The following is a 162,048-nucleotide window of genomic DNA, read 5'->3' as shown; positions in this document are numbered from 1 at the left end:
AGTTGGTTAAGATCTCGACTATTTACAGCTTGGCAACGCAAGGTACAATTAAAATCGTACTTGGAGCCGTTCAACTGATCGAGACTTGATCAACTTGTGCAGAGAATGATCATGCGTCGGCCCTGGCCCGGCGTCGTTCCATTCCATGGGCGAGGTCCGGCCAGGAGGGTATATGGAGCTGCCTGATTTCGATACCCTGAAGTACTGGGCGCTGGCCGAGCCGGAGCGACTCGACGCGCTGCTGCACCAGCAGATAGAGACCTTGATCGCCCAGGTGGGGCCAGAGCGGCAACGTCGGTTGCGAGGTCTGCAATTTCGCATCGACTGCCAGCGCCGCCTGGCAAGAAACAACCTCGACAGCTGCATCCGGATAGCCAACATGATGCATGACTCCGTCTACGCCATGCGCCAGCACATTCTGGATCTGCAGAACGAATCTTGTCAGGAAATGGCAGAGCCCCCGCTGCCGGATAATGTGATAGCGTTTTCCAGTTATCTGAAACGGAAATAATTCACGGCCCTGTTCAAGATATAAAAAAACAGGGTATTTATTAATTTGTTTCACCCCTTCTCAAACAAGTTGTTAAGCAAGTTGGGTAAATTGTTTTTTATTTGCTGCAAATGTTCCCCGGGCGGCTGAATAATAGTGACCAGTGCCCGCAGTCCGATAGAGATGGATGAAGGTGTATTTATTTTGGGGTAATATCCAGACACATTTCATCTTGCTATGACTCAAAGGGATCATGAGAAGCATCACACCAGGAAGGGTGCTGTCGCGAGAGCAGCAGACGGAGATCACCCGGATCATCGTCAAGGCGGGCCAGATGCTGGCCCAGTTTGGGGCGGAGAGCCGCATCATCGAGCAGACCACGGTCCGGCTCGGCATGGCGCTCGGGCTGGAGAGCGTCGAGATGGCCATCTCTTCCAGCGCCATCGTCCTCACCAGTCTCTACCAGGGCAGTTGCGTCACCACCACCCGCCGGGTACGGGAGCACGGCATCAACATGCAGGTGGTGTGCGAGATCCAGCGCATCTGCATCATGACGGAAAAGTCGCTTATCGGCGCGCGCGAGGTACGTCAGCGCCTCGAGGCCATCACGCCGTTCCACTATCACCCCTGGCTGGTGGTGCCCATGGTGGGGCTCTCCTGCGGTGCCTTCAGCCTGCTGTTTGGCGGTGACTGGCCCATCTTCCTGGTGACCTGCTGCTCGGCCTCGGTCGCCATGCGGGTGCGCCAGCTCATTGCCCGCCATCACCACAGCCCCCTCATCAACTTTGCCGCCACCGGGTTTATCGCCACCCTGCTCGCTTCCAGCGCCACCTTCTTCGGCTGGGGCGAACAACCCTATCTCGCCATGGCCGCCAGCGTGTTGCTGCTGGTGCCGGGGTTCCCGCTCATCAATGCGGTCTCCGACATGGTGAAGGGTTACTTCAACATGGGGCTGGCCCGCTGGGGCACGGCGACACTGCTGACCATCAGCGCAGCCATAGGGATCATTCTCGCCATGTCGGTGACCGGTATCTGGGGGTGGAAGGTATGATGGAACTGCTCTGGCTGCTGGCCAAGGATGCCTTCTGGTCGGCCATTCCGGCGGTGGGCTTTGCCATGCTGTTCAACGTGCCGCCACGGATGTTGAAATACTGCGCCATGGGGGGCGCGTTGGCCCACAGCCTGCGTACCCTGCTCATCCACTACGGCATGCCCATCGAGTGGGCCACCCTGGCAGCGGCGACCACGGTCGGTTTTGTCTGTGTCTACTGGTCGCGCCGCCTGCTGGCACCGCGCCCGGTGTTCAGCGTCGCCTCCATCATCCCCATGATCCCGGGCAGCTATGCGTTCAAGACCATGATCGCCATCGTGGAGCTCAATATCTCCGGGGTGACCATGGAGCTGCTTCAGAGCGCGGTGGAGAACGGCCTCAAGGCGCTGTTTATCGTGGGGGCCCTGAGTTTCGGTTTGGCGATCCCCTCTCTGGTCGTGTACCGTAACCGCCCCATTATCTGACGACGGTGCGAGAGGTTGACCCCATGATGATTTCCATGATTGCCGCCATGGCCCAGGATAGGGTGATCGGCCTGGACAACCAGATGCCCTGGCACCTGCCGGCGGATCTGGCCCACTTCAAGCGGGTCACCCTGGGCAAGCCGGTGCTGATGGGGCGCAAGACCTTTGAATCCATCGGACGACCGCTGCCCGGGCGCCGCAACCTGGTGATCAGCCGCAACCCCGACTACCGGGCCGACGGCGTGGAGGTTATCGACTCGGTGGAGGCCGCACTGGCCCTGCTGGCGGATAGTGACGTCGCGGAGCTGATGGTGATCGGGGGCGGTCATCTCTACGGCCAGCTGCTGCCACGGGCCGACAGGCTCTATCTGACCCGCATCGATCTGGCGGTGGAGGGGGATACCCGTTTCCCGGCCTTCGACGAGGGCGACTGGTCGTGCATCGAGCGCGAGTTACATCAGCCTGACGAGAAGAATCCCCATCCCTACTGTTTCGAGACCTGGCAGCGGCGCTGAGCCCTCTGATGCCATGAAGAGCCCCTTGCGACAGCAGGGGGCTTTTTTGTGCCCTGTTGCTGCAAAGAGAAGGGGGCTGAACCGGCATGGTTGAAGGTGCCTGAAGCAATACCGGGATGCGTGACATCAAAATAGTTAGTTATGTAATGAATTGGCCATTCATTGCTCCGATGGGCGCAGTCATCCCCTTCCTCTCTTTTTGCCTGCTGCTAACGCCTTTTAATCATTAATGAAATGTGCTGAAAGTGCATCGATACTGTGGTAGCCCTGTCTGTTATAGGCGTTTTTATCGTGATTTAATGGATTTTTATGAATAAAAATAACTAATAAAAATCAATGGCTTAAATTTAATCTTTCCTGCTCAGCTTCAATTGGTTCTTTTGTTTGGGTGTGAAATTGCTTAGTGTTAAAAGTAATTGGCTCACGTTCGACGGTTTGCCAGGCAAGGCGTCGGCCAAGAAAAAAGGACAATATGACAGTCAAACTCGAGGTCAAATCCCTCTACAAAATCTTCGGCGATCAGCCGGATAAAGCGTTCAAATTGCTGGCGAAAGGGCATGATCGCGCCAGTATCCTGAAAAAGACCGGACAGACCCTGGGGGTCCAGGATGTCAATCTGGCCATCAACGAAGGGGAGATCTTCGTGGTGATGGGCCTCTCCGGTTCGGGCAAGTCCACCCTGGTGCGTCTCTTCAACCGGCTGATCGAGCCGACCCGCGGCCAGGTGCTGATCGATGGCGAGGACATCGCCGCCATCTCGGAGCGCGAGCTGCGCCGGGTGCGCCGCAAGAAGATCAGCATGGTATTCCAGTCTTTCGCCCTGATGCCGCACCTGAGTGTGCTGGAAAATACCGCCTTCGGGCTGGAGCTGGCCGGTGTACCGCTGGCGGAGCGCCAGCAGAGCGCCCGTCAGGCGCTCCATCAGGTGGGGCTGGGGCAGTGGATAGAGGCTTATCCGGATGCCCTCTCCGGCGGCATGAAGCAGCGGGTCGGGCTGGCCCGGGCCCTTGCCAATGACCCCGACATTCTGCTGATGGACGAAGCTTTCTCCGCGCTGGATCCCCTGATCCGCACCGAGATGCAGGACGAGCTGCTCAAGCTGCAGGCCAGTCAGCAGCGCACCATCGTCTTCATCTCCCACGATCTGGACGAGGCGATGCGCATCGGCGATCGCATCGCCATCATGCAGGATGGCCAGCTGGTGCAGGTGGGCACCCCGGACGAGATCCTCAACCAGCCCGCCAACGACTATGTGCGCGCCTTCTTTCGCGGGGTGGATCTGGCCCATGTGTTCAGCGCCCGCGACGTGGCCAGCCGCAAGCAGGTGCCCCTCATCAAGAAGCACACCACCGACGGGCCGGGCAACGCCCTGCGCCAGCTCAAGGAGCTTGAGCGGGAGTTCGGCTACGTGGTGGATCGCAGCCGCCGCTTCCTCGGGGTCGTCTCGGTGGAGTCGCTCGGTCAGGCGGTAAGGGCCAAAGGCAGCCTGGAGCAGGCGTTGCTGGCGGACATTCAGCCCATTCTGGCGGACACCGCCCTCAATGAACTGATAAGCCAGGTGGCGGCCGCTCCCTGTCAGGTGCCCGTGGTCGAGGAGGATGGCACTTACCTCGGCCTCATCTCCAAGGCCAATCTGCTCAACACCCTGGACAGGAGTACCCCGGCATGAAGCTGATGAATCCCCATTTCTTGCTGAGCGGGCTGCTGGCCCTGGTGCTGCTGGCGAGCCCTTCCCTGCGGGCCGATGAGGTGGCGGCAGACCCCTGGAGCGCGCCTGCGTCCACCGAGGTGTCCGATCCCTGGGGCAGTACCGACACCCAGGCCACCGACTGGCAGAACCAGATCGAAGCCGCCGACACCACAACCGCCATCGACTGGCTGGATCCTTTCCAGCAGGCGCTGGTGCCGCTGGATACCTGGGTGGAAGGGGGCATCGGCTGGCTGGTGGAGAACCTGCGGCCGCTGTTCCAGCTGATCCGCGCACCGGTGGAGCTGACCCTGAACGCCATGACCCATCTGCTGCAGACGGTGCCCTCCACCCTGATGATGGGGCTCCTGGCCCTGCTTGCCTGGCAACTGGTGAACGGCCGCATGGCGCTCGGCACGCTCGCGTCTCTTGTGGGGATCGGGCTCATCGGGGCCTGGTCCGATGCCATGGTGACCCTGTCCCTGGTGCTGACCTCGCTGTTCTTCTGTGTGCTGCTGGGGTTGCCCACCGGCATCCTGCTGGCCCGCAGCGAGCGGCTCTCCACCTGGACCCGGCCGCTGCTGGATGCCATGCAGACCACCCCGGCGTTCGTCTACCTCATCCCCATCGTGATGCTGTTTGGCATCGGCAACGTGCCCGGGGTGGTGGTGACCGTCATCTTCGCCCTGCCGCCCATGATCCGGCTCACCATGCTGGGCATTCGCCAGGTGCCCACGGATCTGGTGGAGGCGGCCCACTCGTTCGGTGCCAGCCCCTCCCAGTTGCTGTTCAAGGTACAGCTGCCGCTCGCCATGCCCACCATCATGGCCGGGGTCAACCAGACCCTGATGCTGGCGCTCTCCATGGTGGTGATCGCCTCCATGATCGCGGTGGGGGGCCTCGGCCAGATGGTGCTGCGCGGCATCGGCCGGCTCGACATGGGGCTCGCCTCCATCGGCGGCCTCGGCATTGTACTGCTGGCCATCGTGCTCGACCGCCTCACCCAGGCGATGGGGCAACCGGATCGCACCCGTACCGGCCGCTGGTATCAGCACGGCCCCGCCGCCCTGCTGCTGCGCCTGGCCGGTCGTGACAAGAAAATCGATTACAAAGGAGTAAATGCATGAGACCGATCACCAAAGGATTGACCCTGGGCACATTGCTGCTGAGTACCCAACTGCTGAGCCCGCTCGCCATGGCCAGCGCCGAGTTGCCGGGGGAGGGGGTTCGCGTTCAGCCCCTGCAGAGCTCCTTGCCGGAAGAGGCCTTCCAGAGCCTGCTGGTGAGCAAGCTGATGGCGCGTCTGGGTTACGATGTCCAGCCCGCCCAGGAGGTGGACTACAACGTGGCTTATGCCTCGGTGGCCCAGGGAGACGGCACCTTCCTCGCGTTCAACTGGGTGCCGCTGCAGGACAACAAGTACGAGCAGGCGGGGGGCGACAAGGTGTTCTTCCGTGAGGGCACCTATGTGGCCGGTGCCGCCCAGGGGTACCTCATCGACAAGAAGACCGCGACCCAATACGGCATCACCAACCTGGGCCAGCTCAAGGATCCCGAGGTGGCGGCGCTGTTTGACGGGGATGGCGACGGCAAGGCCGACCTCATTGGTTGCAACCCCGGCTGGGGCTGCGAGGGGGCGATCAACCATCACCTCGACGCCTTTGGTCTGACCCCCACGGTGGCCCACAAGCAGGGCAACTACGCGGCGCTGATCGCCGATACCCTGGCTCGCTACCAGGCCGGCAAGCCGGTGCTCTATTACACCTGGACCCCCTACTGGCTCAGCAGCGAACTGGTGCCGGGCAAGGATGTGGTGTGGCTGGAAGTCCCCGCCGATGCCCCGGATGCGGCCAAGACCCGTTTGCCGAACGGCAAGAACTACGGCTTTGCGGTGAACACCATGCACATTGTTGCCAACAAGCGGTTTGCCGAAGCCAATCCGGCCGCCGCCAAGCTCTTCTCCATCGTCAAGCTGCCGCTGAATGACATCAACGTGCAGAACGGCCTGATGAACAAGGGGCAGAACAAGCCGGCGGACGTGGAACGTCATGCCGATGCCTGGCTCAAGGGCCACGAGGCGCTGGTGAACGACTGGCTGAATCAGGCGCGCGCCGCCGCCATGTAATGAGGGGTGGAACGTCGCCCTTTTGCGCAAAGAAAAACGCCCGGCAGTTGCCGGGCGTTTTTTTGTGGGCGGGGCGCAGCACATGGCCGGACCGGGGGATCAGATGCCGGAGCCGTCGCTCTCGCCACCTTCCTCATGCAGGCCACACTCGCGCTTGAGGCCGAAGAAGCGGGTCTGCTCCTCGCTCATGCCGGGCTCCCACTTGGCGGTGGTGTGCACGTCGCCGACCGAGAGGTAACCCTGCTCCCACAAGGGGTGGTAGGGGAGGTCGAACTCCTTGAAGTAGTAGAAGACGTCCTTGTTGCTCCAGTCGATCACCGGCAGGAACTTGAAGCGACCGCGCTGGATGGCCAGCACCGGCAGCTTGCCCCGGCTGCCGGACTGCTCACGGCGCAGGCCCGAGAACCAGGTGCGGGCACCCAGCTCGTTCAGGGCGCGGTCCATGGGCTCCACCTTGTTGAGCTGGTTGTAACGGGTGATCCCCTCCACCCCCTGCTCCCACAGGAGGCCGAAGCGGGCCTCCTGCCAGGCCGGGCTGAGTTCGGCCCGGTAGATCTTGAGGTTGAGCGCGAGACGCTCGGTCAGCTCGTCGATGAAACGGTAGGTCTCGGGGAAGAGATAACCGGTGTCGGTCAGCACCACGGGCACGTCGGCCCGCTCGCGGCTCACCAGGTGCAGCATGAGCGCCGCCTGGATACCGAAACTCGACGACAGCACATGCTCCCCCGGCAGGTTGGTCAGGGCCCAGCGCACCCGCTCGGGGGCGCTCATGGCGTCCAGCTCCCGGTTGAGGGGGGCCAGCGCCTCGACCTGCTCCTCCCGGCCCAGGGCCAGGAGGGCGTCGAGGTCGAGCCGGCCGTCGGCGGTGCGCGCCAGCCGGGCTGTATCAGTCTGTTCAGGCTGCATAGAAGTCCCTCGCGGAGTCGATAACCGGGGCGATGATCCCGGCGCGAATGACAAAATCGCCGAAGCACTCGTCCGGGTTGCGTTCGCTCGCCCAGCGGCCGATCAGGGCGTCCAGTTCGGCCAGGATCTGCGGCTCGGTGATGTTCTCCAGGTGCAGGCGCGGGATGCGGGTCCCCTCGAGGTTGCCCCCCAGGTGCAGGTTGTAGCGACCCGGCGCCTTGCCCACCAGACCCACTTCCGCCAGCATGGCGCGGCCGCAGCCGTTGGGGCAGCCGGTGACCCGGAAGATGATGGCGTCATCCGCCAGGCCGTGCTTGGCCAGCAGCCCCTCGATGTCGGTGACGAAGGCAGGCAGCATGCGCTCGGCCTCGGCCATCGCCAGGGGGCAGGTGGGCAGGGCCACACAGGCCATGGACTGCTTGCGCTGCTCGCTCACGCCGTCATCCAGCAGACCGTACTGGCGCGCCAGGGCTTCGATGCGTGCCTTCTCGCCGGCAGGCACGCCCGCGATGATGAGGTTCTGGTTGGCGGTGAGGCGGAAGTCCCCCTGATGCACCTTGGCGATCTCCAGCATGCCGGTCTTGAGGGGCTTGCCCGGGAAGTCCAGCAGGCGGCCGTTCTCGATAAACAGGGTCAGGTGGTGCTTGCCGTCGATCCCCTCCACCCAGCCGAAGCGATCGCCACGGCTGGTGAATTCATAGGGGTGAACCGGCCCGAACTGGATGCCGGCGCGGTTCTCCACCTCGGCCTTGAAGGCCTCGACCCCCACCCGTTCAAGGGTGTACTTGGTCTTGGCGTTCTTGCGGTTGACCCGGTTGCCCCAGTCGCGCTGGGTGCTGACCACGGCGGCCGCCACCTCCAGCACGTGGGAGAGCGGAATGAAGCCAAAGTCGCTCGCCTTGCGCGGGTAGGTGGTGGTGTCGCCGTGGGTCATGGCCAGACCGCCCCCCACCAGCACGTTGAAGCCCACCAGCTTGCCGTGTTCGGCAATGGCCACGAAGTTGAGATCGTTGGCGTGGATGTCCACATCGTTGTGGGGCGGGATGACCACGGTTGTCTTGAATTTGCGCGGCAGGTAGTTGGAGCCCAGGATCGGCTCCTCGTCACCCCCCAGCTTCTCGCCATCCAGCCAGATTTCCACGTAGGCGCGGGTCTTGGGCAGCAGGTGCTCGGAGATCTTCTTGGCCCACTCGTAGGCCTCCTGGTGCAACTCGGACTCCACCGGGTTGCTGGTGCAGAGCACGTTGCGGTTCACGTCCCCCGCGGTGGCGATGGCGTCGATACCTGTGCTGTTGAGGGTCTGGTGCATCAGCTTGATGTCGCGCTTCAGTACCCCGTGGAACTGGAAGGTCTGGCGAGTGGTCAGGCGGATGCTGCCGTACATGCTGTGTTCTTCGGCGAACTTGTCGATCACCTGCCACTGGGCCGGGGTGATGATGCCGCCGGGCAGGCGGGCGCGCAGCATGACGTTGTGCAGGGGCTCCAGCTTCTGGGCGGCGCGCTCCGGGCGGATGTCGCGGTCATCCTGCTGATACATGCCGTGGAAGCGGATCAGCTGGAAGTTGTCGCCGTTGAAGCCGCCGGTGAGCGGGTCCTGCAGATCTTCGGCGATGGTGCCGCGCAGGAAGTTGCTCTCGCGCTTGAGGCGTTCGTTGTCAGCCAGCGGCCCTTCGACCGGTCCCGGAATAAGTTGTTTGCTCATCAATAGACATCCCTTTGATAACGTTTGGCACGACGCAATTCGCTCAGATACTCTTCTGCTTCCTCACGGCTCTTGTGGCCGTGTTCCGCAATCACTTCCAGCAGGGCTTCCTGCACATCCTTCGCCATGTGGTTGGCGTCGCCACACACATAGAAGTGAGCGCCTGCTTCCAGCCACTGGTAGAGATCAAGCCCTGCCTCGCGCAGGCGGTCCTGCACATAAATCTTGTTGGCCTGATCCCGGCTGAAGGCCAGGGAGATCTTGGACAGCAGGCCCGATTTCACATAACGCTGCCACTCCACCTGATAGAGGAAGTCCTGGGTGAAGTGGGGATTGCCGAAGAAGAGCCAGTTCTGGCCCTCTGCCCCCTGTGCTTCCCGCTCCTGCAGGAAGGCGCGGAACGGGGCAATGCCGGTGCCCGGGCCCACCATGATGACGGGGGTGTCGGGATTGGCGGGCAGGCGGAAGTTGTCGTTGTGCTCCACGAACACCCGGACCTCGGCATCTTCCGGCAGACGGTCCGCCAGATAGGAGGAGGCGCCGCCGCTTCGCACTGTGCCATCTTCTTGGCGGTAGCGCACCACGCCGACGGTCAGGTGCACCTCTTCTTCCACCTCGCTCTGGGCGGAGGCGATGGAGTAGAGGCGGGGGGTGAGGGGGCGCAGCAGTGCGATCAGTTGATCGGCACTCAAGGAAGCCGGGAAGCGTTTCAGTACGTCCACCACCTGGGCGCTGGCCACCAGGGCGTTGACCTGGGCCTTGTCACCGGCCAGATCTTTGAGCGCCGCGTTGTCCGTGATCTCGGCGAGGCCAGTGATCAGGCCCCCGTGCAGCCGGGTCAGTTCGTAGTGACGGGTCAGCGCCTCGCGCAGGCTGCCATGGGGGGTGGCCTCGTCACCGGTCAGACCGGTCAGGGCCAGCACTTCCCCCACGAGATCGGCGTCGTTGTCGAACCAGATGCCGAGCGCATCCCCCGGTTGATAGGTGATGCCGGACTCTTCCAGGTTGATCTCGATGTGACGGATGTCCTTGGTGGAGTCGCGGCCGGTGATCTTCTGGTTCACCGAGAGTCTGGCGGGGAAGGGGTTCTCCTTGTTGTACTGGCTGTGGCCGACGGCGGCCTGCACCGAGCCCGCCACGCTGGCAGTCGCGGCGCCGGCAGAGAGGGTGGCGGCGACCGCCGCAACGGCCTGCTCGCCCCAGGCCTTGGCGGCATCCTGATAATCCACATCGAGGCTAGCTAGCTCATGGATGCGCTCGGCCCCTGCCTTGGCGAGGAAGCCATCGAAATCCTTGCCGGTCTGGCAGAAGAACTCATAGGAGCTGTCACCCAGCCCCAGCACGGCAAACTTGAGCCCTTCCAGCTTGCCGACCTTGCCCTTCTTGAGCTGCTCGAACAGATCGACGGCGCTCTCGGGGGGCTCCCCCTCCCCGTAAGTGCTCACTACCACCAGCAGGTGGCTCTCTTTCTTGAGCTGCTTGGGTTTGTAGTCCGCCATGGAGGTGAGGGTCACCGGCAGGCCGCGGGCCTCGGCCTGGGCCTTGATGGCGCTGGCCACGCCCTTGGCATTCCCGGTCTGGGAGCCGTAGAGAATGGTCAGGCTGCCGCCGGGTGCCGCGACTTCTGCGCCTGCGCTCGCCACGGGCTGGACGCCCGCCTGGGAGAGGCCGTAGAGATAACCGCTGACCCAGGCCAGTTGCTGGGTGTTGAGGGTGGTGAGAACTTGGTTGAGCTGGCGCTGCTGTTCGTCAGAGAGCGGGCTCAGGGTGGGGGCTGTCAATGGCATCACACATGTCTTCCATGGTCTGATTTTTGGTCAGGGTAAGGGGTGTAATGAATAACAACAAAGAATAAAAATATCTTCTTTATGCGATTTATGAATTTATAAAGCCAAAATCCATCTCAGCCCGGGGGGGCCCGTGATATAAAAATGGCCTTGCCGAGCCCCCTGTCCCGGGGATTTCTCATGCCCCAAGGAGCAACCATGTCCCGTCTCTATCATGTCAACGCCTTCAGCCATCACCCCTTCGGAGGCAACCCCGCCGTGGTGGTGCTGGGGGAAGCGCGGCCCGGCGCCGAGCTGCAGGCCATGGCTGCGGAGTTCAACCTCTCTGAGAGCGCCTTTCTGACCCAACTGGGAGAGGGGCATTACGGGTTGCGCTGGTTCACCCCGCAAGTGGAGGTGGACTTGTGCGGCCATGGCACCCTGGCGGCGGCCCATGTGCTGTGGCAGACGGGGGAGGTGTCAGGGGAGCTCCCCATCCGCTTCGCGACCCGCAGCGGTGAGTTGCTGGCCCGGCGGGAAGGGGAGTGGATCTGGCTCGATTTTCCGCGCATTGCCCTGGCGCCCCTTGAGCTGGACCCTGCCTTTGGGGCGGCTCTTGGCTGCCAGCCGCTGCAAACCCTGGCGGCCGGGGCCAAGTTCCTGCTTGAGCTCGGTAGCGAGGAGGCGGTCCGCGCGCTCACCCCCGATTTTCACGCCCTGCGGGCGCTGCCGGGCCGGGGGATCATGGTGACGGCGCCATCGAGCCGGGGAGAGGACGACTTCGTCTCCCGCTATTTCGCCCCCTGGGTCGGGGTGGACGAGGATCCGGTGACCGGCTCCAACCACTGCGCCCTGGTGCCCTTCTGGGCCGAGCGGCTCGGCAAACGGCAATTGCGGGCCCGCCAGATCTCGGCCCGGGGCGGGGATCTCAGGCTGGAATTGCAGGAGGAGCGAGTACTGATGGCGGGCGGGGCACTGACCCTGTGGCAGGGGGAGTGGCTGCTGCCCCCTGTCGCACCAGCGGACCGATGACCGCTCGTCACTGTGTGAGTTCTGCATAAAAAAACGCCCCGCAATTGCGGGGCGTTTTGATTGCCATGGACGGCAGCGTTTTGCTGCGGCCCTGTTTCTGCGGCGCTTACTTTTGTGGACGCAAGGCCGGGAACAGGATGACGTCGCGGATGGTGTGGCTGTTGGTGAACAGCATCACCAGACGGTCGATACCGATACCCTGACCGGCGGTCGGCGGCAGACCGTGTTCCAGCGCGGTGACGAAGTCGGCGTCGTAGAACATGGCTTCGTCGTCCCCTGCGGCTTTCTGGTCAACCTGGGCCTGGAAGCGCTCGGCCTGATCTTCCGCATCGTTCAGCTCGGAGAAGCCGTTGGCCAGCTCGCGGCCGCCGATGAAGAACTCGAAGCGGTCGGTGACGTCCGGGTTCTGGTCGTTGCGACGGGCCAGCGGGGAGACGGCGGCCGGGTATTCGGTGATGAAGGTCGGTTGCAGCAGCATGTGTTCCACGGTCTCTTCGAAGATCGCGGTGATCACGTGGCCCAGCTCCCAGCTCTTCATCAGCTCGATCTTCAGACCCTTGGCGACGGCGGTGGCCTTCTCAAGAGTGGCCAGATCGTCACGGGTCACACCCGGGTTGTACTTCAGGATGGAGTCGACCATGGAGAGGCGCTGGAACGGCTGACCGAAATCGATGGTCAGGCCCTCTTCGCCCTCTTTGGCGTAACGGATCCTGGTGTCGCCCAGGATGTCCTGTGCCAGGGTGCGCAGCATCTCTTCGGTGAGATCCATCAGATCGATGTAATCGGCGTAGGCCATATAGAACTCGAGCATGGTGAACTCGGGGTTATGGCGAACGGAGATGCCTTCGTTGCGGAAGTTGCGGTTGATTTCGTAGACACGCTCGAAACCACCGACCACCAGACGCTTCAGATAGAGTTCCGGAGCGATACGCAGGTACATGTCGATGTCCAGCGCATTGTGGTGGGTGATGAAGGGACGTGCGGAGGCGCCACCCGGGATGACTTGCATCATGGGGGTTTCCACTTCCATGAAGCGCTTGTCATTCAGGAACTTGCGAATGCCGGCCACCACCTTGGTGCGGGTCACGAAGGTCTTGCGGGACTCTTCGTTGGCGATCAGGTCCAGGTAACGCTGGCGGCAGCGGGCTTCCTGGTCGGTCAGCCCCTTGTGCTTCTCGGGCAGCGGGCGCAGGGCCTTGGTCAGCAGGCGGATGGTGGAGACGTGTACGGAGAGCTCACCGGCGTTGGTGCGGAACAGGGTGCCCTCGACACCGACGATGTCACCCAGATCCCACTTTTTGAACTGCTCGTTGTAGAAGCCTTCCGGCAGGTCGTCACGGGTCACGTAGATCTGGATCTTGCCAGCCATGTCCTGCAGGGTCGCGAAAGACGCCTTGCCCATGATCCGGCGGGTCATGATGCGACCGGCAATCTTCACCTGTTTACCCAGGGCGACCAGTTCGTCATTGCTCTTGTCGCCGAATTCGGCGTGCAGATCGCCGGAGAGGCTGTCACGACGGAAATCGTTTGGGAAGGGGTTGCCCTGGGCGCGCAAGGCGGCCAGCTTGGAGCGACGCTCAAGCATCTCGTTGTTCAGTTCGAGAGTCTGGTCGACTTCCGGGGTGGTGGTTTGTTCAGACATGGTGATTCCTGCTGCTCTGTTTACAGGCCTGATTTCAGGCTGGCTTCGATAAACTTGTCCAAGTCGCCGTCGAGTACTGATTGGGTATTGCGGGTTTCGACGCCGGTGCGCAGATCCTTGATACGGGAATCATCCAGTACGTAGGAGCGGATCTGGCTGCCCCAGCCGATGTCGGACTTGGTCTCTTCGAGGGCTTGCTTCTCAGCGTTCTGCTTTTGAATTTCCAGCTCGTAGAGCTTGGCCTTCAACTGCTTCATACACTGATCTTTGTTCTTGTGCTGGGAACGGTCGTTCTGGCACTGCACCACCACGCCGGTCGGCACGTGGGTGATACGCACCGCGGACTCGGTCCGGTTGACGTGCTGACCACCCGCACCGGAGGCGCGGTAGACGTCGATGCGAAGATCAGCCGGGTTGATCTCGATCTCGATGTCATCATCGATCTCGGGGTAGACGAACACGGAGCAGAACGAGGTGTGGCGACGGCCGCCGGAATCGAACGGCGACTTGCGTACCAGGCGGTGCACGCCGGTCTCGGTGCGCAGCCAGCCGAAGGCATACTCGCCGGTGAACTTGATGGTGGCGGACTTGATGCCGGCCACGTCGCCTTCGGAGCATTCGATGAGCTCGGGCTTGTAGCCGTGGGCATCACCCCAGCGCAGGTACATGCGCAGCACCATGTTGGCCCAGTCCTGGGCCTCGGTGCCGCCGGAACCGGACTGGATGTCTATGTAGCAGTCGGAACCGTCGTGCTGACCGGAGAACATGCGACGGAACTCGAGATCCACCAGCTTGGCCTCCAGCTCGTCCGCTTCGACAACGGCTTCGTTGAAGGTCTCTTCGTCTTCGCCTTCGACGGCCAGGCTGACCAGCATCTCGACGTCATCGACGCCCTGGGTCAGGGTATCGATGGTGCTGACGACGTTCTCCAGGGAGACTCGCTCCTTGCCCAGCGCCTGTGCGCGCTCGGGTTCGTTCCAGACATCCGGCTGTTCCAGCTCGGCATTGACCTCTTCTAGACGCTCTTTCTTGGCGTCATAGTCAAAGGTACCCCCTAAGCAGCTCGGTCCTCTCAGACAGCTCCTTAAGCTTGTTTAATACAGGATTGACTTCAAACATCGTGAAAACTCTCGGGGTCGATGTGATTTAAAAACGGGATATTCTAGCCAATTGCAGAAGGAATAAACAGGGTTGGCTGGCCTCGCTCTTTTTCCTGCTCCAATTTTCCGCAGCATTTTTAAAATTTCCGCGTAAAATATCGTCACTCACGCCATTCTCCGCTTCAGTTTTGCGCGGATTGGCCGCTAACAACACACAGTGCCACGCACTCCCGATTGATCCTGTTCCCGACCCCCACAAGAAGAAAACACGATGAAAAACCTATCACTCAAGCAGAAGATACTGTTGTCTGTGGTCATCGCCTTGTCACTGGTGATCCTGCTGCTCTCCTGGCAGAGCTACACCAGCCAGAAGTCCATGCTGCTGCAAGGCAGTCAGGAACAGGTGCAGCGCCTTGGCAGCCAGCAGGCCGCCAGCGTCAGCGACTGGCTTGCCGCCCGTCGTGACGTCATCCAGGCCCTTGGCAACAAGGCCGGTGCCGAGCCCCTCAACGCCCTGCAACAGGCCCAGGTGTCCGGCCGTTTCCAGCTCACCTATTTTGGTGAGGGCAGCGGCAAGATGAACGACTCCGACCCCTCCATCAACCGCGACGGTTACGATCCCCGCTCCCGTGGCTGGTATCAGGAAGCCATGGCCAAGGGCGGCATGATCGTCACCAAACCCTACCTCGACGTGGCCTACAACATTCTGGTGGTGACCCTGGCCCAGCCGGCCCAGGGCGGCGTGGTGGGGGGGGATCTCTCCATTGCCTCCCTGGTGGATGACATCACCAAGATGAAGCTGCCGGCGGACGGCTTCGCCATCCTGATGCACAAGGATGGCACCGTCATCGCCTACAAGGATGCGGCCAAGGCGATGAAGCCGGCCAGCGAGATCGACAACGATCTGACCAATGCCCTGATCGATCAGAGCAAGGCGAGCAACAGCCTGGTGCCTGCTTTCTTCGACAGCGAGGGGCGTGACAAGCTGCTGTGGGCGACGGACATTCCGGACACCGACTGGGAGCTGGTGCTGGTACTGGACAAGAGCACCCTGGAGGCGCCGCTCTCCTCCCTGCTGATGACCCAGCTCGGCCTGGCCCTGCTGGTGCTGGTGGGCAGCATTCTCGCCATCTCCTGGCTGGTCAGCCTGCTGCTCGGCCCCCTCACCAAGGTGTCCCAGGCCCTGGCCCGCATCGCCGACGGTAACGGTGATCTGACCCAGCGCATCAAGATCGACGCCAATGACGAAGTGGGACAGCTCGCCGGCAGCTTCAACCGCTTCGTGGGCAGCCAGCATCAGCTCATCGCCAACATCCGTCAGCTTGCCAACGAGCTGAACGCCGATGCCGAACGCAGTCTGGTGACCAACCAGGCCGCGGTGGAAGAGCTGCAGCGCCAGCAACAGGAGGTGACCATGGTCGCCACCGCCGTCACCGAGATGGCGAGTGCCACCATGGAGATCGCGGGTAACGCCGAGAACACCGCTGCCGCCGCCCAGCAATCCGCCCAGAGCAGTGAACAGGGCAAGATCCTGGTGAACCAGACTCGTCAGTCCATCAACAACCTGGCCGAGGAAGTGGGGCAGGCGACCGGCGTCATCGGTGAGCTGAGCCGTCACGCTCAGGCCATCTCCGGCATCCTCTCCACCATCCAGGGCATCGCCGAGCAGACCAACCTGCTGGCGCTGAATGCGGCCATCGAAGCGGCCCGTGCCGGCGAACAGGGTCGCGGTTTCGCCGTGGTGGCGGACGAGGTGCGGGTGCTGTCGCGCCGTACCCAGGATTCCACTCAGGAGATCCAGTCCACCATCGAAACCCTGCAACAGACCACGGCCCGCGCGGTGAGCCTGATGCAGACCAGCCAGGGGCTGGCGGACAACAGCGTGAAGGATGCCGACGCTGCCGCTGCGGCCCTGGAGGAGATCACCCAGGCCGTCAGCCTCATCTCCGACATGGCGGGCCAGATCGCCACCGCCGCCGAGGAGCAGACCCAGGTGACCGGTGAAATCACCCAGAACACCACCGCCATCAAGGATGTGAGCGACGAGATCACCGCTTCCGCCATGCGCGACCTGGATCAGGCGCACAACCTCAAGGGGCGTGCCACCAACCTGAACCAGCAGGTGTCGACCTTTATTTTGTAAGGAAGGTCAGGCCGCAATTTGAACCAGCTGGTGTTGGCCTTCATTCTGTAAGGAAGGTCAGGCCGCAGTTCTACCGTGGCGTCAGTAAAAAGCCCCGCACCTTGGTGCGGGGCTTTTTGTTGCCTGCAGTCGGCCCCTTGGTGAGGGTCGGGGCAGCGTCCAGGGGCCAGCAAGCAAAGAGCCCACCGCAAGGTGGGCTCTGTCATACGGGGCCTGCGCCCGGGATCACAGGAAGGGCAGGGCCAGGAACAGCTTGATCACCACGGCGTTGATGATGTCGATGAAGAAGGCTCCGACCATGGGCACCACCAGGAAAGCCAGGTGGGAGGGGCCGAAGCGCTGGGTAATGGCCTGCATGTTGGCAATGGCCGTGGGGGTGGCGCCGAGGCCGAAGCCGCAGTGACCCGCCGCCAGCACGGCTGCATCATAGTTGCGCCCCATGACCCGGAAGGTGACGAAGATGGCGTAGAGCGCCATGGCCACCGTCTGAACGGCCAGCAGGATGAAGATGGGCAGGGCCAGGCTTGCCAGCTCCCACAACCTGAGGCTCATCAGCGCCATGGCGAGGAAGAGCGACAGACTGACGTTGCCGAGCAGGGAGACCTCGCGGTCGCTCACTTCGTGCCAGTTGAGCAGGGTGAGCAGGTTGCGCAGCAGCACGCCGACAAACAGCACGCAGACGAAGATCGGCAACTCGAAGACGCCGCCCTTGAGATAGAGGGCCAGCATTTCGCCCCCTTTCAGGCTGATGGCGATGAGTGCCAGGGTCTCGATCAGGCTGAAGGTGGTGAGCGGGCGCTCCATGTCCGGCATTTCGAAGCCCTGGGGGGCGCCGTCACGGTTGTGCTCCTCACCGGGCACCTGCACCTTCTTCACCAGATAACGGGCCACCGGGCCGCCGATGAGGCCTCCCAGCACCAGGCCGAAGGTGGCACAGGCAATCGCCAGCTCGGCGGCGGATTGCACGCCGTACTTCTCGGTGAAGATGGAGCCCCAGGCCGCCCCGGTGCCGTGGCCGCCGGAGAGGGTGATGGAGCCGGCCAGCAGCCCCATGTGGGGATCCAGCCCCAGCAGGGTGGCCAGACCCACCCCCAGGCTGTTCTGCACCAGCAGCAGGCCGGTGACCACCAGCAGGAAGGTGGCCACCGCCTTGCCGCCGCGCTTGAGGCTGCCCAGATCGGCGGAGAGGCCGATGGAGGCAAAGAAGGTCAGCATCAGGGCCGTCTGCAGGCTGGTATCAAATTGCAGTTCGATCTGCAGGGTGGAGCGCAGCACCAGCAGCACCAGGGCAACCACCAGGCCACCGGCCACGGGTTTGGGGATGTTGAAAGTGCGCAGGGGTCCTATCTTGTTGACCAGCAGGCGGCCAAGCAGCAGCACCAGGGTCGCGGCGACCAGGGTGGCGTAGGCATCAAGTTGTAGCATTCAGTGCTCCCATGTTGATCGGCTGTGTCTTTGGCGAGAAAGACTCACGGATCCAGCCGGGATGAAACAGAGTGGCGAACGCGCCAGTGACAGAGGGGCCGCAGCCCCGTCCCTCTGCAAAAGAGGGGGTCGACACGAGCCCGTGTTCGTCGGGCGTCCAGATGAGATTTGTGAAAAATCCGCCGGATACTAGCAAAAAACACCAAGTACATCCACATATGTCACATTAATGATTAAAACGTGGTGTTAACATGGCATTTAAAACTACCTCGCCGAGTGTGCTCCGGATCGCAACAATGCTGCTGCGGCTGTCATTTGCAGCGGCACTCTTTATAATTCGCCCGGTTCCGCCCCCACGGGAGGACACAGACCCTCAAGAGGTCTGCTGATGACCGATATTGAGCCCGCCCGCACCATCTGAAGGACGGGGGCTGTATCGGTTGAGCCCTGTTTGATTTGCCGGTTTCCAGTCCAGAGAGAGGAGAGGGTGTGAAGAAGTCCATCTACATTGCCTACACAGGCGGCACCATAGGGATGCAGCGTTCCGACCACGGTTATGTACCGATGGCGGGCTTCATGGAGGACTGTCTGGCACGGATGCCCGAGTTCCATCGACCGGAAATGCCCGATTACCATATCCACGAATATGCCCCCCTCATCGACTCTTCCGACATGACGCCGGCAGACTGGCAGCGCATCGCCGAGGATATCAAGGGCAACTACGACAAGTACGACGGTTTCGTCATTCTGCACGGCACCGACACCATGTCGTTCACCGCGTCTGCGCTCTCCTTCATGCTCGAAGATCTGCACAAGCCGGTCATCATCACCGGCTCCCAGATCCCCCTAGCCGAACTGCGCTCGGACGGTCAGCAGAACCTGCTCAACGCCCTCTATATCGCGGCCAACTACCCGATCCACGAGGTGACGCTCTTCTTCAACAACCAGCTCTATCGCGGCAACCGCAGCAAGAAGGTGCATGCCGACGGCTTCCACGCCTTCGACTCGCCCAACTACCCGCCCCTGCTCAATGCCGGTATCGCCATCTCCCTGGAGGCAGGTGAGCTGGGAGTGCCGTGCGATCGCCCCCTGGTGCTGCACGACATCACCCCCCAGCCCATCGGGGTGGTGACCCTCTACCCGGGGATATCGGCGGAGGTGATAGCGAACATCCTGCAACAGCCGGTGCGTGCGCTGATCCTGCTCTCCTTCGGGGTGGGCAATGCGCCCCAGAACCCGGCCATGCTGGCGCTGCTCTCCGAGGCATCTGCCCGGGGCGTCATCATCGTCAACCTGAGCCAGTGCCTGCACGGCAAGGTCAACATGGGGGGCTATGCCACCGGCAACGCCCTCTCCCGTGCGGGAGTCATCTCGGGCTTTGACATGACCGCCGAGGCGGCGCTCACCAAGCTGCACTTCCTGCTGAGCCAGGATCTGCCGGCGCCGCGCATCCGCGAGCTGATGCAGCAGTCTCTGCGCGGGGAGCTGACCCCCTGACTTCCCTCTCACCCTAACCCTCTCCCAGCGGGAGAGGGGATAGATCGAGATGGCGAGGTTTACCATGAAGATCGCCGGCAGGTGGCCCGCTGACTGCTCGCAGGTGCGTGCCAGCTCCCTTCTCCCTTGGTGGGAGAAGGGCCGGGGATGAGGGGGATGAGTCATCCTGCATAGAGAGGAAAAAAGAGGGGAGCCATTATGGCTCCCCTCTTTCGTTTCGTTACCGCGATAGGTGACGTGCGGCCTGCCTCAGTGGCTAAGGTCGACCCGCACTATCTCTTCCTCATCGCGATACTGGCGCTTGAGCTCGCTCTTGCTCTTCATCACGATCTCGCCGTCACGGCCGATGTTCATGTGCTCGGGGTTCTCAAGGTGCATCGCCTGCCAGGCCATCACGGCCTGCAGGGAAGTGGCCTTCTGCTCCTCGGTCAGGGGCTTGCCATCCGGCCATTTGCCGAGCTCGACCGCAGTCTTGAGCCGCTCGTACACCTCTTTGGGCATCTGCGCTATCGCTTGTTGAAACGTCACTTGCTGAGACGACATCCGGCCTCTCCTTGAAAATTGAGCCATGAACACGGGTTCAGGCGGGCAGATCCTGTCGGACTATACCGGTAGATCCTGGCGGACTATACCGGTAGATCCTGGCGGACTACGCCAGCCATCTGCTCCATCACCCGTACTACCTGACAACTGTACCCGAACTCGTTGTCATACCACACGTAGAGCACGCAGTGATCCCCCTCGGCGATGGTGGCCTGGGAGTCGACAATGCCCGCAAAACGGGAGCCCACCATGTCGGAGGAGACCAGCTCGGTGCTGGCACTGAAGTCGATCTGGCGATGCAGGGCCGAGCTCAGTGCCATCTGCTGCAGATAGGCGTTGAGGCTCTCCCGATCGGTGGTCTGTTCCAGCGACAGGTTGATGATGGCCAGGGACACGTTGGGTGTGGGCACCCGGATGGCGTTGCCGGTCAACTTGCCCTTGAGCTCCGGCAGCGCCTTGGCCACCGCCTTGGCGGCGCCGGTGCTGGTCATCACCATGTTGAGGGCTGCGCTGCGACCGCGGCGCTCGCCCTTGTGATAGTTGTCGATGAGGTTCTGATCGTTGGTGTAGGAGTGGACCGTCTCCACGTGGCCGTGGCGGATGCCGTACTTGTCCTGCATCACCTTGAGCACCGGGGTGATGGCGTTGGTGGTGCAAGAGGCGGCGGAGACTATCTTGTCATCCGGACCTATCACCTCGTGGTTGACCCCGAACACCACGTTCTTCATCTCCCCCTTGCCGGGGGCGGTCAGCAGTACCCGGGCGGCGCCGCGGGCCTTGAGGTGCTCGGACAGGCCCGCCTCGTCACGCCAGACGCCGGTGTTGTCAACGATCAGCGCATTGTCGATGCCGTAGGCGGTGTAGTCGATGTCGGCCGGGCTGTTGGCGTAGATCACCTGGATGAAGGTGCCATTGGCGATGATGGCGCTGCGTTCCACATCCACCTCGATGGAGCCGTTGAAGGGGCCGTGCACCGAATCGCGGCGCAGCAGGCTGGCACGCTTCTCCAGATCCCCGTCGCGACCGCCGCGCACCACGATGGCGCGCAGGCGCAGGGAGTTGGCGGCGCCGGTGCGCTCGATGAGCAGACGGGCCAGCAGGCGGCCGATGCGACCGAAGCCGTAGAGCACCACGTCGGTCGGGGCGGGCACGGCACTGCGGTTCAGGGCCGGTGCCAGCTTGGCGCGCAGATAGTCCTCGATGCCGGCTTCATCCTGGTGATCCTGCCAGTAGCCCACGGCCAGTTTGCCGAGATCGACTTCGGCGGCGGTCGGGTTCAAGGCGACGATGGCGCGCAGGAGAGGGAAGCTTTGCTGGATGGGCAGCGGGGTGCCCTGGTGGCGGCGAACGACCCGGTGGGCCTTGAGGATATCGATGGTGGAGGCGTTTTGCAGGGGGCGTCCGTAGAGGGTGATCTCTATCCCTTGCTGTCGGTAGAGGCGACCTATCAAGGGTTGCATGGCTTCGGCGAGCTCCTGGCTCTCCTGCCACGCCTGCAAGTAGTGCTCGTGGGTCATTAACCAGATCCTTTTATTTCACGTTGTTGAAGCAAGTTGCCTGGGCAAATTGAAATTCGTCGAAGGCAGATCAGTGTAGGGCTGATGGTTTCGTTATATTATTCTGCAATCGCGGCCTTATACGGCGCGCGCATTGTAATGGATATGTAGCCTGTTTGCTAGTTGGCGGTGGCCGGTGCGGGTTGCGATTGTTATCAACCAGATGTGAACCATGACCCTATTCTCACAGCGTCCGTTACTGCTTTCCCTCGCTTGTTGCCTGACGTTGACGGCCTGCGACGACGACAGGATCCACAACATCTGCTCCCAATATCCCGCCCTGTGCGCGGACCTGGTGGACGACGGCTGGTGTCGCTATGAGCGCAGCGACGTCATTCGCGGTCGTTACTATCTCCAGGAAGAGGGAACGGACAGGCGCAAGTACGATCTGATGGGCGGCCTGGAACGTTATCTGCAGTGCGCCGAGCACTCCACCAATATCGAGTACAAGCGGGCCAGGGAGCAGAAGAGCCCCAGAGTGGAAGGGATGCTGGCCGCCGGCCGGCAACTGGAGCAACTGGACGCTCAGACCCGGGGCTCCCGAGATCCCTACCTGCTGCTCTGGCACTGGACCAACAACACCAGCCCCGATGCCCGCGCCAGCTTCCTCGCGCAGGAGGGGACGCCGAGCCTCGAGGAGCCCGAGCTGCAACTGGCGCTCGGCGGCATTTATGCCAAGAGCGAGCCCGAGAAGGCCATCAGGCTGATGCACCATGCGCTCTCCCTCTATCGGGAGGGGGACAAGGTCAACAGCCGGATCCTCACCGCCCTCAGCACCCTCTACATGGGGCAGAAGCGATTTGATCAGGCCTATCTGTGGGGCAAGGTGAGCGAGTCATTCCAGGAGAGCCCCGAGGTCTCCGCCACCCGGCTCGGCATTTACCATGCCATCGGCAAGGAGGAGCAGGAGACGCTGGACGACCAGGCGGCCACCATCGTCGATGCACTCAGGCAGGGGAGCTACCGCACACCATGAATCCGACCCTGTCAGAAGCCCGGGAATGGGCCCATCCCTTCGATATCCGTCTCGTGCACGGCCAGATCCGCGGCGAGGACAGGGTGCTTGAACGGGCCACGGTGAGGGCCGTGGTGATGCGTGGTGATCGACTGCTGCTGGTGCACTCCAGCGTCAACGGGGATCTCATGTTCCCCGGGGGCGGCATCGAGCACGGGGAGGCGCACGATGCGGCCCTGGCCCGGGAGCTGCGGGAAGAGTGTGGCGCCGAGCTGGTGGCCGTGGGACCCCTGCTGGGAGAGACCCGGGAGTATCGTGCCGCGCGCGAGCCGGATTACGATGCCTACTGCATCCGATCGTCCTATTACCTCTGCCGGGTCGGGGAGGACTGGAGTGCACCGCGCCCCCAGCCCTACGAGATCCGCCTCGGCTTCACGCCGGGCTGGTTCCCCCTGACCGAGGCCCTGCAGACCAACAAGACCCAGCTGGCGGGTCCCTGTCCCCAGTGGACGGCGCGAGAGACCCGGGTGCTGGCAGAGTTGCACCGCTGGCAAGCGTCCGGCTTGCTGACCTGACAAGGCCGCTTGCCCCATAAAAAAACCGCCTGTCGGCGGTTTTTTTATGGCTGTCCCCGGCGTCAGGGGAGACAGACCGGGCAGAAGGCGTAGGTGCCCTGGGGATCGTTGAAGCGGGTCAGCGGGTCCAGACCGCGGTTCATCTCCAGCAGCGCCTTGCCAAGCCCGGCGGGCAGCCAGCTTTGCAGGTGCGGGGCCAGCGCCTGGGCGCTGCTGTCAAACAGCTCGCGCAGGAACTTGTCCCTGGCCGACTCTTCCGGTGCGATGGGGGTGACCTGCCAACTTTTGAGGTTGGCGAGATCGGCGGCCGCCTTGAGGGCGTCATCCAGATTGCCGAACTCGTCCACCAGCCCCAGTGCCTTGGCATCCTGCCCGGTCCAGACCCGGCCTTCGGCGGCTTTTTCCGCCTCTTCCGGGCTAAGGCCCCGGCCCTTGCCCACCAGGCCGACAAAGCGCTGATAGGTGTCTTCCACGCTCAGTTGAATGGCTTCACCCACGTGATCCGGCAGGGCACGGGTCAGCCCGACCCCCACGAAGTCGGTGGTGCCGACGCCGTCGGTGTGTACCCCGTACTGGGAGAGCGCCTTGTCGATGGTGGCGAACATGCCGAACACCCCGATGGAGCCGGTGAGGGTGGTGGGGGAGGCGAAGATCTTGTCCGCATCGGCGGAGATCCAGTAGCCACCGGAGGCGGCGTAGCTGCCCATGGAGATGACCACCGGCTTGCCCGCCTGTTTCAGGGCCAGCAATTCGGCGCGGATCTGCTCGGCGGCGAAGGCGCTGCCGCCCGGGCTGTCCACTCGCAGCACAACGGCTTTCACCTGATCGTCACGGCGGGCCTCGGCCAGCAGATCGGCAAGGCTGTCGCCGCCGATGGTGCCGGCAGGCTGGACGCCATCCATGATGGCGCCGCTGGCAGTGATGAGGCCTACCTCATCCTTGCCGCTCTGGGGGTACTGTTCCGGGATGGCGGCCAGATACTCTTTCAGGCCCACGCCCTTCCAGCCGTGATCATCGGCCTCGCCCACTTCCTTGATCACCGCCTGGGTCATTTCGTCGCGGGTGGCGAGCTGATCCACCAGACCGTTGTCGAGGGCGTAACTGGCCGCATTGCCGCCGGCCTTGCGCAGCAGTTCGAGGAAGTGATCCTTGTTCGGTGCGACGGCATCCGGCTCGATCTCCCGCTGCTCCGCCACGTCGGCCACATAGGATTGCCATAGCTGATCCAGCCAGCGCTGGTTCGCCTCCTTGCTCTCGGGGGACATCTCGTCCCGGGTGTAGGGCTCGACGAAGGACTTGTAGGTGCCGACCTTGAAGACGTGCGGGGTGATATTGAGCTTCTCCAGCGCCGACTTGAAATAGGTCTGGTAGACACCCAGCCCCTCGATCAGCACGGCACCACTCTGGTTGAGCAGCACGTGGTCGGCGTGGGCGGCGAGCAGATAGGCCCCCTGGCTGTAGTAGTCCGCCATGGCGATGACCGGCTTGCCGCTCTCCTTGAAGGCGTCGATGGCGGCCGTCACCTCCTGCAGTTTGGAGAGGCTGGCCCCTTGCAGACCCTGGGGTTTGATCACCAGCGCCTTGATGCGATCGTCATTCCCCGCGCTCTTGATGGCCCACAGCAGATCGGAGAGGACGATTTCGCTTGGCTGCTCGTCCCCCTTGTCCATTTGCCTGAGCAGTTGCACCGTGGGATCGGTCTGGGTGCGCTGTTCTACCAGCACACCGGAGAGATTGAGGGTGAGCGCCCCCTCGATGGGAGTGCTTGGGGTCTCGCTCTGGCTGACGCTGAAGACAATGACCAGCACGACGAGAAGAAACAGCAGGTTGACCAGCATCAAGCGGGTAAAGTTGAGCAGGCGCCAGAGGCTGCGAAAGAGCCATCCCAGACCTTTGAAAATAGACATAGCTGCGTTGTCGCCCTGTTAATGGGTTGAGAGCAGCCATTATTAACCAGTTGCGCAGCCAATTGCCATTTCCCCTTGAGTCGACTGCCTCCCCGCCACTTCGGAACACGGCTGTTCGCTGAAAAAATGTCCAAACATTTGTTTGAAAAAGAGTTTTCGATTCTTTACTCTAGCTCCAGTTTGATAACAAAAAATTAACTGAAAGGCCCGATGAGCCGGCCCCACCTCCACCCACCCCTTCTTTTTACTGCCCGTCACCCGAGGCAGCCAGGAAGGCTGGAGCATGACCCCGTGCACATCGACCTCGACAAGGAGTGCATCATGAGCCGTTATCCCACGCTGCTGACCCCCCTCGATCTGGGTTTTACCCAGTTGCGCAACCGCGTACTGATGGGGTCCATGCACACCGGCCTCGAGGAGGAAAAGGGGGGCTTTGACAAGCTGGCCGCCTTCTATGCTGAGCGGGCCCGTGGCGGGGTCGGTCTCATCGTGACCGGCGGTATCGCCCCCAATTTGCGGGGGCGGCTGGTGCCCCACGGCTCCCAGCTGAGCTTTCCCTGGCAGGTAGCCAAACACCGCAAGGTGACCGAGGCAGTGCACCAGGAAGGGGGCAAGATAGCGCTGCAGATCCTTCATGCGGGCCGCTACGCCTACCATCCGTTCAGCCTGGCGCCGAGCGCCCTCAAGGCTCCCATCTCCCCGTTCAAGCCGCGGGCCATGAGCGAGCGGCAGATCCGCGGCACCATCCGCGACTTCGCCGCCACTGCGGCGCTGGCCAAGGCGGCCGGTTATGACGGGGTCGAAGTGATGGGGTCGGAAGGCTATCTCATCAACCAGTTCATCTGCGAACGCACCAACAAGCGCACCGATGGCTGGGGCGGCAGCAGCGAAAACCGCATGCGCTTCCCGGTGGAGATTGTCCGCGCCATCCGTGAGCGGGTGGGCACGGATTTCATCATCATCTTCCGCCTCTCCATGCTGGATCTGGTGGAGCAGGGCTCCTCCCTTGAGGAAGTGATCGCACTTGGCCGGGCACTGGAGCAGGTGGGGGTCACCCTCATCAACACCGGTATCGGCTGGCACGAGGCGCGCATTCCCACCATCGCCACCAGCGTGCCGCGCGGTGCCTTCAGCTGGGTGACCGCCGAGCTGAAAAAGCACCTCAAGGTGCCCCTCATCACCACCAACCGCATCAACACCCCCGAGGTGGCGGAGCGCATCCTGGCGGGGGGGGAGGCGGACATGGTCTCCATGGCGCGCCCCTTCCTGGCGGACCCCGAGTTCGTCATCAAGGCGGCTGAAGACAGGGCGGACGAGATCAACACCTGCATCGCCTGCAACCAGGCCTGCCTCGACCACGTGTTCAAGCAAAAGCGTGCCTCCTGCCTGGTCAACCCCCGCGCCTGTTTCGAGACCGAGTTGACGTTTGGCCGGGTGCCCCAGCCCAAGAAGCTGGCGGTGGTGGGGGCGGGTCCTGCCGGGCTGGCGTTTGCCTGCTACGCCGCCGAGCGGGGCCATCAGGTAAGCCTGTTCGATCAGGCGAGCGAAATCGGCGGCCAGTTCAACTTTGCCAAGCAGATCCCGGGCAAGGAGGAGTTTCACGAAACCCTGCGCTACTTCGCCAAACGGCTTGAGAAGTGCGGCGTCGAGCTCTATCTGGGCCAGCGCCAGAGTGCCGAGAGCCTGCTGGGCGGCGGTTTTGACGAGGTGATCCTCGCCACCGGCATCCGCCCGCGCACTCCCAACATTCCGGGTATCGAGCACCCCAAGGTGTTGAGCTACCTCGATGTCTTGCGTGATCACAAGCCGGTGGGCGAGAAGGTGGCGGTGATCGGCGCCGGTGGTATCGGCTTCGATGTGGCCGAATACCTGGTGGAGAAGAGAGGATCGCCGGATGCCGCAAGCCATCGCGATCACTGGCTCAAGGAGTGGGGCATCGACAAGCAACTGGGTGAGCGCGGCGGCCTGACTACCCCCGAAATCGATGCCCCCGAGCGCCAGATCTGGTTGCTCCAGCGCAAGGAGAGCAAAGTGGGCGACGGCCTTGGCAAGACGACCGGCTGGATCCATCGCACCGTGCTCAAGAATCGCAAGGTGCAGATGCTCTCCGGCGTCCAGTACCTGCGTATCGACGATGCCGGGCTTCACATCCAGGTGGGCGACCAGCAGCAGTGCCTGCCGGTGGATCAGGTGATCATCTGTGCCGGGCAGGAGCCCCTCAAGGAGTTGCAGGCCGGTCTGCAGGCCGCGGGCAAGCCGGTGCACATCATCGGCGGTGCCGACGTGGCCGCCGAGCTGGATGCCAAACGCGCCATCCGGCAAGGGGCGGAGCTGGCTGCCGTCATCTAGCCTCCCGGCCCTTTCGTATCCTGACAAACCCCTGAACCCCAGGGGTTTTCTTCATCCGGTGCTGTGCTAAGGTAGCGCCATCATCGCCTTTGACAAGGAACTGCCCCATGGATGCCCTCCATCTGTTACTCAATCGCCACTCCTGTGGTCGTCTGGCCGAGCCTGCCCCGAGTGGCGAAGTGCTCGACAATATCCTCAAGGCCGGGCTGCGGGCGCCGGATCACGGCACTCTGACCCCCTGGCAGTTCATTCTGTTCGAAGGGGAGGGGCGTGAGCGTCTGGGGACATTGCTGGCCGATGCCGCCCATGCCCGTGGCGAGGATGCGGACAGTGTCGAGAAGTGCCGCGCCGCGCCACTGCGTGCTCCCCTGGTGATCGCGGTGGCGACCCGTTATCAGGCGCACCCCAAGGTACCGAAACTGGAGCAGGAGCTCTCTGCCGGTTGCGCCCTGATGGCGATGCAGATGGCGGCCCAGGCCCAGGGCTTCAACGGCATCTGGCGCTCCGGCTGGTTCATCTTCGACGAGCAGATCCATGGTGCACTGGGGCTGGCACCGGAGGATCAACTGGTGGGCTTCCTCTACCTTGGCACCCCCATGCTGGAGGCCCGCAAGCTGCGCGAGTTGCCCATTCAGGACTTCGTGCGCAGCTTCTGAAGCGCAGAACGCCAAAAGCCCTGATTATTCAGGGCTTTTTTGTTTTCTGACAAAGCCGTCAGGCTGTACTGATAAATGCGCACTTGCCAAGAGGGTAGAAGGGGGTTGGCCGGACATTTTTTGAATTGTGAGAGATTCTTCTCACTCCTGGTTTATTACGCTATGTAAAACGTTTGCGCCACGTTATTATCCCACTGCCAGTTTAGAAGGTGACCCCTTCTAATTTTCTGCGATGAGAGTCGCAATTCCGTAGCACCTTTTTAGAGCCCAACGTCTTGATGACATTGGGCTTCATTTTTTGTAGGGCTGGCACGTCAGCGTTCTTTCTCCTCTGCCTCTTCTCTACCTCACCCGGCCTCTTTGTGGCGATCTTTTGGACAGCCATTGATGTGGCCTCGATTGGAATCAGGATCAGGGTCAAATACCCTGCATTTGCAGGTGAAATCCGGCCCGGGATCCGCCAGCATCGGCAGAGACAAGAGAGCCAGAGGCTTCCCTTCGACGTCGACTGCCCGCACCTATGCCATCCGGAGGCGATATGTGGTTCAACCGCAAGCTTGAAAAAGAGAATCAACAGCTCAGGGAGGCGATGCTTCTCAAAGAGCAGCAGCACCAGAGCGAGCTGGCCGAATTGCGTGCCACCATCGGTGAATACGAGCACATGCAGCGCACCAGCCGGGAGCGTGGCGATCTCTTCAATCAGGTGATCTCCTGCCAGAATCAGGGAGGTGAGATGCTGCAGAGCGTGCGGGAAGCGCTGGCCGGCAGTGCCGAACACCTGATGGCGGAAAAGGGAGCGCTCTGCGAGCTGGATCAGCTCTTTGCCCAGACCCGTGGCGCCATCACCCGTCTCTCCGATCGCGCCCATGCCATCACGGATGAGGCGGCTCGCAGCCTCGCAGCCGTCCATCAGCTCGATGCCAGCACATCCGCCATCAACCAGTTCGTGACCGCCATCCAGGGCATTTCGGATCAGACCAACCTGCTGGCACTCAATGCGGCCATCGAGGCTGCCAGGGCCGGTGAAGCTGGTCGAGGATTCGCCGTGGTCGCCGATGAGGTGCGTCAGCTGGCGAGCAAGGCTCATGAAGCCAGCAGCCAGATCGAGGTGCTGGTCAGACAGATAGTGGCCCAGGCGCAGGAGATCAAGTCCATCATCGATGACAACCAGGCCAGTGCCGCCGAGGTGGCGACCTCCTCCTCCCAGATCGATGTGGTGGTGACCCAGGTGCTGGCACAATCAGGCCGGATGCAGCAGGTGATCCACAGTGCGGCCTCCACCTCCTTCCTCAATACCACCAAGCTGGATCACGCCGTCTGGAAGAACACCATCTATCGGCTCATCGATCAGCAGCATTTTCACGAGCCGGTGAGCGACCACGCTCAGTGCAGGCTGGGTAAATGGTATTTCGAGGGGCAGGGCGCAGAGCTCTTCGCCCACAAGCCGGGCTTTCGTGAACTGGACGGGCCCCACAAGCGGGTCCACGAGAGCGGCAAGGCCGCCCTGCACGCGCGCGAGCAGGGGGATATCAAAGGGATGGTCGAGCAGCTCAAGACCATGGAAAACGCCAGCATGCAGGTGGTGCACTGTATCGACCGCTTGCTGGAAAGCGCCTGAGCGAGCTTCGGGCCTTCCGCTCAACCTTTGACTGGCAGCAGCCGTGCCGGGTTGCCTGCCACCCTGGCACCGGCCGGTACATCTCTGGTCACGACCGAGCCCGCACCCACGACGGCTTCCCGCCCTATGGTGACGCCGGGCAGCAGAATGGCGCCGCCGCCAATCCAGACCCTGTCTTCGATGGTGACCGGCAGCGCCGTCTCAACCCCCTGAATACGCTCATCGGCGTCCAGCGCATGGGCGGCGGTGTAGATCTGCACGTTCGGCCCAATCATTACCTCGGCGCCGATGCGAATGGGGGCATTGTCCAGCAGGGTGGCCCCCATGTTGATGTAGCTGCCCTTGCCAAGGTGGATGTGGCGGCCATAGGTGCAGTAGAAGGGTGGGCAGATGAAGGCACCCTGTGCCAGCTCGCCGACGATCTGCAGCAGCAGCGCCAGCTGTTCATCCTCCTCGTCGCTACGATTGAAGCGGCGGTACAGGCGGGCCGTCTCCCGGCGCAACAGCTCCAGCTCTGGCGCTATGCAGTTGTAAGGCTGGCTGGCGATCATCTTCTCGTATTCGGTCATGGCTGGGCCTCGATGGGGTGGAGGAAGAGAGGATAAGCCATCGGGAGGCGGAGAAGCGTGAGGCTCTCCCCAGAGTGGGCAGAAGGAGAACGGCGTCCGGAAACGACAAGGGCACCCTGGGGTGCCCTTGTCGTTCAGCGACCTAAGTGTTGCCGCTGTGGCCTGTTGCTTGTCAGCCGGGTGTGCGGCCGATGGGTTGGCAACTGCCGTGGCTTGTTGTTTATCAGCCGAGTTTGCGGCCGATGGGTTGGCAGCCACCGTGGCTTGTTGCTTATCAGCCGAGTGTGCGGCCGATGGGTTGGCAACTGCCGTGGCTTGTTGCTTATCAGCCGAGTTTACGGCCGATGGGTTGGCAGCCACCGTGGCTTGTTGTTTATCAGCCGAGTGTGCGGCCGATGGGTTGGCAACTGCCGTGGCTTGTTGTTTATCAGCCGAGTTTGCGGCCGGAGAGGCGGCACCACTCTTCTTTCACCGCAGTCGGGTCCATCTCGAACCACTGGCCGTAGATGGTTTCCAGCTCCGGGGCCTGACTTTCCAGCACGCCGGAGAGAGCCATCAGGCTGCCCGCTTTGCCGTGGCCGGCGATAAGCGGCGCCAGCTCCCGCAGCGGGCCGGCCAGGATGTTGGCCACCACCACGTCCGCTTCGACGTCTTGCGGCTGATCCGCTGGCAGGTAGAGTTCAATCTGGTCGGCGACGCCGTTGCGCGCGGCGTTGTCGCGGCTGGCCTGAATCGCCTGCGGGTCGATGTCGATACCGATAACGCGGGCGGCACCCAGTTTCAGGGCGGCGATGCCGAGGATGCCGGAGCCGCAGCCAAAGTCCACCACGGTTTTACCGGCCAGGTCCAGCCCGTCCAGCCACTGCAGGCAGAGTGCCGTGGTGGGGTGGGTACCGGTACCGAAGGCCAGACCCGGATCCAACATGACGTTGACCGCATCGGGGTTCGGCACGTCGCGCCAGCTCGGGCAGATCCAGAGCCGCTCGCCAAACTGCATGGGGTGGAAGTGATCCATCCATTCGCGCACCCAGTCCTTGTCTTCCAGTTGCTCGACCTTGTAGCCCACGTCTTCACCGAAGATCTGCTGGAAGAAGGCGATGGTGGGAGCCGGATCGGTTTCGGCGTCGAACAGCCCCATCACTTCGGTCTCGCCCCAGAGCGGGGTTTCACCGGGCATGGGCTCATAGACGGGCACATCCTTGGCATCCATAAAGGTCACCGCCTGGGCCCCACGCCCCAGCAGCATGTTGCTCACCTTGTCTGCGGTCTTGGCAGTGGCGTTGATTCGAATTTGTATCCAGGGCATGGCGTCGGCTCTTCATAAATGTGAAACCGCGGGATTCTATCATCATGGGCCCGTGCTGTCGTGGTTTGACCATGGCCTCATGGGGAAGGGAGGTAACTCTGCCAAGTTGGCACGGTTAATGTATTCCTTCATGGGTGACGGGAAGCAACTTGTTCCCGCTGAATGCTTTGCTCTATGAAGTTCCGTCATCTTTTTTCAGCCACCTTCGGGTGGCTTTTTTTATGCCGGTGCGCTGAAAAGCGGTTAATTGGGAGGGAAAAGCAGAGATTGGCACGCTATCTGCAAAGTTACAGATGTCCTGCATAAGGATATGTGTGTGATTGTTACCCCAACGTTCAGGTTTTTAGGGCCATCCCGACGGGATGGCCTCTTTTTTATGGTTTTTTCGGGGGAGATGCCCCGTCAGGGACAAAGGTTACCTGCGGGGCTGTGCACTCTTGGGGCTTGTCACTGGTGATTTCACCCCATGATGGTGCATTTATTTACCTACAAGGGAATAGTCAGGACGACGATACCCGCTCTGGCGGCGCCTCAGCGATGGAAACCGCTCATGTCGATCACCAGCTTGCCCACCATGCGACCCGCTTCCAGCTCGGCATGAGCCCGGGCCAGGGTGAGGGGGGTCAGTTCGGGCACCACCTTGCTGAGGGTGGTCTTGAGCACCCCTTCATCGATCAGGGCCGCGACCCGGCCGAGCAGGTTGTGCTGCTCTATCATGTCCGGGGTCTGGAACAGGGAGCGGGTAAACATGAACTCCTGGCTGAAGGTGACGCTCTTGGGTTTGAGCAGACCCAGATCCCAGGGTTCACTGGACTCGGCGATGGTGCAGATATGACCAAACGGACGGATGAGGCTGGCCATGGTGTTCCAGTGCTGCTCGGTGGCGTTGGTGCAGAAGATGGCATCCACCTCGCTGATGCCGAGCGCCTTGAGCTCCGCCTGCAGATGGTGATGGCTCACCACCTGGTGGGCCCCCATGTCCAGGCACCACTCCCGTGTTTCGGGGCGCGATGCGGTGGCGATCACCTCCATGCCGGTAAGCTGGCGGGCGAGCTGGATGGCGATGGAACCGACTCCGCCGGCGCCCCCGATGATCAGCAGTCGCCCGGTGCTTTCGCGGGTGAGGCTCATGCGCTCGAACAGGGTTTCCCAGGCGGTGATGGCGGTGAGCGGCAGGGCGGCGGCTTCCAGATCGGTCAGGGTGACTGGGGCGATGGCGGCAATGCGCTCGTCCACCAGTTGCAGGGCGCTGTTGCTGCCCGGGCGGCTGATGTCGCCGGCATACCAGACCCTGTCACCGGCCTTGAACAGGGTGACGTCGCTACCGACGGCGATCACCTCGCCCACGGCGTCCCAGCCCAGCACGCGGGGGCTGCTTTCGACCTTGTCCTTGGGGGCGCGTACCTTGGTGTCGACCGGATTGATGGAGGTGGCGTTGACCCGTACCAGCAGATCCCGCGGGCCCGGTGTCGGATCGGGCAGATCGCTCTCGATGAAGCAGTGGGGGTGGTTGCTTGGCAGATAGTGAGTCAGGGCGATGGCTTTCATGGCTTTTCCTTTCAAATAGCAGTGTTCGGGATTGCCACTCACTCTAGTCTGGATGATTATCAAGATTAAGATGGGTAATTGGTAAAGACTGTTTGAATATATGAACAATGTCGAACTGGAGTTGATGGGGCTGTTCGCCACCGTGGTGGAGCAGGGGAGCTTCACCGGGGCGGCCGAGGTGCTCGGGATGCCCAAGTCCTCGGTGAGCCAGAAGATCTCGCGCCTCGAATCCCGGCTCGGGGTGAGGTTGCTGCAACGCACCACCCGCAGGCTCAGCCTGACGCCCCAGGGGGAGGTCTATGTGGCCCATTGTCAGGAGCTGCTGGCACTGGCGCGCAGCGCCAATCTGGCGATGGCGCGGTTGCGCGCGGCTCCTGGAGGGCGGGTGCGGATCACTGCTCCCGAAGCCACGGGAACCTTGCTGCTTGGTCGGATACTGGCCGAATTTCGCGCCCTCTACCCCGAGGTGGTGCTGGAGCTGACCCTTTGCGATGAACAGCTGGATCTGGTGGGGGAAGGTTACGATCTGGCGCTGCGGGCGGCGCCGCTGAAAGATTCCAGCCTCATCTGCCGGCGCATCGGCCAGGTGGCGCGCCATCTGGTGGCATCTCCCGGTTACCTGGCGGCCAACGGGACGCCGCTCCAACTCTCGGAGCTGGCCGGACACGCCTGCCTGGTACATGGCTCCTTGCCGGTGTGGCCATTGCAGGAGGGGGGCTGGCGCCCTCGCGGGGCCTGCCAGAGCAACAGCCTGCTGGCGCTGCGGGAGCTGGCACTCCATGACGGGGGGATTGCCCTGCTGCCGGCCCATGTCTGCGGCGACGATCTGGCGGCGGGGCGACTGCTCAAGGTGCTGCCGGATCTCCTGGTTCCGGTGAACCCCTTCTATCTCATCTACCCGAGCCGGGAACACCTGGCCCCCGCCCTTCGCAGCCTGATGGACTTCGTGGCCGAGCGTCTTCCCTTTGCCTGATCACTGGTGCTGGCCAAGGGGAGCCTGAGCCGGTTCGAGACCGAGCGGGACCGACTGGCGTTCCGCCAGCATGCGGATCTGCCCTTCGATGAGGCCGGCATGGGGGCCGAGCACCAGCACCAGCTGATGTTCGTTCAGCACGACCCAGGAGAGGCAGCCCAGTCTGGCCAGGCAGGATTGATCCACCAGGGCCATGTCGCGAACTCGCAGGCTGAGGCGGGTCAGGCAGACGCTCATGGCCTGCAGGTTGTCCATGCCTCCCAGCATCTTGAGGTACTGGATAGCCAGCATCTGGGGATCGGTGGGGGCCACGGTCGCGAGCCGGGAGAGATCCTCGGCGATGGGCTTGCCCGGCAGACTGAGGGGAGCGTGTTCCAGCAGCCGGGAGAAGAGCAGGGCATAGACGACGAAGAAGAGGATGCCCAGGGGGATGAGCCAGAAGCTGTGCAGACCGGCGTGGTAGCTCAGGACCAGATCCAGCAATCCGGCAGAAAAGTAGCTGCCCACCTGTATGTCGAGCCCGCTGCAGATGGCCAGCGACAGCCCGGTCAGCAGGGCATGGGCCAGAAACAGCCAGGGAGCGGTGAAGGCAAACAGGAACTCGATGGGCTCCGTGATGCCCACCAGTGCCGAGGTGAGCGCCAGGGTGAGCAGCAGCCCTCCCTGGGGCAGTTGTTGCATCCGCTGGCGATGGATCCAGATGGCAAAACAGGCACCGGGCAGGCCGAACATGATGACCGGATAGAGCCCGGCCACATAGCCTTCATGCAGCGGCTGGGCGGTCGAGAGGGCTTGCAGGTTGCTCTCCCCGAGCCCGATGAGGCTGCCCAGCACCTGGTGCAGGCCGAGGGGGATCAGCAGCCGGTTCAGCACGCCATAGCAGAAGGCGCCAAATGGCGTGGTGAGCAGATCGGAGGCGAGCAGGGTGAGCCCCTGTTCCAGCAGCGGCCAGAGGATGGAGAGGGGGAGCACCAGCAGCAGGCAGGCCAGCGCCGAGAGCAACATGCCCGGCAGATCTTCCTGCAGCGGGCGCAACCAGCCTGGCAGCCGCAGAGCGCGGGCCCGGGAGCAGACGATGGCGGTGACGAGCCCGGCCAGCAGGCCGCAGATCATGTCCGCATGCAGCCCGGGCACCAGGGTGCCCAGCGCCGAGCTCAGCAGCAGAAAGTTGACCGCTCCGGCGAGCGCCTGGGCTCCTTGCCCCTGGCGACTCAACCCGAAGGCAATGGCCACCGCATAGATGAGCGGCATCTGGCTGAAGAGGGCGCGACCGGCGAGGGAGAGCACGGCGAGATCCAGCACGTCCGGTTGGCCGAGCCGGTGGAGCAGGGCGGCCAGGGGCAGGATGGAGACGGGCAGCAACAGGGCATAGCCGAGGCGCTGCAGGGACTGGGTCAGGATCTTTCTGGCGTTCTGGACTGGCATGGGGGCACGGTATTTGTGACGTGGCGCACATTTTACCCGTGAGCCCCCATTTGGGAATAGGCGAGCCTTCCTTTATTGATCCTTTTCTTAATTTTGATCAAACAATCGACGGACACGCTGATCCGGGGCAGGAGTGAGCAGGCTGACCAGGACAAAGGCCGCCAGGCCAAGGGCCAGGCTCGGGACGATGGCGTGCAGACCGGCCAGCTTGATCCCCCACTGGCTCAAGGTGCCGTAACAGAGGATGCCGCAGACCATGCTGGCCAGGGCTCCCGGGCCGTTGGCCCTGGACCAGTAGAGGCCGAGCACCAGGGGCCAGAGGAAGACCGCCTGCAGGCCGCCGAAGGCGAGCAGGTTGAGCCAGATGATCATCTCGGGGGGCTGGAGCGCCGCCAGCAGTACCAGGGTACCCAGGATCAGGGTGCAGAGCAGGGAGAGGCGCGGCACCCGGACCTCCAGCTTTTCCTGCCTGGGGTTGAGGTAATTGAGGTAGAGATCTTTCACCAGGGTGGCGGAGGCCTGGATCAGCTGGGAGTCGATGGTGGACATGATGGCCGCCATGGGGGCGGCCAGGAAGACCCCGGCCAGCCAGGGGGGGAGCACCTCCATCATCAGGGAGGGCATGATCTTGTCCGGGCTGTCCATGCCGGGCAGGATGGCGCGGCCCAGCGCCCCGGCCAGGTGCATGCCGAACATCAGCAGGGCGCAGACGATGGTGCCGATGAGGATGCCCCGGTGCAGCGCCTTGCTGTCCCGGTAGCCAAAGCAGCGCAGCGCCGAGTGGGGCAAGCCCACCACCCCGATGCAGACCAGCACCCAGAAGCTCAGCATGAAGGGCTGGGTCAGCATGTCGCCGGCCCCCTGGGGGCTCACCAGCTTGGGATCTATCTCCTTGAGCTGGTGGACAAGATTCGGCAACCCGTCACCGGCGATGAGGATGCCCGCCAGCAGGGCGCCAGTGCCGATGAGCATGACGATGCCCTGCAGGGCATCCGTCATCACCACGGCGCGAAAGCCGCCGATCACCGTGTAGAGCAGCACGCAACTGGCAAACAGAAAGAGTCCCTGCTGATAGCTGAGGCCGGTCGCCGTTTCCAGCAGGCGGGCGCCGCCGATGAACTGCACCACCATGGTGGCGATGAAGGCAAGGATGATGGTGACCGAGCCCAGCACGACCACCGCCCTGCTCTGGTAGCGGGCCCACAGCATGTCGTTGATGGTCACCGCGTTGACCCGGCGGGCGATGATGGCGAACTTCTTGCCAAGCACCCCCAGGGTGAGCCAGACAGTGGGCAGCTGGATCATCGCCAGCAACACCCAGCCGAGGCCGACCTTGTAGGCGGCTCCCGGCCCGCCGATGAAGGACGATGCAGAGGTATAAGTGGCCACCAGGGTCATGGCGAGCACCAGCCCCCCCATGCTGCGGTTGCCGATGAAGTACTCCTGCATGAAGTTGCCGCCGGTCCGGTGGCGACTGGCCCAGAAACCGACCCCCAGTACCAGCACCAGGTAGATGCAGAGCGGCAGCATCAGCTCAAGATTCATGGGGTGGTACCTCGCTATCCAGGGGAATATCGACGAACAGGCGATCCACCATGAGGGCGCAGAGGCCGATGAACAGCAGGGGCATCAGGATGCAACTGAGCAGGAACCAGAGGGGCAGGTCCCACAGCTCGAGATCCTCGGGGATGAAATAAGCCGAGCCATACCAGGCGACAAAGTAGAGCAGGGTCAGCAGCAGGCAGAAGGCTGCTTCCCGACGGGCGAGTGCGAAACGGTTCACTGTGGCCTCCGACGAGTGAGCGGGGCGCAAGAATAACAAAAAAGGGCCATGTCGCCATGGCCCTTTTTTACGTTGGCGATCCGGGTGGATCGCGCAATTTCCCGATGAAAGGGGTCTTTGCAGACCCGACTTCTTGTGCAGGTGGTGGCTGCTCATGCGGCCACCATTGCTCAATGGGTCGGGCCTCAAGCCATTACAGACCCAACTTCTTGTGCAGGTGGAGGCTGTTCTGTGCTGCCACCGTGCTCAATGGGTCGGGCCTCAAGCCATTACAGACCCAACTTCTTGTGCAGGTAGTGGATGTTAGTGCCACCGTGCTGGAAGTTTTCGTCCTTCATGATCTCTTTTTGCAGGGCGATGTTGGTCTTGATCCCTTCCACCACCAGCTCGTCGAGGGAGTGACGCATGCGGGCGATGGCCACGTCGCGGTTCTCCCCGTAGCAGATCAGCTTGCCGATCATGGAGTCGTAGTAGGGGGGGACCTTGTAACCCGCATAGATGTGGGATTCCCAGCGCACGCCCAGGCCGCCCGGCGCGTGGAAGCGCTGGATGAGACCGGGAGAGGGCAGGAAGGTGGCCGGATCTTCGGCATTGATCCGGCACTCGATGGCGTGGCCACGGATGCGGATGTCCTGCTGGGTGATCGACAGGGGCTGACCGGCGGCAATGCGCAGCTGCTCCTTGATGAGGTCGACGCCGGTGACCATCTCGGTGACCGGATGCTCCACCTGGATACGTGTGTTCATCTCGATGAAATAGAACTCGCCGTTCTCGTACAGGAACTCGAAGGTACCTGCACCGCGGTAGCCGATCTCGAGACAGGCGCGCACACAGCGCTCACCGATGAACTTGCGCATCTCGTCGGTGATGCCGGGGGCCGGCGCCTCTTCCACGACCTTCTGGTGACGGCGCTGCATGGAGCAGTCCCGCTCACCCAGATAGAGGGCGGTACCCTGACCGTCAGCCAGCACCTGGATCTCGATGTGGCGCGGGTTCTCCAGGTACTTCTCCATGTAGACCATGTCGTTCTTGAAGAACTGGCCCGCTTCGGATTTGGTCAGCGCGATGGCGGAGGCCAGTTCGGCCTCGTTGCGCACCACGCGCATGCCGCGACCACCACCGCCACCGGCGGCCTTGATGATCACCGGATACCCGATCCGCTTGGCGATGGCGGCGTTGCGCTTGGCATCGTTGTCCACCGGGCCGTCGGAGCCGGGTACGCAGGGCACGCCCGCCTTCTTCATCGCCTCGATGGCGGAGACCTTGTCACCCATCAGGCGAATGGTCTCGGCGCGCGGGCCGATGAAGATGAAGCCGGATTTCTCGACCACTTCGGCGAAGTCGGCATTCTCGGAGAGGAAGCCGTAGCCCGGGTGGATGGCGACGGCACCGGTCACCTCGGCGGCGGCGATGATGGCCGGCACATTGAGGTAGGACTCACCGCTGGCAGGTTTGCCGATGCAGATGGTTTCGTCCGCCAGGAGCACATGCTTGAGCTCCCGATCGGCAGTGGAGTGAACGGCCACTGTCTTGATCCCGAGCTCTTTGCAGGCGCGCAGGATCCGCAGGGCAATTTCACCGCGGTTGGCGATGACTACTTTGTCCAACATGGGTGGCATTTTCCCTTATTCGATGATGAACAGCGGCTCGTCAAACTCGACGGCCTGACCATTTTCAACCAGGATCGCTTTGATCACGCCGGCCTTGTCAGACTCGATTTGGTTCATCATTTTCATGGCTTCGACGATGCACAGGGTGTCGCCGACATTGACGTGCTGACCGACTTCCACGAACGGCTTGGCTTCCGGGCTGGAGGAGCGGTAGAAGGAGCCCACCATGGGGGAGCGCATCAGATGACCGCTCGGGGCGGCATCGGCAGCAGGTGCAGCGGCTGCTGCCGGAGCAGCGGCAACCGGTGCGGCAACCTGAGCTGCGGCCTGGGGCATGATCATCTGCGGGGCAACGCTAACCTGGCCGGAGAAATTACGGCTGATGCGAACGGACTCTTCCCCTTCGGAGATTTCCAGCTCGGCGATGCCGGACTCTTCAACCAGTTCAATCAGCTTCTTGATTTTGCGGATATCCATTAGCATTCTCTTTCTTCTTTATCTGATCAGTGATTATCAAGCCGCGCGCAACTGATGCACGGCCGCGGTTAAAGCGAATTGGTAACCATCGGCACCCAACCCGCAGATCACCCCCTTGGCGACATCAGACAGATAGGAGTGATGACGGAAGGGCTCCCTGGCATGAACGTTTGACAGGTGAACCTCGATAAAGGGGATGGCCACACCCAGCAGGGCATCGCGCAGGGCAACGCTGGTATGGGTGAAGGCGGCGGGATTGATGATGATGAAATCCACCTGGCCCATGGCCTGATGGATGCGGCCGATCAGCTCGTGCTCGGCATTGGATTGCAGATGTTCCAGGGTGACACCGAGTTCGCTGGCGCTGCGCGTCAGATCGGCGACGATCTCATCGAGCGTCTTGCTGCCGTAGATTCCCGGTTCCCGCTTGCCCAGCAGATTCAGATTGGGGCCGTTAAGCAGGAGGATTCGGTGATGTTGCGACATATTGAGTACATCCTCGATGATTATGCTGCTATCTATCAGCTATCTTTGGACTACCAAAAATCTAGCCAATTTTTGCACAAATCGGTGTGCCCTGACACACAGATTTCGCAATTATATTGATTTCGTGAAAATTAGCAGCATTTTACTGGTCTAATCTCTACATCTGGCTGTTTATTGGCCTGGTTTGCCCGCAAGCCCTGCCTGCCACCGAACTCTGCCCTGTCCGGATCCCGAAGACAACAAAGCCGGCACGTGGCCGGCTCTGTTGACGTGGGGAAGAGACTCACGCCGCTTCCGACTTCTCGCGGATCAGCTTGTCCACGACCCCCGGATCCGCCAGGGTGGAGATATCCCCCAGGCTGTCGGTTTCGCCGGTGGCGATCTTGCGCAAGATACGCCGCATGATCTTGCCGGATCGGGTCTTGGGCAGCCCCTCGGCCCAGTGGATCACGTCCGGGGTCGCGATGGCGCCAATCTCCTTGCGCACCCACTCCTTCACTTCCTTGTGCAGCTCGCGGCTCGGCTCTTCCCCGGCGATCAGGGTGACATAGGCGTAGATGCCCTGTCCCTTGATCTCGTGGGGAACGCCCACCACCGCCGCTTCGGCGATTTTCGGATGGGCCACCAGAGCGGACTCGATTTCGGCGGTACCCATGCGGTGGCCGGAGACGTTGAGTACATCATCCACCCGGCCGGTGATCCAGTAGTAGCCGTCCTCGTCGCGACGGGCACCGTCGCCGGTGAAGTAGCGACCCGGGAAGGTGGAGAAGTAGGTCTGCTCGAAGCGCTCGTGATCGCCGAACACGGTACGCATCTGGCCGGGCCAGGAGTCGGTGATCACCAGGTTGCCCTCGGTGGCGCCTTCCAGCGGCTCACCCAGGTTGTCCACCAGAGCAGGCTGTACTCCGAAGAAGGGACGAGTGGCCGAGCCGGGCTTGAGCGCGGTGACGCCGGGCAGCGGAGTGATGAGGATGCCGCCGGTCTCGGTCTGCCACCAGGTGTCGACGATGGGGCAGCGCTCGTCGCCGATGGTGCGGTAGTACCACTCCCAGGCTTCCGGGTTGATGGGTTCACCCACCGACCCCATGATGCGCAGGCTGGTGCGGGAAGTGCCTTCGACAGCCTCCTTGCCCTTGGCCATCAGTGCGCGAATGGCGGTGGGGGCGGTATAGAGGATGGTGACCTGGTGTTTGTCCACCACCTGACTCATGCGGTTGGTGGCCGGGTAATTGGGCACCCCTTCGAACATGACGGTGGTGGCGCCGTTGGCCAGTGGCCCGTAGACCAGATAGGAGTGACCGGTGACCCAGCCCACGTCGGCGGTACACCAGTAGATGTCCTCTTCGTGGTAGTCGAACACGTATTTGAAGGTGAGGGCGGCATAGACCAGATAGCCGCCCGTGGTGTGCAGCACACCCTTGGGCTTGCCGGTGGAGCCGGAGGTGTAGAGCACGAACAGGGGATCTTCGGCGCCCATGGCTTCGGGCGGACAATCCGGGCTGGCGGCGTTGACCGCATCATGCCACCAGATGTCTCTGTGCTCGTGCCAGGCCACGTTGCCACCGGTGCGCTTGAGGACGATCACCTTGCTGACCTTGGTATCCGGGTGGGTAAGGGCCTCATCCACGTTCTTCTTGAGGGGGATGGGGCGACCGCCTCGCAACCCCTCATCGGCGGTGATGACGACGGAGGCGCCGGAGTCGATGATGCGGCCCGAGAGCGCCTCCGGCGAGAAGCCGCCGAAGACGATGCTGTGCACGGCCCCGATGCGGGTACAGGCCAGCATGGCGATGGCCGCCTCCGGCACCATGGGCATATAAAGGCAGACCATGTGGCCACGCTTGACCCCCTGGGCTTTGAGCACGTTGGCAAACTTGCACACTTCGGCGTGCAGTTCGCGATAGGTGATCTTGCGATCTTCAGCCGGGTTGTCCCCTTCCCAGATGATGGCGACCTTGTCGCCGCGCTCGCTCAGATGGCGATCCAGGCAGTTGGCCGAGACGTTGAGCAGGCCATCCTCATACCACTTGATGGAGACGTGGCCCGGATCGTAGGAGGTGTTCTTGACGCGGGTGTAGGGGGTCATCCAGTCGAGGATCTTGCCCTGCTCCCCCCAGAAGGCGTCCGGATCCTGCACCGACGCCTGATACATGGCTTCATAACCTTCCTTGTCCAGCAGGGCGCCGTTGCCGATGTGGGCCTTGACCGGGTAGACCTTGCTCTCGCTCATCTCTCACTCCTGTGAATACATTTTCTTAATGATTGAGTAACAACTTATACCTTTGGTTCCCGAGGGCAATTAGACTTTTGGATAGCGACGAAGATAGCGGGCGGGAAGCCATGATGATGAAGCAGAAGGGAGCCATGGGCTCCCTTCTTTGCTTGCGTGGTGGCGCGGCCAAGGCTCAATGGCGGAGGGGGAGCAGGGGAGGCAGGCTGGGTTCTGGCAGGGGATGGCTGAACAGGTTGCCCTGTCCCTCTTCGCAACGCAGGGATTGCAGGAACTTGCGCTGGGGCTGGGTTTCTATCCCTTCCGCCGTGACGGCCATGCCGAGGGAGCTGGCCAGCTGGACTATGGTACGGCACAGCTCGCGGCTGTGCTTGTCGTCGGGCAACGCCTGGACGAAGGCCCTGTCTATCTTGATGCGATCGATGGGCAGGCTCCTGAGCAGGCTCAGGGAGGAGAAACCGGTGCCGAAGTCGTCGATGGCGATCTGTACCCCCAGCGCCTTGAGGCGGGTGAAGAGCCGCAGACTGTGATCCACGCTCTGGATGATGCTCTCGGTCACCTCGATCTCCAGCCGTTCGGCAGGAAAACCGGTCTCGGCCAGAATGGCTGTCACCCGCTCCACGTAGTCGTGGGAGCGCATCTCCCTGACCGACACATTGACCGAGAGCCGGGGCACGGCGAGCCCTTCTGCCAGCCACTGCTGACCTTGCCGGCAGGCGGTGCGCATCACCCATTCGCCCAGTGGTTCGATGAGACCGCACTCCTCTGCCACCGGAATGAAACGGTCCGGGGATATCATGCCAAGGCTGGGATGCTGCCAGCGGATCAGGGCCTCCAGGCCGCTGAGATGACCATCCGCCAGATCCGTCATGGGTTGGTAGAGCAGGCGAAACTCTTGCTGCTCAATGGCCTTGAGCAGTCCCTGCTCCAGCAGCATCCGCTCCCTGGTCTGTGCCGTCATGTCGGGGGAGTGGAACAGATAGCCGTTGCGGCCACGGCGCTTGGCTTCATGCATGGCGTTGTCCGCCGCGCTGATAAGGCTGTCCGGGGTCTGGCCATGCTCCGGATAGAGGGAGACGCCGATGCTGGCGGAGAGCCTCACCCGCTCCTGGCCGATGTCGGCGGGATCGTGCAGCCTGCGTTGCAACCCCTCGATGAGACCCAGCAGATCCTGGGTGTCTCTGATGGCGGGCAGCAACACCAGAAATTCGTCTGCCCCCAGCCGGATGGCGATGTCTCCGGGGCGCAGGCAGTGGCGAATGCGGTCTGCCGACAGCTTGAGCAGCAGATCGCCGGCACTGTGCCCCAGGTTGTCGTTGATGAGCTTGAAGCCGTCGAGATCGATGAACAGCAGCGCCAGGACGTGGTGGTTCACCCTGGCCGTCTCTATCTCCAGGGTGAGGCGCTCTTGCAGCAGATGGCGATTGCCGAGATCGGTGAGGGGATCGTAATAGGAGAGGTGCTGCAAGCGGGCTTCGGCCTGATAGAGACGCAGTGCATGAAGGTGGGTCATCTCCTGCAGGCCGGGTGACACGGGCGCGTCGAGGTGGGGGCCTGTCTGTGCGGACTCCCTCATCACGAGGACGATGCCGCTGAAGGTGCCGTCCTCATCCAGCACGGAGCTGACGCTCACTTGCCAGCGTGCGGGGGAGGCCGCGCGGGAGAGACCGACCATTTCCACCTCAAATGTGCATCGGGGGGGACCTTGCCGCAGTTGCTGAAACAGCGGGAGCAGCTGGGGAGTCTGGGCAGGGACAATGTCGAACAGCATCTTGCCCGGGTGCTCTGCCCGTGCGAGGCCGGTCAGTTCGGCAAAGCGTCCGTTGACGTCGCGACACCTGAATTCGTGATCGAAGACCCCAATCCCGACGGGCGCCTGGGCGAACAGCTGTTGCAACTCGTGGGGAGAGAGCGGGCCTGACAAATGCCGTGTCGGAACCGATTCGGGTAGCACTTTTTCCATGGAGGCTCCTGAATTGATTGCTTTGTCATTTGGACGACTGTGTCAGTATGGCAGGAAGTGTCAGGAGAGAAAGAAAGTGTGAGAAGGGTGTGAAATCAACGAGATGTCAGCCTTTCTGGCGGCCAAACGCCTGGATCCCGCGAACAAATACCAGCCAGCCCACCAGATGAAACGGCAACGCCATGGCGTAGAGCACCAGCCAGTGGCTCTCGGTGCCGCTGCTGTTGATGAAATCTGTCCAGGCGGCGAGCAGGGCCAGCATGCCCGCTATCTGGAAGCGGCGACGCAGCACCACTTCCACCCCGAGATTGGCGAGGTAGAGGGTCAGCAGGATGCCGGCAAAGCCGGTGAGCTGGGCGGTGCTGTAGAGCGCGCGGTCCGGGTTGAACAGCAGCGTCACGAGGGGAGTGAGACCCTGATCCAGCGGGATCAGGGCCAGCAGCCAGCATGCGATAAGAAGCAGGGCTGTCTTCATGCCGGGCTCAGTCGGCGGACGGTGCCGGTTTGACCAGGGAGAGGTAGTTGGCGTCCATCTTGAGGAACACCCCCAGCAGGCGGGCACTGGCACCGTAGAAGCCAAACGTGTCGGCGGCCCGGCAGGCCTGCTCGAAGCGCTCGAACCAGCCCAGCAGGTGGCCGTGCAGCAGGGACTCCTGCTCGCCAAGCCACGCCTCGCGCTGGTCGGCGGTGGTCGACTCGGCGGCGCGGATGATGAGGCTGCCCATCAGATCCAGCTCGATGGCCAGATGATCGGCAGGCTCATTGTATTTGTCGCTGACGTTGATGCCGAGGCGATCGAGGCGTGCCTGCATCTCGGTCATGGGGGCCTGCATCAGCTGCTTGCCTTCGCCCCGGTAGAGGGATTCGTAGGGCAGGGCACCCTGCTCGGGAGCGCTCAGGAACAGGCCGGCGAAGTCGGCGGCCAGGGCCGTCTGGCGCTCGGGGCGCACCAGCAATCGGGCGATGGCGTCGTTGAGCTCAGCCACGGCTTCGCGCATGGGATCGAGAGTGGAGAGGCTCTTCAAGAAGCTGCGCACGTCATAGGTGTCGTATTCAGCGATCTGTGCATCACTGAGTTCGGCAGCAAACAGGGTGGAAAACCACCAGTAAAGCTCGGCCCGGCGTTCGCTGGTCGCCATGAATTCCTGCATTTTTCCTCCGTGGATGACAATCGGGAGCCTTGATGGCCCCCGATTCTAACGACTTTAAAAATAAAGGAAACTCATGGGGCCTTTTGGCCGGATAGCGCCAGGCGAGGGGGTCGCATTCGCGGGATCACCGTGGGCGACGAGGAGGCCGACCTACTCCTCGACGCGATAGAGCACCTGCTTGCAACGGGGGCAGATGTGCTGGCGGCGGTAATCCATCTGGTGCACCAGGCCGACCTCCCGCTGCTGATGATGACCGCAATGGATGCAGAAAATGAGATCCCCGTCGGCGGCGCCGGGATGGGCCGCCAGGTACTGCTCCCGTGTGGGAAGTGTCTCCCAGTTGGCGGTGCAGGCACCCTTGCGGCTGGCGGTGTAGTAGACCCAGTAGAAGAGAGCGAAGACCGCGACAATCACGAACAGCATCAGATGATCCATCATGGCGTTTCCCCTTGTGTTCCGGGATGGCAGGGAGCGACACCCGCTCGTGCAGATGTCCCATGGCCTAAAGATGTTATCTGTTAGTAAATGCTATATCCATGATCTGGCTCTGGTTTTCATCGCCTTGCCCGGGAAGCGGGGACGATGGCTGGAGCCGGATTGCTGGTGTGGGGAGGCCGGGGGGATGAGCGAAGCCAGGGGGCGGGATTCGAAATTTGCGACGTATTTTACATTTTATAAACAATTTTTTGGGTGGTTGGACTGTCTCTTTGATCCAGCTCACGTTACAATGCGCGGGCCCACTTCACCTATCGCGCAAACGATTTTCAGGAGATAAACGGATGTTGAAACGTGACATGACCATCGCCGGCTATGATCCAGAGCTGTGGCAGGCCATCACAGACGAGACCCGTCGTCAGGAAGAGCACATCGAGCTGATTGCGTCCGAGAACTACACCAGCCCCCGCGTCATGGAAGCCCAGGGCTCCCAGTTGACCAACAAGTACGCCGAAGGCTACCCGGCCAAGCGTTACTACGGCGGTTGCGAGTATGTGGATGTGGTTGAAACCCTGGCCATCGAGCGCGCCAAAGAGCTGTTCGGTGCCACCTACGCCAACGTGCAGCCGCACTCCGGCTCTCAGGCCAACAGCGCCGTCTACATGGCCCTGCTGCAACCGGGCGACACCGTGCTCGGCATGAACCTGGCCCACGGCGGTCACCTGACCCACGGCTCCCCCGTCAACTTCTCCGGCAAGCTGTACAACATCATCCCCTACGGCATCGACGAGTCCGGCAAGATCGACTACGACGAGATGGAGCGCCTGGCCGTTGAGCACAAGCCGAAGATGATGATCGGCGGCTTCTCCGCCTACTCCGGCATCGTCGACTGGGCCCGCATGCGCGAAATCGCCGACAAGATCGGTGCTTACCTGTTCGTGGACATGGCCCACGTGGCCGGTCTGATTGCCGCCGGCGTCTACCCGAACCCGGTGCCCCACGCTCACGTGGTCACCTCCACCACCCACAAGACCCTGGCCGGTCCGCGCGGTGGTCTGATCCTCTCCGCCGCCGACGACGAAGATCTGTACAAGAAGCTGAACTCCGCCGTCTTCCCGGGTGGTCAGGGCGGCCCGCTGATGCACGTCATCGCCGGCAAGGCCGTGGCCTTCAAGGAAGCGCTGGAGCCCGAGTTCAAGACCTACCAGGCCCAGGTCGTGAAGAACGCCAAGGCCATGGCGGCGACCTTTATCGAGCGCGGCTACAAGATCGTCTCCGGCGGTACCGACAACCATCTGATGCTGGTTGACCTGATCGGTCGCGAGCTGACCGGCAAAGATGCTGACGCAGCCCTCGGCAAAGCCAACATCACCGTCAACAAGAACTCCGTACCGAACGACCCGCGTTCCCCGTTCGTGACCTCCGGCGTGCGTATCGGCACCCCGGCCATTACCCGCCGCGGCTTCAAGGAAGCCGAGTCCATTCAGTTGGCCAACTGGATCTGCGACGTGCTGGACAGCCACGACAATGAAGAAGTGCTGGCGACTGTGCGCGAGAAGGTGCTGGACATCTGCCGCCGCTTCCCGGTCTACGCATAATCAGCCTGACCTTCAGGTTGAAGACCAATGCCACCCTCGGGTGGCATTGTTTTTTGCAGCGTCTGGCAAGATGAGACAGAGGTGATCATGTGCGATGACATGGAAGAGGACGTGCTGGAGGCGTCACTGCGGCAGACGGTTCGCGCCCTGTACCACTTTCGCGCCAGCGAACAGGGACTGCTGGCCTGGGATGTGCGCCGCTTGATCCGGCTGAGCCGCAACCTGCCGGTGCAGGCGGTGGCACTCGGCGAGATTGCCGAGCTTGACCGCGACCACTGGTACGGCCATGGCGACGCCACGCCCACGGTGCGCAGCGTGGTGGCGCATTGCCAGCTCATGATGGCGGCGGATCTCGCCTATCCCATCCTGCTGGACAGCGCCGGTCGGGTGATGGATGGCATGCACCGGGTGGGCAAGGCGCTGATGCTGGGTCACAGCCATGTGGCTGCTCGCCGGTTCGCGGCGGATCCTGCCCCCGATTACCAGGATTGCGACCCCGAGGCGTTGCCCTATGACGACTGAGTCCTGCCCGAAGGTCTGGCTGGTTGTCCCTTGTTTTCATGGGCTTTTACCGGTTCTGGATGGCCGTGTTACACTGGCCGGCCTAGCGCCAGCCCCCGGGGCCCGCGCCCATTTTCATCCACGCCGGAGGTCAGATGCATTGCCCTTTCTGTAGTGCCGTTGATACCAAGGTGATCGATTCCCGTCTGGTGGCCGAGGGCCATCAGGTGCGCCGCCGTCGCGAATGCCTGCTCTGTCACGAGCGTTTTACCACCTTCGAAATGGCCGAACTGGTCATGCCCCGCGTCATCAAGTCCAACGGCTCCCGCGAGCCCTTCAACGAAGACAAGCTGCGGGCCGGCATTCTGCGGGCGCTGGAGAAGCGGCCGGTGAGCATGGAGGCCATCGAGAAGGCGGTCAACCACATCAAGTCCCGCCTGCGGGCCACCGGTGAGCGGGAGGTGGCCTCCCAGCTGGTGGGCAATCTGGTGATGGATGAGCTCAAGAGCCTGGACAAGGTGGCCTACATCCGCTTTGCCTCCGTCTACCGCAGCTTTGAAGACATTCGCGAATTCGGGGAAGAGATCGCCAAGCTGGAGAAGTAACGTCGGCCTGTCGCTCCCTATGTGAATAAGAGAGGGGCTGCCGTTGCGGCAGCGCCAGTTGTTACACCAGTGAGACATCCAGATAGCGCATCGTTGCACTGGTGAAAAAGTATGAGGGCGTGCGGCCGCATCCTGCGATGTGTGTGCCCGTCGCCATGGCGTCAGATGCCATGGCCGATCTGCCCGAGAAGGCGTGCTGCAAGCGCGTACACCCTATTTTCTTGTCCCATCGGATGGCCGTGCCACGGGGGACAGGTTGCTGGACACAGGAGCCCGGATGTTTAGTCAAGACGATTACCAATGGATGAGCCGGGCCCTCGAACTGGCCCGGTGCGGCCGTTACACCACGGCCCCCAACCCCTGCGTCGGCGCCGTGCTGGTGAAGGCCGGCGTGGTGGTGGGGGAGGGCTGGCACAAGCGGGCCGGTGAGCCCCATGCCGAGGTCTATGCTCTGCACGCGGCAGGGGAAGAGGCCCGCGGTGCCACCGCCTATGTGACCCTGGAGCCCTGCTCCCATCATGGTCGCACGCCCCCCTGCGCCGAGGCGCTCATCAAGGCCGGGGTGACCCGGGTGGTCGCCGCCATGGTGGATCCCAATCCCCAGGTGGGCGGGCGTGGCCTGCGGATGCTCTCCGAGGCGGGGATCAAGACCGATTTCGGCCTGCTGGCCGCGGAAGCCGAGGCCCTCAATCCCGGTTTCTTCAAGCGGATGCGCACCGCGTTTCCGCTGGTGACGGTCAAGCTGGGGGCGAGCCTGGATGGTCGCACCGCCATGGCGAGTGGCGAGAGCCAGTGGATCACCTCTCCGGAGGCGCGCCGGGACGTGCAGCGGCTGCGGGCCCGTTACGATGCAGTCCTCTCCAGCGCCGAAACCGTGCTGGCGGATGGCGCCTCCCTCACCGTGCGCTGGGACGAGCTGCCCCCCTCGGTCAAGGCGGTCTATCCCAAAGAGACCCTGCGCCAGCCACTTCGAGTCATCGTGGATTCGCAAAACCGGCTCACCCCGGATCTGCCCCTGTTCCAGAGCGAGAGCCCGGTACTGCTGGCCCGCCACAAGGCATCCGGTGAGTGGCCCGCCTGGGTGCAGCAGCTGGAGGTGCCGCTGCTGGATGGCAAGCTGGATCTGGTCAGTCTGTTCATGCTGCTGGCCAAACAGAACGTCAACTCGGTACTGGTGGAGGCGGGGCCGCGGCTGTGCGGCGCCCTGCTGGAGAAGGGGCTGGTGGACGAGCTGGTGCTCTATCAGGCGCCCAAACTGATGGGGGATGAGGGGCGCGGCCTGTTCCATCTGCCGGGGCTGACCCGGCTGTTCCAGGCTCCCAAACTCAACCTCAAGGATGTGCGCATGCTTGGCCAGGATATTCGCATCACTGCGAAAATAGCCTGATTTTTCAATGTTCACGGGGGCATCCATCGCCCCCGTCATCAGCAAGGTGATCTGCATGTTTACCGGAATTATCGAAGCGGTGGGAACCCTGGCCGAGCTGCGTCGCCAGGGGGAGGACATGGCCCTCACCGTGCACGCGCCGACCCTGGACTTCAGTGACGTCAAGCTGGGCGACTCCATCGCCACCAACGGCGTCTGTCTCACCGTGGTGGCGCTTGGGGATCACAGCTATACCGCCGACGTCTCCCTGGAAACCCTCTCCCGCACCGGTTTTTCTGCCGCCAAGGTGGGGGATCCGGTCAACCTCGAGAAGGCGTTGATGCCCACTTCCCGCCTCGGCGGCCACCTGGTCTCTGGCCACGTGGACGGCATCGGCGAGGTGAAGAGCAAATCGTCCAGCGGCCGCGCCATCGAATACTGGATCAAGGCGCCGGGGGAGCTCTCGCGCTACATCGCCGAGAAGGGCTCCATTGCAGTGGATGGAATCAGCCTCACCGTCAATGCGGTTCAGGGGGATCTGTTCCGGCTGACCATCGTGCCCCACACCGCCCAGGAGACCACCATCGCCCGCTGGAAACCCGGCTACCGGGTCAACCTCGAGGTGGACCAGATAGCCCGCTATCTGGAGCGGCTGATGACGGGCAAGCGCGAGGAGAGCAGTGCCTCTACCCTGACCCTGGAGAAGCTGGCCCAGTCCGGATTCTTGTGAGCCGTTTTGACGGGAAAACGCGGTTCTGTGATCCCGCGCGGATTGAAACGGGGCCGCGTGCCCCCATCTAGAGCACAATACGCAGTATCAAGTCGAGCCGACTGGCTCAATCCCCAAGCATGTTGATGGAGTAGCCCATGGCGCTGAGCACGACCCAGGAAATCATTGCCGATATCAAGGCTGGCAAGATGGTGATCCTGATGGATGACGAAGACAGGGAGAACGAAGGGGACCTGATCATGGCCGCCTCCTGTGTCCGCCCGGAAGACATCAACTTCATGGCGCGCTACGGTCGTGGCCTCATCTGCCTGACCCTGACCCGGGATCGCTGCAAGCAGCTGGCGCTGCCGCTGATGGTCGATCGCAACAATGCCCAGTTCTCCACCGCCTTCACCGTCTCCATCGAGGCGGCGGAAGGGGTGACCACCGGCATCTCCGCCGCCGACCGCGCCGTCACCGTGCAGGCTGCGGTGGCGCCCCATGCCAAGGCCGCCGATCTGGTGCAGCCCGGCCACATCTTCCCGCTGATGGCGCAGGATGGCGGTGTGCTGACCCGCGCCGGCCACACCGAAGCGGGCTGCGATCTGGCCCGGCTGGCCGGCTTCGAGCCTGCCTCCGTCATCGTCGAGATCCTCAACGAAGACGGCACCATGGCCCGGCGCCCGGATCTCGAGATCTTCGCCGAGCAGCACGGCATCAAGCTCGGCACCATTGCCGACCTTATCGAATACCGCAACCAGCACGAGACCACGGTAGAGAAAGTGGCCGAGTGCAAGTTGCCCACCGAATACGGCGAGTTCGACCTCGTCACCTTCCGAGACACCATCGACAACCAGGTGCACTTCGCCCTGAAGAAAGGGGACGTGAAGGCCGACCAGCCGACCCTGGTACGGGTGCACCTGCACGACGTGCTGAGCGATCTGCTGCTCACCGACCGCCACAGCGCCCGCAGCTGGCCGCTGCCCAAATCCATGGCCCGCATCGCCGACGAGGGCGGGGTACTGGTGATCCTGGGGGCGGAAGCCCATGGCGCCGAGCTGCTGGCCAGGGTCAAGGGTTTTGAAGCCGCCGACAAGGGGCTGGCGCCGGAAGGGGCCAAGTGGCAGGGCACCTCGCGCCGGGTCGGCGTCGGTTCCCAGATCCTCAAGGCGCTGGGGGTCGGCAAGATGCGCCTGTTGAGCTCTCCCAAGAAGTACCATGCCCTCGGTGGCTTTGGTCTGGAAGTGGTGGAGTACGTCGGCGAGTAAGCGCTGCGTACGGTTGAATTCATCACCATGGCCGCCCGTTGCGGCCATGGTTTTTTGTCGCGGCTCTGTTGTGCTAGAATGCGTGCACTTTTGAGCCCGGCCCCTAATTGATTGCACAGAGACAGGATTTCCAATGAAGATTATCGAAGGAAATATCGCCGCTCCCGAGGCGCGTGTTGCTATTGTCGTTGCCCGTTTCAACAGCTTCATCAATGACAGCCTGGTGAACGGCGCGCTGGACGTGCTGAAGCGTCAAGGTCAGGTCCAGGAGAGCAATCTGACCCTGGTGCGTGTACCGGGGGCCGTCGAAATTCCCCTGGCGGCCAAGAAGCTGGCCAAGAGCGGTCAATACGACGCCATCGTCGCACTCGGCACCGTCATCCGCGGCGGTACCTACCACTTCGAACTGGTAGCGAGCGAGAACGGCAAGGGTCTGGCCCAGGTAATGATGGAATACGACATTCCCGTTGCCTTCGGCGTGCTGACCACCGAAAACATTGAACAAGCCATCGAACGCGCCGGTACCAAGGCGGGTAACAAGGGTGCAGAGGCTGCACTGAGCGCGCTCGAAATGATCAACGTCCTGAAACAACTGGACGTGTAACGAGGAGAAATGCATTGAAACCGTCCGAGCGCCGTAAGGCCCGCCATTGCGCCACCCAGGCCATCTACCAGTGGCAGATGACCCAGGCCAACGTGGGCGACATCGAAGAGCAGTTCAAGATCGATCAGGACACCAAGGGTGTGGACCTGAACTATTTCCGCGATCTGCTGTTCGGGGTAGCGGTCCACTGCAACGAGCTGGACAAGGTGTTCGCGCCTTTCCTCTCCCGTCCGCTGGAAGAAGTGGACATGGTGGACAAGGCGATCCTGCGTCTGGCGACCTACGAGCTGACCCGTCGTGAAGATGTGCCGCCGCGCGTGGTGATCAACGAAGCGATCGAGCTGGCCAAAGCCTTCGCCGCCGATGACAGCCACAAGTTTGTCAACGGCGTCCTGGACAAGGTGATCAAGACGCTGCCCAAGCGCTGATCCTGCTGTCCGTCAGCAATTAAGAGAGGAGCCAGCTTATTGCTGGCTTTTTACTGTATGGGTGAATTTGAGCTGATTGAGAAGTACTTCAAGGTCCCCCACGCCCGCAAGGACGTGGTGATGGGCCCTGGAGATGACTGTGCCCTGCTGACCCTGCCCCCCGACGCCCAGTTGGCGGTGAGCACGGACACCCTGGTGAGCGGCGTGCACTTCTTCCCCGACATGGATCCGGTGGATCTCGGCTACAAGGCGTTGGCGGTCAATCTCTCCGATCTGGCCGCCATGGGTGCCGAGCCGCGCTGGGTCTCCCTGGCCCTGACCCTGCCCGCCATCAACGAGCGCTGGGTCGCCGGTTTCGCCGAAGGGTTCCTCGAGCTCGCCGAGTACTACAACGTGGCGCTGGTGGGGGGGGACATGACCCGCGGGCCCCTCTCCATCACCGTCTCGGTGAAAGGATCGGTCCCGGCAGGTCGCGCCCTGCTGCGCAGCGGCGCCAAGGCCGGTGACGGGGTCTACGTGACCGGTACCCTGGGAGATGCCGCCCTGGCGCTCTCCCACCTGCTGGGCAAGCGCACCCTCAACGAGAACCAGCTGGCGGCCGTGCTGCCGCGCCTCGACCATCCCCATCCCCGCATCCTGGCCGGTCAGGCCCTGCGCGGGCTGGCCAGCAGCGCCCTGGATCTCTCCGACGGCCTGGCGTCTGATCTCGGCCACATCCTCAAGGCGTCCGGCGTGCGGGCCCAGATCGATCTCAATCTGCTGCCCCTCTCCCCCGTGTTGCAGGATGCGGTGCCGGCCATGGATGCCTGGCAGCTGGCCCTGGCCGGGGGCGACGACTACGAGCTCTGCTTCACCGTGCCCCAGGAGCACCACGGCGCCCTGGACACGGCGTTGGCCAATTGTGGCGTGAAGTTCACCCGCATCGGTCGCATCCTGGCCGGGGAGCCTGGCATCGACTACCTGCAGGACGAACAACCCGTCGAACTGCACCTCAAGGGCTGGGATCACTTCGCATGATATCTTTCAAGATAAAGCCCGAACTGACGCGGCTGAACCTTAAAAACCCGCTCCACTTCCTGGCGGTGGGCTTTGGCTCCGGCCTCTCCCCCAAGGCGCCGGGCACCATGGGGACCCTGGCAGCCATCCCGCTCTATCTGTTGGTGAGCGGGCTGCCGACCTCCTGGTTCATCGCCCTGCTGGTGGTGGGTTTCGTGGCGGGCATCCGCATCTGCCAGAGCGCCACCGACGCCATCGGGATGCCGGATCACGGGGCCATCGTCTGGGACGAGGTCATCGGATTCGGGGTCACCATGATTGCGGCCCCGGCCGGCTGGGAGTGGGTGCTGGCGGGCTTCGTGCTGTTCCGGGTGTTCGACATCCTTAAGCCCTGGCCCATCTCCTGGTTCGATCGCCGCATTCACGGCGGGCTTGGCATCATGCTGGACGATCTCATCGCCGGCCTGTTCGCCCTGGCCTGCATGCAACTGCTTGCCCACTGGTGAGGGGAGGCGGCTCCCGAACGCCCGTCTCGCTGTTTTTTCACTGCTCTCCTCTTGCAAAGAGGCCGGATATACCGCACACGCAGGCCCTGAGGGGCCTGCGTTTTTTTGTATGCAATCCCTCCCGGCTTGCCGTGCCGGCGGGCCTGTGGCCCAGGTTGATCCTTCTGCATTGTCCCTATTTAGCTCTGCCTATTTTTCCTTACTCCAGATATGCTGCCGTCAAAAAATCATTTCACATAAATATTCACTACTCATTCGAAGCTGGTCAGCATAATGCTGATAGTGAATAAGATGGTTTGTTGCTATTTTGTTGAAACATAATTGGTTGATGGTCTCGCATTGCCAGCGTAATCTCTGGTAATGTGACTTTTATCGACATTTTAACCCCAGGGTGTCGGCATTCTCTGGGCAAAGTATTGCGAAATTGTATAACTGGATCATTTACACCCGCGGGCAAACCGACTAACTTACTCGCGGGTTATTCCAAAAAAATGCAAAAAACCCGCCCGGATCGCTGGTTTGGCTGCCTCATGGATTGAGCGTTAATTACACAACAACGGCTCTCGAGCAGTACCAAGGCACAACCAGCATCTGCGGCTGATTTACGGACGAATTATTTGGGACGGATGTCCCCCGCAGAGGTAACCATGTCCTTGCTTGAAGTCAAAAACTTGCGGATCGAGTACCCCTCCCGCTACGGGGTGCTTGCCGCGGTCAAGGATCTCTCTTTTTCTGTTGAAAAGGGCGAGATCGTCGGCGTCGTCGGTGAGTCCGGCGCTGGCAAATCCACCATCGGCAACGCCGTCATCGATCTGTTGAGCCCGCCCGGTCGCATCGCCCGTGGCGATATCTACCTGAACGGCGAGCTCATCTCCGGCAAGAGCCAGAACGAGATGCGGGCCATTCGCGGCTCGCGCATCGGTTTCATCTTCCAGGATCCCATGACCTCCCTCAATCCGCTGTTCACCGTGGAGCAGCAGCTGGTGGAGACCATCCTCGCCAACACCGACCTGTCCCGCGAGGCGGCCTTTGCCAAGGCCCTCGAGCTGATGGGGGCGGTGGGGATCCCGAACCCGGACGTGCGCATCAAGCAGTATCCTCACCAGTTCTCCGGTGGCATGCGCCAGCGGGTGGTGATCGCCATCGCCCTCTCCGGGGATCCCGAGCTCATCATCGCCGATGAGCCGACCACGGCGCTGGACGTCTCCATCCAGGATCAGATCCTCCAGCTCATCCGCAACCTGTGCAAAGAGCGCCAGGTAGGCTGCATGCTGGTGACCCATGACATGGGTGTGGTCTCCAACGTCACCGACAAGGTGGCGGTGATGTACCGCGGCGATCTGGTGGAGTTCGGCACCACCGAACAGGTGCTGGGCCGCCCCAATCACCCCTATACCCGCAGCCTCATCTCGGCGGTGCCCCGCTCGGATGTGAAGCTGGTGCGCTTCCCCCTGGTCTCCTATATCGAGGATGCCGGTGCGGCGGATACCAGCATCGATCTCAAGACCCACTGGCTCGGCCAGAGTCAGGACGAGCGCACCTATGAAGGCGCGCTGTTGCGGGTGGAGAACGTGGATCTGAAGTTCGTCACCAAGGATTCCATCTTCCCGAGCCGCCGCCAGTACGTGCGCGCCTGCAACAACATCAGCTTCGAGATCTTCGAGGGTGAGACTTTCGGTCTGGTGGGGGAGTCGGGCTCCGGTAAATCCACCATCGCCCGTGCCATCACCGGGCTCTATCCGCCCGACACCGGCAAGATTGTCTTCGAGGGGATCGATCTCACCGCCCTGAAAGGGGAGCACGAGCGTCGCCCCCTGCGCCGCCAGATGCAGATGGTGTTCCAGAACCCGTACTCTTCGATGAACCCGCGCATGAAGGTGCGTGACATCATCGCCGAGCCGATCCGCTTCCACCGCCTCGCCGAGAGCGAGCGGCAGATAGAGCAGATCGTCGGGGACCTGCTGGATCATGTGGGCCTGGGCCGCGGCGCCGGGGTCAAGTATCCCCACGAATTCTCCGGTGGTCAGCGCCAGCGCATCTCCATTGCCCGCGCCCTGGCGACCCGCCCGCGCTTCCTCATCTGCGACGAGCCCACCTCGGCGCTGGATGTCTCGGTGCAGGCCCAGATCCTCAACCTGCTCAAAGACTTGCAACAGGAGCTTGGGCTCACCATGCTGTTCATCAGTCACGATCTGCCGGTCATCCGCCAGATGTGCGACCGCATCGGTGTGATGCAGCACGGTCATCTGGTGGAAGTGGCCGAGACCGAGAAACTGTTCACCAATGCCGAGCATGAGTACAGCCGCAAGCTGATCTCCCTTATGCCGGAATTCAAGGGAATGTCCCGCGAGGGGCTGGAAATCGCAAGCTAGGAAAGCACCGGTTCGCCGGTTTGTCTGTCAATAAAAAGCCAAAAGCATGGAGAAAGACATGAAGAAAGGATTATCCAAGATCGCCATGGCGCTGTTCGCCGCTGGTCTCGCGTTCAACGTTTCTGCTGCCGACATCAAGGTCGCCGTCGCGTCCGACGCCACCTCTCTGGACCCGCAGGAGCAGCTCTCCGGTCAGACCCTGGAGATGTCTCACCTGGTGTTCGACCCCCTGATGCGTTACACCCAGGATCTGCAGTTCGAGCCGCGTCTGGCCGAGAAGTATGAGCGCATCGACGACAAGACCGTCCGTTTCCACCTGCGCAAGGGTGTGAAGTTCCACTCCGGCAACGACTTCACCGCCGATGACGTGGTATGGACCGTCAACCGTCTGAAGGCCTCCCCGGACTTCAAGGCGATCTTCGACCCCATCGCCGAAGCCAAGAAGGTGGATGATTTCACCGTGGATCTCGTCACCGCCAAGCCGTTCCCGCTGGTGCTGCAGACCGTCACCTACATCTTCCCGATGGACTCCAAGTTCTATAGCGGCAAGACCGAGGCGGGCAAGGACAAGGCCGAGATCGTGAAGAACGGTGACTCCTTCGCCTCCACCAATGTCTCCGGTACCGGTCCGTTCAGCGTCAAGTTCCGCGAGCAGGGCGTGAAGCTGGAATACGTGCGCAACGCCAACTACTGGGACAAGGCCTCCAAGGGCAACGTCGAAAACCTGACCGTGGTACCGATCAAGGAAGACGCCACCCGTGTTGCAGCCCTGCTGGGCGGCGACGTGGACATGATCTACCCGGTTGCCCCGAACGATCTGGAGCGCGTGAAGAACGGCAAGGATTCCCAGCTGGTCACCCTGTCCGGTACCCGTGCCATCATCATCGAGCTGAACCAGAACACCAACCCGGCGCTGAAAGACAAGCGCGTGCGTCAGGCGATCAACTACGCCATCAACCAGGTGGGCATCGTCGACAAGATCAACAAGGGCTTCGGTACCCCGGCCGGCCAGCTGAGCCCGAAAGGCTACGCAGGCTACAACGAGGCGCTCAAGCCCCAGTATGATCTGGCCAAGGCCAAGGAGCTGATGAAGGAAGCCGGTTACGAGAAGGGCTTCAAGATGAGCTTCATCTCCCCGGCTGCCCGCTACGTCAACGACGTCAAGATTGCCCAGGCCGTCTCCGCCATGCTGTCCAAGATCAACATCAAGGTGGATCTGAAGACCATGCCGGTGGCCCAGTACTGGCCGGAGTTTGACAAGTGCGCCGCTGACATGCAGCTGATCGGCTGGCACTCCGACACCGAAGACAGTGCGAACTTCTTCGAGTTCCTGACCTTCACCAAGGATGCCAAGACCGGCATGGGTCAGTACAACTGCGGCGGTTATGCCAACGCAGAAGCTGACAAGATGGTGATGGAAGCCAACACCGAGACCGATCCTGCCAAGCGTGCCGCCATCCTGCAGAAGGTGGAAGCCATGCTGATCGACGACGCTGCCTATGTGCCGCTGCACTGGGAAGACCTGGCCTACGGTGCCAAGAAGAACGTCGACATCAAGCCGGTGGTCAACGTGATGAACTTCCCTTATCTGGGTGACCTGGTGGTCAACAAGTAAGCGAAGCGTTTAAGGAAGGACCCGGCGGGGCACCCATGGTTGCCCCGCCATTAACAGAAGCCTGTGCCAAGACACAGGCCACGTAGAAGGACAAGCATGTTTACATTCCTGCTGAAACGGTTCTATCAGGCCGTGATAGTGATGTTCGTCATCAGCCTGGTCGCCTTCTCCATCCAGGACAACCTGGGGGATCCGCTGCGCGAGCTGGTGGGACAATCCGTCTCCGAGTCCGTGCGCCAGGAGCTGCGCGACAAGATGGGACTCAATGATCCCTTCCTCGTGAAATACAGCCGCTTCTTGAAGAACGCGGTACACGGGGATCTGGGCACTTCCTATTTCTTCAAGCGACCAGCCCTCGAGGTTATCCTCGACAAGCTGGTGGCTACCCTTGAGCTGGTGTTTGCCGCCGCGCTCATCATCGTCGTGGTCTCCATTCCGCTGGGGGTTTATTCGGCGATAAGACCGCGCAGCATCCTCACCAAGGTCATCATGGCGGTGAGCAGCATCGGCATCTCGATCCCGGTCTTCCTGACCGCCATCATGCTGATGTACCTCTTCTCCATCCAGCTGGGCTGGCTGCCGGCCTATGGCCGTGGCGAGACCTACAACCTGCTGGGCTGGGAGTCGGGCTTCTTTACCTGGGACGGTATCCTGCACCTGGTGCTGCCTGCGGTCTCCCTCTCCTCCATCATGCTGCCGCTGTTCATCCGGCTGGTGCGCTCGGAGATGCTGGAGCAGCTCTCCTCCGAGTACGTCAAGTTTGCCCGTGCCAAGGGGCTGGACAACAACAAGGTCTACTACCAGCACGCCCTGAAGAACACCATGCTGCCGGTCATCACGGTGGGCGGTGTGCAGATCGGGACCATGGTGGCCTACACCATCCTGACCGAGAGCGTGTTCCAGTGGCCGGGGACCGGCTTCCTCTTCCTTGAGGCGATCCACCGGGTCGATACGCCGCTGATCACCGCCTACGTCATCTTCGTCGGCCTCATTTTCGTGGTGACCAATACCCTGGTCGACCTGCTCTACGGGTTGATCAACCCGACCGTCAACCTGACCGCCAAGGGGTAACAGATGACTAATGCTGTAACTGCAAGCCCAAGCCGTTGGGCACGCTTCAAAAATTCCGACATCGTCTACTACTTCCTGCGGGACAAGGTAGCCATGTTCAGCTTTGCGGTGTTTGTGGTCTTCGTGCTGGCGGCCCTGCTGGCACCCTGGATCGCACCGCACAACGTCTATGACCAGACCAGCTTCGATCTGATGGATGCGGAGCTGCCCCCCTCCTGGCTGGAAGGGGGCGAGGCCCGCTTCTGGCTCGGGACCGACAACCAGGGGCGCGACATCTGGAGCACCATCCTCTATGGTGCCCGCATCTCGCTGACCATTGGTCTGTTCGCGGTGGGGCTGCAGCTGGTGCTCGGTATCGTCATCGGTCTGATGGCCGGTTACTTTGGTGGTCGCATCGACAACCTGTTGATGCGCTTTGCCGACGTGCAGCTGTCGTTCTCCACCATGATGGTGGCGATCATCATCTCCGCCATCTTCCAGGCGACCTTTGGCTCCGAGTTCTACTCGAAGTTCGCCATCCTGATGCTGGTGGTGATCATCGGTATCGCCGAGTGGCCCCAGTATGCCCGGACGGTGCGCGCCTCCGTGCTGGCGGAGAAGAAGAAGGAGTATGTGGAAGCGGCTCAGGTGATGGGGTTCCGCGCCCCGCGCATCATGTTCCGCCACATTCTGCCGAACTGCCTGTCGCCCATCCTGGTCATCTCTACCGTGCAGGTGGCGAACGCCATCATGAGCGAGGCTGCCCTCTCCTTCCTGGGTCTGGGGATGCCGGTTGATCAACCGTCCCTGGGGTCGCTCATCAGCGTGGGCTTCAACTACATCTTCTCCGGGTCCTGGTGGATCACCGCCTTCCCGGGCCTCTGCCTGGTGGTGCTGGTGCTGGTGATCAACCTGCTGGGTGACTGGCTGCGGGATGTGTTCAACCCGAAGATCTACAAGGGCTGATAAACCTCTCCACGAACTGGCTGCGAGGCCGTGATCAAGGTTCATGTGTTGCTCGCTTATGTAGAACCAAGGAGTGCTCACTTATGTCTCGGTTCCTGAGCGGCTTGTAACCTTGTTGACGGCCTTCTCGCGACAGGGCGTGAGCAGGGTTGGTCTGGCACAGTGAATAACAAAAAAGGGCGCCATCAGGCGCCCTTATTTATTGTTTGTGATTGCAGTAAGCACTTGCGTCAGGCTTGCAGCCAGGCCTCGATGCTGGCCTGAATGCCAGCGCCATCCAGCCCCAGCTGGGCATAGATCTCCTCCTGGGTGCCTTGCTCCACGAAGCGATCCGGCAGCCCCAGATTGAGCACCGGTTTGCACTGCTTGCAGCCCATCAGCAACTCGTTCACCGCAGAGCCTGCACCGCCCATGATGGCGTTGTCCTCGAGGGTGACGAACTGATCGTGGGAGGCGGCCAGAGAGAGCACCAGCGCCTCGTCCATGGGTTTGACGAAGCGCATGTCCACCAGGGTGGCATCCAGCGCCTCGGCGGCTGCTCTGGCCTGTTGCAGCAGGGTGCCGAACGCCAGGATGGCGGTCCCCTTGCCCTCGCGAACGACGCGTCCCTTGCCGAGGGGCAGGGCCTGCATCTCGCTCTCGGCCTGGATACCGGTGCCGCTGCCACGGGGGTAGCGCACCGCCACTGGCCCGTTGCACAGATAGCCGGTGTAGAGCATCTGGCGGCACTCGTTCTCGTCGGACGGGGTCATCACCACCATGTTGGGCACGGTGCGCAGGAAGCTGATGTCGAACGCCCCCTGATGGGTCGGGCCGTCGGCCCCCACCAGACCGGCCCGGTCGATGGCGAAGAGCACCGGCAGGTTCTGCAGCGCCACGTCGTGGATCAGCTGGTCATAGGCCCGTTGCAGGAAGCTCGAATAGATGGCGACCACGGGTTTCTGGTCGGCGATGGCGAGACCGGCGGCGAAGGTGACCGCATGTTGCTCGGCGATGGCCACGTCGAAGTAGCGATCCGGATATTGCTGGCTGAATTTCACCAGACCGGAGCCTTCGCGCATGGCGGGAGTGATGCCGACCACGCGCTCGTCCTTGGCGGCGATATCGCACAGCCACTGACCGAAGATGGCGGAGAAGGTGGGTTTGCCACCGGCACTCTTGGGCAGGGCACAGTCATCCGGGTTGAATTTGGGGACGGCGTGATAGCCGATGGGATCTTTTTCCGCCGGCTCGTAGCCCTTGCCCTTCTTGGTCTTGACGTGCAGCAGCTGGGGACCCTTGAGATTGCGCATGTTGCGCAGGGTTTCGACCAGGGCATGGATGTCGTGACCGTCGATGGGGCCGATGTAGTTGAAGCCGAACTCCTCGAACAAGGTACCCGGTACCACCATGCCCTTGAGGTGCTCCTCGGCCCGCTTGGCGAGCTCCTTGACCGGCGGCAGCCCCGCCAGCACCTTCTTGCCCCCCTCGCGAATGGTGGTGTAGAGCTTGCCGGACATCAGCCTGGCGAGGTGATTGTTCAGGGCCCCCACGTTCTCGGAGATGGACATCTCGTTGTCGTTGAGCACCACCAGCATGTCCTTGTGGACGTCGCCGGCGTGATTGAGGGCCTCGAAGGCCATGCCGGCGGTGATGGCGCCATCACCGATGACCGCGACCACCTTGCGGCCAAGCCCTTCGCTCTCGGCCGCCACCGCCATGCCGAGTGCCGCCCCGATGGAGGTACTGGAGTGGCCCACGCTGAGCACGTCGTACTCGCTCTCTTCCCGCCAGGGGAAGGGGTGCAGGCCATCTTTCTGGCGAATGGTGTGAATGCGCTCCCGTCGTCCGGTCAGGATCTTGTGGGGATAGGCCTGGTGGCCTACGTCCCACACCAGCCGATCGAAGGGGGTGTTGTAGACATAGTGCAGGGCGACCGTCAGCTCGACGGTGCCAAGGCCGGAGGCGAAGTGGCCGCTGGAGCGGCTCACCGAGCGCAGCAGATACTCGCGCAGCTCGTTGCACACCACGGGCAGCCGCTCGAAGGGGAGGGATCGCAAATCGACCGGCGTGTCCGCGAGGGCCAGGTTGGGGAAATCGCTAATATCAACGCTCATATTGTTACTGTTATCCAGCGTTTAGTGGGTTCGCTCGATGATGTAATCGGCAAACGCTTCCAGAATGTCGGTATTGTAGGGCAAGGATTGCAGGGCTGTTAAGGCCTTGTCATGCAGTTCGCGAGCCAGCTCACGGGCATTGTCGAGTCCGAGCAGGGCCGGATAGGTACTCTTTTCCAGCGCCAGATCCGAGCCTTGCGGCTTGCCCAGGGTGGCGGTATCGCCCGTGATGTCGAGGATGTCGTCCTGCACCTGGAAGGCGAGTCCGATGGCGGCGGCATAGGTTTGCAGGGCGGTGAGGGTGGCGGGTTCCACGTCAGCCTTGCACAGGGCGCCGAGGGTCACGGCGCACTCGATGAGGGCCCCTGTCTTGTGGCGGTGCACCTGCTCCAGCTCGGCGAGGCTGATCCGGCGCCCTTCGGCGTCCAGATCCAGTGCCTGACCGCCGCACATGCCTAGATAGCCGGACGCGCGGGCCAGGGCACTCAGCATCCGCACCCGGTTGGCCATCAATGTATCGGGCATGGGGTGGTCGGCCAGAATGGAAAACGCCAGGGTCTGCAGGGCATCGCCCGCCAGGATGGCTGTGCCTTCATCGAAGGCCTTGTGTACGGTGGGCTGACCACGACGCAGGTCGTCGTCATCCATGGCGGGCAGGTCGTCGTGCAGGAGGGAGTATGCGTGAATGCACTCCACGGCGGCGGCGGGGCCATCCAGCAGTTCGCTCTTGACGCCCAGCATCTCGCCGACGGCATAGACCAGGAAGGGGCGCACCCGTTTCCCACCGAGCAGCAGGCCGTATTTCATCGCGTCCCGCAGACGTGGCGCCATGGCGGGCAGGGCGTCAAGCTGTGCCGAGAGGCAGTCGTCGATGCGGCGCCGATGCAGGCGGGAGAAATCGTCCAGGGTCACTCACTCCTCTCCTTGTTCTGCTCGAAAGGGGACCGCTTGCTCGCTGCCATCGGCCTGGGTCAGGAGGATCTGGATCTTCTGCTCGGCCTGTTCCAGCTTCTGCTGGCCGGCGCGCACCAGATGGATGCCCTGTTCGAATTGTTTGAGTGCCTCCTCGAGGGGGAGCGAGCCCTGTTCGAGTTGATGCACTATGGTTTCCAGCTCTTCCAGGGTGGCATCAAAACTCAGACGGTCGATTTTTTTACTGGCCATGTCCATCCTCGGGGATTGAAAAAAACGGCTCATCTTAACATCGACCGGCCACAGGGGGGAGGCAGAAAAACGCGGCGTCCTCAAACTATCCTGACCATGGCCGATAAGAACGGGCATGCAACCACGCATTGCCGATCGGCGATTGCGGTGTACCGGGCTTGCTGCCGGGGGCGCAATAGCAGAAAATTCAACGCAATATAATTAGACGGCACGTTCGGCGACAGGAGTAGGGATGTGGATTTAGGGAGTCTGATAGGCTTAGTGCTGGGGTTCGGGGTCGTGGTGTACGGCATGTTGCTGGGCGGCCCCATGAGCATGTATGTGGACATGCCATCGGTCTACATCACCATACTGGGGTCCGTGTTCATCTGCATGATGAAGTTCAACCTCGGTCAGTTTCTGATGGCCTTCAAGGTCGCGGGCAAGGCCTTCATGTACAAGGGGGACAAGCTCGACGATCTCATCACCAAGGCGGTGGAACTGGCGGATGCGGCCCGCAAGGGGGGCTTTCTGGCTCTGGAGGCGGCGGAGATCCCCAATACCTTCATGAAGAAGGGCATCGACATGCTGGTGGACGGCCATGATGCCGACGTGGTGCGTGCGGTGATGGAGAAGGACATCGAACTGACGTCCGAGCGTCACGCCACGGCCATCAAGGTGTTCCGCTCCCTGGGGGATCTCGGTCCGGCCATGGGCATGATCGGTACCCTGGTGGGGTTGGTGGCCATGCTGGCCAACATGAGCGACCCCAAATCCATCGGTCCGGCCATGGCGGTGGCCTTGCTGACGACCCTGTATGGCGCAATCGAGGCCAACATGATTGCCATCCCCATCGCGGACAAGCTGGAACTGCGCAGTGGCGAGGAACAGTTGAGTCGCACCCTGATCCTCGACGCCATCATGGGGATCCAGGATGGACAGAACCCGAGGGTGATCCAGGCCATGTTGCAGAACTACCTGAATCAGTCCAAACGCAACAACGGGACCGAATAGGAGCGCACAGATGGCAAAGTGCAAGTGCCCGCCTCCCGGATTGCCCGGTTACATGGGAACCTTCGCGGATCTCATGTCTCTGCTGATGTGCTTCTTCGTGCTTTTGCTCTCCTTTGCCGAGATGGATGTGCAGAAGTTCAAGCAGATCGCCGGTTCCATGGAGAAGGCGTTCGGGGTACAGAACATCCTGGAGGTCAAGGATATCCCCAAGGGAACCTCGGTCATCGCCCAGGAGTTTCGTCCTGGTCGCCCCGAGCCGACGCCTATTGACACCATCATGCAGCAGACCATCGACATGACCCAGACCGAGCTGGATTTCCAGCCTGGGGATGCGGACAAGGCGGGTGGACATGACAAGACCGAAGGCCAGCAGAGCGGTGGCGATACCGCCCAGGAGGCCCAGAAGGCGCAGGAACAGTCCAACACCCTGGCCAAGGCACTGGCGGAGCAGATGCAGGCCCAGATCCAGGATGGGGCCATCGAGATAGAGGCGCTGGGTCAGCAGATCATCATTCGCATTCGCGAGAAAGCGGCGTTCCCGGCGGGATCCGCCTTCCTGCAACCCCAGTTCTGGCCGGTGATCCGCAAGGTGGCTGCGCTGCTCAAGGATGTGCCGGGGGAGATCACCGTCTCCGGCCACACCGACAATGTGGCCACCGAGGACGAGTTGTTCCAGTCCAACTGGGAGCTTTCGTCCCAGCGGGCGGTGGCGGTTGCCCACCAGATGATCAAGGTGCCCGGTTTTGACGGCAATCGTCTGGTGGTGCAAGGGATGGCGGATTCCCAGCCGCTGGTGCCCAACAACAGCCCGGAGAATCGGCGCATGAATCGACGTGTCGAGATCGCCATCATGCAGGGCAAACCGACGGTGTCGGCTCCGCTTGGCGTCTCGGAATCCAAGTAACGCTGGCCCAAAGCGGGATCCCGCTCGCAGGGGCTGACATGGATTTTGTGGCGGCTTCATATTAAGATGCCCCATCCGAACCGACAGCTGCGGCTCTCTTTTGATTGCCGCAGCTTCTCTTTATAAAGCAACCCAGGTTTCGACTATGAATCATACTCCGATGACTGTTCGCGGCGCTGAAAAGCTGCGTCAAGAGCTCGATTATCTCAAGACCGAGCTGCGTCCCCAGATTATCGAAGCGATTGCTGATGCCCGTGAACATGGCGATCTGAAAGAAAATGCCGAATACCATGCCGCCCGCGAGCAGCAGGGTTTCTGTGAAGGCCGCATTCAGGAAATTGAAGGCAAGCTCTCCAATGCCCAGATTATCGATGTCACCAAGATTGCCAACAATGGCCGCGTCATCTTCGGCGCAACCGTGACCCTGCTCAAAAGTGAAACGGAAGAGGAAGTGGTCTACCGCATCGTGGGAGACGACGAGGCGGACATCAAGCAGAACATGATCTCTGTGAACTCCCCCATTGCCCGTGCCCTGATCGGCAAGGAAGTGGATGACGTTGCCATCGTCAAGACGCCGGGTGGCGATGTGGAGTACGAGATCCTGGAAGTTGCCTATCTCTGATTGAACGTCGGGGAAAGAGACAGGGGAGCCGGGCTCCCCTGTTGTCTTTAGTCACCCTGATAGGCCTGGACGAAGGCGTCCTGGTGGCGCTGGAAGAGCCAGTCCCGCAATTGTTCCTGATCCTCCTTGCCCAGCCGGAACTGGACGGCCCAGTCATGGTGATGTTGATTGGCATCCACGTGCCTGACGAGGGTGCCTGTCATGGCCAAGGGAGGGAGATCCTCGATGCGAAGGTATCCGCCAAGTGGATCTCCCTTGGCAAAGGCGTCCGGCAAGCCGGCCACGATGAGACCTCCAAGGGAGAGGCTGTATACCTCGTACTCCGCGTCTTCGGTGCAGAGCACGGCCTTTTCGTCGAGTCGCCAGGCGCGCAGATGGGGCGAACCCAGCTCGGTAATGGTCGGCGCGGCGATGCGCAGCTCGGCGTGGCCCTCCTCTGCCTGGGTGCAGTGGAGCGGGAAACGCAATTGGTAGCCGGCGATGCGGGCTTCGAGTGTCAGAGGCTTGGCTCGCTGCAACAGGCTTTGGAGAGGAAGGGGCAGGGTGCCGCGCAGGTATTGGCTGGTGGCAATGTCTTCATCGTTTCCCAGGTCCCGCAGCATGGCCAGTTCTTCATCGGTGAGGAGCTGATGCTTGTCCATAGTGGGTGTCCACGGCTATTCATCGCAGGTTAAGGGCCTGGCAACTATTTTGGCAAGCGACTTGGGAAGAAGGGAAATGAAGGAAAGAGCGAATGCTCTTTCCTGTTACTTGCGCGGCAACTGGATCTTGGGCTCTTTGGCCTGACGGTAGATGGTCAGTACATGGCCCATGCTCTGTACCTTGATGGCGCCGGTCTCGCGAACGATGGCATCCATCACCAGCTGTTTCATCTCACGATCTTCAGACGCAACCTTAACCTTGATCAGCTCGTGGTGGTTCAGGGCCAGATCGATCTCGGCCAGCACCCCTTCGGTCAGACCGTGTTGTCCCAGCAGGACGACCGGCTTCAGACTGTGGGCCAGGCCCTTGAGGTACTGTTTCTGTTTATTGTTGAGAATCATGGCAATTTCTTCATAAGTCAGGGTTGAAAGGGGCGTATTCTACCCCCACTTAGCCCTTAATACTAATAACCCTTGTGGTTTTTTAAAGTCGACAATCATGACCCAGAAAAAACGTTCCCCCAGTTCAACCCGCTGGTTAAAAGAACATTTCGACGACCAATACGTCAAGAAAGCCCAGAAGTTGGGACTGCGCTCTCGCGCCGTTTTCAAGATCGATGAGATCCAGGGCAAAGACCGGCTGCTCAAGCCGGGGATGACGGTAGTGGACCTGGGGGCTGCTCCCGGTGGCTGGTCCCAATTTGCCATCGACCAGGTTGGTGACAAGGGGCGCGTCATTGCGTGTGATATTTTGCCGATGGATTCCATTGCCGGTGTCGATTTCCTGCAAGGGGACTTTCGGGAGGAAACTGTACTCGGCGCCTTGCTGGAGCGAGTCGGCCCCGACAAGGTGGATGTCGTCATGTCCGACATGGCGCCCAACATGAGCGGTACCCAGCAGGTGGATCAAGCCCGTGCCATGTACCTGGTGGAACTGGCGCTGGACATGTGCAATCAGGTCCTGAGCAGTAATGGCAGTTTTGTAGTCAAGGTGTTCCAGGGGGAAGGGTTTGATGCCTATCTCAATGAAATACGTAGACTTTTCTCTGTCGTCAAGATTCGAAAACCAGACTCGTCCCGTGCTCGTTCACGAGAAGTCTACATTGTGGCTACCGGTTTTAAACTGTAGTACCCTAACCCTCATCGTTAACTGTCAGTCTGCGAGGTCATTGATTTGAGTGACATGGCGAAAAACCTAATCCTGTGGCTGGTCATCGCCGTCGTGCTGATGTCGGTGTTCAATAGCTTCAGCCCCAGCGATACCACCAGTCGCCAGCTGGACTATTCCAGCTTCGTGAAAGAAGTGACCCAGGAGCAGATCCGTGAAGTGCGGATGGATGGCAAGGTCATCAATGGCGTCAAGCGCACCGGTGAACGTTTCACCACCATCATTCCTGCGCCGGATCCCCAACTGCTCAACGACATGCTCAACCATAACGTCAAAGTGATGGGTGAGAAGCCGGAAGAACCATCTCTGATCACGTCCATCTTCATCTCCTGGTTCCCGATGCTGTTGCTGATCGGTGTCTGGGTCTTCTTCATGCGTCAGATGCAGGGCGGCGGCGGCAAGGGTGCCATGTCGTTCGGCAAGAGCAAGGCTCGCCTGATGAGCGAAGATCAGATCAAGACTACCTTCGCCGACGTAGCTGGTTGTGACGAGGCAAAGGAAGAGGTCAAGGAGCTGGTCGACTATCTGCGTGACCCGACCAAATTCCAGAAGCTGGGTGGCAAGATCCCGACCGGCGTCCTGTTGGTAGGTCCTCCCGGTACCGGTAAGACCCTGCTGGCCAAAGCCATTGCAGGCGAGGCCAAGGTGCCGTTCTTCACCATTTCAGGTTCGGACTTCGTGGAAATGTTCGTGGGTGTCGGTGCCTCCCGTGTGCGTGACATGTTCGAACAGGCCAAGAAATCCTCCCCCTGCATCATCTTCATTGATGAGATCGATGCGGTCGGTCGCCAGCGTGGCGCCGGTCTGGGTGGTGGTCACGACGAACGTGAGCAGACCCTGAACCAGATGCTGGTTGAAATGGATGGTTTTGAAGGCAATGAGGGCATCATCGTCATCGCCGCCACCAACCGTCCCGACGTACTGGATCCTGCGCTGCTGCGTCCAGGTCGTTTCGACCGCCAGGTCGTGGTCGGCTTGCCGGATGTTCGCGGTCGTGAGCAGATCCTGAAAGTGCACATGCGCAAGGTACCGCTGGCGGATGACGTCAATCCGGCGCTGATTGCCCGTGGTACCCCTGGTTTCTCCGGTGCCGATCTGGCCAACCTGGTGAACGAGGCTGCCCTCTTCTCTGCTCGCGAGAGCCGCCGAGTGGTCTCCATGCTGGAGTTCGAAAAGGCGAAGGACAAGATCATGATGGGGGCGGAACGTCGCTCCATGGTGATGAAAGAGTCCGAGAAGGAGATGACGGCCTATCACGAAGCGGGTCACGCCATCATTGGTCGCGTGGTGCCGGATCATGACCCTGTCTACAAGGTCTCCATCATTCCGCGCGGCCGTGCGCTGGGTGTGACCATGTACTTGCCGGAGCAGGATCGCTGGAGCCACTCCAAGCAGCATCTGGAGTCCATGATCTCCAGCCTGTATGGCGGTCGTCTGGCGGAAGAGTTGATCTACGGTGCCGAGAAGGTATCGACCGGTGCATCCAACGACATCGAACGTGCCACCGACATCGCTCGCAAGATGGTCACCCAGTGGGGCATGTCCGAGCGTCTCGGCCCCATGCTTTACGCAGAAGAGGATGGTGAAGTCTTCCTCGGCCGCAGCATGGCCAAGGCCAAGCACATGTCTGACGATACCGCCCGCATCATCGATGCAGAGGTCAAGCAGGTCATCGATCGCAACTACGATCGTGCCAAGCAGATCCTGCTGGACAACATGGATGTGCTGCACACCATGAAAGATGCATTGATGAAGTACGAGACCATCGATGCCAAGCAGATCGATGATCTGATGGCGCGTCGCGAGGTCCGTGCTCCCAGCAACTGGCATGATGAGCATGGTGACACCCCGCAAGGTGGTGCCAGCGTGAACAACGGGCCGGAGGCCAAGGCGCCGACTGAAGAGGGCAGTGCACCTCTGAGTGACATCGACAAGGCGAACGATGTCCCGGCCAAATAAGTTGTCATGATACAAACCCCGGGCTTGCCCGGGGTTTTTCTTTGCACGAAGAGTTTGCCGCTCTTGTTGGAGGTAGTTGAAGCAATGCAGTTAATCAGCAAGGGACGTCCCCTTTCTCTCGACCGTCCCCATGTCATGGGCATTCTCAATGTGACGCCGGACTCCTTTTCAGATGGTGGCCGCTTCAAGCAGATCGATCTGGCGTTGAGTCATGCCCGCGACATGGTGGCCGATGGGGCCACCCTTATCGATATAGGTGGCGAGTCGACCCGCCCGGGCGCCCCCGACGTGAGCGAGCAGGAGGAGCTGGACAGGGTCATCCCCGTGGTGGAGCGCATGGTCGCCGAGCTGGATGTGATGATCTCCCTCGATACCTCCAAGGCGATTGTCATGCGGGAGGGTTGTGCTGCAGGTGGTCACCTCATCAATGATGTCCGCGCCCTGCAAGAGCCGGGAGCGCTGGGCGCGGCGGCCGAGGCTGGCGTACCGGTATGCCTCATGCACATGCAGGGGCAGCCCCGTACCATGCAGGTGGAGCCGCACTATGACGATTTGCTGGGGGAGGTGAGAGCCTTCTTTGACGAGCGGATTGCCGCTTGTCTGGGGGCCGGTATCCCGCGTGAGCATCTGGTACTGGATCCAGGCTATGGCTTTGGCAAGACGCTGGCGCACAACTATCAGCTGCTGGCACAGCAGGCGTCACTGCTCGATTACCAACTTCCGCTCTTGGTGGGCATGTCACGAAAGTCTATGATAGGCAACCTGCTTGACCGCCCGGTAGCCGAGCGGTTGGCTGGTAGTCTGGCCTGTGCCCTGATCGGGTTGCAACATGGCGCCAGGATCATCCGGGTGCACGACGTGCGGGCCACCATGGATGTCTTGCGTACAGGCTGGATGACCATGACGGGACAAGATTTCATATCCAAATAGAAAAACGAGAAACAGACAATGACCAGAAAGTACTTCGGCACCGACGGCGTGCGCGGCAAGGTGGGTGAATACCCGATCACCCCGGATTTCGTCATGAAACTGGGCTGGGCCGCCGGCAAGGTGCTCTCCAAGAAAGGGACCAAGAAGGTGCTGATCGGCAAGGATACCCGTATCTCCGGTTATATGCTGGAGTCGGCACTGGAGGCGGGGCTCTCCGCCGCCGGTCTCAAAGCCATACTGATGGGACCCATGCCCACCCCGGCGGTTGCCTACCTGACTCGCACCTTCCGTGCCGAAGCCGGCATCGTCATCAGTGCATCCCACAACCCCTATTACGACAACGGCATCAAGTTCTTCTCCGCCGACGGCACCAAGCTGCCCGATGATGTCGAGCTGGCCATCGAAGCCGAGCTCGACAACGAACTCAAGTGCGTGGAGTCCGCGGAGCTTGGCAAGGCGCAGCGCATTGATGATGCGGCTGGTCGCTACATCGAATTCTGCAAGAGCACCTTCCCCTCCAATCTGAGCCTGGAAGGGCTGAAAATGGTGGTGGATTGCGGTCATGGTGCCACCTACCACATCGCCCCTTCCGTCTTCCGCGAGCTGGGTGCCGAAGTCATCGCCATCGGCTGCAGCCCGGATGGGCTCAACATCAATGACGGTGTCGGTTCCACAGCACCGGAGGCGCTGGCCGCCAAGGTCCAGGAATGCAAGGCAGATCTCGGCGTCGCCTTCGACGGTGACGGCGACCGTCTGGTGATGGTGGACAGCACTGGTTACATCATCGACGGGGATGAGATCCTCTACATCATCGCCCGGGATGCCCTGCGCCATGGCCGCCTCAAGGGCGGTGTGGTGGGCACCCTGATGGCCAACATGGGGCTGGAGCTTGCACTTCAGACCCTGGGCATCCCCTTTGCCCGTGCCAAGGTGGGTGACCGCTACGTGCTTGAGATGATGAACGAGAAGGGCTGGCGCATCGGGGGCGAAAACTCCGGTCATATCATCTGCCTGGATCAGACCACCACGGGGGATGGTATCGTCGCCGCCCTGCAGGTGCTGACGGCCATGCGCAGTGCCGAGATGCCGCTGGCCAAATTGCGTTCGGGCATGAGCAAGTTCCCGCAAGTGCTGGTCAATGTGCGCTTCGCCGAAGGCAAGGATCCGCTGACCTCCGGTGCCGTTCAGCAGGAAGTGGCGGCAGTGGAGCAGGAACTGGCCGGCCGTGGCCGGGTGCTGCTGCGCAAATCTGGCACCGAGCCCCTGATCCGGGTCATGGTCGAAGGTGAACACGAACAGCAGGTGCGCGATATGGCAGAGCGCATCGCCAAACAGGTCGAGTCGGCGTTTTAATGAACAACCAAGGCGGCTTTTTAGTCGCCTTGGTTGTATCTTGTTCAAACGATTCGAAAATTTGAAAATAGCACTTGTCAGCTGAGCATCCTCTGGATATTATCAGCCCCGCTTTCGCAAGGGAGTTGCCGATGGGACATCGCAAGCCGTTTGTAGCAGCCAACTGGAAGTTACACGGTAGTAGGTCGCAGTTAGAGCAGTTTACGAGTCAGTGCGCAGAGCGCATTGATGAAGACGTAGATGTGGTCTTGTGTCCATCCCATGTGCATCTCGGTTTCACGGCCGAACTGCTCGGTGAGCAGGGAAGAGTGAAGCTGGGGGCTCAGAACGTGAGCCAGCACAGACAAGGCGCTTATACGGGTGAAATCTCGTGTGAGATGCTAGTCGAGGCAGGTTGCCGATATGTACTTGTTGGCCACTCCGAGCGCAGGCGTCTCTTTGGTGAGACCAGTTTTATAGTCGCAGAGAAGTTTGCGGCAGTCAGAGCAGCAGGTCTGATACCCATACTTTGTCTTGGTGAGTCAGGCGCGGCGAGGCAGGCAAGAAGAACCTTTGAGGTGATTGCCGAGGAACTGGACATCGTCATAGAGAAAAATGGCGCGATGGCTTTCGATAATGCTATCATCGCCTACGAGCCAATCTGGGCTGTAGGTACAGGTAAATGCGCCACACCCGAGCAGGCACAAGAGGTTCATTCCTTTATTCGCAGTCGCTTGGCGGAGGATACTCCGGTAATAGGTGAGAAAGTCAGAATCATCTATGGTGGGAGCGTGACACCGGCCAATGCACAAGATTTGTTTGCGCAGTCCGATATTGATGGCGGTCTGATAGGCAGGGCAAGTCTTGATGGCGAGGCGTTTTTAGGAATAGTTGAAGCGGCAAAGGGTGCAAGTTAAATGTACGAGATTCTTTTGGTCGTTTATCTGCTGGTATCGCTGGCTCTGATTGGTCTGGTGATGATTCAGCAAGGTAAAGGGGCTGATATGGGCGCCTCCTTCGGCGCAGGGGCATCGAATACTGTGTTCGGCTCCGGTGGTTCAGGCAGTTTCCTGACCCGCACAACAGCGATTTTGGCTACTCTGTTTTTCTTGATTAGTCTGGTTCTGGGTTCCATGTCCAGCAACAAGGTCAAACAGGGTAGTGAATGGGAAAATCTGCAACAGACTCAACAAGTTGAGCAGAGCAAAGCGCCAGTGAAGAAAGATACTGACGTTCCCGAATAAGAGTTTTGCCGTGGTGGTGGAATTGGTAGACACGCTATCTTGAGGGGGTAGTGCTCTAGGGTGTGCGGGTTCGAGTCCCGCCCACGGCACCAATTAAGCAGTGAACCCGGGTAACCGGGATGTTATAGCCGCTGAGTCTTGTCTCACGAGAGTGAAGTGGCTATAATCTCGCACGATTTCGGACGCGGGGTGGAGCAGCATGGTAGCTCGTCGGGCTCATAACCCGAAGGTCGTCGGTTCAAATCCGGCCCCCGCAACCAAATTTCACGCATTTCCTACGCTCAGGAAGGCGGTCGCTGCGAGGCGACAATCAGGGTAAAGCGCCAAGCCCCGATTTGACATCGGGGCTTTTTGTTATGTGCAATTTACTCTGAATCTATTTCTATCTGGGCTATATGCCCTTTTTTCGTTTTTCGGAGGGTGACTTTGGCTACGTTGGAACAACGTTTGACCGATCTGCTCGAGGCTCCGGTCGTTGCCTTGGGTTTTGAACTGTGGGGTATCGAGTTTATCCGTGCGGGTAAGCACTCGACCTTGCGCGTTTTCATCGACTCGGAGCAAGGCGTGACGGTGGAAGACTGTGCCGAGGTGAGCCGCCAGGTCGGCGCCATCATGGATGTCGAAGATCCCATCACCGAGGAGTACTACCTTGAGGTGTCTTCCCCGGGTCTGGATCGTCCACTGTTCAAGGTCGCCCAGTTCGAAAAATACGTTGGCCAGGAGGCGGCGGTAACGCTTCGGATGGCAACAAACAACCGCCGCAAGTTCAAAGGCGTAATCAAAGCCGTGCAGGGGGACATGATCACTCTGACGGTAGATGGTAAGGACGAGGTGTTGGCTTTCACCAATATCCAAAAAGCGAACATAGTGCCGAACTTTGGTTAACGAGGCTATCGGATATGAATAAAGAGATTTTGCTGGTCGTTGACGCTGTGTCCAACGAGAAGGCTGTCCCCCGCGAGAAGATTTTCCAGGCTCTGGAGACTGCGCTGGCGACTGCGACCAAGAAAAAATACGAAGGCGAGATTGAAGTGCGTGTCGAGATCGATCGCAAGACCGGTGACTATGACACCTATCGCCGTTGGGTCGTGGTGGCCGATCAGGCTTCCATGGAGAACCCGTATGGGGAAATCACTCTCGAAGCCGCTCAGATCGAGCAGCCGGATATCCAGATCGGCGACTATGTTGAAGACCAGATTGACTCTGTGACCTTCGACCGTATCACCACCCAGACCGCCAAGCAGGTCATCGTGCAGAAAGTGCGCGAGGCTGAGCGTTCCCAGGTCGTTGACCAGTTCAAGGACAAGGAAGGCACCATCATCAGCGGCGTGGTCAAGAAGAGCAACCGCGACAACGTGATCCTGGATCTGGGCAGCAATGCCGAAGCCGTGATCTTCCGTGACGACATGCTGCCCCGTGAGACCTTCCGTCCCGGCGACCGTATCCGTGGCCTGCTCTACGCCGTGCGTCCGGAAGCCCGTGGTTCCCAGCTGTTCGTCAGCCGCTCCAGCCCGGACTTCCTGAAAGAGCTGTTCCGCATCGAAGTGCCGGAAATCGGCGAAGAGATGATCGAAATCATGGGCGCCGCCCGTGATCCGGGTTCCCGCGCCAAGATCGCGGTCAAGACCAACGATCGTCGTATCGACCCGATCGGTGCCTGTATCGGCATGCGTGGTGCCCGCGTTCAGGCCGTTTCCGCCGAGCTGAGCGGTGAGCGTGCCGACATAGTGCTGTACGATGACAACCCGGCCCAATACGTGATCAACGCCATGGCGCCAGCCGATGTGGCCTCCATCATCGTCGATGAAGACAACCACACCATGGACATCGCCGTGGAAGCAGCCAACCTGGCCCAGGCCATCGGCCGCAACGGTCAGAACGTACGTCTGGCCTCCCAGCTGACCGGTTGGGAACTGAACGTGATGACCGTCGAGGACATGCGTGCCAAGCACCAGGCCGAGAACGACCGCATCCTGACGCTGTTCACCAGCACCCTCGACATCGACGACGATTTCGCCGGCCTGCTGATGGAAGAGGGCTTCTCCACCCTGGAAGAGATCGCCTTCGTCCCGGTCAACGAGCTGCTGGCCATCGACGGTCTGGATGAAGACATGGTCGAAGAGCTGCGCAAGCGTGCCAAGGATGCCCTGACTACCAAGGCCCTGGCCAAAGAAGAATCCTTTGAAGGCGTTGAGCCTTCCGAAGAACTGCTCAATCTCTCCGGCCTCGGCCGTGAAATGGCCTATGCTCTGGCCGCTCGCGGTGTCGGCACCCTGGAAGATTTGGCAGAGCAAGGTATCGATGACCTTGCCGACATCGAAGAGTTGACCGCCGAGAAGGCTGGTGAGCTCATTATGGCTGCTCGCAATATCTGTTGGTTCGGAGAAGAGCAGTCTGAATAAGGTCAAACGGAGGAAAATGAATGGCAGAAGTATCAGTTAAGCAACTTGCCACTGACATCGACACGCCGGTTGATCGTCTTCTCCAGCAGTTTGTCGATGCCGGTATCGTGAAGAGCAAGGCCGACGACATGGTCAGCGAGTCTGAGAAACAGACTCTGCTGGCACATCTGAAGAAACAGCATGGAGGTGACGAGGTCACCGCACCTGCTCGCATGACCTTGCAGCGCAAGACCAAGAGCACTCTGAGTGTTCAGGGGACTGGTGGCAAGAACAAGGAAGTGCAGGTAGAAGTGCGCAAGTCTCGCACCTATGTAAGACGCTCGGCGCTGGAAGATGAACAGCGCCAGGCGGAAGCCGAGGAAACAGCGCGTTTGGAAGCAGAAGAAAAAGCTCGTCGCGAGGCCGAAGAGAAGGCCCGCCTCGACGCTGAAGAGAAGGCTCGCCGTGAGGCTGAGCAGGCTCGTCGTGAAGCTGAGGAAAAGGCGCGGATCGAGGCACAACAGAAGGCTCGACAGGCTCAACAGCCCGCCAAAGCAGCCGGTAGCACAGCTCAGCAAGAGGCAGAAAAGATGGCCAAGCGCGAAGCAGAAGAACTGAAGCGCCAACAGGAACAGACAGCTTTGCAAAAAGCTGAAGAACTCGCCGCGAAGAAAGCCGAAGAGGCTCGCATCATGGCGGAACAGAATGCGGCCCGCTGGGCTGAAGAAGAAGCGGCTCGCGCCAAAGAGAGCAGCGATTACCATCTGACCACCAACAAGCACGCGCAAGCGGCCGAAGATGAGTTGGATCGTAAGGAAGAGACCAGCCGTCGCACGGCTGCCGCTGCCAAGGCGCCGAAGAAAGTCGGCCGTCGCGAAGACGACCGCAATGACCGCAACTCCCGCGATCCCCGTGCCCGCAAAGGCAAGCGTGGCAAGATGGCCATGCCGAACGCCATGAAACACGGCTTCAACAAGCCGGCTGCCGTGGTCAACCGTGACGTCGTCATCGGCGAGACCATCACAGTGGCGGAGCTCGCCAACAAGATGGCCGTCAAGGGCGTTGAAGTCATCAAGGTGATGATGAAGATGGGGGCCATGGCCACCATCAACCAGGTGATCGACCAGGAGACCGCTCAGCTGGTCGCCGAGGAGATGGGTCACAAGGTAGTGCTGCGCCGTGAGAACGAGCTGGAAGAGGCGGTACTTAGCGATCGTGACGAGACCTCCGAAGCCAAGCCGCGTGCGCCGGTCGTGACCATCATGGGTCACGTCGACCACGGCAAGACCTCGCTGCTGGACTATATCCGTAAAGCCAAGGTTGCTGCTGGCGAAGCCGGTGGCATTACCCAGCACATCGGTGCGTACCACGTACAGACCGACAGCGGGATGATCACCTTCCTGGATACCCCGGGTCACGCGGCGTTTACCTCCATGCGTGCTCGCGGTGCCAAGGCGACCGACATCGTTGTTCTGGTTGTTGCAGCTGACGACGGCGTGATGCCGCAAACCATCGAAGCCATCCAGCACGCCAAGGCGGCCGGTGTGCCGCTGGTTGTTGCGGTGAACAAGATCGACAAGCCTGAAGCGGATCCGGATCGCGTCAAGACCGAGCTGGCCCGTTACAACGTCATGTCCGAAGACTGGGGTGGCGATTGCCAGTTCGTGCACGTCTCCGCCAAGTCTGGCGAAGGCATCGACGACCTGCTGGAAGCCATCCTGATCCAGGCCGAAGTCCTGGAGCTGAAAGCGGTGGTTGACGGCATGGCCAACGGCGTCGTGATCGAATCCTTCCTGGATAAAGGTCGTGGTCCGGTTGCCACCGTGCTGGTACAGGAAGGCACTCTGCGTCAGGGCGACATCGTTCTGTGTGGTCTTGAGTACGGTCGGGTTCGCGCCATGCGTGACGAACTGGGTCGCGAGATCAAGGAAGCCGGTCCCTCTCTGCCAGTGGAAATTCTGGGTCTGTCCGGCGTTCCCTCTGCCGGTGACGAAGCCACGGTCGTGCGTGACGAGAAGAAAGCCCGTGAAGTGGCGCTCTACCGTCAGGGCAAGTTCCGCGAAGTCAAGCTGGCTCGCCAGCAGAAGGCCAAGCTGGAAAACATGTTTGCCAACATGACCGAGGGCGAAGTGTCCGAAGTGAACGTGGTGATCAAGGCCGATGTACAAGGCTCTGTGGAAGCGATCTGCGATGCGCTGGTCAAACTCTCCACCGACGAAGTGAAGGTGAAGATCGTGGGTTCCGGCGTAGGTGGCATCACCGAAACCGACGCGACCCTGGCCGCGGCTTCCAGCGCCATCCTGGTGGGCTTCAACGTCCGTGCCGACGCTTCTGCGCGCAAGGTCATCGAATCCGAGAGCCTGGATCTGCGTTACTACTCCGTCATCTATGACCTGATCGACGAAGTGAAGCAGGCCATGAGCGGCAAGCTGGCTCCTGAGTATCGTCAGGAGATCATCGGTCTGGCTGAAGTGCGTAGCGTCTTCAAGTCGCCGAAGTTCGGCGCCGTTGCTGGCTGTATGGTCACCGAAGGTGTGGTCAAGCGTTCCAACCGCATTCGCGTTCTGCGTGACAACGTGGTTATCTATGAAGGCGAGCTGGAATCCCTGCGCCGCTTCAAGGATGACGTCAACGAAGTTCGCAACGGCTACGAGTGTGGTATCGCGGTCAAGAACTACAACGACGTGCGCGAAGGCGACCAGATCGAGGTGTACGAGACCGTTGAAATCCAACGGACTCTGTAAGCCGAGCGTTAGAACAAATAGGGGGCCGCGGCCCCCTTTTATCGCAGGATAGAATATGGCCAGAGAATTCAGCCGGACCCGTCGGGTCGGACAGCAGATCCAGCGTGAAATCGCGCTGATCCTGCAGCGCGAGGTGAAAGACCCGCGCATCGGCATGGTGACCGTCTCCGACGTGGAGGTCTCCAAGGACCTCAACTATGCCAAGGTTTATGTCACCTTCTTGCAACTGGAGAATGACGCCGAGCGCATCAAGGAAGGGCTCAAGGGCCTGACCGAGGCTGCCGGTTACATCCGCAGCCTGCTGGGCAGCGCCATGCGTCTGCGGGTGGTGCCCGAGCTGCGTTTCTACTACGACCAGACCCTGGTCGAGGGGATGCGCCTCTCCAACCTGGTGACCAACACTGTGCGTGAAGACAAGCGTCGCATGACTGAAGCCGGTCGTGACGAAGAGCAATCCGCACCGGATGACACGACTGAGGATAACGCCTGAGATGTCTCGTAGACGTCGTTTCAAAGGCCGTGACGTACACGGCATCCTGCTGCTGGACAAACCGACCGGCCTGACTTCCAACGATGTGTTGCAGAAGGTCAAGCGGATCTACAACGCCGCCAAGGCTGGCCATACCGGCGCCCTGGACCCCCTGGCCACCGGCATGTTGCCGATCTGCCTCGGGGAGGCCACCAAGTTCTCCCAGTATCTGCTGGAAGCGGACAAGCGCTATGAGGTGACCGCCAAGCTGGGCGAGCGCACCAATACCAGCGACTCCGACGGCGAGGTGGTCTCCACCCGTCCGGTGAACGTGGCCGTGGGTACCCTGATCGAGGCGCTGGACCAGTTCCGCGGCCCCATCATGCAGGTGCCGTCCATGTACTCCGCCCTCAAGCACAACGGCCGTCCGCTCTACGAATATGCCCGTGAAGGGATCGAGATCGAGCGGGAAGCCCGTCCCATCACCATCTTCGAACTCAAGCTGCTCGGCTTCGAGGGGGACGAGGTGAAGCTGGAAGTGCATTGCAGCAAGGGTACCTATATCCGCTCCCTGGTGGACGATCTCGGTGAAGTGCTGGGCTGTGGCGCTCACGTCACCCAGCTGCGTCGCACCCAGGTGGCCAGCTACCCCTATGAGCGGATGCTGACCCTGGAGCAGCTCGAGTGCATCTTCGAGCAGGCCAAGGCCGAAAGCATTCCGCCACGGGAGCAGCTGGATCCCCTGTTGCTGCCGATGGACACCGCCGTGGCCTCTCTGCCCGAGGTGAACATGCTGGTCGCCGTGGCCGCCTATGTGAACCAGGGTCAGGCCGTGCAGGTGGCAGGTAGCCCCCAAAGCGGCCAGGTCCGCATGACGGTTGGCCCGGAGCGCGAATTTATCGGGGTTGGCGAGATCGATGACGAGGGGCGCGTGGCGCCCAAGCGTCTTGTTCGCTACCACGACGAGGAGTGATCCTCAGGCGGTATCGGTCTGTCACGCGTCTTTCCCGTTGCGAAAAGGGGCAGGGACGATTATGATACCGCCCTCATTTCACGGCTGAATTAGAGATTGGCTGTGAACCTTTAAACACTCTACTGGAGTAATACCATGTCTCTAAATGCTGAGATCAAAGCTCAAATCGTTGCCGACAACGCTCGTGGCGCCAACGACACCGGTTCCCCCGAAGTGCAAGTTGCCCTGCTGACTGCCCAGATCAACCATCTGCAAGGTCACTTCAAGGAGCACGCCAAGGATCACCACGGTCGTCGCGGTCTGCTGCGCATGGTTTCCCAGCGTCGTAAGCTGCTGGACTACCTGAAGCGTAAAGACGTTCAGCGCTACGCTGCTCTGATCGCCAAGCTGGGTCTGCGTCGTTAATCGACCATCAGATTTCGCAAAAAAGGGGAACCGCGAGGTTCCCCTTTTTTATTGCCCGTTTCAAACAGGATGCAGGCCGTTGCCTGCCTCACAGAATTGACGTCCGCGCTTACCTTTTGATGCGAATCAAGTATACTTGCACGCGAATTTAAAGCGCCAAATTGTTAAAAGGAAATTCACGTGAATCCTATTGTAAAGTCATTCCAGTACGGTCAACACACCGTCACACTGGAAACCGGTGTGATGGCCCGTCAAGCCACTGCGGCCGTCATGGTCAGCATGGACGATACCTGTGTCTTCGTGACTGTCGTTGGCAAGAAAGAGGCCGATCACGGCCGTGATTTCTTCCCGCTGACCGTCAACTATCAGGAGCGTACCTATGCTGCTGGTCGTATCCCGGGTGGTTTCTTCCGTCGTGAAGGCCGTCCGAGCGAGGGTGAGACCCTCATCTCCCGTCTGATCGACCGTCCCATCCGTCCGCTGTTCCCGGAAGGCTTCCTCAATGAGGTTCAGGTGGTTGCCACCGTCATGTCCGTGAACCCGGCCGTTTCTCCCGACATCGTTGCCATGATCGGTGCCTCCGCGGCCCTGGCCATCTCCGGCATCCCGTTCGGCGGCCCGATCGGTGCAGCCCGCGTGGGTTACATGAACGGCCAGTACGTGCTGAACCCGACCACCACCGAACTGCCCCAGAGCGATCTGGATCTGGTGGTTGCCGGTACTGCCAATGCGGTGCTGATGGTGGAATCCGAAGCGGCCATCCTCTCCGAAGAGGTGATGCTGGGCGCCGTGGTCTACGGTCACGAGCAGATGCAGACCGTGATCAACGCCATCAATGAATTCGCTGCCGACGTCGGTACCAAGCCTTGGGACTGGACCCCGCCTGCCGTCAACGAAGCGCTGAAAGCCAAAGTTGCCGAACTGGCCACCGCTGAGCTGGGTGAAGCCTACCGCATCACCGAGAAGGCTGTTCGCTACGAAACCATCGCTGCCATCAAGGGCCGCGTGGTCGAGCAAGTCATCGCATCCGGCGTGGAAGAAGATGCCAAGAAGATCGGCGAAGAGTTCCACAGCCTGGAGAGCCGCATCGTCCGTGGTCGCGTCGTACGTGGTGAGCCGCGTATCGACGGTCGCGATCCGGAAATGATCCGCGCCCTCTCCGTCGGTACCGGCATCCTGCCCCGTGCCCACGGTTCTGCCCTGTTCACCCGTGGTGAAACCCAGGCCATCGTGGTGGCCACGCTGGGTACCGAGCGTGACGCCCAGAACATCGACGAGCTGACCGGCAACCGCGCCGATCGCTTCATGCTGCACTACAACTTCCCGCCCTACTGCGTCGGCGAGACCGGCATGATGGGCAGCCCGAAGCGTCGTGAGATCGGTCACGGCCGTCTGGCCAAGCGCGGCGTTGCTGCCGTGATGCCGAGCGCCGCCGAGTTCCCGTACGTGGTGCGCGTGGTCTCTGAAATCACCGAATCCAACGGCTCCTCCTCCATGGCGTCTGTCTGTGGTTCCTCCCTGGCGCTGATGGATGCCGGTGTGCCGATCAAGGCCTCCGTTGCCGGTATCGCCATGGGTCTGGTGAAGGAAGAAGAAGGTTTCGTCGTGCTGTCCGACATCCTGGGTGACGAAGATCACCTGGGCGACATGGACTTCAAGGTAGCCGGTACCAGCGAAGGTGTGACCGCGCTGCAGATGGACATCAAGATCGAAGGCATCACCAAAGAGATCATGGAGATAGCGCTGAAGCAAGCTCGTGGCGCTCGTCTGCACATCCTGAAAGTGATGGACGAAGCTATCCAGGCTCCCCGTGCTCAGATCTCCGATTTCGCACCGCGCATCCACACCATCAAGATCAATCCTGAGAAGATCAAGGATGTGATCGGCAAGGGTGGTTCCGTGATCCGTGCACTGACCGAAGAGACCGGCACCAACATCGAGCTGGATGATGACGGTACCGTTCGCATCTCCGCCGTGGCCAACGAAGCCGCCATGGAAGCGATCCGCCGCATCGAGGCCATCACCGCCGAGATCGAAGTGAACCGCATCTACGAAGGCAAGGTCGTGCGCCTGGCTGACTTCGGCGCCTTCGTCAACATCCTGCCGGGTAAAGACGGTCTGGTGCACATCTCCCAGATCACCGATGCCCGCGTACAGAACGTGGCCGACTTCCTGAAAATCGGTGACGTGGTGAAGGTGAAGGTACTGGAAGTGGACCGTCAGGGCCGTGTGCGTCTCTCCATCAAGGAAGCGAACGCACCGACCGAAGCGGCTGCTGCTCCTGCTGCCGTTGCCGTCGAAGAGCCGGCTGCCGAATAAGGCTGCCGTATGTGAAAGAGCCGACCCTTGGGTCGGCTTTTTTGTGCCTGTCGCCCGGCATGGCGCAGATTGTCTCCTTGTTCCTTTTGGCGCCCCTTGATATAAGGGACGACCCCGCTTCGTTGGCAAAAGGAATTGCAGCATGTCATGGGCCTACCTCAGGCAGTTTCCTTCCCTGGTCTGGATCGTCATCCTGGGCACTTTCATGGTGCGTACCACCTTCTTCATGGTCTGGCCCTTTCTCTCCATCCTGCTCTACCGTGACTACGGACTTTCGGCGACCCTGATAGGCGCCATCCTGGGGGCCACGGCGGCGCTTTCCACTCTTGTCAGCTTCTATGGCGGCTGGCTCTCGGACAAATGGGGGCGGCGCAACATCCTGCTGTTCGGCTGCCTGGTTTCCGCCGCCAGCGTGGCCCTGCTCGGCCTCTCCCACCAGGTGGGCTGGCTGGCACTCGGGGTGATCGGCAGCGGACTCTCCTACGGTCTCATCGACTCACCGGGCAAGGCACTGATGGCCGACAATCTGGCCGAGCCCAAAGCCCGTGAGCTGGCGCTGCACCTGCGTTATTTTCTGCTCAACCTGGGGGCGGCCATCGGTCCTCTGCTCGGCGTCACCTATGGCCTGAGCGCGCGTCAGGAGACCTTCCTGTTGCTCAGTGCCAGCTATCTGCTGCTTGGCATCGTCTTTGTCATCGGGTTCAGGCTGGCAGGTTGCCACACCAGCCAAGCGGCCGGGCCCGGCATGCGTGCCGTGCTGCGGGTGCTCTGGCAGGACAGGGGGTTTCTGCTGCTGATCATGGCCAATCTGCTGCTGATGCTGGTCTATGCCCAGTTCGAGTCGCCCCTCATCCAGTATCTGACCCGCGCGGGGACGCCGGAGGTGGAGCGGCTCATCGGCTGGCTGGTGACGACCAATGCGCTGACCATAGTGATGCTGCAGTTCCCCCTGCTGCACCTGACTGCCCGCTGGTCCACGCGGCGCAAGCTGCAACTCGGGGTGGCGCTCTTTCTCGGCGCCCAGTTGCAGTTTGCGCTGGGGGATACCGCCATCTGGTGGCACTGGATAGTGGCGGTGATCCTCCTGAGCGTCGGGGAGTGCATCCTCTTCCCCTTGCTCAATGTGCTGATCGATCAGATGGCACCTGGTCATTTGAAGGGGAGCTATTTCGGGGCGGCCTCCATCTCCGGACTCGGGGTGGCCATGGGGGCCTTGCTGGGAGGCTGGGTGCTGGCCCATTGGGGCGGGAGCTGGCTTTACGCCCTGATGGCGCTGCTCTGCCTGGTGATCCTGATGCTCTATGGTCTGAGTACCCGGACCTCGCGCCCAGCACTGGTCCGGGCCGGGCCCTGACGGCTAGAAGGTCAGCACCTTGTCGGCGGCCAGAGTCCATTGGGCCAGCAAGGGGAGGGTGCCTATCTCTATGCCCTCGACAAGGGGTAGCGGGGTGATGCCGCGCGCATCGGTGCAGCTCTTGCAAAGCCGGATCCGGGTGCCCTGAGCCAGCAGTATCTCCAGCATCTGGCGCAGGTTGTAGCCCTCGGCCGGAGCCTGCCCGGCCAGAGCCGCAGTGACGGCATCCGACATCAGGAAGAGGTTGAGGTCTACCTTTCCCTCCTCTTTGAGGGCGATGCCGAGGCGCAGGGCATTGAACAGGGACTCGCTGCCATAGGGGGCGCCGTTGGCAATGATGAGAATGTGTTGGGTCATGTGGCTCTCCTGATTGAAAGGGCCATTGTAGCTTTGGCGAAAGCGGCCCGGCATGATGCAGAGCACACTCTGTCGTAGCCCGGCCCCGTGTGTCTTGACCTCACACAGGGAGTCAGGTCTCATGGACGGCCATCCAGTATGACAGAACAAAGAGGTTGTTATGTGGAAGATCGCCGGAATAGGCTTATTGTTGTTGGCCGGACAAGCCTATGGTAGTGAAAACATCGGCTGCAAGGCCAGACAGCAGGCCGTGACGGATCAGCTTGCGTTCGCCAGGGCGCACAACAACCAGGAGCAGGTAGCCGGCCTTGAGCGGGCACTGCGCAACCTGGAGGCCCATTGTACCGATGCCGGGCTCCTTGAGGAGCAGCAACGCAAGGTGGTCAAGCAGAGGGAAGAAGTGGAAGAGCGGCTGGCCGAGTTGCAGAGTGCACGGGTATCGGGCAAGCCGGACAAGATTGCCAAGAAGCAGTCCAAGCTGGAGGAGTCCCAGGCCGAGTTGCTGGAAGCCCAGCGCGAACTCGAGGCGCTGCAAAAACTGGTCAAATCCTGAGGGAAGGGCAGCGCAATAGAAAAAGCCGGGCATGCCCGGCTTTTTCTATTTCTGGATAATGCACACCACGAGTGTCAGACGCTGACTGCCTGTGCATCCGCACAAACTTCTCCATCCGCTGATCTTCGGTTTCCACCCTATGGACGGGATTCCGGAGGATGCAGTCGATAGGGCGCAGACGCTGATGCAGGTGCTACAGCTACTGCCTGTGCATCCGCACGAACTTTTCCATCAACTGATCTTCGGTCTCCACATGGGCGGGATCCCAGATGATGCAGTCGATAGGGCAGACGCTGATGCAGGTGGGCTTCTCATAGTGGCCGACGCATTCGGTGCAGCGATCCGGGTCTATCTCGTAGATCTTGCTTCCCAGGGCGATGGCCTGGTTCGGACACTCCGGATCGCACATGTCACAGTTGATGCACTTGTCGGTGATGAGCAGTGCCATCTCAGGCCGCCGAGTGAGGTTGACGGGTATCCTCGCGCTCGCCGAGGTTGCGCAGCAGGATGCCGTAATTCACGTCGATCTCCTTGGGAACCGGCACGTAAACCACATGGCCGTTGCCCGGCGCGGTGTCGATGAGCTCACCCTTGCGGTTTTGCATCTGCTCCAGGTTGAAGCTGAGGTTGCCCTGGGGGGTCATCAGCTCCAGGCTGTTGCCCAGCAGGAACTTGTTCTTCACCTCGACCTCGACCATGTCACCGTTGCGACCTGTGATCTCGCCGACGAACTGCTGGGTGTCGGAGACGGAGTAACCGTAGTCGTAGTTCTGGTATTCGCTGTGGTTGTGACGGCGCAGGAAGCCCTCGGTGTAGCCGCGGTGGGCCAGGTTCTCGAGGGTGCCCATCAGGGTCGGATCGAATGGACGGCCAGCCACCGCATCGTCGATGGCCTTGCGATAGACCTGGGCGGTACGGGCGCAATAGTAGAAGGACTTGGTACGGCCTTCGATTTTCAGCGAATGAACGCCCATTTTGGTCAGGCGCTCGACGTGCTCGACGGCGCGCAGATCCTTGGAGTTCATGATGTAGGTGCCGTGCTCGTCTTCAAACGCGGTCATGAACTCGCCCGGGCGGTTGGACTCTTCCAGCAGCACCAGGGCATCGGTCGGCTTGCCTGCGCCCAGGGTCGGATCCACCTTTTGCACGGCGATGGGCTCCTGGCGGTGGACGATCTGGCCCACGTCATCTTCCTTGCCCTCGTGCACCTTGTACTCCCAGCGGCAGGAGTTGGTGCAGGTGCCCTGATTGGGGTCACGCTTGTTGATGTAGCCGGAGAGCAGGCAGCGGCCGGAGTAGGCCATGCACAGCGCCCCGTGGACGAAGACCTCCAGTTCCATCTCCGGCACCTGCATGCGGATCTCCTCGATCTCGTCGAGAGACAGCTCGCGGGAGAGGATGGCACGGGTCAGGCCCATCTGATGCCAGAACTTCACCGTGGCCCAGTTGACCGCGTTGGCCTGCACCGAGAGGTGGATAGGCATGTCGGGGAAGGCTTCGCGCATCATCATGATGAGGCCGGGGTCGGACATGATGAGTGCATCCGGCTTCATATCCACCACGGGGCGCATGTCGCGGATGAAGGTCTTGAGCTTGGAGTTGTGGGGCTGGATGTTGGCCACCACATAGAACTGCTTGCCGAGGGCATGGGCCTCGTTGATGCCGAGCTGCAGATTCTCGTGATCGAATTCGTTGTTGCGCACCCGCAGGCTGTAGCGCGGCTGGCCCGCATAGACGGCGTCTGCGCCATAGGCATAGGCGTAGCGCATGTTCTTGAGGGTCCCGGCAGGGGAGAGCAATTCTGGTCTGAACATGTTGGACTCTTTTATCTGATTGCAAATCAGGACGGCGCCACCTGATGGCGTCGTGTGGGTTCATCGGTGGCGCGACCGTCTTCGACGCACGGCCATCCGATGGGGGTACATCGGAGCAGGAGGTGACTCGATACTCCGGATATACGGGGTGCGAGATTGTACTCGTGACCGCCTCGTCATGCAATTTGGGACGGCCTTGACATGCCTGCGCCATGTTCATTTTACGCTCAGACTGGGGTTGCTAGAGTGCAAGGGGTGAAAGATGCCCCCGAGTTGGCAGTGAAATGGATCTTTTCGGCGAAAAAGACCATCTCCAAGTTGAAATTTTGCCCTGCTCGGGAAAGAATGCGCGCTCGGTTGTTGGTCCCCGGTGACGGGCCCACAAGAGACCGATGATGAGCAGGGCAAAGGCCCACAGGAACAGGAAACCATACAGGAATTTTATGAATCCCCTTCGCATTGCCGCTTCGGCTCTTTTATGTACGCTGGCGCTGGTCAGCCAGCAGGCCGCCGCCGTTGAATACCCGCTGCCTGCAGCCAACAGCCGCCTGATCGGTGAGAACCAGGAATACGTGGTGCCCGCAGACAACCGTCCGCTGGAGCAGATCGCCTCCGACTTCCAGCTGGGTCTGACCAACATCATGGAAGCCAACCCGGGCGTCGACCCCTACTTGCCCAAGGCGGGCAGCACGCTGATCATTCCCCATCAGCTGATCCTGCCCAACGCTCCCCGCGAAGGGATCGTCATCAACGTGGCGGAGATGCGTCTCTACTACTACCCGAAGGGCAAGAACGTGGTGCATGTGCTGCCCATCGGCATCGGCCAGCTCGGGGTCAACACCCCGGAGAACTGGATCACCAAGGTTGAGCGCAAGCGTGCCAACCCGACCTGGACCCCGACCGAGAATATCCGTCGCCGCTACGCCGCCCAGGGCAAGACCCTGCCCGCGGTCTGGCCGGCCGGCCCGGACAACCCCATGGGCCTGCACGCGCTCTACATCGGCAACCTGTACGCCATCCACGGCACCAACGCCACCTTCGGCATCGGTTTGCGGGTGAGCAGCGGCTGCGTGCGCCTGCGCGCCGACGACATCAAGTACCTGTTCGATCACGTGCCGGTCGGCACCCGCGTCCAGTTCGTCAACCAGCCGGTCAAGACCACGGTCGAGCCGGATGGCGGTCGCTACATGGAAGTGCACGAGCCGCTGTCGCGCACCGAGGAAGAGTTCAACTCCACCGCCTCCGTGCCGCTGCCCATGACCCCGGCTACCACCCGCTTCATCGCCCATGCTGACAGCGATTCCAACGTGGTCAAGCAGGTGCTGGAACAGCGTACCGGCATCCCGACCCGCCTCAATCCAGAGGCGTAATGGCCGGCAAGTGCAGTTAAACAACAACGGCGACCATCAGGTCGCCGTTGTTGTTTCTGTGTATCCGGACGTCAGCTGGCTGGTGGGGCATAGAGGGCCAGCCAGTTGCCTTCGGTATCCTCGATGATGACCCGGGAGCCATGACCGCTGCCGATGCTGTGCAGAGGCTCCAGCACCCGCCCGCCGAGCCGGGGGACCAGCAGCTCCGCCTCCTGCAGCCTGTCACCGAGGGAGAGATAGATGAGGGGACCGGCACCGCCGGGCTGGTGATATTTGTCCATGGGGCCGAGACAGGCCGCCGCGTTGCTGCCGTCGTGGCGCAGCATGGCAAAGCGCATGGTCTCTTCCTGGATGGGGGTGACCTGCACATCGAGCAGGGCCGAGTAAAAGTCCATGGCGCGATCCAGATCCCGTGTCGGAATATCGGCCCAGACCAGGGTGTTGTCCATCGTCGTATTCTCCAGAGTTCCCGGCCAACGCGGTCGGTGGCTCTTTGAGGTTAGAAGTGGCTGTCGGGGGGCGCCATGGATAAAAAAAGCGGCGCCTGATGGCGCCGCTTGAAGGGGGAGGAGCCGAGTAAGGCTCCCCCTCTTATTTGCCGGCAATGCTGAGCCCGCCAAAGCGGATCAGCGGGGCATAGAAGTCCTTGCCATCGTCGTGATGCAGCTGGTTGCCGACCGCTTCCAGCTCCCCGAGCAGACGATAGAAGTTGCCCGCCACCGTGATGCCGCGTACCGGTGCCACGCGCTCGCCATTTCGGCAGAGGAAGCCGGAGGCGCCGAACGAGAAGTCGCCGCTCACCGCATCGGCCCCGGAGTGCAGGCCGTCCAGCTTGACCAGCTCCAGGTACTCACCGCTTTGTACCTCGGCCTCGCCGTGGGGGCCGAGCCCGAACACCAGGTGACGAGGGGCCACGTCCAGGGCACTGCGGGCACTGCGGGCGGCTGCACCGTTGCTTGTCACGCCGAAGTGGCGGGCGGTGGCGCTGTTGTGCAGCAGGGTCTTGAGCTCCCCCTCGCCGATGAGCAGGAGATCCGAAGTGGCGGCCCCTTCGCCGTCAAACGCCTTGATCTTCATGCCCCCCGGCATATAGGCACGACTCTCCAGGGTGAGCCAGCGAGAAGCCACGCTTTGGCCCAGCTTGTCGCGCCAGGGGTTGATCCCCTGCTGGGCCCACTTGCCAGACAGTGCGGACTGGAAGCAGCCAAACAGGCTGGCAAAGCAGTGGGTGCTGAAGATGACGCTGTAGCGACCGCTCGGCACCGCCTCACCCATCAGCAGGCCATCGGCCACGGCGTGGATCTGGCGGATGAGAGGCTGGCTCTCCAACTCGTCGAAGCGTCGTGCGTACTGTCCCTGGTAGTGCATGGACTGGCGGCCCTCTCGCTCGATGAGAGCGGAGCTGTGGCAGCCGACGCTGAATTCCTGATGTTCGCAGAGGCTGCCCTGGCTGTTGGCAAGCCAGAGGCGGCTCTCCCCCTCGAAGAAGCCGTTGTAGGGGGCGCCGGTCACGTCCGGCAGGGCCAGCATGTCGGACTCGAGGCGCAGGGTCAGGGCGATCTTCTCTTCCACCGCCGTGGTGTCGGCCTGATGTATCTCGGCGCAGTCGGTGATGAGCCGGCTCTGCTGCACTGTGATGCGCTGATCCGGGTCCACCTTGGCGAAGCGGCCGGCATCCAGCGCATCCTGCACCATGGCGTCCAGGGCCGACGCGTCGAGGGACTCGGAATAGGCGATGCCGACCCGGCCTTCCTTGATGAGGCGAATGCCGATCTGCTGGCTGCTGGTGACCTTGTATTCACTGAGTTCGCCCTTGTCGGCCTTGAGGGAGAAGGCCTTCTCCTGATTGGCGATGACGTCTGCCTCGGCACCCAGATCGGCGACCTGCTCCAGCAGACGGGCAAGCAGTTGGTTCATGTCGAGTTGGCTCATCAGGCGTTCCCTCCGACCAGGATATTGTCAACCTTGAGCGGCGGCTGGCCGACTGAAACGCGAATGAGGCGGGAGATGGAACCGCATAGAGTGTCATGGATGTTCATCAGGCGTTCCCTCCGACCAGAATGCTGTCAACCTTGAGCGGCGGCTGGCCGACCGAGGCGGGAATGGATCCGGAGACCGAGCCGCACATGCCGGCGGAGAGGGCCAGATCGCGCCCCACCATGGAGATCTCCTTCAATACCTGCGGGCCGGTGCCGATCAGGGTGGCCGACTTGAGGGGCCGGGTGATCCTGCCCCCCTCGATGAGGTAGGCCTCCTGCACGTTGAAGTTGAACTCGCCGGTACCGGGCTGCACAGAGCCACCCCCCATCCGCTTGGCATAGATGCCGTGCTCCACGGTTGCCAGCATGTCGTCGAGGCTGTAGTTGCCCGGTTCGATATAGGTGTTGCGCATGCGGGAGGCGGGGGCGAACTTGTAGGATTCCCGGCGCCCGGAACCGGTGCGGGCGTAGCCGGTGCGAAGGGCCCCCATTCTGTCCACTAGGAAGCCGGTCAGCACGCCGTCCTTGATGAGCTGGGTGTGCTGGGTCGCCATCCCCTCGTCATCGACGTTGATGGAGCCCCAGGCGTTGCCCTGCAAGCCCTCGTCCACCGCGCTGACCGCGGGGTTGGCGATGAGCTGGCCCATCTTGTCGTGGAACACGGATGCCTTTTTGGCTACCGAGGTGGTCTCCAGCAGGTGACCGCACGCCTCGTGGAAGATGACGCCGCCAAAGCCGCTCTCCATGATGACCGGCAGCTTGCCGCTCGGGCAGGGGGCGGCGCCCAGCTTCACCAGTGCCTGGCGGGTAGCGGTGAGAGCCAGCTCGCGGGGATCGATGCTCTCGGCATGCTCCCATCCCTTCATGGCACCGGGGGCTTCATAGCCTACACTCTGCTCGCCCCCGTCAAGGGCGATGGTCTGAGCCATGATGCGGTTGTAGTGGCGGCGATCGCTCACCTGCACCCCTTCGCTGTTGAAGATCTCCACCTCCTGCTCCCAGCCGAGCACGTTGCCCGAGAACTGGCTCACCTTGTCGCTCTCGGCGCGGGCCGCAGCGTCCATGGCATGCAGGTAGGCGATCTTCTGCTCCAGCAGCTTGTCGGCCGACAGCGGCAGAGCGATCGGGTTGCGGTCGGTCAGGCGGGTGAAGTCAAAGGCAGTGGCGGTGACCACGGGGTCACGCCTGTCCTTGGCCGCCAGCAGGGTAACGATGCGCAAGAGCTCGTTGCGATCGGCCAGGTTGGTGTAGCCGTAGAGCACCTTGTGGCCGTAGCACAGGCGAACGCCGATACCGAAGTCGAGACCACCGCTGATGTTCTCTATCTGGCTGGAGAGCAGGCTGAGCTGGCTGCGGCGCTTGCGCTCCACAAACAGCTCGGCGAAATCGGCACCCAGCGCCAGCGCGTGATCGAGCACGTCGCGTGCGATGGCGGGGGCCAACAGGGAGAATGAAGTCATAGAATATCCTTTTCTGGTCTGTCCGTTTGCTTCCGACACCCGGCGTTGTGTTGTTATGGGGTGTCGACCTCATTGTTGCAGACCAGAAGCAAAAAGTCGCTATAGCGTCAGCCGATGATACCAAACGAGAAAATCGGTGCGATTTATGCGCCCGGCAGCCCGAGCGCAGGCTACCGGCAGGGGAGGTTGGCGCCGCTCATGGCGCTCGTTTTATATGAGGTTGACCCACTGCTCGATACGGGGTCGGTCTGGTCGTCCAATGGCTGGCGTCGTCGAACATCCAGGCGATCAGGGTCAGAGCAGTTCGTGGATCTCGCTCAGGATCTGGTCGACCCACTGCTCGATACGGGGTCGGTCTGGTCGCCCATTGGCCGGTGTCGTCGAACATCCAGGCGATAAAGGTCAGAGCAGTTCGTGGATCTCGCTCAGGATCTGGTTGACCCACTGCTCGATACGGGGTCGATCTGGTCGCCCATTGGCTGGCGTCGTCGAACATCCAGGCGATCAGGATCAGAGCAGTTCGTGGATCTCGCTCAGGATCTGGTCGACCCACTGCTCGATGCGGGGTCGGTCTGGTCGTCCATTGGCTGGCGTCGTCGAACATCCAGACGGCCAGGGTCAGAGCAGTTCGTGGATCTCGCTCAGGATCTGGTCGACCCACTGCTCGATGCGGGACTCGGTCTGGTCGTACTGGTTGGCGTCATCGAGGGCCAGCCCGACGAAGTGACGGCCATCGTCGATGAGCGCCTTGGAGGCGTCAAACTCGTACCCCTCGTTGGGCCAGTAGCCCACCAGCTTGACTCCCTTGGGGACCAGCTGATCGTGCAGCAGGCCGAGGGCATCCTGATACCACTCCCCATAGCCCAGCTGATCGCCCATGCCAAACAGGGCGATGATGCGTCCCTCCAGATGCAGGTCGGCGATGTCTTCCCAGCGGGATTCCCAGTCCTCCTGCAGCTCGCCGAAGTCCCAGGTGGAGATGCCCAGGATCAGGATGTCGTACTCCTGCATGCGGGCGAGGGGCACATCCTTGATGTTGTGGAGATCGACCAGCTCGGGGCCGATGAGGGCGCGGATCTTCTCGGCGGCCATCTCGGTGTAGCAGGTGGTGGAGCCATAAAACAAACCTATCTTCATCGCTCTTCTCTTGATCGCAGTCGGCAAGGGGCGTGACCGGCACAGCGGCGCCCGGGGGGAGGGCGCCAGTCTAGCAGATTGCGCCGGGCTCTTCACCGCCTGAGGGGATGTGCAGCCTTGCCTTGCGGCCCGGGTGGGTCGGCACGTTACAATGGCGACCTGTTTCCCTGAGCGCGGCGCACCATGAGCAAAGCAGAATCCCATCCCCTGATCGAGCCGTTTCTCGACGCCCTCTGGCTGGAGCGGGGGCTTTCCGACAACACGGTCAGCTCCTATCGCAGCGACCTGGAAAAATTTGCCCTCTGGCTCGATGAGCAAGGCGGTTCCCTGCTGCTGGCGGGGCTGGACGACATCCAGCACTACCTCGCCTGGCGGGTGGACCATCAGTTCGCGGCCAGCAGTACGGCCCGTTTCCTCTCGGCCCTGCGCCGCTTCTACCAGTATCTCAATCGCGAGAAGCTGCGCAGCGACGATCCCACCGTGCTGCTGGAGGGGCCAAAGCTCCCCAAAAAGCTGCCATCGGATCTGAGCGAAGCCGAGGTGGAGGCGCTGCTGCAAGCCCCCCTGGTGGACGATCCGCTGGAGCTGCGGGACAAGGCAATGCTCGAGCTGCTCTACGCCACCGGGCTGCGGGTGTCCGAGCTGGTGGGGCTGACCGCCGAACACGTCAGCCTGCGCCAGGGGCTGGTGCGGGTGGTGGGCAAGGGCAACAAGGAGCGCCTGGTCCCCATGGGGGAGGAGGCGGTGCACTGGCTGGAGCGCTACTACCGGGAGGCGCGTACCCTGCTCCTCGGCGGCACCAGCTCGGACGTGGTGTTCCCCTCCAAGCAGGCGCGCATGATGACCCGTCAGACCTTCTGGCACCGCATCAAGCTCTATGCCCAGCGCGCCGGCATCCAGGGCGAGCTCTCCCCCCACACCCTGCGTCACGCCTTCGCCACCCACCTGCTCAATCACGGCGCCGATCTGCGAGTGGTGCAGATGCTGCTGGGCCACGCGGATCTCTCCACAACCCAGATCTATACCCACGTGGCCAACGAGCGGCTCAAGGCACTGCACGGCCAGCACCACCCCAGAGCCTGATCGCCTCACCTGCCTTGCAACAAAAAACCGCCCGAAGGCGGTTTTTTTTCAGCACACGACAGGGAGGAAACGGTTATTTCCCCTGCTGGGATTTCAGCAAGTCGCGGATCTCGGTCAGCAGCTCCTGATCCTTGGTGGGGCCGGCCGGGGCAGCGGCTTCCTCTTCCTGCTTCTTCTTCAGGGTGTTGATGGCCTTGAGCCCCATGAAGATGGCGAAGGAGATGATCAGGAAGTCGATACAGGTCTGGATGAACTTGCCGTAGGCGATGACCACGGCAGGGGCATCCCCTTCGGCGGCCTTCAGGGTCACGGCGAGATCGCTGAAATCCACGCCCCCCAGGATCAGCCCGATGGGGGGCATGATCACGTCTCCCACGAAGGAGGAGACAATCTTGCCAAAGGCGGCACCTATGATGATACCGACAGCCATGTCGATCACATTGCCCCTGGATGCAAAGGCCTTGAACTCTTGAATCAGACTCATTTTTCCCCCTAGAAATGGACGAAGTGCCACCTGAGCGCACGTCGATTTGAATAATAAAACATCAGCAAAACAGAGGGATGACTAAAGATGTCTCCCGTCGTCCTGATTAGCTTGCGGGGCTCAAGCCCGATTGGCAACCTGTCATCCCGTGATTTTTTCTTGCGGACGTTATTAATCAATCACTAATTAAGGTCTTTGGGAGAGGGAATTGTCTGGGTTACCTTATGAGACCCTTCAATCATGCCAAGTGAATGAGCTGATGCGATATTTACTGCTGGGAATGATGCTGCTGTGCGCTTTTGCGGCCAGCGCGGGGATGGACCCCCATGTGTTGAAACAGACCATAGAGCAGCGCCTCGGTGTGCAGGTCTACCTGGTGGACGAGACCCCCATGCCGGGCCTCTATCTGCTGGGCACGGCCCAGGGACTGCTCTACAGCGATGCCAGGGGAGACTATGTGCTGCAGGGCTCCATGCTGGATCTGGCCCACGACATGAGAAACCTCACCCGGCTCAGCCAGCAGCAGCAACGCAGGCTGGCGCTCTCCCAGATAGGGGAGGCCCGGCTCTGGCTCAAGGCGCCGAACGAGCGCTACCGGGTGACCCTGTTTACCGATCTCGGCTGCCGCCGCTGTCACGCCGTGCTGGACGAGTTGCCGCAATTGCAGGAAAGAGGGGTGAGCGTGCAGTTGCTGCCCCTGGCTGCCCCCTTCGTCGAGCTGGCCGAGACGCAGGCGCTCTGGTGCGATCCCAGGCTGCTGCGCGAACTCAACTTCAGCGATCGTTTGCCTGAGAGCGGCTGTAATGCGATCCTTGCCCATCATATCGGCCTGAGCCAATGGCTCGGGATCAAGGCGTCACCGAGCTGGGTCCTGCCCAATGGCGACTTGGTGCGCGGTTACCAGAGCCCCGAACAACTGCTCAAGATACTGGATCACATCAATGCCCCTGCAAATCCGTCGTCGTCCGCGAGTTGATGATTCCCATCTGCCCGCCACCCTGCACCCGCTACTTCGCCAGATCTTCGCCAGCCGCGGGGTAGAAGATCCCGCTCTGCTGGAGCGCAGCGCCAACCAGCTGCTGCCGCCCCAGCGTCTGTTCGGCATGGCGCAGGCGGTGCCGCTGCTGGCCGAGGCGCTGACGGCGCAAAAACGCATTCTCATCGTCGGTGACTTTGACTGCGACGGCGCCACCAGCTCGGCCCTGTGCGTGCTGGCCTTGCGCGCCATGGGGGGGCACCACATCGATTTTCTGGTGCCCAACCGCTTCGAGTTCGGCTATGGCCTCACCCCGGAGATCGTCGAGCTGGCGGTGGCCCGCGGCGCCGAGTTCCTGATCACGGTGGACAACGGCATCTCCAGCATCGCCGGGGTGGCGGCGGCCAAGGCGGCCGGCATGCAGGTACTGGTTACCGATCACCATTTGCCCGGCCAGGAGCTGCCTGACGCCGACGCGATAGTGAACCCCAACCAGCATGGCTGCGACTTCCCCTCCAAGTCCCTGGCCGGGGTCGGGGTCGCCTTCTATCTGATGGCGGCTCTCAACACCCATTTGCGCCAGAGCGGCTGGTATGAGCGCCAGGGGCTGCGCGCCCCCAACGTGGCAGATTACCTGGATCTGGTGGCCCTCGGCACCGTGGCCGACGTGGTGGCGCTGGATGGCAACAACCGCATCCTGGTCCATCAGGGGTTGCAGCGGATCCGGGCCGGCCGTTGTCGCCCCGGCATCCAGGCGCTGGTGGATGTGTCGGGCCGCGACGGTCGTCGCCTGTGCGCTGCCGATCTCGGCTTTGCGCTGGGGCCGCGCCTCAACGCGGTGGGCCGGCTCGATGACATGTCCCTCGGGGTCGCCTGTCTGCTCTGTGACGACATCAACCTGGCGCGCCAGTTCGCCTCCGAAATGGACAGCCTCAACCAGGAGCGCAAGGAGATCGAGCAGGGGATGCAGCAGGAGGCGCTCGCCACTTTGGAGCAGATCCGTTTTCGCGACGGCGAGGTGCCCTCCGGCATCGTGCTGCACCGAAACGAGTGGCATCAGGGGGTGGTGGGGCTGGTGGCCTCCAAGGTGAAGGAGAAGTACTACCGCCCGGTCATCGCCTTTGCCGAGAGCAGCGAGACCGAGCTCAAGGGCTCCGGGCGCTCCATCCCGGGGGTGCACCTGCGCGATGCGCTGGAACTGCTCGATACCCGCCACCCCGGCTTGATGGGCAAGTTTGGCGGCCACGCCATGGCGGCCGGGTTGACCCTGCCCAAGGCCAATATCGAGGCCTTCGGGCGGGCTTTTGAGGCGGTCATCGGCGAGCTGGTGACCCCTGAGCTCTTGACCGGGGTGCTGCTCACCGATGGCGAACTGCTGCCGGACGAGCTCACCCTCGAGCTGGCGGAGCTTATTCGCGCCTCCGGCCCCTGGGGTCAGGCCTTCCCCGAGCCGCTGTTTGACGGCGAGTTCGTGCTGGTGCAGCAGCGGCTGGTGGGGGAGAAGCACCTCAAGATGATGCTGACCACGGATTCCGGCCACGCGGTGGATGCCATCGCCTTTGGCGTCGACTTGCAGCGCTGGCCCGATGCTTCGGTGAAGCGGGTGCGGCTGGTCTACCGGCTCGACGTCAACGAGTGGCGTGGCAACCGCAGCGTGCAGTTGTTGGTGGAGCATCTGGAAGCCGCCGGCCTCTGATCCCGCGAGTCTCTCTTGCTGTCGATGACGGCCACCTCAGGGTGGCCGTTTTTTTATGGTGTTAACCCGGATGTTGTCGTTGACCCGTCTATTGCTTCACAGTTTAAGCTTCCCTTCATCGGGTCACGGACCCCACTGCGAGTCGCTGTCATGAAAATATCCGAACTGGCCCGGCGCTGCGGCCTGGCCCGCTCTACCCTGCTCTATTACGAGAAGCTGGGGGTGATTACGGGCACGAGGGGCGCCAACGGCTATCGCCACTACGACGATGACGATCTGCAGCGGCTGCGGATGGTACAGGCCCTGCAGGCAGGTGGTCTCAGCCTCAAGCAGTGCCTCGCCTGTCTGGCTGGCGAGATAGATCAGGCGGCATTGCAGGCCCGGGTCAGGGAGCTGGATGAAGAGCTGGCGCGGATGCAACGCGCCCGGGATCTGCTGGCGGATCTCGCCGGTTTGCGTGCGCACTCCGGCGACGAGTTCAAGGCCTGGCAGCGGCAACTGCAGCATCAAGCCCCGCAGGCTTACTTTGCCTGGGTGATGAAGCAGGGATTCAGTGAAAAAGCGCGTTACCACCTGCAGTGGCTCAGCAAAGACATGAATGAACATGAGCGCTACATCCGGGATTTCAAGCTGCTGCTGGATGGCATGAGCTATTGGGGGCCGGGCGATAGCCTCTTCACCCAGCAGCAATTTGCCGCGCTGCCCAGCCAGCCTCGCCGGATCTTCGACATGGGCTGCGGGCGCGGCTCCGCCACCCTGGCGCTGGCACAGGTGACGGACGCCACCATAGTGGCCATCGATCTGGACGAGGAGGCGCTGGCCGCCGTGGCGAGATCGGCCAGCGCGGCTGGCTTTGAGCAGGTCACCACCCTGTGCGCCAACATGGCGGCGCTGCCGGCGGACCTGGTCCCCGCCGATCTCATCTGGGCCGAGGGGAGCGCCTACACCATAGGGGTGGCCAATGCGCTCAAAGCCTGGCGGGCGTACCTTGCCGATCCTGATGCCTGCCTGGTGCTGAGCGACCTGGTGTGGCTGACTGACACGCCCCCAGAGGAGGCGCTGGCGTTCTGGCAGCGAGATTATCCCGCCATGCAGACCCTGGCGGGCCTGCTCAAAACGGTGCAGGAGGCGGGTTATCGCTGTCTGTGGCACACCCCGTTGCCGCCAAGGGCCTGGGACAACTATCTGGATCCCATCGAGCGCAATCTGGCGCGCCACAGTGCCGAGCTGGGGGATAGCCCAGCTTGGCAGGATCTGAGCCGGGAAGTGGCCATTCACCGCCAATACCTGGGCAGCTATGGCTATGTGATCTGCTGCCTGCAGGCAGTCTGATCAGGTCATCCATTGCAAGATAACAAACGGAGAAAACCTTATGAATATTCTCATTCGACCTGAAACGGGCGCCGATCACGACGCCATTGAAGCGCTGACCGTGGCCGCGTTCCTCAATGCCCCCCATACCGATCACAACGAACAGCTGATCGTGCGTGACCTGCGCCAGGCCGGGGCACTCAGCCTGTCGCTGGTGGCGGAGCAGGCGGGGCGGGTGGTCGGCCACCTCTGCTTCTCGCCGGTCACCATCAGCGATGGCAGCCCGCACTGGTATGGCCTTGGCCCCATTTCCGTCTCCCCTGCGCTTCAGGGCAGGGGGCTGGGGTCACGGCTGATGGACGCGGGTCTGGCCGAGCTCAAGGGGATAGGGGCGGCCGGCTGCGTGGTGCTGGGGGATCCCGGCTTCTACGGCCGTTTCGGTTTCGTGCCCGAGCCGGGGTTGACGCTGCCCGGCGTGCCAGCCGAGTACTTCATGGCCCGCTCGTTCGGTGCTGCCATGCCCAGTGGCGAAGTGTGTTACCACCCGGCCTTCCAGCAGGGGTAAGCCCTCACCTTGAGGAAGATGAAAGCCGCTTTCTCAAGGTGGTGCAACCTTGCCGGTTTTAGGGAATGGGGCGGTGTTTAATATCGCTCCTGTTAATATCTCATGGTGGAAAATGCAATAAGTGACGGTATTGTGATATATTCCACCTGTAATTTTTCTTGACGGACAGCCCCCTTGTCATCCTCTCGCCGCCCCTCGTCATGGCCGATGGTGCTTGCCATCGCCTGCCTTCTCTGGCTTGCCGCTGCGGCGGCGGCAGGGGTCGTTGCAACTAAGGGAATGGAGACGCAAGGGCAGGAGCGGCCGATGCTGTTCCATGAGCCAGCGAACCCGGGGCTTGCCGACAACGTCAGCCTGCCGCCCGCCTCCCAGTGGCGGCTCGGTTTCGAGCAGGGACGGCGACTGGAAGGGGCCGCTCATGCCGAGCTCTACCAGATGCTGCTGGCCTGGTTCCAGCACGAGATCCTCGGCCTGCTCTGTGGCCTGCTGTTCTTCCTGCCCCTCATCTACCTCAGGCAGCGGCCCGACTACTTCGGCGCTCTGCACACACGGCGGCTTCGCTGCCACCACCTGCAATATCGCTTCTGCCAGGGCGACTAGGTTCACCAGCCGGGCGCCTGCCCGTTTGATCCCCGTCATTGAGTACCGCTGACCGGGCTGCTCGGCAGTCTGGCGGCTGCCGTGGTCATTACCGGGTGCTGCGCCAGCTCTCTCTGTAAACGTCATCTTCGCGACTGGCCGTTGGCCGGGCGCGGACGTGCTCTTATTGCAACCAAGTGGTGAACTCATTCATGGACTATTACGTCAATCTCTTCATCCAGTCGATCTTTGTGGAAAACCTGGCGCTGGCCTTCTTCCTTGGCATGTGCACCTTCCTGGCCGTTTCCAAGAACATCAACACCGCCTTCGGTTTGGGCATGACGGTGCTGGTGGTCATGGTAATCGCCATCCCCCTCAACAACCTGATCTACCGCCATATCCTGCGTCCCGAGAGTACCTTCCTCGGGGAGTTTGATCTGGGCTTTCTCGATTTCATCGTCTATATCGGGGTGCTGGCGGCCCTGGTGCAGGTGATGGAGATGGTGCTGGACAAACATTTCCCGGCGCTCCATCACGCGCTCGGTATCTATCTGCCGCTGCTGACGGTGCACTGCGCCATCTTCGGCGGGGTGATGTTCATGGCCCAGCGGGATTACGACTTCATCGAATCCGTGGTCTACGGGGCGGGCTCAGGGCTGGGCTGGCTGCTGGCCATCGTCGCCATTGCGGGGTTGCGCCAGAAGATGAAGTATTCGGATGTGCCAGAGGGGCTACGGGGGATCGGCATTACCTTCATCGTGGCCGGGCTGATGTCCCTCGGCTTCATGTCCTTTTCCGGCATCTCGCTCTGAGCCATGGGCCGGGTGGTGGCCCAATGAAGGTGCTCAATCCAGACGCTTTGCCATGTTGTAGCCGGTGATGGTGAAGCCCAGCGCCTGATAGAGCGCCAGTGCCCTCGGGTTGTCATGGGCCACCCTCAGCTTGATCTGGTGGATGCCTAGGGGGGCGAGCTGCGCTTCCAGGGCGGCCATGGCTGCCTTGCCGAGGCCGCGACCACGATGGGGCGGTGTCACATAGAAGTCGTAGATGAAGGTGGTGCCGGCAGCGGCGTCGATGGCGTGCCAGAGATAGCCCAGAGGCTCGCCCGGCGAGTTCGAGGCTTCAGGTACCATGGCGAGCAGGTGATGACCCGGGGTGGCGACACCCAGTGGCAGGAGCTGCTGCAACGAGGCGTCGGCCTGACGGTGGGCGTCAGGCAGCGCCATCCCGTGGTTGCTGGCAAGATCCTGGGCGTAATCCTCGATGAAGTAGTCGCGATAGGCGGGAAAGTCTGCGTCACGCAGGGGGATCAGGCGAACGGTGAGAGTCGGCATCCGGCACAGCACTCCAGAGAAGGGGAGTGGCCACGTTACGCCAGAACGGCGCCAATCACAAAGGGACAACCGCTGCCTGCGAGGTGACGGCGATAAAAAAAGAGCGCCCAAGGGCGCTCTTTTTTCTGCCAGCAGGAAAAGAGGCTTATTTGACCTCTTCCCCCTTGGCTTGCAGGTCTGCGTGGTAGGAGGAACGCACGAAGGGACCGCAGGCGGCGTGGCTGAAGCCGAGCTCCATGGCCACATCCTTGAGTTCGTCGAACTCTGCGGGCGGCACATAACGCTTCACCGGCAGGTGGTGGCGGCTCGGTTGCAGATACTGGCCCAAGGTCAGCATGTTGACGCCGTGCTCGCGCAGATCCTTGAGTACCTCGACGATCTCCTCGTTGGTCTCGCCAAGGCCCATCATCAGACCGGACTTGGTCGGCACGTGGGGGTGCATCTCCTTGATGCGGCGCAGCAGCTCCAGGGACCACTTGTAGTCGGCACCCGGACGGGCAACCCGGTACATGCGCGGGGCGGTTTCCAGGTTGTGGTTGAAGACGTCAGGCGGGGTCTCGCGGAACACCTCCAGCGCCTGCTCCATCCGGCCACGGAAGTCCGGGGTCAGGATCTCGATGCGGGTCTGGGGGCTGTGCTCGCGGATCTCGCGGATGCAGTCGGCGAAGTGCTGGGCACCGCCGTCCCGCAGATCGTCGCGGTCCACCGAGGTGATCACCACGTACTTGAGGTTCATCTCCTTGATGGTGAGTGCCAGCTTCTTCGGTTCCTCCGGATCCAGCGGCAACGGACGGCCGTGGGCCACGTCGCAGAAGGGGCATCGGCGGGTACAGATGGCGCCCATGATCATGAAGGTCGCGGTGCCGTGGTTGAAGCACTCCGCCAGGTTGGGGCAGGAAGCCTCTTCACACACAGAGTGCAGCTTGTTTTTGCGCAGGGTGCTCTTGATGTGCTCGATCTTCTGGCTCGACGGCGGCAGCTTGATCCGCATCCACTCCGGCTTGCGCAGCACTTCCTCGTTGGGATCCGGCATGAATTTCACCGGGATCAGGGCCATCTTGTCGCCATCGCGCAGCTTGACGCCCGGCTCCATACGAACGGGTTTGCTCATGATTCACTCTCGGTGTTTGTTATTGTCTGGTTGACGGTCACCAGGGGCCTTGCGGCTCCCTCGTGACCACGGGGCATGGGGTTGCTCATGCCGCCTCTTCGGTATTCGTGATCTCTTGGTAGCCAATCAGGTGGGCCAGCTCCGTCACCAGCAGGGACTGTGCCTCGGCGACGCTCTGCGGGCCGCCCAGGGCGCTGGTCTGGGTCATGGCCATGCCCGCATAGCCGCACGGATTGATGCGCAGGAAGGGAGTCATGTCCATGTTGACGTTGAGGGCCAACCCGTGGAACGAGCACCCCTTGCGAATGCGCAAACCCAGGGACGCCAGCTTGGCTTCCATACCCAGATCGCTCTTCACGTAGACGCCCGGGGCATCGGCCTTGGCGTAGGCCTCGATATTGCTTTTGGCGAGCGTGTTGATGATGGCGGTTTCGAGGCAGGTCACCAGCTCCCGTACAGAGAGCTTGCTGCGGCGCACATCCACCAGAACGTAGAGCACCAGCTGGCCCGGGCCGTGATAGGTCACCTGGCCGCCGCGATCACTCTGCACCACCGGGATGTTGCCGGGGGCGAGCAGGTGTTCGGCCTTGCCGGCCTGACCCTGGGTGTAGACGGGGTCATGCTCCACCACCCAGAACTCGTCCGGGGTGTCGGGGGTGCGATTGTCGGTGAACGCCTTCATGGCGTCCCACACCGGCTGGTAGGGGCGACGGCCCAGCTGTCTGACGAGCAGTTGGCCGGCTGACGGTTGTGGCTCTGCGGGCGTTTCGAGTGACATCTTTCCTCACTGGCGGCGCGGTGTCGGTACGGTCGCCGCTGCGACCGGGCGGCAAATAATCAGTCGCCCCGGTGGCGGGGCGACAGAGGCAACTTACAGGACGTAACGAACCAGCTCGATCTTGCCAAGGGCGGTATACATGGCCTCGATGTGTTCCTTGCTCTGGGCGGTGACCGTCACCCGTACCGAGTGATAGTTGCCCTTGGAGCTCGGTTGAACGGTCGGGCTGTAGGTGCCGGGAGCATGTTGCTGCAGCACTTCCACCACCATGTCGGGCAGGGCGGGATCGGCCACGCCAAGCACCTTGAACGGGAACTTGCAGGGGAACTCCAGCAGTTCATCAAACTTGGTATTCATCTACTTCACCTTTCTGGGTCGCCGGGACGCGGCGTCATCTTTACGTCTTTGAGGGCCGCCGAAACGGTCCCCTCATCTGCCCCCAGGGGACAGTTCCCAGTCTATATGGGCATGAGCCGCCTCGGGATCAAGACCCGGCGGTGCGGCAAGACGTGGAAATGCTGCTTTTTACCACAAATCGTCAGTCGGCGGAACCTGCAGATTACAGGGTTATTGACTGGACAGACCGCAAAAGACAGCAGCGGCGCCTGTTGGCGCCGCTGCTTGAGGAAGGGTCTGTTACTTGAACCAGCTGGAGACCAGCATGACCAGGTAATCCCACAGGCGGCTCATCAGGCCACCTTCCTGCACCTCTTCCAGGGCAACCAGGGGAACCTGCTTGATCTCCTTGTCCCCTTGCTTGAGGTACACGGTGCCGACGCGCTGGCCCTTGGCCAGGGGCGCCTTCAGCTCGCTCTCCAGCTGGAAGTCCGCCTTGAGGTTGTTGCCCTGGCCACGGGTGACCAGCACGGAGACGTCCTTGTCGACCCCCAGCTTCACTTCCGGCTTGTCGCCCATCCAGATCTTCTGGGTGACCAGTTCGGTGCCCGCCTTGTAGGGGGTCAGGCTCTGGAAGAAGCGGAAGCCGTAGGTGAGCAGCTTCTTGCTCTCGGCAGCGCGTGAGGCCTCGCTGTTGGCCCCCATGACCACGGCGATCAGGCGCATGCCTTCGTTGTTGGTGGCGGAAGAGACCAGGTTGTAGCCGACCTGGCTGACGTGACCTGTCTTGATGCCGTCAACCTGCAGGGATTGGTCCCACAGCAGGCGGTTGCGGTTGTGCTGGGTGATGCCGTTGAACACGAAGGACTTCTGGGAGTAGATCTTGTACTCCTCCGGCTGATCGTGGATCAGGGCCTGACCCAGGCGGGCCATGTCGCGGGCGGTACTGTAGTGGCCCTCTTCATCCAGGCCGTGGGGGTTCTTGAACTGGGAGTCCTTCATGCCGAGCTTGGCGGCCCAGGCGTTCATCAGGCTGGCGAAGGAGTCGGTGCTGCCTGCCAGGTGCTCGGCCATGGCGACGCAGGCGTCGTTGCCGGACTGGATGATGATGCCCTTGTTGAGATCATCGACGGAGACCTGCTTGCCCACCTCGATGAACATCTTGGAGGAGTCGGAGTAGTTCTTGGACCAGGCGTTCTGGCTGATGGTCACCATGTCGGTGCCCTTGATGTTCCCCTTGTGCAACTCGTCGCCGACGATGTAGGAGGTCATCATCTTGGTCAGGCTGGCGGGGGGCAGACGCTCGTCGGCGTTCTGCTCGGCCAGCACCTGGCCGGAGAAGTAGTCGATCAGGATGTGGGCCTTGGCGGAGATCTCGGGCGCGGCAGGCACCACCATGGGGGCGCTGTTCAAAGTGGGGACCTGCTGGGCACTCGGCAGGGCCGAATCCGGGGTCGGAACAGGCTGGTTGGCCTGAGCGGTGGCGCTTAACAGGGAGGCCAGAATAACGGAGCGGGCAAATTTGGACATCTTGAAATTCCTGGTGCCTGGATGGGATGTACCCAAGTTGAAAAAAAGCGGGCCCCACTATACCAGATGTGCGTGTCGGTCATAGTCCGAGATGCGACCTGGACGGGATTTTATGGGATGGCCCCCGACCTCGCGTCGTATCCCGGCGCGAGGTCGGGGCGGGTATCAGGGCACGATGAAGGCCTGCTCCAACCCACCCTGGCGTATCTGCTCGAGCAGGGGGGCCTGCTTGTCGCTGGCCACGGGCCCGAGCAGGACGCGGAAGACGGCGCCATGTGCCACCACCTGGTACGGCACGCCATAGCGCTGGGTCATCACCTTGCCCATGGCCTCAGCCCGCGCCTGCGAGCCGCTGGCAAGCACCTGGATCATCTTGCCCTGGGTCGCACCGGCCTTGGGGGGGGAGACGGTGGTGGTCGCCGTGGCGGCAGGAGCAGGAGCAGGCGCGGCCTTGGCCGGTGCCGTGGGGGCCGGCGCCTCGTTGACGAAGGAATTGACGGCTGGCGCCGCAGGCTCCATGGGCGTCATCGGGGTCATGGGGACCATCTCCACCATCTGATCCGGCTGATCGGTGATGAGTTCGAGGCGCACCCGGGCCTCACCCCCTTCCACCATCTCCAGCTGCGCGGCGGCGGCGTGGGAGAGATCGATGAGGCGATCGCTGCCGAAGGGGCCGCGATCATTGACGCGAACTATGGTCTCCAGACCGTTGTCCAGATTGGTGACCCGCACGTAGCTTGGCAGGGGCAGGTTGCGGTGGGCGGCGCTGAACAGGGTGCTGTCCTGCACGTCACCGTTGGCAGTCTTGTTGCCGTCCAGATCCCGGGAGAGCCAACTGGCAGTGCCTTCCTCGCTGTAGTGCTTGACGTCGCGCCACACCTCAAACTTCTGCTTGCCGATCCAGTAGTCCCGGTTGCCGCTCTCGCTCATGGGTTCGGGGCGGGGAATGGCGCCGGTCGCCTGGGGAATCTCGATGACCTGGGGCTTCTCCTGGGGGATGGGCTCTGGCGGCAGCGGCTGGGGCTCGGGTTGGCTGCTACAGGCGGCCAGCAACAAGGTCAGGCTGAGGGGAAGAAGTTTGTGGCTGTAATGCATAAGCGTCCTGGATTGCTTGACTGAGTTGATGCACCGCCATCGCATAGAGAGGGCTGCGATTGTAGCGGGTGATCACGTAAAAATTGTGGCGCGCGACCCAGTATTCCGGTCCTTCGGCCTGCTCCATCGCCAGCAGTTTTACCGGCGTCTCGGGTGACGGCGGTGTGGCGACTTCTATGCCCGCAGCGGCCAGCTCTGCCCAGCGGTGTCTTAGCTCGGGCTCGGGTGCAAGCAGGGTACCTACTGGCGCCAATCCGATCAAGGCGGGCTCCACCACCGGCTCGCCCCAGCGCCAGTGGTGCAGGGCGAAGTAGTTGGCCACGCTGCCGATGGCATCTGCCGGGTTGGCGAAGAGATCCCGCTTGCCGTCTCCGTCGAAGTCGACCGCGTAGTGGCGGTAGCTGGAGGGCATGAACTGGCCCATGCCCATGGCGCCGGCATAGGAGCCCTTGAGATTGGTGAGCGGCCACTTCTCTTCCCGGGCAAGCAGCACCAGCTGGGCAAACTCCTTGGCGAAGAAATCCGCCCGTTCTGGGTAGTGGAATCCCAGGGTGTAAAGGCTGTCGAGCACCGGATGGCGGCCCATCTGTCGACCGTAAAAGGTCTCGATGCCGATGATGGCGACGATGAGGGAGGCGGGGACCTGGTAGGTCTGCTCGGCCCGTGCCAGGGTGGCGGCATGGCGCTGCCAGAATCCCACTCCGTCCCGGATGCGCTCCGGGGTGACGAACAGCGGCCTGTAGCGGTGCCAGGGCTTGGCTTCCCAGGGGCGGCGGATGGTGTCCAGTACCTCCTGGCGCAGGCTGGCCTGGGCGGCGGCGGCCTGCAACTCTGCCAGCGGCACCTGCTGCTGCTCGGCCAGCAGGCTGAGCCGGGCCGGCGAGACGGCAGCACCCGCCGTCAGGGTGCACAGAGATAGAGCCAGCCAGCCGAGCCGCATCAGGCGAGCAGCCGCCTGTGGGTCTGGATGGACATCAGAACGCCGAAGCCCGCCATCAGGGTCACCATGGAGGTGCCGCCGTAGCTCACCAGTGGCAGGGGAACTCCTACCACTGGCAGGATGCCGCTTACCATGCCCATGTTGACGAACACATAGACGAAGAAGGTCAGGGTCAGGGCGCCCCCCAGCAGGCGTTCGAAGCTGTTCTGGGCCTGCATGGAGATAAACAGGCAGCGGCTGATGATGTAGAGGTAGATGACCAGCAAGAGGGCCACTCCCACCAGACCGAACTCCTCGCTGAAGACGGCGAAGATGAAGTCGGTGTGGCGCTCTGGCAGGAATTCGAGCTGGGACTGGGTACCTTGCAGCCACCCCTTGCCGAACACGCCGCCGGAGCCGATCGCAATCTTGGACTGGATGATGTGATAGCCGCGACCGAGCGGGTCCTTCTCCGGGTCCAGCAGCATCAGCACCCGCTGGCGCTGGTAGTCGTGCATCAGGAAGAACCAGAGTACCGGCATGAAGGCGCAGATGAGCAAGACCGCGAGCCCGATGAGCCACCAGCTGATCCCCGCCAGGAAGATGACGAAGAAGCCGGAAGCGGCCACCAGGATGGAGGTGCCGAGATCGGGTTGGGCCGCGATCAGCAGGGTGGGCAGCAGCACCATCACCAGGGCGATCATCACATGGCTGAACTTTGGCGGCAGGGAGTGCCGGCTGAGCCAGGCGGCCACCATGATGGGCATGGAGAGTTTCATCACCTCGGAGGGCTGGAACTTCATGAAGCCGAGATCGAGCCAGCGCTGGGCCCCCTTTCCGATATGGCCGAACACGTCCACCGCGATGAGCAGCAGCACCACCACCGCAAACAGGGGCACCGACCAGCGGGCATAGAGGGAGGGCGGCAGCTGGGCCATGCCGATCATCAGACCGAAGGCCAGGGCGCCGCGCACCAGCTGGCGCACGATGGAGTCGAGATCCTGGCCCGAGGCGGAGTAGAGCACCACCATGGAGAGGGCCATCAGGGTCAGCAGGCCGAGCAGCAGCGGCAGGTCGATGTGCAGCTTGTACCAGATGCTCTGCTGGCGGGCAGAATTACTCATTGGGAAACGACCTCACTCGGTTGGGACGGCTTTTCCGGTGCCGGTGGCAACTGGGGTTCCGGCGGCAGCAGATAGGCATCCAGCATGTGGCGGGCGACCGGTGCCGCCATGGCGCTGCCGCCCCCGGCGTTCTCCAGCACCAGGGCGACCACCGCCTTGGGTGCCTCGAAGGGAGCGAAGGCGACGAACAGGGCGTTGTCGCGGTGCTCCACCTTGGTGGTGGCCGCGTTGTAGACCTGGTTCTCTTTCAGGCCCACCACCTGGGCGGTGCCAGACTTGCCCGCCGCCTTGTAGGGGGTATTGGCGAAGGCGCGGCGCCCCGTCCCTTCGTGGCCGTTGATGACGCGCCACATGCCGTCCTTGGCCACCTGCCAGTAGGTATCGCTCTTGGCGGCGATGGCCACGTTCGGGTTGATGGGGGCGTTGACCACGCCATCGGAGGAGGCTGTGCTCTTGAGCAGGTGCGGCGTCACGTCGTGACCGTTCTGGGTCAGGATGCTGATGGCCTTGGCGAGCTGGATCGGGGTGGCGCTCCAGTAGCCCTGGCCGATGCCGATGGAGATGGTGTCCCCCTGGTACCAGGGTTGACGCCAGCGGGCCATCTTCCAGTCCCGGGAGGGCATGACGCCCCGGGTCTCTTCATAGAGGTCCACGCCGCTGTACTGGCCGAAGCCGAACTTGGTCATGTAGCTGTTGATCTTGTCGATGCCGACCCGGTAGGCGAGATCGTAGAAATAGGTATCCGCCGAGACCTCGATGGCGCGATAGACGTCGAGCCAGCCGTGGCCCCAGCGGCGCCAGTCCCGGAACTTCTTGGTGGTGCCCGGGATGGAGAAGCTGGGCCCGCCGAAGTAGCGGTAATTGGGGGTGATCGCCCCCTCATTGAGCCCCATCACCGCCATCATGGGCTTGACGGTGGAGGCGGGGGCATAGATGCCCTGGGTGGTGCGGTTGACCAGCGGCCGGGCGGGATCGTTGAGCAGCGCCGAGTAGTTGGCGCTGGAGATGCCGGTCACGAACAGGTTGGGGTCGTAGCTCGGGCTCGACTCCATGGCCAGGATGGCGCCGGTGTTGGGCTCCATCATCACGATGGCGCCCCGGCGGCCGGCCAGCAGCTCCTGGGCTTTCAACTGCAGGCGGATGTCGATGTTGAGGTAGATGTCCTTGCCGGGCTCGGGGGGCTGGAATTTCAGGGTGCGCACCACCCGGCCGCGGTTGTTCACCTCGACCTCCTGATAACCCGCCACGCCGTGCAGCTGATCCTCGTAGTACTTCTCTACCCCCTGTTTGCCGATGTCCTTGGTGGCGGCATAGTTGGCGAGCTTCTCCTCCTTCTCGAGGCGCTCCACGTCACGGGTGTTGATCTTGGCCACGTAGCCCAGGGCATGGGTCAGGGTATCGCCGAACGGGTAGTAGCGCTTGAGGTAGGCCTCGATGCTGGCCCCCGGGTAGTTGTGCTGGTTGACCGAGAAGAGGGCGACCTGGTATTCGGTCAGCTTCTCGAACAGGGGCACGGGCTTGAAGCGGCGCTGACGTTTGACCTCGGCCAGGAACTTCTCCTTGGTCCCCTCCGGCAGGGCCAGCAGGGTGATGAGGTCGTCCGCGGTCTTCTCCAGGTTCTCGGTCTCTTCGGGCACGATCTCCAGGCTGTAGACAGGGCGGTTTTCCGCCAGCAGGACACCGTTGGCGTCGTAGATGAGGCCACGGGGCGGCGCCACCGGTACCACACGGATGCGGTTGTCGTTGGATCGGGTCTGATAAGTTTCGTAAGACTCTACTTGCAGGTAGTAGAGGTTAGCCAGCAGCACCAGCATGAGGGTGACCATGCCGATGTAGGCGACCAGGGTGCGCCGGAAGAACAGACGTCCCTCGGCACTGTGATCGCGCATTTCAATGCGATTCTTCAGCATGCCGTTACCTTGTGGCTGACGTGCGGGTGAGAGAGGAGAAATGCATGCTCAGGGTCGGCATGGGTCACTCTCTGTGATAAGGGTGATTGGTGGTGATGCTCCAGGCGCGATAGAGGCTCTCGGCCACCAGTACCCGCACCAAGGGATGGGGCAGGGTCAGGGGCGAGAGAGACCAGCTCTGCTCCGCGGCAGCCTTGCACTCGGGGGAGAGCCCCTCCGGGCCACCCACCAGCAGCGCCACATCCCGGCCATCCAGCTTCCAGGCTTCCAGTTGCACGGCGAGCTGCTCCGTGGTCCAGGGCTTGCCCGGAATGTCCAGGGTCACGATACGGGAGCGGCCGGCGGCGGCCAGCATGGCTTCCCCTTCCTTTTGCAGGATGCGGGGAATGTCGGCATTCTTGCCGCGCTTGCCTGCGCCGATCTCGACCAGCTCGAACGGCATGTCTTTGGGGAAGCGGCGACGGTACTCTTCGAAGCCATGCTCTACCCAGGCAGGCATCTTGGTGCCCACGGCAATCAACTGGATCTTCATCTTTGGTTACGCTGTCGCCCTTTATTGCGAATTGACCTGGGCGGCGCCGCTCCAGAGTTTTTCCAGCTGGTAGAAGTCGCGGTACTCATCCTGCATCACGTGGACGATGACCGACCCCATGTCCACCAGCACCCACTCACCGGTGAGTTCCCCTTCCACGCTCAGCAGGTCGAGCCCCGCATGACGGGCCTCGCTGGCGAGGTTGTGGGCGATGGCACTGACGTGACGATTGGAGTTGCCGGAGCAGATGATCATGGTGTCCGTGATGCTGGATTTGCCGCGCACATCGAGGGTGATGATGTCGCGGCCTTTCATGTCATCGATCTTGTCGACGATAAAGGCGAGCAATTCTTGGCCTTGCAATGTCTTCTCCTATCTTCCGGCGCCAGAGGGCGGCGGATTATATCATGGTCACTCCCGTTTCCCAGCCTGGCAAAGGGAGCATCGCCCGGGGAGGCGTCCCGTGGGGGAGGGGCCCCTTGACGATCACTATAGTGTGCAACCCGGCCTGGCAATAGTCAGGGCCGGGCCCGGTGCGCCCGGACGTGTCGGCTGATCCGCCTGCGTGGCGCCGTTTACTGCGTTGCCGATGAGCGGTAGAGCCCGTGGCGCCGGATATAGTCGGCGACCGGGTTGGGCAGCAGGTATTTGGGATCCTGGCCTGCCGCGAGCAGGGCACGCAGGCGTGTGGCCGACAGCTCGACGGGCAGGTTGTCACAAAGCCAGACATGACCGTGGCGCTGGCGATGGAGATCCTGAATGTCCCGGGTCTGGTGGCGGGCCAGCAGCTCGGCAACCTGGACGGAATAATCCGGTTGCCAGCCTGGGCGGCAGCTCACCACCAGATGGGCGTAATCGAGCAGCTCCTGCCAGCGGTGCCAGCCCGGCAGGCCGAGCAGGGAATCCATCCCCATCAAAAAGCAGAGCGGGGTGTCCGGCAGCTCGCTCCTCAACTCGACAAGGGTGTCGATAGTCCAGGAGGGGGTGTCGCGCCTGAGCTCCCGCTCATCCACCACGAATCCCGGGTTGTCCGCCGCAGCGAGCCGGACCATGGCGAGCCGCTGCTCGCTGGAGCAGAGCGGATTGGCCCGGTGGGGCGGGATATGGTTCGGGAGCAGGCGCACCTCGGCCAGACCCAGGGCGTCCCGTGCCTCGATGGCGGGCCTCAGGTGGCCGATGTGAATGGGATCGAAGGTGCCGCCGAGGATCCCGATGGGCGGTGTCAGCATGATTCCGTCTCCAGCAGGGGGAGCGGGGTACCGTCACGAAAGCCGAGGGCGATGGTTTGCAGCATCAGCCAGGCCTGTTCGGTGTCGAAATGGCGCTGGGCATGGTCCAGCTGGGCCATCAGTTGCCAGAGTTGCCGGATCTTGGGGAAGGGAAGCCGGGTCAGCGCCTGCTGGATGAGCTGCTGGCGGCTCTGCCAGATGCGCAGGCGGCTGAAATGCTCCACCAGGGGCTGTCCGGCGCGGGCGGCCAGCGCCAGCTCGGTGAGCTGCTCCAGCTCGCGGCACAGGGTCCAGGCCAGCATGCCGGGTTCGGTGCCCTCGGCGCGCAGGGCCAGCAGGATGCGCTGGGCCCGGTTCACCTTTCCTTCCAGCAGGGTATCGACGAGCTGGAAGGGAGTGAAGTGGGCGTGGCGGATGATGGTCTCCTGCAGATAGGCGACGCTGATGGGCTGGGGCGGCGAGAGCAGGGTCAGCTTCTCGATCTCCTGGCTCGCGGCCAGCAGGTTGCCCTCGTAGGCGTGGCACATGAAGTTGACCGCATCCGGCAGTGCCTTGAGGCCGAAGCGCTGAAAGCGGGCGCTCATCCAGCGCGGGAAGAAGCGGGGCTCGGGGTGGTTGACCGGTACATAGGTGCCGCTCTGGCTCAGCTTGTCGAACCAGGCCGCCTTCATCTGGGTCTGGTTGAGGCGGGGGCCCGAGAGCACCAGCAGCAGGTCGGGGTGGAGCTGCTTGCCAATGTCGCTGATGCGGGCGGCGAGATCCTTGTCGATCTTGGCGGGCAGCTCCAGCTCGATGATCTGGCGGGCCGAGAACAGGCTCATGGCCTGGCAGGCATCGTAGACCTGGTTCCAGTCCAGCCCCTGTTCCACCACGAAGCTGTGGCGTTCATCGAAGCCCTGTTTGCGTGCCACCTGGCGCACGGCGTCGACGGCTTCCAGCTTGAGCAGGGGCTCGTCCCCAAAAATGAGATAGCAGGGCTTGAGCCCTGCCTTGAGATGATCCGCAAACTGCTCGGGATAGACTCTCATCAACACCCTCTCATCAAGATACGCGCATCAGAACTTGACCTGACTGAGCTGGCGAATAACCAGGTTGGCGGCCTGCTCCTGCATCTCCTTGCCGAGCTGTTCCTGCTCGCGGGAGGAGGCGAGTGCCGCATCCGGCTTGTTCAGGAAGCTGCGGTTGAAGGTGATGGGGAAGACCTGGGTCGGTTTGCCCGGCATGACCACGGTGAACTGGGTGCTGTAACTGAGCAGGTATTCGCGGTCCTGGCCGATGGAGTCGACGGAGGCGACCTGGCTGCGGCTACGTACCCCGGCCAGGGTCAGCACCGGGATGCCCTCCTTGTCGGCGAGCTGCACGCCAGCGGCCTTGAGGCGGGTGGTGACCAGTCGGTAGAAGTCGCTCTTGTTGTCACCGACCACTTTCATGGTCATCAGTTCGGGGGGAATGGCGGTGCCCCGCATCTGAAAACCGCAGGCCTGCAGCAACAGTCCTGCCAGCACGATGGCCATCCAGCGCGTGAAGATGGTGCCCATAAAAAATCCTCTTTGCATGAAGGGAAGAGCGGCGGGCGCAGGGCCCGCCGTCATCATCCGTGTGTCGTCAGCCCCTGGCCCAGACCGTCGGCCGCCGCCAGGGGAGGCGTCATCAGTTGGCCACGATGTTGAGCAGTTTGCCCGGCACGTACACGACTTTGCGCACGGTCAGACCGTCGGTGAACTTCTGTACGGACGCATCGGCCATGGCCAGCTTCTCGACGTCGGCCTGGCTTATCTCGGCCGGCACGGTCAGCTTGCCGCGCATCTTGCCGTTGATCTGCACCACCACCAGCTTCTCGGTCTCGACCATGGCCGCTTCGTCGGCCACCGGCCAGGCCGCGACATCGATGTCCCCTTCCTTGCCCAGCATCTTCCACAGCTCGAAGCCGATGTGCGGGGTGATGGGGTAGAGCATGACCACGACCGCTTCCAGCGCTTCCTGCATCAGGGCGCGATCCTGAGCGTCGCTGCCCAGTTTTGCCAGGTTGTTCATCAGCTCCATGATGGCAGCGATGGCGGTGTTGAAGGTCTGACGGCGACCCACGTCGTCGCTCACCTTGGCGATGGTCTTGTGCAGCTCGCGGCGCACGGCTTTCTGGTCGCTGGTGAGGGCGGCGACGTCCAGTGCGGCAACGGCGCCACCGGATACGTGCTCGAAGGTGATGCGCCACAGGCGGCGCAGGAAGCGCTGGGCACCTTCCACGCCGGAGTCGGACCACTCCAGGGTCATCTCGGCCGGAGAGGCGAACATCATGAACAGACGGACGGTATCGGCGCCGTAACGCTCCACCATCAGCTGCGGGTCGATGCCGTTGTTCTTGGACTTGGACATCTTGGTCATGCCGGAGTGCATCACTTCACGACCCTCAAGGTCGACAGCCTTGGTGATGCGGCCCTTGTCGTCACGTTCCACCTTGACGTCGAGGGGGCTGACCCAGACGTTGCCGCCCTTCTCATCCTTGTAGTAGAAGGCGTCGGCCAGCACCATGCCCTGGCAGAGCAGGCGCTTGAACGGCTCGTCGCTGTTCACGAGGCCCGCATCACGCAGCAGCTTGTGGAAGAAGCGGGCGTAGAGCAGGTGCATACAGGCGTGCTCGATGCCGCCGATGTATTGATCCACCGGCAGCCAGTGGTTGGCAGCCGCCGGATCCAGCATGCCCTTGTCGTAGTCCGGGGAGCAGTAGCGGGCGTAGTACCAGGAGGACTCCATGAAGGTGTCGAAGGTATCGGTCTCGCGGAACGCTTCCTGGCCGTTGTAGGTGGTCTTGGCCCACTCTGCGTCGGCCTTGATCGGGCTCTGGATGCCATCCATCACCACGTCTTCCGGCAGCAGTACCGGAAGCTGATCTTCCGGGGTCGGCACCACGGTACCGTCCGCCAGGGTCAGCATGGGGATGGGAGCGCCCCAGTAGCGCTGACGGGAGACACCCCAGTCGCGCAGACGGTAGTTGACGGTGCGCTTGCCCTTGCCGAGCCCTTCCAGCTTGTTGGCGATGGCATCGAAGGCACCCTGGAAGTCGAGGCCGTCGAACTCGCCGGAGTTGAACAGCACGCCCTTCTCGGTATAAGCCGCTTCGCTCACGTCGACGTCACCATCAACCGGCTTGATGACAGGCTTGATCTCGAGGCCGTACTTGGTGGCGAATTCGTGGTCACGCAGGTCGTGACCCGGTACCGCCATCACGGCGCCGGTGCCGTAGTTCATCAGCACGAAGTTGGCGACCCAGACGGGCACCTTGCGGCCATCCAGCGGGTGAATGGCGTAGAGGCCGGTTGCCATGCCCTTCTTCTCCATGGTGGCCAGTTCAGCTTCGGCTACCTTGGTGTTCTTGCACTCTTCGATGAAGGCGGCCAGCTCCGGATTGTTCTGGGCTGCTTGCAGCGCCAGCGGGTGACCGGCGGCGATGCCCACATAGGTCACACCCATGAAGGTGTCCGGACGGGTGGTGTAGACCTCGAGGTGCTCGGCCTGACCGTCGATATTGAAGCTGATGTTGACCCCTTCGGAGCGGCCAATCCAGTTGCGCTGCATGGTCTTGACCATCTCCGGCCAGCCTTCCAGATTGTCGATGTCGTTCAACAGCTCTTCGGCGTAGTCGGTGATCTTGATGAACCACTGAGGGATCTCTTTTTGTTCCACCGGGGTGTCACAGCGCCAGCAGCAGTTGTCCACTACCTGCTCGTTGGCCAGCACCGTCATGTCGTTCGGGCACCAGTTGACGGAGGAAGTCTTCTTGTAGACCAGGCCCTTTTCGTAGAGCTTGGTGAAGAACCACTGCTCCCAGCGGTAGTAGTCCGGCTTGCAGGTGGCCAGCTCCCGATCCCAGTCATAGCCCAGACCCAGCATCTTCAGCTGGTTCTTCATGTATTCGATGTTTTCGTAGGTCCAGGGGGCCGGCGCCGTGTTGTTCTTGATGGCGGCGTTTTCTGCCGGCAGGCCGAAGGCATCCCAACCGATGGGTTGCAGCACGTTCTTGCCATTGAGCCGTTGATAACGGGAGATCACATCACCTATGGTGTAGTTGCGAACGTGCCCCATGTGTAGACGACCAGACGGATAGGGGAACATGGAGAGGCAGTAGAACTTTTCCTTGTCTACTTTCTCCACCGCCTTGAAGGTTTTCTTGGCATCCCAGTGCTTCTGCACTGCTGGTTCTATGGATTGGGGAACGTATTGCTCTTGCATTGGTGACATCCGGATCTGTGAAATGAATAGATAAAACGGCTGGGAAATCCCGATAGAATACCCATATCCTGCGGCGGCAACAACCGCCAGCATCCGCCCGGTCTCGGGCCAGGTCAGGTACCCGCGAGGATTTGCAGCGCCGCAAGAGCCGCGAGAGTCGCAACGAAGTGAGAATGGCAACCGCCGCCCGTATCCGCCGAGCCCGAGGTCAGGGTCTGGCTCGATCGGGATTCAGCAGAGGAGTGATGGCCATGGACAAACGTCGACAAGGGTATGAAGCCTTTATCGCCCAGCTCAAGAAGCAGTGGGAAGAGACGGAAGCGTTTCAGGGAGAGCGCCTCAACCGGATGATCGCCAAGGTGCAGGCCTATCTGGAGGCGGCCGGGGATCTGACCCAGGACGAGCTGGCGCTGATCGCCGAGTATGTGAAGCGGGATCTGGGCAACTATGACGAAGGGCGCAAGGATGAGCAGGTGGAGGAGTCCGCCTTCATGCTGGCGCTCAAGGACACCGCCTGGTCCTGGCTGGCGGACGTGACCGACCGAACCCAGGTGGAGTGGCAGGAGTTGGCGGACGAGCTGGAACACAAGGGGGTCTACCGGGCGGGGGACTGGGTGGGACTCGGGGTGCTGGTGTGCGACCACTGCGAGTGGCGCCATACCGTGCTGCACCCGGAGCAGCTTGACACCTGCCCGGAGTGTGGGGCCGATGAATATCATCGCGAGCCGCTGTCTCCTTGAGCCGCCAGACTGTGCCAAGCCATAAGCCAAACCATAAAAAGAGGCGCCCAAGGGCGCCTCTTTTGTTTATCGGCGTTGTGTGGTCTTAGCCCTTGCGCGCCCAGGGGTGGGCACGGGGACGCAGCCACAGGGCCAGCCCCAGCAGGGCGGCGGCCAGGCCATACATGGGCCAGCTGCCAAAACGCAGATAGGGGGTCACGCCGTGAGCGGGACGCACCTCGGTGCGCAGCACGCCGGCCTCGAACTGTGGGATCTGGGCGATGATGCTGCCGTCTATCTCGGTGACGATGGTGATGCCGGTGTTGGTGTCGCGCAGCAGCGGGCGGGCCAGCTCGAGGGCGCGCATGCGGGCGATCTCCATGTGCTGCCAGGGGCCGATGCTGGTGCCGAACCAGGCGTCGTTGGAGACGGTCAGCAGAAAGTCGGTATCCGGCTGCACATTGCGGCGCACCTCGTCCGGGAAGATGATCTCGTAACAGATGGCGGCGGCAAACTTGAGCCCCTTGGCGATCAGGTTCGGCTGCACCTCGTCACCCCGGCTGAAGGAGGACATGGGGAGGTTGAAGAAGGGGGCGATGGGACGCAGCAGATCTTCAAAGGGTACGAACTCGCCGATGGGCAGCAGGTGGTACTTGTAGTAGCGGTTCTTGTGCTCGTAGTAGTAGGACTCCTTGCCCTCAGCATCCTGCACCCCCATGCCGAGCACGGTATTGAAGAAGCGCTGCTGTTTCAGATCGTAATGGATGATCCCCGCCAGCAGGCCGGTGTCGTTCACCTTCATCGCCTTGTCCAGGCTCTCCAGATAGGAACCCATCTCCTTCTCGATGGCCGGGATGGCGGACTCCGGCCAGACGATGATGTCGGCATCCTGGTTCTCGCGGCTGAGATCCTGATACTTGCGTACCGTCGGCACCAGGGCCTCCGGATCCCACTTGAGGGACTGCTCGATGTTGCCCTGCACCAGCGCGACCTTGACCGGCTCACCCCGGGTCACCCAGTTGAGCTGCATCAGCCCCTGGGCGGCGCCCACCAGGGCGACGGGGAGCAGCAGCCAGGCCGGCTTGCGGTGCTGCCATACCAGCCAGAGGGCGGAGGCGGTGAGCAGCAGGGCGAGGGTGATGCCCTGCACCCCGAGAAGGGGAGCGAAGCCCTTGAGGGGGCCGTCTATCTGGGTGTAGCCGAACCAGAGCCAGGGGTAGCCTGTCATCACCCAGCCCCGCAGCCAGTCGGCCATCAGCCAGAGCGCCGGGAAGGCGAGCAGCCAGCGGCTCCAGTGGCGGCCGACAAAGAAGCGGGCGAAGAGCCAGCAAGCCAGGGTCGGGTAGAGGGAGAGATAGGCGCAGAGCCCGGCCAGCAGCACGAAGGCGGCCGGCAGCGGAATGCCGCCAAACTCCGTCATGCTGACGTGGATCCACCACTGCCCGGGCAGGAACAGACCCATGGCGTAGCCGAAGCCGCGCCAGGCTGCCTGTTTGGGGGTGGCCTTGTCCAGCAGGGCGTAAAGGCCGAGCAGGGAGGGGATCACCAGGGGCCAGTAGCCGAAAGGGGAGAAGGCCAGCACGGCGATGGCGCCGCTGGCAATGGCAAACAGGCTGGTCAGGAGTTTCGATTTCACGGGGGATCGGGGCTCGAATTGGACTGAATGAAAACACAATGGCCGACATCTTAACCGCAAACCGGGTCAACGGCGAGCCTCGCGGTCGGCGTGGGCCCAGGGGCGGTCGCGCGGCGGGAGAGAGGCAAAAAAAGCGCCCCTGACGAGAGGGGCGCGGGATGTGCGTGGGGCTGGGCGGGATCAGGACTCCGGCTGCGCCGCCGCATGATGCTCGGGGATCTTCACCTGCAACTGTTGCAGGCGACGGCGATCGGCGTGCATCACCTTGAACAGGTAGCCGTCGAGTTCGATCTCTTCCCCCTTCTTGGGCAGGTGGCTGAAGGCGTGCATCACCAGACCGCCGACGGTGTCCACCTCTTCATCGCTGAACTGGGTGCCGAAGAAGTCGTTGAAGTCCTCGATCTCGGTCAGCGCGCTCACCGAGAAGACCCGCTTGCTGATGCGGCGGATCTCTTCCGGCTCGTCCTCGATGTCGTCGAACTCGTCGTCAATCTCGCCGACGATGAGCTCCAGAATGTCCTCGATGGTCACGAGGCCGGAGACACCGCCAAATTCGTCCACCACGATGGCCATGTGGTAGCGCTCTTCCCGGAACTCCTTGAGCAGGCGATCGACCCGCTTGCTCTCCGGCACGATCACCGTGGGACGCAGGATCTTCTCCAGCTGGAGCGGCTCGCTGGCATGCTGGCCGCCAAAACCGAACGGCAACAGATCCTTGGCGAGCAAGATGCCCTCCACGTGATCCTTGTCTTCGTTGATCACCGGGAAGCGGGAGTGGCCGGATTCGATGATGACCGGCAGGAACTCGTCCACCGGCTGGGACTTCTCGATGGTCACCATCTGGGAGCGGGGGATCATGATGTCACGCACGCGCAGCTCGGCAATTTCGAGCACGCCCTCGATCATGTCCTTGGTGTCCTGATCGATGAGGTCCCGCTCTTCGGCATCGGCGATGACCTCTACCAGATCGTTGCGGTCTTTTGGCTCGCCCTGGAAGAGTTGGCTGAGTTTGTCGAGCCAGGTTTTCTTCGGCGAGCCGGTACTAGGGTGATCGTCGGTCATTTTCTCTCTTGGTTACTCGTATGAACACACTTGAAATCGTTGTGGCTATATGAGGATGGGCATCGGCTGTTTCAAGACGATGACCATCCGGTTCGTTACTCTTCGTCGTTCAGATAAGGATCGGCGAAGCCCAGTTCCTGCATGATGTCGCGCTCGAGCTGCTCCATCTCTTCGGCTTCCTCGTCCTCGATATGGTCATAACCTAGCAGATGCAGACTGCCATGCACAACCATGTGAGCCCAGTGGGCCATCAGGGGCTTGCCCTGTTCGACGGCTTCGGCCTCGACCACCTGGCGGCAGATCACCAGATCCCCGAGCAGGGGCAATTCGAGACCCGGCGGCGCCTCGAAGGGGAAGGAGAGCACGTTGGTGGGCTTGTCCTTGCCGCGATAGGTGTGGTTGAGCTCGCGGCTCTCCGCCTCGTCCACCAGGCGCACCGTCACCTCGGCCTCGGGCTGGAAGCCCAGAATGGTGCCGTCGAGCCAGCCTTGCAGCTGGGTCTCGGTCGGCAGGCCGTCCGGGCTGGCGCAGGCCAGTTGCAGATCCAGGGTCACGCTCATTGGGCACTCTCTTTGCTGGTGTTCTCGTTGCGGGGAGTGGCTGCGCTCTTCTCGGCCGCCTGCTGGGCATCGAATGCCTCGTAGGCCTGCACGATGCGGGCCACCACGGGATGGCGCACCACGTCCTTGGACTCGAAGAAGTTGAAGGAGAGGCCATCGACCCCCTGCAACACCTCCAGGGCGTGGCGCAGACCGGATTTGGTGCTGCGAGGCAAGTCCACCTGGGTGATGTCGCCGGTCACCACCGCCTTGGAGTTGAAGCCGATGCGGGTCAGGAACATCTTCATCTGTTCCGTGGTGGTGTTCTGGGCCTCGTCCAGGATGATAAAGGCGTCATTCAAGGTTCTGCCTCGCATGTAGGCAAGCGGCGCCACCTCGATGACGTTGCGCTCCATCAGCTTCTCCACCCGCTCGAAGCCCAGCATCTCGAACAGGGCGTCGTAGAGGGGGCGCAGGTAGGGGTCCACCTTCTGGGAAAGATCGCCGGGCAGAAAGCCGAGCTTCTCACCGGCTTCCACCGCCGGGCGGGTCAGCAGGATGCGGCGGATCTCCTGGCGCTCCAGGGCATCCACGGCGGCGGCCACGGCGAGATAGGTCTTGCCGGTCCCGGCGGGCCCGATGCCGAAGCTGATGTCGTGGCGCACGATATTGGCGATGTACTGGGCCTGGTTCGGGCTGCGGGGCTTGATGAGACCGCGCTTGGTCTTGACCGTGACCTCCTTGCCATACGGCAGGGAAGGGGCGGGTTCGTCGTCCTGCTCCAGCACGCGGGACTCCTGCACCGCCAGGTGCACCATCTCGGGGGTGATGTCGCTCACCTTGCTCCCCTTGAGGGGTTGGGTTTCCACATAGAGGTGTTTGAGGATGACGGCAGCCGCCTCCACCTGGGCCTGCTTGCCGATCACTTGGAAGTGGTTGTCCCGGTAGCTTATCTCGATGCCGAGACGGCGCTCCAGCTGCTTGAGGTTGTCGTCAAAGGGTCCGCACAGGCTGGCGAGGCGCTGGTTGTCGGCGGGTTCAAGGTGCAGATTCAGGGTGGAGATGTGTCGGCTCAAGGTGTCCTCTTATCGGTTGTTCCCCCGCCAGGGTGCGGGGGAGAGAGTCATCAATGGGGTCTGAAGGCCGCAACGCCCAGATCATCGGGCACGTTGTCAGGACGACGGGCGAGGATCTCGCTCGGGGCCGTGGCGATGCGCAGGTTCATTTCGTCCTCGCCGCGGATGAAGCGGCCGCGCAGGGAGTAGGGGCGTACGTCGGTGATCTCCACGTCGGCGAAGCCGCCGATGAGGCGGTGCGGCCCCTCGAAGTTGACCACCCGGTTGTTCTCGGTGCGGCCACTGAGCTGCATGGGATCCATCTTGGAGGGCCCCTCCACCAGGATGCGCTGCACCGAGCCCAGCATGGCGCGGCCGATGAGCATGGACTGGTGATTGATGCGGTTTTGCAGTCGAGTCAGGCGGGCCTTCTTCACTTCCATGTCGACGTCATCGGGCAGGTCTGCGGCCGGGGTGCCGGGGCGCGGGCTGTAGATGAAGCTGAAGCTCATGTCGAAGTTGATCTCCTCGATGAGTTTCATGGTGGCCTCGAAGTCTTCGTCCGTCTCGTTCGGGAAGCCGACGATGAAGTCGGAGCTCATGGTGATGTCGGGACGCACGGCGCGCAGGCGGCGGATCTTGGACTTGTACTCCAGCACGGTGTGCGGGCGCTTCATCATGGTCAGGATGCGATCCGAGCCGCTCTGGATGGGCAAGTGCAGGAAGCTGACCACCTCGGGGGTATCACGATAGACCTCGATGATGTCGTCGGTGAACTCGACCGGGTGGCTGGTGGTGTAGCGAATGCGGTCGATGCCGTCGATGGCAGCCACCAGGCGCAGCAGTTCGGCGAAGGTGCAGACCTCCCCGTCGAAGGTCGGCCCCCGGTAGGCGTTGACGTTCTGGCCGAGCAGGTTCACTTCGCGCACCCCTTGCTGGGCGAGCTGGGCGATTTCATAGAGCACGTCATCCAGCGGCCGGCTCACCTCCTCGCCACGGGTGTAGGGTACCACGCAGAAGGAGCAGTACTTGGAGCAGCCTTCCATGATGGAAACGAAGGCGGTCGCCCCCTCGGCACGGGGTTCGGGCAGGTTGTCGAACTTCTCGATCTCGGGGAAGGCGATGTCCACCTGGGCACCGCGCCCCTCCTGCACCTGCTTGATCATGGTCGGCAGGCGGTGCAGGGTCTGGGGTCCGAAGACGATGTCCACATAGGGCGCCCGGCTGCGCAGGTTCTCCCCTTCCTGGGAGGCGACGCAGCCGCCCACCCCGATCACCAGCCCCGGTTTTTTCGCCTTGAGCTTCTTCCAGCGACCGAGCTGGTGGAACACCTTCTCCTGGGCCTTCTCGCGGATGGAACAGGTGTTGAGCAGCAGCACATCTGCCTCTTCCGGCTCCTCGGTAAGCGTGTAGCCATTGCTGGCATCCAGCAGGTCCGCCATCTTGGACGAGTCGTACTCGTTCATCTGGCAGCCCCAGGTCTTGATATGAAGTTTCTTGCTCATTGCTTCTCGTGACTGGTTTTGAAATCGGCAGGGTCAAAGGACCGGCCATTTTACTCCGCAATCCCGGTGCTGACCAGTCTGGGGCCGCCCGCCGCCATCAGGGCCGGCTTGTCGTCGGCAATTGCGCATCCCCCTCACTGTTTCTGCCGCCTCCTTGCGTTATCATGCCCCATTCGGTTCGGCCCTTGCCCCTCATCGCGGGGACTCCTTGCAGGAATCAAGTTATGGAACAGTGTGATATCGCCATCGTCGGCGCCGGCATGGTGGGCGCCGCCACCGCCTGCCTGCTGGCGGCAGAGGGGCTCTCGGTACGGGTCATCGAGACCTGGTTGCCCGAGCCCTATGCCCCGGAGCAGCCGCTGGATCTGCGGGTTTCCGCCATCAGTCAGGCCTCGGTGGCGCTGCTGACCCGGGCCGGTGCCTGGCAATATCTGCAGCAGATGCGGCTGTGCCCCTATCGCCGGCTGGAGACCTGGGAGCTGGACGGCTTCGCTACCCGCTTCGACGCGGTGGATCTCGGGCTGCCCCAGCTCGGCTACATCATCGAAAACCGGCTGATCCAGCTCGCGCTCCTGAAAAGGATGGAGGATTTCCCGACCATCCAGACCCATACCCCGGCGGCGGTGACGAGTCTGCGCCAGGGTGCGGATGACGCGGTGCTGACCCTGGATGACGGCACCGAGCTGCAGGCGCGCTGGGTGCTGGCCTGCGATGGTGCCGAATCCCACACCCGGCGATTGGCCGGCATCGGGGTGTCGCGTTTCGAGTACCGCCAGCACTGCATGCTGATCAACATCGACACCGATTTTGCCCAGGAAGACATCACCTGGCAGCAGTTCACCCCGAGCGGCCCGCGCGCCTTCCTGCCGCTGCCGGGCCGCCATGGCTCCCTGGTCTGGTATGACAGCCCGGCCCGCATCCGGGCGCTGGCCGCCATGAGCAACGAGGCCCTGGCCGTCGAGGTGCGCCGCCACTTCCCGAGCCGCCTTGGCGGTTTCACCGTGACGGACAAGGGGAGCTTCCCCCTGGTGCGCCGCCACGCCAACGACTATCACGCCGGGCGAGTGGTGCTGCTCGGGGATGCGGCCCACACCATCAATCCGCTGGCGGGGCAGGGGGTGAACCTCGGTTTCAAGGACGTGGCCTGCTGGGCCGGGTTACTCGGCAAGGCGGGGGCGCAGTGGCACGAGCTGGCGCTGGCCGGGCGTTACGAGGGGCGACGTCGCCCTGACAACCTGCTGATGCAGTCGGGGATGGATCTCTTCTACGGGGTCTTCAGCAACGAGATAGGCCCCCTCAGGCTTGCCCGCAACCTGGCGCTGAATCTGGCGGACAAGGCGGGCCCCCTCAAGGAGATGGCGCTACGCTATGCGCTTGGGCTGGTATGAGGCAGTGCGTGGCACTGCCAGGTGCCAATCGGGTGGCATATCAATCCGTGTGATGGCGCCAGCCGGTTTTTTATATGGCCGCGAGGAGTGATCCAGGCGGCGCAGGGGCAAAACGGCCTCAGGCAAGGGGGGAGCACACCATGAACAAGGCATTGCTGGTGATCGATTTCATCAACGACATCGCCCACCCGGACGGGCGCATCGCCGCCTCGGCGGCCCAGGTGATCGAGCAGGACGCCATTGCGCACGCCAACCAGGCGCTCGCTCATGCCCGCGCTCACGGCTGGCTGGTGGTGCTCATCAAGGTGGGGTTTGACGAGGGCTATCTGCTGCAACCCAAGGGCTCCCCCATGTTTGGCCGTGCCCGGCAGTTCGGGGCCCTCTCCCTGGCGGACAGCGGCACCGACTTTCACCCGGATCTCGATGTGCAACCCGGGGATCTGGTGCTGACCAAACCCAGGGTCAGCCCCTTCTACGGCACGGCGCTGGAGCCTGCGCTACGGGCCAATCGCATCGAGCATCTCTATGTGTGCGGCGTGAGCACCAGCTGGGCCATTCAGGGGGCGGTGCGGGATGGCCACGATCGGGACTACGCCATCACCATCCTGGAGGATGCCTGCGCGGCGGCGGATGCCGCAGAACACCAGGCTTCCCTGCGCATGCTCGGTCGCATTGCCGAGATCATCAAGGTCGCGGAGCTGGCGGAGCGGGACTGAGCCCGGCCATCCTCTCCTGCAGGCATCTCATGCATCTCATGCATCTCATGCGGGCTCGGGGTGCGTTTCTCTCACCATGGCGAGGAAGCGATCCCGAATGGGATCGGCAAATTCCGGGTTCCACACCAGGCTGATTTCCCATTCCGACCAGGGGCCGGAGAGGGGGTAGAGGGTGACCTCCTTGCCCGCGATGAACCCCACGCTGCGCGGCAGGATGGCGTTGCCGATACCGGCGGCCACCAGGGCCACCAGGGTCTGGATGTCTTCCGCCTCCTGAATGAGACCGGTCAGCCGGTTGGCGCCGAGAAAGCGGGCGATCTGCTGGCTGAGACCCGGGCAGCGATGGCCCACCATCTGCAGCAAGGGATCGCGGATCAGCGCCCGCTCCAGGTCGAAGTCCGGCCCTGCCACCCGGGTGGGGACGGCCAGCACCAGTCTGTCCGTCAGCAACCTGTGTTCCCTCAGCTGCGGCGCATCAGGCCGTCGCATGAAGCCCAGTTGCAGCCGACCCGCCAGCAAGTGCTCCTGCTGGATGGCGGAGGTGGTGTCCCGCAGGTGAACCAGCACGTCGGGGGCCTGCTGTTTGAAACGGGCCACCAGGGAAGGGGCCAGTGCGAAGCTGGAGAGCCCGAACCCGATGTTGAGGCGTCCGGCGGCACCGCTTGCCAACGCCAGGGCATGCCGCTCGAATCCCTTGCCGTGATCCACCAGAGCCCTGGCCTGGGGCAGCAACTGTAGGCCGATGGCGGTCAGCTCGGCCCCGTGGCGGCCCCGGTTGAACAGGGTGCTGCCGAGGGCCTGCTCCAGCCCCTGGATCTGCTTGGTCAGGGCCGGTTGTGTCACAAAAAGCCGGCTGGCCGCCTCCCGGTAGTTGGCACTCTCGGCCAGCATGACGAAGGCCTGCAATTGTCTCAGGTCGAATCTCATTCCATTTGGTTATCCAATGTGGCGATTTATTGATTATAAATTATCTAATCTCCTTGTTCTAATGGTCTCGAAACGGGCCTGCTTGCCCGCTGTACAGCCACAAGGAGTCATGTCATGTCGAGCGAACGCTATCTGTTCTTGATCAAGGGGAGCCTGGTGATGGCTCAGCCGCTGGCCGCACCGGAGACCGGGGAGCTGCTGACCAGCCTGTTGCAGCAGGGGTTCGTCGTCGCCCCCTTGCCGGTGTGGGCCAGCAATGCGGAGCAGGCGCTCGCCTGTTACGAGGTCGCTGCCCAGCGGCAGGTCTTCGCCGATGCGCTGGCGGGGAGAGCCCTGTGAGCGCGGTGCGCGTGAGGGCCGCAGCCCTGCTGCTGGACATGGACGGGACCTTGGTCCACTCCACCGGCGACGTGGAAGTCGTGTGGCGGCGCTGGTGTCAGCACCATGGGCTGGATCCCGCTCCCGTGCTCGCCATGTGTCACGGCGTGCGCTCACGGGAGGTGATAGGGGCCCTGGCTCCCCAGCTGGACATGGCGGTGGAGGTGGCCCTGCTCGACGATCTGGAGATGGAATACGCTGCGGCGCCGATGCCCCTGGACGGTGCCCGGCGACTGCTCGAACAGCTGCCGCCGACGCGCTGGGCGCTGGTGACCTCCGCAAGCCGGAGGGTGGCAGAGCACCGGCTGCTGCACGCCGGATTGCCGCTGCCCCGTCTCCTGGTGTGCGCCGGGGATGTGGTACGGGGCAAGCCGGATCCCGAGCCTTATTTGCTGGCTGCCAGCCGGTTGGGACTGGCTCCGGCCGATTGCCTGGTGTTCGAGGATGCGCCAGCGGGCATCGCCAGCGCCCTGCAGGCGGGTTGCCAGGTGGTGCAGATGGGGGGAACAAGGCGGTATGACGACAGGCTCAAGGGCTGGCTGCGGGACTGGCGCGGGATCGAGATCGAGGTGGCATCGGACGGGCTCCATCTTCATCTGCCCGCCCCGCAGCCGGCAGAGGCCGGATGATGACGACAAGAGCCATGCCATTCAGGTGCCGCAAGATTGCCCGACGCTGGGGGAAGCCTGCTCGGCCGAGTAGCGTTCCACCCGGTTGCGGCCATTGTGCTTGGCCAGATAGAGCGCCTGATCGGCGCGAGAGAGCAGCTCGTCCAGATTGAAGGGGCCCTCTCTCTGGGAGGCGATACCGATGCTGACCGTGATGCAGACGGCGGGCTCGGCTCCATTTTCTTCCCCTGGCTGCGCGACGATTTTTCGCAGCCGCTCGGCCACCGCCATGGCCTGCTCCTCGCTGAGGCCGGGCAAGATGGCCACGAATTCCTCTCCCCCCAGGCGACAGAAGAGGTCCCCCGGTCGAAGCTGGTCGCGCACCCGGGCCGCGAAGCCGCTCAACTGGTTGTCCCCCTCTTCGTGACCGTGACGATCATTGATGCGTTTGAAATGATCGATGTCCAGCATGCAGATCGCCACAGGGTAGCGCTGCACCGTGAGGTGCTGGAGCAGTTCATTGGCGGCCGACCAGAAGCCGGCCCGGTTCAGCGCACCGGTCAGGTGATCGTGGTGGGCCAGGTGTTTCATCTCCCGTAGCAGGCTGTTGCGGGCCGCCATGATGCTGGCGGCAGTCAGGGGGGTGAGAGCGATCAGCATGACCCCTATCCGGACGGAGAACATCCAGTACTGGGTCTGGACATCGTGATTGATGACGAGGTGGCCGTTTGAGAGGGCGATCAGGATCAGGGTGCTGTAACCCAGGGTCAGCAGGCTGGTGGCGAAGACGGAGTAGGTGACTGCGCACCAGAGCAGTGCCGGTACCGGGAAGGCGATGGATCCCGGCCCCTCGATGAGCAGGGTGAGCAGCAGGGAGGCCACCAGGCTCAGCAGCGGCATCAATCTGGTCCAGGAGAACTCGGTGCGGTAGAGGAGGGTACGCCAGGGGGGCACGCTGTCATGGGGAGGCAGTGTCAGGAGCACCGGCAGTATGGTCATGTAGTTCACCAGCTCGCTGGCAAACCAGAAGCCCAGCCCGTAGAGCGGGGGGCCCAGAGACAGGATGGGATTGATGATGGCGCCGACCACGCCGGCGGCGAGGGAGGCGGCCAGGGTGTTTCGCAGCAGGAGCACGAGGGAGGTGGGGCGCCTGAGGAGCTTGTCGGCAGGCGCGAGCCGATGCATCAGCAGATACCCGACGCCGATGCCGGCCAGGTTGCCGCAGGTCAGCAGGATGGTTTTGAACAGGGGCTCGCCGGTGAAGAGGGCGGCGAGAAAAAAGCCCAGTATGCCGCCGGCCCAGCCCGCCGGGGTGGCCAGGCGTGGATAGCGCACCATGCAGCCGAGCAGGACCGCATTGGCAGGCCAGAAGGCCGCCAGCAGGTTGGGGGGGCGGGTGAAGATGCCGATCAGCGAGAACAGCAGTAACAGGGCGGCGACACACAACAGAGCGGACAAGGGCGTCAATGTGCATGAGGTACGTTGGCGTGCGATGTCCCCCATGGGGACCTCCTGACAAGAGAGGGTTTGCTCAGAGTATGGCTGGCACGTGACAAGGGTGAACGAGTGCGAGATGAAAACGCCCCCTGGTGGAGGGGGCGTGAAGGCTTACTTGAAGACCCGGAAACGCACGTCGTCGTCGATGAAGGTCTTGTCGCCGGCAGGTTGCTCTATGCTGCCAAAAGGCATCTGGGCACGGAGCAGCCAGCTGGCGGGCAGGTCCCACTCCTTGCGCACCGCATCGTCGATGAGCGGGTTGTAGTGTTGCAGGGAGGCGCCGATGCCCTCCTGGGCCAGGGTGGTCCAGACCGCGAACTGGGCGATCCCGGTGGCATGTTCGGACCAGATGGGGAAGTTGTCGGCATAGAGAGCGAATTTCTGCTGAAGATCCTCGATGACGGCGGTGTCTTCGAAGAAGAGCACGGTGCCAGCCCCGGCGCGGAAGCTGCCGTTGATCTTGGCTTCACTCTGGGGATAGGCCTCCGGCGGCACTATCTTCTTGAGCTCCGCCTTGACGATGTCCCACAGCTTGTGGTGCTGCTCGCCGAACAGGATGACGGCACGGGAACTCTGGGAGTTGAACGAAGAGGGGCTGTGCTTGACGGCATCCTTGATGAGGGCGGTCAGCTGGGCCTCGGAGTGGGTCACCCGGTTGCCCAGGGCATAGATGGTACGACGTGCTTTGATCTGTTCGATAAACGGACTGCTCATAACATCTCCTTGGTTGATGAATCATCACCGCCAGCGTTGCCGACAAAGGTCATCTGGCTCCGATTTCTCGAGTCATCGACTATAACACCTTGCGGGCAATAAACCGTCAACGACGAGTAATGACTGTTTCTACTTTTTATGGATATTCACATGACGGATGTGAATATGGCCGCGAGACACCTTGATATCTTTTTTATCATTAGCAGTGGATGTTAATGACTTCAATCAATATCTTTTGCAGATTTTTAATCTATAAAATTCATAAAATATGACATTTTATAGAGGGTGGCATGACGGCGGCGCTGATCAAGGAACGCTATTACATACTGACTCCGCTGTCGCTTCTCCTGGGAGGGCTGGTGCTGATCGCCACCCTGTTGCTGGCGGCAGCCAGCTACCTGAGCAGCATCGACAAGACGGTGGCGGGTTACGGTCACATGCTGGCCGCCCTCGACGCCACCCTGTTCCAGGACATGGCGCAGGACAACCGCCGCCAGCTTGGCGTGCTGGAGGCGTCCTTGGACAAGCAGGCCATCGCTGCCGGGGCATCGGCCATCAATCCCATCTGGCCCATTGCCCATCAGTTCAAGTACGACGCCCACTTCCTCTATTTCTACAATGCGCGCACCCATCGGCTCGACGGCTATCCCGACTGGCAGCAACCGGAGGGCTACCGGGCACAGGCGCAGCCCTGGTACCAGACCCTGTCCGGCGAGGGTGATGATCTCGTCTGGTTCGGTCCCTACCCGGAGTTCGATTCGGCCGGAGAGGTACTGACCCTCATCAAGCGGGTCAAGGATGATGAGGGGCAACTGCTTGGGCTGCTGATGGTGGACATGTCGTTCAGCGCCTTGCAGGGGGCGTTGCACCGGGCGGTGGGTGAGGATCCGGTGGCCCTCTACATCACCGAGCGCAAGGGCGGCAAGCTGGTGGTGGGGCACAATTTGTCGCTGTTGCCGCTCCGTCTCGAGCGGGAGACGCAGGCGGTCGGCCTGGACGGGTTCTGGGCAGGTCGCCACCTGCAACACGCTCTGGAGGGGATGGAGTGGGATCTCAACGTCTATCTCCCCCCCTCCCATTTTCATGAAAACCTGCAAGACACCCTGTTGATGGTGGTGCTGCCCGCCCTGGCATTGCTCTGCATCTGGCTGTGCAGCCTGTGGTTTCTGGTGCGGATCTTTCGCCAGGAGCAGGCGCTGGTGCAGGGCTCGCTAAGCGGCCTCATCCAGGATGAGGCGCGAAAGGAGATCCAGCGGCGTCAGCGAACCTGGTTCGTGCACGGCAGCCTGGGGGAGATAGAACAGGTGCGAAACAGCCTGCTGCAAGGGCAGGATGCCCTGCTCCACGACCCTCTCACCGGCATCCTGAACCGGCGAGCCTTCGATCAGCAGCGGGCCGGGCTGGAGAAGGCGGGGAGGCCCTACTGGCTGGTGCTGTTCGATGTGGACAACTTCAAGCGCGTCAACGACAGCTGGGGACACGGTGTGGGGGATGCGGTGCTGTTTCGGGTGGCCACCATCATGGCGAGAACCCTGGGGGATGAGCAGGTCTACCGCATCGGGGGCGATGAATTTGCGGCCTTGCTGCCCTGGGAGCAGGCGGAGGTGGAATGTCGCCTGACCCACCTGCTCGGTCGGGTGAAGGCCCTGAAATGGCGGGAGTTCGCCGACGCCATCACCCTGAGCGCTGGCGGAGCGCGCTATCCGGATGATGCCCTGACGCTGCTCGAGCGGGCGGATGCCTGCCTGTACGAGAGCAAGCACCAGGGGCGGGATTGCTGGCATCTGGCGGCGTCGTCGCCCGTTGACGGGGAGGTTGTGACAGTATCTGTCTGACGGTGATCGCTGCAAAAAAGGGCCTTTGGGCCTAGAAAAAGGTCATGACGGGGATGATTTCTCGTGTGACCTTTTTTTTTGATGTGGTTTCAGGTGGTTAGCCTGCTTTCTTGCATTGTGTCGCGAACCGGAGACAGGGAGGGCTGGCCGTGAGGTGCCCCTTGCGGCAGTGGCGCAGGTCAGGGGGCTTTGTATAGTGCAGGGAAAAATAATCAATCATCAGGTTTGACAGGAGTACCCCATGAAAATGAAACCGTTTGGCATGAGCGCACTGGCGCTGCTGGGGGCGTTGCTGTTGGGCACAGGACAGGTGCAGGCATCCGAGACCCTCAATACCATTCTCGGCGGCGGAGCCGGCGGGGTGGCGGGCACCATGATCGGCAAGGAGCTGGGTGGCGACACCGGCGCCCTGGTGGGGGCAGCCCTGGGGGGCGCGGCCGGTGGTGCGGCCACGGCCAATAGGGGCAACAAGAACGAAGCTGCGCTCGGCGGCGCCGTCGGTGCCCTGGGCGGGGCAGCCATCGGCAAGAGCGTCGGTGGCAGTACGGGCCAGCTGATCGGCGCCGGTATCGGTGGTGCCGGTGGCTCCGCCATCGGAGCCAGGACCGGGGATGGTCACGAGAGCCGCGGCGATCGCTATTACGATGACAGGCGCTATCACAAGCACCACAAGAAACACAAAAAGCACCGCAAGCACAGATGGCATGACGACTGATGCCTCGGCAAGCTGACCGACAAAAAGGGGCCTTTGGCCCCTTTTTTTGATCCCGCTGCCGGCCCGTAAGGGGCGGCGAGCGGCCTCTTACACCAGCCGGTGCTGGCGCCTGCCAAGGGAGAAGGCGTTGATGTTGTCGATGAGCTGATCCGCGAGGCGCTGCATCGACTCTTCGCTGGCCCAGGCCACGTGGGGAGTCAGGATGAAATTGGGGTAACGCAGGGCCTGCATCAGGGGGTGATCCGGAGGCGGCGGCTCGACGCTTGCCACATCGAAGCCGGCGCCCCCCAGACGGCCGTTGCCGAGGGCTTCGAGCAGCGCCTGCTCGTCCACCAGGCCGCCACGGCCCACGTTGATGAGCAGGGCGCCCGGTTTCATCAGGGCCAGCTCCCGCTCCCCGATGAGATGGCGGGTGTAGGGGGTGAGCGGGCAGTGCAGGCTGATCACATCCGAACTTTGCAGCAGGGCATCCAGGGGCAGTCTGTCGTCATCCCCCGGGGAGCCGACCTGGCTCTGGGCATAGTAAACCTCCATCCCGATGGCGCTGGCCCGCTGTCCCAGTGCCTGTCCCAGGGTTCCCTTGCCGATGATCCCGAGGCGCTTGCCATGCAGATCCGTGATGGGGTGGTCGAAGAAGCAGAACTGGCCGCTTTGTTGCCAGCGCCCCTCCAGCAGGGACTGGCGCCAGGCGAACAGGTTGCGCGACAGGGCGAGCATCAGGGCCATGGCGTGCTCGGGGACGGAAGGGCCCGAGTAGTTGCGGATATTGCACACGGCGACATTGGCGGCGCGGCACGCCTCCAGATCCAGGTTGTCGCTGCCGGTGGCGGCCAGGGCGATCAGGCGCAGTTCGGGCAGCTGGGCCAGTTCATCGGCCCCGATGCGCACCTTGTTGATGATGGCGATGCTGGCGCACTTGAGCCGCTCCACCACCTGATCCGGTGCCGTGGTCGGGTAGCTTTGCCAGTGATGGGGAAAATCGGGGCGGCGCAGATTGATGCCGGTGTCCAGGGTGTCGCTGTCGAGAAACACGATTTGCTGCATGAAGCCTCCTGCCATTGGTTCGGACATGATGCCAAACATGGAGGGCGGCTGACCAGCGCGGTGGCATCGGGCCAAGTCCGATGGGGAAGGTAAAGGCGGGTGGCTGTGCCTCGGAGGGACTCAGATCCAGCCCAGGTGCGTCAGCCAGCCCTGGATGCGCCCCGGCGTCTCCTCCAGATCCATCAGGGCATAGGGGCGGTAGTTGAGCTTGTGGCTGCGGCGGCTCTCGCTTCTGCGGGCTTCGGCCGCCAGCAGGGGCCAGCGTCCTCCCTCCTCCTGATAGAGATCCAGGGTAGGGATGCTGCCCTGGGCTATCTGCTTGGCGAGGGTCTGGTTGCTCAGCTGGTTGGGGAAGAAGCCGTCGAGCAGCACCAGGGCATCGGGGGCGGGCAACTGTTCGCTGGCGATGAGGTTGGCGGCCCAGGCGGCGCTGGTACCCTGGGCCAGCAGCAGCTTGAAGCCCCCCTCCTGCAGCTTGGCATCCCCCAGCTTGCTGATGCGGGAGGCAAACTGCTTGCGAAAATCGTCGATGACCTGCTGTTTCTTCTCGGCGGCGGGGTCGAGCTCGGTCTGCTGCGGCGAGGGGAGCAGCAGCAGGGTATCGAAACCGAGGCGCCCCAGCTCCCGGGTCAGTTGCCACAGCTGGCCGCTGCGCTGCCAGTCGGGCAGCAGGATAACCAGACCCACGTAGTTGTCGCTGTCGTGCTTGGCAAACAGTACCTGTTGCTTGTCCACCCTGGTGCTGTCGGGTATTCCCTGCCAGTCGCTGCTCTGCCAGTAGTCGGGGGGAACCAGGGGGGCTGGATCCGGGGCGGCGCCTGACGGTGCCTGCCCGGCGCCGTGGGCGGCAAAAGCAAGCAGGGTCAGCAGCAGATAGGGGCGAAATGTCATGGGGGATCCTCCAGCACTCCCTCATAGCGGCCTCGCCGGGGGTTTCTTTAGGGCAAGGGGGCACATCGGCATCGGCGGTGGCGAAGAGGGTCTGACCGGCGGGCCGGGCACGGGCCCGGGATTGTTCCAAATGGCAAAGCATTCCCGGTTTTGATTGTTCCATCCTGTGACCCATACATGGTTCAGTAAGGGCAGGCAGACAGGGGGCCGGGGCATGTCGTCACTGGCCGCAGGCGGAGAATTCTCCCCCCCTGTCTCGTCAGAACGAGAGGTTCACCCTCACTTTCCATCGACAGGGAGCGTTATCGCCATGAGCACCTTGGTTCACTTGCCCATCCTCGACCTGAGGCAGCTGGATGCCTCGCCCGACGCCCGGGCCGATTTTCTGGCATCGTTGCGCGATGCCGCGAGAGAGACGGGATTTTTCTACCTGACCGGCCACGGCATCGATCCCGAGCTGCAACAGGAGGTGCAGCAGCTGTCGCGGGCCTTCTTTGCGCTGCCTCTGGCGGCCAAGCAGCAGGTCGCCATGATCCACTCTCCCCATTTTCGTGGCTACAACCGACCGGGGGCGGAGCTGACCCGGGGTCAACCCGACTGGCGAGAGCAGTTTGATATCGGTGCCGATCGCCCAGCCTTGCCGCGCGCGGCGGGCGACCCACCCTGGTGGCGGTTGCAGGGGCCGAATCAGTGGCCGGAGGCGCTGCCGACACTGCAACCCGTGCTGACGCGCTGGCGTGGGCAGATGACCCGCATGTCCCGTACCCTGCTCGGGGCTTTTGCCGAGGCGCTCGCACTGTCGCCAGATGCCTTCGATGCCCTGCACGGAGAGCGTCCCAACGAACATATCAAGCTGATCCGCTATCCCGGTGAGCGGGGCGCCACCCAGGGGGTCGGTCCCCACAAGGATTCGGGCTTCCTGAGCTTCCTGCTGCAGGATGACCAGCCCGGCCTGCAGGTGGAGGTGGCGCCGGATCACTGGATCGACGCGCTCCCGCTCCCTGGCACCTTCGTGGTCAACATCGGTGAGCTGCTGGAGCTCGCCAGCAACGGCTACCTGCGTGCGACCGTGCACCGGGTGGTGCCGTCGGCGCCGGGGCAGGAGCGTCTCTCCATCGCCTTCTTCCTGGGGGCCCAGCTCGACGCTGTGGTGCCCGTCTATCCGCTGCCCGAGGCACTGGCCCGTGAAGCCAGGGGGCCTGCCACCGACCCGCACAATCCGCTGCTGCGGGAGGTGGGCTGGAACTACCTCAAGGGGCGGCTGCGTTCCCACCCTGACGTGGCATTGCGCCACCATGCCGATCTGTTGCCGGCGCCCCGGGCGCTGGCGGTCGGCGAAACCACCCATTGATTGCATGGCAAGGAGCACAAGATGAACAAGCACGGACTGTTTTCCCTGAGCGGCCTGGTATTGGCCCTCGGACTCTCTCTCTCCGCCCAGGCAGCCCAGGCGCTGCGGGTTGCCGCGGATCCACTGCCCCATGCGGATATCCTCGGCGAGGTGAAACGCCAGGACCCTTCGCTGGATCTGCAGGTGATCGAGCTCAGCGGCGGCATCAATGCCAATGCCCTGTTGGTGGCGGGTGATGTGGATGCCAACTACTTCCAGCACGTCCCTTACCTGCGGGATCAGGAGAAGGCGCTCGGCACCGAGCTGGTGGTGGCCGCGACCGTACACGTGGAGCCTCTTGGCATCTATTCGAAGAAGTTCAAGCACTTGAAGGAGGTACCGGAAAAGGCGGTGATAGCCCTGCCCAACAATGTCACCAACCTGAGCCGGGCCCTCTATCTGTTGCAGCACGAGGGGCTCATCACCCTCAAGGCCGGCCATGAAGATCCGGCGCGGGATCTGGCGACGGTGCACGATATCGCCACCAACCCCAAGGCGCTCAAGATCCTGGAGATCGAGGCGCCGCAGCTGCCGCGCTCCCTTGACGACGTGGATCTGGCGGTGATCAATGGCAACTATGCCCTGGAGGCGGGGCTGGAGCCTGCTCGCGATGCCCTGGGGCTGGAGAGCGCCCAGAACAATCCCTACGCCAACATCCTGGTGACCACCCCGGCGCTCAAGGATGATCCGCGGATCCGCCAGTTGGCGCGGGATCTGGAGTCCAGGGCGATCGCCGACTTCATTCGCAAGAGCTACAAGGGGTCGGTGATCCCGGTGGCCGGGCGGCAGTCATGATAGTGCTGGAGGGGCTCGGCAAGCAGTACCCGGGGCACGGGCAACCCGCTCTGGAGGGGGTGTCGCTCGAGATTCCGGATGGGGCCATCTACGGCATTCTCGGGCGCAGCGGCGCGGGCAAGAGCACGCTCATTCGTTGCCTCAATCTGCTGGAGCGGCCAAGCCGGGGCCGCATCCTGTTCGATGGCCGCGACATCACGGCCCTGGAGGGGGCGGCCTTGCGCCGCCACCGTCAGGGGACCGGCATGATTTTCCAGCACTTCAATCTGCTGCACGCCCGCAGCGTGGAGGAGAACGTGGCGGTCCCGCTGGAAATCGCCGGAGTGGCGCGCCGGGAGCGGGCGGCCCGGGTCAGCGAGCTGCTGGAACTGGTGGGGCTTGGCGAGCACCGTCGCGCCTTTCCCTCCCAGTTGTCGGGAGGGCAGAAGCAGCGAGTGGGCATCGCCCGCGCCCTGGCCGCCAATCCGCGCCACTTGCTCTGTGACGAGGCGACCAGTGCCCTGGATCCGGAGACCACGGAGTCGGTGCTGGCGCTGCTTGCCGACATCAACCGCCGCCTCGGGATCACCATAGTACTCATCACCCACGAGCTGGAGGTGGTCAGGGCCATCTGCGATCACGCGGCATTGCTTGAACGGGGTCAGCTGGTGGAAAGCGGCGCTCTGGGCACCCTGCTGGCCAACCCCGACTCCCGCGTGCGGCAGGCCCTGTTGCCGGATCCCGAGATCCTGCGACGTTTCATGGCGCGTCACGGAGTCACAGAGGAGGTGCGTTTATGCAGAGTCGCCTGAGTGTCGATGCCTTGCTCGAACTGATGTATCAGGGGTCGCTTGAAACGCTCTACATGGTGGGAGTGGCAGCCGTCTTCACCCTGCTGCTGGGGCTGCCGACCGGGGTGCTGCTGGTGGTGACCCGTCCCGGGGGCGTGCTGCCCTTGCCCCGTCTCAACATGGTGCTGGGGATCGGTATCAACATAGGGCGGTCGCTCCCCTTCGTGGTGCTCCTGATCGCCCTGATCCCCCTGACCCGGCTGGTGGTCGGCACCTCACTGGGCAGCACCGCCGCCATCGTTCCCATTACCCTGGGGGCCTTCCCCTTCTTTGCCCGGGTGGTGGAGAGCGCCCTCGATGAGGTGGACAAGGGGCGCGTCGAAGCCGTGCTGGCCATGGGGGGCAGCGGCTGGCACGTGGTCGTCAAGGCGCTGCTGCCCGAGGCCTTGCCGGCGCTGCTGGCCGGACTCACCCTGACGGTGGTGATGCTCATTGGCTTCTCCTCCATGGCAGGGGTGGTCGGTGGCGGCGGGCTCGGTGATCTGGCGATCCGCTACGGCTACCAGCGCTTTGATGACAAGGTGATGGCAGGGACCGTGGTCATGTTGCTGCTGCTGGTGCAACTGGTACAGGGGGTGGGGGACAGGCTGGTGCGGGCACTGGCCCATCGCCGCTAGGGGCACGGCTTCTCATCAGGCTGGCCGTGAGGTGCCAGCCAATAAAAAAGCGAGCCTGGGCTCGCTTTTTTTGCAATCACATCAAGGGGTCAACTTAGTTGACGCGACGCTTGAATTCACCGGTACGGGTGTCGATTTCGATCTTGTCACCGATCTCCACGAAGGCGGCAACGGCCAGCTCGTAGGAGGTGCCCTTCAGGCGGGCAGGCTTGGTCACTTTACCGGAGGTGTCGCCACGGGCGGCCGGCTCGGTGTACTCGACTTCACGCACGATGGTGGTCGGCAGTTCTACGGAGATGGCTTTCTCGTTGTAGAAAGTCACTTCGCAGAGGTCTTCCATGCCGTCTACCAGGTAGTTCAGGGCATCACCCAGGTTGTCTTTCTCGACGTCGTACTGGTTGTACTCGGTGTCCATGAAGACATACAGCGGGTCGGAGTAGTAGGAGTAGGTGCACTCTTTACGCTCCAGCTGAACGACTTCCAGCTTGTCGTCGGCCTTGAAGACGGTCTCGGTGGCGCTGCCGTTCAGCAGACCCTTCAGCTTCATCTTGACCACGGCGGAGTTACGGCCGGATTTGTTGAATTCAGCCTTCTGGACCACCATCGGCTCGGTGCCGATCATGACTACGTTACCAGCGCGGATTTCCTGTGCGGTTTTCATGTAAAAAATTCCTGTTCGTGAAACGGACGGATAAAAACTGCCAGATTATATACGGCTTTCTAAAAATTTCACCAACCTCGTGACGAGATCCCCGTCCGCCAGCAGCCTCTGTGGCCAGGTGCGCCCATGTTGCTGCCATATGGCCGCGTATTGAGGCCATTGTGCCCAGAGTTCACCCGTATGCTCCCCCCGGTTGAGGGCATGGTTGAAGCGGCGCAGCCACTGACCGGCCGGCGCTGGCAAGGGGGAGAGGTAGTGGTCGAGAAAACCGTCCAGCTTGACCATGTGGGCATCCTCTTCCTGCTGGTAGATATGCCAGAGGAAGGGGCGCCCCGCCCACTGGGCCCGCACGAAGGAGTCCTCCCCGCGCACCAGGTTGAGATCGCAGCTCCACAGCAGGCGATCGTAACCCCTCTGATCGGTCATCGGCAGCAGCTTGATGGTGAGGTTGCCCGCCTGGAGCAGATCTCCGGCCCGGGCACCGGGGATGGCCGCTGCCAGCCCTGCGCCGATGAGCACGTCGTCGAGGGAGCGCCCCAGCGGCAGCAGCAGGGTGACGGGGGTGACGCTCTGGCGCCAGCCCTCGACCAGGCTCCTGAGCACCTCGCTCTCGTAGGTAAAGAGGCTGACCCGCAGCTCGTCTTCTCGTTGGGGTGGCAGGCCGAGGCTGGCCCAGTAGGCGGTCAGTCCCGCTTCATCCTGCTGCCAGCGCTCGCGCTCGACGATGAGGCCGTGCTCGCACAGCAAGCCGCCGGTTTTCTGCGTGAAACCCGGGAAGAAGAAGTACTTGTCGAGGCGCCGGCTGCCGACCTGCTGGGGCGAGGCGAGGCCATGGCAATCCTCGACCCAGCTCTCGGCCGAGAGGTATTCGAGGTTGATCCAGCAGGGGGGCGTGGTCTGCTCGGCCATGCGTTCGATAAAGGGGGCGGGCAGCTCGCAGGCAAACGCCTCGATGACCACCCTGGCCGGGGTCATGTCGGCGGGGAGGCGCTCGTGCCAGTGCTGGACATAGATGCCATCGACCCACTGACCGTCCTGTGCGGGGTCGAGCGCCGGGCAGATGCGGGCGAAGCTAACCAGATCGTCCACCCAGAGCCGCACCTGCACCTCACTCTTCTGCGCCGGGAGCACGCCTTCCTGTTTGAGCTGGCGGGCGAGTCGCCAGGTGACGCCGATGTCACCGAAGTTGTCGACGACGCAGCAGAAGATGTCCCAGTCGAAGGGGGGGAGAGGGCTTGTCATGGCGCGGGATCCCAGATGCAAAAAAACCGGTGCGCAGGGTAGCACACCGGTTGGCTGGCTTCTAACGGTCGGCTCGGGGCCGAAGGAGGGACTTACTCCTTGCCGTAGACGTTGTTCTCCTGCTCGCGCACCCGGATGAAGGTGGTGCGTTTGGTGAGCTCTTTCAGCTGGCTGGCCCCCACATAGGTGCAGGTGGATCGCACCCCGCCCAGGATGTCGCGCACCGTATTCTCTACCGGGCCGCGGTAGGGCAGCAGCACGGTTTTGCCTTCGGAGGCGCGATACTCGGCGACGCCGCCAGCGTGCTTGTCCATGGCGCTGGCCGAGCTCATGCCGTAGAACTTCATGAAGGGCTCGCCATCGACCTCGACGATTTCACCGCCGCACTCTTCGTGAGCGGCGAGCATGCCTCCCAGCATCACGAAGTCGGCGCCGCCGCCAAACGCTTTGGCCACATCCCCCGGGCAGGTGCAGCCGCCGTCACCGACGATCTGGCCACCCAGGCCGTGGGCCGCATCGGCACACTCGATGATGGCGGAGAGCTGCGGGTAGCCGACCCCGGTCTTGACCCGGGTGGTGCAGACCGAACCCGGGCCTATGCCCACCTTGACGATGTCGGCGCCGGAGAGGATGAGCTCCTCCACCATCTCGCCGGTCACCACGTTGCCCGCCAGGATGACGTGGTTCGGGCAGGCCTCGCGGATCTTGCGCAAAAACTCGACGAAGTGCTGGGAGTAGCCGTTGGCCACGTCCACGCAGATGAAGCGCAGGGCGCTGGACATCGCGAGGATCTGGCGGGTCTTGGTGAAGTCCTCCTCCGAGGTGCCGGTGGAGACCATTACGTGGCCCAGCAGGGCCGGGTCGGTCTCATTGACGAAGGTTTGCCACTGCGCAAGGCTGTAGTGCTTGTGCACCGCCGTCATCATCTCGAAGCTGGCCAGGGTACGCGCCATGGCGAAGCTGCCGACGGTATCCATGTTGGCGGCGATGACGGGCACGCCCTGCCATCGGGTCTGGGTGTGCTTGAAGGTGAACTGGCGGGTCAGGCTGACTTGGGAACGGCTCTTGAGAGTAGAGCGCTTGGGGCGAAACAGGACATCCTTGAAACCGAGCTTCAAGTCTTCTTCGATACGCATTGCGAATTCCTTATTGAGCCTTGTGTGAGAGGTCACTTTGCAGTGGCAACTTTTCGGCAGGCGCAAAAAAACCGGTGGTTTTCAGGCCCTCCGGTTTACAGCAGTGTAGGCAAAAATCCCGTCAGAACAAGACTGATAATTCACACACCGCTGTGGTAGCCTTTGGCGTCACAACCTGAGGATGGCCGCCAGCGTCATCCAGCACCCTGTTCTCCCCTCGTTTTCCTGCTGCACTCCCCACTCACGCGCCGTGCCCGGCATGGATTGTCGCCTGTTGGCACCGCGTCCAGAGCCTGCTCCCCTGCGCGCCAGAATCCGGTTGACCCGGCAGTTGGCTGTGATACATCTGGGCGCAAGACTGACAAGGCGAGAGAGCAAGATGGGCAAGAGAATGGTGGCGGCGGCCATGATGTGGGCGCTGTGCGGCAGCGCGATGGCGGCCCAGACCAGCTATGGCTGGATCGAGAAGGGGGTGCTGATGCCCTACGGGGTGGCGGTCAAGATGAAGCTCGATACCGGTGCCCTCACTTCGTCGCTGGATGCCCGCGACCTGAAGCATTTCAAGAAGGATGGCAAGCCCTGGGTGCGCTTCAACCTGGTGCTGACCGATGCCAATACCGACAAGGTGGTGCGCCGGAGCGTGGAGCGACCGGTGGAGCGCAGCGTGACGGTGCGCGGGGCGGGCGGCATGGAGGAGCGCCCGACGGTGACCATGTCCGTCTGCGTTGGGGACCAGGTCTACAAGGAGTGGTTCACCCTGCGGGATCGCAGCAAGATGATCTACCCGGTGCTGCTGGGGCGCCGTCTGCTGGCGGAGCTGGGACCGGTGGATTCGAGCCGGACCTTCACGGTACAGCCCACCTGCGACTAGGGTGGTGGTGCCATGAAAAACGGGGGCCTGGCCCCCGTTTTTCATGGCGTGCGCAAAGGCTGACCCCTCATGCCTGGCGCGAGGCGGGCAGCAGCACGCTCACTTCGAGCCCCCCTTCAGGCCGATTGTGGATGTCGAGATCCGCTCCGTGAAGCTGGGCGATGCGCGAAACGATGGCCATGCCAAGGCCCACGCCATCCCCCTGCTGGGGATTGACCCGGAAGAAGCGCTCGCACAACCGGGAGAGGGCGGCGGTGGGGATGCCGGGGCCGTTGTCCCGCACATCCACCCGGATCCGGTTGCCCACCTGGCTCACCACCACGGCGACCTCGCCGCCCACCTGGGTGTAGCGCAGCGCATTGTCGATGAGGTTGCCGAACATCAGCTCCAGCAACATCGCCTGTCCCATTACCTGCACCTGTTCGGCGCCCTCCAGGGACAGCTGCTGATCCTTTTTCAGGGCGATGGGGGCCAGGGTCGCCAGGGTGCCCTGCAACAAGGGGAACAAGGGAAGGGCGGTGAGGGCCGGGCTCTGCTGGTTGTCGATGCGGGCCTGGGTCAGCAACTGGCGGATAAGCCGGTCGCTGCGATCGAGGGCCAGGAGCATCTTGCGCAGGGCCTGCTCCCGGCTCTGATCATCCTCGGCCGTCATGGCGTTCTCGCTGTGGATGCGCAGCACCGCGAGGGGCGTGCGCAGCTCGTGGGCGGCCTCGTTGGTGAACTGTTTCTCCCGATCCAGGGTGTCTGCGAGGGCGTGCATCAGCCGGTTGATCTCCCCCACCAGCGGCGTCAGCTCCTCGGCCTTGATGGCGAGATTGAGGGGGCTCAGGTTGGCGGGATGACGCTCGCCGATGGCTTGCGCCAGCTGGTGCAGCGGTGACAGTCCCCGGGTGATCAGCCACCACAGCAGACCGAGCAGGAAGGGCAGGGTGATGAAGAGGGGCAGCATGGTGAGGGTGGCCATCTTGCTGGCCAGCTCGCTGCGTTCGTCATCCCGCTCCGCCACGATGAGCCAGGTCTGCTCATCCTCGTTGTAGAGGGTGAAGGTGCGCCAGTCGTGGCCGTCGCGGTGCACGGCGCCAAAGCCCAGCTCCGGCTTGCCGAACAGCTGGCGCGGCGCGCTGGGGGAGCGCAGCAGTATGTTGCCCTCGCCGTCGGTCAGCTGGAAGGTGAGGTTGCGCTCGAACTCGTGGCCATAGGGGGTGAACTCGTTGTCCTGTCCGATCTGGCCGAAGCCGCTCGGCTCCTGGTGGGGGGCGTTCGGCACGGCCTGCTCCCACTCCTGATAGATGGCGCCGTTGCTCGGCAGATCGCCGCGCTGTTTCAGATAGCGGTCGAGCAGCTGGTTGGTGATGCGGGCGGACTGGGCGAGACGGGCATCAAACAGCTCTTCCATTTCGTGGTTGGCCTGCAGGTAGCCGATAAGGCCGCTGATGGCGAGGCTGAGGCTGACCAGGGCCAGGATGCCGGAGAGCAGGAAACGGCGGATGGAACGGACACGGCTCATGGGGCGGAGGCTCCTCTTGCGCCCTGGACGTCGAGCTGGGGCACGATGTAACCGACGCCGCGAATGTTGCGGATGAGCTCGGGGAAGAATTTCTTGCGCAGGTGGTGAATGTGCACCTCCACCGCGTTGCTCTCTGCCCCCTCGTCCCAGCCGTAGAGGCTCTGTTGCAGTTGATCCCGGCTCAATACCCGGCCGCTCTGGGTGATGAGCTCCTGCAACAGCTTGTACTCATGGGGGGTGAGCTTGACCGGTTCGCCCCGATAGGTGACCTGTTGTGACGCGGGGAAGAGCTGCAGCTCCCCGTACTCCAGCACCGCCTGGGCCTGCCCCTTGCTGCGCCGCACCAGGGCGCGCAGCCGGGCGTTGAGCTCCTGCAGGGCGAAGGGTTTGACCATGTAGTCGTCGGAGCCTGCATCCAGCCCCAGTACCCGGTCGTCCAGGGCATCACGGGCGGTCAGGATGAGCACGGGCAGGGTCTGCCCCTCCCGGCGCAACTTGCGCAGCAGGCTGATGCCGTCGATGTCCGGCAGGTTGAGATCCAGGACAAGGGCGGCAAACTCCTCGCTCTTGAGTGCCGAGAGGGCCGGCATCCCCTGCTGGAGCCAGTCCACCGTGTAGCCGCTGCTGCGCAGGGCATCCACCATGCCGTCTCCCAGCATCACATCATCTTCCACCAACAGGATCCGCATTGTTCTCTCCCTCAAACGACACTGCCCACCAGTATGCAAGCTGGTGGGCAGAGTTGAAATAGCACACTGTGCTGCTTGTGTTTACAGCTTGGCGAGACGCTCGCGAATTTCCATTCTGCGGCCCTCGTCCGCCACCTCGCGGCCAGGGCGCGCCGGGGCGGCCAGGGCCTTGTCCAGATAGACCTTCGCCTGTGCCTTGTCACCCTGATCCAGCAGGAAGTCGCCGTAGAAGAAGTTGGGGTCGATGCCGGTGGGATTGATGGCCAGCGCCTGCTTGAGCAGCTTCTCCGCCTTCTCGTCGTCACCAAAGCCCACCGGCCAGCCCGGTACCTGGTAGTAGAGGGAGCCCAGGCTGGTGTAGGCCGAGCCTTCCAGCGCCTTGGGATCCTGCTTGATGGCGATCTCGAGCTTGGCCTTGGCCTCCTTCACCAGACCAAGGGCGCCGAGGCCGCCCTTGGCCCCCGCCCAGGTGCTCTTGACGATGGCGGACCAGATCAGCAGATCGGTGCGAAATGCCTCCTTGGCGCTCGCCTCATCGGCCTTGGCACTCAGGCTCTCCAGGCAGCTCTCCTTGGCGTTGCCGGTCTGCTGGTACTGGCAGTGGGCCCACTCCTGCTGAATGGTGGGCAGGGCATCGGCGGCCTGTGCCAGACCGCTTGCCAGCAGGCCTCCCAGGACGAGCAACAGGGGGCCGTGACCAAATCGGGGACGGAAAGTGGTGTGCTTCATCTCAATGTTCCTTCTCGTTTGTCGCACAGGCGGGATCGCTCCTGTGATCGGGGGCAGGGGAGGCGGTGCGGCGGGCGTGGCGCTCGATGATCGGGCGCTGCTTGGCCAGGGCCATGTCCACCAAGGCGGGCAGCAGGCCGTTGAGCCGCACAAAGAGCTTTTCCGGCCAGCCGAGCCAGCGGCGGCGTGTCTCGTTGCACAGGGCGATGACGGCCTCCTCGGCCACGTCCTGTGGGCTGTCGGTCCGGGTGCCGAGCTCGGCATTCATGGCATAGGCCGCCTCGGAGTTGAGGTGGGTGCGGGTGGCGCGGGGGGCAAAGTGCAGCACCTTGATGCCGGTTCCCTCCAGCTCCCGCCCCAGGGACTCGCTGAAGCCGCGCATGGCGAACTTGCTGGCGCAATAGACGCTGTAGCCGGCAAAACCGATGGCCCCGAGGCTGGAGCCGATGTTCATGATGATGGCGGGCTTGCGCAGCCGGGGCAGCAGGGCCCGGGTGAGCTGGATGGGCGCCTCGACGTTGAGCAGCAACTGGCGTGTCACCTGCTCGCTGCTCTGATCTTCCAGCCAGGCGAACTGGTTGCAGCCCGCACTGTTGATGAGCACGTCCAGCCCCTCGTCCAGGGCCGGGTGTTGCAGCAGCTGCGCCCGCTCATGGGGAGAGCCGAGATCGGCCGTCACCGTCTGGTGGCGATCCGGATGAGGCAGCTCCCGGCGCAGGCGCTCCAGGGCGCTGGCCCGACGACCGTGCAGCAGCAGATGGGCACCCTGGGCCGCCAGTTCATGGGCCAGGGCTTCACCAATGCCGCCACTGGCGCCAGTCAGCAGTATGCGTTTGCCTTCAAGCTTCATTGGCATGATCCCGTGAGCTGATAGAGCATGTCGCCATAGAGGCGGTAGACCACCTTGGCGGCGTGAATGATGGCGGCCTGATCGGCGGCATCTTCCACCCGGTTCATCAGGGATTCGAAGAACTTGAGGTGCTCCTGGTCCAGGGCCCCGTGGGAGCTCAGGTAGCTCATGGCCTGGGGCGGCAGACCCAGACCGCTCTTGAGCTGGTCGGCGACGGTCAGGGCGATGGCGACGCTGGTGCCTTCCAGCACCTGCACCATGCCGAAGAAGCCCATGGGGTTGCCGCGCTGGATCTGGTCGTAGAGGAAGGCCACCATCAGCTCGATGGGGAGCCCGGGCCGGCCGTGGCGCACCGCCTCGGCATCGCCGCCGCAGGCGCGGATGTCATTGAGGATCCACTCCTGGTGGCCGTACTCCTCGTCGATGTACTCGCGGATGGCGCCGCGCACCCACTCGTACTCCTGCCCCAGCCTGCCGCCGGTAGCCATCAGGAGCTGCACCGTGTGGCGCACGTGGTAATAGGCCTGTGCCAGGAAGGCGAGGTAGGTCTCCCGGCTGATGTCGCCACGGCGGCAGGCCTCGATGATGGGAGCATTGAACAGGCGCTCGCGCTCGCCGGCGGTGGCTTGTTGCAGGGTCTGATAGAAACTCATGAGGTCTCTCCTGTGAGGCATTGGCTGATCTGCCGGGAAAAATGGTGATAAATCTCATTGCGACGGGGGCGCCCGTTGGCCGTCAGCAGGCCAGGGAGCTGATCCAGGGCGACCGGCAACCAGTGATGGATGCGGGCGTAATCGGGCAACTGCTGGTTGAGCCGGGCAATCTGCTCTGGCAATTGGGACTGGCTGCCCGGCAGCGGCTGGATAAGGGCCACGTTGGCGGGCTGACCGTCACCGAAGATGACGATGCGGGCGATGGCCGGGCAGAGCTGGGCCTGGGCTTCCACCCACTCCGGGGAGAAGTTGCGGCCAAAGGCGGTGATCTGCACGTTCTTCTTGCGCCCCGTGATATGGAGATAGCCCTCCTCGTCGATCCGACCCAGATCCCCTGTGGCGATCTGGCTGCCCGTCTCGCCCTCTTCTCCCAGGTAGCCCAGCATGGCGCTGCCGCTGACCATGACTTCGCCGTCTGCGGCGATCGTCACCTGGCAGTGGGGCAGAGGCAGGCCGACGCTGCCGGGACGATCCCCGTGGGGGCCGTTCAGGGCGACCACGGAGCCGCATTCTGAGAGACCGTATCCCTCGTAGACCGGCAGCCCCGCCGCACGGGCGTGAGCGATGAGTTCGGGGGCGACCTTGCCGCCGCCCACGGCGACGAAGCGCAGGGTGCCGAGCTGTGTCGCCAGGGCAGGGGTATTGAGGCACAGAGCCAGCAGCAGGCGCAGCAACTCGGGTACCAGCACCAGGCTGTGGCTGGGCCAGCGCAGCAGTGCATGGGCTAGGGCCGCAGGATCCAGCTTGCTGGAGCCCGAGAAGCCGAGTTCCCCCAGGGAGGGGATGCGGCTGCAGGCGCCGGTCAGCAGCGGTACATACAAGCCGGTCAGGTTCTCCAGCAAGGTGGTGAGGGGCAGCAGGGTCAGGTGCTTCTCAACCCGGGCAGGTGCCACCCGCAGGGCAAGGGATCCGCAGACCGCCGTCATCTGTTCCAGCGACAGGCAGACGCCCTTGGGTTGCCCCGTGGTGCCAGAGGTATAGGTGATCTTGGCGGTGCCCGCCGGCAGCTCGGGGAGGCGGGCCGGGATGCGGCGCCACAGGGGCACGGCCTGCTCATCGGGCCTGCCTGCAATGAGCACGAGGGGTGAGGCGGACTGCCACCCCTGGTGCTCCGGGCCGACCAGGGCGTCTGCTCCGCTGCTTTCCAGCAGCCACGTCTGCTGCGCCGGACTGAAGAAGTGGGGAACCGGGATGACCACGATGCCGGCCCAGGTGCAGGCGAGATCGATCAGTGCCCAGGGCAGGCCGTTGTCGAGTTGCAGGGCCAGGCGGCGGATGCCGGCCCCTTGCAGCACGCCTGCCAGTTGCTGGATCTGCTGCCACAGGCTCTGGTAATCCAGCTCACCCTGGCTGCCTAGCAGCGCAGGCTGGTGCGGGGTCTGGCTGGCATGGTGGGCGATGGTGTCGAACAGCGTCATTGTGCGCACCTCCTGTCGATGTCGGCATGGTTAAAAAGGCGGGGCATGGGCCCCAGCAGGTTGAGCAGCAGGCTGCTCTGTGCGAGTACCTCGCGCCCCTGGTTGATGTCGCCTGCCATCACCTTGGGCTGGCAGCGGTAGTATTCGCCCCAGGCGCTGGCATCCTCTCCCACCTGATGGGCCTGGGCGGGGGCCAGCTCCACCGGGTTGAGACGCAGGCGGGTAAAGCTGTTGCGCAGCTTGGCGGTGCCGGTGAACACCACGTAGTCCAGGGCGTTGTCACACAGCAGACGGCACAGCGCGGCAAACATCAGGCGGGCGTGACCCGGTTCGCTGCAGGCAAGATTGCCCACTTCGATGATGCGGTGGCGGGCCGGACGGACCCCGAGACGGGTCTCGATGGCGGCCTCGACAGGCTGCTCCAGATATTGCTCCAGATAGAGCGGTTGCTCGTGCTCGCCATGGCAGGCCTGGTTAAGGCCGCAGGCACCGACCAGCACGCCATCTGCCCGGTAGAGCCCGAGCAGGCAGGGCAGAAAATGGGGAATGCGGGCGTTGAACTCGAGGGTATAGGCGGCCTGGATATAGGTTTGCAGCGCCATGACCTGCTGCGGGGATTCGGCCAGGATCAGCCGGTAGGGGGCTTGGATCTCGATGGTCATGGTTGGCTCCTTCTTTTGCGATGGGATGAGAGTAAAAGGGCAAACTTAAGAAACCCTTAAGGCGCAAAAAAAGACGAAAAAAACTGGCGGGGGGTGAACGGGGGTCGATGGGGGCTCCAGACAAAACAGTTGCCAGCAGCGGGCGTGGCAGGCAATCTGCCCCGCTGTCGCCACCCGAGGAGCTGCCATGTCATCCCCTGTTCACTGTCCCCTGTGTCTCTCCCCTCGGCACCATGCCCTGCCGGTGGCGGGCAAGGGCTATTACCGCTGCCTGGCGTGCGAGCTGGTCTGGATGGACGAGGCGGACCACCTGGACGAGGGGGCCGAGAAGGCGGTCTATGACGGGCACGACAACCGGGTGGACGATCCCCGCTACCGGGCCTTTCTGATGCGTGCCTTTGGCGAGGTGCTGGCCCGGGTGTCGCTTCCTGCCAGCGGCCTCGATTTTGGCTGCGGCCCCGGGCCTGCCCTCATCGCCATGGGGCGGGAGGCGGGCTTCGAGATGGCGGGCTACGACAAGTTCTATGCCGACGACCCAGAGTGCCTGACAAGGCAATACGACTTCATCACCAGCACCGAGGTGATAGAGCACATCGCCACCCCCCGCGCCGTGCTGGACACGCTCTGGGGCTGCCTCAAGCCCGGCGGGGTGCTGGTGTTGCAGACCCAGCGGGTACTGGGGGACGATCGCTTCAAGACCTGGCGCTATCGCCACGATCCCACCCATATCGTCTTCTTCGCCGAGGCCTCATTCCGTGCCCTGGCGGTCCGCTGGCAGGCAGAGGTCGAGTTTCCTCATGCGGATGTGGCGGTGTTCACCAAACCCTGAGCCGGGCGTTTTCATTTGGCCATGAGTTGGGCATGCTGGTGGCCTGAACCCCAGGAACGGATGCCCCTATCTCCATGTCGATCCCCCACCTCTCATTGCAAGACGTTTGCCACCTGCAACTGGCGGCTCAGGGGCTGCTGACCCCGCGCCGCGCCAGAGCAACCCCCGCCGATCTGCTTGCCTGCATCAGACGCATGGCGTTGCTGCAGATAGACACCATCTCCGTGGTGGCCCGCAGCCCCTATCTGGTGCTGTTCAGCCGTCTCGGCCATTACGATCCGCGCTGGCTGGAACAACTGCTGGCTGATGGTGACCTCTTCGAATACTGGGCCCACGAGGCCTGTTTCGTCCCCCGGGAAGATTACCGGCTGCTGCGCCATCGCATGCTGGATCCCGCCGCCATGGGCTGGAAGTTCTCCGCCCAGTGTCTCAAGACCCACGGCGGCGAGATCGCGCAGATAGTGGAGCGCATTCGCCAGGATGGCCCGGTGCGGGCGGCAGACTTCGAGCGCAAGGGGGGCAAGGGCAACGGCTGGTGGGACTGGAAGCCCGAAAAGCGCCACCTGGAGGTGCTGTTTACCGCAGGCCAGCTGATGGTGCGCGAACGGCGCAATTTCCAGCGTGTCTACGATCTCGCCGAGCGGGTCATGCCGGAGTGGAATGACGAGCGGGATCTGCCGAGTCCTGATCTCGCCCGGCGGGACATGGTGCGAGCCAGTTGCCGGGCGCTGGGGCTGGTCAAGACCGGCTGGGTGGCGGATTACTATCGCCTTAAACGGGGGAAATACGACGCCCTGCTCCACCAGCTGGCGGACGAGGGGGAGCTGTTGCCGGTACGAGTGGAGGGGTGGCAGCACGGAGCCTTCGTTCACGCCTCCCTGGCCGATGAACTGGTCCGGGCCCAGGCGGGCTCCCTCAAGGCGAGCCACACCGCCGTGCTCTCGCCCTTTGACCCGCTGGTGTGGGATCGCAAGCGGGCCAGTGAGTTGTTTGGTTTTGACTATCGCATCGAGTGCTATACCCCGGCCCCCAAGCGCCAGTACGGTTATTTCGTGCTGCCGTTGCTGCATCGCGGCAAGCTGGTGGGCAGGATGGACGCCAAGGCCCATCGCAAGGAGGGGGTGTTTGAGGTCAAGAGCCTCTATCTGGAAGACGGGATCAGGGTGACCCGGACCCTGGCCCAGGATCTGGGCAAGGCCATCCAGAAGCTGGCGCAGTGGCACCAGACCCCGCTGGTGCGTTATGGCAACGTTCCTGCTCCCTTGTTGGCTCAATGGCAGGAGGTGGCACGCTGAGGAAGGACGCCTACCCTCGCATCAAGCCGGGCAGGACCAGGGCTACGGCGGCGGCGATGCGCGCGCGGATGTCGCTGCCCGGCGCCAGCAAGCCGAGCGCCATCTGGCGCAGCGGCTCCGCCATGGTCATCGCCAGCAGCAGGTCGCTGGTTTGGGCGGTGTCCAGCTCGCGCAGCCAGCCCAGTTGCTGCTGGCGCTGTAGCCACGCCGCCAGCGTCGCTCTGCCGCGGGCAATGCCGTTCTCCTGATAGGCCGCCAGCAGGGCATCGCGCCCCGCGAACTCATGCTGCAGCAGTCGGAACATGCCCACCGCCGGTGCGCTCAGCACCTGGCTGGCAATGGCTTGCAAGCCCTGCACCAGCATCTCTCCCAGTACCTCGGGGTGGGTTGCATCCTGCTCGAAGGCCGGTTGAAAGGCATCGGTCCAGCTGCGCACCGCCTGCGCTACCAGCTCGTCGCGATTGGCGGCGAAGCGGTAGAGGGTCTTCTTGGCAACCCCCGCCTCTTTGGCCACCGCATCCACGGTCGCAGCGTTGTAGCCCCCCTTGAGCAACAAAGTCAGCGTCGCCTCGGCGAGGGCGGAGCGAAGGTCGGCTTCCGGGGTGACCGGACGGCCTCGTGAGCGTGTTTCTTCATCGTTCTGGTGCGACATGATGGGCTCCTGGAAAGCATTGACAGACCCAGCATACAGGCATAGCGCAATTTAAGAAGCGAACTTCGTTTCCTAAATTTATGGGAGTCATATCATGTATCCTTCTGCCTTGTTTGCCCCCTGGGGCGTCAATGACATCAACGAGTTGCTCAGTCCGCAACCCCTTCGCCTGGAAATGGGCCTGACCCGCAGCACCGACGGCCTGCTGACGGTCGCCATCCGCACCGATCTGCACGGCTGCAAGGGGCGCATGCTGGATTGGTGGTTCACCTTCTTCGAGACGACCCAGCACATCAGGTGGTGGCACCCCCACGATCATGTCGAGCACCGGGGCTGGGATCATCACTGGAAAAAAGGGGAGCGCTTCGTGGGAGCCAGCATAGAGGCGGTGGAGTGGCTTGCCGAGCTGCCGCCGGTGGCAGCTCGCCTCAAGTTCCACGGTGCCGAAGAGGTGTTCGCCCCGCAATCGCTACACGAGGCGCGGGAGACGCAGGCTCTCTCTGCCGCCATCTGCGCCCGTATCGGCTTTGGCGACGAGGTGGCGCTGGATGAGCAGGGGGCGCCACTGGATGGCGAGATGCTGCACCTGGCGCGCGATACCCCCTATGGCTGTGTGCTGCGCAGTCGTTTTCTGCTGGGCAAGGCCTGCGCCAATCCGTTTGACGAGGTGCCGGACGAGGTAGGTTTCAACCTGATGCGCCACTGCTACAGCGAGTTCAGCTATCTGGCGCAGTTTCTGCCGTCGCTCTACTACGCGGAAAACGGTCGTGAACCGGCACCGCGACTCTGGTGACGGATGCCGAACGAGTGCGCAGGCCAGCTGCCGGATGGAGATGAACCGCGGAAGATGGTCATAAAAAAACCGGGCACTGGGCCCGGTTTGTTATGCAGTCAGGATGTGCTTACTGGAGCACCAGCACCATCAGCAGGCCGACGGTGATGGCGGACACCAGGAAGGCGAAGCCATAGAACACATAGTGGTGCAGCTTGGTGGTGTGGATCCCCAGATCATGCAGGCCGTGGTAGATGCGGTGCATGCCGTGCCAGATGGGCAGGGCGATGATGGCCAGCAGGATGCAGGCCCCCCACCAGGAGCTGGCGAAGGCGAGCACGCGCTCGTAGCTCATGGTCTCCACGTCCATGATGCCCATGGGCACCAGCAGACCGGTAATTAGGACAATCACCGGCAGCAGCATGGCAACCACCATGCCACCGGCACCAAACAGACCCCAGTATATTGGCTCGTCAGAACGTCTCATGCTTTTTCCTCAAATCAGGATTAATAGCGATATCGTGGCAACCTTGCTGACGCACGGGGTCCGGGGCCAGGCTGGCTCCAATAACCGGGTTCGTCAGAACGTTTCAGGGTTTTCTCCTCAGGCCACGATGATCAGGACAAGCAGGGATACCACCGCCAGCGCCAGATACTGGGCGATGACGATCGGCTTCTCCGGCACCAGGTCTTCACCACGGAAGATGCGCATGGCTTTCGGGGCCAGTGCGAACCAGGTCTTGGCGTGGAACAGGCAGGCTGCCAGGGCGACGACGTGGAACAGGATGGCGACCGGGCTCTGCAGGGATTCCAGCCAGCCGTTGAACGCCTCCTGACCCTGGACCAGGCGCATCAGACCCCACATCAGCACCACGGCGTAGATGGAGACGAAAATGCTGGTGCCTTCGCGGATCATGTAGCCGGTGTAGAAGGCATTCTTCAGCCACCAGTCTTTCTTCATCTCGCGCACGTAGGGCTTACGTTTGCTCTCAGTGTTGTTCATGGTCTCACTCCTGGTCTCAATCCGGCTTGAACATGGCGATCATGTAGTCCTTGGCGCTCTCGACCTTGCCAAGCTGGATGGCGGCGGCCGGATCCACGCCCTTCGGGCACACTTCGGAGCAGTAGCCCACGAAGGTACAGCCCCAGACGCCCTCGTCCTGGCTGATGATCTTCATCCGCTCCCTGGACGCGCTGTCGCGGTTGTCGGCGTTGTAGCGGTAGGCCAGTGCCAGGGCCGCCGGACCGGTGAACTTCTTGTTGATGCCATATTGCGGGCAGGCCGCGTAGCACAGACCGCAGTTGATGCACATGGAGAACTGGTGATACTTCGCCATGTCAGCCGGCGTCTGGGTGTACTCGCCATCGCACAGGCTGCGCGGCTCGGACGGGATGATGTAGGGCTTGATGCTCTCCAGCTTCTCGATGAAGTCGGACATGTCGACCACCAGATCGCGCTCGATGGGGAAGTTGTTGAGCGGCTCGATAGTCATCTTGCCCGGCAGGTAGTCCCGCAGGAAGGTCTTGCAACCGAGTTTCGGAATGCCGTTGACCATCATGCCGCAGGAGCCGCAGATCGCCATCCGGCAGGACCAGCGGAAGCTCAAGGTAGAGTCCAGATGATCCTTGATGTATTGCAGCGCATCCAGCAGGGACATCTCTTTGAGGTAGGGCACCTGGAAGGTCTGCATCCAGGGCTCGTTATCCTGCTCGGGACGGTAGCGCAGGATTTCAATTTCGATCATCTCAGCCATTCTTCTTAGCCTCGTCTTGTTTCTCACCCTCGGAACCGTACACGCGCTTGGCCGGTTGGGATTTAGTGATCTTCACATCGGAATAGTCGATGGTCGGGGCCCCTTCGCCGTTGTAGAAGGAGAGAGTGTGCTTGAGGAAGTTGACGTCATCGCGCTCCTCGTAACCGTCCAGACGCTGGTGGGAACCGCGGGACTCTTTGCGGTTGATGGCGGAGTGCGCCATGGCTTCCGCCACGTCCAGCATGTAGCCCAGCTCGATGGCGTACAGCAGGTCGGTGTTGAAGACCGAGGACTTGTCGTTGATCTTGATCTTCTTGTAACGGGCTTTCAGCTCGTTGATCTTGTCGATGGTGCCCTGCATCAGCTCTTCGGTACGGTAGATACCGACACCGGCTTCCATGGACATGCCCAGTTCGTTGCGGATATCCGCCGGGTTTTCGGTGCCGTCGATGTCCAGAAGGGAGAGGTGCTGCTTGATGAGCGCCTCGGCCTTGGCGACCAGCGCCTGGGTGTTGCCGTGTTGCTGGGTGGCGGCAAACTCGGCTGCCTGCTCACCGGCCACCTTGCCGAAGACCACGATCTCGGACAGGGAGTTGGAACCCAGACGGTTGGCGCCGTGCAGACCGACGGAGGCACATTCGCCAGCGGCATAGAGACCGGCCAGACGAGTGGCGCACTTGCCGTCGGTTTCGATGCCACCCATGGTGTAGTGGGCGGTCGGACGTACCGGAATCGGCTCTTTTACCGGATCCACACCCACGTAGGCCTTGGCCAGTTCGCAGATGAAGGGCAGACGCTCTTTCAGGTACTTCTCGCCAAGGTGGCGCAGGTCAAGGTGAACCACGTCGCCCATGGGGCCCTGGATCACGCGGCCTTTTTGCTGCTCCTGCCAGAAGGCCTGGGAGAGACGGTCGCGCGGACCCAGCTCCATGTGCTTGTTCTTCGGCTGGCCGACCGGGGTTTCCGGGCCCAGACCGTAATCTTGCAGGTAGCGATAGCCATCCTTGTTGAGCAGGATGCCACCCTCACCACGACAACCTTCGGTCATCAGGATGCCGGTGCCCGGCAGACCGGTCGGGTGATACTGGACGAACTCCATGTCCCGCAGCGGTACGCCGTGGCGGTAGGCCAGGGCCATGCCGTCCCCGGTGACGATGCCGCCGTTGGTGTTGTAGCGATAGACACGACCTGCGCCGCCGGTGGCCAGCACCACGGACTTGGCCTGGATGAAGCGGGTGATGCCGTTCTGGATGTCAAAGGTGACGACACCCTGGACTCGGCCATCTTCCACGATGAGATCCAGACAGAAGTGCTCGTCGAAGCGCTTGATGGTCGGGTACTTGATGGAGGTCTGGAACAGGGTGTGCAGGATGTGGAAGCCGGACTTGTCGGCGGCGAACCAGGTGCGGGGGATCTTCATCCCGCCGAAACGGCGCACGTTGGCCTTGCCGTCCGGTTTGCGGCTCCAGGGGCAACCCCAGTGCTCCAGCTGGATCATCTCGTTGGTGGCGTTGTTGACGAAGTACTCGACTACGTCCTGCTCACACAACCAGTCACCACCGGAGACGGTGTCGTTGAAGTGGTTTTCCAGGGAGTCGTCATCACGGACGACGCCTGCGGCGCCACCTTCGGCGGCCACGGTATGGCTGCGCATCGGATAGACCTTGGAAATCAGGGCGATTTCCAGCTCCGGGTGGGCTTCTGCAATGGCGATTGCGGCACGAAGGCCACCGCCACCGGCACCGATGATGGCAACATCGGTCTTGATAATATCCACATCTGCCTCCTTAGGGATAGATTTGCTGGGCACGATTTTGCTCTATGAAAAAAATTCAGGCTTGATGCAAGTCAAACTGCTTTGTTTTAGTGCTTGGCAACGGTGATTTTTATTACAACCACCCCATTCCTTGGATGAAAATGCCGTCATTATCGCCATCCATCAGTGATCTGGATCAGCCGTACTCGCTACTCTGGTGATTTTAACTCCAAGATTATACGTAGTTTTCTTTCAAAAAAATGAGAAATGCCTCTCTTTTTGGGTATTACCCATAAAGTTTTTAAGTTTTTTATCAAAACAGTTTAATGATAACTATTATCACGATGACATATCGAGGTTAGGCATCAAAAAAGTAATGCGAATATAGCCATGACAGACTGGGCCCGTCTCCCACACATGGGCAAAAGGAGATGTCGATCACAGGGTTGAGGGTCTCGAAAGGGGATTATAACCGTTGAAACAAAAAGGGTTTATAAAAAAAAGGGGCCTGAACGGCCCCTTTCTTCCCATGGTCGATCAGATGCGGAACATGCCGACCTGATTATTCAATTCACCTGAAATATTTTTAAGCTGGGCCGACAGATTGCGGGAGCTGTCCGCATCCACTGCCAGCTCGTCCGAGACATCCTTGACCGCCTGGATGTTGCGGCTAACTTCGTCGGTGACGGCACGCTGTTCCTCGGCGGCGCTGGAGATCTGGGTCGCCATGTCGGAGATCTGGTTGATGGAGGTGGTGATCTGCTCCAGCGCCTGGGTCGCATCGTTGGCATCTTCCACGCTGTTCTGGGCCAGCAGCTGGCCCTCGTGCATGGTACTGACGGCGCCCTGGGTGTTGCGCTGCAGGGTCTCGATCATGCTGCGGATCTCGACGGTGGAGCTGTGGGTGCGCTGGGAAAGCACCCGCACCTCGTCGGCCACCACGGCAAAGCCGCGTCCCTGCTCGCCAGCCCGGGCGGCCTCGATGGCGGCGTTGAGCGCCAGCAGGTTGGTCTGCTCGGCGATGCCCTGGATGGTGGAGAGGATGGTGTTGATCTCCTGGGCGTTCTTCTCCAGTTCCTGAATGATGCCGGAGGCCTGCTTGACCTGGGTGGCCAGATCCGTGATGGAGCGCTGGTTGCGGGCAATCACCTGCTTGCCGTGCTCGCAACTGCTGGAGGAGCTGCGGGCCGCTTCCGCGGTCTGCTCGGCATTGCTGGCCACTTCGACGGCGGTGGCGGACATCTCGTGCACTGCGGTCGCAATCTGGGAGATCTCGTTTTGCTGGCGGGCCAGCCCCTGGTTGGATTTCTCCGCCATGTCGTGGGAAGACCTGGCCTGCTGGTTGAGCTGGGTGGAGGAGTTGGAGATGTCCTGCACCATGACGTGGATGCGCTCGATGAAGGTGTTGACGTGCTTGGCGACGGTACCGACCTCGTCTTCACGCTCGATCTTGATGCGACGGGTGAGATCGCCGTTGCCGCGGGAGAGATCGGCAATTGCCTCGCCCAGGGTTTTCAGCGGCGCCAGGGAGCCGTTGATGGCGACATAGGAGAAGCCCGCCACGATGAGGATGGTCAGCAATCCCTGAATGAGGGCGGAGGTGACCATGCGGGAGACGGACTGGTAGGCGACCGCTTCGTCCACCACGATGCCGAAATACCAGTTGGTGTTGGGGATCTCGGTGAGTTCGAATACGCTCGCCTTGCCGCTGATATCCATCTCGGAGATGGTGTTGTCATGGGCCAGCTCGTTGACCTTGGCTGCCGTCAGCTCCGGGGAGATGGCGGTGGCGGGTTTGAGGGTCAGATCCTTGTCCGGGTGGGCGATGATGGTGCCGTTGCTGTCCACCAGAATGGCATAGGTGCCTTCCGAGTTCATGGCGAGCACGTCTTTCACCAGACCGTCGATGGAGACGTCACCGGCGATGACGCCGTCGGTGTTGCCGCGACTGAAGGGCTCGGCGATGGTGATGATGAGCTGGCCCGTGGTGATGTCGGCGTAAGGGGCCGTGATGGCGAGCTTGCCGGCGGCCATGGCGTCCTTGTACCAGGGGCGCTGGCGCGGGTCATAGCCGGCCGGCAGATCGGTGGGCTTGCTCTGGATCATCCGGCCATCCTTGGTACCCACGTAGACGAGATCGAAGTTGCCCGCATTCATGGACTGGGCCAGGTGGCTGAGGGGCTCGTCTTCCTTGGCGAAGGCTTCCTTGGTGGCGGTGACGAGATTGATGCGGGCGTCGAGCCAGCGGGAGATCCCCTTGACGTTGGCGATCGAGCTGTTGTCGATGAAGCTCCAGATCAGTCGCTGTGTCTCGCTGCGCAACTGGGAGGTGTTGTACCAGACCTGCAGGCCGGTAATGACCAGAATGATGGCCCCGATGGCGAGGACCAGCTTGTTCTTGATGGATAGGTTCATGTTTACATCCTTGTGAGCGTCAGTCTGAGATCCATGGTGTTTGTTATTGTTATGAGCCAACTCTGTATCGGCTGGCGGTGGACTTTATGTATCCCGGTGCACAGCAATTTTTCGACTTTTTTCACCTCCCGACGGCCCGCCAGGCCGCGCCGATACTCAGCTGAATCGATCTGGCCGGTTGGTGAAGATGCCATCGACACCCATGCTGGCGAGGGCTCTCTCATCACTCACTTCGTCGACCGTGTAGACCAGGATCTTGAGCCCCCGGCGATGGGCATCCGCCACCAGGGTCTGGTCGACAAAATCCACGTCGCAGTTGAGGGACCAGGCCCCCAGCTCTTCGGCGAAGCGGGCCCCGTGCAGCGGCAGGCTGGCGGTCAGGGCGCCGAGGCGCAGATCGGGCCTCAGACTGGCAAAGTGCGCCAGCTCGGGATGGTGGAAGGAGGAGATGACCCAGTGCGCCTGGGTAAAGCCAAGCTCGGCCTCGGCCCGACGGGTCAGGGCGGCCACCGGCTCGGCGGTGTGGGCGCCCTTTAGCTCGATGTGCAGTTCGCAGCGCCCCGCCACCAGTGCCATCACCTGCCACAGGGTCGGGATCCGCTCCCCGTCCCCCGCATCCAGGCTCGCCAGGTACTCCCGGGATTGCCCGGTCAGCACACCCTGGCCGTTGGTGCAGCGCTCCAGCCGCCGGTCGTGGAAGACCCAGAGCTCTCCGTCGGCCCACTGCACGTCCAGCTCGATGGCTTTGGCACCCAGATCCAGCGCCAGGCTCATCGCCTTGAGGGTATTCTCCGGGGCCAGGCCGCTGGCACCGCGATGGGCAATGATCTGCATGATGGCTCCTGTTGTCGTCTTTGGGGGCTTCATCCCCGGCTCATCCGGATGTCGATCTGCTGATGTGGCAGATGCATGCCGACCTGGCCGAGTTTCTCCAGGATCAGGGAATGTACCTCGTGCGTAATGGGCATCCGGTGATCCATGTTGTTGACGTAGAGCCGGATCTCGTAGATGAGGGCCGAGTCGGTGAACTCGATGAGGAACACCTCCGGGGCGGGCGTATCCAGCACCAGGGTGGACTCGCGCACGCTCTGCTCCAGCAGTTGCTGTACCTGCTTGGGATTCTGGGTCAGGCCGATGCGAATGCGCAAGCGGACCCGGGTGATGGCATCGGACAGGGACCAGTTGATGAATTGCTCGGTGATGAAGGCCTTGTTGGGGACGATGATTTCCTTCCTGTCCCAGTCCACTATGGTGGTGGCGCGGGTCTTGATCTTGGTGACGGTGCCGGTGAGATCCCGGATGGTGACGGTGTCACCCAGGCGGATCGGTTTTTCGAACAGGATGATGAGGCCGGAGACGAAGTTGGCGAAGATCTCCTGCAAGCCGAAGCCCAGCCCCACAGAGAGTGCTGCCACCAGCCACTGGGTCTTGGACCAGTCGATGCCGAGCATGGAGAAGCCGGTGAGGGCGCCAATCAGCAGTACCAGGTACTTGCTCACCGTGGTGAGGGCGAAGCCGGTGCCTGGGGAGAGGCTTAGATGCTGGAGCAGGGTGAGCTCCATCAACCCTGGCAGGTTGCGGGCGGTGACCACCGTCAGGATGAAGGCGAAGACGGTCAGCATCAGATCCTGCAGGGTGATGGCGGAGAGCTGCTCGATGCCGGCCACCTTGCTGCTCACCTGCCACACCTCGATGCTGCTGAGGAAGCTGAATGCCGAGTTGAGATCCGACCATTGCACCACCACCAGCATGGTGAAGCCCAGCATCAGCAGGGTGCGCACCAGGCCGAGGGACTGAGCGCTGATGGTATCCAGATCCAGCTCGGGCTCCTCCACCACATCGGGGATCTCGGAGCTGAGATCGTCCTCTTCCCGCTCCCGCTGCGCCAGGATCTCGGCCCGCTTCTGCTTGGCGCGATCGAAGGCGAGTCGGCGGCGCTGGATCAGCATCCAGCGGTGGGCCAGATAGTAGACGAGCAGGCAGCCGAGCCCCGCCAGCAGGCTCAGCTCCAGCTGGCGCAGCAGGGTGCGGGAGGTGTAGAAGTAGCCGAACAGGGCGCCCAGCACCGCCAGCAGCGGGGCCAGCATCAGGCTGTTCCAGATGAAGTGGTGCAGCAGATGGGGCTTGGTCATGTCTGCCTGACCCCAGGTGAGGGGCAGTTTTTCCCGGTTGAGGCGGGCAAAGAAGAGCAGCAGCCAGAGGGCCCCGATGATGAAGGCGAGGCGTCCCAGGGAGTCGTAGAAGGCGTGCTCCTGATAGCTGCTCGCCATGCCCTGCACGAAGAAGCTCGGGATCAGCACCAGCAGCAAGGTACGAAATTGTCCCCATACTCGCTGCACCCGCTCCTTCTGCCAGCGGAAGTGGAGGATGAGGATCCCCTTCTCCAGAGTGAGGTGGCGCGCCACCAGCAGGGCCAGCAGCAGGAACCAGATTTCACCCAGGCCCCGGGCCACCGCCACCGCGAAGGGATATTGCCAGGCGCCGTCCAGCAGGCCGTGCACCATGAGCACCATGGCGGGCAGCGGCAGGGCGGCGAGCACGGAGCGCACCAGCAACCGGCTGGTGAGGCTGAACTTGTCCTGGGTTACCTTGCCGATGCGCGGGGCAATGTACTGGCTGTATTGAATGAGGTGGCGGGCCAGTTTCAGCCAGCACCAGGCCAGCCCCAGCAGCCCGAGGCCAGCCAGGGTCAGGCTCAGGGGGTTGTTCTCGGCGATGGCCCTGGGCAGTTGCAGCCAGTTGGCCGGATTGAAGGCAAGGCCGAGGGCGGCCGGGACGCCGAGCAGCACCGCCGGGCTCAGGGGGCGCACGTCCGGCATCCAGAACAGATGGCTGGCGCTGAGTTCGCGGATCTCGTCGATCTTGCTGTTCTGGCGGCTGTAGAGCAGCTTGAGGCGGGTCTGCTCCTGAATGAGGGTATCGGAGGCATCGTTGAGCCGGGTCAGCAGTTGCCGTCTCGCCTTGAGCAGGTTGTCCAGCACGGCGCGCTGGGCCCTGTCCAGGGTGATGCCGTCTCCACTGAGCAGGCTGTTGCGCAGCTGGACCGGATCCTTCAGGGCATCCTGCTCGGTCTCGTACTGGTATTTGGCCATACGCGCCTTGACGATGGCTGACTCCAGCCGCTCCAGCGGGAAGTAGGCGGGCAGATCGGCCAGCTTGCTGCGCAGGTTCTCGCCGTAGGCGTTGCTTATCTGCAACCACTCCAGCTGTTCGCGCACCGAATTGACCAGCTCGTTGAGCCCGGAGAGGGAGGTGTCCACCCCCCGCTGCTCGTCCTGCACCCGTTCAATCTGGTCCTCGAGGGCCCCCAGTTGGAGGGAGAGGGCCTGGTTTTGCTGCTGCTGCTCCTGCAAGAGGGGGAGGTCAGAGGTGAGCTGGCGGCGCAGGCGTTCACTCTCGGCCAGGGCCTGCTCGGTCTTGTCCCGGCGCAGCTGGTTCTGCTGGGCAAGCAGACTGGTCTGCCACTCATCCTCGTCGGTGATGGCGAGGTTGAGCTCCTGCAGCTTGAGCTTGCCCAGATCGTTGCGCTGCTGGGCGGAGAGCTGCTCCAGCTCCAGCATCTGGATCCGGTCGGAGAGGCTCTGCTCCTTGAGGCGGGTGGCCAGTCGCTGGGCCTCCTGCAACCTGTCCGACTCGTTGCTGAAGCTCAGGCGATCGAGCAGGGAGCGGGTCTGGAGCAACTGCTTGCGCAACTCGTCGACCCGCTGGTGATACTCCTGGCCCGTGCTCTCCAGCTGGTTGAGGCTGTCGGTCACCGCCTGACGCTCCTTGCGCAGGTTGAGCTGGCGGTTGCTGCTCAGGCTGATGGCCTGGCGCAGGGCATCCTCCTTGAGGGAGGAGAGGGACGGGCGGGACTGGGGCTGATAGTTGTGCAGCCCCTCCTTGAGACGGGCGGACTCCTTGGGGTAGTCGATGAGGATCTGCTGGTAGGCCTTGCCCTGTTCCCGGTAGCGCTGGGCATCCCGGGCATATTGCAGCGCCTGCTGGTAGCTCTCCCGCAGTTGCTGGTTTTCCGGGGTATCCGTCTTGGGGACGCTTTGCAGCAGCTCCTCTACCTGAGTGATGGCATCATCGGCCTGGACAGCGGAGAAGGGGAACAGGCTGAGACAGAGCATCAGACAGAGCATCAGACAGAGCAGGCGTTGCAACATGGCGCACGTTTCCGTTCAGGAGAAGTCGCCCTAGCCTAAAGCAGGGGCCGGGGCGGGTAAAGCCCTCAAGATGATTGATCCACGGCACAAATAACGGGTGATCCGGGTCTTGTTTGGCTATTATTCTGGCCGTTCCCCTTCATTGAGCAATTTATGTCCTCCGTCGATCTGGGCACGGCCCCCCTTTCCCGCCTCTTCTTGCGTTACGTCACCCCCACGGTGGCCGCCATGCTGGTCACCGGCATCTATGTCACCATAGACGGCATCTTCGTCGGCCATATCCTGGGCCAGGACGGGCTGGCCGGCATGATGCTGGCGTACCCCATCTGCGCCGTGCTCTACGCGGTGGGGGCCCTGATCGGCATGGGATCTTCGTCGCTGGCCTCCTTCTATCTGGGCAAGGGGGAGCAGGCCAGGGCGCGCCACATCGTCGGCAATGCCCTGGTGATGGTGCTCATCGCTTCCGCGCTGCTCGCCTTCATTGGCATTCGTTACGGCAAGGCCATGCTTGTCTGGATGGGGGCGCAGGGGGTCATCTTCGACGCAGGCTTCGCCTATCTGCAGTGGTACGCCTGGCTCGGGGTGTTCGCGGTGCTCTCCATGGCCTTTACCGCCCTGCTGCGCAACGACGGGCGACCCGGCCTCACCACCTGGGTCCTGGTGGGGGGCGGCGTGCTCAACGTGCTGCTCGACTACCTGCTGATGGCGGTGATCCCCTGGGGGCTGGCGGGGGCCGCCATCGCGACCATGCTCTCCCAGGCGGTCACCGGGGGCCTGTGCCTGTGGCACTTCTTTACCCCCCGCAGCCAGTTGCGCATTCGCTGGGATACCCTGGTGCCCGACTGGCGGCTGATGGGGGAGACATTGCGACTCGGGGTGTCGAGTTTTCTGATGTACCTCTACCTCTCGGTGGTGCTAGCGCTGCACAACAAGGCGCTGCTCTCGGTGGGCACTTCGCTGCATGTGGCCGCCTATGGGGTCATCAGCTACAGCGAGGCCTTCTTCTATCTCATCTTCGAGGGGATCGCCATGGGCATCCAGCCTATCGCCAGCTTCAATGCCGGGGCGGGCAACTGGTCGCGAGTGCTGCGGGTGCGCAACCTGGCATTGGGAGTGACCATGGCGGTGGCACTGTGCGGGATGATCCCGCTGTATCTGTGGCCGGAGGCAGTGGTTTATCTGTTTGCGGGGGACAATGCTGCCCTGTTGCCGGTGGCGACCCTCGGTATCTGGCTCTACTTCTGGGGGCTGCCCATGGAAGGCTTGCTGCTGGTGGGGGCCACCTATTTCCAGGCCATCAACCGGGCCCGCATCGCTTCCCTGCTCACCGGCGGCAAGTTGGTGCTGATCGGCGGTTTCCTGTGGGGCTTCTCCTCCCTGTGGGGAGTGGCCGGTGTCTGGCTGGCTCTGTCCACTTGCAGCACTCTGCTGGTCCTGGTGATGTGGCGGGCGATGAACAGGGAGGGGCGCCAGCACAGCGCTGCCTGAGATGTGGTCATGCGTCCATGAAAAAGGCAGCCTTGGCTGTAATGCCAGTCAGTTAAGCCTGACTGGCATTGTTTTTACTAGGTTTTCTCGTCGCATACTTCTGTGGTTTGGCTTTGATGCACCTTGGGTAACTTCGTTCTCGGCGGGCGGGTAACTTGAACTGCTC

150 protein-coding genes, 2 tRNA genes and 3 pseudogenes are annotated in these 162,048 nt (G+C 62.3%); 75 read left to right on the top strand and 80 right to left on the bottom strand.

The window, feature by feature from the left end; translation table 11 throughout:
- Positions 1-172 precede the first annotated feature (172 nt).
- The 7 genes from HKD46_RS03400 (at position 173) to proX (ending at position 6,332) form a co-directional block, all read left to right on the top strand.
- The gene (locus HKD46_RS03400) at positions 173-511 is read left to right on the top strand and encodes a DUF3135 domain-containing protein (RefSeq protein WP_010675440.1); all 339 of its coding nucleotides are present in this window, start codon (positions 173-175) and stop codon (positions 509-511) included.
- A gap of 232 nt (positions 512-743) precedes the next feature.
- Entirely contained in the window at positions 744-1,541 is a 798-nt protein-coding gene (locus HKD46_RS03395; protein ID WP_042014428.1) for a threonine/serine exporter ThrE family protein, read from the top strand.
- Positions 1,538-2,005, top strand: a complete 468-nt coding sequence (locus HKD46_RS03390; RefSeq protein ID WP_010675437.1) for a threonine/serine exporter family protein — start codon at positions 1,538-1,540, stop codon at positions 2,003-2,005. Before HKD46_RS03395 ends, HKD46_RS03390 begins: the two co-directional genes overlap by 4 nt.
- A gap of 23 nt (positions 2,006-2,028) precedes the next feature.
- Complete coding sequence (gene folA, locus HKD46_RS03385) at positions 2,029-2,520, top strand: type 3 dihydrofolate reductase (protein ID WP_039040330.1); 492 nt, start codon at positions 2,029-2,031, stop codon at positions 2,518-2,520.
- 472 nt (positions 2,521-2,992) lie between these two features.
- Positions 2,993-4,189 carry a glycine betaine/L-proline ABC transporter ATP-binding protein ProV gene (proV, locus tag HKD46_RS03380; protein WP_010675435.1) on the top strand — a complete coding sequence of 399 codons (1,197 nt, stop codon included), beginning with the start codon at positions 2,993-2,995 and terminating at the stop codon, positions 4,187-4,189.
- Positions 4,186-5,334, top strand: coding sequence for a glycine betaine/L-proline ABC transporter permease ProW (gene proW, locus HKD46_RS03375; protein WP_103243636.1), 1,149 nt, complete (start codon positions 4,186-4,188; stop codon positions 5,332-5,334). The genes proV and proW overlap by 4 nt, the downstream gene beginning before the upstream one ends.
- On the top strand, positions 5,331-6,332 hold the full coding sequence (gene proX, locus HKD46_RS03370; RefSeq protein ID WP_043154276.1) for a glycine betaine/L-proline ABC transporter substrate-binding protein ProX: 1,002 nt from the start codon (positions 5,331-5,333) through the stop codon (positions 6,330-6,332). The genes proW and proX overlap by 4 nt, the downstream gene beginning before the upstream one ends.
- 99 nt (positions 6,333-6,431) lie before the next feature.
- On the opposite strand, the gene HKD46_RS03365 is transcribed toward proX, so the two are convergent.
- The 3 genes from HKD46_RS03365 to HKD46_RS03355 are packed head-to-tail and all read right to left on the bottom strand — an operon-like array spanning position 6,432 to position 10,727.
- On the bottom strand, positions 6,432-7,238 hold the full coding sequence (locus HKD46_RS03365) for a phosphoadenylyl-sulfate reductase (protein ID WP_171864906.1): 807 nt from the start codon (positions 7,236-7,238) through the stop codon (positions 6,432-6,434).
- The gene (gene cysI / locus HKD46_RS03360; protein ID WP_171864905.1) at positions 7,228-8,940 is read right to left on the bottom strand and encodes an assimilatory sulfite reductase (NADPH) hemoprotein subunit; all 1,713 of its coding nucleotides are present in this window, start codon (positions 8,938-8,940) and stop codon (positions 7,228-7,230) included. The genes HKD46_RS03365 and cysI overlap by 11 nt, the downstream gene beginning before the upstream one ends.
- Complete coding sequence (locus HKD46_RS03355; RefSeq protein ID WP_171864908.1) at positions 8,940-10,727, bottom strand: assimilatory sulfite reductase (NADPH) flavoprotein subunit; 1,788 nt, start codon at positions 10,725-10,727, stop codon at positions 8,940-8,942. The genes cysI and HKD46_RS03355 overlap by 1 nt, the downstream gene beginning before the upstream one ends.
- Positions 10,728-10,925: 198 nt before the next feature.
- Here HKD46_RS03355 and HKD46_RS03350 point away from each other — a divergent pair, with 198 nt between their 5' ends.
- Entirely contained in the window at positions 10,926-11,738 is an 813-nt protein-coding gene (locus HKD46_RS03350) for a PhzF family phenazine biosynthesis protein (RefSeq protein ID WP_111896456.1), read from the top strand.
- Positions 11,739-11,844: 106 nt separating this feature from the next.
- Here HKD46_RS03350 and lysS read toward each other — a convergent pair whose 3' ends face one another.
- Together lysS and prfB are read right to left on the bottom strand one after the other, a co-directional pair.
- Positions 11,845-13,380 carry a lysine--tRNA ligase gene (gene lysS, locus HKD46_RS03345; RefSeq protein WP_010675428.1) on the bottom strand — a complete coding sequence of 512 codons (1,536 nt, stop codon included), beginning with the start codon at positions 13,378-13,380 and terminating at the stop codon, positions 11,845-11,847.
- 20 nt (positions 13,381-13,400) lie between these two features.
- A protein-coding gene (gene prfB / locus HKD46_RS03340) for a peptide chain release factor 2 (protein ID WP_102948437.1) occupies positions 13,401-14,499 on the bottom strand; the annotation gives its coding sequence in 2 pieces (ribosomal slippage) (positions 13,401-14,423 and positions 14,425-14,499; 1,098 coding nt in all).
- A gap of 252 nt (positions 14,500-14,751) precedes the next feature.
- On the opposite strand from prfB, the gene HKD46_RS03335 reads away from it, so the two are divergent.
- Positions 14,752-16,623, top strand: coding sequence for a methyl-accepting chemotaxis protein (locus tag HKD46_RS03335; RefSeq protein WP_139738049.1), 1,872 nt, complete (start codon positions 14,752-14,754; stop codon positions 16,621-16,623).
- A 225-nt stretch (positions 16,624-16,848) separates the two neighbouring features.
- On the opposite strand, the gene gltS is transcribed toward HKD46_RS03335, so the two are convergent.
- Positions 16,849-18,048 (bottom strand): sodium/glutamate symporter, encoded by a 1,200-nt coding sequence (gene gltS / locus HKD46_RS03330; RefSeq protein WP_041212483.1) that lies wholly within the window; start codon positions 18,046-18,048, stop codon positions 16,849-16,851.
- A 489-nt stretch (positions 18,049-18,537) separates the two neighbouring features.
- On the opposite strand from gltS, the gene ansA reads away from it, so the two are divergent.
- Positions 18,538-19,545 carry an asparaginase gene (ansA, locus tag HKD46_RS03325; RefSeq protein WP_010675424.1) on the top strand — a complete coding sequence of 336 codons (1,008 nt, stop codon included), beginning with the start codon at positions 18,538-18,540 and terminating at the stop codon, positions 19,543-19,545.
- Between the two features lie 249 nt (positions 19,546-19,794).
- Here ansA and HKD46_RS03320 read toward each other — a convergent pair whose 3' ends face one another.
- On the bottom strand, positions 19,795-20,088 hold the full coding sequence (locus tag HKD46_RS03320; protein ID WP_010675423.1) for a YeaC family protein: 294 nt from the start codon (positions 20,086-20,088) through the stop codon (positions 19,795-19,797).
- An 83-nt stretch (positions 20,089-20,171) separates the two neighbouring features.
- Positions 20,172-21,605 (bottom strand): glyceraldehyde-3-phosphate dehydrogenase, encoded by a 1,434-nt coding sequence (locus tag HKD46_RS03315; RefSeq protein WP_043154263.1) that lies wholly within the window; start codon positions 21,603-21,605, stop codon positions 20,172-20,174.
- A 211-nt stretch (positions 21,606-21,816) separates the two neighbouring features.
- On the opposite strand from HKD46_RS03315, the gene HKD46_RS03310 reads away from it, so the two are divergent.
- The gene (locus tag HKD46_RS03310) at positions 21,817-22,620 is read left to right on the top strand and encodes a DUF2989 domain-containing protein (protein WP_171864904.1); all 804 of its coding nucleotides are present in this window, start codon (positions 21,817-21,819) and stop codon (positions 22,618-22,620) included.
- The gene (locus HKD46_RS03305; RefSeq protein WP_171864903.1) at positions 22,617-23,174 is read left to right on the top strand and encodes an NUDIX domain-containing protein; all 558 of its coding nucleotides are present in this window, start codon (positions 22,617-22,619) and stop codon (positions 23,172-23,174) included. Before HKD46_RS03310 ends, HKD46_RS03305 begins: the two co-directional genes overlap by 4 nt.
- Before the next feature lie 62 nt (positions 23,175-23,236).
- Here HKD46_RS03305 and sppA read toward each other — a convergent pair whose 3' ends face one another.
- On the bottom strand, positions 23,237-25,081 hold the full coding sequence (sppA, locus tag HKD46_RS03300) for a signal peptide peptidase SppA (RefSeq protein WP_103243630.1): 1,845 nt from the start codon (positions 25,079-25,081) through the stop codon (positions 23,237-23,239).
- A gap of 321 nt (positions 25,082-25,402) precedes the next feature.
- Between sppA and HKD46_RS03295 the strand changes: the two genes are divergently transcribed.
- From HKD46_RS03295 to HKD46_RS21610, 4 genes and pseudogenes are all read left to right on the top strand, one after another.
- Entirely contained in the window at positions 25,403-27,430 is a 2,028-nt protein-coding gene (locus HKD46_RS03295; RefSeq protein WP_171864902.1) for an NADPH-dependent 2,4-dienoyl-CoA reductase, read from the top strand.
- 107 nt (positions 27,431-27,537) lie between these two features.
- On the top strand, positions 27,538-28,086 hold the full coding sequence (locus HKD46_RS03290) for an NAD(P)H nitroreductase (RefSeq protein WP_010675416.1): 549 nt from the start codon (positions 27,538-27,540) through the stop codon (positions 28,084-28,086).
- A 520-nt stretch (positions 28,087-28,606) separates the two neighbouring features.
- Positions 28,607-29,311 (top strand): annotated as a pseudogene (locus tag HKD46_RS21615) (methyl-accepting chemotaxis protein); the annotation flags it as partial.
- Positions 29,312-29,335: 24 nt separating this feature from the next.
- Complete coding sequence (locus tag HKD46_RS21610; RefSeq protein ID WP_233721123.1) at positions 29,336-29,704, top strand: CZB domain-containing protein; 369 nt, start codon at positions 29,336-29,338, stop codon at positions 29,702-29,704.
- A 20-nt stretch (positions 29,705-29,724) separates the two neighbouring features.
- On the opposite strand, the gene HKD46_RS03280 is transcribed toward HKD46_RS21610, so the two are convergent.
- From HKD46_RS03280 to HKD46_RS03270, 3 genes are all read right to left on the bottom strand, one after another.
- On the bottom strand, positions 29,725-30,273 hold the full coding sequence (locus HKD46_RS03280; protein WP_171864901.1) for a sugar O-acetyltransferase: 549 nt from the start codon (positions 30,271-30,273) through the stop codon (positions 29,725-29,727).
- Between the two features lie 427 nt (positions 30,274-30,700).
- Entirely contained in the window at positions 30,701-31,579 is an 879-nt protein-coding gene (gene prmA, locus HKD46_RS03275) for a 50S ribosomal protein L11 methyltransferase (RefSeq protein ID WP_045525764.1), read from the bottom strand.
- Positions 31,580-32,110: 531 nt separating this feature from the next.
- A complete protein-coding gene (locus HKD46_RS03270; protein WP_069784403.1) occupies positions 32,111-33,127 on the bottom strand; it encodes a zinc-binding alcohol dehydrogenase family protein in 1,017 nt (338 codons plus the stop codon).
- Positions 33,128-33,227: 100 nt separating this feature from the next.
- Here HKD46_RS03270 and HKD46_RS03265 point away from each other — a divergent pair, with 100 nt between their 5' ends.
- Positions 33,228-34,100 (top strand): LysR family transcriptional regulator, encoded by an 873-nt coding sequence (locus HKD46_RS03265; RefSeq protein ID WP_042014452.1) that lies wholly within the window; start codon positions 33,228-33,230, stop codon positions 34,098-34,100.
- Here the strand turns inward: HKD46_RS03265 and HKD46_RS03260 are convergent, their stop codons facing one another.
- The 12 genes and pseudogenes from HKD46_RS03260 to HKD46_RS03210 all read right to left on the bottom strand — a co-directional run bounded on the left by HKD46_RS03260 (position 34,101) and on the right by HKD46_RS03210 (position 45,663).
- The gene (locus tag HKD46_RS03260; protein WP_171864900.1) at positions 34,101-35,525 is read right to left on the bottom strand and encodes a PTS transporter subunit EIIC; all 1,425 of its coding nucleotides are present in this window, start codon (positions 35,523-35,525) and stop codon (positions 34,101-34,103) included.
- 87 nt (positions 35,526-35,612) lie between these two features.
- Positions 35,613-37,070: a sodium/pantothenate symporter gene (gene panF, locus HKD46_RS03255; RefSeq protein WP_043153258.1), complete on the bottom strand. Its 1,458-nt coding sequence runs from the start codon at positions 37,068-37,070 to the stop codon at positions 35,613-35,615.
- Positions 37,060-37,308, bottom strand: coding sequence for a YhdT family protein (locus HKD46_RS03250; RefSeq protein WP_039040309.1), 249 nt, complete (start codon positions 37,306-37,308; stop codon positions 37,060-37,062). The genes panF and HKD46_RS03250 overlap by 11 nt, the downstream gene beginning before the upstream one ends.
- A gap of 269 nt (positions 37,309-37,577) precedes the next feature.
- Positions 37,578-38,918: an acetyl-CoA carboxylase biotin carboxylase subunit gene (gene accC, locus HKD46_RS03245; RefSeq protein ID WP_010675406.1), complete on the bottom strand. Its 1,341-nt coding sequence runs from the start codon at positions 38,916-38,918 to the stop codon at positions 37,578-37,580.
- Positions 38,919-38,933: 15 nt separating this feature from the next.
- Entirely contained in the window at positions 38,934-39,395 is a 462-nt protein-coding gene (gene accB, locus HKD46_RS03240; protein ID WP_010675405.1) for an acetyl-CoA carboxylase biotin carboxyl carrier protein, read from the bottom strand.
- A 36-nt stretch (positions 39,396-39,431) separates the two neighbouring features.
- Positions 39,432-39,881 carry a type II 3-dehydroquinate dehydratase gene (aroQ, locus tag HKD46_RS03235; protein ID WP_039040307.1) on the bottom strand — a complete coding sequence of 150 codons (450 nt, stop codon included), beginning with the start codon at positions 39,879-39,881 and terminating at the stop codon, positions 39,432-39,434.
- A 283-nt stretch (positions 39,882-40,164) separates the two neighbouring features.
- Positions 40,165-42,111, bottom strand: a complete 1,947-nt coding sequence (gene acs / locus HKD46_RS03230; RefSeq protein ID WP_039040306.1) for an acetate--CoA ligase — start codon at positions 42,109-42,111, stop codon at positions 40,165-40,167.
- Positions 42,112-42,286: 175 nt separating this feature from the next.
- Positions 42,287-43,594, bottom strand: a pseudogene (locus HKD46_RS03225) (putative bifunctional diguanylate cyclase/phosphodiesterase); the annotation flags it as partial.
- A gap of 96 nt (positions 43,595-43,690) precedes the next feature.
- Positions 43,691-44,074, bottom strand: a pseudogene (locus HKD46_RS21605) (PAS domain-containing protein); the annotation flags it as partial.
- A gap of 106 nt (positions 44,075-44,180) precedes the next feature.
- Positions 44,181-44,549: a hypothetical protein gene (locus HKD46_RS03220; RefSeq protein WP_010675401.1), complete on the bottom strand. Its 369-nt coding sequence runs from the start codon at positions 44,547-44,549 to the stop codon at positions 44,181-44,183.
- Between the two features lie 7 nt (positions 44,550-44,556).
- Positions 44,557-45,225, bottom strand: a complete 669-nt coding sequence (gene torD / locus HKD46_RS03215) for a molecular chaperone TorD (RefSeq protein WP_010675400.1) — start codon at positions 45,223-45,225, stop codon at positions 44,557-44,559.
- 150 nt (positions 45,226-45,375) lie between these two features.
- A complete protein-coding gene (locus HKD46_RS03210; RefSeq protein WP_010675399.1) occupies positions 45,376-45,663 on the bottom strand; it encodes a hypothetical protein in 288 nt (95 codons plus the stop codon).
- 341 nt (positions 45,664-46,004) lie between these two features.
- Here HKD46_RS03210 and glyA point away from each other — a divergent pair, with 341 nt between their 5' ends.
- From glyA to HKD46_RS03140, 14 genes are all read left to right on the top strand, one after another.
- Positions 46,005-47,258, top strand: a complete 1,254-nt coding sequence (gene glyA / locus HKD46_RS03205; protein WP_010675397.1) for a serine hydroxymethyltransferase — start codon at positions 46,005-46,007, stop codon at positions 47,256-47,258.
- Between the two features lie 87 nt (positions 47,259-47,345).
- Positions 47,346-47,780 carry a hypothetical protein gene (locus HKD46_RS03200; protein ID WP_010675396.1) on the top strand — a complete coding sequence of 145 codons (435 nt, stop codon included), beginning with the start codon at positions 47,346-47,348 and terminating at the stop codon, positions 47,778-47,780.
- Between the two features lie 134 nt (positions 47,781-47,914).
- Positions 47,915-48,364: a transcriptional regulator NrdR gene (nrdR, locus tag HKD46_RS03195; protein ID WP_010675395.1), complete on the top strand. Its 450-nt coding sequence runs from the start codon at positions 47,915-47,917 to the stop codon at positions 48,362-48,364.
- 277 nt (positions 48,365-48,641) lie between these two features.
- Positions 48,642-49,751, top strand: coding sequence for a bifunctional diaminohydroxyphosphoribosylaminopyrimidine deaminase/5-amino-6-(5-phosphoribosylamino)uracil reductase RibD (ribD, locus tag HKD46_RS03190; RefSeq protein ID WP_171864899.1), 1,110 nt, complete (start codon positions 48,642-48,644; stop codon positions 49,749-49,751).
- A gap of 55 nt (positions 49,752-49,806) precedes the next feature.
- Entirely contained in the window at positions 49,807-50,460 is a 654-nt protein-coding gene (locus HKD46_RS03185) for a riboflavin synthase (RefSeq protein ID WP_039040359.1), read from the top strand.
- Positions 50,461-50,597: 137 nt separating this feature from the next.
- On the top strand, positions 50,598-51,707 hold the full coding sequence (gene ribBA / locus HKD46_RS03180) for a bifunctional 3,4-dihydroxy-2-butanone-4-phosphate synthase/GTP cyclohydrolase II (protein ID WP_039040299.1): 1,110 nt from the start codon (positions 50,598-50,600) through the stop codon (positions 51,705-51,707).
- A gap of 133 nt (positions 51,708-51,840) precedes the next feature.
- Positions 51,841-52,311: a 6,7-dimethyl-8-ribityllumazine synthase gene (gene ribE / locus HKD46_RS03175; RefSeq protein ID WP_010675391.1), complete on the top strand. Its 471-nt coding sequence runs from the start codon at positions 51,841-51,843 to the stop codon at positions 52,309-52,311.
- Positions 52,312-52,325: 14 nt separating this feature from the next.
- A complete protein-coding gene (gene nusB / locus HKD46_RS03170) occupies positions 52,326-52,739 on the top strand; it encodes a transcription antitermination factor NusB (protein ID WP_010675390.1) in 414 nt (137 codons plus the stop codon).
- A 57-nt stretch (positions 52,740-52,796) separates the two neighbouring features.
- On the top strand, positions 52,797-53,756 hold the full coding sequence (gene thiL / locus HKD46_RS03165; protein ID WP_043153245.1) for a thiamine-phosphate kinase: 960 nt from the start codon (positions 52,797-52,799) through the stop codon (positions 53,754-53,756).
- Positions 53,753-54,241 carry a phosphatidylglycerophosphatase A gene (locus tag HKD46_RS03160; RefSeq protein WP_171864898.1) on the top strand — a complete coding sequence of 163 codons (489 nt, stop codon included), beginning with the start codon at positions 53,753-53,755 and terminating at the stop codon, positions 54,239-54,241. The genes thiL and HKD46_RS03160 overlap by 4 nt, the downstream gene beginning before the upstream one ends.
- Positions 54,242-54,888: 647 nt before the next feature.
- Positions 54,889-56,613, top strand: a complete 1,725-nt coding sequence (locus tag HKD46_RS03155) for an ABC transporter ATP-binding protein (protein WP_010675387.1) — start codon at positions 54,889-54,891, stop codon at positions 56,611-56,613.
- 58 nt (positions 56,614-56,671) lie between these two features.
- On the top strand, positions 56,672-58,228 hold the full coding sequence (locus HKD46_RS03150; protein ID WP_010675386.1) for an ABC transporter substrate-binding protein: 1,557 nt from the start codon (positions 56,672-56,674) through the stop codon (positions 58,226-58,228).
- Between the two features lie 96 nt (positions 58,229-58,324).
- Positions 58,325-59,299, top strand: coding sequence for an ABC transporter permease (locus HKD46_RS03145; protein ID WP_039040297.1), 975 nt, complete (start codon positions 58,325-58,327; stop codon positions 59,297-59,299).
- A 3-nt stretch (positions 59,300-59,302) separates the two neighbouring features.
- Positions 59,303-60,244 carry an ABC transporter permease gene (locus HKD46_RS03140; protein WP_029314771.1) on the top strand — a complete coding sequence of 314 codons (942 nt, stop codon included), beginning with the start codon at positions 59,303-59,305 and terminating at the stop codon, positions 60,242-60,244.
- A 230-nt stretch (positions 60,245-60,474) separates the two neighbouring features.
- On the opposite strand, the gene dxs is transcribed toward HKD46_RS03140, so the two are convergent.
- From dxs to xseB, 3 genes are read right to left on the bottom strand one after another with little or no spacing between them, the layout of a single operon-like run.
- Positions 60,475-62,340: a 1-deoxy-D-xylulose-5-phosphate synthase gene (dxs, locus tag HKD46_RS03135; protein WP_161469849.1), complete on the bottom strand. Its 1,866-nt coding sequence runs from the start codon at positions 62,338-62,340 to the stop codon at positions 60,475-60,477.
- A 21-nt stretch (positions 62,341-62,361) separates the two neighbouring features.
- Positions 62,362-63,252, bottom strand: a complete 891-nt coding sequence (gene ispA, locus HKD46_RS03130; RefSeq protein ID WP_041215676.1) for a (2E,6E)-farnesyl diphosphate synthase — start codon at positions 63,250-63,252, stop codon at positions 62,362-62,364.
- Entirely contained in the window at positions 63,253-63,504 is a 252-nt protein-coding gene (gene xseB, locus HKD46_RS03125) for an exodeoxyribonuclease VII small subunit (RefSeq protein WP_010675381.1), read from the bottom strand.
- A gap of 234 nt (positions 63,505-63,738) precedes the next feature.
- Between xseB and pomA the strand changes: the two genes are divergently transcribed.
- From pomA to greA, 3 genes are all read left to right on the top strand, one after another.
- The gene (gene pomA, locus HKD46_RS03120) at positions 63,739-64,497 is read left to right on the top strand and encodes a flagellar motor protein PomA (RefSeq protein WP_029314770.1); all 759 of its coding nucleotides are present in this window, start codon (positions 63,739-63,741) and stop codon (positions 64,495-64,497) included.
- Between the two features lie 10 nt (positions 64,498-64,507).
- Positions 64,508-65,401 (top strand): flagellar motor protein MotB, encoded by an 894-nt coding sequence (locus HKD46_RS03115; RefSeq protein WP_042878323.1) that lies wholly within the window; start codon positions 64,508-64,510, stop codon positions 65,399-65,401.
- A 145-nt stretch (positions 65,402-65,546) separates the two neighbouring features.
- A complete protein-coding gene (gene greA, locus HKD46_RS03110) occupies positions 65,547-66,023 on the top strand; it encodes a transcription elongation factor GreA (protein WP_010675378.1) in 477 nt (158 codons plus the stop codon).
- Between the two features lie 47 nt (positions 66,024-66,070).
- Here greA and HKD46_RS03105 read toward each other — a convergent pair whose 3' ends face one another.
- Positions 66,071-66,664, bottom strand: a complete 594-nt coding sequence (locus tag HKD46_RS03105; RefSeq protein ID WP_161469850.1) for a PilZ domain-containing protein — start codon at positions 66,662-66,664, stop codon at positions 66,071-66,073.
- A 105-nt stretch (positions 66,665-66,769) separates the two neighbouring features.
- Complete coding sequence (gene yhbY, locus HKD46_RS03100; protein WP_010675376.1) at positions 66,770-67,066, bottom strand: ribosome assembly RNA-binding protein YhbY; 297 nt, start codon at positions 67,064-67,066, stop codon at positions 66,770-66,772.
- A gap of 97 nt (positions 67,067-67,163) precedes the next feature.
- On the opposite strand from yhbY, the gene rlmE reads away from it, so the two are divergent.
- The 16 genes from rlmE (at position 67,164) to HKD46_RS03020 (ending at position 83,942) form a co-directional block, all read left to right on the top strand.
- A complete protein-coding gene (rlmE, locus tag HKD46_RS03095; protein ID WP_010675375.1) occupies positions 67,164-67,793 on the top strand; it encodes a 23S rRNA (uridine(2552)-2'-O)-methyltransferase RlmE in 630 nt (209 codons plus the stop codon).
- Between the two features lie 45 nt (positions 67,794-67,838).
- Positions 67,839-69,791, top strand: a complete 1,953-nt coding sequence (gene ftsH / locus HKD46_RS03090) for an ATP-dependent zinc metalloprotease FtsH (protein WP_039040290.1) — start codon at positions 67,839-67,841, stop codon at positions 69,789-69,791.
- A gap of 84 nt (positions 69,792-69,875) precedes the next feature.
- Positions 69,876-70,721 carry a dihydropteroate synthase gene (folP, locus tag HKD46_RS03085; RefSeq protein WP_161469851.1) on the top strand — a complete coding sequence of 282 codons (846 nt, stop codon included), beginning with the start codon at positions 69,876-69,878 and terminating at the stop codon, positions 70,719-70,721.
- An 18-nt stretch (positions 70,722-70,739) separates the two neighbouring features.
- Positions 70,740-72,074, top strand: a complete 1,335-nt coding sequence (gene glmM / locus HKD46_RS03080) for a phosphoglucosamine mutase (protein WP_069652095.1) — start codon at positions 70,740-70,742, stop codon at positions 72,072-72,074.
- A gap of 131 nt (positions 72,075-72,205) precedes the next feature.
- The gene (tpiA, locus tag HKD46_RS03075; protein WP_010675371.1) at positions 72,206-72,970 is read left to right on the top strand and encodes a triose-phosphate isomerase; all 765 of its coding nucleotides are present in this window, start codon (positions 72,206-72,208) and stop codon (positions 72,968-72,970) included.
- Positions 72,971-73,297, top strand: coding sequence for a preprotein translocase subunit SecG (gene secG, locus HKD46_RS03070; RefSeq protein ID WP_010633113.1), 327 nt, complete (start codon positions 72,971-72,973; stop codon positions 73,295-73,297). It begins immediately after the preceding gene.
- 7 nt (positions 73,298-73,304) lie between these two features.
- Positions 73,305-73,389: transfer RNA gene (locus tag HKD46_RS03065), tRNA-Leu, on the top strand.
- Between the two features lie 91 nt (positions 73,390-73,480).
- A tRNA-Met gene (locus HKD46_RS03060) sits at positions 73,481-73,557 on the top strand.
- 166 nt (positions 73,558-73,723) lie between these two features.
- Positions 73,724-74,182: a ribosome maturation factor RimP gene (gene rimP / locus HKD46_RS03055; RefSeq protein ID WP_010675370.1), complete on the top strand. Its 459-nt coding sequence runs from the start codon at positions 73,724-73,726 to the stop codon at positions 74,180-74,182.
- A gap of 14 nt (positions 74,183-74,196) precedes the next feature.
- The gene (gene nusA / locus HKD46_RS03050; RefSeq protein WP_039040286.1) at positions 74,197-75,699 is read left to right on the top strand and encodes a transcription termination factor NusA; all 1,503 of its coding nucleotides are present in this window, start codon (positions 74,197-74,199) and stop codon (positions 75,697-75,699) included.
- 20 nt (positions 75,700-75,719) lie between these two features.
- Positions 75,720-78,422 carry a translation initiation factor IF-2 gene (gene infB, locus HKD46_RS03045; protein ID WP_043153231.1) on the top strand — a complete coding sequence of 901 codons (2,703 nt, stop codon included), beginning with the start codon at positions 75,720-75,722 and terminating at the stop codon, positions 78,420-78,422.
- Positions 78,423-78,477: 55 nt separating this feature from the next.
- Positions 78,478-78,912 carry a 30S ribosome-binding factor RbfA gene (gene rbfA, locus HKD46_RS03040; protein ID WP_010675366.1) on the top strand — a complete coding sequence of 145 codons (435 nt, stop codon included), beginning with the start codon at positions 78,478-78,480 and terminating at the stop codon, positions 78,910-78,912.
- A gap of 1 nt (position 78,913) precedes the next feature.
- Positions 78,914-79,864 carry a tRNA pseudouridine(55) synthase TruB gene (gene truB / locus HKD46_RS03035; protein WP_010675365.1) on the top strand — a complete coding sequence of 317 codons (951 nt, stop codon included), beginning with the start codon at positions 78,914-78,916 and terminating at the stop codon, positions 79,862-79,864.
- A 135-nt stretch (positions 79,865-79,999) separates the two neighbouring features.
- Positions 80,000-80,269, top strand: coding sequence for a 30S ribosomal protein S15 (gene rpsO, locus HKD46_RS03030; RefSeq protein ID WP_010675364.1), 270 nt, complete (start codon positions 80,000-80,002; stop codon positions 80,267-80,269).
- A gap of 180 nt (positions 80,270-80,449) precedes the next feature.
- Entirely contained in the window at positions 80,450-82,588 is a 2,139-nt protein-coding gene (gene pnp, locus HKD46_RS03025; protein ID WP_029314766.1) for a polyribonucleotide nucleotidyltransferase, read from the top strand.
- Positions 82,589-82,730: 142 nt separating this feature from the next.
- Positions 82,731-83,942 carry an MFS transporter gene (locus HKD46_RS03020; protein ID WP_042880137.1) on the top strand — a complete coding sequence of 404 codons (1,212 nt, stop codon included), beginning with the start codon at positions 82,731-82,733 and terminating at the stop codon, positions 83,940-83,942.
- A 3-nt stretch (positions 83,943-83,945) separates the two neighbouring features.
- On the opposite strand, the gene HKD46_RS03015 is transcribed toward HKD46_RS03020, so the two are convergent.
- Complete coding sequence (locus HKD46_RS03015) at positions 83,946-84,299, bottom strand: DsrE/DsrF/TusD sulfur relay family protein (RefSeq protein WP_010675361.1); 354 nt, start codon at positions 84,297-84,299, stop codon at positions 83,946-83,948.
- Positions 84,300-84,459: 160 nt separating this feature from the next.
- Here HKD46_RS03015 and HKD46_RS03010 point away from each other — a divergent pair, with 160 nt between their 5' ends.
- Entirely contained in the window at positions 84,460-84,852 is a 393-nt protein-coding gene (locus HKD46_RS03010) for a DUF1090 domain-containing protein (protein ID WP_171864897.1), read from the top strand.
- 199 nt (positions 84,853-85,051) lie between these two features.
- On the opposite strand, the gene HKD46_RS03005 is transcribed toward HKD46_RS03010, so the two are convergent.
- Together HKD46_RS03005 and yegQ are read right to left on the bottom strand one after the other, a co-directional pair.
- Positions 85,052-85,300 (bottom strand): YfhL family 4Fe-4S dicluster ferredoxin, encoded by a 249-nt coding sequence (locus HKD46_RS03005; protein ID WP_041212510.1) that lies wholly within the window; start codon positions 85,298-85,300, stop codon positions 85,052-85,054.
- Between the two features lies 1 nt (position 85,301).
- Complete coding sequence (gene yegQ, locus HKD46_RS03000) at positions 85,302-86,666, bottom strand: tRNA 5-hydroxyuridine modification protein YegQ (RefSeq protein WP_010675357.1); 1,365 nt, start codon at positions 86,664-86,666, stop codon at positions 85,302-85,304.
- Between the two features lie 443 nt (positions 86,667-87,109).
- Here yegQ and HKD46_RS02995 point away from each other — a divergent pair, with 443 nt between their 5' ends.
- Positions 87,110-88,036: a L,D-transpeptidase family protein gene (locus HKD46_RS02995; RefSeq protein WP_010673738.1), complete on the top strand. Its 927-nt coding sequence runs from the start codon at positions 87,110-87,112 to the stop codon at positions 88,034-88,036.
- A 71-nt stretch (positions 88,037-88,107) separates the two neighbouring features.
- Here HKD46_RS02995 and HKD46_RS02990 read toward each other — a convergent pair whose 3' ends face one another.
- From HKD46_RS02990 to fldB, 4 genes are all read right to left on the bottom strand, one after another.
- On the bottom strand, positions 88,108-88,485 hold the full coding sequence (locus HKD46_RS02990) for a VOC family protein (protein WP_010673739.1): 378 nt from the start codon (positions 88,483-88,485) through the stop codon (positions 88,108-88,110).
- Between the two features lie 142 nt (positions 88,486-88,627).
- On the bottom strand, positions 88,628-89,968 hold the full coding sequence (locus HKD46_RS02985; RefSeq protein WP_010673740.1) for a TldD/PmbA family protein: 1,341 nt from the start codon (positions 89,966-89,968) through the stop codon (positions 88,628-88,630).
- Positions 89,969-90,074: 106 nt separating this feature from the next.
- Entirely contained in the window at positions 90,075-91,475 is a 1,401-nt protein-coding gene (locus HKD46_RS02980) for a TldD/PmbA family protein (protein ID WP_045525639.1), read from the bottom strand.
- A 618-nt stretch (positions 91,476-92,093) separates the two neighbouring features.
- Positions 92,094-92,612, bottom strand: a complete 519-nt coding sequence (fldB, locus tag HKD46_RS02975; RefSeq protein WP_041212516.1) for a flavodoxin FldB — start codon at positions 92,610-92,612, stop codon at positions 92,094-92,096.
- Between the two features lie 183 nt (positions 92,613-92,795).
- Between fldB and xerD the strand changes: the two genes are divergently transcribed.
- Positions 92,796-93,695: a site-specific tyrosine recombinase XerD gene (gene xerD, locus HKD46_RS02970; protein ID WP_010673745.1), complete on the top strand. Its 900-nt coding sequence runs from the start codon at positions 92,796-92,798 to the stop codon at positions 93,693-93,695.
- Between the two features lie 73 nt (positions 93,696-93,768).
- Here the strand turns inward: xerD and mscL are convergent, their stop codons facing one another.
- Complete coding sequence (gene mscL, locus HKD46_RS02965; protein ID WP_010673746.1) at positions 93,769-94,179, bottom strand: large-conductance mechanosensitive channel protein MscL; 411 nt, start codon at positions 94,177-94,179, stop codon at positions 93,769-93,771.
- 259 nt (positions 94,180-94,438) lie between these two features.
- Here mscL and HKD46_RS02960 point away from each other — a divergent pair, with 259 nt between their 5' ends.
- From HKD46_RS02960 to nqrE, 6 genes are all read left to right on the top strand, one after another.
- Complete coding sequence (locus HKD46_RS02960) at positions 94,439-95,155, top strand: DsbC family protein (RefSeq protein ID WP_029314092.1); 717 nt, start codon at positions 94,439-94,441, stop codon at positions 95,153-95,155.
- Positions 95,121-96,851 carry a single-stranded-DNA-specific exonuclease RecJ gene (recJ, locus tag HKD46_RS02955; RefSeq protein WP_010673748.1) on the top strand — a complete coding sequence of 577 codons (1,731 nt, stop codon included), beginning with the start codon at positions 95,121-95,123 and terminating at the stop codon, positions 96,849-96,851. Before HKD46_RS02960 ends, recJ begins: the two co-directional genes overlap by 35 nt.
- Positions 96,852-97,001: 150 nt before the next feature.
- Positions 97,002-98,183, top strand: a complete 1,182-nt coding sequence (locus tag HKD46_RS02950) for a MerR family transcriptional regulator (RefSeq protein ID WP_010673749.1) — start codon at positions 97,002-97,004, stop codon at positions 98,181-98,183.
- Between the two features lie 40 nt (positions 98,184-98,223).
- The gene (locus HKD46_RS02945) at positions 98,224-98,727 is read left to right on the top strand and encodes a GNAT family N-acetyltransferase (RefSeq protein WP_010673750.1); all 504 of its coding nucleotides are present in this window, start codon (positions 98,224-98,226) and stop codon (positions 98,725-98,727) included.
- A gap of 306 nt (positions 98,728-99,033) precedes the next feature.
- Positions 99,034-99,327, top strand: a complete 294-nt coding sequence (locus tag HKD46_RS02940) for a hypothetical protein (RefSeq protein ID WP_010673751.1) — start codon at positions 99,034-99,036, stop codon at positions 99,325-99,327.
- A gap of 191 nt (positions 99,328-99,518) precedes the next feature.
- Entirely contained in the window at positions 99,519-100,118 is a 600-nt protein-coding gene (nqrE, locus tag HKD46_RS02935) for an NADH:ubiquinone reductase (Na(+)-transporting) subunit E (RefSeq protein ID WP_010673752.1), read from the top strand.
- Between the two features lie 33 nt (positions 100,119-100,151).
- Here nqrE and HKD46_RS02930 read toward each other — a convergent pair whose 3' ends face one another.
- The 15 genes from HKD46_RS02930 to leuS form a co-directional block, all read right to left on the bottom strand.
- Positions 100,152-100,640 (bottom strand): GNAT family N-acetyltransferase, encoded by a 489-nt coding sequence (locus tag HKD46_RS02930; RefSeq protein WP_171864896.1) that lies wholly within the window; start codon positions 100,638-100,640, stop codon positions 100,152-100,154.
- Positions 100,641-100,785: 145 nt separating this feature from the next.
- Complete coding sequence (gene lipA, locus HKD46_RS02925) at positions 100,786-101,751, bottom strand: lipoyl synthase (protein WP_109111910.1); 966 nt, start codon at positions 101,749-101,751, stop codon at positions 100,786-100,788.
- Between the two features lie 85 nt (positions 101,752-101,836).
- Positions 101,837-102,529 (bottom strand): lipoyl(octanoyl) transferase LipB, encoded by a 693-nt coding sequence (gene lipB, locus HKD46_RS02920; protein WP_171864895.1) that lies wholly within the window; start codon positions 102,527-102,529, stop codon positions 101,837-101,839.
- Positions 102,530-102,622: 93 nt separating this feature from the next.
- Positions 102,623-102,886 carry a DUF493 family protein YbeD gene (gene ybeD, locus HKD46_RS02915; RefSeq protein WP_010673756.1) on the bottom strand — a complete coding sequence of 88 codons (264 nt, stop codon included), beginning with the start codon at positions 102,884-102,886 and terminating at the stop codon, positions 102,623-102,625.
- Positions 102,887-103,165: 279 nt separating this feature from the next.
- Positions 103,166-104,395 (bottom strand): D-alanyl-D-alanine carboxypeptidase family protein, encoded by a 1,230-nt coding sequence (locus tag HKD46_RS02910; protein WP_161470650.1) that lies wholly within the window; start codon positions 104,393-104,395, stop codon positions 103,166-103,168.
- A gap of 165 nt (positions 104,396-104,560) precedes the next feature.
- Positions 104,561-105,490, bottom strand: coding sequence for a septal ring lytic transglycosylase RlpA family protein (locus HKD46_RS02905; RefSeq protein ID WP_161470651.1), 930 nt, complete (start codon positions 105,488-105,490; stop codon positions 104,561-104,563).
- Positions 105,432-106,430 (bottom strand): lytic murein transglycosylase B, encoded by a 999-nt coding sequence (mltB, locus tag HKD46_RS02900; protein ID WP_010673759.1) that lies wholly within the window; start codon positions 106,428-106,430, stop codon positions 105,432-105,434. The genes HKD46_RS02905 and mltB overlap by 59 nt, the downstream gene beginning before the upstream one ends.
- Complete coding sequence (gene rodA, locus HKD46_RS02895) at positions 106,430-107,533, bottom strand: rod shape-determining protein RodA (protein ID WP_010673760.1); 1,104 nt, start codon at positions 107,531-107,533, stop codon at positions 106,430-106,432. The genes mltB and rodA overlap by 1 nt, the downstream gene beginning before the upstream one ends.
- Positions 107,530-109,443 (bottom strand): penicillin-binding protein 2, encoded by a 1,914-nt coding sequence (gene mrdA, locus HKD46_RS02890; RefSeq protein WP_010673761.1) that lies wholly within the window; start codon positions 109,441-109,443, stop codon positions 107,530-107,532. The genes rodA and mrdA overlap by 4 nt, the downstream gene beginning before the upstream one ends.
- Before the next feature lie 64 nt (positions 109,444-109,507).
- Positions 109,508-109,975 carry a 23S rRNA (pseudouridine(1915)-N(3))-methyltransferase RlmH gene (rlmH, locus tag HKD46_RS02885; protein ID WP_005298242.1) on the bottom strand — a complete coding sequence of 156 codons (468 nt, stop codon included), beginning with the start codon at positions 109,973-109,975 and terminating at the stop codon, positions 109,508-109,510.
- A gap of 21 nt (positions 109,976-109,996) precedes the next feature.
- Positions 109,997-110,338 carry a ribosome silencing factor gene (gene rsfS / locus HKD46_RS02880; RefSeq protein WP_010673762.1) on the bottom strand — a complete coding sequence of 114 codons (342 nt, stop codon included), beginning with the start codon at positions 110,336-110,338 and terminating at the stop codon, positions 109,997-109,999.
- Between the two features lie 212 nt (positions 110,339-110,550).
- Positions 110,551-111,204 (bottom strand): nicotinate-nucleotide adenylyltransferase, encoded by a 654-nt coding sequence (gene nadD / locus HKD46_RS02875; RefSeq protein ID WP_010673763.1) that lies wholly within the window; start codon positions 111,202-111,204, stop codon positions 110,551-110,553.
- Positions 111,198-112,232 (bottom strand): DNA polymerase III subunit delta, encoded by a 1,035-nt coding sequence (gene holA, locus HKD46_RS02870; RefSeq protein ID WP_010673764.1) that lies wholly within the window; start codon positions 112,230-112,232, stop codon positions 111,198-111,200. The genes nadD and holA overlap by 7 nt, the downstream gene beginning before the upstream one ends.
- 27 nt (positions 112,233-112,259) lie before the next feature.
- Positions 112,260-112,742 (bottom strand): LPS assembly lipoprotein LptE, encoded by a 483-nt coding sequence (lptE, locus tag HKD46_RS02865; protein WP_010673765.1) that lies wholly within the window; start codon positions 112,740-112,742, stop codon positions 112,260-112,262.
- Positions 112,743-112,854: 112 nt separating this feature from the next.
- The gene (gene leuS / locus HKD46_RS02860) at positions 112,855-115,431 is read right to left on the bottom strand and encodes a leucine--tRNA ligase (protein WP_052816023.1); all 2,577 of its coding nucleotides are present in this window, start codon (positions 115,429-115,431) and stop codon (positions 112,855-112,857) included.
- 251 nt (positions 115,432-115,682) lie between these two features.
- Between leuS and HKD46_RS02855 the strand changes: the two genes are divergently transcribed.
- Positions 115,683-116,171, top strand: a complete 489-nt coding sequence (locus HKD46_RS02855; RefSeq protein ID WP_103243597.1) for a zinc ribbon-containing protein — start codon at positions 115,683-115,685, stop codon at positions 116,169-116,171.
- Positions 116,172-116,256: 85 nt separating this feature from the next.
- Here the strand turns inward: HKD46_RS02855 and lnt are convergent, their stop codons facing one another.
- The 5 genes from lnt to miaB form a co-directional block, all read right to left on the bottom strand.
- Positions 116,257-117,786 carry an apolipoprotein N-acyltransferase gene (lnt, locus tag HKD46_RS02850; RefSeq protein WP_161470057.1) on the bottom strand — a complete coding sequence of 510 codons (1,530 nt, stop codon included), beginning with the start codon at positions 117,784-117,786 and terminating at the stop codon, positions 116,257-116,259.
- Positions 117,787-117,966: 180 nt separating this feature from the next.
- Positions 117,967-118,848 carry a CNNM family magnesium/cobalt transport protein CorC gene (gene corC, locus HKD46_RS02845; RefSeq protein ID WP_010673769.1) on the bottom strand — a complete coding sequence of 294 codons (882 nt, stop codon included), beginning with the start codon at positions 118,846-118,848 and terminating at the stop codon, positions 117,967-117,969.
- Positions 118,849-118,943: 95 nt separating this feature from the next.
- Positions 118,944-119,408 carry an rRNA maturation RNase YbeY gene (gene ybeY, locus HKD46_RS02840; protein ID WP_041212532.1) on the bottom strand — a complete coding sequence of 155 codons (465 nt, stop codon included), beginning with the start codon at positions 119,406-119,408 and terminating at the stop codon, positions 118,944-118,946.
- A complete protein-coding gene (locus HKD46_RS02835; protein ID WP_010673771.1) occupies positions 119,405-120,463 on the bottom strand; it encodes a PhoH family protein in 1,059 nt (352 codons plus the stop codon). The genes ybeY and HKD46_RS02835 overlap by 4 nt, the downstream gene beginning before the upstream one ends.
- 50 nt (positions 120,464-120,513) lie before the next feature.
- On the bottom strand, positions 120,514-121,947 hold the full coding sequence (miaB, locus tag HKD46_RS02830; protein WP_010673772.1) for a tRNA (N6-isopentenyl adenosine(37)-C2)-methylthiotransferase MiaB: 1,434 nt from the start codon (positions 121,945-121,947) through the stop codon (positions 120,514-120,516).
- Between the two features lie 224 nt (positions 121,948-122,171).
- On the opposite strand from miaB, the gene HKD46_RS02825 reads away from it, so the two are divergent.
- Positions 122,172-123,335: an FAD-dependent monooxygenase gene (locus HKD46_RS02825; RefSeq protein ID WP_171864894.1), complete on the top strand. Its 1,164-nt coding sequence runs from the start codon at positions 122,172-122,174 to the stop codon at positions 123,333-123,335.
- 140 nt (positions 123,336-123,475) lie between these two features.
- The gene (locus tag HKD46_RS02820) at positions 123,476-124,051 is read left to right on the top strand and encodes a cysteine hydrolase family protein (protein WP_039041100.1); all 576 of its coding nucleotides are present in this window, start codon (positions 123,476-123,478) and stop codon (positions 124,049-124,051) included.
- A 45-nt stretch (positions 124,052-124,096) separates the two neighbouring features.
- On the opposite strand, the gene HKD46_RS02815 is transcribed toward HKD46_RS02820, so the two are convergent.
- The gene (locus HKD46_RS02815) at positions 124,097-124,978 is read right to left on the bottom strand and encodes a LysR family transcriptional regulator (protein ID WP_042879667.1); all 882 of its coding nucleotides are present in this window, start codon (positions 124,976-124,978) and stop codon (positions 124,097-124,099) included.
- A 114-nt stretch (positions 124,979-125,092) separates the two neighbouring features.
- On the opposite strand from HKD46_RS02815, the gene HKD46_RS02810 reads away from it, so the two are divergent.
- Both HKD46_RS02810 and HKD46_RS02805 read left to right on the top strand, forming a co-directional pair.
- Positions 125,093-125,317: a hypothetical protein gene (locus tag HKD46_RS02810; protein ID WP_171864893.1), complete on the top strand. Its 225-nt coding sequence runs from the start codon at positions 125,093-125,095 to the stop codon at positions 125,315-125,317.
- On the top strand, positions 125,314-125,985 hold the full coding sequence (locus tag HKD46_RS02805) for an HAD-IA family hydrolase (RefSeq protein ID WP_171864892.1): 672 nt from the start codon (positions 125,314-125,316) through the stop codon (positions 125,983-125,985). Before HKD46_RS02810 ends, HKD46_RS02805 begins: the two co-directional genes overlap by 4 nt.
- Before the next feature lie 21 nt (positions 125,986-126,006).
- Here the strand turns inward: HKD46_RS02805 and HKD46_RS02800 are convergent, their stop codons facing one another.
- Both HKD46_RS02800 and HKD46_RS02795 read right to left on the bottom strand, forming a co-directional pair.
- The gene (locus tag HKD46_RS02800) at positions 126,007-127,467 is read right to left on the bottom strand and encodes a GGDEF domain-containing protein (protein ID WP_235673794.1); all 1,461 of its coding nucleotides are present in this window, start codon (positions 127,465-127,467) and stop codon (positions 126,007-126,009) included.
- A 105-nt stretch (positions 127,468-127,572) separates the two neighbouring features.
- Positions 127,573-128,175, bottom strand: coding sequence for a nitroreductase family protein (locus HKD46_RS02795; RefSeq protein ID WP_010673779.1), 603 nt, complete (start codon positions 128,173-128,175; stop codon positions 127,573-127,575).
- Between the two features lie 290 nt (positions 128,176-128,465).
- Between HKD46_RS02795 and HKD46_RS02790 the strand changes: the two genes are divergently transcribed.
- Together HKD46_RS02790 and HKD46_RS02785 are read left to right on the top strand one after the other, a co-directional pair.
- Positions 128,466-130,010 carry a sensor domain-containing diguanylate cyclase gene (locus tag HKD46_RS02790; RefSeq protein WP_171864891.1) on the top strand — a complete coding sequence of 515 codons (1,545 nt, stop codon included), beginning with the start codon at positions 128,466-128,468 and terminating at the stop codon, positions 130,008-130,010.
- Between the two features lie 241 nt (positions 130,011-130,251).
- Positions 130,252-130,725 carry a YMGG-like glycine zipper-containing protein gene (locus HKD46_RS02785; protein ID WP_039041096.1) on the top strand — a complete coding sequence of 158 codons (474 nt, stop codon included), beginning with the start codon at positions 130,252-130,254 and terminating at the stop codon, positions 130,723-130,725.
- 87 nt (positions 130,726-130,812) lie between these two features.
- Here HKD46_RS02785 and HKD46_RS02780 read toward each other — a convergent pair whose 3' ends face one another.
- Together HKD46_RS02780 and HKD46_RS02775 are read right to left on the bottom strand one after the other, a co-directional pair.
- Positions 130,813-131,769, bottom strand: coding sequence for a D-2-hydroxyacid dehydrogenase (locus HKD46_RS02780; protein ID WP_039041095.1), 957 nt, complete (start codon positions 131,767-131,769; stop codon positions 130,813-130,815).
- Positions 131,770-131,889: 120 nt separating this feature from the next.
- Positions 131,890-132,660, bottom strand: a complete 771-nt coding sequence (locus HKD46_RS02775) for a DUF3530 family protein (protein WP_039041094.1) — start codon at positions 132,658-132,660, stop codon at positions 131,890-131,892.
- Positions 132,661-132,970: 310 nt separating this feature from the next.
- Between HKD46_RS02775 and HKD46_RS02770 the strand changes: the two genes are divergently transcribed.
- Genes HKD46_RS02770 through HKD46_RS02755 form a run of 4 tightly spaced genes read left to right on the top strand, consistent with a single transcriptional unit; the run spans position 132,971 to position 136,292 of the window.
- On the top strand, positions 132,971-134,011 hold the full coding sequence (locus HKD46_RS02770; protein ID WP_039041093.1) for an isopenicillin N synthase family oxygenase: 1,041 nt from the start codon (positions 132,971-132,973) through the stop codon (positions 134,009-134,011).
- A gap of 21 nt (positions 134,012-134,032) precedes the next feature.
- On the top strand, positions 134,033-134,845 hold the full coding sequence (locus tag HKD46_RS02765; RefSeq protein ID WP_143237191.1) for a MetQ/NlpA family ABC transporter substrate-binding protein: 813 nt from the start codon (positions 134,033-134,035) through the stop codon (positions 134,843-134,845).
- Positions 134,842-135,636, top strand: a complete 795-nt coding sequence (locus HKD46_RS02760; protein ID WP_010673786.1) for a methionine ABC transporter ATP-binding protein — start codon at positions 134,842-134,844, stop codon at positions 135,634-135,636. Before HKD46_RS02765 ends, HKD46_RS02760 begins: the two co-directional genes overlap by 4 nt.
- Positions 135,621-136,292, top strand: coding sequence for a methionine ABC transporter permease (locus HKD46_RS02755; RefSeq protein ID WP_010673787.1), 672 nt, complete (start codon positions 135,621-135,623; stop codon positions 136,290-136,292). The genes HKD46_RS02760 and HKD46_RS02755 overlap by 16 nt, the downstream gene beginning before the upstream one ends.
- A 94-nt stretch (positions 136,293-136,386) precedes the next feature.
- On the opposite strand, the gene efp is transcribed toward HKD46_RS02755, so the two are convergent.
- The 3 genes from efp to HKD46_RS02740 form a co-directional block, all read right to left on the bottom strand.
- On the bottom strand, positions 136,387-136,953 hold the full coding sequence (gene efp, locus HKD46_RS02750) for an elongation factor P (RefSeq protein ID WP_010673788.1): 567 nt from the start codon (positions 136,951-136,953) through the stop codon (positions 136,387-136,389).
- A gap of 45 nt (positions 136,954-136,998) precedes the next feature.
- Positions 136,999-138,195 carry an elongation factor P maturation arginine rhamnosyltransferase EarP gene (gene earP / locus HKD46_RS02745; protein WP_171864890.1) on the bottom strand — a complete coding sequence of 399 codons (1,197 nt, stop codon included), beginning with the start codon at positions 138,193-138,195 and terminating at the stop codon, positions 136,999-137,001.
- A gap of 92 nt (positions 138,196-138,287) precedes the next feature.
- A complete protein-coding gene (locus HKD46_RS02740; RefSeq protein ID WP_010673790.1) occupies positions 138,288-139,331 on the bottom strand; it encodes a GMP reductase in 1,044 nt (347 codons plus the stop codon).
- Positions 139,332-139,740: 409 nt separating this feature from the next.
- Here HKD46_RS02740 and HKD46_RS02735 point away from each other — a divergent pair, with 409 nt between their 5' ends.
- Positions 139,741-140,202 (top strand): ATP-dependent zinc protease, encoded by a 462-nt coding sequence (locus HKD46_RS02735; RefSeq protein ID WP_370736837.1) that lies wholly within the window; start codon positions 139,741-139,743, stop codon positions 140,200-140,202.
- A gap of 67 nt (positions 140,203-140,269) precedes the next feature.
- Here HKD46_RS02735 and HKD46_RS02730 read toward each other — a convergent pair whose 3' ends face one another.
- The 7 genes from HKD46_RS02730 to HKD46_RS02700 form a co-directional block, all read right to left on the bottom strand.
- The gene (locus HKD46_RS02730) at positions 140,270-141,709 is read right to left on the bottom strand and encodes an ATP-binding protein (protein WP_171864889.1); all 1,440 of its coding nucleotides are present in this window, start codon (positions 141,707-141,709) and stop codon (positions 140,270-140,272) included.
- The gene (locus HKD46_RS02725; protein ID WP_041215642.1) at positions 141,706-142,398 is read right to left on the bottom strand and encodes a response regulator; all 693 of its coding nucleotides are present in this window, start codon (positions 142,396-142,398) and stop codon (positions 141,706-141,708) included. The genes HKD46_RS02730 and HKD46_RS02725 overlap by 4 nt, the downstream gene beginning before the upstream one ends.
- Positions 142,399-142,479: 81 nt before the next feature.
- A complete protein-coding gene (locus HKD46_RS02720) occupies positions 142,480-143,127 on the bottom strand; it encodes a tetratricopeptide repeat protein (protein WP_045525602.1) in 648 nt (215 codons plus the stop codon).
- A 1-nt stretch (position 143,128) separates the two neighbouring features.
- Positions 143,129-143,977, bottom strand: a complete 849-nt coding sequence (locus HKD46_RS02715) for an SDR family oxidoreductase (RefSeq protein WP_039039562.1) — start codon at positions 143,975-143,977, stop codon at positions 143,129-143,131.
- Positions 143,974-144,630, bottom strand: a complete 657-nt coding sequence (locus HKD46_RS02710) for a TenA family transcriptional regulator (protein ID WP_171864888.1) — start codon at positions 144,628-144,630, stop codon at positions 143,974-143,976. The genes HKD46_RS02715 and HKD46_RS02710 overlap by 4 nt, the downstream gene beginning before the upstream one ends.
- On the bottom strand, positions 144,627-146,108 hold the full coding sequence (locus tag HKD46_RS02705; protein WP_119196912.1) for an AMP-binding protein: 1,482 nt from the start codon (positions 146,106-146,108) through the stop codon (positions 144,627-144,629). The genes HKD46_RS02710 and HKD46_RS02705 overlap by 4 nt, the downstream gene beginning before the upstream one ends.
- Positions 146,105-146,770: a thermostable hemolysin gene (locus HKD46_RS02700; RefSeq protein WP_042014526.1), complete on the bottom strand. Its 666-nt coding sequence runs from the start codon at positions 146,768-146,770 to the stop codon at positions 146,105-146,107. The genes HKD46_RS02705 and HKD46_RS02700 overlap by 4 nt, the downstream gene beginning before the upstream one ends.
- 187 nt (positions 146,771-146,957) lie before the next feature.
- On the opposite strand from HKD46_RS02700, the gene HKD46_RS02695 reads away from it, so the two are divergent.
- On the top strand, positions 146,958-147,599 hold the full coding sequence (locus tag HKD46_RS02695; RefSeq protein WP_119196911.1) for a class I SAM-dependent methyltransferase: 642 nt from the start codon (positions 146,958-146,960) through the stop codon (positions 147,597-147,599).
- Between the two features lie 74 nt (positions 147,600-147,673).
- Positions 147,674-148,894 carry a winged helix-turn-helix domain-containing protein gene (locus HKD46_RS02690; protein ID WP_161470065.1) on the top strand — a complete coding sequence of 407 codons (1,221 nt, stop codon included), beginning with the start codon at positions 147,674-147,676 and terminating at the stop codon, positions 148,892-148,894.
- Positions 148,895-148,904: 10 nt separating this feature from the next.
- Here HKD46_RS02690 and HKD46_RS02685 read toward each other — a convergent pair whose 3' ends face one another.
- The gene (locus HKD46_RS02685) at positions 148,905-149,546 is read right to left on the bottom strand and encodes a TetR/AcrR family transcriptional regulator (RefSeq protein ID WP_124814412.1); all 642 of its coding nucleotides are present in this window, start codon (positions 149,544-149,546) and stop codon (positions 148,905-148,907) included.
- Between the two features lie 94 nt (positions 149,547-149,640).
- Here HKD46_RS02685 and HKD46_RS02680 point away from each other — a divergent pair, with 94 nt between their 5' ends.
- Entirely contained in the window at positions 149,641-150,339 is a 699-nt protein-coding gene (locus HKD46_RS02680) for a DAPG hydrolase family protein (protein WP_109422505.1), read from the top strand.
- A 109-nt stretch (positions 150,340-150,448) separates the two neighbouring features.
- Here the strand turns inward: HKD46_RS02680 and frdD are convergent, their stop codons facing one another.
- The 7 genes from frdD to mscM all read right to left on the bottom strand — a co-directional run bounded on the left by frdD (position 150,449) and on the right by mscM (position 160,394).
- Complete coding sequence (gene frdD / locus HKD46_RS02675) at positions 150,449-150,805, bottom strand: fumarate reductase subunit FrdD (protein ID WP_109422504.1); 357 nt, start codon at positions 150,803-150,805, stop codon at positions 150,449-150,451.
- A 117-nt stretch (positions 150,806-150,922) separates the two neighbouring features.
- Positions 150,923-151,321 (bottom strand): fumarate reductase, encoded by a 399-nt coding sequence (locus HKD46_RS02670; protein WP_042078943.1) that lies wholly within the window; start codon positions 151,319-151,321, stop codon positions 150,923-150,925.
- Positions 151,322-151,337: 16 nt separating this feature from the next.
- On the bottom strand, positions 151,338-152,072 hold the full coding sequence (locus HKD46_RS02665) for a succinate dehydrogenase/fumarate reductase iron-sulfur subunit (protein ID WP_042065016.1): 735 nt from the start codon (positions 152,070-152,072) through the stop codon (positions 151,338-151,340).
- The gene (gene frdA / locus HKD46_RS02660; protein WP_010673806.1) at positions 152,065-153,849 is read right to left on the bottom strand and encodes a fumarate reductase (quinol) flavoprotein subunit; all 1,785 of its coding nucleotides are present in this window, start codon (positions 153,847-153,849) and stop codon (positions 152,065-152,067) included. The genes HKD46_RS02665 and frdA overlap by 8 nt, the downstream gene beginning before the upstream one ends.
- A 516-nt stretch (positions 153,850-154,365) precedes the next feature.
- Positions 154,366-156,243 carry a methyl-accepting chemotaxis protein gene (locus HKD46_RS02655; RefSeq protein WP_119196907.1) on the bottom strand — a complete coding sequence of 626 codons (1,878 nt, stop codon included), beginning with the start codon at positions 156,241-156,243 and terminating at the stop codon, positions 154,366-154,368.
- 156 nt (positions 156,244-156,399) lie between these two features.
- Positions 156,400-157,077: a glycerophosphodiester phosphodiesterase gene (locus HKD46_RS02650; RefSeq protein WP_109422497.1), complete on the bottom strand. Its 678-nt coding sequence runs from the start codon at positions 157,075-157,077 to the stop codon at positions 156,400-156,402.
- Between the two features lie 29 nt (positions 157,078-157,106).
- On the bottom strand, positions 157,107-160,394 hold the full coding sequence (mscM, locus tag HKD46_RS02645) for a miniconductance mechanosensitive channel MscM (RefSeq protein ID WP_161470066.1): 3,288 nt from the start codon (positions 160,392-160,394) through the stop codon (positions 157,107-157,109).
- 153 nt (positions 160,395-160,547) lie between these two features.
- Here mscM and HKD46_RS02640 point away from each other — a divergent pair, with 153 nt between their 5' ends.
- Positions 160,548-161,882 (top strand): MATE family efflux transporter, encoded by a 1,335-nt coding sequence (locus HKD46_RS02640; protein ID WP_109422499.1) that lies wholly within the window; start codon positions 160,548-160,550, stop codon positions 161,880-161,882.
- The last annotated feature ends 166 nt before the right edge of the window (positions 161,883-162,048 follow it).

This window comes from Aeromonas sp. TW 6 (assembly GCF_013168745.1).
Classification (GTDB): Bacteria; Pseudomonadota; Gammaproteobacteria; order Enterobacterales; family Aeromonadaceae; genus Aeromonas; species Aeromonas caviae.
Note: the sequence above shows the minus strand (reverse complement) of the source record. Positions and strands in the feature narration are given on the sequence as shown.

What these genes read in the sequence shown, in the direction of transcription:
- HKD46_RS03400 (WP_010675440.1), top strand. Translation starts at nt 173, where the DNA reads ATGGAGCTGCCTGATTTCGATACCCTGAAGTACTGGGCGCTGGCCGAG.
- HKD46_RS03395 (WP_042014428.1), top strand. Translation starts at nt 744, where the DNA reads ATGAGAAGCATCACACCAGGAAGGGTGCTGTCGCGAGAGCAGCAGACG.
- HKD46_RS03390 (WP_010675437.1), top strand. Translation starts at nt 1,538, where the DNA reads ATGATGGAACTGCTCTGGCTGCTGGCCAAGGATGCCTTCTGGTCGGCC.
- folA (WP_039040330.1), top strand. Translation starts at nt 2,029, where the DNA reads ATGATGATTTCCATGATTGCCGCCATGGCCCAGGATAGGGTGATCGGC.
- proV (WP_010675435.1), top strand. Translation starts at nt 2,993, where the DNA reads ATGACAGTCAAACTCGAGGTCAAATCCCTCTACAAAATCTTCGGCGAT.
- proW (WP_103243636.1), top strand. Translation starts at nt 4,186, where the DNA reads ATGAAGCTGATGAATCCCCATTTCTTGCTGAGCGGGCTGCTGGCCCTG.
- proX (WP_043154276.1), top strand. Translation starts at nt 5,331, where the DNA reads ATGAGACCGATCACCAAAGGATTGACCCTGGGCACATTGCTGCTGAGT.
- HKD46_RS03365 (WP_171864906.1), bottom strand. Translation starts at nt 7,238, where the DNA reads ATGCAGCCTGAACAGACTGATACAGCCCGGCTGGCGCGCACCGCCGAC.
- cysI (WP_171864905.1), bottom strand. Translation starts at nt 8,940, where the DNA reads ATGAGCAAACAACTTATTCCGGGACCGGTCGAAGGGCCGCTGGCTGAC.
- HKD46_RS03355 (WP_171864908.1), bottom strand. Translation starts at nt 10,727, where the DNA reads ATGCCATTGACAGCCCCCACCCTGAGCCCGCTCTCTGACGAACAGCAG.
- HKD46_RS03350 (WP_111896456.1), top strand. Translation starts at nt 10,926, where the DNA reads ATGTCCCGTCTCTATCATGTCAACGCCTTCAGCCATCACCCCTTCGGA.
- lysS (WP_010675428.1), bottom strand. Translation starts at nt 13,380, where the DNA reads ATGTCTGAACAAACCACCACCCCGGAAGTCGACCAGACTCTCGAACTG.
- HKD46_RS03335 (WP_139738049.1), top strand. Translation starts at nt 14,752, where the DNA reads ATGAAAAACCTATCACTCAAGCAGAAGATACTGTTGTCTGTGGTCATC.
- gltS (WP_041212483.1), bottom strand. Translation starts at nt 18,048, where the DNA reads ATGCTACAACTTGATGCCTACGCCACCCTGGTCGCCGCGACCCTGGTG.
- HKD46_RS03320 (WP_010675423.1), bottom strand. Translation starts at nt 20,088, where the DNA reads ATGTCGTCTCAGCAAGTGACGTTTCAACAAGCGATAGCGCAGATGCCC.
- HKD46_RS03315 (WP_043154263.1), bottom strand. Translation starts at nt 21,605, where the DNA reads ATGACCCACGAGCACTACTTGCAGGCGTGGCAGGAGAGCCAGGAGCTC.
- HKD46_RS03310 (WP_171864904.1), top strand. Translation starts at nt 21,817, where the DNA reads ATGACCCTATTCTCACAGCGTCCGTTACTGCTTTCCCTCGCTTGTTGC.
- HKD46_RS03305 (WP_171864903.1), top strand. Translation starts at nt 22,617, where the DNA reads ATGAATCCGACCCTGTCAGAAGCCCGGGAATGGGCCCATCCCTTCGAT.
- sppA (WP_103243630.1), bottom strand. Translation starts at nt 25,081, where the DNA reads ATGTCTATTTTCAAAGGTCTGGGATGGCTCTTTCGCAGCCTCTGGCGC.
- HKD46_RS03295 (WP_171864902.1), top strand. Translation starts at nt 25,403, where the DNA reads ATGAGCCGTTATCCCACGCTGCTGACCCCCCTCGATCTGGGTTTTACC.
- HKD46_RS03290 (WP_010675416.1), top strand. Translation starts at nt 27,538, where the DNA reads ATGGATGCCCTCCATCTGTTACTCAATCGCCACTCCTGTGGTCGTCTG.
- HKD46_RS21610 (WP_233721123.1), top strand. Translation starts at nt 29,336, where the DNA reads ATGCAGCAGGTGATCCACAGTGCGGCCTCCACCTCCTTCCTCAATACC.
- HKD46_RS03280 (WP_171864901.1), bottom strand. Translation starts at nt 30,273, where the DNA reads ATGACCGAATACGAGAAGATGATCGCCAGCCAGCCTTACAACTGCATA.
- prmA (WP_045525764.1), bottom strand. Translation starts at nt 31,579, where the DNA reads ATGCCCTGGATACAAATTCGAATCAACGCCACTGCCAAGACCGCAGAC.
- HKD46_RS03270 (WP_069784403.1), bottom strand. Translation starts at nt 33,127, where the DNA reads ATGAAAGCCATCGCCCTGACTCACTATCTGCCAAGCAACCACCCCCAC.
- HKD46_RS03265 (WP_042014452.1), top strand. Translation starts at nt 33,228, where the DNA reads ATGAACAATGTCGAACTGGAGTTGATGGGGCTGTTCGCCACCGTGGTG.
- HKD46_RS03260 (WP_171864900.1), bottom strand. Translation starts at nt 35,525, where the DNA reads ATGCCAGTCCAGAACGCCAGAAAGATCCTGACCCAGTCCCTGCAGCGC.
- panF (WP_043153258.1), bottom strand. Translation starts at nt 37,070, where the DNA reads ATGAATCTTGAGCTGATGCTGCCGCTCTGCATCTACCTGGTGCTGGTA.
- accC (WP_010675406.1), bottom strand. Translation starts at nt 38,918, where the DNA reads ATGTTGGACAAAGTAGTCATCGCCAACCGCGGTGAAATTGCCCTGCGG.
- accB (WP_010675405.1), bottom strand. Translation starts at nt 39,395, where the DNA reads ATGGATATCCGCAAAATCAAGAAGCTGATTGAACTGGTTGAAGAGTCC.
- aroQ (WP_039040307.1), bottom strand. Translation starts at nt 39,881, where the DNA reads ATGTCGCAACATCACCGAATCCTCCTGCTTAACGGCCCCAATCTGAAT.
- acs (WP_039040306.1), bottom strand. Translation starts at nt 42,111, where the DNA reads ATGAGCGAGAGCAAGGTCTACCCGGTCAAGGCCCACATCGGCAACGGC.
- HKD46_RS03220 (WP_010675401.1), bottom strand. Translation starts at nt 44,549, where the DNA reads ATGAAGACAGCCCTGCTTCTTATCGCATGCTGGCTGCTGGCCCTGATC.
- torD (WP_010675400.1), bottom strand. Translation starts at nt 45,225, where the DNA reads ATGCAGGAATTCATGGCGACCAGCGAACGCCGGGCCGAGCTTTACTGG.
- HKD46_RS03210 (WP_010675399.1), bottom strand. Translation starts at nt 45,663, where the DNA reads ATGATGGATCATCTGATGCTGTTCGTGATTGTCGCGGTCTTCGCTCTC.
- glyA (WP_010675397.1), top strand. Translation starts at nt 46,005, where the DNA reads ATGTTGAAACGTGACATGACCATCGCCGGCTATGATCCAGAGCTGTGG.
- HKD46_RS03200 (WP_010675396.1), top strand. Translation starts at nt 47,346, where the DNA reads ATGTGCGATGACATGGAAGAGGACGTGCTGGAGGCGTCACTGCGGCAG.
- nrdR (WP_010675395.1), top strand. Translation starts at nt 47,915, where the DNA reads ATGCATTGCCCTTTCTGTAGTGCCGTTGATACCAAGGTGATCGATTCC.
- ribD (WP_171864899.1), top strand. Translation starts at nt 48,642, where the DNA reads ATGTTTAGTCAAGACGATTACCAATGGATGAGCCGGGCCCTCGAACTG.
- HKD46_RS03185 (WP_039040359.1), top strand. Translation starts at nt 49,807, where the DNA reads ATGTTTACCGGAATTATCGAAGCGGTGGGAACCCTGGCCGAGCTGCGT.
- ribBA (WP_039040299.1), top strand. Translation starts at nt 50,598, where the DNA reads ATGGCGCTGAGCACGACCCAGGAAATCATTGCCGATATCAAGGCTGGC.
- ribE (WP_010675391.1), top strand. Translation starts at nt 51,841, where the DNA reads ATGAAGATTATCGAAGGAAATATCGCCGCTCCCGAGGCGCGTGTTGCT.
- thiL (WP_043153245.1), top strand. Translation starts at nt 52,797, where the DNA reads ATGGGTGAATTTGAGCTGATTGAGAAGTACTTCAAGGTCCCCCACGCC.
- HKD46_RS03160 (WP_171864898.1), top strand. Translation starts at nt 53,753, where the DNA reads ATGATATCTTTCAAGATAAAGCCCGAACTGACGCGGCTGAACCTTAAA.
- HKD46_RS03155 (WP_010675387.1), top strand. Translation starts at nt 54,889, where the DNA reads ATGTCCTTGCTTGAAGTCAAAAACTTGCGGATCGAGTACCCCTCCCGC.
- HKD46_RS03150 (WP_010675386.1), top strand. Translation starts at nt 56,672, where the DNA reads ATGAAGAAAGGATTATCCAAGATCGCCATGGCGCTGTTCGCCGCTGGT.
- HKD46_RS03145 (WP_039040297.1), top strand. Translation starts at nt 58,325, where the DNA reads ATGTTTACATTCCTGCTGAAACGGTTCTATCAGGCCGTGATAGTGATG.
- HKD46_RS03140 (WP_029314771.1), top strand. Translation starts at nt 59,303, where the DNA reads ATGACTAATGCTGTAACTGCAAGCCCAAGCCGTTGGGCACGCTTCAAA.
- dxs (WP_161469849.1), bottom strand. Translation starts at nt 62,340, where the DNA reads ATGAGCGTTGATATTAGCGATTTCCCCAACCTGGCCCTCGCGGACACG.
- xseB (WP_010675381.1), bottom strand. Translation starts at nt 63,504, where the DNA reads ATGGCCAGTAAAAAAATCGACCGTCTGAGTTTTGATGCCACCCTGGAA.
- HKD46_RS03115 (WP_042878323.1), top strand. Translation starts at nt 64,508, where the DNA reads ATGGCAAAGTGCAAGTGCCCGCCTCCCGGATTGCCCGGTTACATGGGA.
- greA (WP_010675378.1), top strand. Translation starts at nt 65,547, where the DNA reads ATGAATCATACTCCGATGACTGTTCGCGGCGCTGAAAAGCTGCGTCAA.
- HKD46_RS03105 (WP_161469850.1), bottom strand. Translation starts at nt 66,664, where the DNA reads ATGGACAAGCATCAGCTCCTCACCGATGAAGAACTGGCCATGCTGCGG.
- yhbY (WP_010675376.1), bottom strand. Translation starts at nt 67,066, where the DNA reads ATGATTCTCAACAATAAACAGAAACAGTACCTCAAGGGCCTGGCCCAC.
- rlmE (WP_010675375.1), top strand. Translation starts at nt 67,164, where the DNA reads ATGACCCAGAAAAAACGTTCCCCCAGTTCAACCCGCTGGTTAAAAGAA.
- folP (WP_161469851.1), top strand. Translation starts at nt 69,876, where the DNA reads ATGCAGTTAATCAGCAAGGGACGTCCCCTTTCTCTCGACCGTCCCCAT.
- glmM (WP_069652095.1), top strand. Translation starts at nt 70,740, where the DNA reads ATGACCAGAAAGTACTTCGGCACCGACGGCGTGCGCGGCAAGGTGGGT.
- tpiA (WP_010675371.1), top strand. Translation starts at nt 72,206, where the DNA reads ATGGGACATCGCAAGCCGTTTGTAGCAGCCAACTGGAAGTTACACGGT.
- secG (WP_010633113.1), top strand. Translation starts at nt 72,971, where the DNA reads ATGTACGAGATTCTTTTGGTCGTTTATCTGCTGGTATCGCTGGCTCTG.
- nusA (WP_039040286.1), top strand. Translation starts at nt 74,197, where the DNA reads ATGAATAAAGAGATTTTGCTGGTCGTTGACGCTGTGTCCAACGAGAAG.
- infB (WP_043153231.1), top strand. Translation starts at nt 75,720, where the DNA reads ATGGCAGAAGTATCAGTTAAGCAACTTGCCACTGACATCGACACGCCG.
- rbfA (WP_010675366.1), top strand. Translation starts at nt 78,478, where the DNA reads ATGGCCAGAGAATTCAGCCGGACCCGTCGGGTCGGACAGCAGATCCAG.
- truB (WP_010675365.1), top strand. Translation starts at nt 78,914, where the DNA reads ATGTCTCGTAGACGTCGTTTCAAAGGCCGTGACGTACACGGCATCCTG.
- rpsO (WP_010675364.1), top strand. Translation starts at nt 80,000, where the DNA reads ATGTCTCTAAATGCTGAGATCAAAGCTCAAATCGTTGCCGACAACGCT.
- HKD46_RS03020 (WP_042880137.1), top strand. Translation starts at nt 82,731, where the DNA reads ATGTCATGGGCCTACCTCAGGCAGTTTCCTTCCCTGGTCTGGATCGTC.
- HKD46_RS03015 (WP_010675361.1), bottom strand. Translation starts at nt 84,299, where the DNA reads ATGACCCAACACATTCTCATCATTGCCAACGGCGCCCCCTATGGCAGC.
- HKD46_RS03010 (WP_171864897.1), top strand. Translation starts at nt 84,460, where the DNA reads ATGTGGAAGATCGCCGGAATAGGCTTATTGTTGTTGGCCGGACAAGCC.
- HKD46_RS03005 (WP_041212510.1), bottom strand. Translation starts at nt 85,300, where the DNA reads ATGGCACTGCTCATCACCGACAAGTGCATCAACTGTGACATGTGCGAT.
- yegQ (WP_010675357.1), bottom strand. Translation starts at nt 86,666, where the DNA reads ATGTTCAGACCAGAATTGCTCTCCCCTGCCGGGACCCTCAAGAACATG.
- HKD46_RS02995 (WP_010673738.1), top strand. Translation starts at nt 87,110, where the DNA reads ATGAATCCCCTTCGCATTGCCGCTTCGGCTCTTTTATGTACGCTGGCG.
- HKD46_RS02990 (WP_010673739.1), bottom strand. Translation starts at nt 88,485, where the DNA reads ATGGACAACACCCTGGTCTGGGCCGATATTCCGACACGGGATCTGGAT.
- HKD46_RS02985 (WP_010673740.1), bottom strand. Translation starts at nt 89,968, where the DNA reads ATGAGCCAACTCGACATGAACCAACTGCTTGCCCGTCTGCTGGAGCAG.
- HKD46_RS02980 (WP_045525639.1), bottom strand. Translation starts at nt 91,475, where the DNA reads ATGACTTCATTCTCCCTGTTGGCCCCCGCCATCGCACGCGACGTGCTC.
- fldB (WP_041212516.1), bottom strand. Translation starts at nt 92,612, where the DNA reads ATGAAGATAGGTTTGTTTTATGGCTCCACCACCTGCTACACCGAGATG.
- xerD (WP_010673745.1), top strand. Translation starts at nt 92,796, where the DNA reads ATGAGCAAAGCAGAATCCCATCCCCTGATCGAGCCGTTTCTCGACGCC.
- mscL (WP_010673746.1), bottom strand. Translation starts at nt 94,179, where the DNA reads ATGAGTCTGATTCAAGAGTTCAAGGCCTTTGCATCCAGGGGCAATGTG.
- HKD46_RS02960 (WP_029314092.1), top strand. Translation starts at nt 94,439, where the DNA reads ATGCGATATTTACTGCTGGGAATGATGCTGCTGTGCGCTTTTGCGGCC.
- recJ (WP_010673748.1), top strand. Translation starts at nt 95,121, where the DNA reads ATGCCCCTGCAAATCCGTCGTCGTCCGCGAGTTGATGATTCCCATCTG.
- HKD46_RS02950 (WP_010673749.1), top strand. Translation starts at nt 97,002, where the DNA reads ATGAAAATATCCGAACTGGCCCGGCGCTGCGGCCTGGCCCGCTCTACC.
- HKD46_RS02945 (WP_010673750.1), top strand. Translation starts at nt 98,224, where the DNA reads ATGAATATTCTCATTCGACCTGAAACGGGCGCCGATCACGACGCCATT.
- HKD46_RS02940 (WP_010673751.1), top strand. Translation starts at nt 99,034, where the DNA reads ATGCTGTTCCATGAGCCAGCGAACCCGGGGCTTGCCGACAACGTCAGC.
- nqrE (WP_010673752.1), top strand. Translation starts at nt 99,519, where the DNA reads ATGGACTATTACGTCAATCTCTTCATCCAGTCGATCTTTGTGGAAAAC.
- HKD46_RS02930 (WP_171864896.1), bottom strand. Translation starts at nt 100,640, where the DNA reads ATGCCGACTCTCACCGTTCGCCTGATCCCCCTGCGTGACGCAGACTTT.
- lipA (WP_109111910.1), bottom strand. Translation starts at nt 101,751, where the DNA reads ATGAGCAAACCCGTTCGTATGGAGCCGGGCGTCAAGCTGCGCGATGGC.
- lipB (WP_171864895.1), bottom strand. Translation starts at nt 102,529, where the DNA reads ATGTCACTCGAAACGCCCGCAGAGCCACAACCGTCAGCCGGCCAACTG.
- ybeD (WP_010673756.1), bottom strand. Translation starts at nt 102,886, where the DNA reads ATGAATACCAAGTTTGATGAACTGCTGGAGTTCCCCTGCAAGTTCCCG.
- HKD46_RS02910 (WP_161470650.1), bottom strand. Translation starts at nt 104,395, where the DNA reads ATGTCCAAATTTGCCCGCTCCGTTATTCTGGCCTCCCTGTTAAGCGCC.
- HKD46_RS02905 (WP_161470651.1), bottom strand. Translation starts at nt 105,490, where the DNA reads ATGCATTACAGCCACAAACTTCTTCCCCTCAGCCTGACCTTGTTGCTG.
- mltB (WP_010673759.1), bottom strand. Translation starts at nt 106,430, where the DNA reads ATGCGGCTCGGCTGGCTGGCTCTATCTCTGTGCACCCTGACGGCGGGT.
- rodA (WP_010673760.1), bottom strand. Translation starts at nt 107,533, where the DNA reads ATGAGTAATTCTGCCCGCCAGCAGAGCATCTGGTACAAGCTGCACATC.
- mrdA (WP_010673761.1), bottom strand. Translation starts at nt 109,443, where the DNA reads ATGCTGAAGAATCGCATTGAAATGCGCGATCACAGTGCCGAGGGACGT.
- rlmH (WP_005298242.1), bottom strand. Translation starts at nt 109,975, where the DNA reads ATGAAGATCCAGTTGATTGCCGTGGGCACCAAGATGCCTGCCTGGGTA.
- nadD (WP_010673763.1), bottom strand. Translation starts at nt 111,204, where the DNA reads ATGCTGACACCGCCCATCGGGATCCTCGGCGGCACCTTCGATCCCATT.
- holA (WP_010673764.1), bottom strand. Translation starts at nt 112,232, where the DNA reads ATGAGAGTCTATCCCGAGCAGTTTGCGGATCATCTCAAGGCAGGGCTC.
- lptE (WP_010673765.1), bottom strand. Translation starts at nt 112,742, where the DNA reads ATGGGCACCATCTTCACGCGCTGGATGGCCATCGTGCTGGCAGGACTG.
- leuS (WP_052816023.1), bottom strand. Translation starts at nt 115,431, where the DNA reads ATGCAAGAGCAATACGTTCCCCAATCCATAGAACCAGCAGTGCAGAAG.
- HKD46_RS02855 (WP_103243597.1), top strand. Translation starts at nt 115,683, where the DNA reads ATGGACAAACGTCGACAAGGGTATGAAGCCTTTATCGCCCAGCTCAAG.
- corC (WP_010673769.1), bottom strand. Translation starts at nt 118,848, where the DNA reads ATGACCGACGATCACCCTAGTACCGGCTCGCCGAAGAAAACCTGGCTC.
- ybeY (WP_041212532.1), bottom strand. Translation starts at nt 119,408, where the DNA reads ATGAGCGTGACCCTGGATCTGCAACTGGCCTGCGCCAGCCCGGACGGC.
- miaB (WP_010673772.1), bottom strand. Translation starts at nt 121,947, where the DNA reads ATGAGCAAGAAACTTCATATCAAGACCTGGGGCTGCCAGATGAACGAG.
- HKD46_RS02825 (WP_171864894.1), top strand. Translation starts at nt 122,172, where the DNA reads ATGGAACAGTGTGATATCGCCATCGTCGGCGCCGGCATGGTGGGCGCC.
- HKD46_RS02820 (WP_039041100.1), top strand. Translation starts at nt 123,476, where the DNA reads ATGAACAAGGCATTGCTGGTGATCGATTTCATCAACGACATCGCCCAC.
- HKD46_RS02815 (WP_042879667.1), bottom strand. Translation starts at nt 124,978, where the DNA reads ATGAGATTCGACCTGAGACAATTGCAGGCCTTCGTCATGCTGGCCGAG.
- HKD46_RS02810 (WP_171864893.1), top strand. Translation starts at nt 125,093, where the DNA reads ATGTCGAGCGAACGCTATCTGTTCTTGATCAAGGGGAGCCTGGTGATG.
- HKD46_RS02800 (WP_235673794.1), bottom strand. Translation starts at nt 127,467, where the DNA reads ATGGGGGACATCGCACGCCAACGTACCTCATGCACATTGACGCCCTTG.
- HKD46_RS02795 (WP_010673779.1), bottom strand. Translation starts at nt 128,175, where the DNA reads ATGAGCAGTCCGTTTATCGAACAGATCAAAGCACGTCGTACCATCTAT.
- HKD46_RS02790 (WP_171864891.1), top strand. Translation starts at nt 128,466, where the DNA reads ATGACGGCGGCGCTGATCAAGGAACGCTATTACATACTGACTCCGCTG.
- HKD46_RS02785 (WP_039041096.1), top strand. Translation starts at nt 130,252, where the DNA reads ATGAAAATGAAACCGTTTGGCATGAGCGCACTGGCGCTGCTGGGGGCG.
- HKD46_RS02780 (WP_039041095.1), bottom strand. Translation starts at nt 131,769, where the DNA reads ATGCAGCAAATCGTGTTTCTCGACAGCGACACCCTGGACACCGGCATC.
- HKD46_RS02775 (WP_039041094.1), bottom strand. Translation starts at nt 132,660, where the DNA reads ATGACATTTCGCCCCTATCTGCTGCTGACCCTGCTTGCTTTTGCCGCC.
- HKD46_RS02770 (WP_039041093.1), top strand. Translation starts at nt 132,971, where the DNA reads ATGAGCACCTTGGTTCACTTGCCCATCCTCGACCTGAGGCAGCTGGAT.
- HKD46_RS02765 (WP_143237191.1), top strand. Translation starts at nt 134,033, where the DNA reads ATGAACAAGCACGGACTGTTTTCCCTGAGCGGCCTGGTATTGGCCCTC.
- HKD46_RS02760 (WP_010673786.1), top strand. Translation starts at nt 134,842, where the DNA reads ATGATAGTGCTGGAGGGGCTCGGCAAGCAGTACCCGGGGCACGGGCAA.
- HKD46_RS02755 (WP_010673787.1), top strand. Translation starts at nt 135,621, where the DNA reads ATGCAGAGTCGCCTGAGTGTCGATGCCTTGCTCGAACTGATGTATCAG.
- efp (WP_010673788.1), bottom strand. Translation starts at nt 136,953, where the DNA reads ATGAAAACCGCACAGGAAATCCGCGCTGGTAACGTAGTCATGATCGGC.
- earP (WP_171864890.1), bottom strand. Translation starts at nt 138,195, where the DNA reads ATGACAAGCCCTCTCCCCCCCTTCGACTGGGACATCTTCTGCTGCGTC.
- HKD46_RS02740 (WP_010673790.1), bottom strand. Translation starts at nt 139,331, where the DNA reads ATGCGTATCGAAGAAGACTTGAAGCTCGGTTTCAAGGATGTCCTGTTT.
- HKD46_RS02735 (WP_370736837.1), top strand. Translation starts at nt 139,741, where the DNA reads ATGTGGGCGCTGTGCGGCAGCGCGATGGCGGCCCAGACCAGCTATGGC.
- HKD46_RS02730 (WP_171864889.1), bottom strand. Translation starts at nt 141,709, where the DNA reads ATGAGCCGTGTCCGTTCCATCCGCCGTTTCCTGCTCTCCGGCATCCTG.
- HKD46_RS02725 (WP_041215642.1), bottom strand. Translation starts at nt 142,398, where the DNA reads ATGCGGATCCTGTTGGTGGAAGATGATGTGATGCTGGGAGACGGCATG.
- HKD46_RS02720 (WP_045525602.1), bottom strand. Translation starts at nt 143,127, where the DNA reads ATGAAGCACACCACTTTCCGTCCCCGATTTGGTCACGGCCCCCTGTTG.
- HKD46_RS02715 (WP_039039562.1), bottom strand. Translation starts at nt 143,977, where the DNA reads ATGAAGCTTGAAGGCAAACGCATACTGCTGACTGGCGCCAGTGGCGGC.
- HKD46_RS02710 (WP_171864888.1), bottom strand. Translation starts at nt 144,630, where the DNA reads ATGAGTTTCTATCAGACCCTGCAACAAGCCACCGCCGGCGAGCGCGAG.
- HKD46_RS02705 (WP_119196912.1), bottom strand. Translation starts at nt 146,108, where the DNA reads ATGACGCTGTTCGACACCATCGCCCACCATGCCAGCCAGACCCCGCAC.
- HKD46_RS02700 (WP_042014526.1), bottom strand. Translation starts at nt 146,770, where the DNA reads ATGACCATCGAGATCCAAGCCCCCTACCGGCTGATCCTGGCCGAATCC.
- HKD46_RS02695 (WP_119196911.1), top strand. Translation starts at nt 146,958, where the DNA reads ATGTCATCCCCTGTTCACTGTCCCCTGTGTCTCTCCCCTCGGCACCAT.
- HKD46_RS02690 (WP_161470065.1), top strand. Translation starts at nt 147,674, where the DNA reads ATGTCGATCCCCCACCTCTCATTGCAAGACGTTTGCCACCTGCAACTG.
- HKD46_RS02685 (WP_124814412.1), bottom strand. Translation starts at nt 149,546, where the DNA reads ATGTCGCACCAGAACGATGAAGAAACACGCTCACGAGGCCGTCCGGTC.
- HKD46_RS02680 (WP_109422505.1), top strand. Translation starts at nt 149,641, where the DNA reads ATGTATCCTTCTGCCTTGTTTGCCCCCTGGGGCGTCAATGACATCAAC.
- frdD (WP_109422504.1), bottom strand. Translation starts at nt 150,805, where the DNA reads ATGAGACGTTCTGACGAGCCAATATACTGGGGTCTGTTTGGTGCCGGT.
- HKD46_RS02670 (WP_042078943.1), bottom strand. Translation starts at nt 151,321, where the DNA reads ATGAACAACACTGAGAGCAAACGTAAGCCCTACGTGCGCGAGATGAAG.
- HKD46_RS02665 (WP_042065016.1), bottom strand. Translation starts at nt 152,072, where the DNA reads ATGGCTGAGATGATCGAAATTGAAATCCTGCGCTACCGTCCCGAGCAG.
- HKD46_RS02655 (WP_119196907.1), bottom strand. Translation starts at nt 156,243, where the DNA reads ATGAACCTATCCATCAAGAACAAGCTGGTCCTCGCCATCGGGGCCATC.
- HKD46_RS02650 (WP_109422497.1), bottom strand. Translation starts at nt 157,077, where the DNA reads ATGCAGATCATTGCCCATCGCGGTGCCAGCGGCCTGGCCCCGGAGAAT.
- mscM (WP_161470066.1), bottom strand. Translation starts at nt 160,394, where the DNA reads ATGTTGCAACGCCTGCTCTGTCTGATGCTCTGTCTGATGCTCTGTCTC.
- HKD46_RS02640 (WP_109422499.1), top strand. Translation starts at nt 160,548, where the DNA reads ATGTCCTCCGTCGATCTGGGCACGGCCCCCCTTTCCCGCCTCTTCTTG.